This window comes from Polaromonas sp. LjRoot131, from assembly GCF_964252805.1.
Taxonomy (GTDB): Bacteria; Pseudomonadota; Gammaproteobacteria; order Burkholderiales; family Burkholderiaceae_C; genus Polaromonas.
This window is the reverse complement of record NZ_CAXUPF020000005.1, coordinates 219,347-392,708: the sequence shown is the minus strand read 5'-3', so window position 1 is coordinate 392,708 and position 173,362 is coordinate 219,347. Positions and strand designations below refer to the sequence as shown.

159 protein-coding genes and 1 pseudogene (1 of these 160 only partly in view) are annotated in these 173,362 nt (G+C 64.9%); 103 read left to right on the top strand and 57 right to left on the bottom strand.

Annotated features, from left to right (window positions below; all coding sequences use genetic code 11):
- Positions 1–123 precede the first annotated feature (123 nt).
- The 3 genes from ACSQ27_RS22095 to flgA all read right to left on the bottom strand — a co-directional run bounded on the left by ACSQ27_RS22095 (position 124) and on the right by flgA (position 1,672).
- On the bottom strand, positions 124–579 hold the full coding sequence (locus ACSQ27_RS22095; RefSeq protein WP_436157639.1) for a flagella synthesis protein FlgN: 456 nt from the start codon (positions 577–579) through the stop codon (positions 124–126).
- Positions 576–860, bottom strand: a complete 285-nt coding sequence (gene flgM, locus ACSQ27_RS22090; protein ID WP_436157638.1) for a flagellar biosynthesis anti-sigma factor FlgM — start codon at positions 858–860, stop codon at positions 576–578. Before flgM ends, ACSQ27_RS22095 begins: the two co-directional genes overlap by 4 nt.
- 83 nt (positions 861–943) lie before the next feature.
- Positions 944–1,672: a flagellar basal body P-ring formation chaperone FlgA gene (gene flgA, locus ACSQ27_RS22085; protein WP_436157637.1), complete on the bottom strand. Its 729-nt coding sequence runs from the start codon at positions 1,670–1,672 to the stop codon at positions 944–946.
- 407 nt (positions 1,673–2,079) lie between these two features.
- Between flgA and flgB the strand changes: the two genes are divergently transcribed.
- The 14 genes and pseudogenes from flgB to flgL all read left to right on the top strand — a co-directional run bounded on the left by flgB (position 2,080) and on the right by flgL (position 17,230).
- Positions 2,080–2,484, top strand: a complete 405-nt coding sequence (gene flgB, locus ACSQ27_RS22080; protein WP_436157636.1) for a flagellar basal body rod protein FlgB — start codon at positions 2,080–2,082, stop codon at positions 2,482–2,484.
- Between the two features lie 43 nt (positions 2,485–2,527).
- Positions 2,528–2,944, top strand: coding sequence for a flagellar basal body rod protein FlgC (gene flgC / locus ACSQ27_RS22075; protein WP_436157635.1), 417 nt, complete (start codon positions 2,528–2,530; stop codon positions 2,942–2,944).
- 37 nt (positions 2,945–2,981) lie between these two features.
- On the top strand, positions 2,982–3,647 hold the full coding sequence (locus ACSQ27_RS22070) for a flagellar hook assembly protein FlgD (RefSeq protein ID WP_436157634.1): 666 nt from the start codon (positions 2,982–2,984) through the stop codon (positions 3,645–3,647).
- 99 nt (positions 3,648–3,746) lie between these two features.
- Positions 3,747–5,033, top strand: a complete 1,287-nt coding sequence (flgE, locus tag ACSQ27_RS22065; protein ID WP_436157633.1) for a flagellar hook protein FlgE — start codon at positions 3,747–3,749, stop codon at positions 5,031–5,033.
- Between the two features lie 43 nt (positions 5,034–5,076).
- Complete coding sequence (locus ACSQ27_RS22060) at positions 5,077–5,820, top strand: flagellar basal body rod protein FlgF (RefSeq protein ID WP_436157632.1); 744 nt, start codon at positions 5,077–5,079, stop codon at positions 5,818–5,820.
- Positions 5,821–5,876: 56 nt separating this feature from the next.
- Complete coding sequence (flgG, locus tag ACSQ27_RS22055) at positions 5,877–6,659, top strand: flagellar basal-body rod protein FlgG (RefSeq protein ID WP_436157631.1); 783 nt, start codon at positions 5,877–5,879, stop codon at positions 6,657–6,659.
- Complete coding sequence (locus ACSQ27_RS22050; protein WP_436157630.1) at positions 6,659–7,360, top strand: flagellar basal body L-ring protein FlgH; 702 nt, start codon at positions 6,659–6,661, stop codon at positions 7,358–7,360. The genes flgG and ACSQ27_RS22050 overlap by 1 nt, the downstream gene beginning before the upstream one ends.
- A gap of 13 nt (positions 7,361–7,373) precedes the next feature.
- Complete coding sequence (locus ACSQ27_RS22045; protein WP_436157629.1) at positions 7,374–8,507, top strand: flagellar basal body P-ring protein FlgI; 1,134 nt, start codon at positions 7,374–7,376, stop codon at positions 8,505–8,507.
- Positions 8,507–9,490: a flagellar assembly peptidoglycan hydrolase FlgJ gene (gene flgJ, locus ACSQ27_RS22040; RefSeq protein ID WP_436157628.1), complete on the top strand. Its 984-nt coding sequence runs from the start codon at positions 8,507–8,509 to the stop codon at positions 9,488–9,490. The genes ACSQ27_RS22045 and flgJ overlap by 1 nt, the downstream gene beginning before the upstream one ends.
- 53 nt (positions 9,491–9,543) lie before the next feature.
- Entirely contained in the window at positions 9,544–11,247 is a 1,704-nt protein-coding gene (locus tag ACSQ27_RS22035; protein WP_436157627.1) for a methyl-accepting chemotaxis protein, read from the top strand.
- Between the two features lie 174 nt (positions 11,248–11,421).
- A complete protein-coding gene (locus ACSQ27_RS22030; RefSeq protein ID WP_436157626.1) occupies positions 11,422–13,146 on the top strand; it encodes a methyl-accepting chemotaxis protein in 1,725 nt (574 codons plus the stop codon).
- 245 nt (positions 13,147–13,391) lie between these two features.
- Positions 13,392–13,595 (top strand): annotated as a pseudogene (locus ACSQ27_RS22025) (methyl-accepting chemotaxis protein); the annotation flags it as partial.
- Between the two features lie 357 nt (positions 13,596–13,952).
- Positions 13,953–15,944 (top strand): flagellar hook-associated protein FlgK, encoded by a 1,992-nt coding sequence (gene flgK / locus ACSQ27_RS22020; protein WP_436157625.1) that lies wholly within the window; start codon positions 13,953–13,955, stop codon positions 15,942–15,944.
- Positions 15,945–16,012: 68 nt separating this feature from the next.
- Positions 16,013–17,230, top strand: coding sequence for a flagellar hook-associated protein FlgL (flgL, locus tag ACSQ27_RS22015; RefSeq protein WP_436157624.1), 1,218 nt, complete (start codon positions 16,013–16,015; stop codon positions 17,228–17,230).
- Here the strand turns inward: flgL and ACSQ27_RS22010 are convergent.
- The 20 genes from ACSQ27_RS22010 to fliF form a co-directional block, all read right to left on the bottom strand.
- Entirely contained in the window at positions 17,217–17,705 is a 489-nt protein-coding gene (locus ACSQ27_RS22010) for a hypothetical protein (RefSeq protein ID WP_436157623.1), read from the bottom strand. The two genes, flgL and ACSQ27_RS22010, sit on opposite strands and share 14 nt — an antisense overlap.
- 122 nt (positions 17,706–17,827) lie before the next feature.
- Complete coding sequence (locus ACSQ27_RS22005; RefSeq protein WP_436157622.1) at positions 17,828–18,343, bottom strand: hypothetical protein; 516 nt, start codon at positions 18,341–18,343, stop codon at positions 17,828–17,830.
- Between the two features lie 86 nt (positions 18,344–18,429).
- Positions 18,430–18,783 (bottom strand): DUF6973 domain-containing protein, encoded by a 354-nt coding sequence (locus tag ACSQ27_RS22000; RefSeq protein WP_436157621.1) that lies wholly within the window; start codon positions 18,781–18,783, stop codon positions 18,430–18,432.
- Between the two features lie 3 nt (positions 18,784–18,786).
- A complete protein-coding gene (locus ACSQ27_RS21995; protein ID WP_436157620.1) occupies positions 18,787–19,218 on the bottom strand; it encodes a hypothetical protein in 432 nt (143 codons plus the stop codon).
- A gap of 49 nt (positions 19,219–19,267) precedes the next feature.
- Positions 19,268–19,984, bottom strand: a complete 717-nt coding sequence (locus ACSQ27_RS21990; RefSeq protein WP_436157619.1) for a hypothetical protein — start codon at positions 19,982–19,984, stop codon at positions 19,268–19,270.
- A 44-nt stretch (positions 19,985–20,028) separates the two neighbouring features.
- A complete protein-coding gene (locus ACSQ27_RS21985; RefSeq protein WP_436157618.1) occupies positions 20,029–20,400 on the bottom strand; it encodes a hypothetical protein in 372 nt (123 codons plus the stop codon).
- Positions 20,400–21,044, bottom strand: a complete 645-nt coding sequence (locus tag ACSQ27_RS21980) for a hypothetical protein (RefSeq protein ID WP_436157617.1) — start codon at positions 21,042–21,044, stop codon at positions 20,400–20,402. Before ACSQ27_RS21980 ends, ACSQ27_RS21985 begins: the two co-directional genes overlap by 1 nt.
- A gap of 252 nt (positions 21,045–21,296) precedes the next feature.
- Complete coding sequence (gene fliR / locus ACSQ27_RS21975) at positions 21,297–22,091, bottom strand: flagellar biosynthetic protein FliR (protein WP_436157616.1); 795 nt, start codon at positions 22,089–22,091, stop codon at positions 21,297–21,299.
- A 20-nt stretch (positions 22,092–22,111) separates the two neighbouring features.
- Positions 22,112–22,381: a flagellar biosynthesis protein FliQ gene (gene fliQ, locus ACSQ27_RS21970; RefSeq protein ID WP_436157615.1), complete on the bottom strand. Its 270-nt coding sequence runs from the start codon at positions 22,379–22,381 to the stop codon at positions 22,112–22,114.
- A gap of 10 nt (positions 22,382–22,391) precedes the next feature.
- Positions 22,392–23,168, bottom strand: a complete 777-nt coding sequence (gene fliP, locus ACSQ27_RS21965; protein ID WP_436157614.1) for a flagellar type III secretion system pore protein FliP — start codon at positions 23,166–23,168, stop codon at positions 22,392–22,394.
- A 1-nt stretch (position 23,169) separates the two neighbouring features.
- Positions 23,170–23,667 carry a flagellar biosynthetic protein FliO gene (fliO, locus tag ACSQ27_RS21960; protein WP_436157613.1) on the bottom strand — a complete coding sequence of 166 codons (498 nt, stop codon included), beginning with the start codon at positions 23,665–23,667 and terminating at the stop codon, positions 23,170–23,172.
- Entirely contained in the window at positions 23,664–24,119 is a 456-nt protein-coding gene (gene fliN, locus ACSQ27_RS21955) for a flagellar motor switch protein FliN (protein ID WP_436157612.1), read from the bottom strand. Before fliN ends, fliO begins: the two co-directional genes overlap by 4 nt.
- Entirely contained in the window at positions 24,112–25,116 is a 1,005-nt protein-coding gene (gene fliM / locus ACSQ27_RS21950) for a flagellar motor switch protein FliM (RefSeq protein WP_436157611.1), read from the bottom strand. Before fliM ends, fliN begins: the two co-directional genes overlap by 8 nt.
- A gap of 50 nt (positions 25,117–25,166) precedes the next feature.
- On the bottom strand, positions 25,167–25,655 hold the full coding sequence (gene fliL, locus ACSQ27_RS21945; protein WP_436157610.1) for a flagellar basal body-associated protein FliL: 489 nt from the start codon (positions 25,653–25,655) through the stop codon (positions 25,167–25,169).
- Between the two features lie 124 nt (positions 25,656–25,779).
- Positions 25,780–27,153, bottom strand: coding sequence for a flagellar hook-length control protein FliK (locus ACSQ27_RS21940; RefSeq protein WP_436157609.1), 1,374 nt, complete (start codon positions 27,151–27,153; stop codon positions 25,780–25,782).
- A gap of 26 nt (positions 27,154–27,179) precedes the next feature.
- Positions 27,180–27,635 carry a flagellar export protein FliJ gene (fliJ, locus tag ACSQ27_RS21935; protein ID WP_436157608.1) on the bottom strand — a complete coding sequence of 152 codons (456 nt, stop codon included), beginning with the start codon at positions 27,633–27,635 and terminating at the stop codon, positions 27,180–27,182.
- Between the two features lie 39 nt (positions 27,636–27,674).
- Positions 27,675–29,108: a flagellar protein export ATPase FliI gene (gene fliI / locus ACSQ27_RS21930; RefSeq protein ID WP_436157607.1), complete on the bottom strand. Its 1,434-nt coding sequence runs from the start codon at positions 29,106–29,108 to the stop codon at positions 27,675–27,677.
- Positions 29,101–29,895: a flagellar assembly protein FliH gene (locus ACSQ27_RS21925; RefSeq protein WP_436157606.1), complete on the bottom strand. Its 795-nt coding sequence runs from the start codon at positions 29,893–29,895 to the stop codon at positions 29,101–29,103. The genes fliI and ACSQ27_RS21925 overlap by 8 nt, the downstream gene beginning before the upstream one ends.
- Complete coding sequence (gene fliG / locus ACSQ27_RS21920) at positions 29,888–30,883, bottom strand: flagellar motor switch protein FliG (RefSeq protein WP_436157605.1); 996 nt, start codon at positions 30,881–30,883, stop codon at positions 29,888–29,890. The genes ACSQ27_RS21925 and fliG overlap by 8 nt, the downstream gene beginning before the upstream one ends.
- The gene (fliF, locus tag ACSQ27_RS21915; RefSeq protein WP_436157647.1) at positions 30,873–32,564 is read right to left on the bottom strand and encodes a flagellar basal-body MS-ring/collar protein FliF; all 1,692 of its coding nucleotides are present in this window, start codon (positions 32,562–32,564) and stop codon (positions 30,873–30,875) included. Before fliF ends, fliG begins: the two co-directional genes overlap by 11 nt.
- A 355-nt stretch (positions 32,565–32,919) precedes the next feature.
- Here fliF and fliE point away from each other — a divergent pair, with 355 nt between their 5' ends.
- The 17 genes from fliE to ACSQ27_RS21830 all read left to right on the top strand — a co-directional run bounded on the left by fliE (position 32,920) and on the right by ACSQ27_RS21830 (position 48,110).
- Entirely contained in the window at positions 32,920–33,237 is a 318-nt protein-coding gene (fliE, locus tag ACSQ27_RS21910) for a flagellar hook-basal body complex protein FliE (RefSeq protein ID WP_436157604.1), read from the top strand.
- A 170-nt stretch (positions 33,238–33,407) separates the two neighbouring features.
- Positions 33,408–34,718, top strand: coding sequence for a FliC/FljB family flagellin (locus tag ACSQ27_RS21905; protein WP_436157603.1), 1,311 nt, complete (start codon positions 33,408–33,410; stop codon positions 34,716–34,718).
- A gap of 133 nt (positions 34,719–34,851) precedes the next feature.
- Complete coding sequence (locus tag ACSQ27_RS21900; RefSeq protein WP_436157602.1) at positions 34,852–35,217, top strand: flagellar protein FlaG; 366 nt, start codon at positions 34,852–34,854, stop codon at positions 35,215–35,217.
- 35 nt (positions 35,218–35,252) lie between these two features.
- Positions 35,253–36,695, top strand: a complete 1,443-nt coding sequence (fliD, locus tag ACSQ27_RS21895) for a flagellar filament capping protein FliD (RefSeq protein WP_436157601.1) — start codon at positions 35,253–35,255, stop codon at positions 36,693–36,695.
- Between the two features lie 16 nt (positions 36,696–36,711).
- Positions 36,712–37,242 carry a flagellar export chaperone FliS gene (gene fliS / locus ACSQ27_RS21890; RefSeq protein ID WP_436157600.1) on the top strand — a complete coding sequence of 177 codons (531 nt, stop codon included), beginning with the start codon at positions 36,712–36,714 and terminating at the stop codon, positions 37,240–37,242.
- Positions 37,243–37,247: 5 nt separating this feature from the next.
- Positions 37,248–37,595, top strand: a complete 348-nt coding sequence (locus tag ACSQ27_RS21885) for a flagellar protein FliT (protein WP_436157599.1) — start codon at positions 37,248–37,250, stop codon at positions 37,593–37,595.
- On the top strand, positions 37,592–38,905 hold the full coding sequence (fliK, locus tag ACSQ27_RS21880; protein WP_436157598.1) for a flagellar hook-length control protein FliK: 1,314 nt from the start codon (positions 37,592–37,594) through the stop codon (positions 38,903–38,905). Before ACSQ27_RS21885 ends, fliK begins: the two co-directional genes overlap by 4 nt.
- Positions 38,895–39,203, top strand: a complete 309-nt coding sequence (locus ACSQ27_RS21875) for an EscU/YscU/HrcU family type III secretion system export apparatus switch protein (protein WP_436157597.1) — start codon at positions 38,895–38,897, stop codon at positions 39,201–39,203. Before fliK ends, ACSQ27_RS21875 begins: the two co-directional genes overlap by 11 nt.
- A 246-nt stretch (positions 39,204–39,449) precedes the next feature.
- Positions 39,450–39,797, top strand: coding sequence for a flagellar transcriptional regulator FlhD (gene flhD / locus ACSQ27_RS21870; RefSeq protein ID WP_436157596.1), 348 nt, complete (start codon positions 39,450–39,452; stop codon positions 39,795–39,797).
- Between the two features lie 45 nt (positions 39,798–39,842).
- Positions 39,843–40,496 (top strand): flagellar transcriptional regulator FlhC, encoded by a 654-nt coding sequence (flhC, locus tag ACSQ27_RS21865; protein WP_436157595.1) that lies wholly within the window; start codon positions 39,843–39,845, stop codon positions 40,494–40,496.
- A 41-nt stretch (positions 40,497–40,537) separates the two neighbouring features.
- Complete coding sequence (motA, locus tag ACSQ27_RS21860; RefSeq protein WP_436157594.1) at positions 40,538–41,401, top strand: flagellar motor stator protein MotA; 864 nt, start codon at positions 40,538–40,540, stop codon at positions 41,399–41,401.
- A 42-nt stretch (positions 41,402–41,443) separates the two neighbouring features.
- Entirely contained in the window at positions 41,444–42,433 is a 990-nt protein-coding gene (gene motB / locus ACSQ27_RS21855; RefSeq protein WP_436157593.1) for a flagellar motor protein MotB, read from the top strand.
- Positions 42,430–42,813 (top strand): response regulator, encoded by a 384-nt coding sequence (locus tag ACSQ27_RS21850; RefSeq protein WP_436157592.1) that lies wholly within the window; start codon positions 42,430–42,432, stop codon positions 42,811–42,813. The genes motB and ACSQ27_RS21850 overlap by 4 nt, the downstream gene beginning before the upstream one ends.
- A gap of 48 nt (positions 42,814–42,861) precedes the next feature.
- Positions 42,862–44,937: a chemotaxis protein CheA gene (cheA, locus tag ACSQ27_RS21845; protein WP_436157591.1), complete on the top strand. Its 2,076-nt coding sequence runs from the start codon at positions 42,862–42,864 to the stop codon at positions 44,935–44,937.
- A 440-nt stretch (positions 44,938–45,377) separates the two neighbouring features.
- A complete protein-coding gene (locus ACSQ27_RS21840; RefSeq protein WP_436157590.1) occupies positions 45,378–47,168 on the top strand; it encodes a cytochrome c biogenesis protein DipZ in 1,791 nt (596 codons plus the stop codon).
- Positions 47,169–47,207: 39 nt separating this feature from the next.
- Positions 47,208–47,339 carry a hypothetical protein gene (locus tag ACSQ27_RS21835; RefSeq protein ID WP_436157589.1) on the top strand — a complete coding sequence of 44 codons (132 nt, stop codon included), beginning with the start codon at positions 47,208–47,210 and terminating at the stop codon, positions 47,337–47,339.
- A 345-nt stretch (positions 47,340–47,684) separates the two neighbouring features.
- The gene (locus ACSQ27_RS21830) at positions 47,685–48,110 is read left to right on the top strand and encodes an organic hydroperoxide resistance protein (protein WP_436157588.1); all 426 of its coding nucleotides are present in this window, start codon (positions 47,685–47,687) and stop codon (positions 48,108–48,110) included.
- A 67-nt stretch (positions 48,111–48,177) separates the two neighbouring features.
- Here the strand turns inward: ACSQ27_RS21830 and ACSQ27_RS21825 are convergent, their stop codons facing one another.
- The 4 genes from ACSQ27_RS21825 to ACSQ27_RS21810 form a co-directional block, all read right to left on the bottom strand.
- Entirely contained in the window at positions 48,178–49,509 is a 1,332-nt protein-coding gene (locus ACSQ27_RS21825; RefSeq protein ID WP_436157587.1) for a sensor histidine kinase, read from the bottom strand.
- Positions 49,506–50,246 carry a response regulator gene (locus tag ACSQ27_RS21820; RefSeq protein ID WP_436157586.1) on the bottom strand — a complete coding sequence of 247 codons (741 nt, stop codon included), beginning with the start codon at positions 50,244–50,246 and terminating at the stop codon, positions 49,506–49,508. Before ACSQ27_RS21820 ends, ACSQ27_RS21825 begins: the two co-directional genes overlap by 4 nt.
- Before the next feature lie 62 nt (positions 50,247–50,308).
- On the bottom strand, positions 50,309–50,842 hold the full coding sequence (locus ACSQ27_RS21815) for a thioredoxin family protein (RefSeq protein WP_436157585.1): 534 nt from the start codon (positions 50,840–50,842) through the stop codon (positions 50,309–50,311).
- 174 nt (positions 50,843–51,016) lie between these two features.
- Positions 51,017–51,922, bottom strand: a complete 906-nt coding sequence (locus ACSQ27_RS21810; protein ID WP_436157584.1) for an ADP-ribosylglycohydrolase family protein — start codon at positions 51,920–51,922, stop codon at positions 51,017–51,019.
- 134 nt (positions 51,923–52,056) lie between these two features.
- Between ACSQ27_RS21810 and ACSQ27_RS21805 the strand changes: the two genes are divergently transcribed.
- Positions 52,057–52,626, top strand: a complete 570-nt coding sequence (locus ACSQ27_RS21805) for an RNA 2'-phosphotransferase (protein ID WP_436157583.1) — start codon at positions 52,057–52,059, stop codon at positions 52,624–52,626.
- 21 nt (positions 52,627–52,647) lie between these two features.
- Here ACSQ27_RS21805 and ACSQ27_RS21800 read toward each other — a convergent pair whose 3' ends face one another.
- Positions 52,648–53,364 (bottom strand): NUDIX hydrolase, encoded by a 717-nt coding sequence (locus ACSQ27_RS21800; protein WP_436157582.1) that lies wholly within the window; start codon positions 53,362–53,364, stop codon positions 52,648–52,650.
- 117 nt (positions 53,365–53,481) lie between these two features.
- Between ACSQ27_RS21800 and ACSQ27_RS21795 the strand changes: the two genes are divergently transcribed.
- The 19 genes from ACSQ27_RS21795 (at position 53,482) to ACSQ27_RS21705 (ending at position 80,400) form a co-directional block, all read left to right on the top strand.
- The gene (locus tag ACSQ27_RS21795) at positions 53,482–54,531 is read left to right on the top strand and encodes an SPFH domain-containing protein (RefSeq protein ID WP_436157581.1); all 1,050 of its coding nucleotides are present in this window, start codon (positions 53,482–53,484) and stop codon (positions 54,529–54,531) included.
- 24 nt (positions 54,532–54,555) lie between these two features.
- Positions 54,556–55,488 (top strand): sugar kinase, encoded by a 933-nt coding sequence (locus ACSQ27_RS21790; protein WP_436157580.1) that lies wholly within the window; start codon positions 54,556–54,558, stop codon positions 55,486–55,488.
- A 94-nt stretch (positions 55,489–55,582) separates the two neighbouring features.
- Positions 55,583–56,446, top strand: a complete 864-nt coding sequence (locus ACSQ27_RS21785) for a cysteine hydrolase (RefSeq protein WP_436157579.1) — start codon at positions 55,583–55,585, stop codon at positions 56,444–56,446.
- Between the two features lie 29 nt (positions 56,447–56,475).
- Entirely contained in the window at positions 56,476–57,669 is a 1,194-nt protein-coding gene (gene pncB / locus ACSQ27_RS21780; RefSeq protein WP_436157578.1) for a nicotinate phosphoribosyltransferase, read from the top strand.
- Between the two features lie 15 nt (positions 57,670–57,684).
- Positions 57,685–59,385: an NAD+ synthase gene (locus ACSQ27_RS21775; protein WP_436157577.1), complete on the top strand. Its 1,701-nt coding sequence runs from the start codon at positions 57,685–57,687 to the stop codon at positions 59,383–59,385.
- Between the two features lie 15 nt (positions 59,386–59,400).
- Complete coding sequence (locus ACSQ27_RS21770; RefSeq protein WP_436157576.1) at positions 59,401–60,462, top strand: NUDIX domain-containing protein; 1,062 nt, start codon at positions 59,401–59,403, stop codon at positions 60,460–60,462.
- 18 nt (positions 60,463–60,480) lie between these two features.
- Entirely contained in the window at positions 60,481–60,960 is a 480-nt protein-coding gene (locus ACSQ27_RS21765) for a nucleoside 2-deoxyribosyltransferase domain-containing protein (RefSeq protein ID WP_436157575.1), read from the top strand.
- 343 nt (positions 60,961–61,303) lie between these two features.
- The gene (locus ACSQ27_RS21760; protein WP_436157574.1) at positions 61,304–62,992 is read left to right on the top strand and encodes a ShlB/FhaC/HecB family hemolysin secretion/activation protein; all 1,689 of its coding nucleotides are present in this window, start codon (positions 61,304–61,306) and stop codon (positions 62,990–62,992) included.
- Between the two features lie 43 nt (positions 62,993–63,035).
- On the top strand, positions 63,036–70,991 hold the full coding sequence (locus tag ACSQ27_RS21755) for a hemagglutinin repeat-containing protein (RefSeq protein WP_436157573.1): 7,956 nt from the start codon (positions 63,036–63,038) through the stop codon (positions 70,989–70,991).
- 5 nt (positions 70,992–70,996) lie between these two features.
- Complete coding sequence (locus ACSQ27_RS21750) at positions 70,997–71,431, top strand: hypothetical protein (RefSeq protein WP_436157572.1); 435 nt, start codon at positions 70,997–70,999, stop codon at positions 71,429–71,431.
- A 226-nt stretch (positions 71,432–71,657) separates the two neighbouring features.
- Complete coding sequence (locus tag ACSQ27_RS21745) at positions 71,658–72,224, top strand: hypothetical protein (RefSeq protein WP_436157571.1); 567 nt, start codon at positions 71,658–71,660, stop codon at positions 72,222–72,224.
- Positions 72,225–72,677: 453 nt separating this feature from the next.
- Complete coding sequence (locus ACSQ27_RS21740) at positions 72,678–74,621, top strand: hypothetical protein (protein ID WP_436157570.1); 1,944 nt, start codon at positions 72,678–72,680, stop codon at positions 74,619–74,621.
- A gap of 44 nt (positions 74,622–74,665) precedes the next feature.
- Positions 74,666–75,907 (top strand): ABC transporter substrate-binding protein, encoded by a 1,242-nt coding sequence (locus tag ACSQ27_RS21735; protein WP_436157569.1) that lies wholly within the window; start codon positions 74,666–74,668, stop codon positions 75,905–75,907.
- A 402-nt stretch (positions 75,908–76,309) separates the two neighbouring features.
- Entirely contained in the window at positions 76,310–76,813 is a 504-nt protein-coding gene (locus ACSQ27_RS21730; protein ID WP_436157568.1) for a hypothetical protein, read from the top strand.
- A gap of 441 nt (positions 76,814–77,254) precedes the next feature.
- Positions 77,255–78,190 (top strand): 4-hydroxyproline epimerase, encoded by a 936-nt coding sequence (locus ACSQ27_RS21725; RefSeq protein ID WP_436157646.1) that lies wholly within the window; start codon positions 77,255–77,257, stop codon positions 78,188–78,190.
- Positions 78,187–79,287, top strand: a complete 1,101-nt coding sequence (locus tag ACSQ27_RS21720) for an NAD(P)/FAD-dependent oxidoreductase (RefSeq protein ID WP_436157567.1) — start codon at positions 78,187–78,189, stop codon at positions 79,285–79,287. The genes ACSQ27_RS21725 and ACSQ27_RS21720 overlap by 4 nt, the downstream gene beginning before the upstream one ends.
- A gap of 161 nt (positions 79,288–79,448) precedes the next feature.
- On the top strand, positions 79,449–79,664 hold the full coding sequence (locus ACSQ27_RS21715) for a hypothetical protein (RefSeq protein ID WP_436157566.1): 216 nt from the start codon (positions 79,449–79,451) through the stop codon (positions 79,662–79,664).
- Between the two features lie 60 nt (positions 79,665–79,724).
- The gene (locus tag ACSQ27_RS21710; protein WP_436157565.1) at positions 79,725–80,015 is read left to right on the top strand and encodes a hypothetical protein; all 291 of its coding nucleotides are present in this window, start codon (positions 79,725–79,727) and stop codon (positions 80,013–80,015) included.
- Positions 79,996–80,400 carry a hypothetical protein gene (locus ACSQ27_RS21705; RefSeq protein ID WP_436157564.1) on the top strand — a complete coding sequence of 135 codons (405 nt, stop codon included), beginning with the start codon at positions 79,996–79,998 and terminating at the stop codon, positions 80,398–80,400. The genes ACSQ27_RS21710 and ACSQ27_RS21705 overlap by 20 nt, the downstream gene beginning before the upstream one ends.
- Positions 80,401–80,448: 48 nt before the next feature.
- Here ACSQ27_RS21705 and ACSQ27_RS21700 read toward each other — a convergent pair whose 3' ends face one another.
- Positions 80,449–80,736: a hypothetical protein gene (locus ACSQ27_RS21700; protein ID WP_436157563.1), complete on the bottom strand. Its 288-nt coding sequence runs from the start codon at positions 80,734–80,736 to the stop codon at positions 80,449–80,451.
- A gap of 441 nt (positions 80,737–81,177) precedes the next feature.
- On the opposite strand from ACSQ27_RS21700, the gene ACSQ27_RS21695 reads away from it, so the two are divergent.
- Together ACSQ27_RS21695 and ACSQ27_RS21690 are read left to right on the top strand one after the other, a co-directional pair.
- A complete protein-coding gene (locus ACSQ27_RS21695) occupies positions 81,178–83,451 on the top strand; it encodes a S1/P1 Nuclease (RefSeq protein WP_436157562.1) in 2,274 nt (757 codons plus the stop codon).
- Between the two features lie 172 nt (positions 83,452–83,623).
- Positions 83,624–84,028 carry a DoxX family protein gene (locus ACSQ27_RS21690; protein WP_436157561.1) on the top strand — a complete coding sequence of 135 codons (405 nt, stop codon included), beginning with the start codon at positions 83,624–83,626 and terminating at the stop codon, positions 84,026–84,028.
- Between the two features lie 23 nt (positions 84,029–84,051).
- Here ACSQ27_RS21690 and ACSQ27_RS21685 read toward each other — a convergent pair whose 3' ends face one another.
- The 5 genes from ACSQ27_RS21685 to ACSQ27_RS21665 all read right to left on the bottom strand — a co-directional run bounded on the left by ACSQ27_RS21685 (position 84,052) and on the right by ACSQ27_RS21665 (position 88,669).
- Positions 84,052–85,488 carry an MFS transporter gene (locus ACSQ27_RS21685; RefSeq protein ID WP_436157560.1) on the bottom strand — a complete coding sequence of 479 codons (1,437 nt, stop codon included), beginning with the start codon at positions 85,486–85,488 and terminating at the stop codon, positions 84,052–84,054.
- Positions 85,485–86,381 (bottom strand): sigma-70 family RNA polymerase sigma factor, encoded by an 897-nt coding sequence (locus ACSQ27_RS21680; protein ID WP_436157559.1) that lies wholly within the window; start codon positions 86,379–86,381, stop codon positions 85,485–85,487. The genes ACSQ27_RS21685 and ACSQ27_RS21680 overlap by 4 nt, the downstream gene beginning before the upstream one ends.
- Before the next feature lie 21 nt (positions 86,382–86,402).
- The gene (locus tag ACSQ27_RS21675) at positions 86,403–86,855 is read right to left on the bottom strand and encodes a carboxymuconolactone decarboxylase family protein (protein ID WP_436157558.1); all 453 of its coding nucleotides are present in this window, start codon (positions 86,853–86,855) and stop codon (positions 86,403–86,405) included.
- A 158-nt stretch (positions 86,856–87,013) separates the two neighbouring features.
- Entirely contained in the window at positions 87,014–87,817 is an 804-nt protein-coding gene (locus ACSQ27_RS21670) for an isocitrate lyase/PEP mutase family protein (protein WP_436157557.1), read from the bottom strand.
- A 75-nt stretch (positions 87,818–87,892) separates the two neighbouring features.
- Entirely contained in the window at positions 87,893–88,669 is a 777-nt protein-coding gene (locus tag ACSQ27_RS21665; RefSeq protein ID WP_436157556.1) for a 2-keto-4-pentenoate hydratase, read from the bottom strand.
- Positions 88,670–88,816: 147 nt separating this feature from the next.
- Between ACSQ27_RS21665 and ACSQ27_RS21660 the strand changes: the two genes are divergently transcribed.
- Positions 88,817–89,995 (top strand): fumarylacetoacetate hydrolase family protein, encoded by a 1,179-nt coding sequence (locus ACSQ27_RS21660; protein WP_436157555.1) that lies wholly within the window; start codon positions 88,817–88,819, stop codon positions 89,993–89,995.
- A gap of 18 nt (positions 89,996–90,013) precedes the next feature.
- Positions 90,014–90,736 (top strand): 7-cyano-7-deazaguanine synthase QueC, encoded by a 723-nt coding sequence (gene queC, locus ACSQ27_RS21655; protein ID WP_436157554.1) that lies wholly within the window; start codon positions 90,014–90,016, stop codon positions 90,734–90,736.
- A 131-nt stretch (positions 90,737–90,867) separates the two neighbouring features.
- Here queC and ACSQ27_RS21650 read toward each other — a convergent pair whose 3' ends face one another.
- The 8 genes from ACSQ27_RS21650 to ilvA are packed head-to-tail and all read right to left on the bottom strand — an operon-like array spanning position 90,868 to position 99,639.
- On the bottom strand, positions 90,868–92,484 hold the full coding sequence (locus ACSQ27_RS21650) for an MFS transporter (protein ID WP_436157553.1): 1,617 nt from the start codon (positions 92,482–92,484) through the stop codon (positions 90,868–90,870).
- Positions 92,477–94,288, bottom strand: a complete 1,812-nt coding sequence (locus ACSQ27_RS21645) for an ABC transporter ATP-binding protein/permease (RefSeq protein ID WP_436157552.1) — start codon at positions 94,286–94,288, stop codon at positions 92,477–92,479. The genes ACSQ27_RS21650 and ACSQ27_RS21645 overlap by 8 nt, the downstream gene beginning before the upstream one ends.
- A gap of 26 nt (positions 94,289–94,314) precedes the next feature.
- Positions 94,315–95,283, bottom strand: a complete 969-nt coding sequence (locus ACSQ27_RS21640; RefSeq protein ID WP_436157551.1) for a 5'-nucleotidase — start codon at positions 95,281–95,283, stop codon at positions 94,315–94,317.
- Positions 95,284–95,304: 21 nt separating this feature from the next.
- Entirely contained in the window at positions 95,305–95,862 is a 558-nt protein-coding gene (locus ACSQ27_RS21635; protein WP_436157550.1) for a histidine phosphatase family protein, read from the bottom strand.
- Between the two features lie 13 nt (positions 95,863–95,875).
- Positions 95,876–96,721, bottom strand: a complete 846-nt coding sequence (locus ACSQ27_RS21630; RefSeq protein ID WP_436157549.1) for an adenosylcobinamide-GDP ribazoletransferase — start codon at positions 96,719–96,721, stop codon at positions 95,876–95,878.
- 17 nt (positions 96,722–96,738) lie between these two features.
- The gene (cobT, locus tag ACSQ27_RS21625; protein WP_436157548.1) at positions 96,739–97,800 is read right to left on the bottom strand and encodes a nicotinate-nucleotide--dimethylbenzimidazole phosphoribosyltransferase; all 1,062 of its coding nucleotides are present in this window, start codon (positions 97,798–97,800) and stop codon (positions 96,739–96,741) included.
- The gene (locus tag ACSQ27_RS21620) at positions 97,757–98,020 is read right to left on the bottom strand and encodes a cysteine-rich CWC family protein (RefSeq protein ID WP_436157547.1); all 264 of its coding nucleotides are present in this window, start codon (positions 98,018–98,020) and stop codon (positions 97,757–97,759) included. Before ACSQ27_RS21620 ends, cobT begins: the two co-directional genes overlap by 44 nt.
- A gap of 14 nt (positions 98,021–98,034) precedes the next feature.
- Complete coding sequence (ilvA, locus tag ACSQ27_RS21615) at positions 98,035–99,639, bottom strand: threonine ammonia-lyase, biosynthetic (protein ID WP_436157546.1); 1,605 nt, start codon at positions 99,637–99,639, stop codon at positions 98,035–98,037.
- 308 nt (positions 99,640–99,947) lie between these two features.
- Between ilvA and ACSQ27_RS21610 the strand changes: the two genes are divergently transcribed.
- Complete coding sequence (locus tag ACSQ27_RS21610; protein ID WP_436157545.1) at positions 99,948–100,406, top strand: OsmC family protein; 459 nt, start codon at positions 99,948–99,950, stop codon at positions 100,404–100,406.
- A gap of 25 nt (positions 100,407–100,431) precedes the next feature.
- Here the strand turns inward: ACSQ27_RS21610 and coq7 are convergent, their stop codons facing one another.
- Both coq7 and ACSQ27_RS21600 read right to left on the bottom strand, forming a co-directional pair.
- Complete coding sequence (gene coq7 / locus ACSQ27_RS21605; RefSeq protein WP_436157544.1) at positions 100,432–101,061, bottom strand: 2-polyprenyl-3-methyl-6-methoxy-1,4-benzoquinone monooxygenase; 630 nt, start codon at positions 101,059–101,061, stop codon at positions 100,432–100,434.
- Positions 101,062–101,168: 107 nt separating this feature from the next.
- Complete coding sequence (locus tag ACSQ27_RS21600) at positions 101,169–102,440, bottom strand: porin (RefSeq protein WP_436157543.1); 1,272 nt, start codon at positions 102,438–102,440, stop codon at positions 101,169–101,171.
- 727 nt (positions 102,441–103,167) lie between these two features.
- On the opposite strand from ACSQ27_RS21600, the gene ACSQ27_RS21595 reads away from it, so the two are divergent.
- The 4 genes from ACSQ27_RS21595 to ACSQ27_RS21580 all read left to right on the top strand — a co-directional run bounded on the left by ACSQ27_RS21595 (position 103,168) and on the right by ACSQ27_RS21580 (position 108,174).
- A complete protein-coding gene (locus ACSQ27_RS21595) occupies positions 103,168–104,226 on the top strand; it encodes a porin (RefSeq protein WP_436157542.1) in 1,059 nt (352 codons plus the stop codon).
- 361 nt (positions 104,227–104,587) lie between these two features.
- Positions 104,588–105,748 carry a porin gene (locus ACSQ27_RS21590; RefSeq protein ID WP_436157541.1) on the top strand — a complete coding sequence of 387 codons (1,161 nt, stop codon included), beginning with the start codon at positions 104,588–104,590 and terminating at the stop codon, positions 105,746–105,748.
- Positions 105,749–105,918: 170 nt separating this feature from the next.
- Positions 105,919–106,800, top strand: a complete 882-nt coding sequence (locus ACSQ27_RS21585; protein WP_436157540.1) for a DUF3047 domain-containing protein — start codon at positions 105,919–105,921, stop codon at positions 106,798–106,800.
- Between the two features lie 33 nt (positions 106,801–106,833).
- The gene (locus ACSQ27_RS21580; protein ID WP_436157539.1) at positions 106,834–108,174 is read left to right on the top strand and encodes a M20 aminoacylase family protein; all 1,341 of its coding nucleotides are present in this window, start codon (positions 106,834–106,836) and stop codon (positions 108,172–108,174) included.
- Between the two features lie 17 nt (positions 108,175–108,191).
- On the opposite strand, the gene ACSQ27_RS21575 is transcribed toward ACSQ27_RS21580, so the two are convergent.
- Complete coding sequence (locus ACSQ27_RS21575; protein WP_436157538.1) at positions 108,192–109,037, bottom strand: MurR/RpiR family transcriptional regulator; 846 nt, start codon at positions 109,035–109,037, stop codon at positions 108,192–108,194.
- A gap of 147 nt (positions 109,038–109,184) precedes the next feature.
- Positions 109,185–110,666 carry a glucose-6-phosphate dehydrogenase gene (zwf, locus tag ACSQ27_RS21570; RefSeq protein WP_436157537.1) on the bottom strand — a complete coding sequence of 494 codons (1,482 nt, stop codon included), beginning with the start codon at positions 110,664–110,666 and terminating at the stop codon, positions 109,185–109,187.
- 143 nt (positions 110,667–110,809) lie between these two features.
- Between zwf and tal the strand changes: the two genes are divergently transcribed.
- From tal to ACSQ27_RS21510, 12 genes are all read left to right on the top strand, one after another.
- Positions 110,810–111,757 carry a transaldolase gene (tal, locus tag ACSQ27_RS21565; protein ID WP_436157536.1) on the top strand — a complete coding sequence of 316 codons (948 nt, stop codon included), beginning with the start codon at positions 110,810–110,812 and terminating at the stop codon, positions 111,755–111,757.
- Between the two features lie 2 nt (positions 111,758–111,759).
- Complete coding sequence (gene pgi, locus ACSQ27_RS21560) at positions 111,760–113,307, top strand: glucose-6-phosphate isomerase (RefSeq protein ID WP_436157535.1); 1,548 nt, start codon at positions 111,760–111,762, stop codon at positions 113,305–113,307.
- Between the two features lie 90 nt (positions 113,308–113,397).
- Complete coding sequence (locus ACSQ27_RS21555) at positions 113,398–114,258, top strand: DUF3047 domain-containing protein (RefSeq protein WP_436157534.1); 861 nt, start codon at positions 113,398–113,400, stop codon at positions 114,256–114,258.
- Between the two features lie 265 nt (positions 114,259–114,523).
- Positions 114,524–115,831 (top strand): ABC transporter substrate-binding protein, encoded by a 1,308-nt coding sequence (locus ACSQ27_RS21550; protein ID WP_436157533.1) that lies wholly within the window; start codon positions 114,524–114,526, stop codon positions 115,829–115,831.
- 37 nt (positions 115,832–115,868) lie between these two features.
- Complete coding sequence (locus tag ACSQ27_RS21545; protein ID WP_436157532.1) at positions 115,869–116,726, top strand: carbohydrate ABC transporter permease; 858 nt, start codon at positions 115,869–115,871, stop codon at positions 116,724–116,726.
- Between the two features lie 38 nt (positions 116,727–116,764).
- Complete coding sequence (locus ACSQ27_RS21540) at positions 116,765–117,589, top strand: carbohydrate ABC transporter permease (RefSeq protein ID WP_436157531.1); 825 nt, start codon at positions 116,765–116,767, stop codon at positions 117,587–117,589.
- A 13-nt stretch (positions 117,590–117,602) separates the two neighbouring features.
- The gene (locus ACSQ27_RS21535; RefSeq protein WP_436157530.1) at positions 117,603–118,640 is read left to right on the top strand and encodes an ABC transporter ATP-binding protein; all 1,038 of its coding nucleotides are present in this window, start codon (positions 117,603–117,605) and stop codon (positions 118,638–118,640) included.
- A 93-nt stretch (positions 118,641–118,733) separates the two neighbouring features.
- The gene (dalD, locus tag ACSQ27_RS21530; protein WP_436157529.1) at positions 118,734–120,146 is read left to right on the top strand and encodes a D-arabinitol 4-dehydrogenase; all 1,413 of its coding nucleotides are present in this window, start codon (positions 118,734–118,736) and stop codon (positions 120,144–120,146) included.
- The gene (locus ACSQ27_RS21525; protein ID WP_436157528.1) at positions 120,143–120,931 is read left to right on the top strand and encodes an L-iditol 2-dehydrogenase; all 789 of its coding nucleotides are present in this window, start codon (positions 120,143–120,145) and stop codon (positions 120,929–120,931) included. The genes dalD and ACSQ27_RS21525 overlap by 4 nt, the downstream gene beginning before the upstream one ends.
- Positions 120,932–120,949: 18 nt before the next feature.
- A complete protein-coding gene (locus ACSQ27_RS21520; RefSeq protein ID WP_436157527.1) occupies positions 120,950–121,621 on the top strand; it encodes a transaldolase family protein in 672 nt (223 codons plus the stop codon).
- Between the two features lie 13 nt (positions 121,622–121,634).
- Positions 121,635–122,603 carry a carbohydrate kinase family protein gene (locus ACSQ27_RS21515; protein WP_436157526.1) on the top strand — a complete coding sequence of 323 codons (969 nt, stop codon included), beginning with the start codon at positions 121,635–121,637 and terminating at the stop codon, positions 122,601–122,603.
- Positions 122,604–122,614: 11 nt separating this feature from the next.
- Entirely contained in the window at positions 122,615–123,562 is a 948-nt protein-coding gene (locus ACSQ27_RS21510) for an AraC family transcriptional regulator (RefSeq protein WP_436157525.1), read from the top strand.
- A 38-nt stretch (positions 123,563–123,600) separates the two neighbouring features.
- Here the strand turns inward: ACSQ27_RS21510 and ACSQ27_RS21505 are convergent, their stop codons facing one another.
- Positions 123,601–124,269 carry an OmpW/AlkL family protein gene (locus ACSQ27_RS21505; RefSeq protein WP_436157524.1) on the bottom strand — a complete coding sequence of 223 codons (669 nt, stop codon included), beginning with the start codon at positions 124,267–124,269 and terminating at the stop codon, positions 123,601–123,603.
- A 314-nt stretch (positions 124,270–124,583) separates the two neighbouring features.
- On the opposite strand from ACSQ27_RS21505, the gene ACSQ27_RS21500 reads away from it, so the two are divergent.
- Positions 124,584–124,931, top strand: a complete 348-nt coding sequence (locus ACSQ27_RS21500) for a DUF805 domain-containing protein (RefSeq protein ID WP_436157523.1) — start codon at positions 124,584–124,586, stop codon at positions 124,929–124,931.
- Positions 124,932–124,985: 54 nt separating this feature from the next.
- Here ACSQ27_RS21500 and groL read toward each other — a convergent pair whose 3' ends face one another.
- The 3 genes from groL to ACSQ27_RS21485 all read right to left on the bottom strand — a co-directional run bounded on the left by groL (position 124,986) and on the right by ACSQ27_RS21485 (position 128,312).
- On the bottom strand, positions 124,986–126,638 hold the full coding sequence (gene groL, locus ACSQ27_RS21495; protein ID WP_411877453.1) for a chaperonin GroEL: 1,653 nt from the start codon (positions 126,636–126,638) through the stop codon (positions 124,986–124,988).
- Between the two features lie 132 nt (positions 126,639–126,770).
- Positions 126,771–127,061, bottom strand: a complete 291-nt coding sequence (locus ACSQ27_RS21490) for a co-chaperone GroES (RefSeq protein ID WP_007872916.1) — start codon at positions 127,059–127,061, stop codon at positions 126,771–126,773.
- A 249-nt stretch (positions 127,062–127,310) separates the two neighbouring features.
- Entirely contained in the window at positions 127,311–128,312 is a 1,002-nt protein-coding gene (locus ACSQ27_RS21485) for an AraC family transcriptional regulator (RefSeq protein ID WP_436157522.1), read from the bottom strand.
- A 78-nt stretch (positions 128,313–128,390) separates the two neighbouring features.
- Here ACSQ27_RS21485 and ACSQ27_RS21480 point away from each other — a divergent pair, with 78 nt between their 5' ends.
- The 5 genes from ACSQ27_RS21480 to ACSQ27_RS21460 all read left to right on the top strand — a co-directional run bounded on the left by ACSQ27_RS21480 (position 128,391) and on the right by ACSQ27_RS21460 (position 134,453).
- Positions 128,391–129,620, top strand: coding sequence for an MFS transporter (locus tag ACSQ27_RS21480; protein ID WP_436157521.1), 1,230 nt, complete (start codon positions 128,391–128,393; stop codon positions 129,618–129,620).
- A gap of 15 nt (positions 129,621–129,635) precedes the next feature.
- Complete coding sequence (locus ACSQ27_RS21475; RefSeq protein WP_436157520.1) at positions 129,636–130,676, top strand: NADP-dependent oxidoreductase; 1,041 nt, start codon at positions 129,636–129,638, stop codon at positions 130,674–130,676.
- A gap of 197 nt (positions 130,677–130,873) precedes the next feature.
- A complete protein-coding gene (locus ACSQ27_RS21470; protein ID WP_436157519.1) occupies positions 130,874–132,376 on the top strand; it encodes an ATPase domain-containing protein in 1,503 nt (500 codons plus the stop codon).
- A complete protein-coding gene (locus ACSQ27_RS21465; protein WP_436157518.1) occupies positions 132,376–133,869 on the top strand; it encodes a hybrid sensor histidine kinase/response regulator in 1,494 nt (497 codons plus the stop codon). Before ACSQ27_RS21470 ends, ACSQ27_RS21465 begins: the two co-directional genes overlap by 1 nt.
- A gap of 377 nt (positions 133,870–134,246) precedes the next feature.
- Entirely contained in the window at positions 134,247–134,453 is a 207-nt protein-coding gene (locus ACSQ27_RS21460) for a hypothetical protein (protein WP_436157517.1), read from the top strand.
- Here the strand turns inward: ACSQ27_RS21460 and ACSQ27_RS21455 are convergent.
- Together ACSQ27_RS21455 and metK are read right to left on the bottom strand one after the other, a co-directional pair.
- On the bottom strand, positions 134,450–135,805 hold the full coding sequence (locus ACSQ27_RS21455; protein ID WP_436157516.1) for a sensor histidine kinase: 1,356 nt from the start codon (positions 135,803–135,805) through the stop codon (positions 134,450–134,452). The two genes, ACSQ27_RS21460 and ACSQ27_RS21455, sit on opposite strands and share 4 nt — an antisense overlap.
- Before the next feature lie 426 nt (positions 135,806–136,231).
- The gene (metK, locus tag ACSQ27_RS21450; RefSeq protein WP_436157515.1) at positions 136,232–137,416 is read right to left on the bottom strand and encodes a methionine adenosyltransferase; all 1,185 of its coding nucleotides are present in this window, start codon (positions 137,414–137,416) and stop codon (positions 136,232–136,234) included.
- Positions 137,417–137,592: 176 nt separating this feature from the next.
- Here metK and ACSQ27_RS21445 point away from each other — a divergent pair, with 176 nt between their 5' ends.
- A complete protein-coding gene (locus tag ACSQ27_RS21445; protein ID WP_436157514.1) occupies positions 137,593–138,456 on the top strand; it encodes a lysophospholipid acyltransferase family protein in 864 nt (287 codons plus the stop codon).
- Positions 138,453–139,349, top strand: a complete 897-nt coding sequence (locus tag ACSQ27_RS21440) for a lysophospholipid acyltransferase family protein (protein WP_436157513.1) — start codon at positions 138,453–138,455, stop codon at positions 139,347–139,349. The genes ACSQ27_RS21445 and ACSQ27_RS21440 overlap by 4 nt, the downstream gene beginning before the upstream one ends.
- A 22-nt stretch (positions 139,350–139,371) precedes the next feature.
- Here the strand turns inward: ACSQ27_RS21440 and ACSQ27_RS21435 are convergent, their stop codons facing one another.
- Together ACSQ27_RS21435 and yihA are read right to left on the bottom strand one after the other, a co-directional pair.
- Positions 139,372–140,283 (bottom strand): alpha/beta fold hydrolase, encoded by a 912-nt coding sequence (locus tag ACSQ27_RS21435; protein WP_436157512.1) that lies wholly within the window; start codon positions 140,281–140,283, stop codon positions 139,372–139,374.
- 51 nt (positions 140,284–140,334) lie between these two features.
- Positions 140,335–141,063 carry a ribosome biogenesis GTP-binding protein YihA/YsxC gene (yihA, locus tag ACSQ27_RS21430; RefSeq protein WP_436157511.1) on the bottom strand — a complete coding sequence of 243 codons (729 nt, stop codon included), beginning with the start codon at positions 141,061–141,063 and terminating at the stop codon, positions 140,335–140,337.
- A gap of 209 nt (positions 141,064–141,272) precedes the next feature.
- On the opposite strand from yihA, the gene ACSQ27_RS21425 reads away from it, so the two are divergent.
- From ACSQ27_RS21425 to ACSQ27_RS21405, 5 genes are all read left to right on the top strand, one after another.
- Entirely contained in the window at positions 141,273–141,944 is a 672-nt protein-coding gene (locus ACSQ27_RS21425) for a c-type cytochrome (protein WP_436157510.1), read from the top strand.
- A 181-nt stretch (positions 141,945–142,125) separates the two neighbouring features.
- Entirely contained in the window at positions 142,126–144,327 is a 2,202-nt protein-coding gene (locus ACSQ27_RS21420) for a cytochrome c biogenesis protein ResB (RefSeq protein ID WP_436157509.1), read from the top strand.
- The gene (ccsB, locus tag ACSQ27_RS21415) at positions 144,324–145,703 is read left to right on the top strand and encodes a c-type cytochrome biogenesis protein CcsB (protein ID WP_436157508.1); all 1,380 of its coding nucleotides are present in this window, start codon (positions 144,324–144,326) and stop codon (positions 145,701–145,703) included. The genes ACSQ27_RS21420 and ccsB overlap by 4 nt, the downstream gene beginning before the upstream one ends.
- 99 nt (positions 145,704–145,802) lie before the next feature.
- A complete protein-coding gene (msrP, locus tag ACSQ27_RS21410) occupies positions 145,803–146,801 on the top strand; it encodes a protein-methionine-sulfoxide reductase catalytic subunit MsrP (RefSeq protein ID WP_436157507.1) in 999 nt (332 codons plus the stop codon).
- Entirely contained in the window at positions 146,801–147,460 is a 660-nt protein-coding gene (locus tag ACSQ27_RS21405; protein WP_436157506.1) for a sulfite oxidase heme-binding subunit YedZ, read from the top strand. Before msrP ends, ACSQ27_RS21405 begins: the two co-directional genes overlap by 1 nt.
- Before the next feature lie 3 nt (positions 147,461–147,463).
- Here ACSQ27_RS21405 and lysA read toward each other — a convergent pair whose 3' ends face one another.
- Both lysA and lptM read right to left on the bottom strand, forming a co-directional pair.
- Entirely contained in the window at positions 147,464–148,750 is a 1,287-nt protein-coding gene (gene lysA, locus ACSQ27_RS21400) for a diaminopimelate decarboxylase (RefSeq protein ID WP_436157505.1), read from the bottom strand.
- A 169-nt stretch (positions 148,751–148,919) separates the two neighbouring features.
- Positions 148,920–149,168: an LPS translocon maturation chaperone LptM gene (lptM, locus tag ACSQ27_RS21395; RefSeq protein ID WP_436157504.1), complete on the bottom strand. Its 249-nt coding sequence runs from the start codon at positions 149,166–149,168 to the stop codon at positions 148,920–148,922.
- 12 nt (positions 149,169–149,180) lie between these two features.
- Between lptM and cyaY the strand changes: the two genes are divergently transcribed.
- The gene (gene cyaY / locus ACSQ27_RS21390; protein ID WP_436157503.1) at positions 149,181–149,516 is read left to right on the top strand and encodes an iron donor protein CyaY; all 336 of its coding nucleotides are present in this window, start codon (positions 149,181–149,183) and stop codon (positions 149,514–149,516) included.
- A 68-nt stretch (positions 149,517–149,584) separates the two neighbouring features.
- Here the strand turns inward: cyaY and ACSQ27_RS21385 are convergent, their stop codons facing one another.
- Complete coding sequence (locus ACSQ27_RS21385) at positions 149,585–152,011, bottom strand: penicillin-binding protein 1A (protein ID WP_436157502.1); 2,427 nt, start codon at positions 152,009–152,011, stop codon at positions 149,585–149,587.
- A gap of 268 nt (positions 152,012–152,279) precedes the next feature.
- Here ACSQ27_RS21385 and ACSQ27_RS21380 point away from each other — a divergent pair, with 268 nt between their 5' ends.
- From ACSQ27_RS21380 to ACSQ27_RS21300, 17 genes are all read left to right on the top strand, one after another.
- Positions 152,280–153,359, top strand: a complete 1,080-nt coding sequence (locus tag ACSQ27_RS21380) for a pilus assembly protein PilM (RefSeq protein ID WP_436157501.1) — start codon at positions 152,280–152,282, stop codon at positions 153,357–153,359.
- On the top strand, positions 153,356–154,000 hold the full coding sequence (locus ACSQ27_RS21375) for a PilN domain-containing protein (protein WP_436157500.1): 645 nt from the start codon (positions 153,356–153,358) through the stop codon (positions 153,998–154,000). Before ACSQ27_RS21380 ends, ACSQ27_RS21375 begins: the two co-directional genes overlap by 4 nt.
- A gap of 16 nt (positions 154,001–154,016) precedes the next feature.
- Complete coding sequence (locus tag ACSQ27_RS21370; RefSeq protein WP_436157499.1) at positions 154,017–154,688, top strand: type 4a pilus biogenesis protein PilO; 672 nt, start codon at positions 154,017–154,019, stop codon at positions 154,686–154,688.
- Positions 154,685–155,236, top strand: coding sequence for a pilus assembly protein PilP (locus tag ACSQ27_RS21365; RefSeq protein ID WP_436157498.1), 552 nt, complete (start codon positions 154,685–154,687; stop codon positions 155,234–155,236). Before ACSQ27_RS21370 ends, ACSQ27_RS21365 begins: the two co-directional genes overlap by 4 nt.
- A complete protein-coding gene (gene pilQ / locus ACSQ27_RS21360; RefSeq protein ID WP_436157497.1) occupies positions 155,233–157,356 on the top strand; it encodes a type IV pilus secretin PilQ in 2,124 nt (707 codons plus the stop codon). The genes ACSQ27_RS21365 and pilQ overlap by 4 nt, the downstream gene beginning before the upstream one ends.
- Positions 157,357–157,526: 170 nt before the next feature.
- Positions 157,527–158,051, top strand: a complete 525-nt coding sequence (locus tag ACSQ27_RS21355) for a shikimate kinase (protein WP_436157496.1) — start codon at positions 157,527–157,529, stop codon at positions 158,049–158,051.
- Between the two features lie 62 nt (positions 158,052–158,113).
- Positions 158,114–159,229: a 3-dehydroquinate synthase gene (aroB, locus tag ACSQ27_RS21350; protein ID WP_436157495.1), complete on the top strand. Its 1,116-nt coding sequence runs from the start codon at positions 158,114–158,116 to the stop codon at positions 159,227–159,229.
- 29 nt (positions 159,230–159,258) lie between these two features.
- The gene (locus ACSQ27_RS21345) at positions 159,259–160,458 is read left to right on the top strand and encodes a deoxyguanosinetriphosphate triphosphohydrolase (RefSeq protein ID WP_436157494.1); all 1,200 of its coding nucleotides are present in this window, start codon (positions 159,259–159,261) and stop codon (positions 160,456–160,458) included.
- 26 nt (positions 160,459–160,484) lie between these two features.
- Positions 160,485–161,708: an MFS transporter gene (locus ACSQ27_RS21340; RefSeq protein ID WP_436157493.1), complete on the top strand. Its 1,224-nt coding sequence runs from the start codon at positions 160,485–160,487 to the stop codon at positions 161,706–161,708.
- A 214-nt stretch (positions 161,709–161,922) separates the two neighbouring features.
- On the top strand, positions 161,923–163,071 hold the full coding sequence (locus tag ACSQ27_RS21335; protein WP_436157492.1) for an ABC transporter substrate-binding protein: 1,149 nt from the start codon (positions 161,923–161,925) through the stop codon (positions 163,069–163,071).
- A gap of 93 nt (positions 163,072–163,164) precedes the next feature.
- Entirely contained in the window at positions 163,165–163,872 is a 708-nt protein-coding gene (locus ACSQ27_RS21330; RefSeq protein ID WP_436157491.1) for a transposase, read from the top strand.
- 240 nt (positions 163,873–164,112) lie between these two features.
- A complete protein-coding gene (locus ACSQ27_RS21325) occupies positions 164,113–168,858 on the top strand; it encodes a glutamate synthase-related protein (protein WP_436157490.1) in 4,746 nt (1,581 codons plus the stop codon).
- Positions 168,859–168,957: 99 nt separating this feature from the next.
- The gene (locus ACSQ27_RS21320; protein ID WP_436157489.1) at positions 168,958–170,424 is read left to right on the top strand and encodes a glutamate synthase subunit beta; all 1,467 of its coding nucleotides are present in this window, start codon (positions 168,958–168,960) and stop codon (positions 170,422–170,424) included.
- Positions 170,425–170,628: 204 nt separating this feature from the next.
- Positions 170,629–171,474, top strand: coding sequence for an ABC transporter ATP-binding protein (locus tag ACSQ27_RS21315; RefSeq protein ID WP_436157488.1), 846 nt, complete (start codon positions 170,629–170,631; stop codon positions 171,472–171,474).
- Positions 171,471–172,265, top strand: coding sequence for a lipid asymmetry maintenance ABC transporter permease subunit MlaE (gene mlaE, locus ACSQ27_RS21310; RefSeq protein WP_436157487.1), 795 nt, complete (start codon positions 171,471–171,473; stop codon positions 172,263–172,265). Before ACSQ27_RS21315 ends, mlaE begins: the two co-directional genes overlap by 4 nt.
- 119 nt (positions 172,266–172,384) lie before the next feature.
- Entirely contained in the window at positions 172,385–172,891 is a 507-nt protein-coding gene (mlaD, locus tag ACSQ27_RS21305) for an outer membrane lipid asymmetry maintenance protein MlaD (protein WP_436157486.1), read from the top strand.
- Positions 172,888–173,362, top strand: the 5' portion of a protein-coding gene (locus ACSQ27_RS21300; protein WP_436157485.1) for an MlaA family lipoprotein. The gene runs 299 nt beyond the window's last position; 475 of the gene's 774 nt are visible here — the first part of the coding sequence; the start codon lies at positions 172,888–172,890; the stop codon falls past the right edge of the window. Before mlaD ends, ACSQ27_RS21300 begins: the two co-directional genes overlap by 4 nt.

The following is a 173,362-nucleotide window of genomic DNA, read 5'->3' as shown; positions in this document are numbered from 1 at the left end:
TGCCGGGCTACCCCCGGCCAGCAGGTCTAAGCAAAGGGCAAAGGGCACGGGAAGCGCGCAAGCCGGAGCGAGGGCTTACCCCTTCCCCTGCCCTAAGCTAGCGGGGGAGGGAGCGGGAGGGCCTCAGCCAACCGCGAGCCGGTTGCCACCACCACCCGACTGGTGCGTCCCATCCGGCCCATACAGCGGCTGGCCGCCGGCCTTGAGGAAGTTCAGGGTCTGGCGCGTGAAGTCCAGGTGCGTGTGGACCATCACGCCGTTGCGGTGATTGAGCGCATGGGCCTCGGCCGCGCGTGCCAGCACCTGCTGCCAGGCGCTTTTGAGCGCGGCATCGCCGGCGGCCGCCGCGGCATCGGCGCCGCTGCGCCCGGGGCCGTAACCCAGGGCCAGCTGCTGCGCCTCGCGCCGACGGCCTATCAGGGTGATCTGGTCGGCGAGGTGGGATTTGCGTTCGGCCAGCCCGGGCAGTTCGGCGAAAGCGCCTTCGGTCATGGCCTGGGCTTCCTGGACCAGCAGCTCCAGGAACAGGCCTGTCGCGGCATGCTCCCGGTGCAGCAGGTTGAGCAGCGCGCCGCTCATTTTTTCTCTTCGCCCAGCAGGTCGCGCACGGTGGCCAGCAGGCCGTCGGCGATTTTTCCGGTGTTGACCTGGTAGCGGCCGGCGCTGATTTCTTCGCGGATCCGCGCCACGCGGGCGGCGTCGAAGTCCGAGTGGGTGGACAGCTGCGGCGCCGGCGCGGCCGGGCGTGCCAGGCTGGCAGAAGCCTGGGTTTCCGACGTGGGCCGGCCTTCGCGGGGGGCGGTGGGAGCGACGCTGTCGGCCACATTCTTGAGGAATGTGAAGGTTTTCTGGATGTTCATGGGGTATTCCTCAGGGGGATCTGACCGATCTAACGGCCGCCCGGATGAAAACTTTAGGGGTCATTTGAAAAAAAATCGGGAATTCAGCGAACCCGCTCCACCGTGCCGTCGGCCAGGGCGATGCCGCTGAGCAGCTGGCCGCCGGCCGTCCTGACCTGGACCAGGGCCCCGGCCGCCGCGCTGGCCATGGCCTTGCCTTCGGTGCTGACGGTAAAACCGGCGCCGCGCGCGCGCAGGCGCACGTTCTGGCCCTGCTGCACCGCGATGGCGGCGCGCAGCGATTCGCGCCGCAGCGGCGCGCCCGAGGCAATGCTGTTCAGGGCCGTGACGCCGTCGAACTGGGCGGCGTCCACGACCACGCCGCGCGGCAGGGCCGTGAGGTCGCCTTCGCGGACGGCGGCATCGGCCGGCGTGAGCACTTGCCCCGCGCTGAGGGGCCTGGCCGCGACGTAATAGTTGCCGTGCACGGCGACGTACGCCGGCACATAACGCGTCCAGGGCTGGCCCGCGTTGCAGCGCACGCCGACCGACACGCGGCCCCAGAGGCGTGCGCCGCCGGGCAGAAAGGGTTCGAGCGCATCGCAGGGCGGCAGCGCGCCCGACATCGGTGTGTCGATCGTGATCACCACCCGGCCGGGCAGGCCCGCGGCCTGGTTTTGCAAAAACTGCTCGATCACGGGGCGCGCGTCGCCGGCCAGCGGCGCGGGGTGCGGGCCCGCGGCTTGCGCCGGTGGGCTCAAGGCGGCCACGCTTGCCATCACCAGCACCACGCTGGGTACGAATCGTGAGAGCAGGGCTCCGAACGCGAACATCTTGAGGGAATCTTTCAATAGACAGGCTTTTTTGACACAAGCCGTGCGTCGCTTAGATGTCTTCATCTGCGTAAACCTGCGAAATCTGCGGATATGAATTCATCCACAGATTTCGCAGGTTTACGCAGATTGAAAACGGGTATAGGCCTTGATTCTAGGAATCGGCAGCGCTGCGCAAGGCTTGAAGTGCGAGGCAATCGGGCTGTTGTTCATGCGATTGAAAACCGTCTCTCAGTAGTGCAATGCGTAACTTGGAATGCATGGCTCTGCGGCACCCGGAAGGCCTGAATTGGATGCCGAAACGCCGTCTGTTCCGCAGATTGCGAAAACAGGCCATTCCTACAATTATTTTTGGACATCAACGGCGGTGGCGCCCGTGCGCCACGGCTGAAATGACGGAGAAAAACATGCTCGACAAACTGGATTCGGCACTGCGCTTTCACCAGGAGGCGCTGAGCCTCAGGGCGCGGCGGCAGGAAGTGCTGTCGGCCAACATCGCGAATGCGGACACGCCCAACTACAAGGCGCGCGACTTCGACTTCAGCAGCCGCCTCACGGAGGCGGTGGAGCGCGGCCGCCAGTCCATGTCGATGACGATGGCTACCACCTCGGCGCGCCACCTGGCCGGCGAGGCGCATGCGGCCGGCGAGGGCGAGTTGCTGTACCGCACGCCCGCGCAGTCCAGCATCGACGGCAACACGGTGGAGATGGACATGGAGCGTGTCAACTTCGCCGACAACGCCATGCGCTACGAAGCCAACCTCACACTGCTGGGCGCCAAGATCAAGTCGCTGCTGGCGGCGGCCCAGTAAACCACTCCTCGTCAACACACATCAACAAGAACAGGTTTAAGCCATGGCGGATTTCAACAGCTCCAGCGGCATCTTCGCGATCGCCGGTTCCGCCATGACGGCGCAGTCCCAGCGCATGAACGTGGCGGCCAGCAACATGGCCAATGCCGACAGCGTCGCCGGCCCCGATGGCCAGCCCTACCGCGCGCGCCAGGTGGTGTTTGAGACCGCGCCCGTGCCGGGCGATGCAATCGGCGGCGTGCGGGTCTCTCGCGTGATCGAAGACCAATCTCCCTTTCGTTTGGTGCACGACCCGAAGAACCCGGCGGCCAATGCGGAAGGTTATGTCTCCATGCCCAATGTGAACCCGGTGGAGGAGATGGTCAACATGATCTCGGCCTCGCGTTCCTACCAGGCCAACGTCGAGGTGCTCAACACCGCCAAGACGCTGATGCTCAAAACCCTGACGGTCGGCCAGTGAGCGCCGCGCCCCTTATTCCACACACAGGAGAAGATTGATGGCCGTGAACGCCCCCGCCGCATCCGACGCCGCCAGCGCGCTGGGTTCCATGGTGTCCCAGCAGGGCTCCGCCGCAGACAGCGAGCAGCGCTTCCTCAAGCTGCTGGTCACGCAGCTGAACAACCAGGACCCGCTGAACCCGCTGGACAACGCCCAGCTGACCTCGCAGCTGGCGCAGATGAGCACCGTGAGCGGCATTGAAAAACTCAATGGCGCGGTGCAGTCGCTGCTGGCCCAGAGCGGCTCCAGCCAGGTGCTGCAGTCGGCCGCGCTGATTGGCCGCACCGTGCTGGTGCCGGGCAAGGACGTGACGCTCAAAGACGGCGCGCCAGAGAAATTCGGCATCGACCTGGCAGGCGCCGCCGACTCGGTGAAGGTCAGCGTGAAGAACGCCGCCGGCGAGACCGTGCGCACTTTCGACCTGGGCGCGCTGCCGCCCGGCGTGAAGATGGTCGACTGGGACGGCAAGACCGACACCGGCACCGCCGCGCCCGACGGCGCCTACACCCTCAGCGTGACGGCCAAGGCCGGCAAGGAGGACGTGTTGTCCCTGGCGCTGACCTACGCCAAGGTGGCGAGCGTCGCGCAGGTCTACGGTGGCGCTTCGCTCGATTTGGGCGCGGGCCGCAAGGCCGGGCTGGATGAAGTCCGGCAGGTGCTCTGACTCTTTTCAGGTTTTCAGTATTCGATCCGGGCGCAGCCGCCCCTTTGACTTCTCCCTTCAACCGCCAGCAAGCAATCAACTGAATCAAAAGGAAACACCATGGGTTTCGCACAAGGGGTGAGTGGCCTGAACGCCTCCGCCAGCAATCTCGACGTCATCGGCAACAACATCGCCAACTCCGGCACCGTGGGCTTCAAGTCGGGCAACACGCTGTTCTCCGATGTCTATGCGGGCTCCCGCGTCGGCCTGGGCACGCGGGTTGCGGCCGTGGTGCAGAACTTCAGCGCCGGCGCGGTGCAGAGCAGCACGCGCGGGCTGGACGTGGCCATCGTCAACGGTGACGGCTTCTTCCGCATGGCCAGCCCCAGCGGGGAGATCATGTATTCGCGCAACGGCCAGTTCGACCAGGACGCCGACGGTTTCATCGTCAACGCCGGCGGCCTGCGCCTGACCGGCTACCAGCTCTCGGCCAACGGCACGGTGGCCGGCGGAACCCCGGGCCCGCTGCAACTGCCCACCGCGGCCATGGCACCCAAGGCCACACAAAGCATCGTGTCGCAGTACAACCTCGATTCGCGCAGCGCCGTCCCCACCGCCACGCCTTTTGACGCCAACAACTCGGCCACCTACAGCTATTCCAACCCGGTCAAGGTCTACGACTCGCTGGGCAATTCGCATGAGGTCGCCACCTTCTTCGTGAAGACCGGCCCTAACGCCTGGAGCGTCTATGCCACGGCCGACGGCTACCCGCTCAACGCGGCGGGCGCCATGCTCGCCGCGCCCACGCCGGCCGGCCCGCCCGTGGTCGCCAACAGCGCGCCGCTGGCCACCGGCACCCTGAGCTTCGACGGCAACGGCAATCTGGTCGCCGGCGCGCCGACGACGCTGGTGGGCGGCAAGATCAATTTCGCCGGCCTCAATTTCGCCAACGGCTCGAACGCGATGAGCTTCACCATGGACCTGACCAAGTCGACCCAGTTCGGCAACGTCAACGACCCGAAAAAACTCACGCAGGACGGCTTCACCTCCGGCCAGCTGACGGCCTTCGCGATCAATGAAGACGGCACCATCACCGGCAAGTATTCCAACGAGCAGACCCAGACCCTGGGCCAGGTCGTGCTCTCGTCCTTCGTCAACCCCAACGGCCTGCAGCCCAAGGGCGACAACGTCTGGGCCGAGACCGCCGAGTCGGGCCAGCCCCTGACCGGCTCGCCGGGCAGCGGCACCAAGCTGGGCGCGCTGGCGTCCGGTGCGGTCGAGGCCTCCAACGTCGACCTGACCGCCGAGCTCGTGAACCTGATCATCGCCCAGCGCACCTACCAGGCCAACGCGCAGACGGTGAAGACGCAGGACCAGGTCATGCAGACCCTGGTGAACATGCGCTGAGGCCCCCGGGCCGGCGCACAGTGTTTAGACAACAGGGAACAGCATGGACCGGATGATTTACATCGGCCTGGCCGGCGCCAAGCAGGCGCTGGAGCAGCAGGCCTCGGTGGCGCACAACATGGCCAACGCCTCCACGCCCGGCTTTCGCGCGCAGATCAACAGCTTTCGCGCGGTACCGGTCGTCGGCGAAGAGATGGGCACCCGCTCCATGGTGGTGGCGACCACGCCCGGCGCCGACATGAGCGCCGGCCCGCTGATGCAGACCGGCCGCCCGCTGGACGTCGCGGTGCGCGGCGACGGCTGGCTCACGGTGCAACTGCCCGACGGCAGCGAAGCCTACACGCGCCTGGGCAACCTGCAGGTCGGCGCCGAAGGCCAGGTCAGCACCCAGGGCGGGCGTCCGCTGATGGGTGATGCCGGCCCGCTGGTGGTGCCGCCCGGCTCCTCACTCGTGGTGGGCGGCGACGGTGTGCTCACGGCCATAGGCGCGGGCGACCCGGCCGTGGGCGCCGCCGAAGTCGGCCGCCTGAAGCTGGTCAACCCGGCCGTGGCCGACCTGGTGCGCGGCGACGACGGCCTGTTCCGCATGCAGCCGGGCCGGCCCGCGCCGCAGGCCGACCCGGACGTGCGCCTGCAGACCGGCGCGCTCGAGGGCAGCAACGTCAACCCGGTCGAAGCCATGGTGCAGATGATTTCCAACGCGCGGCGCTTCGAGATGCAGATGAAGACGCTGCAGACCGCCGAGGGCAACGACCAGCAGGCCAACAAGCTGCTGGGCAACAGCTGACCCGGCATTCGCCCTCCCACCCTTCACCACCTCTTTACCTCCGCAGGAGTTTTCCCATGATTCGTTCCCTCTGGATCGCCAAGACCGGCCTGGATGCGCAGCAGACCCAGCTCGATGTCGTGTCCAACAACCTGGCCAACGTGGGCACCACGGGTTTCAAGCGCAGCCGTGCGGTGTTTGAGGACCTGCTGTACCAGAACCTGCGCCAGAGCGGCGGCCAGACTTCGGACCAGACGCGCATGCCGTCCGGCCTGCAGATCGGCACCGGCGCGCGCGTGGTGGCGACCGAGCGCATCCACACCCAGGGCAACCCGACCAAGACCGACAACCCGCGCGACGTCTCCATCAACGGCGGCGGCTTCTTCCAGGTGCTGATGCCGGACGGCACCAATGCCTACACGCGCGACGGCTCTTTCCAGCCCGACCAGAACGGCCAGCTCGTGACCGCCAACGGCTACCCGCTGCAGCCGGCCATCACGCTGCCGCAGGACACCACCGGCATGACCATAGGCAGGGACGGCACGGTGTCGATCACGCAGGGCGGCAGCAGCGCCAACGTGCAGATCGGCCAGATCCAGCTGGCGACCTTCATGAACCCCGCGGGCCTGGAAAGCAAGGGCGAGAACCTCTATGTCGAAACCGACGCCTCGGGCGGCGCCAACCAGACCGCGCCCGGCCAGAACGGCGCCGGCGTGCTGAACCAGGGCTACGTCGAATCGTCGAACGTGAACGTGGTGGAAGAGCTGGTCAACATGATCCAGACCCAGCGCGCCTACGAGATCAACAGCAAAGCGGTGCAGACCTCCGACCAGATGCTCGCGCGCCTGGCGCAACTGTGATGGCCGGCCCGATAGCGCACATCGGCCGCGCCTGCGGCTGGATGGCGGCCGCCGTCGGGCTGCTGCTGGGCGGCTGCGCCCAGATGCCGCGCGAGCCCATCGTGCAGCAACCCATGACGGCGCGCGCCGAGGCGCAGCCGCGCCAGGCCGGGCCCGCCAACGGCTCCATCTACCGCACCGGTTTCGGCACGCAAGCCTTGTTTGAAGACCGGCGCCCGCGCTACGTCGGCGACATCCTGACCATCGTGGTCAGCGAGAACATCAATGCCAGCAAGAACTCCGCCGCCGACGCCAGCCGCACGAGCAGCGCGACGTCCATCCTGGGCGTGGTCCCCAAGCTGATCAGCGGCCTGATATCGAGCGACCAGAATGCCGACGCGAGCGGCAAGAACGTCATGAGCGCCAAGGGCGGCGCCAATTCCAGGAACACCTTCAACGGCGTGATCACGGTCACCGTGGTGGAGGTGCTGGCCAACGGCAACCTGCTGGTCAGCGGCGAAAAGCAGATGCTGATCAACCAGGGCACGGAATACATACGCTTCTCGGGCGTGGTCAACCCGCGCACCGTGGGCGCCAACAACGCCGTGCCTTCCAGCCAGGTGGCCGACGCGCGCATCGAGTACAGCGCCAAGGGTTACATCGACGAAGCGCAGACCATGGGCTGGCTGCAGCGTGTCTTCCTCAACGTCCTGCCCTTCTGAACCTGTTCCGACCATGATGCGCACCACACCGAAACTTCCATCCCTGGGCCTGCTGGCCCTGAAGCTGTGCCTGCTGCTGCCGGTCCTGGCCATGGCGCCCGCACAAGCCGAACGCCTCAAGGACCTCGCCAGCATCCAGGGCGTGCGCGACAACCCGCTGATAGGCTACGGCCTGATGGTGGGCCTGGACGGCAGCGGCGACCAGACCATGCAGACGCCTTTCACCACCCAGAGCCTCAACAACATGCTGGGCCAGCTCGGCGTGACGGTGCCGCCCGGCACCAATATGCAGCTCAAGAACGTGGCGGCCGTGATGGTGACCGCCGTGCTGCCGCCGTTTGCGCGGCCGGGCCAGGCCATCGACATCACCGTGTCCTCGCTGGGCAATGCCAAGAGCCTGCGCGGCGGTACGCTGCTGATGACGCCGCTCAAGGGCGCGGACGGCCAGGTCTATGCGCTGGCGCAGGGCAATATGGTGGTCGGCGGCGCGGGCGCCTCGGCCAGCGGCAGCCAGGTCAAGGTCAACCAGCTGAGCTCGGGCCGCATCCCGGCCGGTGCCATCGTCGAGCGCGCGGTGGAATCGCCGCTGGGCGGCGACGGCACGCTGATGATTGAACTCAACAAAACCGATTTCGGCACCGCGCAGAAAGCCGTGGACGCGATCAACCGCAGCTTCGGCCCCGGCACCGCGCAGGCGCTGGACGCCCGCGTGATCCAGGTCAGCGCGCCGGCCCGGCCCGAGGAGCGTGTCGGCTTCCTGGCCCGCATCGAAGACCTCGACGTGAACCCCTCGCAGGCCGTGGCCAAGGTGGTGATCAACGCGCGCACCGGCTCGGTGGTGATGAACCAGACGGTGCGCATCAACGACTGTGCGGTGGCGCACGGCAGCCTCTCGGTGGTGATCAACACCGAACCGGTGATCAGCCAGCCCGGCCCCTTTTCGGGCGGCAACACCGTGGCGGCCCAGCGCTCGCAGATCGAGCTGAGCCAGGGCGGCGGCGCGCTGCAGGTCGTCAAGGGCGGTGCCTCGCTGGCCGACGTGATCAAGGGCCTCAACGCGCTGGGTGCCAACCCGCAGGACCTGGTGTCCATCCTGCAGGCCATGAAGGCCGTGGGCGCGCTGCGCGCCGAACTCGAGATTATTTGATGCGCGACGCCAGCCTTGCCAACCTCAACGGCATGAACCTGCCGGCCGCCGGCGTGCTCGACCAGCGCCTGTCGCTGGACGTGCAGGGCGTGGACGAGCTGCGGCGCACGGCACGCGCCTCCCCGCAGGAAGGCATGAAGCAGGCCTCCAAGCAGTTCGAGGTCATGTTCATGAACATGGTGCTCAAAAGCATGCGCGAGGCCACGCCCTCGGACGGCCTGTTCAGCAGCCAGTCCGAAAAGATGTACACCTCCATGCTGGACCAGCAGCTGTCGCAAAACCTCTCGGGCCGCGGCCTGGGCCTGGCCGATGCCATGTACGCGCAGCTGAGCCGCATGGCCGGCGGCGAGGCGGCGGCGCCGCAAGCCGGCGGCCTGCCCATGCTCGTCCTCCCCGGCGAGGCCGGCGCGGTGGCGCCCAAATCCCGCCCGCTGCCGCAGGCCTCTGCGACTGTGGGCCGCGCGCCCGACCTGTCGCTGTATGAAGAAGCCACCGCGCAGGCGACGCTGAGCCGCAGCGCGCTGCCGCAGGCGCACGTCGAGGCCTTTGTCTCGCGCCTGCTGCCGGCCGCGCAGCGCGCCAGCGAAGCCAGCGGCGTGCCGGCGCAGCTGATCATGGCGCAGGCGGCGCTGGAGTCCGGCTGGGGCAAGCGCGAGATCCGCATGGAAGACGGCAGCAGCAGCTTCAACGTCTTCGGCATCAAGGCCGACCGAAGCTGGAAGGGCCCCGTGGCCGAAACCGCCACGACCGAATTTGTCAACGGCGCGCCGCAGAAAACACGCGCCGCCTTCCGCGCCTACGGCTCTTATGACGAAGCCTTTGCCGACTACGCGAAATTCCTCTCGAACAACCCGCGCTATGCCGGCGTGGTCGCCACGCGCGACCCGGCCGAGGCGGCCCACGGCCTGCAGCGCGCCGGTTATGCGACCGATCCCGAGTACGGCGGAAAACTGGTGCGCATCATGCGGCAGATGAACACCTGACACCGGCCACAAGCACACGCCAGCACACACAAGCCCCACACACAAAGACGCCCATGATCATCCGCAATTTCAAGATCGGAACACGTTTAGGCCTGGGCTTCGCCCTGGTGCTGCTGTTCCTCACCGCCATCGCGGCGCTGGGCATCTGGCGCCTGCAGGGCGTAGGCCACGCCACCAGCGACATGGCCAGCCGCGCGCTGGTCAAGGAAAGGCTGGCGGCCGACTGGCTGGTGGCCACCAGCACCAACAGCGTGCGCACCTTCGCGCTGGTCAAGACCAGCGACCCGCGCGACCAGGAATACTTCCAGAAGGCGATTTCGAAAACCAGCCTGGCGATCACCGAGACCTCGGGAAAGCTGCTGGCCATGCTGGAAACGCCCGAGGAAAAAAAGCTCTACGAAGACAGCCTGACGAAGCGCAGTGCTTACATCGGCATCCGCGCCGCGGCGCTCAAGCTCAAGGCCGAGGGCCAGGCCGAGCAGGCGCTGGAAATGGTCGACAGCAAACTGGTGCCGGCGCTGGAAGCCTATGACGCCAGCATCAAGGCCATGCTGTCTTTCCAGAAAGCCAACATCGACAAGACCGTGAGCGCCATCGACCTGCTGTACCGCTCAAGCCGGCTCAGCCTGGGCGCCATGGCGCTGGCGGCCCTGGCGCTGGGCGGCCTGCTGTCCTGGTGGCTCACGCTGGGCATCACCCGCCCGTTGGGCCGCGCCCTCAAGGTCGCGGAAACCGTGGCCGCCGGCGACCTGACCAGCCGCATCGTGGTGGGCAGCCAGGACGAGACCGGCCAGCTCATGCAGGCGCTCAAGAACATGAACGACAACCTGGTCGGCATCGTCGGCAATGTGCGCAGCGGAACCGACACCATCGCGACGGCTTCCAGCCAGATTGCGGCAGGCAACCACGACCTGTCGTCCCGCACCGAACAGCAGGCCAGCTCGCTCCAGGAGACGGCGGCCTCGATGGAAGAGATCACCTCCACCGTCAAGCAGAACGCCGACAACGCGCGCCAGGCCAACCAGCTCGCGGCCTCGGCCTCCAGCATTGCCGTCAAGGGCGGCGGTGTGGTCGCGGGGGTGGTGGACACCATGGGCGCGATCAATGCGTCGTCCAAAAAAATCGTCGACATCATCAGCGTGATTGACGGGATTGCCTTCCAGACCAATATCCTGGCTTTGAACGCAGCGGTGGAAGCCGCGCGGGCCGGCGAGCAGGGCAGGGGCTTTGCGGTGGTGGCGGCCGAAGTGCGCAACCTGGCCCAGCGCAGCGCTGCGGCTGCCAAGGAAATCAAGACCTTGATAGGCGATTCGGTCGACAAGGTCGAAGAAGGCAGCAAGCAGGTCGCCGAAGCCGGAAAGACCATGGACGAAATCGTCGACAGCGTCAAACGTGTGACCGACATCATGGCCGAGATCACGGCGGCCAGCCAGGAACAGACTTCCGGCATCGAACAGATCAACCAGGCCATCACGCAGATGGACCAGGTCACGCAGCAGAACGCGGCGCTGGTGGAAGAAGCCGCTGCGGCAGCCTCTTCCTTGCAGGAGCAGGCCAGCGGCCTGTCGGAGGCGGTCAGCGTGTTCAAGCTGGACGACGACTTTGCGGTGCAACGGCCCACTGCCGCCATGCGGCCGGCCGCCCCGCTGAGGCAACCGCCGCCGGCTCGGCAGGCCATCGCATCGTCTGGCCGCAAGCCTGTACCAAACAAAAAAGAGGAGCTCGCCATGGCAGGCGACAACTGGGAGACTTTTTAGGGAGCCGATCAAAAAGCCCTCCTGGCGTTGTTGCGCCGCCTTGCCGTGCTGTAGCACTGTCTGCGGCGGCGCGCCTAGCCAGGACCGCTTCGCTGGGCTTTGTGATCGGCTCCCGATGAAAGTGAATTAACTGAGTTCAACGCCCGCATCAGGGGCCCTACAAGGAATAAAAATATGCAGTGGTTTCATCAACTTCGTGTCATGACCAAGCTGGTCGGCAGTTTCCTCATCGTGGCGGCCATTGGTGCCATCATCGGTGGGCTGGGCATTTTCCACATGGGCCGCATCAGCGCCGCCACCGAGGGCCTTTACGGCCGGGATGTGCAGGTGCTCAAGGGCGTGCAGGAGGCCAACATCCACCTGCTCTACGCCAGCCGCGCGCAGATGACGCTGCAGGCGGCCTCGTCCATCGGCGAGCGCAACACCGGCAAAAAAGACATCGCGGCTGCCCTGCAGGGCATTGAAGAGCGCATGGCCGAGGTCAAGCCCCTGCTCGAAGGCGATGAGAAAGGCCTGTCGCTGTACCAGCAGTACGAAGCCAGGATGCCGCACCTCAGGCAGCAGATGACCGAGTTTGTGGCGCTGGTGCTCAAGCAGTCCATGGACTCTTCGCAGTACGACGGCCGCGTGGCCGACGACAGCGCCAGCCTGGTCAAGGAATCCCGCGCGCTGGAAGAAGTGATGCAGAAGCTGGTGGCGCATACCGACCAGTTGGCCCGGGGCAGCATGGAGAATGTGACCGGCACCTACAAGGCCTCGCGCCTGATGATGGTCGTGCTGGTGCTGGGCGGCATCGCCGCCAGCGTGGGCCTGGGCGTGGCCATGGCGCGCATGCTGGGCCTGCAGATTGGCGGTGAGCCGGCTTATGCCGCGACCATCGTGGACCGCGTGGCCGAAGGCGACCTGACGGTGCAGGTGGAACTGCGCAAGGGCGATAGCCGCAGCCTGCTGTATGCCATCCACAAGATGCAGCAGGAACTGGCCCGCGTCATCAGCGAGATCCGGCAGGCCAGCGGCACCATCGCCACGGCCAGCAGCGAGATCGCGGCCGGCAACCATGATTTGTCTTCGCGCACCGAACAGCAGGCGAGCTCGCTCGAAGAGACGGCGGCCTCGATGGAAGAACTCACGGGCACCGTCAAGCAAAACGCTGACAACGCCCGCCAGGCCAACCAGCTGGCGGTGTCCGCTTCCAGTGTGGCCGTCAAGGGCGGCAGTGTGGTCGCGGAAGTTGTGGGAACGATGGGCGCGATCAATGCTTCGTCCAGGAAGATCGTTGACATCATCGGCGTCATCGACGGGATCGCTTTCCAGACCAATATCCTGGCGCTCAATGCCGCTGTCGAAGCCGCGCGTGCCGGCGAGCAGGGCAGGGGCTTTGCCGTGGTGGCCGCAGAAGTGCGCAACCTGGCGCAACGAAGCGCAGCCGCCGCCAAGGAGATCAAGACCCTGATCGGCGACTCGGTCGACAAGGTCGAAGAGGGCAGCAAGCAGGTTGCCGAGGCCGGCAAGACCATGGACGAGATCGTCGACAGCGTGAAGAGGGTGACCGACATCATGGCCGAGATCACGGCGGCCAGCCAGGAACAGACCTCGGGCATCGAACAGATCAACCAGGCCATCACCCAGATGGACCAGGTCACGCAGCAGAATGCGGCCCTGGTGGAAGAAGCCGCTGCGGCAGCGTCCTCGCTGCAGGAGCAGGCCGCCGGCCTGTCGGAAGCCGTCAGCGTGTTCAAGCTCGAAGAAGGCGATGGGCAGGTGCCCGCGCCGCGCCGTCCCGCCACCCCGGTCCGTCCGACGTCAACACCAAGACAGCCGCCCCAGGCCCGCCAGGCCATCGCGCCCCCGCTGGCGGCCGGTGCCGGTGCCGGCGGCGGAAGCTGGGAAACGTTTTAAGCACAGAAGAAACGCAGTTTAAAAAATCCGCGTGGCGTGAACAAATGCTCAAGTTTTGCCAGAACCGGCCGATAAGCAGAGGCGAGGCGTGCCGCGGGCATGGCCTTGCATCAGACAACACCATTGATTTCCAAGGAGTGCGCATGCACGCGACCACAAGCCATCCGGTATCGACTGTTGAAAAATTGCCTCTGACGCTGGGCTACCCCGGTGTGGCGGCGGCCGCCAGGCCGGGCCCCCTGCCCGCTGAAAAAATCGCCGACATCATTGGCGTGATCGACGGCATCGCGCTGCGCACACGCAGCCTGGCCCACAGCGCCGCCGCCGAAGCGGCCCGTGCCGGCGAGCAGGGCCGCGGTTTCGCCGCCGTGGCCGCCGAAGTCAAACACCTGGCCCAGCGCAGCGCGGCGGCGGTCAAGGAAATCAAGGGACTGATTGGCGACTCGGTTTACAAGGCCGGGCAAGCTGATGAGGATCGCCGGCGCGAGTTCGAAGAACGCGCCAAAAGGTGGCAACGTTCGCTGACCGCGTAATTTCTCTCTCGCTCCCTCTCCCTCTGGGAGAGGGCGGGGGGTGAGGGCCGGCGGCGTATCAAACACTACCGATTCTCCAGATCGGGGAGCCCTCACCCTAACCCTCTCCCAGAGGGAGAGGGAATGGGGGAAGGAATGGGCGCAGGAGGGGATTTGATCAGGATTCACCCTCAAGTTTCCCCAGGCCCAGCCGTTATCCCTCTATATATAGACAGCCCGTGAGCGTCACCCGCATTCCCCAGGCGCAACCCGCCGCCGTGAAAGACCCGACTTATGTCCAATAACATGTTCTACACCGGGCTCAGCGGCCTCAACGCGGCCCAGGCCGCGCTGGTGACCACCGGCCACAACACCGCCAACGTCAACACGCCGGGCTACAGCCGGCAGTCGGCGCAGATCGCTTCGGCCGGCGGCACCTACCGCGCGAGTGTCGGTTTCTTCGGCAGCGGCGCCAAGGTGGCCGACGTGACGCGCAGCTACGACGCCTACCTGGCCTCGCAGCTCAACCAGGCGCAGTCGCTGAACCAGTCGCTGACGACCTACTACACGCAGATCAGCCAGATCGACAACCTGCTGGCCAACCAGAAGGCCGGCTTGGCGCCCCAGCTGCAGTCGCTGTTCACCAACATCCAGGCTGTCGCCAACACGCCGGCCGACCCGGCCGCGCGCCAGCAGCTGATCAGCTCCGCCCAGGCCACGGCCAACCAGTTCCGCTCCATGGACCAGTACCTGACCGGCTTGAACAGCACCACCAACGACCAGATCTCCGGCACCGTGGCGCAGATCAACACCTATGCCGAGCAGATCGCCAACCTGAACAAGCAGGTGGCGATGTTCAGCAACGCCTCGGGCGGCCAGGCCCCCAACGACCTGCTGGACCAGCGCGACCAGCTGGTCAACCAGCTGGGCCTGCTGGTCGGCACCAAGCTCGTGGTGCAGGACGGCGGCCAGTACAACATCACCATCGGCAACGGCCAGACCCTGGTGCTGGGCGACAGTGCCACCAAACTCGAGGCCGTGCGCTCCGCCGCCGACCCCAGCCGCATCGCCGTCGCGGCGGTGAACGCGGCCGGCCGCGCCGTCGAGCTGCCCGACAGCATGCTCAGCAGCGCCGGCATGCTGGGCGGCCTGATGCAGTTCCGCAACGAAACCCTGGCCCCCGCGCAGAACGCGCTGGGCCGCATGGCGATTGCCTTGTCGGACGCCTTCAACGCCCAGCACAAGCTCGGTGTCGACCTGAACGGCGCGCTGGGCGGCAACTTCTTCTCGCAGGCCAGCCCCAGCCTGGTGGCGAACAGCCGCAACACCGGCAACCTGGTGATGACGCCTTCGTTCTCCGACAGCAACCAGCTGACCACCAGCGACTACCGCCTCGACGTGGGCGCCGGCCCCAGCTACACGCTGACCCGCCTCTCGGACAACCAGGTCATCCCCATGACCGCGGGTTTCCCGGGCGCCGCGCCCGCGAACACCACGACTTTTGACGGCGTCACGCTCACGCTGGGCAGCGGTGCCGGCGCGCCCGGCGACTCCTTTTTGATCCAGCCGACACGCAGCGGCGCGCGCGACCTTAACGTGCTGGTGACCGACCCGGCCAAGATCGCGGCGGCCTCGCCCATCGTCACCGGCAACACGGCGGCCAACCAGGGCAGCGGCAAGATCAGCGCCGGCAAGGTCGACGCGGCCTACCCCGGTACGCCGCTGGCCGCGAAGGTGACGCTTACTTACGACGGCACCACCAACCAGCTCACGGGTTTCCCGGCGGGCGCGGCCGTCACCGTGACGCGCGCCGACGGCACGCCCGACCCGGCCAGCCCCTATGCGCCCGGCTCACCCGTCAGCTACACGCCAGGCGCGACCCTCAGCTTCAACGGCATCAGCCTGACCATCAGCGGCACGCCTTCCAATGGCGACAGCTTCACCGTGGACAAGAACACCGGCGGTGTCTCCGACGGCAGCAACGCCTTGCTGCTGGGCGCGCTGCAGAACAAAAAAACCATGGGCAACGGCACGGCCAGCTTCAACGATTCGTATGCCCAGCTGGTCAGCAGCGTCGGCAACAAGGCCAGGCAGATCCAGATCGCCGGCACCGCGCAGACCAGCCTGGCCACGCAGATACGCGGCGCCCAGCAGTCGGTCTCGGGCGTCAACCAGGACGAGGAAACCGCCAACCTGCTGATGTTCCAGCAGATGTACCAGGCCAATGCCAAGGTCATCCAAACCGCATCGACGATGTTCGACGCAGTCCTCGGCATCAGCCACTAAGCGCTCACTTACTCACAAGCACAGCACAAGCAAGCAAAGCAGCCTACAAGCGCCACCAGGAGTTCATGATGCGTATCAGCACCCAGTCTTTTTACGAACAAAGCCAGAGCGCCATGGGCTCGCAGCAAAGCAGCCTGCTGCGCGTGCAGCAGCAGATCGGCGCCATGACCAAAATCCTTGCGCCTTCGGACGACCCGCTGGGCGCCACGCGCGCACTCGCGGTCTCGCAGTCCATCGCGCTGAACTCCCAGTACGCCACCAGCCGCAAGCAGGCCGAGCAGATGCTTTCGCTGGAAGAGAATTCCCTGCAAAGCGTGACCACCGTGCTGCAGAACATCAAAAGCCTGCTGGTCGAGGCCGGCAACGGCACCATGACCGACGCCGACCGCGGCACGCTGGCCACCACCTTGCAAAGCGCGTTTGACCAATTGCAAGGCCTGGCCAACAGCGACGACGGCAACGGCCAGTTCCTGTTCGCCGGCTTCAAGAGCGGCAGCCCGCCGTTTGTGAAACAGCCCGACGGCAGCATCCTCTACGCCGGCGACCAGGGCCAGCGCCTGATGCAGGTCGACGTGTCGCGCCAGATGGCCGGCAGCGACGATGGCCGCAGCATTTTCCAGAGCGTGCAGGGCGGCGCGGGTTACGTCAGCGTCGCCCAGGCCAACAACACCGGCAGCGGCGTGTTCAGCGCGACCTCGGTGGTCGACATTGCCAACGCCAACTACGGCAAAGACTTCGTGATCACCTTCACCACGCCGACCACCTACCAGGTCGACACCAACACCGTGCCGCCGGTGTCCATCGTGCCCTCGACCACCTTCACCGCCGGCAGCCCCATCCAGTTCGGCGGCCTGCAGCTCAGCATCACCGGCGCCCCCGCGGCCGGCGACAGCTTCCATGCCTCCACCGCCAAGAATGCCGGCACCGACGTCTTCGCCACCATCAGCGCCGCGATCACCGCTTTACGCTCCCCGGTCGACGGCGCCGGCCCGGCCGCGCAGTCCAAACTGCTCAACGCCCTGAGCACTGCCAACCGCAAAATCACCAACACCCACGACAACGTGCTCACGGTGCGCGCCTCGGTCGGCACCCGCCTGCAGGAACTCGACGCCCTGGGCGACACCGGCGACACCCGCGCCCTCTACGACAAAAGCTACCTCTCGGACCTGCAAGACCTCGACTACGCCAGCGCGATCGCCGAGTTCTACCAGCGCCAGACCGCGCTGCAGGCCAGCCAGCAGACTTTTGTGCGGATTCAGCAGATTGCTTTGTTTAACTATTTGTAGGGCGGATGGCGGGTGTAGCCCGTTTGGGCGCGGACTTCTTTAGCGCCTGATATTCGCCATTGGCGTCTTCCAGAAACAGCTTGCCTGTTCCCAGGTCTACCAGCATAGTGAATCGGCGTTCAAAACGGTTCAGCCTGTCTACGTAGACAGTTACAGGCTGATGGCATTTGCCTTTCCATAACTCCGGTTGATCGATGCCGAGGCGGTCTAGGTAGACGACGCGACCCACCGGCTTCGCCTGCCTTGCCTGGCGTTGAACGGTTTTGAACGCGTCGGTGCGTTCCACAAGCCTTCGCGCTTTTTGTTGGGCGGCTTCGGAAAAGATGCAAACGGGCTTGGCAGAGGCCTCAGCCGCCGGACTTGCCGCGGCCTTTTCGTTGGGCTTCGCTATTGAGGATGCGGCATGCGCAAAAATGAGAAGTGCAAGGGCAATGTTGACGGAGGAAATCCGGCTTCGAAGAATTTCAAATTTCATGCTGCCCCCTCCTTTGGTCTTCACGTCATCCCGAAGAGTTATCGCACTTCAAGCCCAATTAGGCGTCATCCCTTGCCGCGCGGCTCTGCCCGGAGAAGTTTCACTCATGATGCTCTTCCAAGTCAATTGGAAACGGCCTTAACAGCAGCGCGACCTAGTCGCAGTACCAGCACCAAAAATACTGCCGCCACCAGACCACCGACACCGGCCTGCATCCAGAAATCAGGGGTCAGCTTGCAGCTTTCAAGGTCAAAGGCCTTCGCAAGTGCCGAGCCGACGGGGTCGGCTTTGCAAAACTCCTCTTGGGGGTTGTGAAGCAAGGCCACAATCGCCAGGAAAAAAGCGGCCGCTTGGGAGAGCGCAATGGCGATCATGTCTGCCAGAGTCGGTCTTTTACCGCTCAATGCGGCAATGACCAGCGAGACCGCCATACCTACCGCTATAGCCAGCAAGGCTGCCACCATCATCTCGGACGATGTACCGAAACCAGGAAATCGCGTCAACACCACCGTGAGGTTTACTTGAGAAAGCAGGTGCAGGCATGCGACCGTCACGATGTTGGGGGTTAGCAGCAAGGCAAGGCACATGAAGGCCAGCGGCTTGAATGAACCCGCGCGGCTATCTGGAAGCATTGGCACGATCGATCAACTTCCTTGCTGGATTGGATTTGCTGGCTAGTGTGCCGCAGTTATGAGTTCGGATGATCAGGTGCTCGCCACATCGTCTACTGCCAGTTGGCGGCCAGCACAGGTGCAAGGGCCGCTAGCTGGGCGGCTGACAGGTCCATCTGCCCCATGACCGGCGGCGCAGATTCCGCCATGGCGTTGTTGTGATAGTCAATTGCATGTTGTGCAGCGTTTTGAGGATTCGCCCCAAAATCCATAAACTCGTGACCGTCGAGAACTGCTCTTGCCAAAGGCTGTCCCAGCCGTCTTGTGAGTTCTGCAGCCCAAAGCAGATGTCGATATGCATCTGCAGGACCATCTGTTCGTCCAGGAAGTCCTGAGTAGGACATTTCTTGGATAGATTGCTTGGCTGCGGGGGTAAGAACTGCTAAATACTGATCAAAAAGTCCCATTTTTTACTCCAGAAAAATATTGGTTGGTTTAGTGGCGCATTTAAGTGCCTCTTTAGAAACGGAAAAATCAATAATTCCCCCCGTAGCCTTGGACCGCTCGATTTCCTCGTCGTCCATCAGTACTCGCCAAGTAGGTTTCGCTTGAGTTCGTGCGGAGATCGCTATTTCCGGATGAGCAGCATTGGAGAAACGTAGAACGTAGAACGTCAACGCGTTTGGCGCTAGCGAAGCCTCTTCAGTAACGCCCGATACTGGTGTGTAAAAAGTAAAAAGAAATTTGCCGCTTGGTTCTGTGTCAATTGAGTGCAGTCGCATGCCGCAGGTGCCATCTGCGCGTACAGTAAAAATGTATGAATGCTTGAGTGCCAGCCAAAGCGGGAACAACAACGCGGCAATGGTTAAGTAAAGAAGTAAATAGCTTGATTTGCGCTTCATATGGAAGACCTGTATTGCCGATGTGAAAACTACTCTAGGAGTTGGGTGTTTAGCGCGAGGACGTGTCGAAGGAGCCTTCACGGCTTGCGCCTGGCGTCCGGGCATGCTGGGCTTGCACGGGACTGAGAGCGAGGAACTCGAGCGCCAGGAGGATCAGTAGAGGTTTTGTGAAGATATTCATGGGTTCATTCCTGTAAAAAGGAGGTGAGTCTGAATGCGGATCGGGTAGGGGATATCCGCTTCTTGTCGCCGGCTGCGGCGTGAGGCTCAGGAAAGACAAGGCCACTGCCTCATCGATGCCGGTGCCAGCCACCTGAACCGGCTTCCTGGGCCCAGGCGCCGGCCTGGGCGCAATCGGCGGATAAATCCTCAGCCGCACCAGGTGGTTGCTGGTCGGGTAGACATACTCAAACAACTCCACGCGGCTGTTCTGGAAAACCACCTGGATGCCGCTGGTGGGATAAATCCCGTTGAGCCTGGATTTGATGGGCGCGGCCGTTTCAAATCGGCGGCCGCCCAGCACCCATTTCAGGGTCATGCCTTCGGGTAGCACTTCCATCGTTGTGATCGCATAGCCGCCCAGGCACTTCCCATCACTACCCTTGGCCGGAGCGGGGAGCGGCGGAATCGCCCACAGGGCGCCGCCGTAGTTGATGCGGATCTCCGACACCGAGGTGGTTTCCATGTTGCAGAAATAAACCTTGTACTGGGCCTGCGGTTTTGTCGCGCAACCCGGAAGCCCAGCGGTGCAGGCGGCGACCAGCAACACAAGAAGGGCGCGGCGCCAGCTCGCCGTTCCGAGAGGTCTGTTCATGGCTTCTCCTCACAAGCGCTTTGCGCAGACATGCGAGTGCACTGCCCAGGCACCACACTTAGCCAGCCATTGGCATCCAGCGCCAGGCAGTCGTCCTGCGGGACCAGCAGGCTGACCTCTATCAAAAAACGTTTGACGGGCGCCTCGAGCGGCGACGCCCGCGGGCGGCGCAGTTCATAGCACAGCGTGAATTTCTCCAGGCGCTGGCCTGGGGGGATGGCCGGCAAGGCCTTGGTTTGAAGTTCGGCTCCATCGCCGACGGGAGCCAGCACCTGGACGGCGGCCGCGCAACCGGTCAGGGCCATGGTGATGCTCATTTGCAGGGCGGCGAGCACGGCGCGGCGGGCCAGAGTGTTGTGCATCTTCATCAGGCCCGCTCCCCAAAGCTGCGCACGGGGCCGGGCTCGGTCATCGGCTTGGTCGCCGGACAGCCGGCCAGCGCCAGGTCCAGCTCGGTGGCCAGGGTGCTGACGGGTGTGTAGAGCGGGTACCTGGCCTTCACGTCGCGCAGGACGCGGCCCAAAGCTTCGTCGGCGCTGTGGCCGGGCAGCCAGCCGTTGACCAGCAGGGTGTCGAGGTCGTTGCCCTGGTGGCCGAGTACCGCAGAGACTGCATAAAGCGTCGGGCTGGGCTTTCGGGTGCTTCCCGGTTTGCTTGCGGTGCATGCACCCGGCGGCAGGACGATGTCGGTCACCGTGGTTTGTGCGACCGCATGGCCCGGGTATTTCTCAAGCGCCAGGCGCGTGAAGATGCCGATGGCTTCGTCGACGCTGCTGGCCGACTGCATGGAATGGACCAGCCTGAAGGTGAAGTCCTGCACGCCTTCGCGCAGGATGGCGGAGACCAGGTAGTGGGTCTTGGGCGTGGCTTTTGTGGCGGGTTTCCTGGCGTTTGGCCCGGCCGCCCGGCTGACGCCCGGCAGGAGCAGGCCCATGCTGAGCCAGCCCGCATGCGCGAGCCATGCCCGCCTGGCGCGTGTGGCTTGTTTCCCCTTGCCTGTGTGTTTCCTCATGACTCCCCCGTTCCCCGGAAAACTCCCGCCGCTTTGCCCGTGGGGCAAGGCCCATGGCGATCACGTGTGTGGGGAGGTGCTTTGGCTGTGCCGGTAGCTGCCCGCCGCATGGTGGGTCGGGCTTTTGGTGGCGACGCTGAACGGTATGCGAGCGAGCGAGGGAGGCCGGCGCGGATTGTCCGCGCGCGGTCATTGTTTGTGGGATTTATCGAAACCAGGTGCTTAAAACCCGGTCTGTGCCCGCGAACCCTGCTACTGGCGCAAACCCTGCAAAAACCCCATCGTTCCCGCGAACGCCGCGGCAAAACGCGGCTCCAGGAAGGGCGCGAGGTATTGCATCAGCAGCTGCAGCATGGCGATGCCAGCCAGCAGCGTGATGGGGAAGCCGACCGCAAAAATGCTGAACTGCGGCGACACGCGGTTCAGGATGCCCATGGCCAGGTTGAGCGTGAGCAGGGTGGCGATCAGGGGAAGGGCCAGCATCAGGCCGCTCGCAAAAATGTCGCCGCCGGCGTTGGCCAGCAGGAACCAGCCGCCGGCCGTCAGCGGTGCATCGGAGATCGGCAGGGCCTGGAAGCTTTCGGCCAGCACCATGACCAGCATCAAATGGCCGTCGACCGCGAGAAAAATCAGCATGGCCATGACGTTGAGCAGGCGGGCGATGACCATGGTGTTGCCGCCGCTGGTGGGGTCGAAGAAGGACGCGAAGGAGAGGCCCATCTGCAGGCCGGCGTATTCACCGGCGGCCTGCACGCCCGCGAAGACCAGGCGCATCGAAAAACCCATGGCCGCGCCTATCAGGATTTGCTGGACCAGGATCCAGAAGCCGGCGGCGGAGACCAGGGGCACGGCGGGCATGGCGCCCAGCGTGGGCGCGACGACGAAGGCCAGCAGCGCGGCCAGCGCGACCTTGGCGCTGCGCGGCACGGCGCCTTCGCTGAAGATAGGCGCCGTGCTGATGAGCGCCAGCATGCGCACAAAAGGCCACAGAAAAAACACCAGCCAGAGGTTGAGCTGGCCGGAGGTGGCCGAAAAAACCGGCTGCATGGGCTTCTCGTGGCGCCGGGTCAGCCGACGATCTGCGGAATCGAGGAAAACAGGTTGCGCATGTAGTCGAGCACGATGCCCAGCATCCAGGGCCCGGCGATCACCAGCGTGGCGAAGACGGCCAGCAGCTTGGGTATGAAGGACAGCGTCATCTCGTTGATCTGGGTGGCGGCCTGGAACAGGCTGATCAGCAGGCCGGTGACCAGGGCCACCAGCAGCAGCGGCGCGCCCAGCAGCAATGAGAGTTTCATGGCCTCATAGCCCAGTGCCATGACGGATTCGGGAGTCATGTTTCGCTACCTATAGATAAAAGCTCTGCGCCAGCGCGCCTATCAGCAGCTGCCAGCCGTCGACCAGCACAAACAGCATGAGCTTGAAGGGTAATGAGATGGTGGCCGGGGGCACCATCATCATGCCCATGGACATCAGCACGCTGGCCACCACCAGGTCGACGATGAGGAAGGGGATGAAGATGGTGAAGCCGATCTGGAAGGCGGTCTTGAGTTCGCTGATCACAAAGGCCGGCAGCAGGATGCGCAGGCTCACCTGCTCGGGGCCTTCGAGCTTCTCGATGTTGGCGAGCCGGGCGAACAGGGCCAGGTCGGCTTCGCGAGTCTGCTTGAGCATGAACTGCTTGAAGGGCTCGACGCCGCGTTCCAGCGCCTGCTCGGCGCTGATCTTGTTCTCGGCGAAAGGTTTGTAGGCGCTGGCGTGTACCTTGTCGAAGACCGGCGACATCACAAAAAAGGTCAAAAACAGCGAGAGGCCCACCAGCACCTGGTTGGGCGGCGAGGACTGCGTGCCGATGGCGGTGCGCAGCAGGCCCAGCACGATCAGGATGCGGGTGAAGCTGGTCATGGACAGCAGCAGCGCGGGCAAAAAAGACAGCGAGGTCAGCAGCACCAGGGTCTGCACGCTGAGCGACCAGGTCTGGCTGCCGCCCGGGCCCTTGGTGCTGGTGATGCCGGGCAGGCCCTGGGCCGATGCGGCCTCTGGCAGCAGCACGAGGGCGACCACGATGAACGCGGGCAGCAGCAGGGCCGCGCCGGCGCGCAGGCTGGCAAACTTGTTCTTCATCTCAGTCGCGTTTCTTGAGCTTGTTCAGCGATTCGAGCAGCTTGTTCGAGAAAGCGCTGCCGGGGCCGGTGAAGCGCTGGGGCGCGGGCGCCGCGTCGCTGTCGGGAAGGTTGCCAGGCAGGCTTTGCGCGGGCATGGTGTGCAGCGCGCGCACCTGGCCGGCCGCCACGCCCAGCACCAGCCACTGGCCGCCGACCTCGACGACGACCACACGTTCGCGCTGGCCGACCATGGCGCTGGAGACGACCTTGAGCAGGCGGCCGCTGCCGCCGGCCTGCAGGCCGAAGCGCCGCGCCAGCCAGGCGCAGCCGAAAATCATCGCGACCACAAAGGCCAGGCCCAGGCCGGCCTGCAGCAGGCCTGCCGCGCCGAAGGACGCGCGCACGGGCTCGGCGGCGGCCGCGGGCACGGTGGGCAGCACCGCGCCGGCCGACAGGCAGAGGCCGGCCAGCAGCAGGGCCGCAAGCCCTCGAACCACGGTGCGGAATACAGGCTTCATCGGTTCAGCTTCTGCATGCGTTCGGACGGCGTGATGATGTCGGTCAGGCGTATGCCGAACTTGTCGTTGACGACGACCACCTCGCCCTGCGCGATCAGGTAGCCGTTGATGAAGACGTCCATGGGCTGGCCGGCCAGGCCGTCGAGCTCGACGACCGAACCTTGGGACAGCTGCAGCAGGCTCTTGATGGTGATGCGCGTGCGGCCCAGCTCGGTGGTCAGCTGCACCGGCACGTCAAGCACGCGGTCTATGTCGCCGCGCGCGATCTCGAAGGCGGCATTGCCCTGCAGCGGCTGGAACACGCGTTCACCGGCCGCGGTGGAGGGGGGCGGCGCGGGCGGAGGAGGTGGAGGAGGCGGCGCGGCGGCGGCGCTGGACTGCGCCTGCTCGGCGAGCGCGCTGCCCCAGTCGTCGGCGTCGGCCGCCGGCTGCTCTTTGCTGTCTTCACTCATGGTCTTTTCCCTTGCTGGAGTCGCTGTCCTGGTGGTGGATCATTTTTTCCACGCGCAGGGCATAGTGGTTGTTGGAGGTGCCGTAGCCGCATTCCATGACGGGCACGCCGTTGACCTTGCCGATGATGGTGTCCGGGATCTCGACGGGCAGCACGTCGCCGGCCTGCAGCCTGAGCAGCTGGCCTATGCTGGACTGCAGGGTCAGGAAGTGGGCGCGCAGCTCGACTTCGGCGCTCTGCACCTGCTGCGAGAGCTGCTTGACCCAGCGCTTGTCGATCTCGATCTCGTCCTGCAGCGGATTCGACAGCAGGTCGCGTATCGGCTCGATCATGGAATAGGGGATGCAGACATTGAGCGCCCCGCCTATGGGGCCGAACTCGATCTGGAAGGTGGTGTTGATGACCACCTCGTTGGGCGCGACGATGTTGGCCAGCTTGGCGTGCATCTCGGCGCGCACGTATTCGAACTCGAGCGGGTAGACCGGCTGCCAGGCGCCGCCGTAGCTCTCCAGCGTGAGGTTGAGCAGGCGCTTGATGATGCGCTGCTCGGTCTGCGTGAAGTCGCGGCCCTCGATGCGCACGTGGTAGCGGCCGTCGCTGCCGAACAGGTTGTCGACGACCAGGAACACCAGCTTGGGGTCGAACACGAACAGCGCCGTGCCGCGCAGCGGCTTCATGTGCATCATGTTGATGTTGGCCGGCACCGGCAGGTGGCGTATGAAGTCGCCGTATTTCTGGATCTGCACTGCGCCGACCGAAATGTCGGCGCTGCGCCGCATGAAGGTCAGCAGCGCGCCGCGCAGGTGGCGCGCGAAACGCTCGTTGATGACCTCGAGCGTGTGCATGCGGCCGCGCACGATGCGCTCGTCCGTGCCGAGGTTGTAGGTCGGCGGGCCCGCGGGGGCGGGCGGCTGCGGGCTGGCCGTGCCGGCGTCACCGGTGACGCCCTGCAGCAGCGCATCTACCTCGTCCTGCGAGAGCTGCTGTTCATAGGCCATGGGCGGATTTCATTGGGCGGCGTTCTGGCGAATAGGTGCAGGCGATGCGCTTACTGCAGCATGAAGGTGGTGAACATCACGCTGGAGATCTTCAGCGAGGGCAGGTTGGGCACCAGGGGCTGGTTCAGCGCGGCCATGATCTCGGCGGCGAGTTTGGCTTTTTCCTCGGGCGTGATCAGCGCGTCGGAGGCGCGGTTGGACAGCACCGTGAGCAGGCGGCTGCGCACTTCGGGCAGGTACTGGGTGACCAGGGCCTGGGATTTGGCGTCGGGCACTTTCAGCGTGACGGCCGCATGCAGGAAGCGGCTGCGGCCGCCCGGCTGCAGGTTGACGGTCATGGGCTCCAGCGCCACGAAGAGCGGCGCGGCCGGCAAGGTAACGGCGGGCGTGGCCTGGGCATTGCGCTGGTTGCTGAGGTACCAGGTCGCGCCGGCGGCCGCGGCGGCGGCCAGGGCCGACAGGGCGATCAACAGGGCGATGAGCTTGGGCGAGGGCTGGCGCGAGGTGAGGGTCTTCGCTGGGAGTGTGCTGGTAGCCATGGCGGTGTGGGGTTGGGTTGGTCAATCGATTGTTGGGTAAAACGCCGGCCCTGCATCGCCGGAGCAGCAGGGGGAAAACGCTTCAACTTCGGCATTTGGCGGCCGGTATCCGCCGCGCGGGTGTTCAGGCGTAGGTGTCCACCTTGCCGCGCGGGTGCACCGGCGCGGCGGCCGTGGGCGCCGGCGCCGCCGCATCGGCCGGCAGGTAGCCCGGCTGGGTGCGCTGGCTTTGCGCGCCCGACTGGCCGGGCCGGCCGTCCTGGCCCTGGGCGAAGGCGGGCTGCTGCTGGCTGCCGGAATTGACCGAGGTGTCGCCCAGGCTGATGCCGTTGTCGGCCAGCGTGCTGCGCAGCTGCGGCAGCGCGGCTTCGACGGCGGCGCGCACCGAGGCGTGGGCGGACACAAACATCGCCTGGACCTGGTTGTCGTTCAGGCTCAGCGTGACCTTCAGCGGCCCCAGGCCCGGCGGGTTCAGCTGGAGCTCGGCCACCTGCTCGCCGGCCTTGCCCATGTGCAGCATCTGCCGGCCCAGGGCCTGGCCCCATTCGCCGCTGCCGACTTCGGGGGTGAGTGCTGCCTGACTTGGCAAGGGCGCTGCGGGCTGGCCGGCAGCCTGGGCATGGCCGTGCGCCGGAGCGCTTGCCGTGCCGATCGTGAAACCTTGGGCCGCGGAGGGTGCATCGGTTGCAGCGACCTGGCTGGCGGCTGCCGGGGCTGCGCTGACGTTGGCAGTTGCCGGGCCGGCTGCGTCGTTGGCCGCCGCCATGGCGGGCGCCTTGGGTGCGCCGGGCTTTTGTTCGACGCGCGTGTCGGTGCCGGGAATCTCGCGTGCTTCGCCGCCAGGCCGCTCATCGTGTGCTGAAAATTGTTTCGCCTGGCCGGCATCGGATGCGGCGGCCGGTGCGATGGTTTTGCCGGCGGGCAAATCCAGGGCCGCTTCATCGGCTGCGGACGCAAGGGCCGTGGGCGCAGAAACCGGCCCCCGGTCTTTGGTGGGTGCAAGGGGCGCACCGGCGGCGAGCAGGGCTTGCGGCGCGGCGGCTTCGGCATCGCCAGCCAGGGTCGCATCGTTCGCGGCCACGGTGGCGGCAGCCGGTGCGGCGGCGGCGGTCGAGGCCTCCGCCGCGGCCGTGACGCTCAGGGGCGCGGCCGCGCTGCCGCCGGCTGCGGCGGCAGTACCGGCCTCGGCGCCTGCCGCCTTGGCCATGCGGGTTTCCAGCGGCATAAACAGCAGCGCCGCGGTATTGATCGCTTCGGGCGCGTCGGATTTTTTGTCGTCGATGATGCGCTTGACGGGCACGGAGGCCGCCGGTTTGCCGCCGGCCTTGGCGAGTGCTTCACCGGAAGCCGCAAGCGAGCGCGACAGCACGTCGCCAAAACTGTCGCCGTCGCCCTGGGCGGCTTCATCGCCGCGGCTGGACGCTGCGGAAGAGGCCGAGGATGCGTTGCCGGTTGGCGCCGGGGCGGGGGCTGAGAGGGTAGGGGGGAGCAGGGACATGGCGGTTTCTCGAGAGGTCTATCTATCTAGTGGCCCAGCAGGCTGGCACGCATGTAAAACTGGCGGGCACTGCGCTCGTCGCTGTCGCGCTGCTCGCGCTTGTGCTGCACGGCCATTTCCTGCAGGCGCACACGGCCGGCCAGGGTGTCGAAGGAGTTGAGGCGGCGCTGGCTGTTCTGCCAGTCGCCGCGGCCGGTCGCCAGCCGCGTGTCGGCCTGTACCGTCACGGCGCGCTGTTGCTCGATGGCGGCGTCCAGCGTGGCGATGAAGTTGCGGAAGTTGCGCAGCTGCGCGGCGGGTACGCCCGAACCCATCTGCACCTGCAGCTGGTCCAGGTATTCCTGGCGGTAGCGCTGCAGCATCTCGAGTTTTTCGGCCGCACTGGTGCGCGCGGTCTGCAGCTGGCCCAGGCGGCGCGTGGCTTCGTCGGTCTTGTTCTGCGCCAGTTCGATCAGCGTGGCGAGCGGTAGCTTGTTGGGCATGACGGGATTCCTGGGTTGGGGTGTCGGTTAAGGAAGAACTCAGGTCTGGAAGATGGCATTGAGCTGGGCCGTGGCGTCGGCGTGGCCCACGCGTTCTTCCATGGTCTGCTGCAGAAAGGCCTCTATCCGGGGGTACAGGGCGATGGCCTGGTCCAGCTGCGCGTCGTGGCCGGGGGCGTAGGCGCCCACGCTGATCAGGTCGCGGTTGCGCTGGTAGCGCGACAGGGACTGCTTGAAGCTGCGCACGGCCTGGAATTGTTCGGGGGTGATCAGCGCCGTCATGGCGCGGCTGATGGAAGCTTCGATGTCGATGGCCGGGTAGTGGCCGGATTCGGCCAGGCTGCGCGAGAGCACCACGTGGCCGTCGAGAATGGCGCGCGCCGAGTCGGCGATCGGGTCCTGCTGGTCGTCGCCTTCGGTCAGCACGGTGTAGAAGGCGGTGATGGAGCCGCCGCGGCCTTGCGCATCGCGCGCGCCGTTGCCGGCGCGCTCCACCAGCGCGGGCAGCTTGGCGAAGACCGAGGGCGGGTAGCCCTTGGTGGCGGGCGGTTCGCCCACGGCCAGCGCGATCTCGCGCTGTGCCATGGCGTAGCGCGTGAGCGAGTCCATGATCAGCAGCACGTTCTTGCCTTCGTCGCGGAAGTACTCGGCCAGGCAGGTGGCATAGGCCGCGCCCTGCAGGCGCAGCAGCGGCGAGGTGTCGGCCGGTGCCGCCACCAGCACGGCGCGCGCCATGCCTTCCTCGCCCAGGGTGTTCTCGATGAAGTCCTTGACCTCGCGGCCGCGCTCGCCGATCAGCCCGACGACGATGACGTCGGCGCTGGTGTAGCGCGCCATCATGCCCAGCAGCACGCTCTTGCCGACGCCGGAGCCGGCGAACAGGCCCATGCGCTGTCCGCGCCCGACGGTCAGCAGCGCGTTGATGGCGCGCACGCCGACGTCGAGCACGCTGTCGATGGGCGCGCGGGTCAGCGGGTTGATGGGCTTGGCGGCCAGCGGCACTTCGCGCGAAAAATCCAGCGGGCCGCGGCCGTCCAGCGGCCGGCCGGCGGCGTCGACCACGCGGCCCAGCATGCCGGCGCCCACCGGCAGGCGTTTGGTGCGCGGGCCCAGGCCGCCGGCATGGCCCGCGGGTGACTCCAGCGCGTAGACGCGGGCGCCGGGCAGCAGGCCGTCGACCTCGCTTTGCGGCATCAGGAAGATGCGGTCGCCGGCGAAGCCGACGACTTCGGCCTCGGCGGTTTTTTGCGGATAGCCGGGCGGCAGCTCGATCAGGCAGTCGCTGCCGACCGGCAGGCGCAGCCCGACGGCTTCCAGCACCAGGCCGACGGCGCGCGTGAGCCGGCCGTAGCTGCGCACCGGCACGCTTTGCGCCACCGAGGCGCGCGCCTCGTCGAGCGCGCCATGCCAGGCGCGCAGCGGCGCGGTGGCCGGAGCGGCAGGAACAGCGGCTGCGACGGGCAGCTCAGACATGGATGGCCACCGGCGTGTGCATGGCGGTTTTCACCAGGGCCGCGGTGACGCGTTCCCAGCGGCCCGGCAGGCTGGCGTCCTGTTCGCCGCTGGCCGCCAGCACGCGGCAGCCGCCGCGCTGGCAGGCGGCGTCGCTGCGTATGCGCCAGCCGGCGGCCTGCAGGTCCTCGGCCAGGTGCTGGCGCACCAGTGCCGCGTCGTCGGGGTGCAGCACCAGCTGCGGCGAGCCGCTCAGGGCCGGCTCGGCCTGCAGCAGTTCGCGCACCACGGGCAGGATGGCGCCGGTGTCCAGCGCCAGCGCCTGGCCCAGCACCTGGCGCGCGATGTCCAGCGCCAGGGCCAGCAGGTTTTCGGAAATCTCGTGCTCGGCGCCGCGCAGCGCGGCCGGCAGCGCCAGGGCCAGCGCGCGCAGCTGCGCGGCTTCCGCATGGACTTCGGCCATGGCCTGGTCGCGGCCTGCCGCATGGCCCCGGTCATAACCCTGGCGAAAGCCTTCGGCCTCGCCGGCCTGCAAAGCCTGCAGGCGCAGCTGGGCCAGCTCGACGTCGTTGATCAGCACCTCGGGCTTGAGCGGCGCGACCACGGGCGCCGGTTTGGGTTCGGGGGGAAGCGCCGGCGCCGCATCCGATTCCTGCGCGATGGCCGTCATCTCCCAGCGCTCCCAGGCGGTGAGCGCTTCCTTGGTGCCGTTGGCCCGGCGCGCGTAAGGCGGCTCGGTGGCTGGCCTGTCCGCGGCGGCGCGCGGCGGCAGATGCGTGAGAGATGTAAGAGGGGGCCGGCTATACATAGGAGTCGTTCCCCGGGCCGCCGAGCACGATCTCGCCGGCGTCCGCCAGGCGGCGCACGATCTGCAGGATGCTCTTCTGTTCGTTCTCGACCTGCGAGACGCGCACCGGGCCGCGCATCTCGATGTCCTCGCGCAGCATCTCGGCGGCGCGCTGCGACATGTTCTTGAGGAATTTCTCGCGCAGTTCCAGCGGCGCACCCTTGAGCGCGATGATGAGCGACTCCGACTCGACTTCCTTGAGCAGCAGCTGCACGCTGCGGTCCTCGAGCTCGAGCAGGTTCTCGAACAGGAACATCTCGTCGATCATCTTCTGCGCCAGCGCCTCGTCGTGCTCGCGCACGTGCTTGATGACACTCTCCTCCTGCGCGCTGCTCATCATGTTGACGATCTCGGCGGCCGCGCGTATGCCGCCCAGGCGGCTGCGTTTCACGCCCTCGCCGGACAGCATGTCGGTGAGCACGTCGGTCAATTCCTTGAGGGCGGCCGGCTGCACGCCGCCGAAGGTGGCCACGCGCAGCACGGCGTCGTGGCGCACGCGCTCGGGCAATTGCTCCAGCACGTCGGCGGCCTTGTCGCGGTCCAGGTGCACCAGCAGCGTGGCGATGATCTGCGGGTGCTCGTCGCGGATCAGCTCGACGACTTCGGTGGCCTCGAGCTGGTTCAGCCGGTCTATGCCGCTGGTCGAGCTGTCGGGCTGGGAAATGCTTTCGAGCAGGTCGGCCGCGCGGGTGTTGCCCAGGGCCTTGTTGAGCACGGCGCGCAGGTAGCTGCCGGCATCGACGTGGGTGGCCGAGTACTGCTCGGTTTCCTCGCGGAACTCGCGCAGCACCTCGCCGACCTCGTCGCGCCTGACCTGCGCCAGCCCGGCCATGGCCCGGCCCAGGGTGTGGACCACGTGCTGCGGCAGGTGCTGCAGCACGCTGCCGGCGCCGGCCTCGCCGAGCGACATCAACAGAATGGCGCTTTTGCGCGTACCTTCATCCACCATTTTTTTCCGTCCAGTGTTTGATCAGCATGGCCACCATGGCCGGCTCCTTGGCCGCCATCTCCTGCGCGTACTGCAGATTGGCCTGGTGACGCCGGTTGCGCTGCTCCTGCTGTTCGCGGGCCTGGGCCTGCTGTTCGGCGGTTTCGCCGTCGGCGGGTTCGCTGTCCAGGCCCGCCGTTCCCGCCGCCAGCCCCGCCGCCGAGGCCGGCTGCAGGTGCTTGCGCAGCAGCGGCCGCAGCACGGCCAGCCACAGGTAGAGGGCGAGCAGGCCGAGCAGCAGGTACTTGATGGAGGACTTGGCGATCTCGACGTTCTCGGGCTGGCGCCACAGCGGCAGCTCGGGTGTTTCGGTGTCGGCCGCGAAGAGGCTGTTGACGACGTTGAGCGAGTCGCCGCGTTCGGCGCTGAAGCCCATGGCCTGGCGCGCCAGGTTGCGAACCTGCTCGAGCTCGGCGGCCGTCAGTGCCGCGCGCTTGCCGGCGGCGGCGCCGTTTCCGCGGTAGTTGACGACCACCGCGACCGACAGGCGCTTGATGCCGCCGGCCCCTTGCTGGGTGTGGCGTATGGAGCGATCGACTTCGTAGTTGGTGGTGACATCCTTGCGCGAATTGCCGCCGGCGCTGCGCGGGGCCGCGCCCGCCGCGCCGGCCGAGCCGAGTTCGGCGCTCATCTTGAGCTGGGCGCCGGGTGCCGCGCCGGGCGGGCTGGCTTGCTTGATCTGCGACGGTGCGGTGATGGGAGCGACCGGGTCGGGCGGCGGCTGGTTGGTCAGCGCGCCGGGCACGCCGGTGGCCGGGCCGTTGCCCCCCTGGCCGGATTCGCTGGACTGCTGGCTGCGGATGGCGGCCGTGCCGGGTTCCTGGTTGGGCCGGAATTTTTCGTCGGTATTCTCGACGATGGAGAAGTCGATGTCGGCGGCGACCTGCGCATGCACATTGCCGGCGCCGAGTATGGGCTGCAGGATGGCTTCGATGCGGCGGATGTAGCCCTGCTCTATTTCTTGTGTGTACTTGAGCTGGCTGACGTCCAGGCCGCGCGTGCCGGCATTGGCCGCCGAGAGCAGGTTGCCGGCCTGGTCGACCACGGTGATGCTTTTGGCCGAGAGTTCGGGCACGCTGCTGGAGATCAGGTGCACGATGGCGCTGACCTGGCCTTCGTCGATGCTGCGGCCGCGGTGCAGGCTCAGCACCACGGAGGCGCTGGGTTTTTTCTGGTCGCGCACGAACAGCGAGGGCTTGGGCAGCGCCAGGTGCACGCGCGCCGATTCAACGGCGGAGATGGAATTGATGGAGCGCGCGAGCTCGCCTTCCAGCGCGCGCTGGTAGTTGACCTGTTCGGCGAACTGGCTGGTGCCGAACTTCTGGGCGTCCATCAGTTCGAAGCCGACGGTGCCGCCCTTGGGCAGGCCCTGGGCAGCCAGGCGCAGGCGCGCCTCGGGCACCTTGTTGGCGGCCACCAGCAGCGCGCCGCCGCCCTCGGTGAACTTGTAGGGGATGTTCATCTGCTGCAGCGAGGCGATGATGGCGCCGCCGTCGCGGTCGGACAGGTTGCTGTAGAGCACGCCGTAGTCGGGTGCGCGGCTCCAGAGCCACAGCGCCGCGATGGCGGCCACCGCGGCGGACGCGCCGATCATCAAGGGCAGGCGCGGGTTGGCGCGCAGCTGCTCCAGCCAGGGCGGCATCCTGGACGGGGCCGCCTCGGCGCCCAGCACGGCGGAGTTCACGCGCTCACCCGGCTACCGCGGCGTTGAGCCGGGGCTGGCCTGGAGGCTGGCGGCGCATGCGGCCGGGCGTGGGGGCTGAAACAACAGTTGGCATACAACAGGTCTTATTCAAAGGCGAAAAAGTCGACCGGCATGGCGGGCATGGAGGTGCACGGGGCCGGTCCTTGTGAAGAATTGTCAGAGCCGGCCGGCCTTCCCGATCCGCTGAATAGCCGGGGCTTTTGCCGTCTTTTGGCCTGATGCCGCGATTCACCCGCTGGTACGCTTCAAGCCGTTCATCAAGCAAGGGGCGCACACGCGCCGGGAAAACACCATGTCGATCACATCCATTGAGTCCGTACTCCAGCAAATGCGCGTGCTGGCGCAGTCGTCGGCCATGTCCGCGCCGACCGGCCCCGAGGCCGCCTCCGGCGGTTTCGCCGGTGAGCTGAAGAAGTCGCTGGACCGCATCAGCGACAGCCAGCAGCACGCCTACAGCCAGGCCGAGGCCTTCGAGCTCGGCAAGCCCGGCGTGGCGCTCAACGACGTGATGGTCGACATGCAGAAGGCCAACATCGGTTTCCAGATGGGCCTGCAGGTGCGCAACCGCGTGGTCGCGGCCTACCAGGAAATCATGAACATGCCGGCCTGACGGGGGATGTTGGCGTGCGATGCGGATTTATTTTTCGCAACCCGCTAAAGGTTTGACCGGGCCCGGCCGATAACCTGGACAACGGTGGCTTGCAGACTGTCAAGACAGCAAGGCCAGCGTGACGGCAAGTTAGCCGGAGTCCACAACCTCATGTAATTCAGGAGTCCCTCATGGCCCAAGTCATCAACACCAACTCGCTTTCCCTGCTCACGCAGAACAACCTCAACAAGTCGCAGTCGTCGCTGAACACCGCGATCCAGCGCCTGTCCTCCGGCCTGCGCATCAACAGCGCCAAGGACGACGCGGCCGGCCAGGCTATCGCCAACCGCTTCACGTCCAACATCAAGGGCCTGGCTGTTGCGCAACGCAATGCCAACGACGGCATCTCGCTGGCGCAGACGACTGAAGGCGCATTGACCGAAATCAACAGCAACCTGCAGCGCATCCGCGAACTGGCCGTGCAATCGGCCAACGGTTCCAACTCGGTCGCCGACAAGGCATCGATCCAGGCTGAAATCACCCAGCGCCTCGAAGAAATCGACCGCACCTCTTCGCAGACCGACTTCAACGGCGTGAAAGTGCTGGCCGCCAACAACAAGCTGAGCATCCAGGTCGGCGCGAACGACGGCGAAACCATCGACATCAACCTCAAGCAGATCGACTCCGCCAGCCTGAAGATGACCGGCTTCTCGGTCGCCAGCAACGCGCTGAACGTCAGCGCCGCCTACCTCACGGTGGATCCAGGCGCCGGCGCACCGGTCGCCACCGACCTGAGCGCAGTCGCCACGGCACTGACCACGGCCACCGGCTCCACGGTCAGCGCTTCCGACCTGTCCCTGCACAACGTGCTGAACGCCGCCGGCGCCCCGACGGCCAACTGGGTCGTGAAGAGCGGTGACGACTTCTACGCGGCTTCCGTGGTTCCCGCCACCGGCGCCGTCGCACTGAACACGGCCACGGTGGACTTCACCGATCCCTCCAACGGCATCACGGCCGCCGTGACCCTGGCAACCCAGCCTGTCAAGGTCGGCACCGACGCCGCCGGCACCGTGACCGCCTACGTGGCGATCCAGGGCAAGAACTACGGCCTGGCCGGCATCCAGGCCGCGCTGACCGACACCGGCGCAGCCGCCAGCAACACCACCGACGGCACCGACATCGTGCTGAGCGGCGCAACGCCCACGGCCGAGTTCGCCGGCGCCGCCACCGGCAACGCGCTCAAGAAGATCGACGCCGCGCTGAAGATGGTCGACGACCTGCGCGGTTCGCTGGGTGCGGTGCAAAACCGTTTTGACTCGGTGATCTCCAACCTGGGCACCACGGTGACCAACCTGTCTTCCTCGCGCTCGCGCATCGAAGACGCGGACTACGCGACCGAAGTGTCCAACATGACGCGCGCCAACATCCTGCAACAGGCTGGTACCTCCGTGCTGGCCCAGGCCAACCAGACGACCCAGGGCGTTCTGTCCCTGCTGCGTTAATCGCGCACGGCACGCCTGCTCCGGCAGGCGTGCCTGGTTTTTGTGCAAGCCAGGCGGCTTCGTCCGCCTGCGCTAGGCACTCCCGCTTGACGCCAGGCGGGAGTGCCTAGCGATTTTTCCGAGGAGAGCCCGCATGACGATTCCCGCAAATGCCGTGACCGCCGCCGCGTGGCGCGATGCCGCGCCGTCGCCGGCGGCCTCTTCCGCTCCTTCGGGCGTTTCGGGCCGTACCGGCGCGGCCCGCGAAGTCCCCGCCGACACCAAGGCCGCCGCCGCGCCCGAGCGCGAACGCAGCGCGCTGGCCGAGATCAACGAGTCGCTGCGGATGTCGGCCATCGGCGTGCAGTTCGAGTTCGACAAGGAAGCCGACACCATGATCGTCAAGGTGGTTGACGTGGAGAGCGGCGAACTGATCCGGCAGATGCCCTCGGAAGAGGTGGTGCGGATATCGAAGGCGCTCGGCAAGTTGCAAGGCCTGCTGGTCCATCACGCGGTATGAGCGGCTCTTGATTTAAGAAATAGAGGAGTATTTTTATGGCAACGATTTCAAGCCTGGGTGTGGGGTCCAACCTGAATTTGAACGACCTCCTGGCCGACCTCACCAAGGCGGAAAGCCAGCCGCTGGTGCTGCTGCAGAGGCAGCAGATCAGCTACACCGCCAAGCTGTCGGCCTACGGCACGCTGCAGAACGCGCTGAGCACGCTGCAGACGGCGGCCGCCAAGCTGGGGGAGGCCAGCCTGTTCAAGGGCGTGAAGGCCGCGTCCAGCGCCACCGACGTGCTTTCGGCCACCGGCTCGGCCACCGCGCCGGCGGGCAGCTACCTGGTTGACGTGACCCGGCTGGCCAGCGCGCAGTCGCTGGCCGCGGCCGGTGTGGCCGACACCAAGGCCGCCGTGGGCAAGGGCACGGTCACCATCGATTTCGGCACCATCTCGGGCGGCACGCTGAACGACGCCACCGGCACCTACAGCGGCGCGACCTTCACGGCCGATGCCGCGCGCGCCGCCAAGTCCATCGTGATCGACGACAGCAACAACTCGCTTGAGGGCCTGCGCGACGCGATCAATGCCAAGGCCGACATCGGCGTGACGGCCGCCATCGTCAACGACGGCGGCGCCTCGCCCTACCGCCTGGTGCTGACCTCCAAGGAAACCGGCGTGGCCTCGAGCATGCGGATTTCCGTGGCCGGCGATGCCAGCCTGCAGGCCAGGCTCAACCATGACCCCTCGGGCGCGCAGGCCATGCGGCAGACGGCGCTGGCCGGCAACGCGGAGCTCAAGGTCAACGGCATCCCGGTGACCGCCAAGACCAACACGGTGGTCGATGCCGCGCCCGGCGTCACCATGAGCTTGGGAAAAATCGGCACGAGCACGCTGACGGTCAGCCGCGACACCGCCGCGGTGGAATCGGCCATCACCGCCTTCGTCACCGCCTACAACGGCCTGCAGACCACGGCGGCGCAGCTGACCAAGTACGACACGGAAAAGCAGACCGGCGCGGCGCTGGTCGGCGACTCGACGCTGCGCACCATCCAGACGCGCATACGCGCGGCGCTCAACACGCCGCAGGCCGGCGAACTCAAGGTGCTGTCCAAGGTCGGCGTGAGCTTCCAGAAGGACGGCACGCTGGCCTTCGACGCCGGCAAGCTGAAGACCGCGCTGGCCGCCGACGCGGGCGCGGTGGCTGAGCTGTTCGCCGGCAACGGCACCACGGGCGGCGTCGGCAAGCAGGTGTCCTCGCTGCTGGACGGCTTCACCAAGACCAGCGGCATGATCAGCGCCGCGACGGCGGGCATACAGACCACGCTCAAGTCGCTGGACAGCCAGTACACCGCGACCGCGAGCCGGGTCGAGGCGACGGTCGCGCGCTACAAGGCGCAGTTCACCCAGCTGGACCTGCTGGTGTCGCGCATGACCTCCACCGCCAATTACCTGACGCAGCAGTTCGCCAACATGAGCAGCAATTCGAGCAAATAAGCCAGCGGGAATTTCCATGCATACCCAACCCCACACCCAGCCCCTTACGCAACCGCTCACCCAGCCCTGGGCCTACCAGCCGGGCACCACTAGCTACCGCGCGGGCGCCAACGCCTACGCAAAGGTCGGCACCGAGAGCGCGGCCATGAGCGCCTCGCCGCACCAGCTGATCACCATGCTGTTCGACGGCGCCAAGATGGCCATCGCGATGGCGCGCCACCACATGGCGAACAAGGACATCAGCGCCAAGGGCCAGGCCATCTCCAAGGCCATCAACATCGTCGACAACGGCCTGAAGGCCAGCCTGGACGCGGACGCCGCCGGCGTGGCCGGCGCCCAGCTGGTGGCGGACCTGTCGGCGTTCTACGCCTACGTCACGCAGCGCCTGCTGTATGCCAACCTGCGCAACGACCCGGCGCTGCTGGACGAAGCCGACCGGCTGCTGGACAGCGTGAGCTCGGCCTGGCGCGAGATCGATCCGCAGCGGCCGCAGCCGCTGCAGGTGCCCGCCACCCCCGCGCTGGCGCGTTTTTCCGCGGGAGCTTGACCTTCATGGGATCACAAAGCGAAGTCATGCACTGCTACGAGCAGATCGCCCCGCTGACCGAGCGCATGCTCGTGCTGGCGCGCGCCAAGCAGTGGGGCGAACTGCCCCGGCTCGAAGGGCAGTGCAGCAGCATGGTCGAGCGCCTCAAGGACATCGAGCCGCTGAGCACGCTGGACGAGGCACAGTCGGCGCGCAAGTACGTGCTGCTGGGCCGCATCAGCGCCAATACCACCGAGATCTTCGGCATGGTCATGCCGCAGCTGGCCAAGCTGGTCGGCGTCATGAAAAGCCTGGAGCAGCAGCGCAGCCTGCACAGGGCTTACGGCCAGCCGGACGACGTCCATTTGTCATGAGCGGTGTGACGCCTCTGGTGGATACCTTGCTGGCCACGCGGCTGGGACAGCGCGTGGACCTGGTACCGCTGAAGGCCGCGCTCGAGATCGCCGGCCCGGGCGCCGTGGTGAATGTGGAAAAAGTGGCCAACGACGTGCGCCTGCCCTCGCGCGAGGCACTGCAGCGCGAGCTGGGTCCGGGCCTGGTCGGCCGCGATGGCGCCGCCCCGGGCTTCGCGCAGGCCAGGCACGAGGGCGCCGTCACCCTGAGCGCCGCCGCGCGCACCGTGAGCGCGCTGCTGAACCTGCCAATCGGAACGACGCCCGCCGTCCGCGGGCGGGTGCCGCTGCAGCCCGACCTGCGCCCGCCCGCGGTGCCGGTGCTGACGGCCGCCCTGGCGCGCACCGTGGCCGAATCCGGCCTGTTTTATGAATCGCACCTGCAGCAGTTCGCGGCCGGCCAGCGCACGCTGGCGCAGCTGGCGCGGGAGCCGCAGGCCGGCATGGCTTTGCCCGCCGCCGGGGCGCAGCCGGTGGATGAGGGCCTGGTTTCCCCAGGGGCCGCTGCCGGGCCCTCTATATATAGACAACCGGCTTCCTCGGCCTTGCCCGCGGCCGCGGTTTTGCCGGCGGCCGCCGTTTTGCCGCCTGAAATGCTGGAAGCCGCCGTAGCGCCGGCCGCTGGCGGCGATGCCGGTGCCGGTGCCGGGGCGCCGCCGCCCGCAAGCCCCGCGGCGGAGCCCACCCACCTGCCGGGCTCCGCCACCAGCTACGGTCCCACCGGCCTGCCGGACCCCACGCCGCCCAGCCCGCACGATTTCTCCGAGCCGGAGGCCGGTATGCCCGGCCCCGCCGCCATGTCGACGGAGACCGCGCGCGCCGGCCAGCCCGCAGCCGCCATCCACCCTGAGCTGGTGGGCCTGGTGCGCCAGCAGCTCGACATGCTGGCGCTGCCGGTGTTTCGCTGGAGCGGCGAGGGCTGGCCGGGCATTCCGCTGGACTGGGAAATCCGCCAGGAGCGCCATGAACACGAGGAAGCGGCGGGCCGCGAAGGCCGCGAGGACGGGGCGCAAGCGGTGCCTGCCGCCTGGACCACCCGCCTGACGCTGAAGCTGCCCAGGCTGGGCACGGTGGATGCGCGCCTGGGACTGGCCGGCTCGGCGCTGCAGCTGCGGCTGGACGCCTCACAGGAGGGCACGGTGGCCGTGCTGAACCAGGCCGGCGCCGAACTGTCGCGGCGCCTGGGTGCCGTGGGGCTGGAACTGGCGGAGTTGCGCATAGGCGGCGCGGCGGATCTGCCGGACCCGGCGGGAGGCCGTGATGCCGGATAAACCGTTTGAAACAAACGCCGCCGAAAGCCCGGAAACCCCGCGTTCCGGTGCCGTGGCGCTGTCCCTGGGGGCGTCGGGCCAGGCGCCCACGGTGGTCGCCAAGGGGTATGGCGCGGTCGCCGACGCCATTGTCCAGCGCGCGAAAGAGAGCGGCCTTTACGTCCACGCCTCCTCCGAATTGGTGAAATTGTTAATGCATGTAGACCTGGATTCGCGAATTCCGCCCAATTTGTACCTGGCAGTCGCGGAAATGCTTACATGGATGCATCAATTAGAAATTGATAAAACTACTACTTAAAAATTAATACTATCGATATTTCGTGAAATTGAAATACAAATAGCTTTTATAAATTCGTTAATTGATTACTAAATTTTCTTGTTTTGACGCTTAAATGTTACTTAATTGATAAATTTGATTTGTTCATGTAATTGTCAGTTTAATGTGTTAAAAATTGCAATTGAGGCGAAGTCGTGCGACAGACGTCTCAATCAATCTGTGATAGGTGACGAAATTAGCGACTAGATGTTCAGGTCACCTCTGTACATGCAAATTTTGAAAGAACAGGAACGCAACGTGATTGAAACTGGTACCGCCAACGACATTGGCGATTTGAATTTGGCCTACCTGCTGCTCGCAAAGCGGCTGGTGAGTGAAGATATTGCGCTCGCGATGTACCGGCTCGGCATGAGCCGGGAACTGGCTGACCTGCTGGGCAGCCTGTCGCTTTCCCAGATCGTGAAACTGGCCGGCTCCAGCTTGCTGCTGTGCCGTTTCCGCTTTGACGACCATCCCATGCTGTCGGCGCTGACCCTGGAAGGCAAGAACCCGGCGCTGCAGCAGGCGCATGCGGCGATTTTGCTGTCCGGCCAGCAGCTTGAGGCGGTCCGGTGAGCGCCCGCGCTTCGGCCCGCTCCCGCGTTTTGACCGGACATCGCCATGGCCGGTAAAAGCGTCATCGTGGAGGCCCGGGAAATCCACCTGGCCATGGACCTGATCAAGCTGGGCGCCCGCCTGCAATTCCTGGAGGCGGAAACCAGCCTGAGCCGGGACCGCCTGATCAAGCTCTACAAGGAGCTCAAGGGCACCTCGCCGCCCAAGGGGCTGCTGCCTTTTTCGACGGACTGGTTCATGACCTGGCTGTCCAACATCCATTCGTCGATGTTCTACAACATCTACCGCTTCATGGTGGTCCACGGCGGCTGCACGCGCATCAACGCCATCATCAAGAGCTACCGGCTGTACATCGAGCAGGTGCAGCAGCAGGGCGGAGAACCGGTGCTGGATTTCACGCGGGCCTGGACGCTGGTGCGCTTTTTCGACAGCGACATGCTGCAGCTGAGCACCTGCACGCGCTGCACGGGCCTCTTCGTCGCCCATGCCCATGACTCGCAGAGCAACTATGTCTGCGTGCTGTGCCGCCCGCCCTCGCGCGCCGGCAAGACCCGGCCCTCGGGCGCCAAGCGCGACGAGGCCGAAGGCAGCGGCAGCAGCGGCAAGCCGGAAGGCAGCCCCCGCGCCGCCGCCGGCACGCCCGCGCTCTCCTCGTCGCAGTGGCTGGCCAACGTGATGAACAGCTCGCGCACCGCCTGACGGCGGTACGGCCTTTCTAAATTGATCCGCAGGAGAACCCCGTGCTCGTAATCATTGGCTATCTGGTCGTCCTGGGTTCCGTCTTTGGCGGCTACGCCATGATGGGCGGGCATTTCGGCGTGCTGTACCAGCCGCTGGAGCTGCTCATCATCGGCGGGGCGGCCGTGGGCGCCTTCGTCGCGGGCAATGACGGCCGCACCATACGCGCCACCGTCAAGGAACTGCCCAAGCTGCTGCGCGCCTCGAAAAAGCACGACAAAGCGCTCTACATGGAGCTGCTGGCGCTGCTCTACGTGCTGCTGTCCAAGGGCCGCAAGGACGGCATGATGGCGCTGGAGTCCGACATCGACGACCCGCAGAACAGCCCCATCTTCGCGCCCTATACGGTGATCCTGGCCGACGCCCGGGTGCTGGAGTTCCTGACCGACTACCTGCGCCTGATCGTGAGCGGGAACACCGACCCCTTCGAGATCGAGCAGCTGATGGAGCACGAGCTCGAAACCTACAAGCACGAGGCGGAAGTTCCGGCCCACAGCCTGGCGCGCGTCGGCGACGCGCTGCCGGCCCTGGGCATCGTGGCGGCGGTGCTGGGCGTGGTGCATGCGCTGGCCTCGGCCGACCTGCCGCCCGCCGAGATGGGCCAGCTGATCGCGCATGCCATGGTCGGCACCTTCCTGGGCATCCTGCTGGCCTACGGCTTCGTGTCGCCGCTGGCCACGCTGATAGAGCACAAGGTGGCGGAGTCGCTGAAGGCCTACCAGTGCGTCAAGGTCACGCTGATGGCCAGCCTGAACGGCTACGCGCCGCAGCTGGCGGTGGAGTTCGGCCGCAAGATCCTGTATTCGACCGAGCGGCCGTCCTTCATCGAGCTCGACGGGCACGTGCGTGAAGTCAAGGCGCGCTGAGGCGCCGGCTGACGCAAGCGAACAGGGACCCACGGAACTGCCATGAGCGAGACCGCGCGAAGAATCATCGTCATCCGGCGTCCTGTGAAGGCGGCCGCCCATCACGGCGGCGCCTGGAAGATCGCCTTCGCCGATTTCATGACGGCCATGTTCGCCTTCTTCCTGGTGTTGTGGATCCTGAGTATTTCTTCGCCCAAGCAGCTCGAGGGCATCGCCGACCAGTTCAAGATGCCGCTGAAGGTGGCCATCAACGGCGGCAAAAAAAGCAGCACCAGCACCAATGTGATTCCCGGCGGCGGTGCCGACATGACGCATGCCGACGGGGAAGTCCGGCAGGCTTCCAGCGAGAGCAGCCATGACCCGGATGACGGCCAGCGCCTGGAAGCGCTCAAGGAGCGGCTGGACGACATGATCGAGTCCAGCCCGGTGCTCAGGCAGTTCCGGCCGCAGCTGCTGATCGACATCACGCCCGAGGGCCTGCGCATCCAGATCGTCGACAGCAACAACCGGCCCATGTTCGACCGCTCCAGCGCCGTGGTGGTGGCCTATATGCGCAGCATCCTGCGCGAGATCGGCCCGGTGCTCAACGAGCAGCCCAACAAGCTCACGCTGTCCGGCCACACCGACGCCACCGTGTATTCGCAGGGCGACAAGTCCTACAGCAACTGGGAGCTGTCGGCCGACCGCGCCAACGCTTCTCGCCGCGAGCTGGTGGCCGGCGGCATGCAGGACGGAAAGATCCTGCGCGTCATGGGCGTCTCGTCCAGCGTGAACCTGAACACCGACGACCCTTATGCGGCCGTCAACCGGCGCATCAGCATCCTGGTGCTCAACAAGCGCGCCCAGGCGGACATCGAAAGCGGCAATGCCGCGACCGCCACCGCGCCTTACGCCAAGACGCCGCCGGCCGCCAAAACCGCGAACAGCGCGAACAACGCCGGCCCGGGCATCAAGCCCGTCAACACCGCGCGCGGCGCCGGCGTGCCGCCGCCGCTCAATCCGAACGCCGCCAAACCTGAAAGCCGGACATGACGAACAAAAAAACCATCCTGGTGGTCGACGACTCGGCTGTGATGCGCCACCTCAACTCGGCCGTACTCGAAGAAGGCGGCTACCAGGTGCTGCTGGCCGGCGACGGCAAGGCCGCGCTCGAACAGCTGGGGAAAGAACCCGTGGACCTGGTGCTGACGGACTGGACCATGATTCCCATGGACGGCTGCGAACTGACGCGCCAGCTGCGCGCGCGGCCCGATTCGGCCGACCTGCCCATCCTGGTGCTCAGCACCCTCAGCAACGACGCCAGCAAGGCCGACGCCCGCAAGGCCGGCGCCACCGGCTGGCTGTGCAAACCGATAGAACCCGAAACCCTGCTGGCCGTGGTGGGCAGCCTGATGAACCCGGCGCGCGCATGAGGCCCCCGGCCGCAGCACTACAGTCCCCAACAAAAGAAGACCTCCCCTATGGACATCACCCAGTTCTACCAGACATTTTTTGAAGAAGCCGACGAGTTGCTGGCCGAGATGGAGCAGCTCTTCCTGGGCCTGGACCTGGAAGCGCCCGACGGCGAACACCTCAACGCGGTGTTTCGCGCCGCGCATTCGATCAAGGGCGGCGCGGCGACCTTCGGCTTTGTCGCGCTGACCGACACCACCCACCTGCTGGAAAACCTGCTGGACCGGGCGCGCCACGGCGAGCTCAAACTCAATACCAAGATGATGGATGCCTTTCTGGAGACCAAGGACGTGTTGCAAAAACAATTGAGCGCATACAGGGCCGGCACTGAGCCGGAAGCCGACATGGTGGCCGCCATCTGCGCGGTGCTGCGCCAGCTCGCGCTGGAAGCCGGCGGTGAGCTGCCCGCGCCGCCCGTCGTGGCCGCGCCTGTTCCCGCGCCTGTGCAGGCCGCGCCCGAAGCCGCCCCGGCCGGCGCTGGAGAGCGGACCCTGAAGGTGCGCTTTTCCAAGGTCTCGGAGAACGACTGCAAGCTGCTCAGCGAAGAACTCGCCAACCTGGGCCAGGTGACGGCTCAGACCCAGGAGGAGGGCAGCCTGACGATCTGGCTCAAGACCGGTTGCGAGGGCAGCGACGTCATCGCGGTCTGCTGCTTCATCATCGAGGCCGACCAGATCGACATCCGCGAAGAGGGCGCGCAGGCCGCGCCACCGGCACCCGCGCCGGCGGCCAGCCAGCCCGCGCCCCTCGCGGCCGCGCTGGAGGCCGTGCCCCCGGCTGCGGCTGCGGCTGCGGCCGCATCGGCCGCGCCGGCCGCCGTGCAGAACAAGGAATCCAGCTCGATACGCGTCGACGTGGAAAAAGTCGACCAGATCATCAACCTGGTCGGCGAGCTGGTGATCACGCAGTCCATGCTGACGCAGACCGCGTCGCTGCTGGACCCGGTGCTGCACGAGCGCCTGCTCAGCGGCATGGGCCACCTGGAACGCAATGCGCGCGACCTGCAGGAATCCGTCATGTCCATTCGCATGATGCCCATGGACTATGTGTTCAGCCGTTTCCCGCGCCTGATCCGCGACCTCTCGGCCAAGCTCGGCAAGCAGGTGCAGCTGGTCACGGTCGGCAAGGAAACCGAACTCGACAAGAGCCTGATCGAACGCATCATCGACCCCATCACCCACCTGGTGCGCAACAGCCTGGACCACGGCATCGAAGGCCCGGAGCGCCGCGCCTATGCCGGCAAGGACCCGGTCGGGCGCCTGACGCTGTCGGCCCAGCACCAGGGCGGCAGCATCGTGATCGAGGTCAAGGACGACGGCGGCGGCCTGGTCCGTGAAAAAATCCTGGCCAAGGCCCTGCAGCAGGGCATGCCCGTCAGCGAAAGCATGCCCGACGACGAGGTCTGGCAGCTGATCTTCGCGCCGGGCTTTTCCACGGCCGAAGCCGTCACCGACGTGTCCGGCCGCGGTGTCGGCATGGACGTGGTCAAGCGCAACATCCATGAGATGGGCGGCCATGTGGAGATCGCCTCGGTGCAGGGCAAGGGCACGACGATACGCATCGTGCTGCCGCTGACGCTGGCCATCCTCAACGGCATGTCCGTCAAGGTCGGCGAGGAGGTCTACATCCTGCCGCTGAACTACGTCATCGAATCGCTGCAGCCCATGGACAAGGACGTGCACTCCATCACCGCCGACGAGCACGTCATGCACGTGCGCGGCGAGTACCTGGCGCTGCTCGAACTGCACAAGCTCTTCGACGTGGCCGACGCGGTGAGCACGCCCACGCAGGGCATCGCCGTCATCGTGCAGGCCGAGGGTACGCGCTTCGCGCTGCTGGTCGACCAGCTCGTGGGCCAGCACCAGGTGGTGGTCAAGAACCTGGAAACCAACTACCGCAAGGTGCCGGGCATTTCCGGCGCGACCATCCTGGGCGACGGCAACGTCGCGCTCATCATCGACGTGGCGGCCGTGCAGCGCGCCAACCGCGAGAAGGCGGCCCAGCGCAGCCCGGGCCGACCGGCGCTGGCGGCTGCCGCGGCGGCTGCTGCGTCCCGCGCCCTTGAGGTGGCGATGGCGGCGTAAAGATTCATCCGCAGATTACGCAGATTGAAAACAAGCTTTTTTCCTTGAAGATTTCAGCTCGTCTTCATTGCCGGCCACACCGTTTTCATCGTGATGGTTTTTATCTGCGTAAATCTGCGTAAATCTGCGTAATCTGCGGATATGGATGCATTCGCAGGCAGCCGGAGCCGGGTGATCAATTTTTAGGCACGCGGCGGCACGCCAATGCAGATGCGGTTCCGCAGCCAGGCGCGAGACCTTATCCACAGGGTAGCCCACAGCAACTGAGGGTAAGTTTTGTGTGCGAGGGGCTTGACTCCGCGCAATTCCGGCACCCATCCGGGCAGTACCGGGCACGCGTTTGTATGCCTGTGTATCCGCGCCGGCCGCGGATACAGCCGCATGCCATAAGGCGGCTGGGTTGACACAGCGCGGATACCTCCGGGCGGTTCAATCGCGGCATGAGCTTTTTGATCCTTGCCTTTGCCGCCGGTGTGCTGACCATCGTCAGCCCCTGCATTCTTCCCGTCCTGCCTTTTGTGCTGGCGCGTGCCGGCCGGCCCTTCCTGCGCAACGGCCTGCCTTTGCTGCTGGGCATGGCGCTGGCTTTCACCGCAGTGGCCACACTCGCCGCCGTGGGCGGCGGCTGGGCGGTGCAGGCCAATGAGTACGGCCGCCTTGCGGCGCTGGGCCTGCTGGCCGTGTTCGCGCTGACGCTGATGTTTCCGGGCTTTGCTGATCGCCTGTCCAGGCCGCTGGTGGCGCTGGGCGCGCGTTTGGCTTCTTCCAGCGAAGGCGGTGATCCTTCTCTGCTGTCGTCGCTGCTGCTCGGTGTGGCCACCGGTTTGCTGTGGGCGCCGTGCGCGGGGCCGGTGCTGGGCCTGATCCTAACGGGCGCGGCCATCCAGGGCGCGAACGCGGGCACCTCCTTGCTGCTGCTGGCCTATGCGGGCGGTGCGGCCACCTCGCTGGCCTTGTCACTGCTGGCCGGCGGGCGTGTCTATGCGCTGCTGCGGCGTTCGCTGGGCATCAGCCACTGGGCGCGGCGCGGCATGGGGGCTGCGGTGCTGGCCGGTGTGGCGCTGATCGCCACGGGGCTGGACACCGGCCTGCTGAGCCGGCTCTCTTTGAGCAACACTTCGAGGATTGAGCAGGCGCTGCTCAATGCCTTCCAGCCTCAGGCATCGCAAGAGCCGGGCATGGGCGGCGGCGCGGACGCTGAAGTCCCCGCGCCCGAACCCATCACGCTCGCCGCCGCTAACCCCGGCGCACCGGCCGCCCCCGCGGACTGGAGCGACAGGACGTTTGCGCCGCTGGCCGGCGCGACCGGCTGGATCAACACGCCGCCGCTGGCGGGCGCGGACCTGCGCGGCAAGGTGGTGCTGGTCGACTTCTGGACCTATTCGTGCATCAACTGCCTGCGCACCTTGCCCTACATCCGGGCCTGGGCCGACAAGTACCGGGAGGCCGGCCTCGTCGTTGTCGGCGTGCATTCGCCGGAGTTCGCATTTGAAAAAAATGAGGGCCATGTGCGCCGCGCGGTGAAGGACCTGGGCATCCACTATCCCGTGGCCATCGACAGCCAGCATGCGATCTGGCGCGGCTTCCAGAACCAGTCCTGGCCGGCGCTGTATTTTGTCGACGCCCAGGGCCGGGTGCGCCACCAGCTGTTCGGCGAAGGGCAGTACGAGGCCTCCGAGCGCCTGATCCAGAAGCTGCTGGCCGAGAACGGCAAGGGCGCACGCGCCGGTGGGCTGGTGGCCGTGCAAGGCGAGGGCGTGCAGGCCGCTCCCGGCGGCCGGGTGATGTCCGGCGAAACCTATGTGGGCCACGAGCGCGCCGTCAACTTTGTGCCCGAAGGCGGCCTCCAGCCCGATCGCCGGCATGGCTACGAGCCGGCTGCCGCCGTCAAGCTGAACCACTGGACGCTGGGCGGTGAATGGACGGTGGAGGCCGAACGCGCCGTCGCGGCGCAAGCCGGTGCGCGCCTGGCCTACCGCTTTCGCGCGCGCGACTTGCACCTGGTGCTGGGGCGCGAAGCCGGCGCGGCGCCGGTGCGCTTTCGTGTGCGTATCGACGGCCAGCCGCCGGGCAAATCACGGGGCACGGATATCGCCGCCGACGGCAGCGGCGTGATCGATGCGCACCGCCTCTACCAGCTGGTGCGGCTGCCGGCCTCGGCGGGCGACCACTTGTTCGAGATCGAGTTCCTCGATCCCGGCGCGCAGGTGTATGCCTTCACCTTCGGTTGAGCCGCTTCAATTTCCATCAACCTTGAGGATCCTCACGCCATGAAAAAACTCTGGATGGCCTTGACCTTTCTGGCGGGCGGCTTCGCGCATGAGCTGCGCAACCCGCTCAGCTGCCAGTGCATCCCTTCGCGACCGGCGGTGGTCTGGCGCGCAGGCCGTGCGCAAGGCTGAGCGCCGCCAGCCCCCATCCCAGCCTTCCCCCAGAGGGGGAAGGAGCAAATCTTCAACGCCATCACAGCGTGCCGCTCTTACTCCCTCCCCCTCTGGGGGAGGGCGGGGGTGGGGGCCAGCGGCTTTCAGAACACTCCGCCTTTCTTCAGAAGGAGGAGGTGCAACCACCATCGCCGTCGCCATCGCCGCGCACCGGAGATTTGTACCGCAGTGTGTCCAGCCGCCTCGTGTGTACAGAACATTGCGCTCCCGAGATACCGGGGATACGCCGGCCCTTTGTAATTCATCTTGTGCTTCGCGAGCGATGCATTTTTCTTCAACTTCAACTTCTCAAAAGGAAAAGCCATGACCACCATCAACCTCCTCGACAAAGTCCTGTACACGGGCAAGACCCACACCACCGGCGGGCGCAACGGCGAATCCCGCAGCGCCGACGGTCGCCTGGACATCAAGCTGTCGCCACCCGGCAGCGCGGGCGCGGGCACGAATCCCGAGCAACTGTTCGCCGCAGGCTGGTCGGCCTGCTTTATTGGCGCCATGGGCCGCGCCGCCGCCACGCAGAAAGTCACGCTGCCGGCCGGTGTGGCGGTCGACGCCGAGGTGGACCTGGGCACGGCCGGCGATGCCTTCTTCCTGCAGGCGCGCCTGAACGTGAGCCTGCCCGGCCTGGACGCCGCGACGGCCCGCAGCATCGTCGATGCCGCCCACCAGCTCTGCCCTTACTCCAAGGCCACGCGCGGCAATATCGACGTGGAGATCAACCTGGTCTGAGCCTGCGGAGCGGACATAAAGCAAAGCCGGCCTGCCCGATCAATCGGGGCGGCCGGCTTTTTTCATGTCACTGTTCAGCGGAGGAAGACGCCGGCATCACCAGCCGCGCGACCAGGCCGCCGCCGGGGCGATTCGCCAGGCTGAGGCGCGCGCCTATGGACGCGGCCAGCTGCTGCGCAATGGCCAGGCCCAGGCCGGTGCCGCCGGTGTCGCGGTTGCGCGAACCCTCCACGCGGTAAAAGGGTTGCAGCACGGCCTCGAGCTCGGATTCGGGAATGCCGGGGCCGCGGTCGAGTACGCAAATCTCGATGCCCTCATCGGCATCGACGCGCACGGCCAGTTCCACTTCGGTGCCGAACTTGAGCGCGTTGTCGCTCAGGTTGGTCAGGATGCGGCGCAGCGCCAGCGGCCGGCTCATCACCGGGTGGCCGATGCGCCCGCTCACGCGCACCGTTTTGCCGGCGTCCTCGTAGTCGCAGCGCAGCGTGTCCAGCAGGGCATCGAGGTCCATCTTGCGCGGGGCTTCGTCGGCGCCGTGCAGGCTGCGCGCATAGGTCAGCGCCTCGCGCACCAGGGCCACCATCTCGTCGAGGTCGTGCTGCAGCTTGCCGCGCTGCGCTTCATCGTCCATCAGGTCGGTGCGCAAGCGCATGCGCGTGATCGGCGTCTGCAGGTCGTGCGATATGGCCGCCAGGATCTGCGTGCGCTCGGCCAGGTAACCGGCGATGCGCCGCTGCATCGCGTTAAAGGCGCTGGAGGCGCGCGCCACTTCGGTCGGGCCGCCCTCGGGCAGGGCCGTTCCCTTGAGGTCGGGGCCCAGCGCATCGGCCGCGTGGGCCAGCCGGCGCAGCGGTTGGGTGGCAATGCGCACCGCAAAGAAGGCGCAGACGGCCAGCAGCGACAGCTGCAGCAGCATCAGCGCGGGCAGCCAGGGCGAGATCGGCGTGGCCGCGGCCCAGAGGTTGATGGTCAGCGGCGCGCCGTCGCTCAAACGCAGGTGGATGTGCACACGTTTGGGGTCGCCGGGAATGGCATTGACGGTGGTGCCGTAGCGCTTGTCCACCGCATTGGCGATCGAGGCGCTGACGCGCGCCACGATCTCGTTGTCGCCGCCTTGTTCGGTGATGCCGCCGTCCAGCTGGTAGCGGTAGTTCTTGCGGTCTATCAGCGGCAGCCAGGTCGGGCGCTCGGCCGCCGGCACCCGGTCCAGGATGGCGACGGAACTGGTGATGTCTTTTTCGAGGTTGTCCAGCATCAGGTCGCGGCCCACCAGGCCGCGCTCATACATCACCAGCAGGTAGGACATGGCCTGGGCGGCGAGAATGCCGAGCAGCAGGATCAGCATCAGGCGCGCGAACAGGCTTCGCGGCCAGCGCGGCCGGCGCGACATAAGGCTCATGCCGCCTCCGGCCGGCCCTGCACCGCGGCGCTGAACACATAGCCTTCGCTGCGCACCGTCTTGATGTAGCGCGGCTCGCGCGCCCCGTCGCCCAGGCGCTGGCGCAGCCGGCTGACCAGCAGGTCTATGGAGCGCTCGAACAATTCGGCGTCGCGCCCCTGGGTGAGATTGAGCAACTGGTCGCGGTTCAGCACGCGCTGCGGGTGGTCCAGGAAGACGCGCAGCAGCCGGTACTCGGCGCCGCTGAGCGGCACCAGCGTGCCGCTGGCGTCCAGCAGGTGGCGGCCGGTGGTGTCGAGTTGCCAGTCGCCGAAAGACAGCAGGTGGGACGGTTCATCGACCTGCAGGTTCGGCGGCAGCATGCGCGTGCGGCGCAGCACCGAACGTATGCGCGCCAGCAGCTCACGTGCCGCGAAAGGCTTGGCCAGGTAGTCGTCGGCGCCCATCTCCAGGCCCAGGATGCGGTCGGCCTCTTCGTTGCGCGCGGTCAGCATCAGGATGGGAATGGCCTTGTGTTTGCCGGCGCGCAGGTCGCGGCACAGCGTCAGGCCGTCCTCGCCGGGCAGCATCAGGTCCAGCACGATGAGGTCCACCGCCACGTCTTCCAGCGCGGCGCGCATATGGCGGCCCGACTCCACCTTGGTGACGCGCAAGCCGTTTTTTTCAAGGTAGCTGCCCAGCAGCTCCCGGATTTCGCGGTCGTCGTCAACGATGAGAATGTGGTCTGGCTGCTGCATGGCTGCGTCCTGGAAAATTCGTCACCCCGGCATTTTGCGCCAGGGTTTGGGCGCGCAAGGGTTTATTGAGCCAGCAGCGCCTGGATGGTCTTCTCGGTTTCGGCATAGCGCCCTTCGCCGAAATGGCTGTAGACGATCATGCCCTTCTTGTCGACCAGGTAGATGGCGGGCCAGTAGTTGTTGCTGAAGGCGCGCCAGGTGGCGTAGCTGTTGTCCTGGGCCACGGCATGCTTGACGCCCAGGCGCTCCATCGCCGCCTGCACGTTCTTCGTTGATTTTTCATAGGCAAACTCGGGCGTGTGCACCCCGACCGTCACCAGGCCCTTGTCCTTGTATTTCTCATGCCAGGACTTCACGGACGGCAGGTGGTTCAGGCAGTTGATGCAGGTGTAGGTCCAGAAGTCGATCAGCACCACCTTGCCCTGCAGGTCCGCCATGCGCAGCGGCGCCGAATTGAGCCAGGTGTCTATGCCCGCGAATTCCGGCGCCACCGTGGGCGTGCGCCCCAGCGAAAAGAAAGCCGAGGCATAGGGCGTGGCACAGGCGGCGGCTGTCGCGACAGCGGCGGTTGCCAGAAATTGACGGCGAGCGTTCATGGTCAGGTCCTTCAGGGCGAGTGACAGGCAGCGACAAGAGAAGTCGCCGGCCCATGCAGGCATTGGAAGGCCCTGAGGTATCCCGGGTGTGTCGTCAAAGGGGTGGCGCGTAAGGCCGGGTATCGCGGGGAGGGGTGGATACAGTGGGATACAAAAAGGCTGATTCGCCTGCGTTCACCTGCCCAGCGACTCTTTTAAAAGATCGTCGGCGAGGAGTTCAATATCCTCACGCATGACCAGGCGCTGCAGCCACGCAGCGGGAATCGAGCCGATGCCGTAGTGGGCGCCGGCTATTTGCCCGCAAATGGCGGCTGTTGTATCGGCGTCGTCCCCCAGATTCGCCGCTGCCAGCACGGCTTCTTCAAAAGACCCGGTATGGATAAAACACCAAAGGGCGGCTTCCAGCGCTTCCACGCAATAACCCGATCCCCTGATGGCTTCCCGTGGCTTGTCGATGAATTCAGCGGCGGCAATGGCCGCGACCTTGCGGGACAGTGGTTCAGGCACCGTGCTGGCAAGAATGGCCTCTTTGGTGGCGCCCATCAATGCGGCGCGCAATTGCAGCCCGAACAGGCGCGAGCACTCGATAGCTTCCTGCGCGCCGTGCGTTGTGCGTGTGCTTTCACCGGCAAAACGAAAAGTGTCGGCTTCGCTTTCGCGGAAGAACATGGCGACGGGCGCCAGACGCATCAAAGCTCCGTTTCCAGCCGTTCTGGGGTCGGATTCGCCCGCGAAAGGATCCTGTGTCAGGAGATAGCGATCGAGCGCCGTGGCCACTGTGATGCCGATGTCGAAGCATTTGCCGTTGCTGCTCATGTACCCGACGCTGCGCCAATTGCAGTACCGGTTCATCTGGTCTGTGGGATTAAAGCCCCGGCAATGCACCAGGCTCGCCGCCAGGCACAAAGCCATCGACGTATCGTCAGTCCATTCACCGGGCCGCAGGTCGAACGGACCGCCGCCCCGCATATCCGTGACGGGCTCGAAACTGCCCCGCGACATAAATTCCACGGTGGTTCCCACGGCATCGCCGCAGGCCAGTCCCAGCAAGCAGCCTCGATAACGTTCCGTATCTTCCATCAGTGATTCCCGCAAGTCAGTCGCCTGTCAGATTGTTTACGGCTTTGATTTTTTGCCGTTTGGTTGTATTATGCAACCTATAAGTTGTTCAAGACAACCTATAAGTCTATCCATAACAATAAAAAGGAAAAATCATGACACCGACACCACAACAACTCACCAGCACCAGCAAATTCCTCAGCCTGGTATTGCGGCACAAGCCATCGACCATAGCGCTTGAACTGGATGCCGCCGGCTGGGCCAACGTCGACGAACTGCTCGCCAAGGCCGCTTCCGCCAAGCACACCCTCTCCCGCGCGCTGCTCGAGAAGGTCGTCGAAACCAGCGATAAAAAGCGCTTCGCCTTCAGCGAAGACGGGCTGCGCATCCGCGCCAACCAGGGCCATTCCGTCGATGTCGAACTCGGTTTGCCGCCTGTGGCACCGCCGGCCAGGCTCTATCACGGCACCGCATCGCGTTTCCTTGACGCGATACTGGCGGAAGGCTTGAACAAACGCCAGCGCCATCACGTGCACCTGAGCGAAAGCAGCGAAACGGCCACCGCCGTTGGCGGGCGCTATGGCCAGCCCGTCCTGCTGGCAGTGGACAGCCAGCGCATGTCCGCAGAGGGGTATCAGTTCTTCCGGTCCGACAACAATGTCTGGCTGACTGACCACGTGCCGCCGGCTTACCTCCGCGTCGTCGAAGCCGGGAGCCTTGGGTGAAGCGGCTGCCAGCCTTGGCTTTTAGCTGCGGGGACTGAAGGTCCTCGGGAAATACATCACGGCACGCCTGTCTTTCAGGCTGTAGCCCATGGCAGGGCGGGGCGATCCTACGTCGAGAAAGCCTTCTTCTTTGAGGAAATCAGCCGCCAGCGCCCGTGTGCGGAACCCGCTTTTGTCGATGGGCCGTCCCAACACCACCTCATACATCTTCTGCAATTGCGGAAGCGTGAACGGCTCGGGCAAGAGGAAGGCCGGCAGCGAGGTGTATTCCACCTTGTTGCGCAAACGCTCCAGCGCCGCTTGTAGGATGTCGCCGTGGTCGAAGGCCAGCCGCTTGCGGGGCGAGAGTTCATCCACGGGATGCCATTTGGCCGGTTTGGCTTCGTCCTGCACCAGCTTCACGGCGTCGGCGGGCAGCAGCGCAAAGTAGGCGTGTGTGGCCGACCAGCCGCGCGGATCGCGTGTCTTGCCGCCCCAGCTGCCCAGCTGTTCCAGGTAGGGGCTTTTGACGCCTGTCTTGTCGAGCAGCTTGCGCCTGGCGCAGGCCTCGAGCGACTCGTCCTTGTCCACATCCACAAAACCACCGGGCAGGGCCCAGGCATCCGGGAAAGGTTCTTGGGGGCCCGTGGGCCGTTTGACCAGCAGGACCTGCAACTGCTCGTCCAGCACGCTGAAGATCACCACATCGACAGTGGTCAGCGGTTTTTCAAAGTCCAGGTGTTTCGGTTTGGTGGCCATGTTTTCTCCGGCTCCTGTTTGACAAACTTGATTTAAGTTGTATTATGCAACTTATAGATAGGTTGTTCAGTACAACTTAAACGGGTAGTTCGGTAAACCACTAAAGGAAAAAGCACCATGTTCGGCATTCGCTTCATCAAGTCCCAGCCCACGGTTCATTTGATCCAGTTCAAAAGGGGCAAAGTGGTCCGGGAAGGCGCGGGCCAGTCTTTTTATTACTACGCACCCACTTCCACCGTGGTGGCGGTGCCGGTGGCCAGCGCCCACCACCCCTTCATGCTGAGCCTGGTGACCGCCGACTTCCAGAACGTCACGGTGCAGGGCCAGGTCACCTACCAGGTCAAAGCGCCGCAGCTGACGGCCCGGCTGATGGACTTCTCGCTCAAGGCCAGCGGCCAGGGTTATGCCTCGGATGATCCGCTCAAGCTGGGCGACCGCGTCGGCATGCAGGTGCAGGTCATCATCCAGCAGAAAGTCCAGGCGCTGGGGCTCAAGGAAGCCCTGCTGTCTTCCGCCGAGATCGCCAGGCACGCCGAAGCCAGCCTGGGCGCCCAGCCCGAGATCGCCGCGCTGGGCCTGCAGGTGCTGGGTGTTTCCATCCTGGCGATCAAACCCACGCCGGACATCGCCCGGGCCCTGGAAGCCGAATCGCGCGAGGCCAACCTGAAAGCCGCAGACGACGCAATCTACCTGCGCCGCATGGCCGCGGTGCAGAACGAGCGCTCCATCCGCGAGAACGAGCTGGACACCGAAGTCGCCGTGGAAGACAAGCGCAGCCAGATCGAGGACGCGAAGATGGCCGCCAAGGCCTCGGTGATGCGCAAGGAAAACGCCTTGCGCACCGAGCAGATGGATTCGGACGTCGCCCTCGAAGAAAAGCGCAAGCTCTACGTGAACGGCCAGGCCGCGAACTCGCGCACCCTGGCCGAAGCGGAAGCCGCCCGGCTGGACGCCATCATGAAGACCTTCCAGGCGGTGGACCCGCGCACCATCCAGGCGCTGGCCTCCGCCGGCATGGACCCGGCCCAGCTGATCGCCCAGGCCTTTGGCGGCATTGCCGACAAGGCCGAGAAGATTGGCCAACTCAACATGTCGCCCGAGCTGCTCAACTCGCTGCTGGCCGGTGCGAACGTCGGCCGGCCTGCGCAGACCGCCGCCCGGAAATAAACGAAAACAGGAAAGGAAACCATCATGTCCGCAGCCGAAAACCGCAAGGTGGTACTGGTCACGCGCCAGACCCGGCTCGAAGAGCTGGTGGCGCGCTACCAGACCCTGGGCCAAGCCCAGTTTTACCTGGAGCACCTGGGCGCGGACTTCAGCGACTACCTGCGCGAGAACGAGGCCTATGCCTCCAGCCTGCGGGTGGTCGCCGAAACCTTGCAGGCCTGGGGCCGCTACCAGATCATCGACCGGGCGCACCTGAGCAACTACATCTTCGCGGCCGACGACATCGTGGTGACGCTGGGCCAGGACGGCATGGTGGCCAACACCCTGAAGTACCTGAACGGCCAGCCGCTGGTCGGCGTCAACCCCGAGCCCAAACGCTGGGACGGCGTGCTGCTTCCGTTTGAGCCCTCACAGCTCGCGTCGGTACTGCCCGGGGTGGCCAGGGGCAGTCGCGCGGCCTCGCTGGTGACCATGGCGGAGGCCAGGCTGTCCGACGGGCAGGTGCTCAGGGGCGTCAACGACCTGTTCATCGGCCCGAAAAGCCATACCTCGGCGCTGTACGACATCGAGTTCCGCGGCGTGAAGGAAGCGCAGTCGTCTTCGGGCCTGATTGTCGCGACTGGGTTGGGATCGACGGCCTGGCTTAAAAGCATCATCACCGGCTCCATCGGTATCGCGCAGGCGGTGGGCCATGGGCTAGGTGAGGGTTACGAGCCCATGCCGCGCGACACCGACCACCTGGTCTTCGCCGTGCGGGAACCCTTTGCCAGCCGGGCCTCCCAGACTACGCTGGTGTATGGGGAGATCGAGGAAACCGACGTGCTGACGCTGCGCTCGCGCATGCCGGACAACGGCATCATCTTCTCGGACGGCATGGAGGCGGACTTCCTGCGTTTCACCGCCGGCATGGAAGCCCGCATCGGCGTCTGCGAGACCAAGGGAATCCTGGTGGAATAAAACTCGCCGCTGCTGCGAGAATCGGCGGCAGCAGCCAATCAATCGCAACAGTAATCCCAACAGCGCAATCTCAACAGAATCAACAGAGGACAGCATGAAGAAAAACATCCAGCTTTTGATCATCGACCCGCAAAACGACTTTTGCGACCTGCCGGCCGACTGGCTGCCCGTCGACCCGGTGACGGGGAAAGCCACATCGCCGGCCTTGCCTGTGGCGGGCGCCCATGCCGACATGCTGCGCCTGGCCACGCTGATTCGTGAAGGCTCTGCAGGCATCTCGGCGATCGGTGTGACCCTGGACTCCCACCACCGGTTTGACATTGCCCACCCGACCTTCTGGAAGACCGGCGCCGGCGCGGCCGTGGGACCGTTCACGCCGATCACGGCGGCGCAGGTGCGCAAGGGCGACTACCTGCCCAAAGATGCGGCCATGCTGCCCCGGGCCCTGGCCTATATCGACGAACTCGAGCGGCGCGGCCGCTACACCCTGATGGTCTGGCCGGTGCACTGCGAAATCGGCAGCTGGGGCCACAACGTCCATCCCGCCGTGAAGGCTGCCTACAACGCCTGGGAAGACAACCGCCTGGCCATGGTGCAGAAGATCGGCAAGGGCAGCAACCCCTGGACGGAACACTACAGCGCCATGCAGGCCGAGGTACCGGATGAGGAAGACCCTGCGACGCAGCTCAACACAGCCCTAATCGCATCGCTGGACCGGGCGGACCTGCTGATCATCGCCGGCGAGGCCAGCAGCCACTGCGTGAAAGCGACCACCGAGCACATCGTGGAAAACCTGCCCTCCGGCAAGACCGGCAAGGTGGTGCTGCTGACCGACTGCATGAGCCCGGTCGGCGGTTTTGAGGCGCAGCACCAGGCCTTTCTGGACGACATGGCCCATCGCGGTGTGGTGCTGTCGACCAGCACGGAAATCCTGAAAGCCCTGCAAACCGACGCCTGAGCGGCATCCCCCTCCATCACAAAGCCACTATGCAACCCATCATCCAAAGCCTGCTCGATACCGACCTCTACAAGTTCACCATGTGGCAGACCATGCTGCACAGGCATCCGCAGACCGAAGCCGAATACACATTTGTCTGCCGCAACCAGCCGGGCTACCCTTTGAGCGAGTTGCTGTCGGAGGTCAACGCGCAGCTCGACCATCTGTGCACCCTGCGCTTCCAGCCTGAGGAACTGGCCTACCTGCGTGGCCTTCGTTTCATGAAGAGCGACTTTGTCGACTTCCTGCGCATCTTCGAATTCCAGCGGGAGTTCATCAAGGCCACGGCCGACGGCCCCACGCTGGTGATCAAGGCCGTGGGCCCGCAGGTCCACACCATGGCCTTCGAGATCTTTGTGCTGGCCATCGTCAACGAGCTGTACTTCCGCCGTTCAGACCAGGCCGCCGCTTTGGTGGAAGGGCGCAAGCGCCTGCAGGCCAAGATAGACATGCTGCGCGCTTTCGAAAAAGAAGCTCCGCTGCGCAACCCCTTCGAGTTTTTTGACTTCGGCGTGCGGCGCCGCTTCTCGCGCGACTGGCAGACCGAGGTGGTCACCACGCTCAAGCGCGAAATCCCGCAGTACTTCAAAGGCACCTCCAACGTGCTGCTGGCCAAGGAACTCAGCCTGGTCCCCATAGGCACCATGGCCCACGAATACCTGCAGACCTACCAGGCGCTGGGTATGACGCTGCGGGACTTCCAGCGCGCCGCGCTCGAGGACTGGGTCCAGGAGTACCGCGGCGACCTGGGTGTGGCGCTGACCGACGTGGTGGGCATGGACGCCTTCCTGGCGGACTTCGACCTCTACTTCGCCAAGCTCTTCGACGGCCTGCGCCATGATTCCGGCGACCCGTTTGTCTGGGGCGAGAAAGCCCTGGCCCATTACGCCAAGCTGCGCGTCGACCCGCAGAACAAGCGCCTGGTGTTCTCGGACGGCCTGGACGTTCCGACCGCGCTCAAGCTCTACCGTGCCTTCGCCGGGCGCACCCAGACGGGCTTCGGCATAGGCACCAACCTGACCAACGACGTCGGGCTGACGCCGCTGAACATCGTGATGAAGCTGACCGGCGCCAATGCCCGGCCCGTGGCCAAGCTGTCGGACAGCCCGGGCAAGACACTGTGCAACGACCAGACCTTCCTGGCCTATTTGCGCCAGGTGTTCCGTTTCCCCGCTTCAACTTAAGGGCTTGAGGACCGCATGCTCAAAATCACCGCCGCCCAACTGAACTTCACCATAGGCGACCTCTCCGGCAACGTGGCCAAGATGGTCACGGCCGCCAGCAAGGCCTGGACCGACCAGTCCGACATCGTGGTCTTTTCCGAAATGTCGCTGACGGCCTATTACCCCGGCGACATGCTTGAAGAAGAGGGTTTTATGGAGCGCGTCGATGAGGCGCTGCAAGACCTGCTGCTGGCCTCCCGCCAGATCCCGAACCTTTACTGGGTGATAGGCCTGCCCGCGCGCCGCGAAGCGCCGGGCAAGAAGCTGCGCAACTCGCTGTGCGTGATCAAGGGCGGCGAAGTGCTGCTCGAATATGCCAAGCAGCTGCTGCCCACCTACAACATCTTCGACGAGCGCCGGCACTTCGAGCCCGGGCAGGACGTCGCCAAAGTCCTGCGCATACGCGACGCCAAGGTGGGCGTGCTGATCTGCGAAGACGGCTGGAACGACGAGGGCCTGGACTATGCGATCAACCCCTTCGACCGCATGCGCGACGCCGCGCCCGACCTGGTGATCTCCATCAACGCCAGCCCGTCCAACATCGGCAAGCGCGAACAGCGCCACCAGATCTTCGGCGCCGCCAGCAAACGCAACCAGTTGCCCATCCTCTACGTCAACCAGGTGGGCGGGCATGACCAGCTTGTTTATGACGGCGCGTCCTTCGCGGTGGAGCCGCAGGCCGGCGTGGTGTTTGAGGCTGAACGTTTCGCTGAAGACGTAACGACATTGCGCTTCGAGAACGGCCGCTTTCTGACGCTGGCCGGGGATGAGCCCGTAGCCGTCCCTGCCGAGGGGCTGCCGACCATGGAGTTCTACCGGCGCCAGATCGTGCTCGGCCTGCAGGACTATGCGCGCCGCTGCGGTTTCAGCCGCGCGGTGATCGGCTCGTCGGGCGGCATTGATTCGGCCTTGACGCTGGCGCTCGCCGCCGAAGCGCTGGGCCCCGCCAATGTGACCGCCATCACCATGCCATCGCGCTTCTCGTCGGCCGGCTCGGTCGATGATTCTGAAATCCTGTGCCGTAACCTGGGGGTGGAATTACTCCGCCACCCGATCGCCGACATCGTGAACGAATTTTCCGGTGGCTTTGAAACCGCCTTCGGCCAGCCGCTGTACGGCATCGCGCTGGAGAACCTGCAGGCGCGTGCGCGCGGCACCATCCTGATGGAATACTCGAACAGCTTCGGCCACCTGCTGCTGACCACGGGCAACAAGTCCGAGATCTCGGTGGGCTATTGCACGCTGTACGGAGACACCAACGGCGGCCTGGGCCTGATCGGAGACCTCTACAAAACCGAGGTGTTCGCCTTGTCGCGCTACCTCAATGAAGCTGCCGGCAAGGAAATCATTCCGCAGGCCATCGTTGACAAAGCACCGTCGGCGGAACTGGCACCCGACCAGAAGGACGTGGACAGCCTGCCGCCTTACCCGGTGCTCGACGAGGTGCTCAAGCTCTTGATTGAAGGCCGGCGTCTGGCCGGATGGGAGTACGAGAAAGCTTCCGCCTTCGTCGCGCAGCTGCGCCTGCAGCCCGAGAGCCTGGCGATGATTGAACGCATCAAGGGCATGATCGCCCGCAACGAATACAAGCGCCGTCAGGCACCCCCCATCATCCGTTTGCGCGCGCGGGCTTTCGGCTCCGGGCGCCAGATGCCGATTGCCGCCAAATTTAACTAGCTTGACCAGGCTCCCATGACATCAACTTCCAAACAGCACGAAGTCTCGGTCTATATCGGCCGTTTCCAGATCTTTCACAACGGACAGCTTGCGCTGCTGCGCCGCGCCCTGGAAGCGGCGTCGCTGTGCATCGTGGTGCTGGGCTCGGCTTACCAGGCACGCACGCCCAAGAACCCCTTCACCTGGCAGGAGCGGGCGGAAATGATCCGCCTGGCCTTGCCCGAGGCGGACAGGGACAGGGTCCGTTTCCTGCCGGTGCGTGACTACTATGACCAGGAGCGCTGGGTGTCGGCGGTCAAGCACGGCGTGGCGGAACTGGCCGGCGAAAAGGCTGGTACATCCCCTGTGCTCGTCGGGCATTTCAAGGACGCGACCAGCGAGTACCTGAAGAATTTCCCCGGCTGGACGCTCGATGCCGTTGAGTCGCAAGGCCGGATCGACGCCAGTGCATTGCGTGACGCCTACTTTGGCAATGCCGGTGCGGCGCTGGAACCGGCGCTCGCCGCCCTGGTGAGCCAGGCACCGGCCAGCACCGTTGCATTTCTTCGCACCTGGGCGGCCTTGCCTTACTTCCATGAACTCGCGCAGGAGTGGGAGAGCCTTCGGCAGGAAAAGGCCAAGTGGGCCGGCTCGCCCTATGCGCCGGTTTTTGTGACGGTGGATGCGGTCGTCAAATGCAGCGGCCGTGTGCTGCTGATCCAGCGCGGGCGTTCCCCCGGCAAGGGCTTGTATGCGGTACCGGGCGGGTTCATCGAGCAACGCGAAACCGTGTACCAGTCAGCCCTGCGCGAGCTCGAAGAAGAAACCCAACTGCGCTTGCTGGACGGTGACATGAAAAACGCCCTGAAAGCCGCCCATGTGTTTGACCACCCGGACCGCAGCCTGCGCGGCCGTGTGATCACGCATGCGCACTTTTTTGACCTCGGTTCGCGCAGCCTGCCGGAAGTGCAGGCGGCGGATGACGCGGCGGCGGTGGAGTGGGTTGCTATCGAGAAACTGGCCGCCATGGAGGATCGCTTCCACGACGATCACTTCCACATGCTGGATTTTTTCTTCTCGCTGACCGATCGCGTTTGAGCAGTGCCGCGCACGCTGATGCAGCTCATCCAGCCACCCACCCCTCTTTTCACCCCGTCTCTTGCCAAGGCGGTGTTCCTGGCCGGCTCCATCGACCTGGGGAAAAGCGTTGACTGGCAAGCGGAATTGGCCTTGTCTCTTGCGGACTGCCCAGGAATTTTGCTCAACCCTCGCCGGGCGCAGTGGGATTCAAGCTGGTTGGCGGAAGCCAGCTTTCCACCGTTTCGGGAGCAGATCGAATGGGAGCTGGCCGCGATGGAAGCGGCGGGAATGATCGTGTTTTTTTTCGCCCCGCAATCGCAAGCCCCTGTCACCTTGCTGGAGCTCGGCCTCGCGGCCCGGGGACGCAAGGCGGTTGTCTGCTGCCCGCCGGGTTACTGGCGCAAGGGAAACGTGGATGTCGTGTGTGAGCACTACAACGTTCCGATGGTTGGGTCGCTTGAAGACCTTGGCCGAGAAATTCGGGCTTATCTGTCTTCGGCTCACGCGTTGGAGTAACTGTCTCCATCAACGCTCGACGCTGGGCCGTCAATCGACCGCTCTCGCATCAGGGGCAGCGACGTCCGGTTTGATAGGGCTCTAATGATTCGCGGCGGTATCGGCCCAAAAACCAACACTTGAGAGCTCTCTCAAGTAACAGTTCTTACATTTCGCCGCTTCAAATTTAAACTCTTGGTTACATCAGGCACACGGCCTGGCGATAACAACAATGGAATCAGGGAGTGCGTGATTGGCCAAGCCACACGATGACTTGGGTGTATCACTCGGGGCGGTGCCAGCGTGCACCAAAAAATCTGCAAAACCAGCGAACCGCGCCCGCAAGGTCTGCGTCGGCGTGGCCATGGCCATGCTGGCCGGCCATGTCTGGGCCCAACCGGCGCCGCTCACCAGCACCGAACAGGAGCAGCGCCGCGCCCAGGAACGGGAAACGCAAATCCGTGAACAGCAGGAGCACGGCCGGGATGTCCGGCTGCCGGCTCCGGTCAGCATCGCGGCCGAACGCCTGCCGGCGGGCGAGTCTCCCTGCTTTCGAATCACCCACCTCCAGCTGCAAACCCCTGTCGCAAAAGACCTGATTCGCTTTACCTGGCTGACCCAGGCCCTGGCCGGCAGCACGGGGGATGATGAGCCCGCCGGCAAATGCCTGGGTGCAAGAGCCATGGATGTGCTGCTCAAACGCGCCAACGACGCCGTGATTGCCAAAGGCTTTGTGACCAGCCGGGTGCTGATACCGCCGCAGGACTTGAGCTCGGGCACGCTGCTGCTGGCTGTTCTGCCCGGCCGCATTCATGCCATTCGTTTTGCCGAGCCCGTTGACCCGCGCGCGACGGCCTGGAACGCCGTTCCGGCCAAACCCGGCGATATCCTGAACGTGCGCGACCTCGAACAGGCGCTTGAAAACTTCCAGCGTGTACCCACAGCCCAAGCCGATTTCAAGATCGCGCCCGCCTCAGGCGACAACGTGGAGCCGGACCAGAACGACGTGGTCATCAACTACAAGCAGGGCTTTCCGTTCCGCTTGTCCCTGTCGGCTGACGACAGCGGCACCAAAGGCACCGGCAAGTACCAGGGCGGCGTGACCCTCAGCTACGACAACTGGTGGACGCTCAATGACCTGTTCTATGCCACCTTCAACCATGACATGGGCGGCGGGGAAGCGGGCGAACGCGGCACGCGCGCCGGGGTGCTGCACTATTCGCTGCCCTGGGGCTACTGGACCCTGGGCGTCACCGCCAGCAAGAGCCGCTACTTCCAGACGGTCGCGGGCCTGAACGGCGACATCGTCTACAGAGGCACCAGCGACAACGCCGAAGTCAAGCTCTCGCGCCTGGTCTACCGTGATGCCAGCCGCAAGACCACCCTCAGTTTCAAGGGCTGGCAGCGCAAATCCAACAACTTCATTGACGATACCGAAATCGTCAACCAACGCCGCGTGGTCGGTGGTTGGGAGTCTGGTGTGGGCCACAAGGAATTCATCGGCAATGCCACGCTGGAAGGCAACCTGGCCTACAAACGCGGCACCGGCGCTTTTGGTTCCCAGCCGGCGCCGGAGGAGGCCTTCGGCGAAGGGACTTCCCGCTTTGCACTGGTCACCGCCGATGCCAACCTGAGCTGGCCGTTCAAGATCGCCGATCAGAAGCTGCGTTACACCGGCAGCTGGCGCTGGCAGCAGAACCGCACGCCCTTGACGCCGCAAGACCGCTTTGCCATTGGCGGGCGCTATACCGTGCGCGGCTTTGACGGTGAAAGCAGCCTTTCGGCCGAGCGTGGCTGGTTGATCCGCAACGAGGTCAGCGCCGCACTGGGCGATTCGGGCCAGGAAATCTACCTTGGCCTGGACCATGGTGAAGTCAGTGGCCCCAGCAGCGAATTTCTGGTGGGCAAGCGCCTCACCGGCATGGTCATCGGGCTGCGCGGCAGTGTCAAGAGCCTGCAGTACGAGCTGTTTGCCGGCGCGCCTGTGCGCAAACCCGAGTTTTATCGCACCGCCAGCACCACGGTCGGTTTCAACCTGAACTACAGCTTCTAACCGGGCATCGCCAGTTCCCCAGTTTCCCCTATCGAGCAGCCACATGAACAAGAATCTTTACCGCATTGTCTTTAACGCCGAGCGTGGCCAATTGATGGCGGTGGCGGAAACTGCCACGGCGCAGGGTAAAGGTGCCGATGGCGAGCGGAGTTCACCGCTTTTGCGCTCGGTGACGACCGCTGTGTTGAACACGGGACTGACTGCCTGCGCGTTCGCGGCCAGTGCGCTCTTCGCGATGGCGCAGGCTCAGATTGTTGCCGACCCGGGCGCCCCGGGCAGTCAGCGTCCCACCCTGCAGGCCGCACCCAACGGCGTGCCCCTGGTGAACATCACCGCACCCTCGGCCGCCGGTGTCAGCCGCAACAACTACACCCAGTTTGATGTCAATCCACAGGGTGCCATCCTCAACAACAGCCGCGCCAATGTACAAACCCAATTGGGGGGCTGGGTGCCGGCCAACGCCGCGCTGGCCGGCGGCAGCGCCCGCGTCATTCTGAACGAGGTGAATTCCGTCAATCCGAGCCAGTTGCGCGGTTACGTCGAAGTCGCCGGCCAGCGTGCCGACGTCGTCATTTCCAACCCGGCCGGTATTAGCGTCAATGGCGGTGGCTTTATCAACGCGGACAGGGTGACGCTGACCACGGGCGTGCCGGTGATCAACGGCGCCAATGGCGGCAGCCTGGACAGCTTCCGCGTGCAGCGCGGCACCGTGGTGGTCGAAGGCCTGGGCCTGGACACCCGCACGGCCAGCTACACCGACATCCTGGCGCGCGCCGTTCAGGTCAACGCCGGCATCTGGGCCCAGCAGCTCAACGTCACTACCGGCGCCAACGAGGTCAATGCGGCCAACCCCAGCGTTGCGACGCCGATGGCCGGCACCGGCGCGGCACCTGCCTTTATGCTGGATATCGCCGCGCTGGGCGGCATGTATGCCGGGAAAATCTACCTGGTCGGCACCGAAGCCGGGCTGGGCACGCGCAATGCCGGTGCCGTGAGGGCCACCGGGGGCGACTTCGTGATGCAGTCCAACGGCTGGCTGAGCAACCAGGGCGTTCTGCAAGCGGCAGGCAATGCGCAGATCACAACGGCAGGAACGGTCACCAACAACGCGACGGTTTATGCCAACGGCAACACCTCCATCAACGCCCAGGGTGGTATCAGCAACACGGGAATCCTTGCCGCGCAAGGCAACACGACCTTGCAGGCCACCGGCGCAGGCGCGCAGATCACGTCGGCCGCGGGCTCCGTGCTGGCGGCAGGCCTCAATCCCGATGGCAGCCTCGGCGCCACGGGTGACCTGAATGTGACGGCTCAAGCTGCGGTGGTCCTGAAGGGGCAGAACGTGGCAGGCGGCAACGCCGGCATCTCGGCCAGCCAGATTGACCTGGCAGACGCCCAGGTCCAGTCGCAAAACCTCAGCCTCGCAGCCACCGCAGGCAACATCGACGCCAGCCGGGCCACGGTGTCCGCCACCGGCACGCTGACGGCGACCACCGCGCAAACGCTGCGCACCGACAGTGCCCGGGTATCCGCCGGCCGGCTCAACATCACGGCGCAGGACCTCTCCAACATCGGCGGCCAGATCACCCAGACCGGTACCGGCAACGGCAGCATTAGCGCCAGCGGCTCCCTCAACAACACCGACGGCAAGATCATCAGCAACGGCAGCGTCACCCTCAGCGCTCCCGTGCTCAACAACACCCGGGGCCAGATCACGGCCGTGCACAACGCCAACGTCACGGCTGCCACCCAGCTGAACAACACCGACGGCCGGATCGCCGCCGGCCAGCACCTGGCGGTGGCCGGCGGAAACATCAGCAACCTCGGTACCGGCCGCCTCGAAGGCAACACTGCCAGCGTGACCGCCTCGCAAAACCTCGTCAACGGCAGCAAGATCATCGCCACCGGCCAGCTGGATGTTGCCGCCACCGGCACCCTGGACAACACCGGCCAGATCGCCGGTGCGCAAACCACCGTGCAGGCCGCCACGCTCAACAACCAGGCCAGCGGCCGCATTGAGGGCAATGCGCTGACGGTAACGGCAAACACCGTCAACAACAACGGCGGCGGGATGGTGGGCGACACCGTGACGGTCAACGCTACTACTCTGAACAACCAGGGCGCCAGCGCCTTGATCGCCGGCACCAGCAAGGTCAAGCTGTATGTCAGCAACACGCTGAACAACACCGGCGGCGCCAGCATCTACAGCCTGGGCGACATGGAGATTGCCGCCAGCAGCAGCAAAGACGCCTATGGCACTTTGCTCAACCGCACGACGCTGGTCAACAACAACACATCATTGCTGCAGGCCGACGGCGACATGCAGATTGCCGCCGAAACACTGGTCAACACCCGCGCCGCGCCGCAAGTCACCACGACCACCAGCAGCAGCACGAAGACCCTGGTCAAGCGCAACGGCTACTGGATGTGCGAATACGGCAACTACATCGACAACTTTGCCGGCTTCTGCGCGGCCGGTTATGCCGACCTCAGCTGGTACGACCCCACCATCCATATCAACCCCCTGGCCGAGAAGCCCGGCATGTTCATAGGCGGCTGGATGGTGGAGACCGAACGCACCACCACCACGACCGTGACCGACACGCAGCTTCAAGGCGTGCTGCAGCCCGAGCCCAAGATACTGGTCGGCAACAACCTCGTCTTGCGTAACGTCGGCAACCTGCGCAACGAATACGGCAGCATCATGGCCGGCGGCAATGTGACGATAGGCAATGCGGATCCGCTGGGAAGTTACCAGACCGCCAGCGTCACCAATACCGGCGCCGTACTCAACCGCGATACCCTGGTCGACGAGTACTCCGTCTTTCGCTGGAATCGCAACTTTGGCGCCGCCACCACCCAGAGCCTGGCGCCCCAGGCCAGCACCGCCGTCATAGGTCGGGTCGGCGGCACGATGAGCGCAGGAGGTACTTTTGCGATCTACGCCGGCTCGGTGCTCAACACCAATGCCTTGCCGGGCCAATCCAATGCGAGCGGCGCGGCCACACCGGGGCCGGCCGGAACAGCATTTATCTTGCCGTCCCTGGCTTCGCTCTCCGCCGCGGCGGGTGTTGTCCCTGGCCTTCCGGGTGCTTTGACGATTCCGCCACCGCGCAACCCCAGCCAGACCTACCTGATTGAAAGCGACCCGCGCTTCACCAGCTACCGGCAGTGGCTGTCGAGCGACTACATGCTCAGCGCCTTGAGCTACGACCCGGCCAGCCTCCAGAAGCGGCTGGGTGATGGCTTCTTTGAACAAAAGCTGATCCGCGACCAGGTCGGCCAGCTCACGGGCCGCCGCTTCCTGGACGGCTACGCCAGCGAAGAAGCGCAATACCAGGCCCTGATGGCCAGCGCGATCACCGTGGCGCAGCAATGGAAGCTGCGACCCGGCATCGCGCTTACGGCCGAGCAGGTGGCCAACCTGACCAGCGACATGGTCTGGCTGGTCGAGCAGGATGTCATGTTTACCGACGGTCGGACCACCAAGGCTTTGGTGCCCGTGGTCTACCTGAGCCGGGTGCACACGGCTGACCTGAACCCCACTGGAGCCCTGATCTCCGGCAAGAGCGTCAGCATCACCGCCAAGGGTGACTTGACCAACAATGGCGCCCTGCGGGCCCAGGACAGCATCCTGCTGGCCGCCAACAAGGTCACCAATAAGCTGGGGCTGATCGACGCCAGCCGCGGCAGCACGACTGTCGTTTCCGACACCGACATCATCAACCGCTCGGGCATGATCAGCGGCAACAGCGTGCTGCTTTCCGCTGCCCGCGACATCCAGATCGATGCGGTCACACGTCAGTTCAGCGCCAGCCGCCAGACCGTGGCCGGCAACGTCAGCGGCAGCAACACCGAAGTCGGGCCCCAAGGCAGTGTTGTTTCCAGAGGCGATCTGGTCATCACCGCCGGTCGCGACATCAAGCTCGCCGGCGCGCTGGTAGCCGCGCAGGGCAATGCCAGCCTCAACGCGGGCGCCAACCTGGTGGTGGATACCGTGCAGACCCAGCAGAGCACGCAAGATGTGAGCGTCATGGGCCTGCGCCGCACACAGGGCACCACCAACCTGGGCAGCACTTTGCAAACTGGGGGCAGCCTGGCCTTGTCGTCAGGTGCAGACACCACCCTGCGCGCGGCCCAGATTGGCGTGGGTCAGGACTTGAGCGTCATCAGCGGCGGCAATCTCAACATCGTGGCTGCCACCGACACCACCCAGCTCGACGAAAACATGCGCGCCAAGGGGTATGTGCGCAACGACCACACCGCGCAGGAGCGCGTGGTCGGCAGCAACCTGCTGGCCGGCGGCAACGTCACGCTCGCAGCCCTGCAGACCGCGCCAGATGGAAGCAAGGGCAACATCACCGTGCAGGGCTCCAGCGTCAATGCCGTCACCGGCCAGCTCAACGTGGTGGCCGCCAACAACGTCAACATCGTGGAAGCGCGCGAGAAGGGCGAGTTCGATCTCTTTAACCAGACCAAGAGTAGCGGCTTTCTCAGCAGCAAGAGCCAGACGGGGCACGACACCGGCAACTCCAACGTGGCAATTGGCAGCAGTCTGAGCGGCAACGCCGTCAGCATCAGCGCCGGAAATAACCTCACGGTGCGCGGCAGCTCGGTGGTCGGTAATGGGCAGACCACGCTGGCGGCCGGCAACGACGTAACAATTGAGGCGGCCACCAGCACCGCCACCCGCAACAGCTTTCGTGAAGAAAAAAAGAGCGGCTTCTCGGGAAGCCTGATGGGCGGCATCAGCTACGGCAAGAGCGCGCAAGACCAGAACCAGAACCAGCAAATCGTCACGCAGTCCGGCAGCACCATCAGCGGTGGCAATGTTGTCGTGGTTGCCGGCCGCGACGCCAGCATCAATGCCAGTGCCGTCTTGGCTGATCGCGATGTCGCGGTCACCGCCGGCCGCAACATCAACGTGCTGGCCGCCACCAACATTGAGAATACACAGAACGATTCGCACAGCAGCTCTACGAGCATTGGCATCGCGCAGGGCCTTGGCCCGCGCTTTACGATGTTCGGCAAGACCAGCGCTGTGCAGGACGGAAGCGGCAGCAGCACGACCTCCGCGACCAGCTTGCTGAGCGCCAATACCGGCAACCTTACGCTGACAGCCGGCACCGACGCCCAATACAAGAACACCGGCCAAGGCAATCTCACGACGCAAGGCGCCGACCTGCTGGCCGGCGACACCATCAAGCTGAGTGCCAACAAGGTCGACCTGCAGGCCGCAGCCAACAGCAGCAGCAGCCAGTTCCACGCCGAAAGCAAAAGCCTGACCATAGGCAGCCAGCTCACAGGGGTGATCGGCAGCAAGATCACGCAGATCGCCGACTTGGCACAGCAGGCCCGCCAGGGTGACAACAGCCGGCTGCAAGGCGCCGCCGCGCTCAAGGCCGGCTACGACGCTTACAAACTGGCATCGGACCCATCGGCCCTAAATGTCGGTGGAATCAATGCGAGCGCGAAAGCGAGTGCCGACAAGGTCCAGCCGGGTGGCCCCAGCGATCCCGCAAACAGCGCTTTTGGGGTCAGTGTGAGCCTGGGCACCAGCAGCAGCAGCCAGGACAGCCGCCAGAGCAGGACCGAGCAGCGTGGCACCAACCTTCAGGCCCAGAACATCGATATCAAGGCCACCGAGAGCGATATCAATATGGTCGGCGCCAAGTTGCAGGCGCAAAACATCGCGCTCGACGCCGCGAAGGATGTCAAGCTGATCGCCGCACAGAATACTGCGGAAATTCAGAGCAAGAACAACTCAAGCTCGGCCGGCATTGGCGTGACATTCGGCTTCGGTGAACAAAGCGGCATCAGCTTCCAGATTGGTGCAAGCAACGGCAAAGGCCGCGCCGACGGCAGCGAAACCACCTATGACAACACCCAGATCTCTGCGACCAACAAGCTCAGCGTCAAGAGCGGCAACGACACCAGCCTGATCGGCGCGCAGCTCGCCGGCAAGACCGTGGAGATGGATGTCGGCGGCAAACTCAACATCGAGACACTGCAGGACAGCAGCAGCTACGAAAGCAAGCAGACCACTGGAGGCTTCGGCCTGAGCCTGTGCATCCCGCCGTTCTGCTACGGCACAACGGTCAGCGGCAATTTGAGCGCCAGCAAGCAGCAAGTCGACCACAACTACCTGAGCGCGGTCGGCCAGAGCGGCATTGCCGCGGGCACTGGCGGTTTTGACATCAAGGTGGCCGGCGCCACCGACCTCAAGGGCGCTGCCATCACCAGCGAAGCCGACAAGAGCAAGAACACCTTGAGCACCTCTTCGCTGACCTACAGCGACCTGCAGAACCGGCAGGACACCAGCGCCAGCAGCGAAAGCGCCAGCGTGAGCTTCAGCAGCGGCGCCAGCATGGCCTCCAACCTGGCGAGCAACCTCACCAACAACCTGCTCGCCAACGCCATGGGCAACACCGGCCTGCCCGAAAGTGGGAGCCAGAGCGGCGTGACGCAAAGCGTGATCAGCCCGGCGCAGGTGACCATCACGGGAGGAGACAAGCAAAGTGAAGAGAACGTTGCTACGCTGACAAGCCGCGACGCGTCAACAGCCAACGGCGCGCTGAAGAACACCCTGACCCTGCAACAGGCGCAAGAGTTGCAGGCCCAGCAGCAGAAGGCCAAAGAGAACGCCCAGGCTGCGCAATACATCGGTGCCGTTATCACGAACGCCATTGGTGACCTGGCAGAGAAGAACGAATGGCTGGAAGGCAGCTGGCAGAAGACCGTGCTGCATGGAATGGCCGGGGTGATACAGGCCAAGGTAGCGGGAACCAGCGCGCTGAGTGGCGCGGTTGCCGGTGCGTTGAATGAACAGCTAATCCCGCTGATGGAGGTATACCTGCTCGAGCAGGGCTATGTCAAGGGCAGTGCTGACTTCAATGCATTGATGACTGCGGGGTCGACCTTGGCGGGCGCGGCAATTGGAGCCGCCAGTATCGCTAATACGGCTACCGTTAATAACTATCTGAAGCATGATCAGTGGGCAAGTTACAGCAAGGAGCGAGCAGCATGCGTTAGTGATGACTGCAGACGAAAGATCGACGAAAAATACGCTCAGCTAAGCGCCTCACAAGATAATTTACTTGCTACATGCGATATCCGTGGAGATTGCGAAAAGCTTATCAAAGAACTGAATGCGGGAACGGCCGCACGAGACGCGCTGATCCAGCAGGGAAAACTACCGGAAGCTTTTGTTGCCGCAGTAAACCTACAGTGGCAGGCTCAGCAACTTGCGGTGAATCCGACTTTGCGTGCCGCTGCCACTCAAAGCATTATTGCCGAGGTTCTCTGTAAGACGAACCCGTCCGGGTGTACTAAGCAAGCCGCAATAGTCACGGCCGGATTATTGGCTATGGTTGTAGGTGGCCCGATGGTGCCTGCTGTGTTGGAAGCGATGCCAGCCATCGCCTCGTCATTGGGTGTTTCCGTCTCCACTTGCGTGGCGAATTGGAGGGTATGTGCGACCCAGGTAACCCTCGCGACTGGCGACATGGCTGCTGCAGATGCCCTTGGGGGTTCCTCCGTTGTCGGATCGGCATGGGCGGGGTCCAGGCTAGCGGCATTGGCTGCGGAAGAGGCTGCGGCTCTAAAAGCTGGGAAACAGGATGTGGCCTATGTACTACATCAAATAGAGTTGGGAATTGATCCTGCAAAAGGGAAATATATAGTGGATGAGGCAATCACTGGCATTCGACTGGAAGGAGTGTTGGGAGCTAGACTCGAACGCGACCTAAGCGGTAATGGAGACTGGAGAGCAAAAAGCGGAGTCTTGTATGACGCCGCTAGTCCACCTCCAACAGCGTTCTTCAACGATGCTAGTTTTTCAAGTTGGAAAAGCTCAATGCAACGACATTTTCTCAAAGAGGGTGTGGTGGTCGTGGACGTGGTGCAGCGAGGATTAACGCAGCAGCAGGTAGCCTTGGTTCTTGACTATGTCAAGGCGCTACCGTCATCACAACAATCTCGTGTTTTAGTGCTTAGGTAAAAATCATGTCTTCATCGCTGCTGACTTATAGAAAAAAGTCTTTTTGGGTACATAACGCCATCGCCGAAGTCTGGTTCTATTCCTTCGTGCAAACAGCGCTGGCCGAACCGGCAATACCGGCTTGGCTTCGGGGCATGGTGGATGACATTAGCCCGGCACTTGACGCCGCCTGGATTGATGGGGTCGCGATGAATGCTTTCGACGATCACCTCACCTCGCCAGAGCGGCTTGAATTCTTCCTCCCCCTAATGATGAAGATCAATACTGCACTCCTTTCGAAAGCGAGCACCGGCCGGGTAGTTAGTGTTGATAAGTTTGATGCAGCCAGCGAGTTTTTGATCCCTGAGATACAGATGATTGAGACGCTGTTTTTGCGGCCAGAGAGCATTCATGAGCCCTGGAAGATATTCACCGTCCCGCGCGGTTGGTGCGTTGCTTAAGTAGCTGAGCTGACTGCGTAATGCAATCTTCTCAGGAAGCGGGAAAGTGGGCCTTAAGGAAGCAGTTTTGACTGAAGTGGAGAGACGATGGTTGGTCGGACAACCGCCAGATCTTCCGCACACCGCGGTGGTGTTGGGAGTTCGATCCTCTTCTACGAGGGAGGTTTATCGGAGGTGCGCCTCTCTTCTTCAGCAATGACTTCATAACAACCAAGAGAAAACGACAATGAAGAGAAAAATTAAGACCAATTTCAAAGGACTTCTGGTACTCGCATTGGTCGCGCTGCTCGCAGCCTGTACGACCTACCCCAAGCCCAGCTACAACTATGTAGCGGCATCGCCAGACGATCCGGAGATTGAGTTTCAATCCGAGTTTGGCGTCAATACCTATTTCATGGCAAAGCGAGAAAAGACGGCATCCAATCAATGTCGAGATTTCGACAGGGTCGCTTACTTACAGCGCCAGGATTCCTATCTTCGAGACAAAGATGACAAGAGCGTCTGGAAAATATCGGCACCGCCTGAGAAGGAGATCTTGATCTCCGGGGGCTGGGCAGTTCGTCCTGAATCTTCATCCATCAACTCCGGCGCATTGATTGCAACAACGTACTACCCGGGCTCCAGCTGCCCATCGATCACAAAATCCATCGTGCCGAAAGCGGGAGAGAAATACCTTGTCAAGTTAGAGTCGGCTGGCGCCAAAGCTTGCAAGTTGTCCATAAGCTTGAAGAATGGAAAGTCCGTCGAAAACAAGGATGTTCCGGGATGCGTGGGCGCGTACAGGTCTCGTTAATGCGGTCAGACGGCAGCATGAGATGCTGGACAACCGATTCATCAGCTATCAACCGGACAACAGGCCTATAACCAAAGTCCTGGATTCCGTTCTCAATCCACTGCCGCTTATTGGACTGAAGGTTCAACGCGATATCTGCGCACCAAAAGGCGCAGGGATTTGTGACATTAAGTTAGCGCACCGGTTCCAGGCAAAGCGCCACTCAAAGTCTTCCGATGTGGCTGCCTCCTGAAGCGCAGCCCGCGTTGAAGCCGCCATACGCCGCGCAAGGGTCGCATCATGATGACCCCGGCTCTTCTATTTATAGGAGGCGCCGCAGCACCTCACTCCCCTGACAAACGTCACAAACTGTTCAAGCCGGGCCGCAGCCTCTAAAGGCAGTATCAATCACCTTGTCAAAGCCATTAGCGAGGCGTATCTTGCAGTGCAAACACGCACCGCAGGGAGACAACGGTGATGAAGATGCTGAGCTTTCATGCCAGGTCGATTCGGGCCCATTTGTTCTGGACCTATGCCGCGCTGGTCACGGTATTGGTGGTGGCGCTGATGGCGCTGGCGGAGCTGGCAGCGAGCCGTATCGTGTTCGACGGCGCGCAACGCGAGCTGGAGCAGTTGGGCCGGCGCACGCAGGAGCAGCTGCTGCGTTTCCAGGAGCCGGCGCGGGCCTGGCTGGAGGCGACGTCCAACGACCCGCATGCGGGGCTTGAAGGCGACAACGACATTTCGGTGCTGCGCATGCAGATGTCGATGCAGCAACGCTATCCACAAATCGGCTCGCTGGTGTTCGGCTACCCGGACGGCAGTTTCCAGCAAAGCATGGTGCTGCGCACGGCGCGCGACCGGGCCTGGGCCAGGTCGCTGCCGGAGGCGCGTTTTGCGCTGCAGACCATACGCGTGGATGAGAAGCAGAAGCGGGTGGAGCAGTGGGTGTTCTACGACCAGCAGATGACGGCGATCGCGAGTGAGCGGCGGCCCTGGGGTGAGCGCTACGACCCGCGCGAGCGGCCCTGGTACCACGGGGCCAGCGACCTGAACCTGGGCACCTTCCAGGCAACCGATCCTTTTGTGCTGAAGGTGCCGGAGGAGTTCGGCATGGCGCTGTCGCGCCCGCTGAGCGGCCCACGCGGCGGTGTGGCGGCGGCGATGTTCACGGTCGGGGGTTTGTCGGATTTTTTGCATGCGCGGGGTGATGAAAGCCGGGCCGAGCTGATTTTGTTCGACGCGCAGGGTCGTGTCTGGGGATGGTCGCAGGCTGACAGGCTGCGCCGCTTGCTGGGTTCGGGCACGCCGCTCAGCCTGTCGGCCTTGAGCGACCCGCTGTACGGCTCGCTGCACAAGCTGGTGGAGCAGGGCGCGGCGCAGGACACGCCCATTCATTCTGTGGAAGGCGCGGGGGGCCAGCGCTTCGCGGCGGTGGTGATGCCGATGGAGGGCGTGTTCAGCCACAAGGCCTATGTGGCGCTGGTGTCGGACCAGAACCTTTTGCTGGCTGAGGTGCGGCGCATGCGCTGGATGCTGCTGGGGGTGGGCGTGGCCGGCTTGCTGCTGCTGATGCCCATGCTGTTCTGGATGGCGAATCGGCTGGCGACGCCTTTGAAGAACCTGGTGCGTTCGGCCAAGCACATCCGGGAGTTCGAGTTCGACAGCGACATCCCGCAGGACAGCGACATTTCCGAAGTGCGCCGCCTGCAGGAATCGCTGGCGCTGGCGCGCATCGCGCTGCAGGGTTTCTCGCGCTACGTGCCGCGGCCGCTGGTGAAGCACTTCATCGCCAACCGCCTGACGCCGCAGGCCGGTGTGGAGCAGCGCGAGCTGGCGGTGCTGTGCGCGGCGCTGGACGAACACCACGCGACGGCGGTGACCTGGTCGCCGCATGCCGAACATTATTTGCAGATCTTCGCTGTGGAGGTGGCGCAGGGCAAGGGCATGATGGACCGCTACGAGAGCTGCACGGCGGTGGCGTTGTGGAACACGCCGCTGAACGTCTCCAACCCGGCGGGTTATGCGTGCGAGGCGGCCTTGCGCGCGGTGGATGCCATGCAGGCGCTGGCCGAAGGGCTGGATGCGGCTGTGAAGCCGCCGTGCTTCGGCCTGGATTTCGGCAATGCCACGGTGGGCAACTTCGGCACCTGGGACCACCTGACCTTCACCGCGGTGGGCGCGCCGCTGGACAACGCGCGGGCGCTGGCGCGGCAGGCGAACGCGCTGGGCCTGAGCATCGCGGCCAGCCGATCGGTGGCGCTGGCGGCGGCGCGCTACTTTCGCTTCCGGCTGGCGGCAACAGTGCCGCTGGGCCCGCGCGGCGAGCTGCAGGAAGTGTATGAACTGGTGGAGCGGATCGCGCACGAGCCGGATACCAAACCGGGCCGGCTGGGTGCGGCGGTGGCTGAGGTATAGGCCTTGTCGCTGCGCTTGTTCTTCTGGGTGAAAGAGAGGTCTCCATGAACGGCGGATCATCGATGTTGACGCGCAGGCACTGGTTGCGCCGGGGCGCGGGCCTGGCCGCCTCGCTCGGGATTGCGGGCATAGCGGGCATGGCGCGCGCGCAGGCGGGCAGGCCCTTCACCATGTCTTACGGCTGGGTGCCTTGGGCGGCGGGGAATTCGCCGGTCACGCAGTACATGATAGGCAAGCGGCTGATTGAAAAACACGCGGCGGAGTTCGGCTACGACCTGACGGTGGACTACCGCGCTTATCCGGCGGCGGCGCCGCAGGTGGAGGCCCTGGCCGCGGGCCAACTCGACATGGCGATGTGGGGTAACACGCCGACGATACGCGCCATCGTGGCGCAGCATCCTTTCAGCCTGGTGTCGGTGGCGGAGGGGCGGCTGCGCTTTTTGTTGTGCACGCGCAAGGATTCGCCGATCCGCAATGTGCAGGACCTCAAGGGCAAGACGGTGGGCACGCTGATGGGCGCGGACCCGTACAACGCCTTCACGCAGATCCTGCGTTATGAGCTGGGCAACCCGGACCCGGCCGCCCACGGCATCCGCATGGTGCACATATCGACGCTGCCCGAGGCGGCGCAGGTGCCGGCCGGAACGGATGCGACGCTGGCCGTCTACCCGGCCTTTTTGAGGGCGCAGGCGACGGGCACGGTGGCGATCATGAATTCCTACGGTTATACCGAGGCGCATTACGACGGGCCGGAAGGCAAGGGCGCGGGCATCCTGCTGCCTTCGGTGAAGAACTCGCCTTTTTATCCGGACGGTTACTACCTGCACCGATCCTTTCGCATCGTGCACAACAGCCTGCTGGAAAAACACCCGAACCTCGTGCTGGCTTTTTTGATGGCGCAGCAGGAGGCCGTGGGTGTGCTCAGCGAGTCGGAGCCGGCGGCCGTGTCGCAGCTGGTGAAGTCCTACTGGGGACTGTCCCCGGCGGACGGCGCCAAGGTGGTCCGCGACGAGGTGGTGTTTCGCCGCGGCTGGGCCTGGTCGACCGAAGGCGACGCGCTGTCCCTGCTGGCGACGTCCAAGATGATTGCGGGCGCCAAGATCATCGCGGAGCCGCTGAGCTGGGCGCAGGTCAAGAGCGTGTTCGTCAGAACCGCGCCGCTGGTCAAGCAGGCCTATGACAGGCTGGGCGCGAAACCCGTGCTCGCGGAATTCCAGAGCGCCAAGGTCGGCGACCTGCGCGGCCTGCCCTCGTGGGAACTGGGGCGCTGGAAGGACCGGGTCTAGCGCCGGCCTGTTCGTTCACGGGGCGAAAAAAAGCCCCTGCAGCAGAGACCACTGCAGGGGCTTGAACTGCCTGATGGCAGCCTTGTCTGGGATGAGAACAAGGAACGCCAGAGCGTCACGGCCATTGTAAAAATCATGCCGCCCCCGGCAAGCCAGCAATGTATTTCTGCGGACAATTGTTGTTGATCAGCAGGGCAATTCCCGTTGAGGCATTTTTCACGCAAGGGCCTGCTCAGGCCGCGGCAAGGCATAAATAGAGGGATTTCCAGCAAGCTTTGCCCGTGCGCAGACAAAGTCGGCTTTACATCCCGGCGTTCTCGCAGACACTGCGGCGACGTTGTCGGGTGGTGCCGCTCATCTTCTGTGAAATCCGCACCGGCCTCGGCGAAGCAGAGGAGCCTTATGAGTGCCAGAGATTTTTTTGAATTCAATGCCTCGCACAGCGGAATTGGTGTTCGCGTGCTGTTGGTGGATTTCCATGAGCTCGCCGTCGAGGATTTTCGAAACCGCCTGAAAATGCCGTCCGCCTCCAGGCTGATCACGCGTGTGGACAGCACGGCGCTGACGGGCGCGTCCTGGGTGCTGGAGACTTTCCGGCATCGCGCGGTTTTTGTCGGCCTGCGCGAACGGCACACGCACGGCGAACGGGGCAAGGCCATGGATGCCTTCCTGGGGCAGCTGGCGGCGTTCCCCGCTACCCTGGTGATACCGGTCGTCAACCAGCGAATGGTCATCGACCATTTCCGCCACCACCTTTCCCGCGTCAGCCCGATGTACCTTGGCACTTCCTTTGTGCAGGAAGACCTGCTGCATATTCTGGGTGCATGTGCTTTCCCCAGGCCTGTTGTCCAGCGCGAGACAGCGCCGCCTCAGGCTTGCGACGAGGCGGGCCTCGCCAGGGTCTGAACGCACCCAGCCGGGCCGCAACCCCGGCGCGGCCTGCTGGTTTCCAGCATCGCCTGGCTTGAAGGAGGCTTCGCCAGGCGCGTCATCAAATCTGAAGCCCAGGCGCGGGGCGGCTGTGGCGGCCGCACGCTGCCGCGCGGCATTGCCGGCCGGCTACTTCCGGCGTTTCGCAAAATCGAACCCCCGCGCAAAATGGCGGCTTGGCAAGATGCTCAATACCCTATAAAGTCGATTTAAATATCTCATTGATATATTTATGTATCGTGGATTTAAATCCTTGCTTTGGGAATCGCTGCTACCCCTCCTCCTCCACCATCAGGCTTTTGTCTGGCCGCCGCCACTTTCCACGGCCGCTGCTGAAGCCTGGTACACCCGTCACTTCAGTGGGCTGAGGACGTAAGCTCATCCCTGAACTCTCTACAGGCTTGCAACATGAACAACATGAAACGAATCAAGGTCATTGACTCCCATACCGGCGGCGAACCCACCCGGCTGGTGGTAGATGGTTTTCCCGACCTGGGCGGCGGCGGCATGGCCGAGCGGCGCGAACTGCTGGCCCGGCAATACGACGACTGGCGGGCGGCCGCCGTGCTCGAGCCGCGCGGCAGCGACGTGGTGGTGGGGGCCTTGCTGTGCAAACCGGTGGACCCGGCCAGCGCCGCCGGCGTGATCTTCTTCAACAACACCGGCTACCTGGGCATGTGCGGCCACGGCACCATAGGGCTGGTGGCCTCGCTGGCCTACCTGGGCCGGATAGCGCCCGGCGCGCACCGCATCGAAACGCCGGTCGGCACGGTCACGGCCACGCTGCATGAGGACGGCTCCGTGAGCGTGCGCAATGTGCCCGCCTGGCGGCACCTGCACCAGGTCGCCGTGACCGTGCCGGGCCACGGCGTGGTGCGCGGCGACGTGGCCTGGGGCGGCAACTGGTTTTTCCTGGTGAGCGAACACGGCCAGCGCGTGGCCGGCGACAAGCTGGAGGCCTTGACCGCCTACAGCGTGTTGCTGCGCGAAGCACTCGCGGCACAAGGCATCACCGGCGCCGGCGGCGCGGAGATCGACCACATCGAGCTGTTCGCGGACGATGAGGGGGGCGCCGACAGCCGCAACTTCGTGCTGTGCCCCGGCAAGGCCTACGACCGCTCGCCTTGCGGCACCGGCACCAGCGCCAAGATCGCCTGCCTGGCCGCCGACGGCAAGCTCGCGCCCGGCGAGACCTGGTCCCAAGCCAGCATCATCGGCAGCCGCTTCGAGGCCAGCTATTCGCTGGAGGACGGAAAAGTCATTCCGACCTTGCGCGGGCGCGCCCACATGAGTGCCGAGGCGACCCTGCTGATCGAGGAAGACGATCCTTTCGCCTGGGGCATACGCCTGTGAATGCCGATGTGATCGTCATCGGCGCCGGCATCGTGGGCGCCGCGTGCGCACACGAGCTCGCGCGCTCGGGCCTCAGCGTGCTGGTGCTGGACGCGGGCCTGGGCGGCGCCACCCAGGCCGGCATGGGCCACCTGGTGGTGATGGACGACAACCCGGCGGAGCTGACGCTCAGCCATGAATCGCTGAAAATCTGGCACGACTGGGCGCCGCGCATGAATGCCGATTGCGCCTTCAGCACCTGCGGCACGCTGTGGCTGGCCGCCAACGATGCCGAAATGGCCGTTGCCGAAGACAAGCGGCGCGGCCTGCAGGCTCACGGCATTGCCTGCGAACTGCTGGACACCGGCGCGCTGGCCGCGGCGGAGCCGGTGTTGCGCACTGGCCTGGCCGGGGCGCTCAAGGTCAGCGGTGACAGTGTGGTGTATGCGCCCAGCGCCGCACGCTGGCTGCTCGCACAGGCACCGCGCGCCGTCGCTTTTGAGGCTGCGGAAGTTGCCTCCATCGAGGGCACGCGTGTGCGCCTGGCCGATGGCGGCTGGCGCAGCGCCGGTGCCGTGTTGCTGGCGGCGGGGATAGAGGCGCGCCGCCTGTGCCCCGACCTGCCGATCCGCCCCAAGAAAGGCCACCTTGCGATCACCGACCGTTACCCGGGCGCGGTGCACCACCAGCTGGTCGAGCTCGGTTACATCAGCAACGCCCACCACAATGACGGAACTTCGGTGGCCTTCAACGTGCAGCCGCGCCCGACCGGCCAGCTGCTGATAGGCTCATCGCGCCAGTTCGACACCACGGATCCGGCGGTGGAGGCGCCCATGCTCGCGCGCATGCTGGCCCGCGCGCTGGACTACCTGCCGGCGCTGGCCGGCCTCAACGCGGTACGCACCTGGACCGGGTTTCGCGCCGCCACGCCGGACGGCTTGCCCATCATCGGCCGCCATCCGCGGCAGCCCGGCCTGTGGCTGGCCGTCGGCCATGAAGGCCTGGGTGTCACCACGGCCCCGGCCACGGCACGGCTCCTGGCGGCACAGCTGACCGGCGCGGCCTTGCCGTTCGATGCCGCGCCTTTTGGCATACAGCGTTTTCCGGCGGCCGCATAGCTGCGGCGGCGGGCATTGCCGAAACAGGCTGTAACAGACCCGTTTGTTTCTGCTGCTAAGGCCCGGGGGATACCCTCGGTATCACGTTAGTTTTCAAAAAACCGCGGGAATTGCCTTCCTGCGGACAATGTTGCGCCCAATTGTTGTTGAGCGGCCTATGCTTGATTGATCGTTTTCAGGCGATCGCCACCTTCCGCTACGGCTTGCCACGTTTCGACCAGACCCTGACGCCGGTGGGCGAATCGGCGATCGAGTTTGTGGTGCGAAAACGCCCGGATAAAGAAGTGGAGCAGGGCGGCCGCCTGCCGGACCCGCAAAAGCAGTTGACGGCCCACGGACACACCTTGCTGACGGGACTGCCCGCCAAGGGAAATTGACGCGGCCTTGCGGCGGTGTTGCACGAGGACGGTCTTCACAGGGAGGCGCTGCATGGCTTGATGGTCGTGCGCCTGAAGAAGGGCGAGTTCACCGGCGCGGAAAAGCTGCTCCGCCGGGCGCTCGCGCTGCGGGAAAGTGCCGTCCTGTTTGCCAGCCTGGGCAAGGCGCTGAAGGAATTGCGGCGTCCGGATGCGGCGCGCCGTCGCGAGCCGGCTGGACCTCGCCATCTGTGGGGACACCGCTGTTGCTCATCCGGCCCGGCGCCCTGGGCTCTGCCCGCAGGCCGTCGAGGCCGGGCGGGTGTTGATCTGAAAAGCGAAAGGAGCGCGCATGTACAAAATCGATGGTGAAGACCGCTGGATCCTGTTTGTCATTGGCGTTGCATTCGCGACCTTCCTGGCCTGCAAGTTCTCCCGCTATTTCGGGCTGAGCCGGGACGTGGCAGGGGTGGTGTTCTCCTGGATGGCGGTGCTGGCGGTGGTCACCCGTCTTTGCTCGACACTGAAAGGCGATTTCCCGCGGCTGCGGCCGTCAAAGACCTGGCCTTTCCTGTTGGCGCTGCTATGGATGTGCTGGTGGCCGGCCCTGGACTTCTGGGCGGGCCAAAGCATGGCGCCATCGCCCGGCCAGGCGCAGGCGCTGCCGTGGTGGGGGCCCTGGTATGCCAGGTGGGGCGTTTTGGCGGGCATTGTCGCCCTGGGCTCTCTGGCCAGGAAAATACTCAGGCACCGTTGACGCACCCCGTGGTGCGCAGGAATGGCCCATGCGGCCGCGGGCCGCGGCCTACTTTTTGAAAAACATTTCGTCGAACCTTCTTTTGTGCCGGGTCCGCTGTTCCTGTTGCCAGCGCAGGCGGAATTTTTCCGCCTGGATTTCAAACTCGGCCGCGCGCAAGCGGTGGGACCTCGCGAGGCTGTTCAGCTTGAGGTAGCAGGCTTGCCAGTAACTGGCTTGTTCGGCTTCGGACCTGCACCTGCTTTTCAAGAGCCGCCATCCGACGATGGCGATGACCACATACAGCGCGAGCGGCAGATAAACAGACCACCCATTTCCGGCGTTGATGGCTTCCATGTTATTCACCCCATGATGTTTTCCCCGGCGTCGTGGTCGCCCTGCGGACGACGGGGTTTGACTTCCGCCTGCTGATGTATCGAACTCCCTGTGGATCGCGGCAATGCCGGGATCCGCACGGCCTGGGACTGGGCAAGAGGCCTGTGGCCCTGGTGTTCTGTAAGCTTGATGATCTCGCAATGTCGCCCAAAAGACATTGTTTGGTCATGCTTTTTTTGCATTTCTTGATCTGTTGCTTGCATCGCTGCATTCCAGCCGCACCACCGCGGCGCTCCACCACCGACACACCCATGTCACAAAGCCCGGTAAAGCTGGTTTTCTCCTCCTATTGGAGGATTGATCAGGCCGATCCGTCTGCGCACAATGCCCGTAGGCCCGACACACCCGCGCGTTCGCGCGCACCAACAGGCCCTGGTGAGCTTTACCACACGGAGGAATTCCATGGACATCCTGAGCAGCCAGAACAACTACGCCAGCCTTTCCGTGCGCGACCTGCTGGACGCGCGCAACCAGTTCCATGTGCACATGCTCAACAAGCGCAACGTCGTGGGCACGGCGGTGGGCTTGTACCTGATACGGCACAGCGATCCCTGGCCGGACGCGAAGAACCCGCTCAAAAAATCCACCGCCAAGAAAAAGGTGGAACGCACCTTCGCCAACTCCGAGGTCCGCCCCTATTCCTGGCCCTGCATCCTGGTGATGGTGGATGCATGGGTGGAAGAGAAGGCCTTCGCTGGCAGCAAACTGCATCCGCAGGACATGGTGCCCAAGATTTTGTATTTGCCGGACGGCCGCGTGGTGCCGGTCTGTGTCGTCAAGGTCGAGCCGCAGGCGCCAGGGCGCAAGCAGCTGCCCTCATGGATCTGGCCGGAGGCAGCCATAGGCGGAGGCTTTCCGCTGCTGATCCGCAACCAGGGCCTGCTGCGTACCGCCAGCGCCGGTTGCCTGGTCAGCGACGGCCACACGATTTTTGCGCTGACCAACCGCCACGTCTGCGGCGAGCCGGGCCAAGCCATCCATGCCCGGCTGCGCGGCGAGGAGGTCGAGGTCGGCCAGGCTTCCGAGCGCCAGCTCACGCGTTTGCCCTTCACCGAGGTCTATCCGTCGTTCGCCGGCAAGCAGACCTACCTGAACCTGGACGTCGGCCTGGTCGAGGTCGACGACGCCAGGGACTGGACCAGCAGCGTCTACGGCCTCGGCGAGGTGGGTGCGCTGGCGGACCTCAATGAGCAGAACCTCGGGCTGCAGCTGATAGACCACCCGGTGTCGGCCTTCGGCGCGGCCTCGGGCCACCTGGACGGGCGCATCAAGGCGCTGTTCTACCGCTATAAATCCGTCGGCGGCTATGACTACGTGGCCGATTTGCTGATCGCGCCGCAGGATGCGAATCACCAGACACAGCCGGGCGATTCAGGCACGGTCTGGCACCTCAAGGCAATAGAAGAGAAAGACAGCAAAGGCGTGCAGGGCAAGGTCAGCTATCGCCCGCTCGCCGTGGAATGGGGCGCACAGACCTTCAGCGTCGACGGCGGCGCCTACAACTTCGCGCTGGCGACCAACCTCAGCAATGTCTGCAAGCTGCTGGACGTGGAACTGGTGTCGGCCCACAACACGGCGGCCCAGCCTTACTGGGGCGCGACCGGCCACTACAGCATAGGCAATGTCGCGGTCGGCCAGGTCAAGGACAAAAAGCTCGCCAAGCTGCTGGCGGCCAACGCGCTGCGCATCAGCTTTGACCGCGCCGACATCGCGCCCGGCAAGATCAACGAGGCGCTCAAAGACACGACGGGTTTCATCGCCCTGGCGGACGTGCCCGACGTCATCTGGAAAAAGCAGCCCGGCAAGGTCAAGGGCGGGCGCGACACCGGCTTTAACAGCGGGCCGGAACACCCGACGCACTACGCCGACATCGACGTGCCCGGCCCTGATGACGGGCCCACGCTGCGCGAGCTGTGCATGCAGGACACCGACAGGGTGACGGTGGAGTACTGGCAAGGGTTTTACGACAGCGTGGGTTCCACCGCCTCCAAGGAGCGCGGCTGCCTGCCCTTTCGTGTCTGGCAGTTCTACGACGCCATGGTCGGCTATGTCGAGAAGAAGGACTACGCGAGTTATGTGGCCGCGGCGGGCCTGCTGGCGCACTACGTGGGCGACGCCTGCCAGCCGCTGCACGGCTCCTTGCTGGCCGACGGCTACCAGGACCAGTTCACGGAAGGCTTTACCAGCACCGGCAAGCCCAAAAAGGACTGGCCCGCCAAGGGCGTGCATTCGGTCTATGAGACCAAGATGATTGACGCCAAGGCGGAAGAATTGTTCGAAGCCATCGACAAGGTGCTGGCCAAGCCGGCCGCCAAGCTGGCGAAGATTGACGAAGGCCGCAAGGCCGCGATCGCCACGGTCAAGCTCATGGACGACGTCGTCAAGCTGATCGCGCCTGCGGAGATCTGCGACGCCTACATCGAGCTCGGCGAGGGCGCCTCACGCGCGGTGATAGACGGCCTGTGGGAGCAGTTCGGTGGTAATACGGCCAAGGTCATGGCCCTGGGCATACGCAACCTGGCGCATATCTGGGAAAGCGCCTGGATCGCCGGCGGCGGTGAAAGCGCCAAGAGCTCGGACATGGTGGAGTTCTCCGAAGCCGACATCCGCAAGCGCTACGTCAACCCCAAGTTTGTGCCCTCGCTGGACCTGGACGGCCTGGCCGTGGTCCTTTAGCTGGAGCAGGGCCAGCGCGAACACATCACCTCGGTGATAGGCCGGCACCTGGTGCAACTGCCGGCCGCAAGCCCTTCAGCGGCTCCGGCCAGGCCGCGCCAGAAACTTGCGCAGCCGCGCTGAACTTTTTCATGGCAGGCCTCTCAGACTCCCTTTTAACGGAGGGAATCCCATGGCTTTTGCCCAGAACGACCAATTGACTTCACGCGCACTGTCGGTGCTTCGCATTGTTTCCGCTTATTTGCTGATTCAGCACGGTACGGCCAAGCTGCTGGGCTTTCCCCACGTGGCCTATTTCGACGGGCTGCAGGTGATGTCGCTGATCGGCTTTGCCGGCATCCTGGAACTCTTTGGCGGCGCGCTGCTGCTGATCGGCCTCTTCACGCGCCCTGTGGCCTTTGTGCTGTCGGGCCTGCTGGCATTTGCTTATTTCATGGGCCACGCGTCCAAAGGCTTTGTGGCGGCCCCCATGCTGAACGGCGGCGAGTCGGCCGTGTTGTTCTGCTTTGTCTTCCTGTTCTTTGCCGCCGCCGGCGGTGGCGCATGGAGCGTGGACGCGCTCCGTTCGCGCAAGTAATCCCTCAGCGCAGCCGGCGTGCCCTATGCGGTGCCGTCGGCTGTCTGCCTGGTGGCGGGCGAGCCTGGGTTTGCTGTGTGCCGCGAGGTCAGCAGGCACAGCGCGGGCGCCAGGGTGAACACGGCGAACAGCCATTGAGCCGCGCCCGCCGTCCCCGGCACACCGCCCGGGCTGCTCAGCCCGCCCAGGTTGGCCAGCATGCCGGCCAGCGCCGCGCCCATGGCCGTGGCAAACAGCTCCACCGTCATGATGGAAGAGGCCGCCAGGTCTTCCTCGCCCTGCGGAGCAATCTGCAGTACACGGGTGCTCAGGTGCGGCCAGGCGATGCCGACGGCAAAACCCACGGCCACCATGGCGATGCAGATCGGGGCCAGCACCTGCCAGCTGCCGTCGCTCGGCGAAGGCATCAGCACCGCCATGCCCACCAGGCCCGCGAGTGCCAGCACCGGTGCGATGCGGATCGCCAGCCTGGCGCGGCCGCCGGTGGCGCTGGAGCTGATGAGCGAACCCAAGGTCCAGCCCGCCGACATGATGGCAGCCAGGTATCCGGAGGCGAGCGGCGTCTGCGCGTGCAGCACCTGAAAAAACAGCGGCGAAAAAATCTCCGTGGACGTGACCATCATCGCCAGCAGCGCCATGGCCAGGTAGAGCGCGCCCAGCGGTCCGGGGCGAAAGGCGTCCTTGGGCAGCAAACGGTTGGAGGCGCGCTTGTCGGTGATGACCAGCAAGACGCTGAGCGCTATTGCCACCGCCACGCCGCCGGCATTCCAGGCCAACTGCGGGCTGACGCTGCCGGCGGACACCGCAAACACCGCACCGGCCAGCAGGAAGAGCTGCAACCAAGGCACGGGCGATGCCGGGCTGCTGGGGGTGTTGCGCCGGGGAATTACGCTGACAGCCAGCAGCGTGAACAGCGCCGCCGCTGGAATCAGCGCACCGAAGGCCATGCGCCAAGCGTCCATCTGCGCAAACACACCGCCTATGGCCGGCCCGACCAGGGTGGCTACACCCCACATGCCCGACAGCAGGCCAATCGCCCGGGACCACAAGGCCTCGTCATACAGCAGGCGGATCATGGCGTAGGGCAGGGCCAGCAGCAGGCCGCCGCCAAAGCCCTGCACGACGCGCCCGGCCAGCATGACGGACATGGACGGCGCCAGCGCGCAGGCCAGCGAGCCCAGCGCAAAGATCGCGGCGCCGAGCACGTAGGCAAAGCGCGGCCCGAGCTTGCCCAGCACCTGCGTGGCCATGGCGGCGCTGATGATGGAGGCCACCACAAACAACGCCGTGTTCCAGGCGTAAAACTCGAGCCCGCCGATGTCGCGCACGACGGACGGCAGGATGGTGGTGCCGATGTAGAGGTTGATGGCATGCAGGGCCACGCCGCCGACCAGGGCCAGCGTGCGCACGGCGTTGACGCCGGTCAGCAGGGCCGCCCAGCCTGTGGGTGGGCTGCTCATGCCAGCGCTTCAGGTCCGAAAGCGAGGCCGTCGAGCTTGTCGGGGTTGCGCATGATGTAGATGTTGGTGGCCTTGCCCTCGTCGTTGTAGGCGAAGGTGATGGCCGCGGCGATTTCGCCGTCATTCGCGCGCAGCTGTATCGCGCGGCCGCCGTTGATCTCGCAGGGCAGCCACTCGTAAGCGGCCCAGTAGCGCGCCAGCTGGGTGGCGATGAGGGTGAGCACGCTGCCCTTGCCCTGAAACACGCCCTCGATGGAGCTGACCTTGCCGCCGCTGTCGGCGCAGACGGCGATGTCGTCGGACAGCAGGCCGGCCAGCGCCTCCGTGCTTCCGGCGGTGATGGCTTCCCGGAAGGCGCTGAGCAGGTCGTCCTGCACTTTGGGGGGCGTGACGTGCCGCACCTTGCCCTGGGCGATGTTGACGCTGGCGCGCGAGACCAGCTTGCGGCAGGCGGCTTCTTCCATGTCCAGCATCTCGGCGATGTCGGGATAGGGGGTTTCAAAGATCTCGTGAAGCAGGTAGGCGGCGCGCTCCTTGGGCGTGAGCCGCTCCAGCAGCAGCAAAAAAGCCATGCTCAGGGACGAGGCCAGCAGCGCGTGGGTTTCGGGTGTTTCGTCGGTGCGGGTCTGGATTGGTTCGGGCAGCCAGGTGCCGACATAGTCGACCCGGCTGCGCTGGGCGTCGCGCAGCATGTCTATGCAGTGCCGCGTGCAGAGGGTGGTAAGCCAGGCGGCCGGCGTCGCGATGCTGGCGTGGTCGGCCGCCAGCCATTTGATGAAGACGTCCTGCACGGCGTCTTCGGCATCGGCCCGCGAGCCGAGGATGCGGTAGGCCAGGCCGAACAAATGCCTGCGCCTTTCTTCAAACACGGCGGTGGGGTCGATGCTGGTCATGGTGTGTACGCCTAAGCTGACTTAGTGGGCCGAGACCTGGATGCGGTTCCAGAGGTTGATCATGCCGATGTTAGCGGTCAGCGCGCCGATTTCCTTGTCGCTGAACGATTGGCGCAGGCGGCCGCGCAGGCTGGCGTAGTCGGTCTTGTGGTCGAGCGTGGTCAGGGCTTCCGTCCAGGCCAGTGCGGCTTTCTCGGCTTCGCTGAAGTCGTTGACGTGGGCCCAGACGACGAGGCGGTCCAGCCGGTCTTGGGTTTCGCCGTCTTCACGGGCTTCGCGCAGGTGCATCTTCACGCAGAAGGCGCAGCCGTTGATTTGCGAGGCGCGCAAGTGGATCAGGTGCTGAAGTTTTTTGTCGAGTCCCTGGGCGGCGATGGTTTCACTGACCTTGAGCAAGGCGGGGAAAACGTCGGGAATGGCGAGGTCAATGCGGACGGGAGCGGTGTTGGCGGCGGTAGCGGTGGTGGCAGTCATGGTGTTTCCTTTAAAAACGTTTAAAAGTTGGGTGTCACACCGTATTGACGATCCAGCTTTGCCGTTTGTGACGCCTGCCCTCAAAAAAGATAAAAACCCATGAAAAATCGCCTGGATCCCAAGGGAACCAGGCGATGTTCGGAAGCGAATGGACTGGATCAGCGGGCTGCGAGCAAGGCATTCATGGCCGAGTAGTCGAGCTTGGCCCCCAGCAGCGGCGACAGGTCTTGTTTGAGCAAGGCCTCGACGCTGGTTCTGGCGTGTTCATAGGCCACCTGGAAGGGGGCCGGCCCCACGCTGAGGCGCCGCACACCGGCCGCCTGCAGCGCGGCGACGGCCGGTAAGCCGGGCATGGCCATCAGATTCAGCGGCAGGGCAACGGCCGCGCAGATTTCTTCGACCTCGGGCAGGGCCGTGAGGCCGGGCACAAAGGCGCCGTCGGCGCCGGCTGCGTGGTACAGCTTCAGGCGTTCAATGCTGGCCTGGGCCGGGCTGCCCTCGACCTTGAGCCGGCGCAGGTAGACGTCGGTGCGCGCATTGATGAACAGCGGCGTGCCTTTGAGCGCGCCGCGTATCGCGCGTATCTTGTCGGCCAGCAGCGCGGGCGCGTCGCTGCCGTCTTCGAGGTTGATGCCCACGGCGCCCGTGCCCGCGAGTTCGGCGGCCAGCCGGCCCACCTGGTCCGGGTCGGCGCTGTAGCCGTCTTCCATGTCCACGGTCAGCGGCACTGTCAGGACGCGGGTGATGTTGCGCACGGCGTGCAGCAATTCTTCCGGCGGCAGTGCGCCGCCGTCGGCATAACCGCAGGCCCAGGCCAGCGAGGCGCTGCTGGTGGCGAGCGCCGTGGCACCCGAGGCTTCAAAAATCCTGGCGCTGGCGGCGTCCCAGGCATTGGGCAAAAGCAGCAGGCTGTCGGGGGCCTGGTGGAGTTTCAGGAACTGCTGGTGGTGAAGGGCTCGCATGATGTCTCCGCTGGGGAAAAGAAGAAGGCCGCACAGCTTATCAAGCCGCGGTGGCATTAGCGGCCATTTCCAGACCTATATACCCCGGCGAAATTCCACTTCAAAACGGGCCAGCCCCGCGTAATCAAATGTGACCGCCTGACCGGCCGGCACCGTCAGCACGCCGGCGTAAGAGCCGGTGATGACGGCCTGGCCGGCTTGCAAACCCAGGCCGCGTTCGCGCAGAAAATTCGCCAGCCAGTAGAGCGGCGCACGCGGGTGGCCGTTGGGGTGTTGGGCCTGGGCTTTCTGGGCGGGCTGGTCACCGGCTTGCCAGTTCAGCTCAAAGGACGCGGCCTCGGGCGCCGTCAGTTCCGGCCCCAGCCACAGGCCGTTGTTGACCAGGCCGTCGGCCAGCATCTCGGGGAAAGGCAGGCCGCTGTGGTCGGCATAGCGGCTCGCGCAGATTTCCAGCGCGGCATGCACGCTGCCCACGGCCGCGTCGATCTTAGCCTCGGTGTAAGGTTGCTCACGCGCGGGCAAGTCTTTGGCCAGCACAAAGGCCAGCTCGGGCTCGACCTTCACGCTGCCTGGATCCCTGTCGGCGGGAAAAGCCACGGTGCAAACCGCGGCGCGGCTGATGGCGGGCTGGTAAATCGGCGCCATCACGAGCTTGCCGGGGCTGGGCGGCGAGGCCTTCCAGCCGCCCACCGCCTGGCCCAGGCCGCGGGTGACGGCCTGCTGCACCTGCCAGGCGTCTTCGAGGTCCAGCGGGCGGCAGCTTTCCGGCAGGCGCGGGCCGGGCTGGCCGCTGTTTCGGCGGGCGGTCAATTCGGTGGCGGCCTGCTTGATCTGTTCAGGGGTGAGGGGCATATTGATCAGAGGGTGGGGTGGGGGTTATCCATGAGGGCGGGGGCATTTCAGTGTAGCGGCGCCGGCGGCCGTCCGACCCCTGTAGTATTGGCGCCCTGGGCCCGATTTTGGGCGCTCCGTTCCCTTCCGAAAACCCATTCCTTCATCATGAAAAACTCCTTGAGCCCTGCCTCCGCCTTGCCTGTTGATGCCGCTGATGCCCTGCTGGTCGGACGCGTGTGGGTGGAGGGCACGGGGCCTGTGCTGGCGCTGGTCACGCCCGACAGCGTGTTCGACCTGTCCAGCGTGGCCGCCACGGCCAGCCAGCTGCTGGAACTGCCCGGTGTGGCCAAGGCCGTGCGCGCCGCTGCGCCTTCGCTGCCGCGCCTGGCGGGCACGGCCGAGGTGCTGGCCAATTCGGCGGCCGATGCGCGCAAACCCGCGCTGCCCTGGCTGCTGGCGCCTTGCGACCTGCAGGCGCTCAAGGCCGCCGGGGTGACTTTTGTGGCCTCCATGCTGGAGCGTGTGATTGAAGAGCAGGCGCGCGGCGATGCCAGCAAGGCCGAGGCGGTGCGCAAGGCCGTGGTCGGCGTGATCGGCGACAACCTCAGCAGCATCAAGCCCGGCTCGCCCGAGGCGGACAAACTCAAGGAAGTGCTGATCGCCCAGGGCGTGTGGTCGCAGTACCTGGAAGTCGGCATAGGCCCCGACGCCGAGATTTTCACCAAGAGCCAGCCGCTGAGCGCGGTGGGCACGGGCGCCGAGGTCGGCATACACCCGCACAGCCATTGGAACAACCCCGAACCCGAGATCGTGCTGGCCGTCAATTCGCTCGGCGAGACGGTGGGCGCGGCGCTGGGCAACGACGTCAACCTGCGCGACTTCGAAGGCCGCAGCGCGCTGCTGCTGGGCAAGGCCAAGGACAACAACGCCTCCTGCGCCATCGGCCCCTTCATTCGCCTGTTTGACGACAAGTTCAACATCGAGCATGTGCGCCGCAGCGACCTGAACATGACAGTAACGGGCACTGAGGGGTTTGAGATGAAGGGCGGCAGCTCGCTGAGCAAGATCAGCCGTGACCCGCTGGACCTGGTGGCCCAGGCCATAGGCGCCAACCACCAGTACCCGGACGGTTTCATGCTCTTCCTGGGCACCATGTTCGCGCCCACACAGGACCGCCACGGCCCCGGCCAGGGTTTTACCCATGTGGTGGGCGACGTGGTGACGGTGGCCACGCCGCAGCTGGGCAGCCTGGTGAACCGCGTCACCACTTCCGACAAGGCCGCGCCGTGGACCTTCGGCATCTCGGCGCTGATGCAAAGCCTGGCCAAGCGAAAGCTGCTGTAAGGCAAGGAGGTAACCGGCATGCACACTTCCGCACTCGTGTTGTTCTCCGGCGGGCAGGACTCCACCACCTGCCTGGCCCTGGCGCTGTCCCAGTACGAACGCGTCGAGACCGTGGCCTTCGATTACGGCCAGCGCCACAAGGTGGAACTGGAGGCGCGCCTTAACGTGCTTCGCGAAATCAAGCAGCAGTTTCCGCAATGGGCCCACAAGCTCGGTGAAGACCATCTGCTGGACCTGGCGGTGCTGGGACAGGTCAGCGACACCTCGCTGACCCGCGACGTGGCCTTCAAGATGGAAAGCTCGGGCCTGCCCAACACCTTTGTGCCGGGGCGCAACCTGCTCTTCCTCACGCTGGCGGCGGCCCTGGCCTACCGGCGCGACCTGCAGGTGCTGGTCACCGGCGTCTGCGAAACCGATTTTTCAGGCTATCCCGATTGCCGCGACGACACCATGAAGGCCATGCAACTGGCGCTGTCGCTGGGCATGGACAAACGTTTCCTGATCGAGACCCCGCTGATGTGGATAGACAAGGCGGATACCTGGCGGCTGGCGCATGAGGTCGGTGAGAAGTCCGGCGAACCGCAAGGCGGCGAGGCGCTGGTCAACCTGATCGTGGAGCACACGCACACCTGTTACCTGGGGGACCGTGTGCACCGGCATGCCTGGGGTTATGGCTGCGGGACGTGCCCGGCGTGCGAGTTGCGTGCGCGGGGATTCGAGCGTTACTCCGCGACCGGCTGATCCGCTCTTGCTCCTTCCCCCTTTGGGGGAAGGCTGGGATGGGGGCTGCTTGATCTGGCCGACTGCGTGATGAATCGCACGCCGCTGGCCCCCATCCCTACCTTCCCCCAGAGGGGGAAGGAGTCTTACCCTTAAGTTCTGACCAAGCTCTCCACGACGCATCGGGAGACCACCGGCGGCTCCTCACCAATATGAAACGCCAGCTTGCGTTCGCGCAGCGCCACGTCGCTGGCGGTCACGCGGTCGAAGCGGCGCAGGTGCTCGGTCCATGATTCGTCGACGATCTGCTCGACAAAGCGGCCGGGACGGTTCACGTCGCGCAGCAGTTCCCACTCGAGCGCGCCCTGGCGAAGGCGGCTGCGGCGGCTTTCCTGCATCAGCGCGCGGAAATCGTCGGCGCGCGCCGGGTCCACCAGGTATTCAATCGTCACCACCACATTGCCCACGCCGGGCGGCTCTTCGGCCACGGGCGCCTTGAACTGGCGCGAGGGTGTCATGTCTTCCTCGATGCTGAGGTCGGACACCAGGCGCTGCGCCACCAGCATGATGAGGGTGCCGCTGGCGGCCGCGACCAGCAGGCCGGTGGACACGCTGCTCAGGGTGGACACATGGCCCCACAACGCGGCGCCTGCGGCGCTGGCGCCCATGATGGCCATCTGGTACATCGACATGCCGCGGGCGCGCACCCAGTCGGGCAGGGCAAGCTGGGCCGACACGCTGAGCGAATTGGCGCAGGTGATCCAGGCCATGCCGTTGAGCACCATGGCCGGCACCGCCACCCAGGCGTTGGGCGCATAGGCCATGGCCGCCATGGAGACCGACTGCAGCATCGTGGAGCGCATCACCAGCACGTCGCGCGGCATCATCTGGCGCAGCCGCGGCAGATTCAGCGCGGCGACGATGGCGCCCGCGCCCATGGAAGCCAGCAGCAGCGTAAAGGTGCCGGCATCGCCGCCGTGCAGGCCGCGCGCCACCAGCGGCAGCAGGGCCAGCAGTGCGGTGGAATGGAAAAAGAAGATGGCGATGCGCAGCAGCACCGCGCGCAGGCGCGCCGACTGGCCGACGAACTGCAGGCCCACGCGCATGGCGCTGACCAGGCGCTCACGCCCCAACGGGCTGGGCGCGTGGTCGCGCCGCCAGCGCATGATGACGAAGCCCGAGACCACCGACAGCACGGCGTTGAGCACAAACACGTATTCGGTGCCGGCACCGGCGATCAGCGCGCCGGCCACCAGCGGGCCGACGATGCGGGAAGCGTTCATGGAGACGCCGTTGAGCGCCAGCGCGGCGGGCAGCTGCACGCGCGGCACCAGTTCGGGCACGATGGCGGCGAACACCGGCCAGCGCATCGCCAGGCCCACGCCGTTGGCAAACGTCAGCGCCAGCAGCAAGGCGGGCGTCATGACGCCCGAGATCACCGCGATGGACAGCAGCGTGGCCACGCCGGCCACCCAGAACTGCGTCATGATGAAGTAGCGGCGCCGGTCCAGGATGTCGGCCAGCGCGCCGCTGGGCAGGCCCAGCAAAAACACCGGCAAGGTGGAGGCCGACTGCACCAGCGCCACCCAGATCGGCGAGGTGGTCATGGAGGTCATCATCCAGGCCGCCGCCACGTCGTTCATCCACATGCAGATGTTGGCCACCAGCCAGGTGCTCCACAGCATGCGGAACACCGGGCGCTTGATGGGCGCCCAGGCGGAGAGGTCTACGGGCTCCGGCGCAACCGGTTTGGACATTTCTTCAGGCATTCGCGGCGCTTCCTCCTGGGAGCTGGCCGGCCGTCAAGCGGTACAGGGCGGCAGAGCCCGGGGGCAGCTTTTCCAGCGTCCACTGCTGGTCGTGGAAGGCCGCCACATTGGGCCGGTGGGCAATGGAGATTAGAGAGCCCCCCGACGATTTCACCAGCGCGAGCAGGCGCTCGTACAGCGTCTTTTCGGCGGCTTCGTCGAGTGCGCTGGTGGCTTCGTCGGCAAAAATCCAGCTGGGCTTTTTCAGCAGCACGCGGGCGATCGCCAGGCGTTGCTGTTCGCCGCCCGAGAGTTTCTGGCTCCAGGCATTTTCCTCATCAAGCCGCGAGGCCAGGTCGGGCAGCAGGGCTTCGTCAAGCGCCCGCCTGAGGGCTTCGTCGCTGTAAGCCGTGGCGGGCTCCGGGTAGGCCAGCGCATCGCGCAGCGAGCCATTGGGGAAATAGGGGCGCTGGGGAATGAACATCGCGTTTGCAGGTTTCGCGATGTTGCCGCTGGCAAAAGGCCAGATGCCGGCGAAGGCGCGAAACAGGGTTGACTTGCCGCTGCCCGATGGGCCCTTCAGCAGGATGTGGTCGCCGGGGTGGGCCTTCAGCGACATGTCCGCCAGCAGCACGGCACCCGTGGGCAACGCGAGATTAAGGCCGGTGGACTCAAGCTCGGTTGATGGCGTGGTGACAAGCGTTTCATTGTCTTTTGTCTGCGCGACCATGCTGTCTTCAAAACTGGTCAGGCGGTCGGTGGTGGCGCGCCAGCTGGCGAGCGCATCGTAGTTGTCCACAAACCAGCTCAGCGAATCCTGCACCTTGCCGAAGGCGGAGGAAATCTGGATGAGCTGGCCGAGCTGGATGGCACCGCTAAAGAAGCGGGGCGCCGCAACAAGGAAGGGAAAGATCAAAGCGGCCTGGCCGAAGAAACTCTGGAACCAGATGAGTTTTTTGTTGGCGCGTATCAGGTTCAGGTAGTTTGCCAGCACGGTAGTGAAGCGCCCATCGAGCTGGCCGCGCTCGACAGCCTCGCCGTGGTCCAGCGCGATGGGTTCGCTGTATTCGCGAACCCGTACCAGATGATGGCGAAGGTTGGCCTCGTAGCGCTGCTGCAGGAAGTTGAGCTTGATCAGCGGCCTGCCGATGTAATGGGCCAGCACGCTGCCGACCAGGCAATAGGCGATCGCGGCCCAGACCATGTAGCCCGGGATGCTGTAGCTGCTGCCGCCCAGGGTGAACCCAAACGGACCGGACAGGGCCCAGAGGATGCCGACAAAACTGACCAGCGTCACGACCGCGTTGAGCACGCCCATCGTCAATGTAATCGTGGAGGTGGTGAAAGCCTGCACGTCTTCCTGGATCCGCTGATCCGGGTTGTCGGGGCTGGCGTTAATGTCGGTGGTCGTCGAATAACGCGCCAGCTCCATCTTGTAGAAGGCATGGTGCGACAGCCAGCGACGCAGGTAGTCGCGTGTCATCCAGGCGCGCCAACGCATCTGCAGCAGCTGGGTCAGGTAGAACTTGTAGACGGCGATGATGATCGCTCCGAAGGCGAGATAGCTGAACCGGCCCAACTGCTGCCAAAAGACAACCTGGTCGCGCTTTTCAAGTGCGTCGTAAAACACGCGGTACCAGTCATTGAACTGCACCGCCATGTAGACCGTGCCGAGGTTGAGCAGCACGATGGCCAGCAACAGCAGACGGGCTTTCCATTTTTCTTCAGACCGAAAGTAGGGTGCGGCCAGCGCTCCTATGCGGCCTGCAAAACGACGAAAAGCGCTGAATTTGGCGGAAAGGCCGGGAGACGGCGTCTGGTTCATAGTGGGCATTCTTGTTTTTTTGAAATTCAGGAAAGCTGGTTGGAAACACCGCTGGCCACATGGCCTGAGGGCACATGCTGGGCGGCGGAATGGACGTGGCCGGTCTGGTCGTCAAAGAAGAAGTCGGGCTCGAACTCGCGCAGGAACTCGCCCTTGGCCAGGCCGCCCAGGAACATGGCCTCGTCGACCTCGATGTTCCACTCCATCAGCGTGCGGATGGCGCGCTCGTGCGCCGGGGCGCTGCGCGCGGTGACCAGCGCGGTGCGTATGCGCATGTGCGAGGTGCCGACCTGCTGCAGCCGGTGCAGCGCTTCGAGCAAAGGCTTGAAGGGGCCGGCCAGCAGCGGCTGCGAGGCCTTGTCGCGCTCGTGCTGCTGGAAAGCCGACAGGCCCTGGGCCTGGAACACGCGCTCGGCCTCGTCGGAGAACAGCACCGCGTCGCCGTCGAAGGCGATGCGCACTTCATTGGGATGGGCGTCGCTGGCGCGCACCGAATGCGGGTAGACCTGCGCGGCCGGCACGCCCGCGGCCAGCGCATCGCGCACGTCGCTCAGGTGGGCCGACAAAAACAGGTTGGCGTGCAGCGGCTTGAGGTAGCGCCAGGGCGCTTCGCCGCGGTTGAAGGTGCCGCGCTCTATCTTGAGGCCGTAGTGCTGGGCCGAGCGGAACACGCGCATGCCCGAGACCGGGTCGTTGCGCGACAGGATCACGACTTCCACGCGCTGGGCGGGCGCCGCGGGGCTGGCGGCCTCGCCGGCGCTTTCGGGCGCATCGTTGAAGGCCAGCAGTTTTTTGACCAGCGAGAAAGCCACGCCGGGCTTGGCCGGCACGTCCAGGCGCTCAAGCTGCAGCTTCATGTAGGCCGCGTCTTTTTTGACGCCGGGCGGCGGGGCGGCCGTCATGCCGCTTTCAAAGACGAGGTTTTCTTCCTCAAAATCAAACAGCGCGCGCGACGAGATCGCCACCACGAGCTGACCATCCAGGGTTGCTGCCATTTTTTGTGCCTTGTCTGGGTTTTAGGAGTGGGTTTGCAGTTCGAGTGTGCACCATTGGCCGTAGGACGGCGCTTCAACAGGCCACTCGTCGGCCCTGGTGATCTGACGCGTGCCGCGTGCGATCAGTTCCGCGGCGCGTATGACACCGGCGTGTGTGATCCACAGGGTGTCGGCCTGGCCCCGCAGTTCGTCAAAGGCGGAGGCGACACGCGCCATGACCTGGCTTGTACTTTCGCCGCTGCCGCCCACGGCGTATTCGGCAAAGCCGTCTGTCCAGGATTGCAGTTCTGTGGGGGCAATGTCTTGCCAGGCGCGGCCTTCCCAGGCGCCGAAGTCGATTTCCTGAAGCCGTGGATCGCTGCTGCAGGCCAGGTCGGGCCGCAGTTCGCGCAAGGCTTGCGCCAGTTGCGCGCATCGTTGCAGCGGGGAGTGGGTAACGCGGGTGCCGGCGGGGAGCAAGCCGGCCAGCGCCTGCGCGCATTTGGCGGTGGCAGGTGCATCGGCTGCAACATCCTGCCGGCCGTAGCACATACCGCCCTGAACCAGCGGTGTTGCGTGGCGGGCCAGCCAGAGTTTCATGGCTTGCCGGTGCTCATAGACTGATGGCCAGGCCGAAATAAAACGCAATCTCGCAGACCTGCTGGGTCGCGCCCAGGCAGTCGCCGGTAAAACCCTGCAGCCGGCGTTTGAACATCCGGCCCATCCACAGCAGGGCCAGGAGGGCAAAGCTGCAGGCGACGATGAGGTTCAGGGCGTCCAGCGCGAGGGCGGCCAGTGCCAGCGCGACAAAACACCAGGCAAAGCCGACCAGCAGGGCACCCGGCGAGATCTGGTCGGCCAGCGGTTTGGACTTGGAGGCGGCCGTGTCGCCGACATGCGGCAGCAGGTAGATCAGCAGCAGCGGCAAGCCGCGCGAGACGACGTGGCCGGTCCACAGCGCGGCGCAGATGTACCAGCTGGCAAAGGGGGCTTCTTCCCAGCCGGTGGGCGCGCCTTCGACCGAGCCGAGGATGGCCAGCAGCGAGACTTTGGCGAGCACGGCCAGCACCAGCGCCATGGCGCCGAAAGCGCCGACGCGCGAGTCCTTCATGATCTGCAGCGCGTGTTCCCTGTCGTAGCCGCCGCCCAGGCCGTCGGCCGTGTCGGCCAGGCCGTCCTCATGGAAGCCGCCGGTCAGCAGCACGGTGGCGGCGGTGGACAGCGCGGCGGCCACCAGCGGCGTGAAGGTGGTGTCGGGCAGCAGGGCCTGCACCAGGGCGTACAGGGCGGCGGCAAAAGCGCCGGCCAGGATGCCGACGCCGGGGAAGTGCCCGGCGCTGGCGCGCAGCAGTTCGGGGCTGTAACCCACCCAGTCGGCCAGCCGCCCGGTGATGGGGATGCGGGTGAAGAACTGGACGGCGAGCAGGTACTCGCGGATGAACTGGGCGATGGCGGTCATGCGGTGCCCCTTGCGCTTCAGGCGTCTTCGCGGCCGCTCACGCCGGCGGAGTCAAAGCTGGCCATCTCGTTGAGGAAACCGGCCGCCGACTGCAGCAGCGGCCAGGCCAGCAGCGCGCCCGTACCTTCGCCCAGGCGCAGGCCCAGGTCCAGCAGCGGATCGGCCTGGAGGTGCGCCAGCAGCAGGTGGTGGCCGTGCTCGTCCCCGCGGTGGCAGAACACCATGTAGTCCTGCGCGGCGGGCACCAGGGCCCGGGCCGCCAGCGCGGCGGCGCCGGCGATGAAGCCGTCGACCAGCACGGCGCGGCGCTCGCTCGCGGCCTGCAGCATGGCGCCGGCCATCATGGCGATTTCAAAGCCGCCCAGGGCGGCCAGTGCGTCCAGGGGCTGGGTGGCGCCGCCATGGCGGGCCAGCGCCTGTGTCAGCACCTGGCGTTTGTGCGCAAGCTGCGCGTCGTCAAGGCCGGTGCCGCGGCCCGTGGCCTCGTCTATGCCGACGCCCGCCAGCCGCGCAAAGAGCAGGGCGGCGGCCGAGGTGTTGGCAATCCCCATCTCACCGAAGGCGACGGCATTGCCGGGCAGCCGGCGCACGATGTCCATGCCGGCCTGCACGGCGGCGCGCACCTGCGCGGCCGTCATGGCGGGCTCGTGGCGGATGTTGCGTGTGCCCAGCGCGATCTTGCGCGGCAGCAGTTGCGGGTGCGGCGCGAGTTCGGCTGCGACGCCGGCGTCCACCACCCGCAGGGCAAAACCATGCTGGCGCGCGAAGACATTGATGGCGGCGCCACCGGCCAGCATATTGCCGACCATCTGCACCGTGACAGCCTGCGGGTAGGCGGAAACGCCTTCGGCGGCGATGCCGTGGTCGGCCGCGAAGACCACCATCTGGGGTTCGCGCAGCGCAATGGTTTCACTGCGCTGGATCAGGCCCAACTGCAGCGCCAGGCTTTCAAGCCGGCCGAGCGCGCCCAGCGGCTTGGTCTTGTGGGCAATCTTGTGCCGCAGCCTGGCCTCCAGCGGGAGGTCGGCGGTGGGCTCAATCGCGGGCAGGATCAGGGGTGGAAAGTCGGGAGCGTTCATCGGTGATCAGCTTGAGGCAGGCGGGACAGAAGCAGGACAGCGCGCTGCCTTCCGGTAAGGGGGGGCGTTCGGCGGGAACCGGCATGACGTGCGGCAACTGCACGCACCAGCATTCGGCATCGCCCGCGACCATGCCGCAGCGCAGGCCGGCGCCGCAGCGCGGGCACACCGAGGTATTGGCCAGTGCGGGCTTTACCGTGGGTGCGCCTTGTGCGTTCATGGCGGGTGTGCCGGTCAGCTTTGCAGGAAAAGCCGGTAAACCGGGTTGGCGGTTTCCTCGACGTGAGGGTAGCCCAGGGTGTCGAGGAATTCCTTGAAGGCCTTGCTGTCGGCCTTGGGCACCTGCAGGCCCACCAGGATGCGGCCGTAGTCGGCGCCCTGGTTGCGGTAGTGGAAGAGGCTGATGTTCCAGCCCGGCCGCATGCTGGAAAGGAACTTCATCAGCGCGCCGGGCCGCTCCGGGAAGACGAAGCGCAGCAGGCGCTCGTCTTTGGACAGCGCGCTGTGCCCGCCCACCATGTGGCGTATGTGTTCCTTGGCGAGCTCGTCGTGCGTGAGGTCCAGGGTCTTGAAGCCGTGGCGCGAGAAATTCGCGGCGATCTTGGCGCTTTCTCCCTTGGCCGAGGTGGTCAGGCCGACGAAGACATGGGCTTTGGCGTCGTCGTTGATGCGGTAGTTGAACTCGGTCACGCTGCGCGGCCCGCCGGGCAGCTCGCCGATGACTTCGCAAAAGCGCCGGAAGCTGCCGCGCTCTTCGGGAATCGTCACGGCGAACAGGGCTTCGCGCTCTTCGCCGACTTCGGCGCGCTCGGCGACAAAGCGCAGGCGGTCGAAGTTCATGTTGGCGCCGCACAAAATCGCGGCATAGGTTTCGCCCTTGGTCTTGTGCTTTGCCACGTACTGCTTGACGGCGGCCACGGCCATCGCGCCCGAGGGCTCGACGATGCTGCGGGTGTCGACGAACACATCCTTGATGGCGGCGCAGACCGCGTCGGTGTCGACGGTGATGAATTCGTCGACCAGCTCGCGGCTGATGCGGAAGGTTTCCTCGCCCACCAGCTTGACGGCCGTGCCGTCGGCGAACAGGCCGACGTCGCTCAGGGTCACGCGCTTCTTCGCGCCGACCGACTGCAGCATGGCGTCGGAATCGTTCATCTGCACGCCGATGACCTTGATCTCGGGCCGCACGGCCTTGATGTAGTTGGCCACGCCGGAGATCAGGCCGCCGCCGCCTATGGCCACGAACACGGCGTCCAGCCGGCTGGAGCCCAGGCTTTGCAACTGCATGAGGATTTCCATCGCGATCGTGCCCTGGCCGGCGATCACGTCGGGGTCATCGAAGGGGTGGACGAAGGTCAGGCCCTGCTTCTTTTCGAGCACCACGGCGTGCGCGTAGGCATCCGAATAACTGTCGCCGCGCAGCACGACTTCGCCGCCCCAGGCGCGGACCGCATCGACCTTGAGCTGCGGCGTGGTGGTGGGCATGACGATGACGGCGCGGGTGCCGAGTTTTTGTGCGCTGAGCGCCACGCCTTGCGCGTGGTTGCCGGCCGAGGCGCAGATCACGCCTTTCTTGAGCTGCGCCGGGCTCAGGTGGGCCATCTTGTTGTAGGCACCGCGCAGCTTGAAGCTGAACACCGCTTGCTGGTCTTCGCGCTTGAGCAGCACGGTGTTTTTCAGGCGCAGGCTCAGGTTTTTGGCGGGCTCAAGACTGGATTCCACGGCCACGTCATAGACCCGCGCCGTGAGAATCTTTTTCAGGTAGTCGGCGGGGGTGAGCGGCTTGCCCGATGGGGCTGTTTTGGGGAGGCTTTTGGCGGTTTTGGTCGGGGTGGGCATGTTTTTCTCGCAGCCTGACATCATAGTGGCGCGGGAAAAAGCGCTGCAAGGCACCAGAGGGGAAACGGGGCCGCCAAGAAAAAAGGCCCAGACCTTGCGGTCTGGGCCTGTAAATCCACCCTTAGAGGAGGTGGAGGAGACAACCAGTGGCACCAAATACCTTAATACCTTGTGACGCCGTGGGCGATCAGTATTGATGCGATGATTTCAGTATAGCGGAGCGATGTTGCGCTGCACAATATCTTGTGGCGCAAACTCGACATTTTTCACGGTTTAGTTATAAATTTTATGCATAAGGAGCGGAGTTTATGGAATGCACGGTGAGCTGGACGGGCAACAGCGCCAACACGGGATCACGCTCGAACATGAGCTTCCTCGCCGAAACCGGTAGCGGCCACACCCTGGTGATGGACGGTGCACCCGATGCGGACAAGCCCGAAAACGGCGGCGCCAACCTGGCGCCCCGGCCCATGGAAACCGTGCTGGCCGGCACCGGCGGCTGCACGGCTTATGACGTGGTGCTGATCCTCAAGCGCGGCCGCCAGGACGTGCGCGGCTGCTCGGTCAAGCTGAGCGCCGAAAGGGCGGCCGTGGACCCCAAGGTGTTCACCAAGATCCACATGCACTTCGTGGTGACGGGCAAAGGCCTGGCCGCCAGCGCTGTGGAGCGGGCAGTGGCCATGAGCCACGACAAATACTGCTCGGCCACCATCATGCTGGCGAAAACCGCGGACATCACCACCAGCTTCGAGGTGCTGGAGGTTTAGGCGCGTTGCGGCCCGGGCCGCGGCTTCAGAGGTAGTGCGCCGTCGTCGTCATGACGCGCGCGGCCGAGCGCATCAGCGCCTTGACCGGCTCTGGCAGCTGCAGGGCGCCGGCCTGTTCGGCGTCCCTCGCGTGCAGGGCCTCGTCGTCTTTCATCTGCGCCACGATGGCGCGCGACTCATGGTCGCCCAGCGGCAGGCGTTCCAGGTGGCCGGCCAGGTGGGCCTCGACCTGGCGTTCGGTCTCGACGACAAAACCCAGGCTCAGGCGGTCGCCCAGGCGGCTGGCCACCAGGCCCAAGCCGAAAGCGCCGGCATACCAGAGCGGGTTGAGCAGCGAGGGGCGGGCGCCCAGTTCGTCCAGCCTGGCCTTGGTCCAGGCGAGGTGGTCGCCTTCCTCGCGGCTGGCCTGCAGGAAATGCTCGCGCAGCGCCGGGTCGCGGGTGCCCAGCGCCTGCGCCGCGTACAAGGCCTGCGCGCAGACCTCTCCCACATGGTTGACCCGCATCAACGCGCCCGACAAGGCCTTGTCCTGCAGCGCCAGCTCGGTTTTTTCGCCGGGCACGGTGGGGCAAGGGCGGCTGGCCCGGGGGGCAGCAAAAAGGGTTCGCAAGGCGCCGTCGGCGGCATTCAGGGCGGTATCGAGTGCGGTGGTCATAGCGCCATGTTAGCGCCGGACTCCCGGCCTGCAAACGCCCATGAAAAAAGCCCCTGTGAGGGGGCTTTTTCGCGAACGGCCCGGACTGGATCCGGGCGGGGTTCGATTTAGAACGTGTGGCGGATGCCCAGGGCGATGTTGGTGGAACCAACGCCGGCTGCGGAGGTCACGCCGCCGAGGAAGCCGTTGCCGCCGGGTGCGACCTGGCCTTGGCCCTTGTTGTCGAAGCGGGTCAGCACGGCGTTCAGGTTGGTGCGCTTGGACAGTGCGTAGGTGTAGGTGAAACCGTAGGAATCGGTATCGGCGTTCACCGTGCGCTTGTCATCCAGGCGGTTGTATGCGACCACCCAGGTGTGAGGGCCGGTGGTGAGGCGGTAGCCGATGTGCATCAGCCGGGCGTCTTGGCGGAAGGCGGCGTTGTAGGCATTCTGGAACGCCGTACCGACCACCGCGCTGCCGGTGGAGGCAGTGACAGAAGCGCCGATCGTGGAGATGCCGGTTGGATTTTCGTCCTTGATGGTGGCGTACTGGCCGTACAAGGTGCCGGGGCCGATGTCGACCGTGGCGCCGATCAGGTCGTTGGTCAGGGATTTCTGGCCCAGCTCATTGTTCTTGCCGTTGTGGCCATAGCCCACCGAGAAACCGTTGCCCTTGTAGGTGACCATGCCACCCCAGAACCGGCCTGCGGAGTTGCTGCCCGCGACTTCACCGGCGCCGTACATCAGCAAGGCCGTGACGCCGCTGGTCTGGATCGCGTACTGCAGTGTGTTGCTCAGGCGGATGTCGAATGCGGCAGGCAGGCTGGCAACCTGGCCGGCGGCCAGGCTGGACTGGGTCTGCGAAGCGTCGAACTGCGCGGCCACCAGGTAGCCGGGCGTGTATTGACGGCCGGCCGTGAAGGCGCCGAAGGGGGTGACCAGGCCGACGTAGGCCTGGCGGTCAAACAGGTTGCCGGCCAGGTTCACGCCGAATGCGCCGGTGGCGAGCGTGGTGTTCACGCCGGCGATCAGTGCGTCCCGGGTTGCGACGGGAAGGGGGAGGCCCGCCACGCCCGCAGCCACCGAGGTAGCGACGCGGTCAGGCATCTGGGTGCCGGAGTTCGGGCGGTTGGTGACGGAGCCGGTGTCCAGTTCGAGGCGGTTTTCAAGGGTGAAGATGGCCTTGTAGCCGCCGCCGATGTCTTCCGAGCCGCGAAGGCCGAAACGCGAGCCTTCCATGATGCCGCTGGCGATCGTGGTCACGGAGCCTTGGCGCAGACCGCTCACGTGGTTGAAGCCTGCATCAAGAATGCCGTAGACGGTCACGGTGCTTTGCGCCATGGCGGCCGAGGTGGACAAAAGTCCCATGATCGCAGTTGCAACGAGGGTCAGTTTTTTCATGGAGTCTCCAGGAGTTGTAATTAAAAAAAAGCGCTGAATGGCGGGAAATTTTGACGCCCGTCCTTACCCTGGCAGGCCGTCTTTGTGAAGGAAAGATTAATGGCGATGCCGTGAGCCGTAAAGAGTGTCACTACGGGGGGTATCACTTTCGCGACAGGGGAAAACCCGAGGTTTTTGCCGCCGGGGCAAGGCCCGGAAAAAAGCCGCGCAAGTCCCTCATTTCCCGTCGCTTCCCTCTGGGAGCGGGGGCGCTCGCGTCGTATGGGGGACTGGTTTGGCGATGCAGGAACGTCACTTAGGGCTTGATCTCTATTTTGGCCACGCCGTGGTGTGTGAGCCACATCCCTCGCGGACTCACCGGGCAGTTTTGATGCGGACTGCCCGCCGCGCTGCCCCTTGAACTGGCTGGAAGCACTGAAAAACGCAAGCGCAGGCTGTGCCAGCGTGTTTTCACCAAAAAGATGCACTCACCGGAAAAGGCGCCATTTTGGTGTGTTTAAGCCGCATCGGAGGGCATATTCGGCCGAAGACGGCCCGCCGGCATGGGGGGTGGGAGGGCGGACAGCGGGCGGTGTGGTCCAGGACCAACAATCGGGCGTGAATTTTGCTAATGGAGCGATAAGGGCTTTGTGTGATGTGTGACAGGTCGATTAAATCTAGCCTGGGGTCGATCAGAAAGCCCTTTATGTTTGCGTTTTATGTGTTCCCACCTTTTTGGAGATTTCTAATGATGAAGAAAAGCCTAGTTGCCCTGGCAGTGCTGGCCGTTTCCGGCGTGGCATCCGCGCAGTCCACCGTGACCGTCTACGGCCTCGTGGACGCATGGGTTGGTACCGTCAAGGACAACAACCTCAGCCGTTCCGGCGTGAACGTTCCGCATCCTTTCTCCGGCAGCGGCGGCGGTCTGCAGACCAGCCGTTTCGGCCTGAAGGGCTCTGAAGACCTCGGTGGCGGCCTCAAAGCCAACTTCCTGCTGGAAGCCGGTTTTGACCCCAGCACCGGTGTTTCCAACAACTACACCAACCCCTATACCGGCGCGACCTCCACCGCGATTTTCGGCCGCCAGGCATGGATGGGCTTTTCCGGCGGCTTCGGTGAGCTGAAGCTCGGCAAGATGTGGACCCCTTACGACATGGTCAAGGGTTCCGGCTCCGCCAACTTCGACTCGCTGCTGTTCGCGCCTTCCACCAGCGTGTGGGCCAGCAACAGCTACCAGGATCGTCCCGGCAACTCGATCTACTACGAGACCCCCAACTTCGGCGGCTTCTCTGCTGCGGGTATGTACAGCTTCGGTGAAAACAAGACCGCCGCTGTCGGCGCCGGCAAAATCATCAGCATGAACGTCGCTTACGCGAACGGCCCTATCGGCGCTTCCCTGGCTTACCAGAGCGAAAAAGCCACCAGCGCAGCCACCGCGATCAAGTACACGCAGCTGAACGGCTCCTATGACTTCGGCGTGGTCAAGCTGCTGGGCGCCTACGGCAACGTGAAGAACGGCACCACCCCGATCACCGGCGTGGCGGCAGACAAGACCAAGGAATACCAGATCGGCCTGGACTTCCCTGTCAGCAGCGCCCTGACGCTGTCCGGCGGTTATGCCCGCTCCAAGAGCACGCTGCTGGGCGGCGTTCCCGACCTGAAGCGCACCGGCTACGGTTTTGCTGCCCTGTACGCGCTGTCCAAGCGTTCGAACCTGTACGCAGGCATCCAGACCGGCAAGGAAACCGGCGGCGCGACCGAGCGCAAGACCAGCACCTACGGTGCCGGCATTCGCCACACGTTCTGATCCGGTTTGACCTGAACCTGAAACCCGCCTCGGCGGGTTTCGTGGAAAGCCGTTTCCCCGGGAGCGGCTTTTTTTCATTGAAACTGCTGAAATCGGGTGAAAACAGGATTTTTGGCAAGAGGGAATCCCCGGTCTTTGCGAGCGTTGTTTCTTTTCCACTCGTTGCCGTCCATTTGTGGCTTGAGCACAACGGGTTATTGGTTTTTTTGGGCATTCCTTTGCGAATTGAAGCCCAGTCTGGTGCAATAGAGCCAACTTCCCGAAAGGGGGTTGGCCCGGGTCTCTGGTGGAGCCATGAGGACGCAAGTCCGCAAATGGTCCCCGTGCCGGAGCCCTATGTTTAACCTTGGAGAAACTCTCAATGAAAAAGACCCTTATCGCTTTGGCCGCACTCGGCGCGATGGCTGGTGCAGCACAAGCTCAGTCGACCGTGACCATCTACGGTTTGCTCGACGCCAACATCGGCAGCTACAAGACCAACCAGATCAGCGGCGCTGCCATCTCCGGCATCAGCCAAGCCAAGATTGACTCCGGCGGCCTGAACGGTTCGCGTTGGGGCATTCGCTTCAGCGAAGACATCGGCGGCGGCATGGCTGTCATCGGTAACCTCGAAAGCGGTATCAACCTTGACGCCGGTTCTTCCGCTCAAGGCGGCCTGCTGTTCGGCCGTCGTGCCAACGTGGGTATCTCCAGCGGCTTCGGTACCGTGACCATCGGTCGCAACTCCAGCTCCTACGACGACGTGTCTGCTGACCACGCCATGATGGGCGCTACGCTGTTCGATCCTTCGAACACCAACAACGGCTTCAGCACCGCTACTGCCGGTTCCATCGGTACCCTGGCTGGCAATGCTGCTCTGCTGAACCACGGCGGCAACGGCTCTGGCGCTCAAGTGACCTGGGTTGGTTTCAACACCCGTTTCAACAACAGCATCAAGTACAACACGCCTAACTTCGGCGGCTTCACCGGTTCGTTCATGTACGCTTTCGGCGAAGACAAGACCTCCGCTGTCAGCGCAAGCAACACCGTGTCTGCCAACCTGAAGTACGCAAACGGCCCTCTGGTTGTTTCCGGCGGCTACCAGTCTGAAGGTGCTACCCGCACCGCAACGACCAAGCCTGCTCTGACGAACACGCTGCTGAACGTTTCTTATGACTTCGGCGTTGCCAAAGTCGGCTTCGGTGCTAACCGCGCCAAGTTCAAGGACGTCATCACGACCTTCCGTACCGGTGTTGCTCACGAACTGGCAGCACAAAAAGAGTACAGCCTGAGCGTTGCAGTGCCTCTGGGCGCAACGACCCTGAGCGCTGGCTATGCACGTTCCAAGGGTGACGATCTGGGTTCCAGCACCGGCTGGGGTATCCAGGCTCTGTACTCTTTGAGCAAGCGCACCACCCTGTACACGGGTGCCGTCAGCACGAAGAACTACGACAACGTCGCAGCTAACACCATGGTGATCGCTCCTACCAGCAACATCACCCGTACCACCACGTACGCAGCTGGCATTCGCCACACGTTCTAATTTGAAGCTGGCTTAACGCCAGTTTCTTATGAAGATCTGAAAGCCGTCCCGGGGAAACCCGAGGCGGCTTTTTTTATGCTTGAAACGACTACGGCACAAATTTCCGGATTTTTTGAAACCTTTTCTGCCCCGGCCGCGTTGAGCTATCTGGCCTCATCACCTGTTGCCCCATGACCCTGATGCCTTCCTGTTTTTTCTCGCGTGCGTTCCGTGCTATGACGGTTGTCGCTTGTGTGACCCTGCTTGCGGCCTGCGCGGGAGTAGGAACTTCCGAGCCGGCAAACAGCCAGGACGTGAACTGGGCCTCGGCGTCCCCCGCAAATCCAAACTCAAATTCCTCTTCAATTCCATATACCGTCAAATGGCAACACTGCGCATTTCCGGGTAAAAAGTCCACGCGCTATCGCGCGGTGCGGCTGGATGGGCGCGAAGCCGTTTTCAGCGAATCCGACAGCGCCGCCAGCATGCTGCGGCAGCAGCTTCGGGTCGAGCCTTCAGACCTGGGCAAGCTGGGTTTCTCCTGGAAGGTGCCCACGATGATTGCCGGCGCCGACATGACGCAGCGCGACAGCGACGATTCACCGGTGCGCGTGTTGCTCGCCTTTGAAGGCGACCGTTCCAGGTTCTCCGCCAAAAACGCCATGCTGTCGGAGCTCGCGTTGGCCCTGACGGGTGAGCCGCTTCCCTATGCGACCCTCATGTATGTGTGGGGCACGCACAGCGCGCCGGAAAGCGTGGTCATCAACCCGCGCACCGACCGCATCCGCAAGCTGGTGCTGGAGTCCGGGCCCGCACGCCTGGGCCGCTGGCTCGACTACGAGCGCGACATCCGCGCCGACTATGAAAAAGCCTTCGGCGAAGCGCCGGGCGCGCTGGTCGGCATTGCCATCATGACGGACAGCGACAACACGCGGCAAAAAGCCAAGGCCTGGTACGGCCCGGTCAGCCTGGTGAACAAGACCCTCAACGCCACGGCCATCCCCGCCGTAAGCGCTACCTCGGCCCGGCTTTCACAAAGCCCTGTGTTTGCACCGCCATCCCTTCAAGACTAGTATTCCAACAGCTGAACTCGGAATTTCACTGACATGCGCGCTCCGGCCACCCTCCCAAGCATTCCAGGTGCCTCATCCCTCCAGTCCACCGCAGCGGCGGACACCGCCGACAACACGGATCGCCCGCCCCAGCTGCGGGCCAGCGGCCGGGCCTTCGCGCAGATCGTGCAGTACCACCCCGAACTGACGGCCTTCCGGCGCGACCTGCACGCCCATCCCGAACTCGGCTTCGAAGAGGTCTACACCTCCAGCCGCGTCGTGCACGCGCTCAAGCTGTGCGGCGTCGACGAGGTGCATACGGGTGTCGGCAAGACCGGTGTGGTCGCCGTCATCAAGGGCCAGCAGCCCGCCAAGGCCGGCGGCATCCGGCCCATGGTGGGCTTGCGAGCCGACATGGACGCGCTGCCCATGACCGAGCACAACGAGTTCGGCTGGAAGTCTTCCAAAGTCGGGTTGATGCACGGCTGCGGCCACGACGGCCACACCACCATGCTGGTGGGTGCCGCCCGTTACCTCGCCGAGACGCGCAATTTCGCCGGTGACGCCGTGCTGGTGTTCCAGCCCGCCGAAGAGGGGCGCGGCGGGGCCGACGCCATGATCAAGGATGGCCTGTTCGAGCGCTTTCCCGTGCAGTCGATTTACGCCATGCACAACTGGCCCGCGATGCAACCCGGCACCATCGGCATCAACCCCGGCCCCATGATGGCCGCGGCCGACCGCATCACCATCGAGGTCACCGGCAAAGGCGGCCACGGTGCCCATGCTTACCTGACGGTGGATCCGGTGCTGGTGGCCGCTCACATCATCACCGCGGTGCAAAGCATTGTGTCGCGCAACGTCAAGGCCATGGACAACGCCGTGATCAGCATCTGCGCCGTCCGGGCGGGCGACCTGGGCGCCATGAGTGTGGTGCCCGAAACCGCCATGTTGGTGGGCACCGTGCGCACCTTCAAGCCCGAGGTGCAGGACCTGGTGGAGCGCCGCCTCAAGGAATTGTGCGCGGCCGTGGCCCAGGGCTTCGGCGCTACGGCGACCGTGAAATACGAACGCATCTACCCCGCCACCATCAATTCACCGGTTGAGTACACCTTGGCCACCACCGTGGCGGAGCAGCTCGTGGGCGCCGAAAACGTGGTGCGCAACCTCGAACCCAGCATGGGCTCGGAAGATTTTTCCTTCATGCTGCGCGTCAAGCCGGGCGCCTACCTGCGCCTGGGCCAGGGCGAGCAACTGCCCGACGGCAAAGGCGGCACCATGGGCGGCGTGGGCAGCCGCTTCCTGCACAACAGCTGCTACGACTTCAACGACAGCGTGCTGCCCTTGGGCTCGGCGCTGTTCGCCGGCATCGTGGAGCGTTCGCTGCCCCTCGCCTGATACCGCGGCGCCACGCCTCAGGCGTAGCGCTTGTTGCGCAGGTTGTTTTTCATTTCCTTGAGCAGCGGCTGCAGCTTGCTGCCGATGCGCAGCGCCACGCAGGTCGCCAGGATGTCGATGATCATCAGGTGCATCAGGCGCGACACCATGGGGCTGTAGCGGTCGTAACCCTCGGGATGGTCGGCCGCCAGGTGGATGTTGCCGGCCGCCGCCAGCGGCGAGCCGGTGACGGTGATGACGATGGTGGTGGCGCCGTTCTTGCGCGCGATGTCGCAGGCGTCCATCAGGTCGCGCGTGCGGCCTGAGTTGGAAATCACCACCACACAATCGCCCGGGCCCAGCAGCGAGGCGCTCATGACCTGCATGTGGCCGTCGCTGTAGGCGATGCTGGTGATGCCCAGGCGGAAGAACTTGTGCTGCGCGTCCTGCGCCACGATGCCCGAATTGCCGACGCCGAAAAACTCGATGCGCCTGCCGGTGTTGTAAGTCGCCAGCAGCGCGTCGGCGGCCCTTTCCACGGCCACCGAACTCGCGTCGTTGCGGTACTTCAAAAACGCCGCAACGGTGTTGTCAATCACCTTGACCATCACGTCGCCGGTCTTGTCGTCGGCGTCCACGCTGCGATGGATGAAAGGTACGCCCTCACTCACGCTGCCCGCCAGCTTGAGCTTGAAGTCCGACAGCCCGTCGTAACCCATGCTGCGGCAAAAACGCACCACGGTAGGCTTGCTCACATGCGATCGGCTGGCCAGCTCGGTGATCGGCAAATTGGCAAAGGCCCGCGGATCGCCCAGCACAAGCCGGCCGACACGCTGTTCGGCGGGTGCCAAGGAAGGCAAGGAAGCCTTGATTCGATCAAGCATGGTGGGATGGGTCTCTGGTGGTGCCAACGCGCTGGAAATGTGGGAGCTCTTCTAACCAGCAGGGGCCGCGGAACCGGCTTTGCCGGGCCGCAGGCGCAGCGGCCCCCTCGGGGGGCAGCGCATTACGCGAAGCGAAAAGCGTGGGGGCTAACACTCCTCACTCCAGCAATAGCCATCGCGGGCGATCATGGCGCTAGCGGCGCTCGGCCCCCAGCTACCGGCGGCATAGGGCCGCGGCGCGCCGGAATCGTTGCTCCAGCTGTCCAGGATGGGTTCGACCCAGCGCCAGGCTTCTTCCTGTTCGTCGCTGCGCACAAAGAGGTTGAGCCGCCCGTCGATCACGTCCAGCAGCAGCCGCTCGTAGGCGCCCACACGTTCGGAGCCGAAGCGCTTGTCGAAGTCCAGGTCCAGCTGCACCGGTGCCAGCGAGGGCGTGCCGCGCGCATGGCTGTTGCCGGAGCGCTGGTCGGCGCCTTGCGCCAGCAAATGCAGTTCCAGGCCGTCCTTGGGCTGCAGGTTGATCACCAGCCGGTTGGCCACATTGGAGCCGGCCGTGGAGCTCTTGAAAATCGCATGCGGCGCAGGCCGGAAGTTGACCTCGATGTGCGCGTCGCGGCCGGCCAGGCGTTTGCCGGTGCGTATGTAAAAGGGAACGCCGGCCCAGCGCCAGTTGGCGATCTCGGTGCGCAGGGCCACAAAGGTTTCGGTCCGGCTGTCGGGCGGCACGCCTTTTTCGTCGCGGTAGCCGGGCACGGGCTCGCCGTCGATGTTGCCGGCCGCGTACTGGCCGCGCACCACGTGCTGGTTCAGTGTTTCAGGCGTCCAGGGTTTCAGCGAGCGCAGCACCTTGAGCTTTTCGTCGCGGATGGCGTCGGCATGCGAGTTGATGGGCGGCTCCATGCCGATGGCGCACAGCAGCTGCAGCGCATGGTTCTGCACCATATCGCGCAGCGCGCCCGTGCTGTCGTAGAAGGCGCCGCGCTTTTCCACGCCCAGGTCTTCGGCGATGGTGATCTGGATGTTGGCGATGGTCTCGCGGCGCCACAGCGGCTCGAACAGCGAATTGCCGAAGCGCAGCGCGAACAGGTTCTGCACCGAGGGCTTGCCCAGGTAGTGGTCGATGCGGAAGATCTGCTGCTCGCTCAGCACGCTGCGCACGGTCTTGTTGATGGCGCGGTTGGAGGCCAGGTCGTGGCCCAGCGGTTTTTCCAGCACCACGCGCGTCTGCGGGCCGTTGAGGCCGGCGGCGGCGATCTGCTCGCACACGGTGGTGAACAGGCTGGGCGCTGTCGCCACATACATCACCACCACGTCGGCGGGCCGCTGCTGCAGTTTGGCGGCCAGCGCGGCGTAGTCGGCCGGGTTGGACAAGTCCATGCGCAGGTAGCCCAGCAGCGCGGCAAATCGCGAGAACTCTTCCTCGCTCGGGCGTTTGGCCAGTTCGACGTTGTCGAAGCGGGATTTGATCAAGGCGCGGTACTGGTCGTCGGACAGGTCGTCGCGCGCCACGCCTACGATGCGCCCGCCCGCCGGCAGCGAGCCGTGGCGAAAGGCCTGGAACAGGGCCGGCATGATCTTGCGCCACACCAGGTCGCCGGTGCCGCCGAAGAGGATCAGGTCAAAGCTCATGGTAAAAAAGTGTCTTGGTAATTAAGTTTCACATTCTATGGGCATAATGGTAACTCGACCTTGAAGCCCGTGCGATGCCTGCACCCAGGTGCCCAGCGGTGTTTCATCCGGACCACTCCCGCTTTTTGCCCAGCATCCCAGCCATGACCCAACTTGACGCGCTCAAACAGTTCACCACCGTGGTCGCCGACACCGGTGATTTCAAGCAACTGGGGCAGTTCAAGCCGCAGGACGCCACCACCAACCCTTCGCTGATCCTCAAGGCGGTGCAAAAGGCCGATTACCAGCCTTTGCTCAAGGACACCGTGGGCCGCTTCAAAGGCCGCGCCCTCGACGAAATCATGGACCGCCTGCTGGTGCGTTTCGGCTGCGAAATCCTCTCCATCATCCCGGGCCGCGTCTCGACCGAAGTCGACGCCCGCCTGAGCTTTGACGCCAGTGCCACCTACACGCGCGGCGAGCGCATCGTCGAGCTTTACCAGGCCGAGGGCATCCACATCGACCGCGTGCTGATCAAGGTCGCCGCCACCTGGGAAGGCATTCAGGCGGCGGAAAAGCTCGAGCAGCGCGGCATCCACACCAACCTCACCTTGCTGTTCTCCTTCGCCCAGGCGGTGGCCTGCGGCCAGGCCAAGGTGCAGCTGATCTCGCCTTTCGTCGGCCGCATCTACGACTGGTACAAAAAATCCGCCGGCGCATCCTGGGACGAGGCCACGATGGCGGGCGCCAACGACCCCGGCGTGAAGTCGGTGCGCGAGATCTACAACCACTACAAACATTTCGGCATCGCCACCGAGGTGATGGGCGCGAGCTTTCGCAACGTGGGCCAGATCACCGCGCTGGCCGGCTGCGACCTGCTGACCATCAGCCCCGAGCTGCTGGCCCAGCTCGCGGCTTCCGAGGCGCCGCTGTCGCGCGCGCTCGATGCCAAGGCGGCCGCCGCGCTGGACCTGCCCGCCGTCCATTACGACGAAGCCGGTTTCCGTTATGCGCTCAATGAAGACGCCATGGCCACTGAAAAACTGGCCGAGGGCATACGCGCGTTCGCGGCCGATGCCGTGAAACTCGAACAGCTGATGCAGGCAGCCTGAGCATGGCCGTGCCGCCCCGACCCCGCTGCGACCGCACGCCGGCCTGGGCCGCGCTGCAGGACTGTTTTGACACCCGCGGAAAGTCTTTTGACCTGCGCCAGGCCTTCGCGGCCGATGCCGGGCGCTTTGCGCACTTCAGCCAGGACGCGCCGCACGTTTTTGCCGACCTCTCCAAAAACCTGATCGACGCCGGCAGCGAGACACTACTGCTGGAGCTGGCCGCGCAATGCCGGCTTGAGCAGCACCGGGACGCCATGTTTGCCGGCGAGCTGATCAACGGCACCGAACAGCGCGCCGTGATGCACTTTTTATTGAGAAGCCCGGCCGTCGGCGGCATGAGCGGCGACCTCGCGCGCGTGCATGAAACCCTGGACGCCATGCTGGCCTACGCGGAGCAGTTGCGCGCCGACACCGCCATCACCGACATCGTCAACATCGGCATAGGCGGCTCAGACCTGGGGCCGCAGATGGCGGTGCTGGCGCTGGCTGAATTCGCCATACCCGGCAAGCGCTTTCATTTTGTCTCCAACGTCGATGGCGGCGAGCTGGACGGCGTGCTGCAGGGGCTCAAGCCCGAAAGCACGCTGTTCCTGGTCGCATCCAAGACCTTCACCACCACAGAGACCATGACCAACGCGCACTCGGCGCGGCGCTGGTTCGAGGCACAGGGCGGCACGGACGTCGGCCGGCATTTCGCGGCCCTCACGACCAACGTCGCCGCAGCGAACGCCTTCGGCATCAAGACGACTTTCGGCTTCTGGGATTGGGTGGGCGGGCGCTATTCGTTGTGGTCGGCCATAGGCCTGCCGATTGCCATCGCGATAGGCGCGGCGGGCTTTCGTGACTTGCTGGCCGGCGCGCATGCCATGGACGAACACTTCCGCACCGCCCCGCTGGCGCGCAACCTGCCGGTGCGCCTGGGTTTGCTCGATGTCTGGTACCGCAATTTTTACGGCTTCAGCACCCGCAGCATCGCGCCTTACAGCAGCGCCTTGCGGCGCCTGCCGGCCTATCTGCAGCAGCTTGAAATGGAAAGCAACGGCAAGCGCGTCGATGCCGACGGCCAGGCCCTGCCTTTCGCCACCTCGCCCGTGCTGTGGGGCGAGCCCGGCACCAACGGCCAGCATGCCTACTTCCAGATGCTGCACCAGGGCAGCTCGGTGGTGCCGGTGGAATTTGTCGCCGTCAGGCAGGCCGGCCACAGCCTGCCGGGCCATCATGCCACCTTGCTGGCCAATGTGCTGGCCCAGGCGCAGGCGTTAATGCAGGGTAAGGAAGACCCCGGAGGCCACAAACATTTCCCCGGCAACCGGCCCAGCACGTTTTTGTTGCTGGAGCGGCTCACGCCGGCCAGCCTGGGTGCGCTGGTCGCGCTGCAGGAGCACCGCGTGTTCGCCAGCGGCGCGATCTGGGGCATCAACAGCTTCGACCAATGGGGGGTTGAGCTCGGCAAGGTGCTGGCCAAGGACATAGAGCCGCGGCTGCGCAGCGGGGATGTGTCCGGCCTTGACGGCTCGACGGCCGGCCTGCTGCGCAAAATCGCCGGCTGATTTGCGCAAAACTGTGCGTTTTTCCATTGCGGGGCCGCGTGCTTCCGTGGTCAACTTGCCGCTTCGCCGATTTTTTCGATGACCCGCACCATGTCTTTACCCGTCCCGTCCTCCCGCTTTTTTCCTCATTTTTCGATCGTCGCCGCGGCGCTGCTCGCCGTGGCCCTGGCCACCGGATGCGCCACCCGCGCGCCCACCGATGAGGATGCCGACATCGACGAGCCGGCCAGCCAGGGCGGCACCGTGGGCCTGGCCGAAGGGGTGACCGGCACCGCCTGGGCCGCAATGTCGGCGCCGCCCATCGCCGGGGAACTCAAGCCCGACGACCTCAAGTGGGAAATATTCCGCGTACCCGGCAAGCAGCCGGCCAGCTACAGCTATGTGCGCCATGAAGGCCGCGACGCGGTACTGGCGAAGGCCGAGGCGTCCGGCAGCATCCTGCGCCATCGCTATCGCATCGAGCCGGACCAGCTTGGCCTGGTGCGCTTTTCCTGGAACGTGCCGAACCCGGGTGCGGGCGCCAACCTCGCGCTGCCGCAACTCGATGACGTGCCGGTGCGGGTGGTGCTCGCCTTCGAAGGCGACCGTTCGCGGCTGTCGATGAAAAACTCCCTGCTGTCGGAACTGAGCCGCTTGCTGACCGGCGAAGAGATGCCGTTCGCGACGCTGGTGTATTCGTGGTCGCGGGTCAACCAGCCCGGCGAGGTCATCGTCAACGAGCGCACCGACCGCATCCGCAAGATCGTCGTCGACTCGGGCGACCACGGTTACAACGAATGGCGCAGCTACGAGCGCGACATCCGCGCCGACTACCGCCGGGCCTTCGGCGAAGATCCGGGCGCCTTGCTGAGCTTCGCGGTCTTCACCGAAGGTGAAAAAAACGAGGGCCAGCTGCAGGCCTTCTACGGGCCGCTCAAGCTGGTGCCGGCTTCGGCCGTCGCACGCAAGTAGCGCCGCGTCCGGTCGGCCCGTCTACGCGGGCCTGATTTCCCTGTCCATTTGTGCAAGCTGGCGGCCTGGACCGGCAAGGCCATCCCACGTCGGCCTTGACAATTCGTTGCATCTATTGATGCGGGGTTTAGGGAAATTACCACTCCTTCAATGCAACAAAGTATTGGAGTGCTCTGATCTGGTATCAAACCCGCAAGGAGGTTTCCTCAGAATGCAGTGAGCGGCAAAGCTGCCGTTTCGAACGACATAACGAAGGAGACATCTTATGAAGGGTTTTATCCAGGCAGGCCTGGTGCTTGCACTTTCGGGCGCCGGCATGGCCCATGCCGCGACCGAGCTCGTGGTGGCGACGGTGAACAACGGCCACATGATCGAAATGCAGAAGCTCACGCCGGTTTTTGAAAAGGCCCATCCCGACATCAAGCTCAAATGGGTCACGCTCGAAGAGGGCACGCTGCGCCAGCGCGTCACCACCGACATCGCCACCAAGGGCGGGCAGTTCGACGTGATGACCATTGGCCTGTATGAAGCGCCGATCTGGTCGAAGAAGGGCTGGCTGCAGCCCATTGCCACCGATGCCGCCTATGACGTCGACGACCTGCTGCCCGCCATCCGCGCCGGGCTGTCGCACGAAGGCAAGCTTTACGCCGCGCCGTTCTATGGCGAGAGTTCGATGCTCATGTACCGCAAGGACCTTGCCGACAAGGCCGGCTTCAAGATGCCCGATCAGCCCACCTGGGCACAGGTGAAGGAACTGGCCGGCAAGATCCACGACCCGAAAGCCGGTGTGTACGGCATGTGCCTGCGCGGCAAGCCGGGCTGGGGCGACAACATGGCCTTCCTCACCACGCTGGTCAACACAAACGGCGGCCAGTGGTTCGACATGCAGTGGAAGCCGCAGATCGACACCAAACCCTGGAAGGACGCGATCGGCTTCTACGTCGACCTGATGAAAGCCTACGGCCCGCCCGGCGCTTCGGCCAACAGCTTCAACGAGAACCTCGCGCTCTTCAACGAAGGCAAATGCGGCATGTGGGTGGACGCCACCATCGCCGCCTCGTTCATCAGCGATCCGAAGCAGTCGAAGGTGGCCGACAAGGTGGCTTTTGCGCAGGCGCCGGTTGCCGTCACGCCCAAGGGCGCCAACTGGCTGTGGACCTGGAACCTGGCCATCCCGGCCAGCTCGACCAAGGGCGCGGCCGCCCAGACCTTCGTGAAATGGGCCACTTCCAGGGAATACATCAACCTGGTCGCCAAGGAACACGGCTGGGGCGCGGTACCCACCGGCACGCGCAAGTCAACCTACGCAAACCCCGAGTTCCAGAAGGTCGCCAAGTTCGCCGCGGCCGAGAAAAAAGCCATCGACAGCGCCAACCTCAGCGACAGCACGCTGCCCAAGTCGCCGTACGTCGGCGTGCAGTATGCGGCTATCCCCGAGTTCCAGGCCATCGGCGTGGCGGTGGGGCAGCAGATGAGCGCGGCGCTGTCGGGCAAGGTCACGGTGGACCAGGCCCTGAAGACATCACAGACGGCCGCCGAGCGTGAGATGAAGAAGGCCGGGTATTACAAGTAGCCCCAGGCTGCCCACACTTCGCCCCGGGATTCACCACATGAACCGCCTCCTGCCGCGCGCGCTCATGGCACCCGCAGTGCTCACGCTCTTCCTCTGGATGATCGTGCCGCTTGTGATGACCCTGTATTTCTCGTTCGTGAGCTACAACCTCATGCAACCCGGCGACCATCCGTTCGCGGGCATCGAGAACTTTCAGTACTTCATCACCGACCCGGACTTCTGGCCCGCGACCTGGAACACGCTGCTGCTGATCGGCAGCGTGATCCTCATCACGGTGGTGTTCGGCGTGCTGCTCGCCTTGCTGGTGAACGAGCCGTTTCCGGGGCGGGGCGTCGTGCGGGTGCTGCTGATTTCACCTTTCTTCGTCATGCCCGCGGTGAACGCATTGCTGTGGAAACACATGATGATGAACCCGATCTATGGCGTGCTGGCCGACCTGTGGCGGTTTTTCGGCGCGCAGCCGGTCGACTGGCTCACCGATGTGCCGCTGCTGTCGGTGATCATCATGGTGGCCTGGCAGTGGCTGCCCTTCGCCTGCCTGATCTTCATTACCTCGCTGCAGTCGCTGGATCGCGAGCAGATGGAGGCGGCACGCATGGACGGTGCGAGTGCATTTCAGCGCTTCTTCTATCTCATCATCCCGCATCTCGGACGGCCGATGGCGGTGGTGATCATGATCGAAATGATCTTTCTGCTCAGCGTGTTCGCCGAGATCGCCATCACCACCAATGGCGGCCCGGGCAACGAAAGCACCAACCTCACCTACATGATCTTCAAGCAGTCGCTGATGAATTTTGACGTGGGCGTGGCTTCGGCCGGTGCCTTGTTCGCGGTGGTGGTGGCCAACATCGTGGCGGTGTTCCTCATTCGCATCGTCGGCAAGAACCTGGACTAAACATGATGCATACCCCTACCCGGTGGAGCAGCTGAACCATGGAACCAGGCAACTTTCTTGCGCAACTGCTTCGCACCGTGGGCGCGTGGGCCGTGGCGCTGCTGCTGTTCTTTCCGCTCGGCTGGCTGTTTCTCACGGCCTTCAAGACCGAACTCCAGGCGATTCATGTGCCGCCGCTGTTTGTCTTTGAACCCACGCTCGACAACTTCAGCGAAGTGCAGCGCCGCAGCGATTACCTGCTGTACGCGCGCAATTCGCTCATCACCAGCCTGGGCTCGACCCTCATCGGCCTGTTGATCGCGGCGCCCGCCGCCTACTCGATGGCCTTCTTCCGCACGAAGAGGACGCGCGACATCCTGATGTGGATGCTTTCGACCAAGATGATGCCGGCAGTGGGCGCGCTGGTGCCTATCTACGTTCTCGCGCAGACCGCGGGCCTGCTGGATTCGCTCACCGCGCTGACCATTGTGTTCACGCTGTCGAACCTGCCGATCATGGTGTGGATGCTCTACAGCGCCTACAAGGACATTCCGAACGAGATTTTGGAAGCCGCGCGCATGGACGGTGCGAGCCTCTGGACCGAATTCCGCCATGTCGTGCTGCCGCTCTCGGTGGGCGGCCTGGCTTCGACCGGCCTGCTGTGCCTGGTGCTGAGCTGGAACGAGGCCTTCTGGGCCCTCAACCTCAGTTCAGCCAAGGCCGGAACGCTGGCGACCTTGATCGCCTCGTACTCCAGTCCCGAAGGCCTGTTCTGGGCCAAATTGTCGGCCGCTTCGCTGATGGCGATCGCGCCTATCGTCGTGTTCGGCTGGTTCAGCCAGAAGCAGCTGGTGCAAGGCCTGACCTTCGGCGCCGTGAAGTGAAAGGAATTGACTGATGGCTTATCTGGAACTCAAGAGCATCGAAAAAAGCTTCGGGGAGGCCCGGATCATCCGCGGTGTCGACCTTGACATCAACAAGGGCGAGTTCATCGTCTTCGTCGGGCCTTCGGGTTGCGGAAAGTCGACCTTGCTGCGCCTCATCGCGGGGCTGGAGCCCATCACCAAAGGCAACTTGCTGCTCGACGGCCGGGACATCACAGGGCTGCCTTCGGGCAAGCGCGACCTGGCGATGGTGTTCCAGAGCTATGCGCTCTACCCGCACATGAGCGTGTACGACAACATGTCCTTTGCGCTCAAGCTCGCGGGGGTGTCGAAAAGCGAGATCCAGGCCAAGGTCGAGCACGCGGCGAAGACGCTCAACCTCACCCAGTACCTCGGCCGTACGCCGAAAGAGCTGTCGGGCGGGCAGCGGCAGCGTGTGGCGATAGGCCGCGCCATTGTGCGCGCGCCCAAGGTGTTCCTGTTCGATGAGCCCTTGTCCAACCTGGATGCCGCGCTGCGCGGCAATACGCGCGTCGAAATCCACAAGCTGCACCGCGCACTCGGCGCGACGACCATCTACGTCACGCACGACCAGGTCGAGGCCATGACGCTGGCCGACCGCGTGGTGGTGCTCAGGGACGGGCTGATCGAGCAGGTCGGCACGCCGCTCGAACTCTACGACCACCCGGCGAACCGGTTTGTCGCGCAGTTCATCGGCATGCCGTCGATGAACATGGTGGCGGCGGGCGCCATTCCGAGTTTTTCGGCGGCCACCGGCGGGCGCCTGCCAGGCGACGGCTTTCTGGGCGTGCGGCCGGAAGGCCTGCGTGTGCATGCCAGGCAGGCCGCTGCGTCGGGTGTGCCGGGCCGCGTGGAGTTGGTCGAGGCACTCGGCGCCGATACCTTGATTCACGTCGACGTGGGCGGCGTGCCGCTGATAGCGCGCCAGAACGAACGCACACCGCTGCATGCGGGCGACGACGTGGCGGTCGAGCTCGACCCGTCGGTGCTTCACCTGTTCAACAGTGAAGGCCGTGCGGTCCGGGCCTGATCTTTCCCCCTCCTTTTCTTTCTTTCGGGCATTCCCTTGACTCTCGCCACAGCGCCTCTTGCGCACACTCCACCGGTCCCTTCTGAATTCACGGTGCTTCACCTTGGACTGGGGTCCTTCCATCGGGCTCACCAGGCCGTCTATCTTCAGCGGCTGATCGATGCGGGCGACAGCGGCTGGTCGCTTGCGGCCGCCAACATCCGGCCCGACGCGACCGGGGTGGTCGCGGCCCTGCAGGCACAGGGCGGGCGCTACACGCTGGAAACCGTATCGCCGGCCGGCGAGTACCGCTACGAACTGATCGAAGCCATCCGCGAAGTACTTCCCTGGGAGTCCTCGCTGGCCGCGGTGATCTCGCGCGGTGCGGCGCCGTCCACGCGCATCGTTTCATTCACCGTGACCGAGGCAGGCTACTACCTCGACACCCAGGGCAAGCTGGACCTGTCTTTCAGCGATCTCGCGGCGGACCTTGAACGCACACGCCGCGGCGAGGTCGGGGAAGACCGCGGTGAGGGCGTGACCGTCTACGGCGCCGTCTGCGCGATCCTGCGCGCGCGCAAGGCAAGGCAGGCCGGCCCGGTGACCCTGCTCAACTGCGACAACCTGCGCCACAACGGCGACCGCTTCCGTGACGGGCTGCGCGAATTCATCGAGCTTGCGGGCGATGCCGAACTGCTTTCGTGGGTCAACGCAAACACCCTTTGCCCGAACGCGATGGTCGACCGCATCACGCCGCGACCGCCACCCGAGCTGCGCGCTCGCGTCAAGGCCGCCACGGGGCGCGACGATGCGGCGGCGGTGACGGGTGAGAGCTTCATCCAGTGGGTGATCGAGGACAGGTTCGCGGCCGGGCGTCCCGACTGGGGCCGTGTGGGCGTGGAGCTGGTCGAATCGGTGCAGCCCTACGAGGAGGCCAAGATCCGCATCCTCAATGCCACGCACAGCTGCATTGCCTGGGCCGGCACCTTGGTCGGGCTGGATTTCATTCACGAAGGGACAAACAACGCGGTAATCCGGAAGATGGCCTACGACTATGTGACGGACGACGTGATCCCCTGCCTGAGTTCTCCCGACAATCCCGGGCCGATCGACCTCGCGGCGTACCGCGATGTGGTGCTCGAGCGCTTTGGCAACCCTGCGATCCGCGACACTAACCAACGCGTGGCGGCGGACGGTTTCTCGAAGATTCCAGGGTTTATCGCGCCCACGGTACGGGAGCGACTCGCTGCGGGACAGCCCATCGACAGCGTCGCAGTGCTGCCCGCGCTGTTCCTTGTTTTCCTGCGGCGCTGGCACCGGGGGACACTGCCCTATGCCTACCAGGACCAAGGTATGGACGAGGCCGTGGCCCACGCGATCTGTGACGCTGTCGATCCTGTGCGCGCGTTGTGCTCCGACGCGGGGCTATGGGGGAGTGCCGCAGGCGACACACGGCTGACCGATGCCGTGCGCGGCGCGATCGGGCGAGTAGCCGGTTTTGTCAATTCAGAGGTTAAAAGTTCATGAGAGAACGTCTGAAGAACCGTCATGTGCTTTTGACGGGCGCCGGCGGCGGCATCGGCCTGGCGGTGGCTGAAGCCTGCATCGCCGAGGGCGCGCACTGCAGCGTGGTCGACCGGGTCGTGGCGACACCTGAAGCCGTGCAGGCGCTGCAGAAACGTCATCCCGGTAGCCTGGCCTACATCGCGGCGGACGTGACGGACGCCCAGGCGATTGCGCGCCTGCTGGCGGAGGCGCAGGCTGCTTTTGGCCCCGTTCATACGCTCTTCAACAACGCGGCCGTGTTCGATCTCGCGCCCCTGCTCGACAGCGACGAGGCCTCTTTCGACAAGCTGTTTGCCGTCAATGTGAAGGGCATGTTTTTTGTCATGCAGGCCGTGCTTCGCCACATGGTCGAAGCCGGCACGAAGGGCGCGTCGGTCATCAACATGGCCTCACAAGCCGGCCGGCGCGGCGAAGCGCTGGTGTCGCACTACTGCGCGACCAAGGCCGCGGTCATCAGCTACACCCAGAGCGCCGCACTGGCCATGGCGCCGCATGGCATTCGCGTCAACGGCATTGCCCCCGGTGTGGTCGATACGCCGATGTGGGACCATGTCGACAGCCTGTTCGCCAAGGCGGAGGGGCTTCCGCCGGGAGAAAAGAAGCGGCGCGTGGGCCTCGAAGTACCGCTTGGCCGCATGGGTGTACCGGCCGACATCGCGGGTGCGGCGGTCTTCCTTGCCAGCGACGAAGCGCGCTACATCACGGCGCAGACCCTGAATGTGGATGGTGGTAACGTCATGAGCTGATCTTTCGGCTTGAACGCGATGAATGACGACTTCCATTTGTACCTCGACAGCGCCGACCTGGCCGAGCTGCAGGCCTGCCTCCCGCACCCGGTGGTCCACGGTGTGACAACCAATCCCACGCTGCTGCGGCGGGCGGGCATAGGCCGTTCGGCGGTGCCCGGCCTGCTGGCGCGCTGCATCGAGCTGGGCGCGCGGCGGGTGCAGGCGCAGGTGTATTCGAGCGATGTCGACGGCATGCTCGAAGACGCGCAAGAGTTACTGTCGCACTTCGACCGGGGCCAGCTGGTCGTGAAGATTCCCGCCACCCGCCAGGGGTTCGATGCCGGCGCGCGGCTTATCGCGCAGGGTGTTCCCGTCACGTGGACGGCTGTTTACGCGCCCGAGCAGGCGCACTTTGCCGCACAGCTGGGCGCGGCGTATGCGGCACCCTACCTGGGACGGCTCGAGGACGCCGGTGCCGGCGGCTTGGCGCTGATCGCGCAGATGCAGGCGCTGGTGGCGCAGCGGCCTTCGTCCGGTACCCGGCTGCTGGTGGCGAGCATCCGCTCCCGCGAGGCCTACCTTTCCTTGCTGGGACTGGGCGTGGGCGCCGTCACGATTCCGCCGCGCCTCTTTGCGGAATTGCTCGATCATCCCGCCACGCTGGCTGCCGAGCGCGGATTCCTGGCCGACACCGGCGCCTTGCATTGACCGAGAATCCAGCATGCGCATTGCAATCACGGGCGAGGCCCTTATCGATTTCACCGCCGGCGAGGCCGGCACGCTGGCTTTCCTGGGCCATGAGGGCGGTTCGCCGCTCAACACGGCCGTCGCCTGCGCGCGCCTCGGGCAGCCCACCGGTTTCCTCACGCAGCTGTCGACCGACCTGTTCGGCGAACGGTTGATGGGTTTTCTCGAACGAAACGGTGTGGACACCCGGTTCATCCTGCGCAGCCATGCACCGTCGACCCTGGCCTTCGTCGAGCGCACACCGCAGACCAACCGCTACGCCTTCTACACGCGCGGCAGCGCCGACGCGACCTGGACGCCCGAGCCGCTGCCGCAGTTGCCGGTGGACTGCCGTTTTCTCCACTTCGGCTCGATCGCGCTCCTGCAGGAGCCTGCTGCCACGCGCATCACCGACCTGATGGCGGCCAATGCCGGGCAGCGTGTGATCGTGTTCGATCCCAACGTGCGGCCCAGCCTGATTCCCGACATGGCGGCCTACCGTGCGCGTGCCATGCGCTGGTTTGCGATGGCCGACCTGGTCAAGCTCAGCGACGAAGACGCCGAACTGCTGGCGCCCGGCCGGCCTGCCGATGCATTGGCCGCGGATTGCCTGCAAGCCGGCGCGCGTGCGGTGATCGTCACGCGCGGCGCCGGCGGTGCCACGCTCTGGCGCACGGGGCACGAAGCGCTTGCCGTGGCGGCACCGCGCGTCAAGGTGATAGACACCATAGGAGCGGGTGACACCTTTACGGCCGGGCTCTCGGTTTCGCTGCTGGCGCATGGCGTCGAACGCCCGGCCCAGCTCGGTGAGCTGGGCGACGTCGCATGGCGCGACGTGATGCGCTTCGCCGCCACGGCCGCCGCACTGAACTGCACCCGCGAAGGTGCCGATCCACCCACGCTGGAGGCCGTTCGCAGCGCGCTCCGGCGGGAGGACAATGAGGCCCTTGCTCCCCGGTCCTGATCCAGGCTGCCATGACCACGTCCGCATCCAGACGCGCCATACCCCGCCAGCGCCAGCCCGAGCTGGAACGCGACATTGCGCGCTCTCCCTTGCTGGGCTACGAGGCCCCTGAAACCGGCCTGGTGCGCTGTCTTGCCCACGGCTTCCCGAGCCCGCTGGTGCGCTGGCATTTTCATGAAGAGTATGAACTGCACCTGATCACCGAGACCTCGGGCAAGGCTTTTGTCGGCGACTGGATAGGGCCGTTCCAGCCCGGCCATCTGGTGCTGTGCGGCCCGCGGCTGCCGCACAACTGGATTTCGCTCGACGTCCCCGAAGGCGGTGCCGCGGGACGCGACCGGGTGATCCAGTTCCACCACGAACCCATCGAACGCGCGGCGGCCGGGATTCCCGAGTTGCGCGAGGTGATGCAATTGCTCGAGCGGGCGCGCCACGGCATCGAATTTTTTGGCCTGTCGCAACAGGCGCAAATGCACTGGGACAGCATCAAGGCCGCGCGCGGGGTGCGCCGCCTGGGCCGATTTTTCGAGTTCATGGCCGACCTGGCGCAATGGACGGACTACCGGCTGCTGTCGAGCGTACAGATGCAAGGGGCGCAGGGCGCCGATGGCGATGCGCAGGTCGACCAGATCAACGGCATCGTCAACCGCATGACCGCCAACATGGCGGAGCCGATCTCGATGTCGGCCGTGGCGGCCGAACTCGGCATGAGTGAAAGCCGCTTCAGCCGCTTCTTCCAGCGCTCCACCGGCAACAGCTTTACCGACTTCGTCAACCGTGTGCGCATCAACAGCGCTTGCCACATGCTGATGCAGACCGACCACAAGGTCACCGACATCTGTTACCAGGTCGGGTTCAACAACGTCGCGAACTTCAACCGGCGTTTCCTGGAGATCAAGGGCATGACGCCCACCGAGTTCAGGCGCCAGGCCGACGGCCGGTTCGGCCGCTCACCCTGATTTTCGGGTTCATCCCCGCTTCCCGGGCAGGCGTGCAATTAAAACTTGTACCCCAGTTGCACCGTGAAGCAGTTGGGGTCCAGCACCACGTCGATCGTCTGGCCCGTGCTCAGCGTACCGCGCGTCTTCAGCAGGGTCTTGGTGTAGCTGCCTTCCACAAACCATTTCTCGGTGAGCTTGTAGACGCCGCCTATCTGAAAGGACGGGGCCAGCTTGGATTTGAAGGACACGCCGGTGGGCGGGCCGCCGGGGTTGGTCAGCGCGGTCAGCAGGGCGCTGCCCTGTTCCTTGTAGAAGTGCACGTAGGACAGGCCGGCGCCCAGGTAGGGCCGGAAGCTGGCGTTGGCTTCGAAGAAGCGGTACTGGGCGATCAGCGTGATCGGCAAGGCCTTGGTTTCAGCCACCTTGCCGAAACCCGCGAGCACGCCGTCGCCGGTGACGTCGTGCCGGAACCCCAGGCCCAGCGGCAGGTGCAGGTTCAGGTGGTTGGTAGCCATGTAATTCACCGCGCCTGTCAGCCGGGTGTCGTTGCTGACGCCGACGCGCACATTCGGAATGCTGCCCGTGAGGGTACCGCTGTCCACCGAGGGCTTGATGCGCGTGACGCCGGCCGAGAGCGACCAGGTGCCGGCCTGTTGCGCAAAAGCGGGCAGGGTGGATGCAGCCAGGAGGGCTGCAGCAATCAGGGGGAGTCTGGAAAGAGTCATGGGCTGGTGACCGTTGTGGCGTGTTGGAGGGTTCATCCAGTGGATCGATGCATCTCATGGTAGCGGCAAGCGCCGCCCAGCGCTGCCTTCCGCGTGGTTTTAAGGGCAAAGGGTGAAGCGCAGACGCAACGCCCTGGCCAATTGAAAACGTTCTTCGTACAAGGTTTGTACGGATGCGGACCAAGCCGCTTGCGCGCCGCAAAATCGGCCGGTGCGCCGGGCCCCGGCCGGCCGCGGTAGCCCCGCGGGGCGGGCCGCATTATCATGCGGCAGGGAATTCACCCTGTTTACACCTTGTGAGGAGGATCACTGTCATGAATTTCGGCCAAGCCATTACCACCTGTTTTTCCAAATACGTCACTTTTACCGGCCGGGCATCGCGGCCGGAGTTCTGGTGGTTTTTCCTGTTCCAGATCATCGTCCTGATCGTCACCGGCATGATCAGCAACATCCTGTACGGCATCGCCGCGCTGGCGATGCTGCTGCCGGCCATCGCGGTGGGTGTGCGGCGCCTGCATGACATCGGCAAGACCGGCTGGCTGATGCTGATCGGCCTGATCCCGCTGGTCAACCTGTTGCTGCTGTACTGGTGCGTGCAGCCCTCGGAAGGCCCGAACCAGTATGACGAAGGCGCCGCACCCGCGGCACCCGCCGAGCAATAAAAAAAGGGCCGCGAAAGCGGCCCTTTTTGATGGAGCGAGAAGCTCAGGCAGGCATTACATGCCCATGTCGCCCATGCCGCCCATTCCACCCATGCCGCCTGGCATGCCGCCGCCGGCGCCGGACTCTTCCTTCGGAGCCTCGGCAATCATGGCTTCGGTCGTCAGCATCAGGGATGCGACGGAGGCTGCGTTCTGCAGTGCGGTGCGGGTAACCTTCGTGGGATCCAGGATACCCATTTCGATCATGTCGCCGTAGGTGTCGTTGGCGGCGTTGAAGCCGTAGTTGCCCTTGCCGGCCAGCACGGCGTTCACGACGACGGAGGCTTCGCCGCCTGCGTTGTAAACGATTTCGCGCAGGGGGGCTTCGATGGCGCGCAGCACCAGCTTGATACCGGCATCCTGGTCAGGATTGTCGCCGGCGATCTTGCCTGCAGCCTGCTTGGCGCGCAGCAGCGCCACGCCGCCGCCGGCCACGATGCCTTCTTCCACGGCAGCGCGGGTGGCGTGCAGTGCGTCTTCCACGCGGGCCTTCTTTTCCTTCATTTCGACTTCGGTGGCAGCGCCGACCTTGATCACGGCAACACCGCCGGCCAGCTTGGCCACGCGCTCTTGCAGTTTTTCACGGTCGTAGTCGCTGGTCGCTTCTTCGATCTGGACGCGCACTTGCTTGACGCGTGCTTCGATGTCGGCAGCGGCGCCGGAACCGTCGATGATGATGGTGTTTTCCTTGCCCACTTCGATGCGCTTGGCCTGGCCGAGGTCAGCCAGCGTCACTTTTTCGAGCGACATGCCGACTTCTTCAGCGATGACCTTGCCGCCAGTCAGGCAGGCGATGTCTTCCAGCATGGCTTTGCGGCGGTCGCCGAAGCCGGGGGCCTTCACAGCCACAACCTTCAGGATGCCGCGCAGGGTGTTCACCACCAGCGTTGCCAGGGCTTCGCCCTCGACTTCTTCGGCAATGATCAGCAGCGGACGGCCGGCCTTGGCGACTTGCTCCAGGGTGGGCAGCAGGTCACGGATGTTGCTGATCTTCTTGTCGTAGAGCAGAACAAAGGGGTTGTCCAGCAGTGCGGACTGCTTTTCAGGGTTGTTGATGAAGTAAGGGGAGAGGTAGCCGCGGTCGAACTGCATGCCTTCGACGACGTCGAGTTCGTTTTGCAGGGACTTGCCGTCTTCCACGGTGATCACGCCTTCTTTACCAACCTTGTCCATCGCGTCGGCAATGATTTTGCCGATGGATTCGTCGGAGTTGGCCGAGATCGAGCCGACCTGGGCGATTTCTTTCGACGTGGTGGTGGGCTTGGAAGCCTTCTTGAGCTCTTCGGTCAGGGCCAGCACGGCCTTGTCGATACCGCGCTTCAGGTCCATCGGGTTCATGCCCGCGGCCACGTACTTCATGCCTTCGCGGACGATGGCTTGTGCCAGAACGGTGGCGGTGGTGGTGCCGTCGCCGGCGTTGTCGGAGGTCTTGGAAGCGACTTCCTTGACCATCTGCGCGCCCATGTTCTGCAGCTTGTCCTTGAGTTCGATTTCCTTGGCGACGGACACACCGTCCTTGGTCACCGTGGGGGCGCCGAAGGAGCGCTCCAGAACCACGTTACGGCCTTTGGGGCCCAGGGTTACCTTGACCGCGTTGGCCAGGATGTTCACACCCTCGACCATGCGTGCGCGGGCTTCGCCGCCGAAAATGACGTCTTTTGCTGCCATGATTAATTCTCCAGATTCAGTTAATAAGGGGTTGGACGCGGCGGGAGATTACTTTTGTCTCCGGCCGGGCCTTTCGGCCCTTAACTTCGCTTCGCGAAGTTAGCCTCGACGAAAATAATTCGCCTTGCGAAATTATTTTTCGACCACTGCGAACAGGTCTTCTTCTTTCATGACGAGCAATTCGTCGCCGTCGACCTTGACGGTCTGGCCGCTGTATTTGCCGAACAGGACGCGGTCGCCGACTTTCACGCCCACGGGGCTCAGTTCGCCCTTGTCGTTCTTCTTGCCTGGGCCAACGGCCAGCACTTCGCCTTGATCAGGCTTTTCAGCGGCGCTGTCGGGGATGACGATGCCGGAAGCGGTTTTGGTTTCGTTTTCCACGCGTTTGACGATCACGCGGTCGTGCAAAGGACGAAGTTTCATGAGAGCTCCTTGTTTGAGAACACTGGTTTTGGGAATCAAAAAGCACCCGGCTGGAAGTGGGTGCTTGTTAACTTTGGTGGATTGACTGGGCTTTGTTAGCACTCAATACCATCGAGTGCTAATCATAGGGGCAATTCAGGTGGTTTTCAAGGCAAGGGGCGGAAAACCTGCTTTTTGGGCTGGTCGCCGACATCGCGGAGCGCCCCTGGGCTGATTTCAGCCAAAAACCGACCCGGTTGGGGATACGGGTCACATGGGGCTGCGTGCCTTGCTGGGCGCGTGGCCGATGACACGCTTGAACGCGCGGCTGAAGGAGGCCTCGGAGTCGTAACCCAGCCGGTCGGCGGCCGTGGTGACGCGCATTCCGTCCTGCGCGATCCAGTTGCGCGCCTGGAACATGCGGATGCGGGCCACATACCGGGCAGGGCTCTCGCCCACCGATTCCTTGAAGGCCTGGGCAAAGCGGGATCGCGATGCGCCCATGATGTTCGCCAGCTCCGGCACGCTCCAGTCCTGCTCCGGCGTCGCGTGGATGGCGGCCAGCACCTTGCCCACGCCGGGCGAGCGCAGCGCCGCGATCCAGCCCGTCGAGTTGCTGCAGGCGCATTCGACCCAGGCGCGGATGATGGTCGCGGCGAGCACATCGGCCATGCGGGCCAGGATGCCGCAGGCGCCCATGCGGTTGAGCGAGGCTTCACGCTCCATCGCGTCGAGCAGCATCGGCACGCCCGGGTCGCGCTGCGCCAGCTCGCCGGCGCGGATCACCTCCGGCATCATGGCCAGCAAGGGGTGCAGCGGGTCGAGGTTGAAGGTCATGGTGCCGCAGAACATGACGTGGGAGGGGGCTTGCGCCGCGGGAGCGCCATCCCGCAACAGATAGATATCGTCCGCGACCCGTTCGCGGTCAAAGGTCGCGAGAGCCACCGGCGGCACCTCGGGTGAACTGGCCACGGTGTGGGCCGTGCCGCGCGGCAGCAGCACCGCGTCGCCGGCCTTCAGTTCCATCCACCCGGACGGCTCTGTGTGCAGCCAGCAGTTCCCGCTGGCGACGAAATGAAAACGCGCGGCGGCTTGCGCGGCAAAGGAAATCGCCCACGGCGCATGCATCAGGCAGCGGCCGTACTCGACGCCGTCCAGGCGCAGGCCCAGCAGGATCTGGGTAAGGGGATCGGGCCCGGCGGCAGGCAGGCCTGCGCCTTCGTGAGGGGGTTGAATGACGGGCGTGAAAGTTCTGGAGGAATCGTCAAGCATTTCGGCTCTTTCGCCATGGAAATGTGTGGATGCTAGGCCTAAGCTGGTCACCCTGTCCTCAACAAGGCTTCACATTTCATGTCATCAACTTCCTCTTCTGCTTGCCTCGACCCGCTGGCTGCCGGCGCAAGCCCGACCGGCGATTCACCCGGCGAGGCCGCCGCGCTCTGGCCGGCGGTCGCTTCACTTTCCCTCGGCGTGTTCGGCCTGGTCACGGCGGAATTCCTGCCGGCCAGCCTGCTGACCGCCATGGCGGCCGATCTCCATGTCACGGCGGGTGCGGCGGGCCAGGCCGTCACGGCCACCGCGCTCGTCGGTGCGGTGGCCGCGCCGACCATTCCCCTGCTGACGGCGCACTTCGACCGCAAGCGGGTGCTGCTGACGCTTACCGCCTTGCTGCTCGTGTCCAACCTGCTGGCGGCGACGGCCGGCTCGCTCGCGGTGCTGCTGTTCGCGCGCGTGGTGCTCGGCATCGCGCTCGGCGGCTTCTGGTCGATGGCGGCGGCGCTGGCCATGCGCCTGGTGCCGGAACGGCTTTTCCCGCGCGCCATGTCCCTGGTGTTGACCGGCGTCTCCATTGCCACCGTCTGCGCGGCGCCGGTCGGCGCCTGGATGGGCAGTTTGTGGGGATGGCGCAGCGCTTTTGTCGCGGCGGGCGTGGTCGGCGTGCTGGCTTTCCTTGTGCAACTGGTGGCGCTGCCGGCACTGCCGCCACGCGACAAGGCCAGCTTGAAGGGCCTGCGCGACCTGCTCACGCGGGGGCCGGTGCGCATTGCGCTGCTGGCCGTGCTGCTGGTGATATCCGGCCACTTCGCGGGCTTCACCTATATCCGGCCCGTGCTGGAAGACGTGACCAGGCTGTCGGCAGCGGCGATTTCCGCCGTGCTGCTGGGCTACGGCATCGGCGGCTTTTTCGGAAACTTCGCGGGGGGCTGGCTGGCGGGGCGCAGTGAACGCTACGCGATCGTCGCCGGCAGCGGGATGATCGCCCTGCTTGCGGCTGCGCTGCTTATTGGCGGCAGCTCTGCCGTGGTCACCGCCGTGGCTGTGGCGCTATGGGGGTTCGCGTTTGGCGCATTCCCGGTCGGCTTCCAGACCTGGATCGTGCGCGCCGCACCCGACCAGGCAGAGGCCGCGGGCGGCCTGCTGGTGGCAGCGTTCCAGATCGCCATCGCCACGGGTGCCATCGCGGGCGGCCTCATCGTTGACGGGACTGGCGCGCTGGGTGCCCCTGCGTTTGCCATGGTGGCTGTGGCCCTGGGCGGCCTGCTGGCATGGCGGCGCGGCCCCGGTTCCCGCCGCGGCTGAATCACGGAGGCGATCATGACCGAGTCGAAACCAGACCCAGGCAGCAATCGTCGCATCACGCTGGCGGCGCACCCGCGCGGCCTGCCGGTTGCGTCCGACTTCCATCTCGTGACCGAGCCGGTGCCGCGCCCGGGCGAAGGCCAGGTGCTGTTGCGAACGCAGTTCCTTTCGCTGGACCCGTACATGCGCAACCTGATGGACAAAATCGGGCCCGGATACGCGCCCCCCGTTCCGCTGGGCGGCACCATGCCCGGCGGCACTGTCAGCCGCATCGTGGAGTCCAGGCATCCCCACTACCGCGCCGGCGATCTCGTGCTCGCCAATGCCGGCTGGCAGGACTACGCCATCAGCGATGGGAGCGACCTGCTGGCGATCGGCGGCATGGCCCGTCCCTCCCTGGCGCTGGGCGCGCTCGGCATGCCGGGCTTCACGGCGCACGTCGGCCTGCTGGACATCGGCCAACCCCAGGCCGGTGAAACCGTGGTGGTCGCGGCGGCGACCGGCGCGGTGGGTGCCATGGTCGGCCAGATCGCAAAACTCAAGGGCGCTCGCGTCGTCGGTATCGCCGGCGGTGCCGACAAGTGCCGGCAGGCCGTCGAGGACCTGGGCTTTGATGTCTGCATCGACAGGCACGGGCCCTTATTGGGGGAGCAGCTTGCCGCCGCCTGCCCGGCGGGCATTGACGTGTATTTCGAGAACGTCGGCGGCGATGTATTGGCGGCCGTCCTTCCCCTGCTCAATATCGGCGCCCGCATGCCGGTGTGCGGCTTTGTTGCGCATTACAACGACTCTGCAGGCCCAAGCGGCGGCAATCAGCTGCCGCAGTTCCTGGCCGCCATTTTGCAGAAGCGGGTGCGCGTGCAGGGCTTCATCATCCTTGACCACTATGGCGAACGCTTTGATGTGTTCCGCCGTGAAATGGACGCGTGGGTCGACAGTGGACGGGTCAAAGCGGTGGAACATGTTGTCGACGGCCTTCTGCAAGCGCCCGCCTCCCTGTCGGGCCTGCTGCAGGGCCGGCACTCCGGCAAGGTCGTCGTGCGCCTGGAGGCCTAGCGTCGGAGTGCGGGGATGCCGGTGGACTACGCCGTCATGGCGTCTCGTCCTACGCGGCGCCCAGACGCTGCAACCTTGGGCGCGTGCAACGCTGTGATTAATATTTATCCAGCTGTTACAAACCGCTTCGTTCGCTGACGGAGTGTTGCGGGATGTGCCGCCCATGCCCTGTGGCCAAACAACCCGCACCTCCGACCATGACTCTCCAAGCGCCCGCTGCCGCCAGCTTCCTCTCCACCGGCATTCCCGGCCTCGACAACATCCTGGCCGGCGGCCTGATCAGGGACCGCATCTACCTGATCGAGGGTGAGCCCGGCACCGGCAAGACCACGACCGGCCTGCAGTTCCTGGTCGCCGGCGCCCGGACCGGCGAGTCGGTGGTGTACATCACCCTGGCGGAGACGGCCGCGGAACTGAAAGGGGTTGCCTTGTCCCACGGCTGGAACCTGGACGGCATCCACATCCACGAGGTGCTGCCTTCGGAGAACCTGCTGAAATCGGAAGCGGAATACACCCTGTTCCACCCCTCCGAGGTGGAGATGGGCGCCACCACCCAGATGATCCTGTCGGTCATCGAGAAGCACAAACCCACGCGCGTGGTGATTGATTCCCTGTCTGAACTGCAACTGCTGGCCGATTCCCCGCTGCGCTACCGCCGCCAGGTGCTGGCCCTCAAGCAGTTTTTCGCCAGCCGCTCGTGCACGGTGATGCTGCTGGACGACCGCACGGCCGCCGGCATAGACCTCCAGGTGCGCAGCATCGCCCACGGCGTGATCACGCTGGACCAGTCGGTGAAGGACTATGGCGCCGAGCGCAGGCGCATCCGCGTGGTGAAGTACCGCGGCGTCGCGTTTCGCGGTGGCATGCACGACTACGACATCCAGTACGGCGGGCTTTGCGTGTACCCGCGCCTGGTCGCCGCGGAGTCGCGGGTGATGGGAAAGCGGGTGCAGCTCACCAGCGGCCTGCAAGAGCTTGACACCCTGCTGGGCGGCGGCCTGGAGGAGGGCACCAGCACCCTGATCGCCGGCCCGCCCGGCACCGGCAAGTCCTCGCTCGCGGCGCAGTTCGTCACGGCGGCCGCCCATCGCGGACAGAGCAGCGCCATGTTCCTGTTCGAGGAAGCCGCCAACAACCTGCTGAACCGTGCCGACGGCCTGGGCATGGACATCCGCAAGCCCTACGAGAGCGGCATGCTGAGCATCCAGCAGATCGATCCCGCCGAGCTGTCGCCGGGCGAGTTTTCCACGGTGGTGTGCCAGGCCGCCGACCGCGGCTGCAAGGTCATCGTCATCGACAGCATCAACGGCTACCTCAACGCCATGCCGGACGAGCGCTTCCTGACCACGCACCTGCACGAGCTGCTGACCTACCTGGGCCAGCGCGGTGTGGTGACCATCCTGGTGGGGGTGCAGCAGGGCATGCTGGGCGGGCAGATGTCGACGACGGTGGATGCCAGCTACCTGGCCGACAACGTGCTCATGCTGCGTTACTTCGAGCATGACGGCGAAGTCAAGCAGGCCGTGTCCGTCTTCAAGAAACGCGGCAGCCTGCACGAACGCACCATCCGGCAGTTTTCCATGTCCCGCAGCGGCATCCATGTGGGTGCGCCCCTGCGCGGCTTCCGCGGCATCCTGACGGGGGTGCCGGTGTATGTGGGAAGCGGCCCTGAAACGGGTGACATCGCCGGGGTCCGCTAGTGGAGCGGCGCATCGTCATCTGCGCGCCCACGGGCCAGGACGCAGGCCTGGCCGCGAAAGTCCTGGGATCGGTGGGCATAGGCAGCATCGTGTGCGGGGACAACAGCGAGTTGATGCGGCAGTTGCAGCAGGGCGCCGGCGCATTGCTCATCGTGGAGGAGGTGGTCAGCGGCGCGGCGATGCGGCCGCTGGCAGACTATGTGGCCTCGCAGCCCACCTGGTCCGACATCCCCATCCTGCTGCTGACGCGCAGCGGCGCCGATTCGCTGGACGTGCAGCGGGCGGTGGAGCACCTGGGCAACGTGACGCTGGTGGAGCGGCCGGTGCGCACCATCGCGCTGATCACCGCCACCCGCTCGGCCGTGCGGGCGCGCGAGCGGCAATACCAGGTGCGCGATGCCGACAGGCGCAAGGACGAATTTCTCGCCACGCTGGCGCATGAGCTGCGCAACCCGCTCGCGCCCATCCGCACCTCCATGGGCATCCTCAAGCACCTGCACCCCGATTCGGACCAGGTGACGCAGCTGCGCAACGTGGTGGACCGCCAGGTCGGCCACCTGACGCGGCTGGTGGACGACCTGCTGGACGTGGCCCGCATCACCAGCGGTAAGGTGGCACTGAAAAGGGAGCGGACCACGCTGCAGTCGGTGCTCAACCATGCGGTGGAGATTTCCGCTTCCGCCATGGAAAGCAAGCAGCACCGGCTTGAATTGCGGGAGCCGGGCGCGCCTTGCGTCCTGGATGGAGACGCCGCGCGCCTGGTGCAAAGCGTGGCCAACCTGCTGGTCAATGCCGCCAAATTCACACCTGCGGGCGGGCACATCGTGCTCAGCGCGGAAGTCGCGGGGCCGGTGGTGACTTTCCGCGTGAAGGACAACGGCATCGGGCTGGAGGCGGCCTCGCTCGCCAGGATATTCGAGCTGTTCGCCCAGACGCCCGTGCCGGGCGAGGCCCCGACCGGACTGGGCATCGGCCTCAGCCTGGCCCGGCAGTTTGCCGAGATGCACGGGGGCACTCTTCACGCTGCCAGTGAGGGCCTGGGCCATGGCAGCGAGTTCGTGCTGGCCTTGCCGGTGGTGCTGGAGGGCGAACAGCCTGAAGCGCCCCGGCCGGCCGGCGCCACGGCCGCGCCGGGAAACCTCAGGAAAATCCTGGTGGTGGACGACAACGTGGACGCGGCGAACACACTGGAGGCCCTGCTCGACATGGATGGCTTCGCCGTCACCACGGCGTATGACGGCGTCGCCGCCGTGGCCGCCGCAGGGATCAACCGGCCGGATGTGGTGGTCATGGACATCGGGATGCCGGGCATGAACGGCTATGACGCGGCGCGCCTGATCCGGCAGCAGCCGGGCAATGAAAACGTGGTCCTGATCGCCCTCACGGGCTGGGGCCAGTCGACCGACAAAACCCGCGCCAACCTGGCGGGGTTTGACCACCACCTCGTCAAACCGGTGGATTACGACAGGCTGATGTCCTGCCTGTCCGGTTGAAATGCCGGGCTGCTGCCGGGCCCATTCGAGCTTGTCCTACACGGAATTCCTCTCCCGCCGACGGCTTGTGACCCCTGCCGGCCCCTAAAGTCGAAACTCATCCACTCCGGGCCCCAAGGGGCAGCAAGATGTTTCTAGACAGTTTTCCACGCGAGGAAGCCCAGGACAGCCGGGCCTTGCGCCCGGCACGGGAACCGGCGGCCGAACCGGCCAGGTCCCGCCATCCCTGGCCCTTTCCGGTGTCCGGCAAGCCGATCGGTCTGGTTGCGGCACCGGCACGGCCGCAGGCCGGCCCGTCAGGGTCCGTCCCAGCAGGCAGCAGTTTTGTCACCTGATGCATTCCATGAAATCCGCACCCTGAGGCCAAGGAGAGGGACATGAGCACCAAATCCAGCCCGGAGCCGGAAAGCCGCCGTGCCGGCGGCGCCAAAACGCCTGCGGGCCCGCCCCGCAAGAAGGCTTCCGACGAATTCGGCAAGGAGGGCACCAACAAAACCCTTCCCGAGCCCAAGGCCGACGGCGAACCCTCCGAAGAGCTGGGCAACACCCCGCATATCGGGAAGACGCCTTACACCCGCGGCTAGCCGTGGGGCGCCGCCTTGCGCAGCACCGTCAGGGGTAGCGTGGCCGAAAGGGTCGTGCCCTGGGTGGCGTTGATGTCGAGGCGCCCGCCCGAGGCCTCCACCCGGTGGCGCATGCCCTGCAGGCCGTGGCTTGAGGCCTGGATGGCCTGCGGATCGAAACCCCGGCCGTCGTCGTGGACCGTCACGATGATGTAGTCCTTGTAGCTCAGCAGGTTGATGTCCACGTTCTGCGCCTGCGCATAGCGGGCGATATTGGTCAGCGCTTCCTGCACCAGCCGGTAAACCGTCAGCTGGATGGTTTCGTCCAGTTGTGCCGGCTCCAGGTTGGTGGCGATGCTCAGGCCCGAACGCTGGGCGAATTCGCGCGTCAGGATTTCCAGGGCCGGCACCAGCCCGAGGTTGGACAGCGAAGAAGGGCGCAGGTCTTCAATGATGCGGCGCTTCAGGGCGATGCCGCTGTTGAGCGTTTCGGTCAGGTGCTCGATGCGCGCGGGCAGGTCGCCGCTGTCCGCGGACAGCTTGGCCTTGATGCGCGCGACGTCGAGCTTGGCCGCCGTGAGCAGGGCGCCGAGCTCGTCGTGCAGTTCGCGCGCCAGGTGGCCTCTTTCCTCTTCCCGGATCTGCTGCAGGTGAGTGGCCAGTTCGGCCAGGCGGCTGGTGCGTTCCCTGACCTGGACGCCCAGCAGGTCGCGCTCTGCCTGCAAGGCCAGCTGCTGGCGCTGCCCGGCCTGTTCCAGGGCGGCCGTCTGGCGCAGGTACAGCCAGAAGGCGATAAAAGCGACGCTTGCCACCAGGGTGATGCCTATGCGCGTCAGCAGCAGGGAGCGCCGGACTTCCGTGTAGCCGTTGGCGGTGTCCTGGTTGGTTTCAGTGACCAGCCGGCCGGCGCCGTCGCGGATGATGTCCATCTGCTCCTTGCCCACCTCGGTGGTCAGGACAAAGCGCCAGGCGTCGTCCTTGCCCTCGTTTTTCATACGGATGGACAGGTCCATTTCGGCCAGCTTGCGCTGCACCGTCCGGCCCAGCGTCGACAGCGTGTCGACCTGGTCCTTGCGCATGGCGAGCAATTCGCGCAACTGGTCCTGCGTCTGGCCGATGTCGGCGATGGCGGCCTTGTAGGGCTCCAGGTACATGGTGTCGCCGGTCAACAGGTAGCCGCGCTGCCCGGTCTCCGCATCGAGCACGTCGCGCAGCAGCCGCTGGACATGGTTGCGCGCGACGTGGGCCTTGGCCACCTGGTCCATCGCCTCCATGGATCGGATGTACGACAGCTCGCTGATGCCGATCAGCGTGAGCACGGCGATCAGGGCGCAGGCGATGTTGACGGCCATTTTGTGGGGAGTGCTTGGCATGGGAGCTTTCGTGGAAGTTCTCGAATAGTGCCGCCGGCCGGCGCAAACCTGCCCAAAATTGTAGAGGCCGGCTTTCCCGGCAAGGCATGAAAAAAGCCACCCGGAGGTGGCTCTATGTTGCCGAAACTCGGCAAGCCGTGGCGTAGGACGCCGCGCCTTGCCGGGGGCTTGTTGCGTGGAGCTTACAGGCCGGCTGCAGCGCGGAGCGCAGCAGCCTTATGGTGACCGCATCACATTGCCGCGCAATATGAGCGGTCCCCAAAGCTCAAGAGGAGCTTCGCTCCGCGGTCCTTACAGGCCCGCCGCTGCACGCAGCGCTTGAGCTTTATCAGTCTTTAGCTTCGGCACCGGGCCTTTGACCCTTAACTTCGCGATGCGAAGTTAGCCTGCGCTGAAGAGCCGATACCGGGCGATCGCCCGGCGGCCTTACAGGCCGGCTGCAGCGCGGAGCGCAGCAGCTTTATCGGTTCTTTCCCACGTGAATTCCGGCTCGTCGCGGCCGAAGTGGCCGTAGGCTGCGGTCTTTTCGTAGATGGGGCGCAGCAGGTCCAGCATCTGGATGATGCCTTTGGGGCGCAGGTCGAAGTGTTCGTTGACCAGGGCCGAGAGTTTTTCGTCGGAGATCACGCCCGTGCCTTCGGTATAGACCGTGACGTTCATGGGCTTGGCCACGCCGATGGCGTAAGCCACCTGGATCTGGCACTGGCGGGCCAGGCCGGCCGCCACGATGTTCTTGGCGACGTAGCGGGCGGCGTAGGCGGCAGAGCGATCCACCTTGCTGGGATCCTTGCCGCTGAAGGCGCCGCCGCCGTGCGGGCAGGCGCCGCCGTAGGTGTCGACGATGATCTTGCGGCCGGTCAGGCCGCAGTCGCCCTGCGGGCCGCCGATAACAAAACGGCCGGTCGGGTTGATCAGGTACTTGGTGTCCTTGGTCAGCATGCCCTTGGGCAGCACCGGCTTGATGATTTCCTCAATGATGGCTTCGTTGAAGGAGGCCTTCATCTTGTGCGCGGTTTCGCTCTGGTCGGGGCTGTGCTGGGTCGACAGCACCACGGTGTCTATGCTGTGCGGCTTGCCGTCCACGTAGCGCATGGTGACCTGGCTTTTCGCGTCGGGGCGCAGGAAAGGCAGGCGGCCGTCCTTGCGCAGCTGGGCCTGGCGCTCGACCAGGCGGTGCGCATAGTAAATCGGCGCGGGCATCAGCTCGGGGGTTTCATCGCAGGCGTAGCCGAACATCAGGCCCTGGTCGCCGGCGCCGGTGTTCAGGTGGTCATCGCTGGCGTGGTCCACGCCCTGGGCGATGTCGTTGGACTGCTTGTCGTAGCAGACCATGACGGCGCAGCCCTTGTAGTCGATGCCGTATTCGGTGTTGTCGTAGCCGATGCGCTTGATGGTGTCGCGCGCGACCTGGATGTAGTCGACGTGCGCGTTGGTGGTGATTTCACCGGCCAGCACGACCAGGCCGGTGTTGGTCAGGGTCTCGGCGGCCACGCGCGAGAGCGGGTCCTGCTTAAAAATCGCGTCGAGAATCGCGTCGGAAATCTGGTCGGCGACCTTGTCGGGATGGCCTTCGGAGACGGATTCGGAAGTAAAGAGAAAATCGTTCGCCATTGCGTACACTCCATGAAGTTTGTCGGCGCGTTGCCGGCTGGGGTGCTTCGGCGAACGCTTTAGCAGTTTGGTTTAATGTCGCCCTGCAAGTTGTTCAATAACTCGGCGACAGCGCTCATTATATGGCGGCCGTTTTTTGGCTGGATTGGCCCTTCAATACCCCTTTTGCCCGCTCGATGCACTGCTTGTTCCGATTCTTCGCCCTCTGGCCGCTGGCCGCCCTGCATACGCTGGGCGCCGGCCTGGGCTGGCTGGTCTGGGCTGCGAGCCCGCGCTACCGCGCGCAGTTCCGGGCCCATGTGGCGCAGGCCGGCCTGCCGTTTGAACTGGCCCGCCCGGCGATCGCCGAAGCCGGGCGGTTTATCGCCGAGCTGCCCAAGCTCTGGATGCGGCCGGCCACCGAGTCCTGCCTGGGCAATGTGCGGGTAGAAGGCCAGGCCAACGCGGAGCAGGCATTCGCCCAGGGCCGCGGCGTGATTTTTTTCGGGCCCCATTGCGGCAGTTTCGAGCTGGGCCCGCAAGCGCTGGCCGAACTCTACGGGCCCATCACCGCCATTTACCGGCCGGCGCGCAAGGCCTGGCTGGCACGCCTGGAGCGCCTGGCGCGCGACCGCGCCAACCTCACCGTCGTGCCGGCATCGCTGAGCGGCATCCGCCTGATGCACAAAACCCTCAAAGCCAACCAGGCTGTGGCGCTGCTGACCGACCAGGTGCCGCCGGAGGGGCTGGGCGTCTGGGCGCCGTTCTTCGGCAAGCCGGCCTACACCATGACCCTGGCGGCGCGGCTGGCGCTGCAAAGCGGGGCGGTGCTGCTGCCGGTGAGTTGCGAGCGCCTGCCGCACGGGCGGGGCTATTTCCTCAAGATATGGCCGGCGGTCGAAGGCGTCCAGCCGGACGATGCCGGCAAGCCCCGCGCCGAGCTGCTGCAGGCCGTGACGCAGATCAACCGCGCCATTGAAGCCATCGTGCTGAGCCAGCCCGGCCAGTACCTGTGGGGCTATGCACGCTACAAGACACCACGCAAGGAAGCACCGCTGTGAAGACTGCCCGACAGATGGCCGGCCGGCTGGTAACCCGCGGCGGCATTCTCTTTATGCAGCTGCTGGCCCTGGTGCCGCTTTCGTGGACGCGCGGCCTGGGCGTGCTGCTCGGCTGGGTGCTGTATGCCGTGGTGGGGGCGCGCCGGCGTGTGGTGGACACCAACCTGGCCCTGTGTTTCCCGGCGCTTTCCGCGGACGAGCGGCGCCGGCTGAACGTGCAGACCTTCGTCTATTTCGCCCAGGCCTGGCTGGACCGCGCCTGGCTGTGGCATGCGCCCAAAACCTGGGTGCAGCGGCGCGTGCACCTGACGGGCGCTATCGAGGAACTCGCGGGCAACGCGCCGACGGTGATTTTTCTGCCGCATTTTGTGGGGCTGGACGCGGCATGGACCGCCGTGGCGCTGCAGATGCCCCGGCCCTCCACGACGATTTACACCGACCAGTCCAACAAGCTGGTGGACCGCTGGATACTGCGCGGGCGCCGGCGTTTCGGCAATTTGCGCCTGTTCGGCCGCGCCGCCGGCGTCAAGCCCATTGTGGCGGCGCTGCGCGAAGGCCAGCCGCTGTATTTGCTGCCCGACATGGATTTCGGCCCCGACGATTCCGTGTTCGTGCCTTTTTTCGGCGTGCCGACCGCCACCGTACCCTCGCTGTCGCGTTTTGCCAAACTGGGCCGTGCCAAGGTGCTGCCGCTGCTGCCGCGCATCACCCCCACCGGCTACGAGGTGCAAGTGCTGCCGGCCTGGGCGGATTTTCCCAGTGAAGACCCGGTGGCCGACACCGCGCTCATGAATGCGCGATTGGGCGAATACATAGCGGCCATGCCGGCGCAGTACTACTGGGTGCACAAGCGTTTCAAGACGCGGCCCGAAGGCGATCCCTCGCTATATTGAACCCGGGCAGCACCCGCGGCCGCTAGCGCAAAAAGTCCCGCAGGTACGTCGCCACCAATGCCGGCTGCTCGTGAACGATCCAGTGGGTCGCGCCCTCGATGCGCCGCAAGTCCATGCGCGGCACATAGTCCTGCAAGCCGTCCAGCAAGGCCGCCGGCAGGGCGATGTCGTCCAGGGCCCAGAGCACCAGCGTGGGCAGGTGAACTTCCAGCATCTCGCGCGGAATCGCCACAGCCGCCGCGGCCGGGTCGTTGTGCGGCGGGCCGGGCCGCGGCGGGCGCAGCGGCGAGGCGCGGTAGTAATTGCAGGGCCCGGTCAGGCCCTGGCGCCAGATGGCGCGGTATTGGTCCCGCAGCGCATCGGTGAGCCAGGCATGCGGGCCGTCGGCCGCACCCATGTGCGTGAAAAACTCCCAGAGGCGGCGAAAGTCGTCCTCGGCCAGCAGCGCTTCGGCGTCGGGGCGGATCAGGAAATTCATGTACGCGCTGGCGGCCTGCTGTGCCGGCGACTGCTGCAGCTCGCGCAAAAAAGTGCCGGGATGCGGCGAATTGATGATGGCCAGCTTCTTCATCAAGGCCGGCTGGCCCGCCGCCAGGTTCCAGGCTACGGCGCCGCCCCAGTCGTGCGCAATCAAACATTCGAGTTGCCCGCCCTCCAGCGCGATCAGCGCCGCGATGTCCTGCACCAGGTGTCTGGGCCGGTAGGCGGCGGCGTCAGTGGGCGCGCTGGACTGCTCGAAGCCGCGCAGGTTGGGCGCGATGCAGCGAAAGCCGCCGTTTTCGGGCTGGGCGAAGTGTTCGAGCAGGCCGTCCCAGACAAAAGCGGCTTCGGGGAAGCCGTGCAGAAACATCAGCACGGGCCGGCCTTTGGTGCCGCTGGCGCGGCAGGACAGGGTGATGCCGTGCGGCAGGGCCTGCAAACTGGTTTCAATCATGGCGTTGCGCTTTCTGGCGATGGCTGAAAGCGCTGCCCGGCAGCAACAACCTCAGTCGTTGATTTCAGGCAACTCGTCAGGCGCGGCCTTGGCGGCCTTGGCCGGTTTTTCAACCGGATGCGCCCAATCCCACAAATGCTGGGCGACTTCCTCGACGCCGCGGCGCTTCAGCGAAGAAAAGAGTTTGACGTCTCCGCCACCGGCCTGCAGTCGCACAATGGACAGCGCCTTGGCCGCCTCGGTCTTGTTGAGCTTGTCGGATTTGGTCAGCAGCACCAGGAATTTCAGGCCTTCCTCGACGCGCGGCCGGATCACGTCCAGCAGGATTTCATCGAGTTCCGTCAGACCCAGGCGCGGGTCGCACAGCAACACGACGGCCTTGAGGTTGTCGCGCGTCTGCAAGTAATTGCCCATCACCTGCTGCCAGCGGTATTTGGCTTCCTTGGGCACGGCCGCATAGCCGTAGCCCGGCAGGTCGGCCAGCACCGCGTCCGTCACGCCCTGCTTGCCCAGGCTGAAAAGGTTGATGCTCTGCGTGCGGCCCGGTGTCTTGGAGGCAAACGCCAGCCGGTGCTGCTGCGTCAGGGTGTTGATGCAGGTGGATTTGCCGGCGTTGGAGCGGCCCACGAAGGCGATTTCCGGCACGTCGACGCGCGGCAGGTGCTTGAGTTCTGGCGCGGTGGTCAGGAACTTGGCCGTGTGCAGCCAGCCCATGGCGATCTTGGGATCGGGGGCGCCGGCTGCGGCGGGGGGGTGTTTGGGCGGGGAAGCGGAGGTCATGTCGGGCGGTCCCTGAAGGTCGTGTGCATACCGGCGGCATGCGTTGAAAGGGGCCGATGCCCCTGTGGGCGGGGCTTGGGAGGCCGTGAACCGGCAGGGAGCTCCTGGCGGATTGCCGCGGCAAGACCCGAATAATCGGGGGTGCCCAGAAGCCATTGTAAAATCAGAAAGTTATAAGTTTTGTGCGCCAACCAATTAAAACCCCCGATATGAAGCTGTTCGTTACTTCTCTCCTGGCCGCTTTGCTGGCCGTGCCCGCCGTGTCGTCGTTTGCCGCCGGCGAAGCCGCCCCCGCGCACGATGCCGCCCCGGCTGCTGCAGCGGCCCCTGCCAAGGTTGCCAAGCCCGACCTGGTCAAAGGCGAGGCCAGCTTCACCGCGGTGTGCGCAAGCTGCCATGGCGCCGACGGCAATTCCGGTGTCCCCGCCAACCCCAAGCTGGCGCAGCAGCACCCCGAATACCTGGTCAAGCAGCTGCAGGAGTTCAAGTCCGGCAAGCGCAAAAACCCCATCATGCAAGGCTTCGCCTCGGCGCTATCCGATGAGGACATGAAAAACATCGCCTACTGGGCTACCTCGAAAAAAGCCAAGGCGGGTTTCGCCAAGGACAAGGAACTGGTCGCCCTCGGTGAGCGCATCTACCGCGGCGGCGTGCAGGACCGCCAGATCGCAGCCTGCGCAGGCTGCCACAGCCCGACCGGCGCCGGCATTCCTTCGCAGTACCCGCGCCTGGGCGGCCAGCATGCCGACTACACCGTGACGCAGCTGACGGCTTTCCGCGACGGCGGCCGCAAGAACAGCCTCCCCATGACCCAGGTCGCCGCCAAGCTTAACGACCGCGAAATCCGCGCGCTGGCCGACTACATCGCCGGCCTGCGTTGAGCCGGGGCCTGCCGCAAGGCGGGCTTTTTTTCCGAAAAAATACACGCAGCGCGACTGCCGTATTGAACCCAAGCCGCTAAAACCAATCACACCAAAGGCGGGTCTTTCTGATGAAAGCCCGCCTTTTTTCTTTTTTCTCTCTTGCCGGCTGCCGCCAGCCCGATCCGGTTCCACTTAAAGCATGACAGTTTCCACCCAGGGTATGAAGGTCAATTGGGGCTCCCGCAGCTTGCGGGCGTCGGTGGAACTGCTGTCGTCCATGCGGTTTTCCATCTCGCTGCTGACGGTGATCTGCATCGCGTCCATCATCGGCACGGTGCTCAAGCAGGCGGAGCCGCTGGGCAATTATGTGAACCAGTTCGGCCCGTTCTGGGCGCAGGCCTTCAGCCTGCTGAGCCTCAACACCGTCTACAGCGCCTGGTGGTTTCTGCTGATCCTGGCCTTCCTGGTGATTTCCACCTCGCTGTGCATCGCCCGCAACGCGCCCAAAATCCTGGTGGACCTGAACCAGCTCAAGGAAAACGTCCGCGAGCAAGGCCTCAAGGCCTTCGGCCACCGCGCCGAGGCCGCGCTGGCCGAAGCGCCCGAAGCCGCCGCGCGCCGCATCGGCCAGACGCTGGTGCAAAGCGGCTGGAAGGTCAAGCTGCAGCAGCGCCGCACACCCGAAGGCGACGGTTGGATGGTGGCCGCCAAGAAGGGCGCGGCCAACAAGCTGGGCTACATCGCGGCGCACAGCGCCATCGTGCTGGTGTGCGTGGGCGGCCTGCTGGACGGCGACATGATCGTGCGCGGCCAGATGTGGCTCAACGGCAAATCCATCTACACCGGCGGCGGCCTGATCGCCGACGTGCCGGCGCAGTACCGCCTGAGCGACCGCAACCCGACCTTCCGCGCCAACCTGCTGGTGGCCGAAGGCACGCAGTCCAGCACCGCCATCCTGAACCAGCCCGGCGGCGTGCTGCTGCAGGAACTGCCGTTTTCCATCGAACTGAAAAAATTCATCGTCGAGTACTACTCGACCGGCATGCCCAAGCTGTTCGCCAGCGACATCATCATCCACGACAAGGAAACCGGCGAAAAAATCCCGGCGCGCGTGGAGGTCAACCACCCGGCCCGCCACAAGGGCGTCGAGATCTACCAGTCCAGCTTCGACGACGGCGGCTCCAGCGTCACGCTCAAGGCCATTCCCATGGCGGCGGCCACCAAGCCTTTTGAAATCCAGGGCACCATAGGCGGCACCAGCAGCCTGAGCAACGGGCAGGGCGACAGCGCCGAAAAGCTCACGCTCGAATACACCGCGCTGCGCGTCATCAACGTGGAAAACTTCGCCTCGGGCGGCAGCATGGGCGGATCCGGTGCCGACGTGCGCAAGGTCGACCTGCACCAGGCCATCGATTCGCGCCTGGGCGCGGCCAACAAGACGGTCACGCAAAAAGAGCTGCGCAACGTCGGGCCCAGCGTGAGCTACAAGCTGCGCGATGCCGCCGGCCAGGCCCGCGAGTTCCACAACTACATGCTGCCGGTCAAGACCGACCCGGGCGAGAACAGCCCGGCGGTCTACCTGATGGGCGTGCGCGAAACCCCCTCGGCCCCTTTCCAGTACCTGCGCATCCCGGTCGATGCCGAAGGCGGCATGGAAACTTTTTTGCGGCTGCGTGCCGCGCTGGCCAACCCGGCCCAGCGCGAGCTGGCCGTCAAGCGCTATGCCAGCCAGGCCATAGGCCCCGACCGGCCCGAACTGGTGCAGCAGCTCGCGGCCTCGGCTTCGCGCGCACTGGCACTGTTTGCCGGCAGCGGCCCCGAGGCGGCCGGCGGCAAGACCGCCGGCCTGCAGGCGATTTCCGATTTCATGGAAGCCAATGTGCCCGAGGCCGAGCGCAACCGCGCCGGCGAGGTGCTGGTCCGCATCCTCAACGGGGCGCTGTTCGAGCTGGCCCAGATGACGCGCGAGCAGGCCGGGCTCAAGCCCATGCCGCAAGACGAGAAGACGCTGGGCTTCATGTCGCAGATGGTGCTGAGCCTGTCGGACGCCCATTTCTATCCCGCGCCCATGGCCTTTGAGCTCAAGGATTTCACCCAGGTCCAGGCCAGCGTGTTCCAGGTGGCGCGCGCGCCGGGCAAAACCATTGTGTACCTGGGCTGCGCTTTCCTGATCCTGGGCGTGTTTGCCATGTTGTATGTGCGCGAGCGCCGCGTCTGGGTGTGGCTGGCGCCGCGCGGCAAAGACGGTGCCCAGGCCGAGGGTGGCAATGGCGCGGGTTCAGTGTCAGAATCAGCTGGAAGCAGCCAGGCCACCATGGCCTTGTCCACCAACCGCAAGACCCTGGATGGCGACAAGGAGTTCGAGATGTTGAAAACGAAACTGTTGCAGGCGCCTTTATGAATACCTCCACCATCAACACCACCGCGGTGAACACCACCACGCTGAAGGCCGGCGGCGGCGGCAGCACGCTGAGCCTCAACGAAGGCTATTTCGCGCGGCGCAACGTGCTGGACTGGGTGTTTGCCGCGCTGGTCGCCGGCGGCTTCCTCTACGCCTTCGTGCGCTACGGCGCTTTCATGGACGTCTATGAAAAAGGCATCCTGCTGGCGGCTATTCCCGCGGCCATCGCGATGGGCTGGTTCTGGCGGCCGCTGCGCGTGCTGATGGTGGTGGTGAGCGTCTTTGCGCTGCTGGGCATCGCCTCCTACCAGGGCGACCTCGCGCGGGCCGAGCAGGTGTTCTGGCTCAAGTATTTCCTGTCCAGCCAGTCGGCGATTTTGTGGATGAGCGTGCTGTTCTTCATGAGCACGATTTTTTACTGGCTGGGCATGTTCGCCAAAGGCCAGAGCAACACATTGGAGTCGCTGGGCTCCAAGATCGCCTGGGTCGCCGTCGGCATGGCGCTGGTCGGCACGCTGGTGCGCTGGTATGAAAGCTACCTGATCGGCGCTGACGTCGGCCACATTCCCGTCAGCAACCTGTACGAAGTGTTCGTGCTGTTCTGCTGGATGACGGCGGCCTTCTACCTCTACTTCGAATCGCAGTACAACACCCGCGCGCTGGGCGCTTTTGTGATGCTGGTGGTCAGCGCCGCCGTCGGCTTTTTGCTCTGGTACACCGTGGTGCGCGAAGCCCATGAAATCCAGCCGCTGGTGCCTGCCCTCAAAAGCTGGTGGATGAAACTGCATGTGCCGGCCAACTTTATCGGCTACGGCATGTTCTCGCTGGCCGCCATGGTGTCGCTGTCCTACCTGATCAAGCAGCAGGCCGATGAAAAGCAGTGGCACCGGCTCACGCCGCTGTGGCTGCTGGGTGTCGTGCTGTGTTTTGTGCCCATCGTGTTTCGCAGCAAGTCGCCGGCCGAAGTGGGCGGCAGCTACTACTGGGTTGGTTACCTCGCGGTGTCGGGGCTGATCGCCGCCGGCATCCTGCTGGGCCGCAAGCGCATCGCGGCACGTTTGCCCAGCTTCGAGGTGCTGGACGACGTGATGTACAAGGCGATTGCCGTAGGTTTCGCTTTCTTCACCATCGCCACGGTGCTGGGCGCCTTGTGGGCCGCCGAGGCCTGGGGCGGCTACTGGAGCTGGGACCCCAAGGAAACCTGGGCGCTGATCGTCTGGCTCAATTACGCCGCCTGGCTGCACATGCGCCTCATGAAAGGCCTGCGCGGCACGGTCGCCGCCTGGTGGGCTCTGGTGGGGTTGGCGGTCACTTCGTTTGCCTTCCTCGGCGTCAACATGTTTCTCTCGGGTCTGCACAGCTACGGAACCTTGTAGGCCAGCTGGGAGTCTTTGTAGAAGCCGCTTGATGAATCCGTGTAAGAAACTGCCGCGTATTCAGACTAAGCCATAACGGATTTTTTCAAGGACGCCTCCATGCTCATCAAGACCCACGCCAGCGGTTTCGACCATCCTGTTCCGAGCGAGATCACGCCGAGCGGCATTTACCACGGCCGCCGCGACCTGATCAAGCTGATGGCCACGGGTGCCGCGGGCGCGGCCATGGCGAGCTGGGCGGGGCGCCAGGCCATGGCGCAGACGGTGCAAAAGCCCGGCAAACTGGCGGCCCTGGCCGGTGGCAAATCGGCGGTGGCCGGCGCCACGACCATGGAAAAGGTCACCGACTACAAAGACGCCTCCACTTATAACAATTACTACGAGTTCGGCACCGACAAGGCCGACCCCGCCAGGAATGCCCACACGCTGGTGACCAAGCCCTGGTCGGTGGCCGTCGAGGGCCTGGTCAAGCAGCCCAAGACCTTCACGCTGGAAGACCTGATCAAGCTTGCGCCCCAGGAAGAGCGCATCTACCGCCTGCGCTGCGTCGAGGGCTGGTCCATGGTGATCCCTTGGGTCGGTTATTCGTTGTCCGAACTGATCAAAAAGGTCGAGCCGCTGGGCAACGCCAAGTATGTCGAGTTCATCACCCTGGCCGACCCCAAGACCATGCCTTTTGTCGGCTCGCGCGTGCTGGACTGGCCGTATGTGGAAGCCCTGCGCATGGACGAAGCCATGCACCCGCTGGCCCTGCTGGCCTTCGGCATGTACGGCGAAGTGCTGCCCAACCAGAACGGCGCGCCGGTGCGCATGGTGCTGCCCTGGAAGTACGGTTTCAAGAGCGGCAAGAGCATCGTCAAGATCCGCTTCACCGACAAGGAGCCGCGCACGGCCTGGAACAAGGCCGCGGCGCAGGAGTACGGGTTTTATTCGAATGTGAACCCGAATGTCGACCACCCGCGCTGGAGCCAGGCCACCGAGCGCCGCATCGGCGAAGACGGCCTGTTCGCCAAAAAGCGCAAGACCCTGATGTTCAACGGCTATGAAACCCAGGTAGGCCAGCTCTACGCCGGCATGGACCTCAAGAAGAATTTCTAATGGCCACGCTCAAGGCGGCAACGCAGAAGTGGCTGCTGCACCCGGCGGCCAAGCCGGTGCTGTTCATCGTCTGCCTGCTGCCCTTTGCCTGGCTGTTCTACGGTGCCTTCACCAACCAGCTTGGGGCCAATCCCGCCGAAGCACTGATACGCGCCACGGGCGACTGGACGCTGCGTTTTATCTGCATCGTGCTGGCGGTCACGCCGCTTCGAGTCATCAGCGGCGCGCCGGCGCTGGCGCGTTTCAGGCGCATGCTGGGCTTGTTCGCGTATTTTTACGTCGTCATCCACCTGCTGAGCTACAGCTGGTTTGACATGGGCTTTGATGTTGCCGACATTGCCAAAGACATCGCCAAGCGGCCTTTCATCCTCGTGGGGTTCTCGGCGTTTGTGCTGCTGACGCCGCTGGCGGCCACGTCTTTAAACGCCGCGATCAAGGCCATGGGCGCTAAACGCTGGCAGTGGCTGCACAAGCTGGTCTACCTGATCGCCGGCCTGGGGCTGCTGCACTTCTTCTGGATGCGCGCCGGCAAGAACGACTTCGCCGAGGTGTTTGTCTACGCCGCGATCATCGCAGTGCTGCTGGGCTGGCGCGTGCAGCAGTTCCTCAAGAAAAAGAAGCCGCAGCCCGCCTACGGCGTACGCGGCAAGCTGTCCTAGCGGTCAGCCGACCAGTTGCTCCTGCCGCATCTGGTCTGCGGTGGTTTCCCGGCGCCGTATCAGGTGCACCTGGTCGCCGTCGACCAGCAGCTCGGCCGCGCGGCCGCGCGTGTTGTAGTTGCTGGCCATGCTCATGCAATAGGCGCCGGCCGACATCACGGCCAGCTGGTCGCCGGCCACCACGCTGAGTGCGCGGTCGCGGCCAATCCAGTCGCCGCTTTCGCAGACCGGCCCGACCACGTCGTAGCTCATTTCCGCCGCGCCGGGCGTTGCGGTAGCCGTCACCGGGACGATGGCATGGAAGGCCTGGTACATCGCGGGGCGTGGCAGGTCGTTCATGGCCGCGTCGATGATGCAGAAGTTCTTGTGCTCGCCGGGTTTGACGTAGAGCACCTCGGTCAGGCACACGCCGGCATTGCCGACCAGGGAGCGGCCGGGCTCGATCATGAGTTTTTTGCCGCCGTAGCCGCGCGCGTCCAGCCGGGCCAGCAGCTGCTGCCACAGCGCATCGGCTTCGGGGGGCGTGTCGTTGTTGTAGTTGATGCCCAGGCCGCCGCCGAAATCGATGTGCTCCAGCGGGATGCCGGCGCCTTCGATGGCCGCGACCAGGTCCAGCACCCGGTCCATGGCGTCGAGGTAAGGCGTGGCCTCGGTGATCTGCGATCCGATGTGGCAGTCGATGCCGACCACGCGCAGGCCCTTGAGCGAATCCGCATGCCGGTAAATGCGCAGCGCATCTTCGTGCGCGACGCCGAACTTGTTGTCCTTGAGGCCGGTGGAAATATAGGGGTGGGTCTTGGGATCCACGTTCGGGTTGACGCGGATGCTGACGGGCGCGCGCAGGCCCTGGGCCAGCGCCACCCCGGACAGCACGTCGAGTTCGGCCTCGCTCTCGACGTTGAAGCAGCCTATGCCGGCGGCCAGCGCCTGGCGCATTTCGGCGCGGGTTTTGCCCACGCCCGAGAAAATGATCTTTCCGGCCTCGCCGCCCGCCGCCAGCACGCGGTCAAGTTCGCCGCCCGAGACGATGTCGAAACCGCAGCCGGCGCGGGCAAACACCTGCAGCACACCCAGTGAGGAGTTGGCCTTCATGGCGTAGCAGATCTGCGCATGGCGCCCGGCAAAGCCGCGCTGGTAGGCGGCCAGTGCCGACAGCATGGCGGCCTTGGAATACACAAAGAGCGGCGTGCCGTGCGCGGCGGCGAGGTCGCGCAGGCGGACGTTTTCAACAAAGAGTTCGCCCTCTCGGTAAGCGAAATGGGGGTGGCCGGGGAGGGGTGGACGGGTCATGGGTAGTGGGGCTGTCAAAGCGTGCAGGGGGTTCGGGGTATCTTAAGGAGGGTGCGGCGTGCGCGCCATCACCGATTCAAGGTGTCTTTGCGCCGCCGCCTTGGATTTGAAGGTTCAGGACTGGCGCCGCCTGGAGCCTCACAACGCGGGCGGCAAGCGCCGGCGCGGCTCAGCGGGCGGCGGACGCCGGCAATACCGGTGTGATGGCGGCCGGGGGCGGGGCTGGAAGGGTGGTGGATGTCTCGGCCGGCGCGGGTGCGGTGGGCAGGGCTCCCGGGACTTTGGGCGGCACGGGAAGGTAAAGCGCGCCCTTTTGGCCGCAGCCGGCCAGCAGGGCGGATGCGGCCACAATCGCGGCAAGGCCATGCCGGAAGCCGGGATTGCGGGCGCGGCCTAAAATTTGAACTGAAGAAACCATGACGGGATTGTAATGACGGACATTGAATACCAGGATCTGGCCGAGCGCGCGCTCCAGGCTGTGGAAGCGGCCTGCGACCGGATCAACGATGAGACCGATGCGGACGTCGACAACCAGCGGACCGGCGGCATGGTCACGCTGACCTTTGCCAACCGCAGCCAGATCATCGTCAACCTGCAAAAACCGCTGCAGGAAATCTGGATGGCGGCCAGGGCCGGCGGGTTTCACTATAAATACAGCGCAGGGCGCTGGACCGACACCAAGGATTCCAGCGAATTTTTCGCCCAACTGTCGCGCTACGCCAGTGAGCAGGCCGGCCAGTCGCTGGTGTTCAAGGCGCCGGACTGACGCCCCGGCCGCGCTGGAAATAAAAAAACGGCCCATGAGGGCCGTTTTTCATGCGCGGTGCGCGCCCGTCAGTTCTTGAACAGGTCCAGGATGCGCTTTTTCTCGTCCGAGGGCGGCAGCACCTGGATCGCGCCGCCCGGCCCGGCGGCGCTGGCCGGCTGGCCCGCAGCGGCGGCAGGGTCCTGCTGTACGCCCACGGTGCTGACGCCCGAACCGCGGGCGTACTCGCTGTAGTACCACTCGCCACCGACATTGACGACGCCTTCGGGCGCCGGGTATTCGGCGACCGGCACGCCCTTGAGGGCGTATTCCATGTAATTGATCCAGATCGGCAAGCTCAGGCCGCCGCCGGTTTCCCGGTCGCCGAGCTTCTTGGGCGTGTCGTAGCCCATCCAGACCGCCGCCGCCAGCGTGGGCTGGAAACCCACGAACCAGGTGTCGATGGAGTCGTTGGTCGTGCCGGTCTTGCCGTAGAGGTCTGGCCGCTTGAGCGTGGCCTGCGCCCTGGCCGCCGTGCCGGAGCGCGCGACTTCCTGCAGCAGGCTGTCCATGATGAAGGCGTTGCGCGCGTCAATACCCCTCATGGATTCGTCCAGCGCGGGCGGTTTGGTGTCCAGCAGGATCTTGCCGCGCTGGTCGGTGATTTTGGTGACCAGGTAGGGATTGACGCGGTAGCCGCCGTTGGCAAAGACGGAATAGGCGGTCACCATCTGCATTGGCGTGACTGAGCCGGCGCCCAGCGCCATGGTCAGGTAGGCTGGATGCTTTTCCGCTTCAAAGCCGAAGTGAGTGATCCAGTCCTGTGCGTAGGGCGCTCCTATGGCTTGCAGGATGCGGATGGAAATCATGTTCTTGGACTTCTTCAGGCCGGTGCGCAGGCTCATGGGGCCGTCGAATGTGCCGTCGTAGTTCTTCGGCTCCCAGGGCTGGCCGCCGGTCACGCCGGCGTCGAAGAATAGCGGTGCGTCGTTGACCACGGTGGCCGGGGTGAAGCCTTTTTCGAGCGCGGCCGAGTAGATAAAGGGCTTGAAGCTGGAGCCGGGCTGGCGCCAGGCCTGGGTCACGTGGTTGAACTTGTTTTTCTCGAAGTCAAAGCCGCCCACCAGTGCGCGTATGGAGCCGTCGCGCGGGTCCAGCGCCACAAACGCGCCCTCGACCTCGGGCAGCTGGGTGATTTCCCAGGTGTTTTTCGGCGTTTTCGCGACACGGATCAGGGCGCCGCGGCGGATCTTGATATTCGGGCCGGCCTTGTCGGCCAGGCCGGACTGCGCGGGTTTCAGGCCGTCGCCGGTGATTTCGACGGTTTCGCTGTTCTGGCGCATGGCCAGGATGCGCTTGGGATTGGCCTCCAGCACCACGGCCGACATCACGTCGCCGTTGTCGGGGTTGTCGGTCAGCGCGTCGTCGATGGCGTCTTCGGTTTCCTGCGCGTTGGCGGGCAGGTCGATGAATTTCTCGGGGCCGCGGTAGATCTGGCGGCGCTCGTAATCCATGATGCCCTTGCGCAGCGCCTTGTAGGCGACGGTCTGGTCGGTGGCGCGCAGCGTGGTGTAGACGTTGAGGCCGCGGGTATAGGTTTCGTCGCCGTACTGGTTGTAGACCAGCTGGCGCACCGTCTCGGCCACATACTCGGCATGCACCCGGCCGGCGTCGGGGCCGGTCCTGACCTTCAGGGGCTCTTCCTTGGCGGCCTTGGCCTGTTCGGCCGTGATGAAGCCGTTTTCCTCCATGCGCTCGATGATGTAGAGCTGGCGCGCCCGGGCGCGTTTGGGATTGACGATGGGGTTGTAGGCCGACGGCGCCTTGGGCAGGCCGGCCAGCATGGCCGCCTCGGAGATCGTGATGCTCTTGAGCGGCTTGCCGAAATAGGCCTCGGAGGCCGCGGCAAAGCCGTAGGCCCGGTTGCCCAGGAAGATCTGGTTCATATAGATCTCAAGGATCTGGTCCTTGCTCAGCATGTGCTCCAGCTTGAAGGTCAGCAGGATTTCATAGATCTTGCGGGTGTAGCTTTTTTCCGCCGAGAGGTAGACGTTGCGGGCCACCTGCATGGTGATGGTCGAGGCGCCCTGGCTCTTGGCCCGGCCGACGTTGGCGAAGCCGGCCCGGATCACGCCCAGGTAGTCCACCCCGCCGTGGGAGAAAAAGCGTGCGTCCTCAATGGCCAGCACGGCGTCCTTCATGACCTGGGGGATGTCCTTGATGGGGGTCAGGCTGCGCCGCTCCTCGCCGAATTCGCCGATCACCACCCCGTCGGCGGAGTAAACCCGCAGCGGCAGCTTGGGCCGGTAGTCCACCAGGTCCGAGATGTCGGGCAGGTTGGGGTAGGCGACCGAAAGGGCGACGGCGGCAAACAGCAAGACGCTGATGACGCCGGCGAGCAACAGGCCCGTGCTCCACAACAGGAACTTGACCAGCCAGCGTGGCAGCCAGGATTTGGCTGGCCCAGACTTGGCGGGGCCGGGGTTTGAATCAGGAGAGGCGGGCGTGGAGGGCATGTAGGCAATCGTAAAGTCGCGTCACTATTATAAAAATCCTGAAAACCGGGGCGTGCGGAGCCGGCGGCGCAGCATCATATTTTTACGTTTGTAGGCATCGTCTTACCTCGGTCAGCTCGCTTGCACTCGGTTACAAGCGTCGGCTTTTGACAACGTTCTGGATATGCAGAACAGGAAAAATCCTTACTGCACAAAGAGCTTACTGCTACTATTCAAGTGATTTCTTAAGTATGCAGGGCTACATATTAGCCGTCATTTGGGGACTGCCTTGATCTCTCTGGGGTCGTTATTCAACCGCCAACAACCCGCTTTGCTGGGTTTGGATATCAGTTCGTCCAGCGTCAAGCTGGTGGAGTTGAGCCGTGACAAGGCCGGTAACCTGGTGCTGGATCGCTGTGCGATCGAGCCCCTGGAGCGCGGCTGGATCACCGACGGCAACGTCGAAAAATTCGACGAAGTCGCCGATGCCGTGCGCCGCCTGGTCAAAAAGAGCGGAACCCGCACCAAAAACGTCGCCATGGCGCTGCCCGCTTCCGCGGTCATCACCAAAAAAATCATCCTGCCCGGCGGCATGACGGACGCCGAACTGGAAACCCAGGTCGAGTCGGAAGCCAACCAATACATCCCCTTCTCCCTGGATGAAGTCAGCCTTGACTTCTGCGTGGTGGGCCCCAGCGCCACCTCCAGCGGCGACGTCGAGGTGCTGATTGCCGCCTCGCGCAAGGAAAAGGTCCAGGACCGGGAAGGCCTGGCGGAAGCCGCGGGGCTCAAGCCCATCGTGATCGACGTGGAGTCCTACGCTTCGCGCCTGGCAACCGCCCGCCTGATCGAAAACCTGCCCAACAAGGGGGTGGACACCATGGTCGCCCTGTTTGAGGTCGGCGCCTTGACCACCAGCATGCAGGTCATCAAGAACGACGAAGTGTTGTATGAGCGCGACCAGGCCTTCGGCGGCGCGCAACTGACGCAGCTGATCGTTCGCCAGTACGGCTTTTCGCCGGAAGAGGCCGAAAGCAAGAAGCGCAGCGGCGACCTGCCGGAAGACTACGGCTCCGGCGTCCTGAAACCCTTTGTGGAAAGCATGGCCCAGGAAATCGGCCGCGCCCTCCAGTTCTTCTTCACCAGCACCCCGCACAACAAGGTGGACTACGTCATGCTGGCCGGCGGCTCGTCCGCTTTGCCCGGGCTGACCGATTCCGTCACGCAGCAGACCTCGTTCGCCTGCCTCCTGGCCAACCCTTTTGAGGGCATGGAACTGGGCGACAGCGTGCGGGAAAAGAAAATGCGCCGTGAGGCATCGTCTTACCTGACCTCCTGTGGTCTGGCTTTGCGGAGGTTCCTGCAGTGATTCTGGTCAATCTGCTCCCGCACCGCGAAGCTGCGCGCAAGCGCAGGCGCGAAACGTTTTTCGCCACGCTTGGCATGGCCGCCCTGATCGGCGGCTTGATTTGCGGCGCCGTGTACTCCTGGTACCTCGCCCAGATCGAAAGCCAGCGCAGCAAGAACAATTTCCTGAAAACCGAGATCACTCGCCTGGAAAACCAGATCAAGGAGATTTCCACCCTGCAGGCGGAAATCGCCGCTCTGAGGGCTCGGCAGAACGCGGTGGAAGACCTGCAGGGCAACCGCAACCTGCCGGTCTACCTGCTCAGCGAGCTGGTCAAGCAGTTGCCCGACGGCGTGTACATCACCAGCATGAAGCAGGACAACCAGACGGTATTCATTGCCGGTGTGGCCCAGTCCAACGAACGGGTTTCCGAACTGCTGCGCAACCTGGCCAACAACAGCCCCTGGCTGACCCGGCCGGAACTGGTTGAAATCACCGCCGGCACGGTGGCGCTGACCCCGCGCGACCAGCGGCGCGTGTCCAATTTCTCCATGCGTGTCGGGCTCAAGCGCGCCACGGCGCCCAAGGCGCCCGGCTCCGCGCCGGCCGCCTCGACGCCCGGTGCCGCGCCGGCGGCCGCGGCCATCCCGGCCAAAGCCTGAAGCAGGTTGAACGATCATGGCAAAAACACCCAAAATGTCCGTCGATTTCTCGGCGATCCAAAACAGCCTGAAGGCCCAGTTCTCCGGGCTGGATGCCAATGACCCGCCTTCATGGCCGGCGCTGCCGCGCTATCTTCTCTGTGTCGCCGTCACGATCCTCGTGGTGGTCGCGCTGTGGTTTGTCTGGCTGAGCTCCTCGGATGAGGAACTGACGGCCGAGCAGGCCAAGGAAGTCCAGCTGCGGGAAGACTACAAGAAGAAGCTGGTGCAGGCGGTGAACCTCGATGCGTTGAAAAAGCAGCGCGAACAGGTACAGCAATATGTGACCCAGCTCGAGAAGCAGCTTCCCAGCAAGGCTGAAATGGATGCCCTGCTGTCGGACATCAACCAGGCCGGCCTGGGCCGCAGCCTGCAATTCGAGTTGTTCCGGCCGGGGCAGGTCAGCGTCAAGGAATATTACGCCGAGCTGCCCATCGCGGTGCGCGTCACGGGCCGCTACCACGACATCGGCGCCTTTGCCGCGGACATCGCCAATCTCTCCCGCATCGTGACCTTGAACAACCTGAACCTGCTGCCGGCCAAAGACGGCAATCTCGTCATGGACACCACGGCCAAGACATTCCGCTACCTCGATCCCGAGGAAGTGGCCCTGCAGCGCAGCAAGAGCGCCCCGGGAGCCAAAAAATGAGATTTAACAACTATGTGCTGACCGGCAGCCTGGTGATGACGCTGCTGGCGCTGGCCGGTTGCGGCTCGTCCGAGCAGGAAGAGCTGCAGCAGTGGATGACGGAGCAGCGCAACGCGACCCGGCCCAAGGTCGACCCCTTGCCCGAGCCCACCAAATTCTCGCCGCAGGCCTATAACCAGGAAGGCTCCACCGAGCCTTTCAGCAACCAGAAATTGACGCAGGCGCTCAAGCGCGATTCCACCCAGGCCACGTCCAATGCGGGCCTGATCGCGCCGGAACTGAGCCGGCGCAAGGAACCCCTGGAAGCCTACCCCCTGGACGCGACCTTCATGGTCGGGAGCCTGATCAAGGTGGGCCAGCCGGTGGCGCTGGTCAAGGTCGACAACCTGATTTACCAGGTACGGGTCGGCAACTACCTTGGGCAGAATTACGGCCGGATCACGCAGGTGGGTGAAACAAGCCTTTCCCTGCGTGAGATCGTGCAGGACGCTGCGGGCGAATGGATTGAGCGGACGGCGACTTTACAGCTATTAGAGGGATCAAAATGAACAAGCAAACATGGGCATTGGCAGCACAGGGTACGGGAGGCGGCCTGACGCGTTTGCTTGAACGTGTGTTGCGCGGCGCTTCATTCGGCATGGCTTTGTCGCTGCTGGTGGCTGTGCTGCCGACGGCCGCACAGGCGCAAAACTCCATCCAGTCGGTGACCGGTTCGGTCCAGGGCGGCTCCGAGATCATCCGCATCGACCTGGCCGAACCTTTGACCGCCATCCCTACCGGATTCAGCATCCAGGCGCCGGCACGCATCGCCCTGGACTTCCCCGGCGTCAGCAATGCCATGGGGCGGACCGCGGTGGACCTGAACGTGGGCAACCTGCGCTCGGCGAACGTGGTGCAAGCCGGCGACCGGACCCGCGTGGTGCTCAACCTCAAGGCGCCGTCGACCTACAAGGCCGACATACAGGGTAAATCCCTGGTGATCACGCTGGACTCGTCCTCTTCGGCAAGTGCTCAGGCGCAGGCGCCGGCACAGGTGTTCGCGGAAAGCCGCAACCGTGACGTGCTTCCGCTCAAGGATGTCGATTTCCGCCGTGGCACCGACAGCGCCGGGCGCATCGTCGTGGGCCTGTCCAACAACGAAGTGGGCGTGGACATACGCCAGCAGGGCCAGACCCTGGTGGTTGAATTCCTGAAGACGGCCTTGCCTGAAGGCCTGCGCCGCCGCCTCGACGTGGCCGACTTCGGCACGCCGGTGCAAACCGTCACGACCTTCCAGACCGGCGACAAGGTCCGCATGGTGGTGGAGCCCAAAGGCGCCTGGGAGCACAGCGCTTACCAGAGCGACAACCAGTTTGTGCTGGAAGTCCGTCCCCTGAAGGCCGACCCGACCAAACTGACCCAGGGACCGGGCTACACCGGCGAGAAACTCTCCCTGAACTTCCAGAACATTGAAATCCGCTCCCTGTTGCAGGTGATTGCCGACTTCACGAACTTCAATATCGTCACGTCCGATTCCGTGACCGGCAGCGTCACGCTGAGGCTGAAGGACGTGCCCTGGGACCAGGCGCTGGACATCATTCTCCAGTCCAAGGGCCTGGGCATGCGCAAAAACGGCAACGTGCTGGTGATCGCGCCCAAGGACGAGCTGGCCGCCAAGGACAAGCTGGACCTGGAATCGCGCAATGCCATCCAGAGCCTTGAGCCTGTCCGCACGCAGTCCTTCCAGATCAACTATGCCAAGGCCGCGGACATCGCGACGCAAATTACCGCCGGCGGCAGCGGGCCGACCAGCGCCCGTATCCTGTCGCAGCGCGGCAGCGTGATTGCCGAGGCCCGGACCAACCAGCTGTTCGTGACCGACATCCCCTCACGGCTGGAGGCGGTTCAGAGCCTGATCACCAAGCTCGACGTGGCGGTTCGCCAGGTGCTGATCGAGGCGCGCATCGTCGAAGCTTCGGACACCTTCGGCAAGTCGCTGGGCGTGCGGCTCGGCGGCCAGCCTTTCAACCAGAACACCAACACGGCGTTCGGCGGCACCTACAGCGCGACGACGGCGGGTACCAACGCCGGCGAATTCCTGAGCCTGCCGGCCGTGGGCCAGAACGGTTTCTCGGCAGCGACCTTTGCCGTGTCCCTGTTCAACGCCGCCAAGACGCGATTCCTGAACCTCGAAATTTCCGCGTCCGAAGCCGACGGCAAGACCAAGATCGTTTCCAGCCCCCGCGTTGTCACGGCGGACCAGGTCAAGGCGCTGATCGAGCAAGGCACGGAACTGCCGTACCAGCAGGCGACCTCCAGCGGCGCCACGTCCATCAGCTTCCGCAAGGCCAACCTGAAGCTCGAGGTCACGCCGCAGATCACGCCTGAGGGCAACATCATCCTGAACGTCGACGTGAACAAGGACAGCGTGGGCCGCGAAACGGCCAACGGCTTCGCGATCGACACCAAGCACATCCAGACGCAGGTTCTGGTGGAAAACGGCGGGACCGTGGTGATCGGCGGCATCTTTGAGCAGAACGACCGCGACAATGAAACCAAGGTTCCGTTCCTGGGCGACCTGCCCGGCGTCGGCAATCTGTTCAAGCAGCGGACCCGCTCGGCCACGAAGTCCGAACTGCTGGTGTTCATCACGCCCAAGATGCTGACCAACGGATCGGCATTGCGCTGAGCCCGGTGGGGCCGGCTTCGCCGCGAGGCGGGGCCGGTTTGGTGGGAAAATGCAGGTAATGGCGGGCCCTTTGGGGCCTGTCGCGTTTGTGAAACCGGCCCATTTCCTTGCCTTCCTCCAATCACGCATCCCGGGGTGAATGCCCCCAGACTCCATTGAATGCACACCCGTTGAGAATCGCCTGCGTGGGCCTGCCGGGTTCGGGAAAGTCCACCGTCGGCCGGCACCTGGCCCGCAAGATGGGGCTGCGCTTCATCGATTCGGACCAGGTGATCGAGCAGCGCATCGCCTGCTCCATACGCGAGTTTTTCGAGCGTGAGGGCGAAAACGCCTTCCGGGACATCGAGCAGCAGGTCATCGACGAGCTGACGCAGGGCCCCTCCTGCGTGCTGTCCAGCGGCGGAGGGACCGTGCTGCGTCCCGCCAATCGCCAGCACCTTCGCGAGCGCGCGCAGGTGGTCTACCTGCATTCCATCCCCGAAGAGGTGTTTCGCCGCCTGCGGCACGACCAGAACCGGCCCCTGCTCCAGGTCGCCGACCCGCTGGCCAGGCTCAGGGACCTTTATGCCGCGCGCGACCCGCTGTACCGGGAAACCGCCCACTTCGTCATCGAGACCGGCCGCCCCTCGGTGTCGACCCTGGTCAACATGATCCTCATGCAGCTGGAACTGGCCGGCTTGCTGGCCCCGCCCTGATCGCCGCTTTTGCCGTGCAGGCCGGTGGCCCCGGCGCGGCGAGTGCCCCTACACTTCCACCTATGCACGCAAATTCCCCTTCCGCGGCGGCGCGGGTCCAGATCGACCTCGGCGAGCGCAGCTATCCGATCGCCATCGGCAACGGCCTTCTCGGCAACGCGCTGACTTACCAGGATCTCCCGAAAGCCGCCACCGCGCTGGTGGTGTCGAACACCACGGTGGCCCCCTTGTATGCGGCGCAACTGAGCCAGGCGCTGCGCCAGCGTTACGACAAGGTGCTTCTGGTAAATCTGCCCGACGGCGAAGTCCATAAGGACTGGCCCACGCTGCAGCTGATTTTCGACGCCCTGCTCGAGAACGGCTGCGACCGCAAGACGGTGATGTTCGCGCTGGGCGGCGGCGTGGTGGGCGACATGACCGGTTTCGCCGCTGCCAGCTATATGCGCGGCGTGCCCTTTGTGCAGGTGCCCACGACCTTGCTGGCGCAGGTGGATTCTTCGGTCGGCGGCAAGACGGCCATCAACCACCCGCTCGGCAAGAACATGATTGGCGCGTTTTACCAGCCGCTGCTGGTGGTCTGCGACCTCGATGCCCTGGCGACGCTGCCGCCGCGCGAACTGAGCGCGGGCCTGGCGGAGATCATCAAATACGGCCCGATCGCCGACATGGACTTCCTGGAATGGATAGAGGCCAATCTCGACGGCCTGCTCGCCCGGGAGCCCGCGGCCATGGCCCACGCGATCAAGCGCAGCTGTGAAATCAAGGCCTGGGTGGTGGGCCAGGACGAGCGTGAAACCGGCCTGCGGGCCATCCTGAATTTCGGCCACACCTTCGGCCACGCGATTGAATCCGGCCTGGGCTATGGTGAATGGCTGCACGGCGAGGGCGTGGGCTGCGGCATGGTGATGGCCGCGCACCTGTCCGAGCGCCTGGGCCTGGTCGACATGGCTTTTGTGGAGCGCCTGACCCGGCTGGTGCGGCGAGCCGGCCTGCCGGTCAAGGCGCCGGTGCTGTCGGCCACTGACAATGCCGGGCGCTACCTGGAATTGATGCGCATCGACAAAAAATCCGAAGCCGGCGAGATACGTTTTATCGTGATCGACGGCCCGGGCAAAGCGGCGCTTCGCAGCGCGCCCGACGCGCTGGTGCGCGGCGTGATCGACCTGTGCTGCGCGTAATGCGCGTAACCGCCTGGAGAGTGTGAACCATGACCCTCGCGCCCTATGCCTGTGACCCCGCGCTGTCGCGCGGGCGCCGCTACACCGAGCCGGCCGCGCCCACGCGCTCCGACTTCCAGCGCGACCGCGACCGCATCGTGCATTCCACGGCCTTTCGGCGTCTGGTCTACAAGACCCAGGTGTTCCTCAACCACGAGGGCGACCTGTTCCGCACCCGCCTGACCCATTCGCTGGAAGTCGCGCAGCTGGGGCGTTCCATCGCCCGCACGCTGCAGCTCAATGAGGACCTGGTGGAGGCCATCGCGCTGGCGCACGACCTGGGCCACACCCCCTTCGGCCATGCCGGCCAGGATGCCCTGAACGCCTGCCTCAAGGCCGGCCATCCCGAGAGCGCCGGCTTCGAGCACAACCTGCAAAGCCTGCGCGTCGTGGATGCGCTGGAAGAGCGCTACCCGGCCTACAACGGCCTGAACCTCAGCTTCGAGACACGCGAAGGCATCCTCAAGCATTGCTCCCGGCGCAACGCGCTTCGCATCGAGTCGCGCGAGCCGGGCGGCGTGGCCCGCCGCTTTGTGGAGCAGCCCGCCGACGGCCCGAAATGGCAGCAGCCCAGCCTGGAAGCGCAGCTCGCCAACCTGGCCGACGAAATCGCCTACAACGCCCACGACATCGACGACGGCGTGCGCTCCGGCCTGCTGACGCTGGAGCAGCTCGAGGACGTGGAACTCTTCAGCCAGTACTGCCGCGAGACGCGGCTGGCCCATCCCGGCCTGCAGGGCCGCCGGCTGCTGTTTGAAACCATACGCCGCATGCTCAGCGCCCAGGTCTACAACGTGATGGACGCGACCTGGGCGGCGGTTCACAAGGCGGCGCCCGCGAGCGCCGACGAAGTGCGCCAGCACCCCGCGCTGGTCTGCTTCACGCCGGAGATGGCGCGGCAGTCCGCCTTGCTCAAGCGCTTCCTGCTGCAAAACCTCTACCGCCATCCCAAGGTGGTGGAGACCACGCAGGCCGCCAAGCAGGTGGTGCGCGAGCTGTTCGAGGCCTATATGGCCGACCCCGCGCAGATGCCGCAGGCCCACATCGACCGCTTTGACGGCGTGGACGTCCCGCACGCCGCGGGCGCCAAGCCCGAGCGCGTGGTGGCCGACTACATCGCCGGCATGACGGACCGCTTTGCCGCCAAAGAGCATGAACGCCTCAAGGGGCGGGCCGCTTTCGCGGCCTGAACCTTCCCTTCACGCCTTGCCCCCGCGTGACTGACATCAAGCCGGATACCGCTGCCAGCATGCGAGCCGCCTGGTGCGTGATCGCGGCCGGCGTGGTGGCCGCGCTGCATGTGGGCAAACTGCCGCCGGCCTTGCCCGTGCTGGGCCAGGTGCTGGGCGTCTCGCTGCTGCAGGCCGGCTTTCTGTTGTCGCTGGTGCAACTGGCCGGCATGGCGCTGGGCCTGGTGACCGGGCTGGCTGTGCAGCGCGCCGGGCTCAAGCGCAGCATGGTGGCCGGCCTCTGGGTGCTGGCCTCGGCCAGTGCCCTGGGGGCCATGGCGCCCGGCGTCCATGGCCTGCTGGCGACGCGCGTCCTGGAGGGCCTGGGATTCTTGTGGGTGGTGCTGCCGGCGCCGGCCCTGGTGCGCCGCCTCGTACCGGAGGAAAAACTCAACGGCATGCTCGGCATGTGGGGCGCTTACATGCCGCTGGGCGCTTCGCTGGCCTTGCTGGCCGGGCCCTATCTCATTGCTTGGGGCGGCCCGCAGTGGGGCTGGCGCCTCCTGTGGTGGCTGCTGGCCGCGCTGGCGGCGATGCTGGCCCTGGTGCTCGCATGGCGGGTGCCGGCGGAGCCGCCCGGGGCGGTCCCGGCGGCCGGCCGGCCCCGCAACGGCCAGCTCATCGCGGCGACCTTGCGTTCGCGCGCCGCCTGGCTCATGGCCGTGGCTTTTGCGGCGTATTCGGGGCAATGGCTTGCGGTGGTCGGTTTCCTGCCGTCCATCTATGCGCAGGCCGGTGTGGCCGCCAACTGGGCCGGGCCGCTGACGGCGCTCGCGGCCGCCGTCAACATCGTCGGCAACGTCGCCGCCGGGCGGCTGCTGGGCCGCGGCCTGCCGCCGCTGGTGTTGCTGGGCGCAGGCTTCCTGGCGATGGGGGGCGGCGCCTTGCTGGCTTTTTCGGGCGTGCCGCCCGCGCTGCAATACGCGGCCATCCTGGGTTTCTCCATGGTCGGCGGCTTGATCCCGGCCACCCTGTTCAGCCTGGCCGTCCGGCTGGCGCCCGGTGCGGACACGGTGTCCACCACGGTGGGCTGGATGCAGCAATGGTCGGCACTGGGCCAGTTCGCGGGTCCTCCGCTGGTGGCCTGGGTGGCCGCGACAGCAGGGGGCTGGCAATGGACGGGCTGGGTGACCGCGGCCAGCTCCGCGCTGGGACTGGTCCTGGCGCTGCAGCTGCAGCGCTTGACGGGTTTGCGCACGCCGGGGCATTAACGCCGGTCCACACAATCAATAGCTGTCATCAAGGTTTATGACGGCGCATAGGCTTATGACGTGTCGGCATTTCCCCCGCTGTCTTTTCGGCCTCACACGGATTACGCTTAGGGTCTGCGCACAATTTGTGACATTTCTTTGGAACAGTAAGCGCATGCTGCAATGCAGGCATCAAACCTGCTTTGGCTATCTCCGTCTCTCAAAAGGTGTTGTCATGGGCTTCAATCGGCGTCAGTTAATTCTCAGTGGTGTGTCGGCAGGCGCTGTGGTGGCAAGTCCCGCGCTGTGGGCGCAAAGCAAGACCGCGCGAAAAATCGTCGTCGGTCAATCCGTGCCGCTCACCGGCGCCGCCGACCAGATCGGCCTGGCCTACCTGAATGGCGCCAAAATTTATTTCGACGCGATCAACGCCAAGAACGGCGCGGGCGGCCACAAGATCGAAGTCAAAGCCCTGGACGACGGCTACACCCCGGCCAAGGCCGCCGCCAATGCCAAGCAGCTGATCGACGAGGGCGTGGACGCGCTCTTCGGCTTCACCGGCACCGCCAGCTGCGACGCCGCCTTTGCCGCGGCCAAGGCCTCGGGCACGCTGTTTTTCGCGCCCTTTGCCGCGTCCGACGCGCTGCACGATCCTGCGCTCGTCAACATTTTCCATGTGCGTCCCGCGTTGGCCGACGAGGCCTACAAAATCGCGCGCCATTGCGCCACGCTGAACCAGGACCGCATCGCGGTGTTTGCCGAAGACGATGCCATGGGGCGCGGCGGCCTGGCAGCCGTCAACCAGGCCTTGGTCGACCTGAAGCGGCCGGCCATCGTCGGCAGCGCCTTGTCACCGGTCAACAGCGACAAGGTCGACGCGGCCGTGGCGTTGCTGATGAAGGCACAGCCCCAGGCCGTCATCCAGGTCAGCCTGTTCAATTCATCGGCTGCCTTCATCCGCAAGATGCGCCAGGCCGGCTACGGCGGGCAGTTCCTGAATTTTTCCGTGGTGGGTATCGATCCGCTGTTCAGCGCCCTCGGCAAGGAAATCGGCGGTGTCGTGATTTCGCAGGTCGTGCCTTCGCCGCGCAGCACCGGCACGCCCATCATCAAGGAATACCTTGATGTACTGAACCAGACCGACCAGACCCCCAGCTATGAAAGTGTGGAAGGCTACATCGCAGCTCGCACCTTCGCTGAAGGCGTGCGCCGCAGCGCGGCGGGCAGCGGCAAGCCCGACCGGGCCGGTCTGCAAAAAGCCTTTGAATCGATGACGGACTACGATGTGGGCGGCTTTCGCGTGAACCTGCGCCCGAAGAAATACGAATCGGTGCGCGCCATCGACCTGGTCACCATCACTCCCGACGGCAAGGTCGTCCGCTAAGCGCAGCGGCCGCTTTCTCGGGGCCTCCCCGGGAGAGGCTGAAATCGGGGTCGGGTTCCAATATCATGGTGCAAACTCCAGGCATTGCATTCCATGGCCCGTCTCCCGCGTCTGACCCTTCCCGGCTACCCCCACCACATCATCCAGCGGGGCAATAACCGGCAGGCCATTTTTGCGTCCGCCGCCGACCACCAGATGCTGCTGGCGCTGCTGGGCGAAAGCGCCCGCAAATCCGGCGTTGCCCTGCACGCCTATGTGCTGATGGACAACCATCTCCACCTGCTGGCTACGCCCAGCACGGCGGAGGGCCTGCCGCAGATGATGCAGGCCGCGGGGCGGCGTTATGTGCGCTACTTCAATGACAGCCAGGGGCGCTCCGGCACCCTGTGGGAAGGGCGCTACCGCGCCACTGTGATCGAGGCCGAGCGCTACCTGCTGGCTTGCATGGCCTATATGGACCTGAACCCCGTCCGCGCGGGGCTGGTAGCCGAGGCCAGGGACTATCCCTGGTCCAGCCACGGCCATTACGCGGGCTTGCGGGTCGACAGCCTGCTGACGCCGCACCCGCTGGTCTGGGCGCTGGGCAACACGCCTTTTGCCCGCGAGGCGGCTTACGCCGAACTGGTGCGCGACGGCATCACACTGGAGCAGCAGGACGTGCTGACCCGCGCGGCCCTCAGCGGCTGGGCGCTCGGAGGGGCTGATTTTCTGGCGGAACTGCAAAAGCGCACTGAGCGCCGCGTGACCAGAAACCAGGCAGGGCGTCCGCCTGCGGGGCCAAAGGATGTGCCGACCTCCTGAGCAAACCTTCCAGGGGGGCTTGCTGCGGCGCAATTTAATATGTCCCCAATTAAATTCCGATTAATTTCATCGATCTTTAATAAGTATCTGACCCCATTTAAAGTGCTTGGCATTGTTGTTGCAGTGCACTATGCTCCCATTCCCTGCGAAAAATTATGAACCTTGCGGATGGAAGCGTTGCCGGCCTTTTTTCGGGGCCACTCCTGCATCGCCGCCATCCTCAACCGACGAGGAATTGCCATGACCACGGCTGCTGAAATCAAGCATTTTGAAGAAAACGGTTTGTACTCCGGAGCCAACGAGCACGATGCCTGCGGCGTCGGTTTCGTGGCCCATATCAAGGGGCACAAAAGCCATGCCATCGTCCAGCAAGGCCTGAAAATCCTCGAAAACCTCGACCACCGGGGCGCAGTGGGCGCTGACAAGCTCATGGGCGACGGCGCCGGCATCCTGATCCAGCTGCCCGACGCGCTCTACCGCGAAGAAATGGCGACGCAGGGCGTTCAACTGCCGCCACCCGGCGAATACGGCGTCGGCATGGTCTTCCTGCCGAAAGAGCACGCGTCACGACTGGCCTGCGAACAGGCCCTCGAGCGCGCCGTCAAGGCCGAAGGCCAGGTGCTGCTGGGCTGGCGCGACGTGCCGGTCAACCGCGACATGCCGATGTCGCCCACCGTGCGCGAAAAAGAGCCCATCCTGCGGCAGATCTTCATCGGCCGCGGCAACGACGTGATCGTGCAGGACGCACTGGAACGCAAGCTCTACGTCATTCGCAAGACCGCCAGCGCCGCCATCCAGAACCTGCGCCTGACGCACAGCAAAGAGTATTACGTGCCCAGCATGTCCAGCCGTACGGTGGTCTACAAGGGCCTGCTGCTGGCCGACCAGGTGGGCACTTACTACCGCGACCTGACCGACACGCGCTGCGTGTCGGCACTCGGCCTGGTGCATCAGCGCTTCTCCACCAACACCTTCCCCGAGTGGCCGCTGGCCCACCCCTACCGCTACGTCGCGCACAACGGCGAGATCAACACCGTCAAGGGCAACTACAACTGGATGAAGGCGCGCGAGGGCGTGATGTCCTCGCCGGTGCTGGGCGCCGACCTGCAAAAGCTCTACCCGATCAGCTTTGCCAGCCAGTCCGACACCGCCACCTTCGACAACTGCCTGGAACTGCTGACCATGGCCGGCTACCCCATCAGCCAGGCCGTGATGATGATGATTCCCGAGCCCTGGGAACAGCACACCACCATGGATGAGCGCCGCAAGGCCTTCTATGAATACCATGCCGCCATGCTGGAGCCCTGGGACGGCCCGGCCTCCATCGTCTTCACCGACGGCCGGCAGATCGGCGCCACGCTGGACCGCAACGGCCTGCGCCCCTCGCGCTACTGCGTGACCGACGACGACCTGGTCATCATGGCCTCCGAATCGGGTGTGCTGCCGGTTCCCGAGCACAAGATCGTGCGCAAATGGCGCTTGCAGCCCGGCAAAATGTTCCTGATCGACCTGGAACAGGGCCGCATGGTCGACGACGAGGAAATCAAGGCCACGCTGGCCCACAGCAAGCCTTACAAGCAGTGGATCGAAAACCTGCGCATCAAGCTGGACGACGTGGCCGGCAAGGCCGCCAAGGCCGCTCCGGTGAACGCCCCCGCGGTTTCCGACATCCCGCTGCTCGACAGGCAGCAGGCCTTCGGTTACACCCAGGAAGACATCAAGTTCCTGATGTCCCCCATGGCCGCGAACGGCGAGGAAGCCACCGGCTCCATGGGCAACGACAGCCCGCTGGCCGTGCTGTCCAACAAGAACAAGCCGCTGTACAACTACTTCAAGCAGCTGTTCGCGCAGGTGACCAACCCGCCCATCGACCCGATCCGTGAAGCCATCGTGATGTCGCTGGTGTCCTTCATCGGTCCCAAGCCCAACCTGCTGGACATCAACCAGGTCAACCCGCCGATGCGGCTGGAAGTCAGCCAGCCCGTGCTCAACGTCGCCGACATGCAGAAGCTGCGCGACATCGAGGCGCACACCCAGGGCAAGTTCAAGAGCTACACCCTGGACATCACCTATCCGCTGGCCTGGGGCCACGAAGGCGTCGAGGCCAAACTGGCGTCGCTGTGCGCCGAGGCGGTTGACGCGATCAAGGACGGCAAGAACATCCTGATCGTCAGCGACCGCGGCATCAGCGCCACCCAGGTCGCCATCCCGGCCCTGCTGGCCTTGTCCGCGATTCATCAGCACCTGGTGAAGGAAGGCCTGCGCACCACGGCCGGCCTGGTGGTGGAGACCGGCTCGGCCCGCGAAGTGCACCACTTCGCCGTGCTGGCCGGCTACGGTGCCGAAGCCGTGCATCCTTACCTCGCCATGGAAACCCTGGCCGAGCTGTCCAAGGGCCTGCCGGGCGATCTCAGCACCGAGAAAGCCGTCTACAACTACACCAAGGCCATCGGCAAGGGCCTGTCCAAGATCATGTCCAAGATGGGCGTGTCCACTTATATGAGCTACTGCGGCGCCCAGCTGTTCGAGGCCATCGGCCTGAACCGCGATGCCGTGGCCAAGTTCTTCACCGGCACTGCCAGCCAGGTCGAAGGCATGGGCGTGTTCGAGATCGCCGAGGAAGCGCTGCGCATGCACCGCGCCGCCTTCAGCGACGACCCGGTGCTGGCCAACATGCTGGATGCCGGCGGCGAATACGCCTGGCGCGTGCGCGGCGAAGACCACATGTGGACGCCCGATGCGATCGCCAAGCTGCAGCATTCCACGCGGTCAAACAACTGGAACACCTACAAGGAATACGCCCAGCTGATCAACGACCAGAACCGCCGCCACATGACTTTGCGCGGCCTGTTCGAGTTCAAGATCGACCCCTCCAAGGCCATTCCGATCGATGAGGTCGAGCCGGCCAAGGACATCGTCAAGCGTTTCGCCACCGGCGCCATGTCGCTGGGCTCCATCAGCACCGAAGCCCATGCCACGCTGGCCGTGGCCATGAACCGCATCGGCGGCAAGAGCAACACGGGCGAGGGCGGTGAAGACCCGAACCGTTACCGGCAAGAGCTCAAGGGCATCCCGATCAAGAAGGGTGAGACGCTGAAAAGCGTGATCGGCCCGAAACAGGTCGAGGTCGACCTGCCGCTGCAGGACGGCGACTCGCTGCGCTCGCGCATCAAGCAGGTGGCCTCGGGGCGTTTCGGCGTCACGGCCGAATACCTGGTGTCGGCCGACCAGATCCAGATCAAGATGGCGCAGGGCGCCAAGCCCGGCGAGGGCGGCCAGCTGCCCGGCGGCAAGGTCAGCGAATACATCGGCCAGCTGCGCTACTCGGTGCCCGGCGTCGGTTTGATCTCGCCGCCGCCGCACCACGACATTTATTCGATCGAGGACCTGGCCCAGCTGATCCACGACCTGAAAAACGTCAACCCGCGCGCCAGCATCAGCGTCAAGCTGGTCAGCGAAGTCGGTGTCGGCACTATCGCGGCCGGCGTGGCCAAGGCCAAGTCCGACCACGTGGTGATCGCCGGCCATGACGGCGGCACGGGCGCCTCGCCCTGGTCATCCATCAAGCATGCCGGCTCGCCCTGGGAAATCGGCCTCGCCGAAACCCAGCAGACCCTGGTGCTCAACCGACTGCGCGGCCGTATCCGCGTGCAGGCCGACGGCCAGATGAAAACCGGCCGCGACGTCATCATCGGCGCGCTGCTGGGCGCCGACGAGTTCGGTTTCGCCACCGCGCCGCTGGTGGTCGAAGGCTGCATCATGATGCGCAAGTGCCACCTCAACACCTGCCCCGTCGGCGTGGCCACGCAGGACCCGGTGCTGCGCCAGAAGTTCAGCGGCAAGCCCGAGCACGTCGTCAACTACTTCTTCTTCGTCGCCGAAGAGGCGCGCCAGCTGATGGCGCAACTCGGCGTGCGCAAGTTCGACGACCTGATCGGCCGCGCCGACCTGCTCGACACGCAGAAAGGCATCGAGCACTGGAAAGCCAGCGGCCTGGATTTCAGCCGCCTGTTCTACCAGCCCAACGTGCCGGCCGACGTGCCGCGCCTGCATGTCATGGAGCAGGACCACGCGCTCGAAAAAGCGCTGGACGTGCGCCTGATCGAAAAATCCAGGGCCGCGATTGAAAAGGGCGAAAAAGTCCAGTTCATCGAAGTGGCGCGCAACGTCAACCGCACCGTCGGCGCCATGCTGTCGGGCGAACTGACGCGCCACCACCCACAGGGCCTGCCCGACGACACCCTGCGCATCCAGCTGGAAGGCACGGGCGGCCAGTCCTTCGGCGCCTTCCTGGCCAAGGGCATCACCATGTACCTGATCGGTGACGCCAACGACTACACCGGCAAGGGCCTGTCCGGCGGCCGCATCGTGGTGCGCCCCAGCATCGACTTCCGCGGCGACGCGGTGAAGAACACCATCGTCGGCAACACCGTGCTTTACGGCGCGACCACCGGCGAAGCCTTCTTCAGCGGCGTGGCCGGCGAGCGTTTCGCCGTACGGCTTTCGGGCGCCACGGCGGTCGTTGAAGGCACGGGCGACCACGGCTGCGAATACATGACGGGCGGCACCGTCGCGGTGCTGGGCAAGACCGGCCGCAACTTTGCCGCCGGCATGAGCGGCGGCGTGGCCTATGTGTACGACGAGGACGGCCTGTTCGCCACGCGCTGCAACACCTCCATGGTCTCCATGGACCGCATCGTCACCACGGCCGAGCAGCACACCCATGACAAGGCCGACTGGCACGCGGGCGAAAGCGACGAGGAGCTGCTCAAGCGCCTGCTGCAGGACCACAATCGCTGGACCGGCAGCAAGCGCGCGCGCGAACTGCTGGACAACTGGAGCGAGTCGCGCCTGAAGTTCGTCAAGGTCTTCCCGAACGAATACAAGCGGGCCCTGATCGAACGCAAGGAGCGCCGCCTGGAAGCGTCTACCGAGACCACCCGGGCGCAGGTCGCCACCAACCAGGAAGCGGTAGCCGCCAAGTAGGCCAAGCCCCACGCTTGCATTGAACCGGAACTGCCCGCGCCCATGATGGATGGGCCGGCAGCCGGAAAAGCTTAAAGAAGAATTGCACAGGACCTCATCATGGGAAAAATCACCGGCTTCATGGAATACGAGCGCATCGAGGAGGGCTACAAGCCCGTGCCTGAGCGCCTGAAGAACTACCGCGAGTTCGTCATCGGGCTGGACGACGCGCAGGCCAACAAGCAGGCTGCGCGCTGCATGGACTGCGGTACGCCGTTTTGCAACAACGGCTGCCCGGTCAACAACATCATTCCCGACTTCAACGACATGGTGTTCCGCGCCGACTGGAAAAACGCCATCGACACGCTGCACAGCACCAACAACTTCCCCGAATTCACCGGCCGCATCTGCCCGGCGCCCTGCGAGGCCGCCTGCACGCTGAACGTGAACGACGACGCCGTCGGCATCAAGTCGATTGAGCACGCCATCATCGACCGCGCCTGGTCCGAAGGCTGGGTCAAGCCGGTGATGCCCAAACACAAGACCGGCAAGAAAGTCGCCGTCGTCGGCTCCGGCCCCGCCGGCATGGCCGCGGCCCAGCAGCTGGCGCGCGCCGGCCACGAGGTGACCCTGTTCGAGAAGAACGACCGCATCGGCGGCCTGCTGCGCTACGGCATCCCCGACTTCAAGATGGAAAAAGTCCACATCGACCGCCGCGTCGAGCAGATGAAGGCCGAAGGCGTGAACTTCCGCACCGGCGTGATGGTCGGCGCCTTGCCCAAGGATTCCAAAGTCACCAACTGGGCCAAAGAAAGCATCAGTCCCGAGCAACTGCAAAAAGATTTTGACGCCGTGATCCTGACCGGCGGCGCCGAGCAGTCGCGCGACCTGCCCGTGCCCGGCCGCGACCTGGACGGCGTGCACTTCGCGATGGAGTTTCTGCCCCAGCAGAACAAAGTCAATGCCGGCGACAAGGTCAAGGGCCAGTTGCGCGCCGACGGCAAGCACGTCATCGTGATCGGCGGCGGCGACACCGGCTCCGACTGCGTGGGCACCAGCAACCGCCACGGCGCCGCCAGCGTCACCCAGTTCGAGCTGATGCCCCAGCCACCCGAAGAAGAAAACCGCCCCATGACCTGGCCTTACTGGCCGATCAAGCTGCGCACCTCTTCGTCGCATGAGGAAGGCTGCGAGCGCGAATTCGCGATCTCCACCAAGGAATTGATGGGCGAAAAAGGCAAGGTCACCGGCCTGAAGACGGTTCGTGTCGAATGGAAAGACGGCAAGATGGTCGAGGTGCCCGGTTCCGAGCAGACCCTCAAGGCCGACCTGGTGCTGCTGGCCATGGGCTTTGTCTCGCCGGTGGCTTCCGTGCTGGAGGCCTTCGGCATTGAAAAAGACAACCGCGGCAACGCCAAGGCGAGCACCGACTTCACCGGCGGATATGCCACCAACGTGCCCAAGGTGTTCGCCGCCGGTGATATCCGCCGCGGCCAGAGCCTGGTGGTCTGGGCGATTCGCGAAGGCCGCCAGGCCGCGCGCGCGGTCGACGAATTTTTGATGGGTTACAGCGATTTGCCTCGCTGACGCCTTTTGAACGCCATATCCGGCGGTTGATCAAACCCGGGCTAGACCCTGGGTGCGCGACGCCTTCACCGCGAGGTGAACGATGCGTAGACCCCACGGTATTACCGGCGGGTATTACTTCCAGGGATGGTTCGGGCCAAACCCCGTATCATTAGGGCATTCCCCTAGCACCGCCGGCGCCTTCGTCGGCTTTCCTTTTTGCCCATGGCCGACATCTCCGCTTCATCACTGGTTGAATTCAAGGATGTGACCTTTTCCTACCCGGGTTCGGCCGGGGATCGCGTCATCCTCGACAAAGTCACCCTGACCGTGCCGCGCGGCAAGGTCACCGCGCTGATGGGCGCCTCGGGCGGCGGCAAGACCACCGTGCTGCGGCTCATAGGCGGCCAGCAGAAGGCCACTGGCGGCGCCGTGCTGTTTGACGGCAAGGATGTCGGCAAGCTGGTGCAGGAAGAGCTTTATCTCGCCCGCCGGCGCATGGGCATGCTGTTCCAGTTCGGCGCGCTGTTCACTGATTTGAGCGTGTTCGACAACGTGGCTTTCCCGTTGCGTGAGCACACCGCGCTGAATGAGCGCCTGATCCGCGACATCGTGCTGATGAAGCTCAACGCCGTGGGCCTGCGCGGCGCGCGCGACCTGATGCCCAGCGAGATTTCCGGCGGCATGGCCAGGCGCGTGGCGCTGGCGCGCGCCATCGTGCTGGACCCCGAACTCATCATGTACGACGAACCCTTCTCGGGGCTGGACCCGATCTCGCTGGGCACCGCCGCGCAGCTGATACGCCAGCTCAACGACACCCTGGGCATCACCAGCATTGTGGTCTCGCATGACCTGGAAGAGACCTTCCGCATCGCCGACAAGGTCATCATCCTGGCCAACGGCGGCATCGCGGCGCAGGGAACGCCCGACGAGGTCAGGCACTCCACCGATCCGCTGGTGCACCAGTTCGTCAACGCCGAGAGCGAAGGTCCCGTGAAATTCCATTATCCCGGGCCGGGTGTGGAAGCCGACTTCGGCAACGCGGATGCGGCCCAAAAGGAGCGCGCATGAGCCGCTACAGTCCCCTCGGCCTGGTGTCCGACCTCGGTTTTGCGGTGCGCAGGCAACTGGCCGATATGGGCTACGCCGCGCGGCTGATGTCGCGGCTGGTGGCCCTGAGCGGGCCGGCGCTGGCCCGCTTCGGCCTGGTGCGCGACCAGATCTTCTTTTTGGGCAACTATTCGCTGGCCATCATCGCGGTGTCCGGCCTGTTTGTCGGTTTTGTGCTGGGCCTGCAGGGCTACTACACGCTGCAGCGCTACGGTTCGGCCGAGGCGCTGGGCCTGCTGGTGGCGCTCAGCCTGGTGCGCGAACTCGGGCCGGTGGTCACGGCGCTGCTGTTTGCCGGCCGCGCCGGCACGGCCCTGACCGCCGAAATCGGCCTGATGAAGGCCGGCGAACAGCTGTCTGCCATGGAAATGATGGCCGTCGACCCGATACGCCGCATCCTGGCGCCGCGTTTCTGGGGCGGCATCATTGCCATGCCCCTGCTGGCGGCGGTGTTCAGCGCCGTCGGCATCATGGGCGGCTGGCTGGTCGGCGTGGTCATGATCGGCATAGACGCCGGCTCCTTCTGGAGCCAGATGCAGTCCGGCGTGGACGTCTGGCGCGACGTGGGCAACGGCATCATCAAGAGCTTTGTGTTCGGCGTGACCGTCACCTTTGTCGCCCTGCACCAGGGATTTGAGGCCCAGCCCACGCCCGAAGGCGTTTCGCGCGCCACCACGCGCACCGTGGTGGTGGCTTCGCTGGCCGTGCTGGGGCTGGATTTCCTGCTCACCGCGTCGATGTTCAGCCTCTGATGCGGCCTTTAAGCCACCCTAAAACATTTTTAATCCGCCCATGAGAAAATGCACCGCTCCAGTGTTCGCCTTGAATGGTCGGTGCAGGGCTGCCCTTCGGGGCCACTGAAAGAAGAACCATGCAACGCTCCAAAAATGATCTCTGGGTTGGCCTGTTTGTCCTGATTGGGGGGGCCGCCATCCTGTTCCTGGCACTGAAATCCGCCAACCTTCTCTCACTGAATTTCGACACTTCTTACAAGATCACGGCGAAATTCGACAATATTGGCGGCCTGAAACCGCGCGCCGCGGTTAAAAGTGCCGGTGTGGTGGTCGGGCGAGTTGAAAATATCACTTTCGACGACAAGTCCTATCAGGCGAGCGTCAGCCTGGCGATGGAAAGCCGTTATGTGTTTCCCAAGGACAGCTCGCTCAAGATTTTGACCAGCGGCCTGCTCGGTGAGCAGTACATCGGCGTGGAGGCCGGCGGGGACGAGAAAAATTTCGCGGCGGGAGACGTGATCAAAAACACGCAATCTGCCGTAGTACTTGAGAATCTGATCAGCCAGTTTTTATACAGTAAAGCGGCGGACAGCAGTTCCGGATCCGGGTCTGCGCCGCCACCAGCGACGACAGAAAAAAAATGACTTTCAACAACATGATGAAAAAATCAACAGGGTGGGCCGGCGCTGTTCTCGCAGTAGCGCTGCTTCAGGGATGCGCAACCGGCCCCGGCGCCAATCCGTCCGACCCGCTGGAGCCCTTCAACCGGGCCATGTTCGGCTTCAACGAAGGCCTGGACCGCACCGTCCTCAAGCCCGTGGCCACCGCCTACCGCGACGTCACGCCCCAGCCCGTGCGCACCGGCGTCACCAGCTTTTTCGGCAACATTTCCGATGTCTGGTCCATGGTCAACAACCTGCTGCAGGGCAAGGGCGAGGCGGCCGCCGACAGCCTGTTCCGCGTCACCACCAACACCCTCTGGGGCCTGGGCGGCATTTTTGACGTGGCCAGTGAAATGAAGATTCCGAAGCATTCGGAAGATTTCGGCCAGACCCTGGGTACCTGGGGTGTGGGGTCGGGCCCTTACCTGGTGCTGCCAGTGCTGGGCTCCTCCT

Coding starts and splice junctions, on each gene's coding strand:
- ACSQ27_RS22095 (WP_436157639.1), bottom strand. CDS start 579: ATGAGCGGCGCGCTGCTCAACCTGCTGCACCGGGAGCATGCCGCGACA.
- flgM (WP_436157638.1), bottom strand. CDS start 860: ATGAACATCCAGAAAACCTTCACATTCCTCAAGAATGTGGCCGACAGC.
- flgA (WP_436157637.1), bottom strand. CDS start 1,672: ATGTTCGCGTTCGGAGCCCTGCTCTCACGATTCGTACCCAGCGTGGTG.
- flgB (WP_436157636.1), top strand. CDS start 2,080: ATGCTCGACAAACTGGATTCGGCACTGCGCTTTCACCAGGAGGCGCTG.
- flgC (WP_436157635.1), top strand. CDS start 2,528: ATGGCGGATTTCAACAGCTCCAGCGGCATCTTCGCGATCGCCGGTTCC.
- ACSQ27_RS22070 (WP_436157634.1), top strand. CDS start 2,982: ATGGCCGTGAACGCCCCCGCCGCATCCGACGCCGCCAGCGCGCTGGGT.
- flgE (WP_436157633.1), top strand. CDS start 3,747: ATGGGTTTCGCACAAGGGGTGAGTGGCCTGAACGCCTCCGCCAGCAAT.
- ACSQ27_RS22060 (WP_436157632.1), top strand. CDS start 5,077: ATGGACCGGATGATTTACATCGGCCTGGCCGGCGCCAAGCAGGCGCTG.
- flgG (WP_436157631.1), top strand. CDS start 5,877: ATGATTCGTTCCCTCTGGATCGCCAAGACCGGCCTGGATGCGCAGCAG.
- ACSQ27_RS22050 (WP_436157630.1), top strand. CDS start 6,659: ATGGCCGGCCCGATAGCGCACATCGGCCGCGCCTGCGGCTGGATGGCG.
- ACSQ27_RS22045 (WP_436157629.1), top strand. CDS start 7,374: ATGATGCGCACCACACCGAAACTTCCATCCCTGGGCCTGCTGGCCCTG.
- flgJ (WP_436157628.1), top strand. CDS start 8,507: ATGCGCGACGCCAGCCTTGCCAACCTCAACGGCATGAACCTGCCGGCC.
- ACSQ27_RS22035 (WP_436157627.1), top strand. CDS start 9,544: ATGATCATCCGCAATTTCAAGATCGGAACACGTTTAGGCCTGGGCTTC.
- ACSQ27_RS22030 (WP_436157626.1), top strand. CDS start 11,422: ATGCAGTGGTTTCATCAACTTCGTGTCATGACCAAGCTGGTCGGCAGT.
- flgK (WP_436157625.1), top strand. CDS start 13,953: ATGTCCAATAACATGTTCTACACCGGGCTCAGCGGCCTCAACGCGGCC.
- flgL (WP_436157624.1), top strand. CDS start 16,013: ATGCGTATCAGCACCCAGTCTTTTTACGAACAAAGCCAGAGCGCCATG.
- ACSQ27_RS22010 (WP_436157623.1), bottom strand. CDS start 17,705: ATGAAATTTGAAATTCTTCGAAGCCGGATTTCCTCCGTCAACATTGCC.
- ACSQ27_RS22000 (WP_436157621.1), bottom strand. CDS start 18,783: ATGGGACTTTTTGATCAGTATTTAGCAGTTCTTACCCCCGCAGCCAAG.
- ACSQ27_RS21995 (WP_436157620.1), bottom strand. CDS start 19,218: ATGAAGCGCAAATCAAGCTATTTACTTCTTTACTTAACCATTGCCGCG.
- ACSQ27_RS21985 (WP_436157618.1), bottom strand. CDS start 20,400: ATGAAGATGCACAACACTCTGGCCCGCCGCGCCGTGCTCGCCGCCCTG.
- ACSQ27_RS21980 (WP_436157617.1), bottom strand. CDS start 21,044: ATGAGGAAACACACAGGCAAGGGGAAACAAGCCACACGCGCCAGGCGG.
- fliR (WP_436157616.1), bottom strand. CDS start 22,091: ATGCAGCCGGTTTTTTCGGCCACCTCCGGCCAGCTCAACCTCTGGCTG.
- fliQ (WP_436157615.1), bottom strand. CDS start 22,381: ATGACTCCCGAATCCGTCATGGCACTGGGCTATGAGGCCATGAAACTC.
- fliP (WP_436157614.1), bottom strand. CDS start 23,168: ATGAAGAACAAGTTTGCCAGCCTGCGCGCCGGCGCGGCCCTGCTGCTG.
- fliO (WP_436157613.1), bottom strand. CDS start 23,667: ATGAAGCCTGTATTCCGCACCGTGGTTCGAGGGCTTGCGGCCCTGCTG.
- fliN (WP_436157612.1), bottom strand. CDS start 24,119: ATGAGTGAAGACAGCAAAGAGCAGCCGGCGGCCGACGCCGACGACTGG.
- fliM (WP_436157611.1), bottom strand. CDS start 25,116: ATGGCCTATGAACAGCAGCTCTCGCAGGACGAGGTAGATGCGCTGCTG.
- fliL (WP_436157610.1), bottom strand. CDS start 25,655: ATGGCTACCAGCACACTCCCAGCGAAGACCCTCACCTCGCGCCAGCCC.
- ACSQ27_RS21940 (WP_436157609.1), bottom strand. CDS start 27,153: ATGTCCCTGCTCCCCCCTACCCTCTCAGCCCCCGCCCCGGCGCCAACC.
- fliJ (WP_436157608.1), bottom strand. CDS start 27,635: ATGCCCAACAAGCTACCGCTCGCCACGCTGATCGAACTGGCGCAGAAC.
- fliI (WP_436157607.1), bottom strand. CDS start 29,108: ATGTCTGAGCTGCCCGTCGCAGCCGCTGTTCCTGCCGCTCCGGCCACC.
- ACSQ27_RS21925 (WP_436157606.1), bottom strand. CDS start 29,895: ATGTATAGCCGGCCCCCTCTTACATCTCTCACGCATCTGCCGCCGCGC.
- fliG (WP_436157605.1), bottom strand. CDS start 30,883: ATGGTGGATGAAGGTACGCGCAAAAGCGCCATTCTGTTGATGTCGCTC.
- fliF (WP_436157647.1), bottom strand. CDS start 32,564: ATGCCGCCCTGGCTGGAGCAGCTGCGCGCCAACCCGCGCCTGCCCTTG.
- fliE (WP_436157604.1), top strand. CDS start 32,920: ATGTCGATCACATCCATTGAGTCCGTACTCCAGCAAATGCGCGTGCTG.
- ACSQ27_RS21905 (WP_436157603.1), top strand. CDS start 33,408: ATGGCCCAAGTCATCAACACCAACTCGCTTTCCCTGCTCACGCAGAAC.
- ACSQ27_RS21900 (WP_436157602.1), top strand. CDS start 34,852: ATGACGATTCCCGCAAATGCCGTGACCGCCGCCGCGTGGCGCGATGCC.
- fliD (WP_436157601.1), top strand. CDS start 35,253: ATGGCAACGATTTCAAGCCTGGGTGTGGGGTCCAACCTGAATTTGAAC.
- fliS (WP_436157600.1), top strand. CDS start 36,712: ATGCATACCCAACCCCACACCCAGCCCCTTACGCAACCGCTCACCCAG.
- ACSQ27_RS21885 (WP_436157599.1), top strand. CDS start 37,248: ATGGGATCACAAAGCGAAGTCATGCACTGCTACGAGCAGATCGCCCCG.
- fliK (WP_436157598.1), top strand. CDS start 37,592: ATGAGCGGTGTGACGCCTCTGGTGGATACCTTGCTGGCCACGCGGCTG.
- ACSQ27_RS21875 (WP_436157597.1), top strand. CDS start 38,895: ATGCCGGATAAACCGTTTGAAACAAACGCCGCCGAAAGCCCGGAAACC.
- flhD (WP_436157596.1), top strand. CDS start 39,450: ATGCAAATTTTGAAAGAACAGGAACGCAACGTGATTGAAACTGGTACC.
- flhC (WP_436157595.1), top strand. CDS start 39,843: ATGGCCGGTAAAAGCGTCATCGTGGAGGCCCGGGAAATCCACCTGGCC.
- motB (WP_436157593.1), top strand. CDS start 41,444: ATGAGCGAGACCGCGCGAAGAATCATCGTCATCCGGCGTCCTGTGAAG.
- ACSQ27_RS21850 (WP_436157592.1), top strand. CDS start 42,430: ATGACGAACAAAAAAACCATCCTGGTGGTCGACGACTCGGCTGTGATG.
- cheA (WP_436157591.1), top strand. CDS start 42,862: ATGGACATCACCCAGTTCTACCAGACATTTTTTGAAGAAGCCGACGAG.
- ACSQ27_RS21840 (WP_436157590.1), top strand. CDS start 45,378: ATGAGCTTTTTGATCCTTGCCTTTGCCGCCGGTGTGCTGACCATCGTC.
- ACSQ27_RS21835 (WP_436157589.1), top strand. CDS start 47,208: ATGAAAAAACTCTGGATGGCCTTGACCTTTCTGGCGGGCGGCTTCGCG.
- ACSQ27_RS21830 (WP_436157588.1), top strand. CDS start 47,685: ATGACCACCATCAACCTCCTCGACAAAGTCCTGTACACGGGCAAGACC.
- ACSQ27_RS21825 (WP_436157587.1), bottom strand. CDS start 49,509: ATGAGCCTTATGTCGCGCCGGCCGCGCTGGCCGCGAAGCCTGTTCGCG.
- ACSQ27_RS21820 (WP_436157586.1), bottom strand. CDS start 50,246: ATGCAGCAGCCAGACCACATTCTCATCGTTGACGACGACCGCGAAATC.
- ACSQ27_RS21815 (WP_436157585.1), bottom strand. CDS start 50,842: ATGAACGCTCGCCGTCAATTTCTGGCAACCGCCGCTGTCGCGACAGCC.
- ACSQ27_RS21810 (WP_436157584.1), bottom strand. CDS start 51,922: ATGGAAGATACGGAACGTTATCGAGGCTGCTTGCTGGGACTGGCCTGC.
- ACSQ27_RS21805 (WP_436157583.1), top strand. CDS start 52,057: ATGACACCGACACCACAACAACTCACCAGCACCAGCAAATTCCTCAGC.
- ACSQ27_RS21800 (WP_436157582.1), bottom strand. CDS start 53,364: ATGGCCACCAAACCGAAACACCTGGACTTTGAAAAACCGCTGACCACT.
- ACSQ27_RS21795 (WP_436157581.1), top strand. CDS start 53,482: ATGTTCGGCATTCGCTTCATCAAGTCCCAGCCCACGGTTCATTTGATC.
- ACSQ27_RS21790 (WP_436157580.1), top strand. CDS start 54,556: ATGTCCGCAGCCGAAAACCGCAAGGTGGTACTGGTCACGCGCCAGACC.
- ACSQ27_RS21785 (WP_436157579.1), top strand. CDS start 55,583: ATGAAGAAAAACATCCAGCTTTTGATCATCGACCCGCAAAACGACTTT.
- pncB (WP_436157578.1), top strand. CDS start 56,476: ATGCAACCCATCATCCAAAGCCTGCTCGATACCGACCTCTACAAGTTC.
- ACSQ27_RS21775 (WP_436157577.1), top strand. CDS start 57,685: ATGCTCAAAATCACCGCCGCCCAACTGAACTTCACCATAGGCGACCTC.
- ACSQ27_RS21770 (WP_436157576.1), top strand. CDS start 59,401: ATGACATCAACTTCCAAACAGCACGAAGTCTCGGTCTATATCGGCCGT.
- ACSQ27_RS21765 (WP_436157575.1), top strand. CDS start 60,481: ATGCAGCTCATCCAGCCACCCACCCCTCTTTTCACCCCGTCTCTTGCC.
- ACSQ27_RS21760 (WP_436157574.1), top strand. CDS start 61,304: ATGGCCATGCTGGCCGGCCATGTCTGGGCCCAACCGGCGCCGCTCACC.
- ACSQ27_RS21755 (WP_436157573.1), top strand. CDS start 63,036: ATGAACAAGAATCTTTACCGCATTGTCTTTAACGCCGAGCGTGGCCAA.
- ACSQ27_RS21750 (WP_436157572.1), top strand. CDS start 70,997: ATGTCTTCATCGCTGCTGACTTATAGAAAAAAGTCTTTTTGGGTACAT.
- ACSQ27_RS21745 (WP_436157571.1), top strand. CDS start 71,658: ATGAAGAGAAAAATTAAGACCAATTTCAAAGGACTTCTGGTACTCGCA.
- ACSQ27_RS21735 (WP_436157569.1), top strand. CDS start 74,666: ATGAACGGCGGATCATCGATGTTGACGCGCAGGCACTGGTTGCGCCGG.
- ACSQ27_RS21730 (WP_436157568.1), top strand. CDS start 76,310: ATGAGTGCCAGAGATTTTTTTGAATTCAATGCCTCGCACAGCGGAATT.
- ACSQ27_RS21725 (WP_436157646.1), top strand. CDS start 77,255: ATGAAACGAATCAAGGTCATTGACTCCCATACCGGCGGCGAACCCACC.
- ACSQ27_RS21710 (WP_436157565.1), top strand. CDS start 79,725: ATGGTCGTGCGCCTGAAGAAGGGCGAGTTCACCGGCGCGGAAAAGCTG.
- ACSQ27_RS21705 (WP_436157564.1), top strand. CDS start 79,996: ATGTACAAAATCGATGGTGAAGACCGCTGGATCCTGTTTGTCATTGGC.
- ACSQ27_RS21700 (WP_436157563.1), bottom strand. CDS start 80,736: ATGGAAGCCATCAACGCCGGAAATGGGTGGTCTGTTTATCTGCCGCTC.
- ACSQ27_RS21695 (WP_436157562.1), top strand. CDS start 81,178: ATGGACATCCTGAGCAGCCAGAACAACTACGCCAGCCTTTCCGTGCGC.
- ACSQ27_RS21690 (WP_436157561.1), top strand. CDS start 83,624: ATGGCTTTTGCCCAGAACGACCAATTGACTTCACGCGCACTGTCGGTG.
- ACSQ27_RS21685 (WP_436157560.1), bottom strand. CDS start 85,488: ATGAGCAGCCCACCCACAGGCTGGGCGGCCCTGCTGACCGGCGTCAAC.
- ACSQ27_RS21680 (WP_436157559.1), bottom strand. CDS start 86,381: ATGACCAGCATCGACCCCACCGCCGTGTTTGAAGAAAGGCGCAGGCAT.
- ACSQ27_RS21675 (WP_436157558.1), bottom strand. CDS start 86,855: ATGACTGCCACCACCGCTACCGCCGCCAACACCGCTCCCGTCCGCATT.
- ACSQ27_RS21670 (WP_436157557.1), bottom strand. CDS start 87,817: ATGCGAGCCCTTCACCACCAGCAGTTCCTGAAACTCCACCAGGCCCCC.
- ACSQ27_RS21665 (WP_436157556.1), bottom strand. CDS start 88,669: ATGCCCCTCACCCCTGAACAGATCAAGCAGGCCGCCACCGAATTGACC.
- ACSQ27_RS21660 (WP_436157555.1), top strand. CDS start 88,817: ATGAAAAACTCCTTGAGCCCTGCCTCCGCCTTGCCTGTTGATGCCGCT.
- queC (WP_436157554.1), top strand. CDS start 90,014: ATGCACACTTCCGCACTCGTGTTGTTCTCCGGCGGGCAGGACTCCACC.
- ACSQ27_RS21650 (WP_436157553.1), bottom strand. CDS start 92,484: ATGCCTGAAGAAATGTCCAAACCGGTTGCGCCGGAGCCCGTAGACCTC.
- ACSQ27_RS21645 (WP_436157552.1), bottom strand. CDS start 94,288: ATGAACCAGACGCCGTCTCCCGGCCTTTCCGCCAAATTCAGCGCTTTT.
- ACSQ27_RS21640 (WP_436157551.1), bottom strand. CDS start 95,283: ATGGCAGCAACCCTGGATGGTCAGCTCGTGGTGGCGATCTCGTCGCGC.
- ACSQ27_RS21635 (WP_436157550.1), bottom strand. CDS start 95,862: ATGAAACTCTGGCTGGCCCGCCACGCAACACCGCTGGTTCAGGGCGGT.
- ACSQ27_RS21630 (WP_436157549.1), bottom strand. CDS start 96,721: ATGACCGCCATCGCCCAGTTCATCCGCGAGTACCTGCTCGCCGTCCAG.
- cobT (WP_436157548.1), bottom strand. CDS start 97,800: ATGAACGCTCCCGACTTTCCACCCCTGATCCTGCCCGCGATTGAGCCC.
- ACSQ27_RS21620 (WP_436157547.1), bottom strand. CDS start 98,020: ATGAACGCACAAGGCGCACCCACGGTAAAGCCCGCACTGGCCAATACC.
- ilvA (WP_436157546.1), bottom strand. CDS start 99,639: ATGCCCACCCCGACCAAAACCGCCAAAAGCCTCCCCAAAACAGCCCCA.
- ACSQ27_RS21610 (WP_436157545.1), top strand. CDS start 99,948: ATGGAATGCACGGTGAGCTGGACGGGCAACAGCGCCAACACGGGATCA.
- coq7 (WP_436157544.1), bottom strand. CDS start 101,061: ATGACCACCGCACTCGATACCGCCCTGAATGCCGCCGACGGCGCCTTG.
- ACSQ27_RS21600 (WP_436157543.1), bottom strand. CDS start 102,440: ATGAAAAAACTGACCCTCGTTGCAACTGCGATCATGGGACTTTTGTCC.
- ACSQ27_RS21595 (WP_436157542.1), top strand. CDS start 103,168: ATGATGAAGAAAAGCCTAGTTGCCCTGGCAGTGCTGGCCGTTTCCGGC.
- ACSQ27_RS21590 (WP_436157541.1), top strand. CDS start 104,588: ATGAAAAAGACCCTTATCGCTTTGGCCGCACTCGGCGCGATGGCTGGT.
- ACSQ27_RS21585 (WP_436157540.1), top strand. CDS start 105,919: ATGACCCTGATGCCTTCCTGTTTTTTCTCGCGTGCGTTCCGTGCTATG.
- ACSQ27_RS21580 (WP_436157539.1), top strand. CDS start 106,834: ATGCGCGCTCCGGCCACCCTCCCAAGCATTCCAGGTGCCTCATCCCTC.
- ACSQ27_RS21575 (WP_436157538.1), bottom strand. CDS start 109,037: ATGCTTGATCGAATCAAGGCTTCCTTGCCTTCCTTGGCACCCGCCGAA.
- zwf (WP_436157537.1), bottom strand. CDS start 110,666: ATGAGCTTTGACCTGATCCTCTTCGGCGGCACCGGCGACCTGGTGTGG.
- tal (WP_436157536.1), top strand. CDS start 110,810: ATGACCCAACTTGACGCGCTCAAACAGTTCACCACCGTGGTCGCCGAC.
- pgi (WP_436157535.1), top strand. CDS start 111,760: ATGGCCGTGCCGCCCCGACCCCGCTGCGACCGCACGCCGGCCTGGGCC.
- ACSQ27_RS21555 (WP_436157534.1), top strand. CDS start 113,398: ATGTCTTTACCCGTCCCGTCCTCCCGCTTTTTTCCTCATTTTTCGATC.
- ACSQ27_RS21550 (WP_436157533.1), top strand. CDS start 114,524: ATGAAGGGTTTTATCCAGGCAGGCCTGGTGCTTGCACTTTCGGGCGCC.
- ACSQ27_RS21545 (WP_436157532.1), top strand. CDS start 115,869: ATGAACCGCCTCCTGCCGCGCGCGCTCATGGCACCCGCAGTGCTCACG.
- ACSQ27_RS21540 (WP_436157531.1), top strand. CDS start 116,765: ATGGAACCAGGCAACTTTCTTGCGCAACTGCTTCGCACCGTGGGCGCG.
- ACSQ27_RS21535 (WP_436157530.1), top strand. CDS start 117,603: ATGGCTTATCTGGAACTCAAGAGCATCGAAAAAAGCTTCGGGGAGGCC.
- ACSQ27_RS21525 (WP_436157528.1), top strand. CDS start 120,143: ATGAGAGAACGTCTGAAGAACCGTCATGTGCTTTTGACGGGCGCCGGC.
- ACSQ27_RS21520 (WP_436157527.1), top strand. CDS start 120,950: ATGAATGACGACTTCCATTTGTACCTCGACAGCGCCGACCTGGCCGAG.
- ACSQ27_RS21515 (WP_436157526.1), top strand. CDS start 121,635: ATGCGCATTGCAATCACGGGCGAGGCCCTTATCGATTTCACCGCCGGC.
- ACSQ27_RS21510 (WP_436157525.1), top strand. CDS start 122,615: ATGACCACGTCCGCATCCAGACGCGCCATACCCCGCCAGCGCCAGCCC.
- ACSQ27_RS21505 (WP_436157524.1), bottom strand. CDS start 124,269: ATGACTCTTTCCAGACTCCCCCTGATTGCTGCAGCCCTCCTGGCTGCA.
- ACSQ27_RS21500 (WP_436157523.1), top strand. CDS start 124,584: ATGAATTTCGGCCAAGCCATTACCACCTGTTTTTCCAAATACGTCACT.
- groL (WP_411877453.1), bottom strand. CDS start 126,638: ATGGCAGCAAAAGACGTCATTTTCGGCGGCGAAGCCCGCGCACGCATG.
- ACSQ27_RS21490 (WP_007872916.1), bottom strand. CDS start 127,061: ATGAAACTTCGTCCTTTGCACGACCGCGTGATCGTCAAACGCGTGGAA.
- ACSQ27_RS21485 (WP_436157522.1), bottom strand. CDS start 128,312: ATGCTTGACGATTCCTCCAGAACTTTCACGCCCGTCATTCAACCCCCT.
- ACSQ27_RS21480 (WP_436157521.1), top strand. CDS start 128,391: ATGTCATCAACTTCCTCTTCTGCTTGCCTCGACCCGCTGGCTGCCGGC.
- ACSQ27_RS21475 (WP_436157520.1), top strand. CDS start 129,636: ATGACCGAGTCGAAACCAGACCCAGGCAGCAATCGTCGCATCACGCTG.
- ACSQ27_RS21470 (WP_436157519.1), top strand. CDS start 130,874: ATGACTCTCCAAGCGCCCGCTGCCGCCAGCTTCCTCTCCACCGGCATT.
- ACSQ27_RS21460 (WP_436157517.1), top strand. CDS start 134,247: ATGAGCACCAAATCCAGCCCGGAGCCGGAAAGCCGCCGTGCCGGCGGC.
- ACSQ27_RS21455 (WP_436157516.1), bottom strand. CDS start 135,805: ATGCCAAGCACTCCCCACAAAATGGCCGTCAACATCGCCTGCGCCCTG.
- metK (WP_436157515.1), bottom strand. CDS start 137,416: ATGGCGAACGATTTTCTCTTTACTTCCGAATCCGTCTCCGAAGGCCAT.
- ACSQ27_RS21445 (WP_436157514.1), top strand. CDS start 137,593: ATGCACTGCTTGTTCCGATTCTTCGCCCTCTGGCCGCTGGCCGCCCTG.
- ACSQ27_RS21435 (WP_436157512.1), bottom strand. CDS start 140,283: ATGATTGAAACCAGTTTGCAGGCCCTGCCGCACGGCATCACCCTGTCC.
- yihA (WP_436157511.1), bottom strand. CDS start 141,063: ATGACCTCCGCTTCCCCGCCCAAACACCCCCCCGCCGCAGCCGGCGCC.
- ACSQ27_RS21425 (WP_436157510.1), top strand. CDS start 141,273: ATGAAGCTGTTCGTTACTTCTCTCCTGGCCGCTTTGCTGGCCGTGCCC.
- ACSQ27_RS21420 (WP_436157509.1), top strand. CDS start 142,126: ATGACAGTTTCCACCCAGGGTATGAAGGTCAATTGGGGCTCCCGCAGC.
- ccsB (WP_436157508.1), top strand. CDS start 144,324: ATGAATACCTCCACCATCAACACCACCGCGGTGAACACCACCACGCTG.
- msrP (WP_436157507.1), top strand. CDS start 145,803: ATGCTCATCAAGACCCACGCCAGCGGTTTCGACCATCCTGTTCCGAGC.
- ACSQ27_RS21405 (WP_436157506.1), top strand. CDS start 146,801: ATGGCCACGCTCAAGGCGGCAACGCAGAAGTGGCTGCTGCACCCGGCG.
- lysA (WP_436157505.1), bottom strand. CDS start 148,750: ATGACCCGTCCACCCCTCCCCGGCCACCCCCATTTCGCTTACCGAGAG.
- lptM (WP_436157504.1), bottom strand. CDS start 149,168: ATGGTTTCTTCAGTTCAAATTTTAGGCCGCGCCCGCAATCCCGGCTTC.
- cyaY (WP_436157503.1), top strand. CDS start 149,181: ATGACGGACATTGAATACCAGGATCTGGCCGAGCGCGCGCTCCAGGCT.
- ACSQ27_RS21385 (WP_436157502.1), bottom strand. CDS start 152,011: ATGCCCTCCACGCCCGCCTCTCCTGATTCAAACCCCGGCCCCGCCAAG.
- ACSQ27_RS21370 (WP_436157499.1), top strand. CDS start 154,017: ATGGCAAAAACACCCAAAATGTCCGTCGATTTCTCGGCGATCCAAAAC.
- ACSQ27_RS21365 (WP_436157498.1), top strand. CDS start 154,685: ATGAGATTTAACAACTATGTGCTGACCGGCAGCCTGGTGATGACGCTG.
- pilQ (WP_436157497.1), top strand. CDS start 155,233: ATGAACAAGCAAACATGGGCATTGGCAGCACAGGGTACGGGAGGCGGC.
- aroB (WP_436157495.1), top strand. CDS start 158,114: ATGCACGCAAATTCCCCTTCCGCGGCGGCGCGGGTCCAGATCGACCTC.
- ACSQ27_RS21345 (WP_436157494.1), top strand. CDS start 159,259: ATGACCCTCGCGCCCTATGCCTGTGACCCCGCGCTGTCGCGCGGGCGC.
- ACSQ27_RS21335 (WP_436157492.1), top strand. CDS start 161,923: ATGGGCTTCAATCGGCGTCAGTTAATTCTCAGTGGTGTGTCGGCAGGC.
- ACSQ27_RS21330 (WP_436157491.1), top strand. CDS start 163,165: ATGGCCCGTCTCCCGCGTCTGACCCTTCCCGGCTACCCCCACCACATC.
- ACSQ27_RS21325 (WP_436157490.1), top strand. CDS start 164,113: ATGACCACGGCTGCTGAAATCAAGCATTTTGAAGAAAACGGTTTGTAC.
- ACSQ27_RS21320 (WP_436157489.1), top strand. CDS start 168,958: ATGGGAAAAATCACCGGCTTCATGGAATACGAGCGCATCGAGGAGGGC.
- ACSQ27_RS21315 (WP_436157488.1), top strand. CDS start 170,629: ATGGCCGACATCTCCGCTTCATCACTGGTTGAATTCAAGGATGTGACC.
- mlaE (WP_436157487.1), top strand. CDS start 171,471: ATGAGCCGCTACAGTCCCCTCGGCCTGGTGTCCGACCTCGGTTTTGCG.
- mlaD (WP_436157486.1), top strand. CDS start 172,385: ATGCAACGCTCCAAAAATGATCTCTGGGTTGGCCTGTTTGTCCTGATT.